Origin of the sequence: Bradyrhizobium sp. CCBAU 25338 (assembly GCF_028128965.1) — a bacterium.
GTDB classification, from domain to species: Bacteria; Pseudomonadota; Alphaproteobacteria; order Rhizobiales; family Xanthobacteraceae; genus Bradyrhizobium; species Bradyrhizobium liaoningense.
In genome coordinates this window covers 164,091-394,776 of record NZ_LFKY01000002.1, presented here as the reverse complement: position 1 = coordinate 394,776, position 230,686 = coordinate 164,091, and the positions used below count along the sequence as shown (strand labels likewise).

196 protein-coding genes, 1 tRNA gene and 15 pseudogenes (1 of these 212 running past the window's edge) are annotated in these 230,686 nt (G+C 58.5%); 123 read left to right on the top strand and 89 right to left on the bottom strand.

The window, feature by feature from the left end; genetic code table 11:
- A protein-coding gene (locus ACM42_RS03305; RefSeq protein ID WP_271526584.1) for an NUDIX hydrolase crosses the window boundary here: on the bottom strand, positions 1-385 show its 5' portion. The gene continues 50 nt to the left of window position 1, outside the view; 385 of the gene's 435 nt are visible here — the first part of the coding sequence; its start codon is at positions 383-385; the stop codon falls past the left edge of the window.
- 9 nt (positions 386-394) lie between these two features.
- Positions 395-904, bottom strand: coding sequence for a hypothetical protein (locus ACM42_RS03300; RefSeq protein WP_028176928.1), 510 nt, complete (start codon positions 902-904; stop codon positions 395-397).
- 63 nt (positions 905-967) lie between these two features.
- Between ACM42_RS03300 and ACM42_RS03295 the strand changes: the two genes are divergently transcribed.
- A complete protein-coding gene (locus ACM42_RS03295) occupies positions 968-1,732 on the top strand; it encodes an SOS response-associated peptidase (protein ID WP_271526583.1) in 765 nt (254 codons plus the stop codon).
- A 27-nt stretch (positions 1,733-1,759) separates the two neighbouring features.
- Here the strand turns inward: ACM42_RS03295 and ACM42_RS03290 are convergent, their stop codons facing one another.
- The 6 genes from ACM42_RS03290 to ACM42_RS03265 form a co-directional block, all read right to left on the bottom strand.
- Positions 1,760-2,953: a CaiB/BaiF CoA transferase family protein gene (locus ACM42_RS03290; protein WP_271526582.1), complete on the bottom strand. Its 1,194-nt coding sequence runs from the start codon at positions 2,951-2,953 to the stop codon at positions 1,760-1,762.
- A 37-nt stretch (positions 2,954-2,990) separates the two neighbouring features.
- Positions 2,991-3,920, bottom strand: a complete 930-nt coding sequence (locus ACM42_RS03285) for a glycine reductase (protein WP_271526581.1) — start codon at positions 3,918-3,920, stop codon at positions 2,991-2,993.
- 315 nt (positions 3,921-4,235) lie between these two features.
- Positions 4,236-4,817 (bottom strand): NUDIX domain-containing protein, encoded by a 582-nt coding sequence (locus tag ACM42_RS03280; RefSeq protein ID WP_028176931.1) that lies wholly within the window; start codon positions 4,815-4,817, stop codon positions 4,236-4,238.
- Between the two features lie 9 nt (positions 4,818-4,826).
- The gene (locus ACM42_RS03275; protein ID WP_271526580.1) at positions 4,827-5,282 is read right to left on the bottom strand and encodes a GNAT family acetyltransferase; all 456 of its coding nucleotides are present in this window, start codon (positions 5,280-5,282) and stop codon (positions 4,827-4,829) included.
- Complete coding sequence (locus tag ACM42_RS03270) at positions 5,279-6,706, bottom strand: FAD-binding oxidoreductase (protein ID WP_271526579.1); 1,428 nt, start codon at positions 6,704-6,706, stop codon at positions 5,279-5,281. The genes ACM42_RS03275 and ACM42_RS03270 overlap by 4 nt, the downstream gene beginning before the upstream one ends.
- Positions 6,707-6,729: 23 nt before the next feature.
- The gene (locus ACM42_RS03265; protein WP_271526578.1) at positions 6,730-7,719 is read right to left on the bottom strand and encodes an L-threonylcarbamoyladenylate synthase; all 990 of its coding nucleotides are present in this window, start codon (positions 7,717-7,719) and stop codon (positions 6,730-6,732) included.
- 68 nt (positions 7,720-7,787) lie between these two features.
- Here ACM42_RS03265 and ACM42_RS03260 point away from each other — a divergent pair.
- A tRNA-Pro gene (locus tag ACM42_RS03260) sits at positions 7,788-7,864 on the top strand.
- 73 nt (positions 7,865-7,937) lie between these two features.
- Complete coding sequence (locus ACM42_RS03255) at positions 7,938-8,165, top strand: hypothetical protein (protein ID WP_271526577.1); 228 nt, start codon at positions 7,938-7,940, stop codon at positions 8,163-8,165.
- 8 nt (positions 8,166-8,173) lie between these two features.
- On the opposite strand, the gene ACM42_RS03250 is transcribed toward ACM42_RS03255, so the two are convergent.
- Both ACM42_RS03250 and ACM42_RS03245 read right to left on the bottom strand, forming a co-directional pair.
- On the bottom strand, positions 8,174-9,430 hold the full coding sequence (locus ACM42_RS03250) for a hypothetical protein (protein ID WP_271526576.1): 1,257 nt from the start codon (positions 9,428-9,430) through the stop codon (positions 8,174-8,176).
- Between the two features lie 879 nt (positions 9,431-10,309).
- A complete protein-coding gene (locus ACM42_RS03245) occupies positions 10,310-10,750 on the bottom strand; it encodes an Lrp/AsnC family transcriptional regulator (RefSeq protein ID WP_271526575.1) in 441 nt (146 codons plus the stop codon).
- A gap of 2,221 nt (positions 10,751-12,971) precedes the next feature.
- On the opposite strand from ACM42_RS03245, the pseudogene ACM42_RS03240 reads away from it, so the two are divergent.
- The 5 genes and pseudogenes from ACM42_RS03240 to ACM42_RS03220 all read left to right on the top strand — a co-directional run.
- A pseudogene (locus tag ACM42_RS03240) lies at positions 12,972-13,145 on the top strand (3-methyl-2-oxobutanoate hydroxymethyltransferase); the annotation flags it as partial.
- A gap of 33 nt (positions 13,146-13,178) precedes the next feature.
- Positions 13,179-13,855, top strand: a pseudogene (locus ACM42_RS03235) (4-phosphopantoate--beta-alanine ligase).
- 583 nt (positions 13,856-14,438) lie between these two features.
- A complete protein-coding gene (locus ACM42_RS03230) occupies positions 14,439-17,543 on the top strand; it encodes an efflux RND transporter permease subunit (RefSeq protein ID WP_271526574.1) in 3,105 nt (1,034 codons plus the stop codon).
- A gap of 688 nt (positions 17,544-18,231) precedes the next feature.
- Entirely contained in the window at positions 18,232-18,738 is a 507-nt protein-coding gene (locus ACM42_RS03225) for a hypothetical protein (RefSeq protein WP_271526573.1), read from the top strand.
- A 995-nt stretch (positions 18,739-19,733) separates the two neighbouring features.
- Positions 19,734-20,855: an MFS transporter gene (locus ACM42_RS03220; RefSeq protein ID WP_333921028.1), complete on the top strand. Its 1,122-nt coding sequence runs from the start codon at positions 19,734-19,736 to the stop codon at positions 20,853-20,855.
- Between the two features lie 273 nt (positions 20,856-21,128).
- On the opposite strand, the gene ACM42_RS03215 is transcribed toward ACM42_RS03220, so the two are convergent.
- Positions 21,129-22,106 carry a GDP-L-fucose synthase family protein gene (locus ACM42_RS03215; protein ID WP_208757030.1) on the bottom strand — a complete coding sequence of 326 codons (978 nt, stop codon included), beginning with the start codon at positions 22,104-22,106 and terminating at the stop codon, positions 21,129-21,131.
- Complete coding sequence (gmd, locus tag ACM42_RS03210; RefSeq protein ID WP_271526572.1) at positions 22,087-23,172, bottom strand: GDP-mannose 4,6-dehydratase; 1,086 nt, start codon at positions 23,170-23,172, stop codon at positions 22,087-22,089. Before gmd ends, ACM42_RS03215 begins: the two co-directional genes overlap by 20 nt.
- A 1,041-nt stretch (positions 23,173-24,213) precedes the next feature.
- Between gmd and glmS the strand changes: the two genes are divergently transcribed.
- The gene (gene glmS, locus ACM42_RS03205; protein ID WP_271526947.1) at positions 24,214-26,040 is read left to right on the top strand and encodes a glutamine--fructose-6-phosphate transaminase (isomerizing); all 1,827 of its coding nucleotides are present in this window, start codon (positions 24,214-24,216) and stop codon (positions 26,038-26,040) included.
- Between the two features lie 49 nt (positions 26,041-26,089).
- Here the strand turns inward: glmS and ACM42_RS03200 are convergent, their stop codons facing one another.
- Positions 26,090-26,248 carry a hypothetical protein gene (locus tag ACM42_RS03200; RefSeq protein ID WP_271526571.1) on the bottom strand — a complete coding sequence of 53 codons (159 nt, stop codon included), beginning with the start codon at positions 26,246-26,248 and terminating at the stop codon, positions 26,090-26,092.
- A gap of 194 nt (positions 26,249-26,442) precedes the next feature.
- Between ACM42_RS03200 and ACM42_RS38600 the strand changes: the two genes are divergently transcribed.
- Positions 26,443-26,619, top strand: a complete 177-nt coding sequence (locus ACM42_RS38600) for a beta-L-arabinofuranosidase domain-containing protein (RefSeq protein ID WP_442868888.1) — start codon at positions 26,443-26,445, stop codon at positions 26,617-26,619.
- 308 nt (positions 26,620-26,927) lie between these two features.
- On the opposite strand, the gene ACM42_RS03195 is transcribed toward ACM42_RS38600, so the two are convergent.
- The 4 genes from ACM42_RS03195 to dctA all read right to left on the bottom strand — a co-directional run bounded on the left by ACM42_RS03195 (position 26,928) and on the right by dctA (position 33,022).
- Positions 26,928-27,314 (bottom strand): response regulator transcription factor, encoded by a 387-nt coding sequence (locus ACM42_RS03195; protein ID WP_271526570.1) that lies wholly within the window; start codon positions 27,312-27,314, stop codon positions 26,928-26,930.
- 86 nt (positions 27,315-27,400) lie between these two features.
- Positions 27,401-28,084: a response regulator transcription factor gene (locus tag ACM42_RS03190; protein ID WP_271526569.1), complete on the bottom strand. Its 684-nt coding sequence runs from the start codon at positions 28,082-28,084 to the stop codon at positions 27,401-27,403.
- Positions 28,081-30,753, bottom strand: coding sequence for a PAS domain S-box protein (locus tag ACM42_RS03185; RefSeq protein WP_271526568.1), 2,673 nt, complete (start codon positions 30,751-30,753; stop codon positions 28,081-28,083). Before ACM42_RS03185 ends, ACM42_RS03190 begins: the two co-directional genes overlap by 4 nt.
- 946 nt (positions 30,754-31,699) lie before the next feature.
- Positions 31,700-33,022 carry a C4-dicarboxylate transporter DctA gene (gene dctA / locus ACM42_RS03180; protein WP_271526567.1) on the bottom strand — a complete coding sequence of 441 codons (1,323 nt, stop codon included), beginning with the start codon at positions 33,020-33,022 and terminating at the stop codon, positions 31,700-31,702.
- Between the two features lie 1,098 nt (positions 33,023-34,120).
- Here dctA and ACM42_RS03175 point away from each other — a divergent pair.
- Together ACM42_RS03175 and ACM42_RS03170 are read left to right on the top strand one after the other, a co-directional pair.
- The gene (locus tag ACM42_RS03175; RefSeq protein WP_271526945.1) at positions 34,121-34,810 is read left to right on the top strand and encodes a molybdate ABC transporter permease subunit; all 690 of its coding nucleotides are present in this window, start codon (positions 34,121-34,123) and stop codon (positions 34,808-34,810) included.
- A 72-nt stretch (positions 34,811-34,882) separates the two neighbouring features.
- The gene (locus ACM42_RS03170; protein WP_271526566.1) at positions 34,883-36,145 is read left to right on the top strand and encodes a serine hydrolase domain-containing protein; all 1,263 of its coding nucleotides are present in this window, start codon (positions 34,883-34,885) and stop codon (positions 36,143-36,145) included.
- Between the two features lie 539 nt (positions 36,146-36,684).
- Here ACM42_RS03170 and ACM42_RS03165 read toward each other — a convergent pair.
- A complete protein-coding gene (locus ACM42_RS03165; RefSeq protein WP_271526565.1) occupies positions 36,685-36,954 on the bottom strand; it encodes a hypothetical protein in 270 nt (89 codons plus the stop codon).
- 10 nt (positions 36,955-36,964) lie between these two features.
- On the opposite strand from ACM42_RS03165, the gene ACM42_RS03160 reads away from it, so the two are divergent.
- The 13 genes from ACM42_RS03160 to hypE all read left to right on the top strand — a co-directional run bounded on the left by ACM42_RS03160 (position 36,965) and on the right by hypE (position 50,092).
- Complete coding sequence (locus ACM42_RS03160; protein WP_271526564.1) at positions 36,965-38,065, top strand: hydrogenase small subunit; 1,101 nt, start codon at positions 36,965-36,967, stop codon at positions 38,063-38,065.
- 13 nt (positions 38,066-38,078) lie between these two features.
- The gene (locus ACM42_RS03155) at positions 38,079-39,869 is read left to right on the top strand and encodes a nickel-dependent hydrogenase large subunit (RefSeq protein ID WP_271526563.1); all 1,791 of its coding nucleotides are present in this window, start codon (positions 38,079-38,081) and stop codon (positions 39,867-39,869) included.
- Positions 39,870-39,873: 4 nt separating this feature from the next.
- On the top strand, positions 39,874-40,566 hold the full coding sequence (gene cybH / locus ACM42_RS03150) for a Ni/Fe-hydrogenase, b-type cytochrome subunit (protein ID WP_271526562.1): 693 nt from the start codon (positions 39,874-39,876) through the stop codon (positions 40,564-40,566).
- Between the two features lie 34 nt (positions 40,567-40,600).
- Positions 40,601-41,200 (top strand): HyaD/HybD family hydrogenase maturation endopeptidase, encoded by a 600-nt coding sequence (locus ACM42_RS03145; RefSeq protein WP_271526561.1) that lies wholly within the window; start codon positions 40,601-40,603, stop codon positions 41,198-41,200.
- A 2-nt stretch (positions 41,201-41,202) separates the two neighbouring features.
- Positions 41,203-41,493: a HypC/HybG/HupF family hydrogenase formation chaperone gene (locus tag ACM42_RS03140; protein WP_128947980.1), complete on the top strand. Its 291-nt coding sequence runs from the start codon at positions 41,203-41,205 to the stop codon at positions 41,491-41,493.
- A gap of 608 nt (positions 41,494-42,101) precedes the next feature.
- Positions 42,102-42,959, top strand: a complete 858-nt coding sequence (locus tag ACM42_RS03135) for a hydrogenase expression/formation protein (protein ID WP_442868894.1) — start codon at positions 42,102-42,104, stop codon at positions 42,957-42,959.
- A gap of 91 nt (positions 42,960-43,050) precedes the next feature.
- Positions 43,051-44,145 (top strand): hypothetical protein, encoded by a 1,095-nt coding sequence (locus ACM42_RS03130; protein ID WP_271526559.1) that lies wholly within the window; start codon positions 43,051-43,053, stop codon positions 44,143-44,145.
- Positions 44,138-44,479 (top strand): hydrogenase maturation nickel metallochaperone HypA, encoded by a 342-nt coding sequence (hypA, locus tag ACM42_RS03125; RefSeq protein ID WP_271526558.1) that lies wholly within the window; start codon positions 44,138-44,140, stop codon positions 44,477-44,479. Before ACM42_RS03130 ends, hypA begins: the two co-directional genes overlap by 8 nt.
- Positions 44,479-45,420: a hydrogenase nickel incorporation protein HypB gene (gene hypB / locus ACM42_RS03120; protein ID WP_271526557.1), complete on the top strand. Its 942-nt coding sequence runs from the start codon at positions 44,479-44,481 to the stop codon at positions 45,418-45,420. Before hypA ends, hypB begins: the two co-directional genes overlap by 1 nt.
- Positions 45,417-47,672 carry a carbamoyltransferase HypF gene (hypF, locus tag ACM42_RS03115; protein ID WP_271526556.1) on the top strand — a complete coding sequence of 752 codons (2,256 nt, stop codon included), beginning with the start codon at positions 45,417-45,419 and terminating at the stop codon, positions 47,670-47,672. Before hypB ends, hypF begins: the two co-directional genes overlap by 4 nt.
- Position 47,673: 1 nt before the next feature.
- Positions 47,674-47,910: a HypC/HybG/HupF family hydrogenase formation chaperone gene (locus ACM42_RS03110; protein WP_128947974.1), complete on the top strand. Its 237-nt coding sequence runs from the start codon at positions 47,674-47,676 to the stop codon at positions 47,908-47,910.
- The gene (gene hypD, locus ACM42_RS03105; protein ID WP_271526555.1) at positions 47,907-49,049 is read left to right on the top strand and encodes a hydrogenase formation protein HypD; all 1,143 of its coding nucleotides are present in this window, start codon (positions 47,907-47,909) and stop codon (positions 49,047-49,049) included. Before ACM42_RS03110 ends, hypD begins: the two co-directional genes overlap by 4 nt.
- The gene (hypE, locus tag ACM42_RS03100) at positions 49,046-50,092 is read left to right on the top strand and encodes a hydrogenase expression/formation protein HypE (protein ID WP_271526554.1); all 1,047 of its coding nucleotides are present in this window, start codon (positions 49,046-49,048) and stop codon (positions 50,090-50,092) included. The genes hypD and hypE overlap by 4 nt, the downstream gene beginning before the upstream one ends.
- 69 nt (positions 50,093-50,161) lie before the next feature.
- Here the strand turns inward: hypE and ACM42_RS03095 are convergent, their stop codons facing one another.
- Positions 50,162-50,398 carry a hypothetical protein gene (locus ACM42_RS03095; RefSeq protein WP_271526553.1) on the bottom strand — a complete coding sequence of 79 codons (237 nt, stop codon included), beginning with the start codon at positions 50,396-50,398 and terminating at the stop codon, positions 50,162-50,164.
- Positions 50,399-50,468: 70 nt separating this feature from the next.
- On the opposite strand from ACM42_RS03095, the gene ald reads away from it, so the two are divergent.
- From ald to ACM42_RS03025, 14 genes and pseudogenes are all read left to right on the top strand, one after another.
- The gene (gene ald, locus ACM42_RS03090; RefSeq protein ID WP_271526552.1) at positions 50,469-51,581 is read left to right on the top strand and encodes an alanine dehydrogenase; all 1,113 of its coding nucleotides are present in this window, start codon (positions 50,469-50,471) and stop codon (positions 51,579-51,581) included.
- Positions 51,582-51,979: 398 nt separating this feature from the next.
- A complete protein-coding gene (locus tag ACM42_RS03085) occupies positions 51,980-52,285 on the top strand; it encodes a 4Fe-4S binding protein (RefSeq protein WP_271526551.1) in 306 nt (101 codons plus the stop codon).
- Between the two features lie 309 nt (positions 52,286-52,594).
- Positions 52,595-53,302 (top strand): annotated as a pseudogene (locus tag ACM42_RS38595) (aminotransferase class V-fold PLP-dependent enzyme); the annotation flags it as partial.
- 400 nt (positions 53,303-53,702) lie between these two features.
- Entirely contained in the window at positions 53,703-55,205 is a 1,503-nt protein-coding gene (gene nifD, locus ACM42_RS03075) for a nitrogenase molybdenum-iron protein alpha chain (protein ID WP_271526550.1), read from the top strand.
- A gap of 66 nt (positions 55,206-55,271) precedes the next feature.
- Complete coding sequence (gene nifK, locus ACM42_RS03070; protein ID WP_271526549.1) at positions 55,272-56,828, top strand: nitrogenase molybdenum-iron protein subunit beta; 1,557 nt, start codon at positions 55,272-55,274, stop codon at positions 56,826-56,828.
- A 94-nt stretch (positions 56,829-56,922) separates the two neighbouring features.
- Entirely contained in the window at positions 56,923-58,569 is a 1,647-nt protein-coding gene (nifE, locus tag ACM42_RS03065) for a nitrogenase iron-molybdenum cofactor biosynthesis protein NifE (RefSeq protein ID WP_271526548.1), read from the top strand.
- A gap of 9 nt (positions 58,570-58,578) precedes the next feature.
- Positions 58,579-59,970 carry a nitrogenase iron-molybdenum cofactor biosynthesis protein NifN gene (gene nifN / locus ACM42_RS03060; RefSeq protein WP_271526547.1) on the top strand — a complete coding sequence of 464 codons (1,392 nt, stop codon included), beginning with the start codon at positions 58,579-58,581 and terminating at the stop codon, positions 59,968-59,970.
- Positions 59,967-60,362 carry a nitrogen fixation protein NifX gene (gene nifX, locus ACM42_RS03055; RefSeq protein ID WP_271526546.1) on the top strand — a complete coding sequence of 132 codons (396 nt, stop codon included), beginning with the start codon at positions 59,967-59,969 and terminating at the stop codon, positions 60,360-60,362. Before nifN ends, nifX begins: the two co-directional genes overlap by 4 nt.
- Before the next feature lie 6 nt (positions 60,363-60,368).
- Positions 60,369-60,833, top strand: coding sequence for a NifX-associated nitrogen fixation protein (locus tag ACM42_RS03050; protein WP_271526545.1), 465 nt, complete (start codon positions 60,369-60,371; stop codon positions 60,831-60,833).
- A gap of 12 nt (positions 60,834-60,845) precedes the next feature.
- Positions 60,846-61,046, top strand: coding sequence for a CCE_0567 family metalloprotein (locus ACM42_RS03045; protein ID WP_271526544.1), 201 nt, complete (start codon positions 60,846-60,848; stop codon positions 61,044-61,046).
- A gap of 11 nt (positions 61,047-61,057) precedes the next feature.
- Positions 61,058-61,357 (top strand): ferredoxin III, nif-specific, encoded by a 300-nt coding sequence (gene fdxB / locus ACM42_RS03040; RefSeq protein ID WP_128947961.1) that lies wholly within the window; start codon positions 61,058-61,060, stop codon positions 61,355-61,357.
- A 542-nt stretch (positions 61,358-61,899) separates the two neighbouring features.
- A complete protein-coding gene (locus ACM42_RS03035) occupies positions 61,900-62,196 on the top strand; it encodes a hypothetical protein (RefSeq protein WP_271526543.1) in 297 nt (98 codons plus the stop codon).
- A 70-nt stretch (positions 62,197-62,266) separates the two neighbouring features.
- Positions 62,267-63,103, top strand: coding sequence for a host specificity protein (locus ACM42_RS03030; RefSeq protein WP_245471557.1), 837 nt, complete (start codon positions 62,267-62,269; stop codon positions 63,101-63,103).
- 621 nt (positions 63,104-63,724) lie between these two features.
- Positions 63,725-64,120 carry a Rieske (2Fe-2S) protein gene (locus tag ACM42_RS03025; RefSeq protein ID WP_128947960.1) on the top strand — a complete coding sequence of 132 codons (396 nt, stop codon included), beginning with the start codon at positions 63,725-63,727 and terminating at the stop codon, positions 64,118-64,120.
- Positions 64,121-64,129: 9 nt separating this feature from the next.
- Here ACM42_RS03025 and ACM42_RS03020 read toward each other — a convergent pair whose 3' ends face one another.
- Positions 64,130-64,720, bottom strand: coding sequence for a hypothetical protein (locus tag ACM42_RS03020; RefSeq protein WP_128947959.1), 591 nt, complete (start codon positions 64,718-64,720; stop codon positions 64,130-64,132).
- Between the two features lie 261 nt (positions 64,721-64,981).
- On the opposite strand from ACM42_RS03020, the gene ACM42_RS03015 reads away from it, so the two are divergent.
- The 10 genes from ACM42_RS03015 (at position 64,982) to ACM42_RS02965 (ending at position 72,886) form a co-directional block, all read left to right on the top strand.
- The gene (locus ACM42_RS03015; RefSeq protein WP_271526542.1) at positions 64,982-65,302 is read left to right on the top strand and encodes an iron-sulfur cluster assembly accessory protein; all 321 of its coding nucleotides are present in this window, start codon (positions 64,982-64,984) and stop codon (positions 65,300-65,302) included.
- Between the two features lie 324 nt (positions 65,303-65,626).
- Positions 65,627-66,799 carry a cysteine desulfurase NifS gene (gene nifS, locus ACM42_RS03010; RefSeq protein WP_128947957.1) on the top strand — a complete coding sequence of 391 codons (1,173 nt, stop codon included), beginning with the start codon at positions 65,627-65,629 and terminating at the stop codon, positions 66,797-66,799.
- A gap of 5 nt (positions 66,800-66,804) precedes the next feature.
- Positions 66,805-67,029, top strand: coding sequence for a putative nitrogen fixation protein NifT (gene nifT, locus ACM42_RS03005; RefSeq protein ID WP_128947956.1), 225 nt, complete (start codon positions 66,805-66,807; stop codon positions 67,027-67,029).
- 653 nt (positions 67,030-67,682) lie between these two features.
- On the top strand, positions 67,683-69,242 hold the full coding sequence (gene nifB, locus ACM42_RS03000) for a nitrogenase cofactor biosynthesis protein NifB (protein ID WP_164937317.1): 1,560 nt from the start codon (positions 67,683-67,685) through the stop codon (positions 69,240-69,242).
- Positions 69,243-69,252: 10 nt separating this feature from the next.
- Positions 69,253-69,477 (top strand): 4Fe-4S binding protein, encoded by a 225-nt coding sequence (locus ACM42_RS02995; RefSeq protein WP_128947955.1) that lies wholly within the window; start codon positions 69,253-69,255, stop codon positions 69,475-69,477.
- A gap of 337 nt (positions 69,478-69,814) precedes the next feature.
- Positions 69,815-70,129 (top strand): nitrogen fixation protein NifZ, encoded by a 315-nt coding sequence (locus ACM42_RS02990; protein WP_128947954.1) that lies wholly within the window; start codon positions 69,815-69,817, stop codon positions 70,127-70,129.
- Positions 70,126-70,320, top strand: a complete 195-nt coding sequence (locus ACM42_RS02985) for a nitrogen fixation protein NifZ (RefSeq protein WP_128947953.1) — start codon at positions 70,126-70,128, stop codon at positions 70,318-70,320. The genes ACM42_RS02990 and ACM42_RS02985 overlap by 4 nt, the downstream gene beginning before the upstream one ends.
- A 62-nt stretch (positions 70,321-70,382) precedes the next feature.
- Positions 70,383-70,739 carry a DUF3024 domain-containing protein gene (locus ACM42_RS02980; protein ID WP_128947952.1) on the top strand — a complete coding sequence of 119 codons (357 nt, stop codon included), beginning with the start codon at positions 70,383-70,385 and terminating at the stop codon, positions 70,737-70,739.
- A gap of 1,544 nt (positions 70,740-72,283) precedes the next feature.
- Positions 72,284-72,514: a hypothetical protein gene (locus tag ACM42_RS02970; RefSeq protein ID WP_271526541.1), complete on the top strand. Its 231-nt coding sequence runs from the start codon at positions 72,284-72,286 to the stop codon at positions 72,512-72,514.
- A 24-nt stretch (positions 72,515-72,538) separates the two neighbouring features.
- Positions 72,539-72,886: a (2Fe-2S) ferredoxin domain-containing protein gene (locus ACM42_RS02965; protein WP_271526540.1), complete on the top strand. Its 348-nt coding sequence runs from the start codon at positions 72,539-72,541 to the stop codon at positions 72,884-72,886.
- Positions 72,887-73,331: 445 nt separating this feature from the next.
- Here ACM42_RS02965 and ACM42_RS02960 read toward each other — a convergent pair whose 3' ends face one another.
- Together ACM42_RS02960 and ACM42_RS02955 are read right to left on the bottom strand one after the other, a co-directional pair.
- Positions 73,332-74,075, bottom strand: coding sequence for an OmpW/AlkL family protein (locus ACM42_RS02960; RefSeq protein WP_442868893.1), 744 nt, complete (start codon positions 74,073-74,075; stop codon positions 73,332-73,334).
- Positions 74,076-74,526: 451 nt separating this feature from the next.
- Positions 74,527-74,940, bottom strand: coding sequence for an ArsC/Spx/MgsR family protein (locus ACM42_RS02955; RefSeq protein ID WP_128947948.1), 414 nt, complete (start codon positions 74,938-74,940; stop codon positions 74,527-74,529).
- 576 nt (positions 74,941-75,516) lie between these two features.
- Here ACM42_RS02955 and nifH point away from each other — a divergent pair.
- The 6 genes from nifH to ACM42_RS02925 all read left to right on the top strand — a co-directional run bounded on the left by nifH (position 75,517) and on the right by ACM42_RS02925 (position 82,178).
- Positions 75,517-76,401: a nitrogenase iron protein gene (gene nifH, locus ACM42_RS02950; RefSeq protein WP_128948000.1), complete on the top strand. Its 885-nt coding sequence runs from the start codon at positions 75,517-75,519 to the stop codon at positions 76,399-76,401.
- Positions 76,402-76,544: 143 nt separating this feature from the next.
- A complete protein-coding gene (locus ACM42_RS02945; RefSeq protein WP_164937316.1) occupies positions 76,545-77,321 on the top strand; it encodes a nitrogen fixation protein NifQ in 777 nt (258 codons plus the stop codon).
- 859 nt (positions 77,322-78,180) lie between these two features.
- Positions 78,181-78,522 (top strand): nitrogenase stabilizing/protective protein NifW, encoded by a 342-nt coding sequence (nifW, locus tag ACM42_RS02940; RefSeq protein WP_128947946.1) that lies wholly within the window; start codon positions 78,181-78,183, stop codon positions 78,520-78,522.
- Positions 78,523-79,414: 892 nt separating this feature from the next.
- Positions 79,415-80,524: an electron transfer flavoprotein subunit alpha/FixB family protein gene (locus ACM42_RS02935; protein WP_271526539.1), complete on the top strand. Its 1,110-nt coding sequence runs from the start codon at positions 79,415-79,417 to the stop codon at positions 80,522-80,524.
- 11 nt (positions 80,525-80,535) lie between these two features.
- On the top strand, positions 80,536-81,843 hold the full coding sequence (locus tag ACM42_RS02930) for an FAD-dependent oxidoreductase (RefSeq protein WP_271526538.1): 1,308 nt from the start codon (positions 80,536-80,538) through the stop codon (positions 81,841-81,843).
- Between the two features lie 38 nt (positions 81,844-81,881).
- Complete coding sequence (locus ACM42_RS02925; RefSeq protein WP_271526537.1) at positions 81,882-82,178, top strand: ferredoxin family protein; 297 nt, start codon at positions 81,882-81,884, stop codon at positions 82,176-82,178.
- 225 nt (positions 82,179-82,403) lie between these two features.
- On the opposite strand, the gene ACM42_RS02920 is transcribed toward ACM42_RS02925, so the two are convergent.
- From ACM42_RS02920 to modC, 3 genes are all read right to left on the bottom strand, one after another.
- A complete protein-coding gene (locus ACM42_RS02920; protein ID WP_271526536.1) occupies positions 82,404-82,952 on the bottom strand; it encodes a carboxymuconolactone decarboxylase family protein in 549 nt (182 codons plus the stop codon).
- A 6-nt stretch (positions 82,953-82,958) separates the two neighbouring features.
- Positions 82,959-83,513, bottom strand: a complete 555-nt coding sequence (locus tag ACM42_RS02915; RefSeq protein WP_271526535.1) for a peroxiredoxin — start codon at positions 83,511-83,513, stop codon at positions 82,959-82,961.
- Positions 83,514-84,566: 1,053 nt separating this feature from the next.
- Positions 84,567-85,757 carry a molybdenum ABC transporter ATP-binding protein gene (gene modC / locus ACM42_RS02910; RefSeq protein WP_271526534.1) on the bottom strand — a complete coding sequence of 397 codons (1,191 nt, stop codon included), beginning with the start codon at positions 85,755-85,757 and terminating at the stop codon, positions 84,567-84,569.
- 414 nt (positions 85,758-86,171) lie between these two features.
- On the opposite strand from modC, the gene ACM42_RS02905 reads away from it, so the two are divergent.
- Together ACM42_RS02905 and ACM42_RS02900 are read left to right on the top strand one after the other, a co-directional pair.
- On the top strand, positions 86,172-86,363 hold the full coding sequence (locus ACM42_RS02905) for a hypothetical protein (RefSeq protein WP_271526533.1): 192 nt from the start codon (positions 86,172-86,174) through the stop codon (positions 86,361-86,363).
- Between the two features lie 108 nt (positions 86,364-86,471).
- Entirely contained in the window at positions 86,472-86,594 is a 123-nt protein-coding gene (locus ACM42_RS02900; protein WP_271526532.1) for a hypothetical protein, read from the top strand.
- A 1,232-nt stretch (positions 86,595-87,826) separates the two neighbouring features.
- On the opposite strand, the gene ACM42_RS02895 is transcribed toward ACM42_RS02900, so the two are convergent.
- The gene (locus tag ACM42_RS02895) at positions 87,827-88,153 is read right to left on the bottom strand and encodes a hypothetical protein (protein ID WP_271526531.1); all 327 of its coding nucleotides are present in this window, start codon (positions 88,151-88,153) and stop codon (positions 87,827-87,829) included.
- Positions 88,154-88,657: 504 nt separating this feature from the next.
- Between ACM42_RS02895 and ACM42_RS02890 the strand changes: the two genes are divergently transcribed.
- The gene (locus ACM42_RS02890) at positions 88,658-90,304 is read left to right on the top strand and encodes an NEL-type E3 ubiquitin ligase domain-containing protein (protein WP_271526530.1); all 1,647 of its coding nucleotides are present in this window, start codon (positions 88,658-88,660) and stop codon (positions 90,302-90,304) included.
- A 279-nt stretch (positions 90,305-90,583) separates the two neighbouring features.
- On the opposite strand, the gene ACM42_RS02885 is transcribed toward ACM42_RS02890, so the two are convergent.
- The 12 genes from ACM42_RS02885 to ACM42_RS02830 all read right to left on the bottom strand — a co-directional run bounded on the left by ACM42_RS02885 (position 90,584) and on the right by ACM42_RS02830 (position 104,020).
- Entirely contained in the window at positions 90,584-91,303 is a 720-nt protein-coding gene (locus ACM42_RS02885; protein ID WP_271526529.1) for a hypothetical protein, read from the bottom strand.
- A 59-nt stretch (positions 91,304-91,362) separates the two neighbouring features.
- Positions 91,363-92,112 carry a hypothetical protein gene (locus ACM42_RS02880; protein ID WP_271526528.1) on the bottom strand — a complete coding sequence of 250 codons (750 nt, stop codon included), beginning with the start codon at positions 92,110-92,112 and terminating at the stop codon, positions 91,363-91,365.
- A 1,479-nt stretch (positions 92,113-93,591) separates the two neighbouring features.
- Positions 93,592-95,034, bottom strand: a complete 1,443-nt coding sequence (locus tag ACM42_RS02875) for a M16 family metallopeptidase (protein ID WP_442868887.1) — start codon at positions 95,032-95,034, stop codon at positions 93,592-93,594.
- A gap of 11 nt (positions 95,035-95,045) precedes the next feature.
- Positions 95,046-96,428 (bottom strand): M16 family metallopeptidase, encoded by a 1,383-nt coding sequence (locus ACM42_RS02870; RefSeq protein ID WP_442868892.1) that lies wholly within the window; start codon positions 96,426-96,428, stop codon positions 95,046-95,048.
- 1,319 nt (positions 96,429-97,747) lie between these two features.
- Positions 97,748-98,614: an Effector protein NopP gene (locus tag ACM42_RS02865; RefSeq protein ID WP_271526526.1), complete on the bottom strand. Its 867-nt coding sequence runs from the start codon at positions 98,612-98,614 to the stop codon at positions 97,748-97,750.
- Between the two features lie 125 nt (positions 98,615-98,739).
- Positions 98,740-99,327 carry a tetratricopeptide repeat protein gene (locus ACM42_RS02860; protein ID WP_271526525.1) on the bottom strand — a complete coding sequence of 196 codons (588 nt, stop codon included), beginning with the start codon at positions 99,325-99,327 and terminating at the stop codon, positions 98,740-98,742.
- Between the two features lie 30 nt (positions 99,328-99,357).
- Entirely contained in the window at positions 99,358-101,457 is a 2,100-nt protein-coding gene (gene sctV / locus ACM42_RS02855) for a type III secretion system export apparatus subunit SctV (RefSeq protein ID WP_271526524.1), read from the bottom strand.
- 9 nt (positions 101,458-101,466) lie between these two features.
- Positions 101,467-101,895: a tetratricopeptide repeat protein gene (locus ACM42_RS02850; RefSeq protein WP_271526523.1), complete on the bottom strand. Its 429-nt coding sequence runs from the start codon at positions 101,893-101,895 to the stop codon at positions 101,467-101,469.
- A gap of 2 nt (positions 101,896-101,897) precedes the next feature.
- On the bottom strand, positions 101,898-102,434 hold the full coding sequence (locus ACM42_RS02845) for a hypothetical protein (RefSeq protein WP_271526522.1): 537 nt from the start codon (positions 102,432-102,434) through the stop codon (positions 101,898-101,900).
- Positions 102,435-102,467: 33 nt separating this feature from the next.
- A complete protein-coding gene (locus ACM42_RS02840; protein WP_271526521.1) occupies positions 102,468-103,361 on the bottom strand; it encodes a SctD/MshK family protein in 894 nt (297 codons plus the stop codon).
- A 115-nt stretch (positions 103,362-103,476) separates the two neighbouring features.
- Positions 103,477-103,668 carry a hypothetical protein gene (locus ACM42_RS02835; RefSeq protein WP_271526520.1) on the bottom strand — a complete coding sequence of 64 codons (192 nt, stop codon included), beginning with the start codon at positions 103,666-103,668 and terminating at the stop codon, positions 103,477-103,479.
- A 43-nt stretch (positions 103,669-103,711) separates the two neighbouring features.
- Entirely contained in the window at positions 103,712-104,020 is a 309-nt protein-coding gene (locus tag ACM42_RS02830) for a hypothetical protein (protein ID WP_271526519.1), read from the bottom strand.
- Between the two features lie 898 nt (positions 104,021-104,918).
- Here ACM42_RS02830 and ACM42_RS02825 point away from each other — a divergent pair.
- Positions 104,919-106,373: a DUF1521 domain-containing protein gene (locus tag ACM42_RS02825; protein ID WP_271526518.1), complete on the top strand. Its 1,455-nt coding sequence runs from the start codon at positions 104,919-104,921 to the stop codon at positions 106,371-106,373.
- A 1,417-nt stretch (positions 106,374-107,790) separates the two neighbouring features.
- Here the strand turns inward: ACM42_RS02825 and ACM42_RS02820 are convergent.
- Both ACM42_RS02820 and ACM42_RS02815 read right to left on the bottom strand, forming a co-directional pair.
- Entirely contained in the window at positions 107,791-108,657 is an 867-nt protein-coding gene (locus tag ACM42_RS02820) for a hypothetical protein (protein WP_271526517.1), read from the bottom strand.
- Between the two features lie 297 nt (positions 108,658-108,954).
- Entirely contained in the window at positions 108,955-109,650 is a 696-nt protein-coding gene (locus tag ACM42_RS02815) for a secretin N-terminal domain-containing protein (RefSeq protein ID WP_271526516.1), read from the bottom strand.
- Between the two features lie 172 nt (positions 109,651-109,822).
- Here ACM42_RS02815 and ACM42_RS02810 point away from each other — a divergent pair, with 172 nt between their 5' ends.
- The 15 genes from ACM42_RS02810 (at position 109,823) to ACM42_RS38590 (ending at position 123,084) form a co-directional block, all read left to right on the top strand.
- Positions 109,823-110,335 carry a nodulation protein NolB gene (locus ACM42_RS02810; RefSeq protein ID WP_333921003.1) on the top strand — a complete coding sequence of 171 codons (513 nt, stop codon included), beginning with the start codon at positions 109,823-109,825 and terminating at the stop codon, positions 110,333-110,335.
- Positions 110,336-110,343: 8 nt separating this feature from the next.
- Positions 110,344-111,210: a type III secretion system inner membrane ring lipoprotein SctJ gene (gene sctJ, locus ACM42_RS02805; RefSeq protein WP_271526515.1), complete on the top strand. Its 867-nt coding sequence runs from the start codon at positions 110,344-110,346 to the stop codon at positions 111,208-111,210.
- An 11-nt stretch (positions 111,211-111,221) separates the two neighbouring features.
- Positions 111,222-111,860, top strand: a complete 639-nt coding sequence (locus ACM42_RS02800) for a nodulation protein NolU (protein ID WP_271526514.1) — start codon at positions 111,222-111,224, stop codon at positions 111,858-111,860.
- Positions 111,857-112,477: a type III secretion system stator protein SctL gene (gene sctL / locus ACM42_RS02795; RefSeq protein WP_271526513.1), complete on the top strand. Its 621-nt coding sequence runs from the start codon at positions 111,857-111,859 to the stop codon at positions 112,475-112,477. The genes ACM42_RS02800 and sctL overlap by 4 nt, the downstream gene beginning before the upstream one ends.
- Positions 112,474-113,829 carry a type III secretion system ATPase SctN gene (gene sctN, locus ACM42_RS02790; RefSeq protein WP_271526512.1) on the top strand — a complete coding sequence of 452 codons (1,356 nt, stop codon included), beginning with the start codon at positions 112,474-112,476 and terminating at the stop codon, positions 113,827-113,829. The genes sctL and sctN overlap by 4 nt, the downstream gene beginning before the upstream one ends.
- Complete coding sequence (locus ACM42_RS02785; RefSeq protein WP_271526511.1) at positions 113,805-114,341, top strand: hypothetical protein; 537 nt, start codon at positions 113,805-113,807, stop codon at positions 114,339-114,341. Before sctN ends, ACM42_RS02785 begins: the two co-directional genes overlap by 25 nt.
- Positions 114,338-115,459, top strand: a complete 1,122-nt coding sequence (gene sctQ / locus ACM42_RS02780) for a type III secretion system cytoplasmic ring protein SctQ (RefSeq protein ID WP_271526510.1) — start codon at positions 114,338-114,340, stop codon at positions 115,457-115,459. Before ACM42_RS02785 ends, sctQ begins: the two co-directional genes overlap by 4 nt.
- Positions 115,452-116,117 (top strand): type III secretion system export apparatus subunit SctR, encoded by a 666-nt coding sequence (gene sctR, locus ACM42_RS02775; protein WP_271526509.1) that lies wholly within the window; start codon positions 115,452-115,454, stop codon positions 116,115-116,117. The genes sctQ and sctR overlap by 8 nt, the downstream gene beginning before the upstream one ends.
- 2 nt (positions 116,118-116,119) lie before the next feature.
- Positions 116,120-116,395, top strand: a complete 276-nt coding sequence (locus ACM42_RS02770; protein ID WP_271526508.1) for an EscS/YscS/HrcS family type III secretion system export apparatus protein — start codon at positions 116,120-116,122, stop codon at positions 116,393-116,395.
- A gap of 10 nt (positions 116,396-116,405) precedes the next feature.
- Positions 116,406-117,227 (top strand): type III secretion system export apparatus subunit SctT, encoded by an 822-nt coding sequence (sctT, locus tag ACM42_RS02765; RefSeq protein WP_271526507.1) that lies wholly within the window; start codon positions 116,406-116,408, stop codon positions 117,225-117,227.
- A complete protein-coding gene (locus ACM42_RS02760) occupies positions 117,224-118,261 on the top strand; it encodes an EscU/YscU/HrcU family type III secretion system export apparatus switch protein (RefSeq protein ID WP_271526506.1) in 1,038 nt (345 codons plus the stop codon). The genes sctT and ACM42_RS02760 overlap by 4 nt, the downstream gene beginning before the upstream one ends.
- A 1,238-nt stretch (positions 118,262-119,499) precedes the next feature.
- Entirely contained in the window at positions 119,500-119,901 is a 402-nt protein-coding gene (locus ACM42_RS02755; protein ID WP_271526505.1) for a hypothetical protein, read from the top strand.
- A gap of 855 nt (positions 119,902-120,756) precedes the next feature.
- The gene (locus tag ACM42_RS02750; RefSeq protein WP_271526504.1) at positions 120,757-121,023 is read left to right on the top strand and encodes a hypothetical protein; all 267 of its coding nucleotides are present in this window, start codon (positions 120,757-120,759) and stop codon (positions 121,021-121,023) included.
- A 378-nt stretch (positions 121,024-121,401) separates the two neighbouring features.
- Positions 121,402-122,142 carry a glycosyl hydrolase gene (locus ACM42_RS02745; protein ID WP_271526503.1) on the top strand — a complete coding sequence of 247 codons (741 nt, stop codon included), beginning with the start codon at positions 121,402-121,404 and terminating at the stop codon, positions 122,140-122,142.
- Between the two features lie 516 nt (positions 122,143-122,658).
- Positions 122,659-123,084 (top strand): hypothetical protein, encoded by a 426-nt coding sequence (locus tag ACM42_RS38590; RefSeq protein WP_442868886.1) that lies wholly within the window; start codon positions 122,659-122,661, stop codon positions 123,082-123,084.
- 154 nt (positions 123,085-123,238) lie between these two features.
- Here the strand turns inward: ACM42_RS38590 and ACM42_RS02735 are convergent, their stop codons facing one another.
- The 7 genes from ACM42_RS02735 to ACM42_RS02705 form a co-directional block, all read right to left on the bottom strand.
- Positions 123,239-124,108, bottom strand: a complete 870-nt coding sequence (locus ACM42_RS02735; RefSeq protein ID WP_271526502.1) for an outer membrane protein — start codon at positions 124,106-124,108, stop codon at positions 123,239-123,241.
- 1,143 nt (positions 124,109-125,251) lie between these two features.
- Complete coding sequence (locus ACM42_RS02730; protein ID WP_271526501.1) at positions 125,252-127,435, bottom strand: hypothetical protein; 2,184 nt, start codon at positions 127,433-127,435, stop codon at positions 125,252-125,254.
- Between the two features lie 811 nt (positions 127,436-128,246).
- A complete protein-coding gene (locus tag ACM42_RS02725; RefSeq protein ID WP_128948652.1) occupies positions 128,247-128,909 on the bottom strand; it encodes a CpaD family pilus assembly lipoprotein in 663 nt (220 codons plus the stop codon).
- Positions 128,910-128,919: 10 nt separating this feature from the next.
- Positions 128,920-130,371 carry a type II and III secretion system protein family protein gene (locus tag ACM42_RS02720; protein ID WP_164937419.1) on the bottom strand — a complete coding sequence of 484 codons (1,452 nt, stop codon included), beginning with the start codon at positions 130,369-130,371 and terminating at the stop codon, positions 128,920-128,922.
- A gap of 27 nt (positions 130,372-130,398) precedes the next feature.
- Positions 130,399-131,088, bottom strand: a complete 690-nt coding sequence (locus ACM42_RS02715) for a winged helix-turn-helix domain-containing protein (RefSeq protein WP_128948653.1) — start codon at positions 131,086-131,088, stop codon at positions 130,399-130,401.
- Positions 131,089-133,086: 1,998 nt separating this feature from the next.
- Positions 133,087-133,251, bottom strand: a complete 165-nt coding sequence (locus tag ACM42_RS02710) for a hypothetical protein (protein WP_245471959.1) — start codon at positions 133,249-133,251, stop codon at positions 133,087-133,089.
- Between the two features lie 196 nt (positions 133,252-133,447).
- On the bottom strand, positions 133,448-134,065 hold the full coding sequence (locus ACM42_RS02705; RefSeq protein ID WP_245471960.1) for a hypothetical protein: 618 nt from the start codon (positions 134,063-134,065) through the stop codon (positions 133,448-133,450).
- Between the two features lie 698 nt (positions 134,066-134,763).
- Between ACM42_RS02705 and ACM42_RS02700 the strand changes: the two genes are divergently transcribed.
- The 5 genes from ACM42_RS02700 (at position 134,764) to ACM42_RS02680 (ending at position 144,849) form a co-directional block, all read left to right on the top strand.
- Positions 134,764-135,204, top strand: a complete 441-nt coding sequence (locus tag ACM42_RS02700) for a VirK family protein (RefSeq protein WP_128948656.1) — start codon at positions 134,764-134,766, stop codon at positions 135,202-135,204.
- 2,757 nt (positions 135,205-137,961) lie between these two features.
- On the top strand, positions 137,962-139,443 hold the full coding sequence (locus tag ACM42_RS02695; RefSeq protein WP_128948657.1) for a pentapeptide repeat-containing protein: 1,482 nt from the start codon (positions 137,962-137,964) through the stop codon (positions 139,441-139,443).
- A 189-nt stretch (positions 139,444-139,632) separates the two neighbouring features.
- Positions 139,633-140,514 (top strand): pantoate--beta-alanine ligase, encoded by an 882-nt coding sequence (locus ACM42_RS02690; protein ID WP_128948658.1) that lies wholly within the window; start codon positions 139,633-139,635, stop codon positions 140,512-140,514.
- 256 nt (positions 140,515-140,770) lie between these two features.
- Positions 140,771-142,012, top strand: a complete 1,242-nt coding sequence (locus tag ACM42_RS02685; protein ID WP_128948659.1) for a cytochrome P450 — start codon at positions 140,771-140,773, stop codon at positions 142,010-142,012.
- A 611-nt stretch (positions 142,013-142,623) separates the two neighbouring features.
- Positions 142,624-144,849, top strand: a complete 2,226-nt coding sequence (locus tag ACM42_RS02680; protein ID WP_128948660.1) for a hypothetical protein — start codon at positions 142,624-142,626, stop codon at positions 144,847-144,849.
- Positions 144,850-145,614: 765 nt separating this feature from the next.
- On the opposite strand, the gene ACM42_RS02675 is transcribed toward ACM42_RS02680, so the two are convergent.
- Together ACM42_RS02675 and ACM42_RS02670 are read right to left on the bottom strand one after the other, a co-directional pair.
- The gene (locus tag ACM42_RS02675) at positions 145,615-146,355 is read right to left on the bottom strand and encodes an NEL-type E3 ubiquitin ligase domain-containing protein (RefSeq protein WP_245471961.1); all 741 of its coding nucleotides are present in this window, start codon (positions 146,353-146,355) and stop codon (positions 145,615-145,617) included.
- A 265-nt stretch (positions 146,356-146,620) separates the two neighbouring features.
- Complete coding sequence (locus ACM42_RS02670) at positions 146,621-147,232, bottom strand: hypothetical protein (RefSeq protein WP_128948661.1); 612 nt, start codon at positions 147,230-147,232, stop codon at positions 146,621-146,623.
- 951 nt (positions 147,233-148,183) lie between these two features.
- On the opposite strand from ACM42_RS02670, the gene ACM42_RS02665 reads away from it, so the two are divergent.
- Positions 148,184-148,390: a hypothetical protein gene (locus ACM42_RS02665; protein WP_128948662.1), complete on the top strand. Its 207-nt coding sequence runs from the start codon at positions 148,184-148,186 to the stop codon at positions 148,388-148,390.
- A 410-nt stretch (positions 148,391-148,800) separates the two neighbouring features.
- Here the strand turns inward: ACM42_RS02665 and ACM42_RS02660 are convergent, their stop codons facing one another.
- Complete coding sequence (locus ACM42_RS02660) at positions 148,801-150,126, bottom strand: MFS transporter (protein WP_128948681.1); 1,326 nt, start codon at positions 150,124-150,126, stop codon at positions 148,801-148,803.
- A gap of 1,719 nt (positions 150,127-151,845) precedes the next feature.
- Between ACM42_RS02660 and ACM42_RS02655 the strand changes: the two genes are divergently transcribed.
- Positions 151,846-152,421: a hypothetical protein gene (locus tag ACM42_RS02655; RefSeq protein WP_128948663.1), complete on the top strand. Its 576-nt coding sequence runs from the start codon at positions 151,846-151,848 to the stop codon at positions 152,419-152,421.
- Positions 152,422-155,320: 2,899 nt separating this feature from the next.
- Here ACM42_RS02655 and ACM42_RS02650 read toward each other — a convergent pair.
- Both ACM42_RS02650 and ACM42_RS02645 read right to left on the bottom strand, forming a co-directional pair.
- Positions 155,321-155,740 carry an SET domain-containing protein gene (locus tag ACM42_RS02650; protein WP_128948665.1) on the bottom strand — a complete coding sequence of 140 codons (420 nt, stop codon included), beginning with the start codon at positions 155,738-155,740 and terminating at the stop codon, positions 155,321-155,323.
- Positions 155,741-156,288: 548 nt separating this feature from the next.
- A complete protein-coding gene (locus ACM42_RS02645) occupies positions 156,289-157,542 on the bottom strand; it encodes a DUF418 domain-containing protein (RefSeq protein ID WP_128948666.1) in 1,254 nt (417 codons plus the stop codon).
- A 267-nt stretch (positions 157,543-157,809) separates the two neighbouring features.
- Between ACM42_RS02645 and ACM42_RS38585 the strand changes: the two are divergent.
- Positions 157,810-157,947, top strand: a pseudogene (locus ACM42_RS38585) (transposase); the annotation flags it as partial.
- A 936-nt stretch (positions 157,948-158,883) separates the two neighbouring features.
- Here ACM42_RS38585 and ACM42_RS02635 read toward each other — a convergent pair.
- Positions 158,884-160,215, bottom strand: a complete 1,332-nt coding sequence (locus ACM42_RS02635; protein ID WP_128948667.1) for a hypothetical protein — start codon at positions 160,213-160,215, stop codon at positions 158,884-158,886.
- A 1,472-nt stretch (positions 160,216-161,687) separates the two neighbouring features.
- Here ACM42_RS02635 and ACM42_RS02630 point away from each other — a divergent pair.
- The 4 genes from ACM42_RS02630 to rpoN all read left to right on the top strand — a co-directional run bounded on the left by ACM42_RS02630 (position 161,688) and on the right by rpoN (position 167,882).
- On the top strand, positions 161,688-162,311 hold the full coding sequence (locus ACM42_RS02630) for a J domain-containing protein (protein WP_128948668.1): 624 nt from the start codon (positions 161,688-161,690) through the stop codon (positions 162,309-162,311).
- A gap of 1,112 nt (positions 162,312-163,423) precedes the next feature.
- Positions 163,424-164,209: a LuxR family transcriptional regulator gene (locus ACM42_RS02625; protein WP_245471962.1), complete on the top strand. Its 786-nt coding sequence runs from the start codon at positions 163,424-163,426 to the stop codon at positions 164,207-164,209.
- A gap of 433 nt (positions 164,210-164,642) precedes the next feature.
- Positions 164,643-164,939 carry a hypothetical protein gene (locus ACM42_RS02620; protein ID WP_245471963.1) on the top strand — a complete coding sequence of 99 codons (297 nt, stop codon included), beginning with the start codon at positions 164,643-164,645 and terminating at the stop codon, positions 164,937-164,939.
- Between the two features lie 1,440 nt (positions 164,940-166,379).
- Positions 166,380-167,882, top strand: a complete 1,503-nt coding sequence (rpoN, locus tag ACM42_RS02615) for an RNA polymerase factor sigma-54 (RefSeq protein ID WP_128948669.1) — start codon at positions 166,380-166,382, stop codon at positions 167,880-167,882.
- 458 nt (positions 167,883-168,340) lie between these two features.
- Here the strand turns inward: rpoN and ACM42_RS02605 are convergent, their stop codons facing one another.
- Together ACM42_RS02605 and ACM42_RS38460 are read right to left on the bottom strand one after the other, a co-directional pair.
- The gene (locus ACM42_RS02605) at positions 168,341-168,523 is read right to left on the bottom strand and encodes a hypothetical protein (RefSeq protein ID WP_245471964.1); all 183 of its coding nucleotides are present in this window, start codon (positions 168,521-168,523) and stop codon (positions 168,341-168,343) included.
- Between the two features lie 94 nt (positions 168,524-168,617).
- Positions 168,618-168,737, bottom strand: a pseudogene (locus tag ACM42_RS38460) (hypothetical protein); the annotation flags it as partial.
- A 155-nt stretch (positions 168,738-168,892) separates the two neighbouring features.
- On the opposite strand from ACM42_RS38460, the pseudogene ACM42_RS02600 reads away from it, so the two are divergent.
- Positions 168,893-169,156 (top strand): annotated as a pseudogene (locus ACM42_RS02600) (IS3 family transposase); the annotation flags it as partial.
- 951 nt (positions 169,157-170,107) lie between these two features.
- On the opposite strand, the gene ACM42_RS02595 reads toward ACM42_RS02600, so the two are convergent.
- The 7 genes from ACM42_RS02595 to ACM42_RS02565 all read right to left on the bottom strand — a co-directional run bounded on the left by ACM42_RS02595 (position 170,108) and on the right by ACM42_RS02565 (position 173,884).
- A complete protein-coding gene (locus ACM42_RS02595) occupies positions 170,108-170,395 on the bottom strand; it encodes a hypothetical protein (RefSeq protein ID WP_128948670.1) in 288 nt (95 codons plus the stop codon).
- Between the two features lie 252 nt (positions 170,396-170,647).
- On the bottom strand, positions 170,648-171,532 hold the full coding sequence (locus tag ACM42_RS02590) for a HesA/MoeB/ThiF family protein (protein WP_164937420.1): 885 nt from the start codon (positions 171,530-171,532) through the stop codon (positions 170,648-170,650).
- Positions 171,529-172,083, bottom strand: a complete 555-nt coding sequence (locus ACM42_RS02585; protein ID WP_128948672.1) for a Mov34/MPN/PAD-1 family protein — start codon at positions 172,081-172,083, stop codon at positions 171,529-171,531. Before ACM42_RS02585 ends, ACM42_RS02590 begins: the two co-directional genes overlap by 4 nt.
- On the bottom strand, positions 172,041-172,448 hold the full coding sequence (locus ACM42_RS02580) for a hypothetical protein (protein ID WP_128948673.1): 408 nt from the start codon (positions 172,446-172,448) through the stop codon (positions 172,041-172,043). The genes ACM42_RS02585 and ACM42_RS02580 overlap by 43 nt, the downstream gene beginning before the upstream one ends.
- The gene (locus ACM42_RS02575) at positions 172,448-172,687 is read right to left on the bottom strand and encodes a hypothetical protein (protein WP_128948674.1); all 240 of its coding nucleotides are present in this window, start codon (positions 172,685-172,687) and stop codon (positions 172,448-172,450) included. Before ACM42_RS02575 ends, ACM42_RS02580 begins: the two co-directional genes overlap by 1 nt.
- A 112-nt stretch (positions 172,688-172,799) precedes the next feature.
- On the bottom strand, positions 172,800-173,498 hold the full coding sequence (locus ACM42_RS02570) for an ImmA/IrrE family metallo-endopeptidase (protein ID WP_245471965.1): 699 nt from the start codon (positions 173,496-173,498) through the stop codon (positions 172,800-172,802).
- Positions 173,495-173,884 carry a helix-turn-helix domain-containing protein gene (locus ACM42_RS02565; protein WP_164937422.1) on the bottom strand — a complete coding sequence of 130 codons (390 nt, stop codon included), beginning with the start codon at positions 173,882-173,884 and terminating at the stop codon, positions 173,495-173,497. Before ACM42_RS02565 ends, ACM42_RS02570 begins: the two co-directional genes overlap by 4 nt.
- Before the next feature lie 1,013 nt (positions 173,885-174,897).
- Here ACM42_RS02565 and ACM42_RS02560 point away from each other — a divergent pair.
- From ACM42_RS02560 to ACM42_RS02550, 3 genes and pseudogenes are all read left to right on the top strand, one after another.
- A pseudogene (locus ACM42_RS02560) lies at positions 174,898-175,111 on the top strand (winged helix-turn-helix transcriptional regulator); the annotation flags it as partial.
- A 388-nt stretch (positions 175,112-175,499) separates the two neighbouring features.
- Positions 175,500-176,669 carry a TlpA disulfide reductase family protein gene (locus ACM42_RS02555; protein WP_128948684.1) on the top strand — a complete coding sequence of 390 codons (1,170 nt, stop codon included), beginning with the start codon at positions 175,500-175,502 and terminating at the stop codon, positions 176,667-176,669.
- Between the two features lie 281 nt (positions 176,670-176,950).
- A pseudogene (locus ACM42_RS02550) lies at positions 176,951-177,121 on the top strand (DUF3606 domain-containing protein); the annotation flags it as partial.
- A gap of 665 nt (positions 177,122-177,786) precedes the next feature.
- Here ACM42_RS02550 and ACM42_RS02545 read toward each other — a convergent pair.
- From ACM42_RS02545 to ACM42_RS02535, 3 genes are all read right to left on the bottom strand, one after another.
- Positions 177,787-177,969: a hypothetical protein gene (locus ACM42_RS02545; RefSeq protein WP_128948677.1), complete on the bottom strand. Its 183-nt coding sequence runs from the start codon at positions 177,967-177,969 to the stop codon at positions 177,787-177,789.
- A gap of 1,109 nt (positions 177,970-179,078) precedes the next feature.
- Positions 179,079-179,300 carry a hypothetical protein gene (locus ACM42_RS02540; RefSeq protein WP_128948678.1) on the bottom strand — a complete coding sequence of 74 codons (222 nt, stop codon included), beginning with the start codon at positions 179,298-179,300 and terminating at the stop codon, positions 179,079-179,081.
- A gap of 664 nt (positions 179,301-179,964) precedes the next feature.
- On the bottom strand, positions 179,965-180,540 hold the full coding sequence (locus ACM42_RS02535) for a BRCT domain-containing protein (RefSeq protein WP_245471674.1): 576 nt from the start codon (positions 180,538-180,540) through the stop codon (positions 179,965-179,967).
- Between the two features lie 527 nt (positions 180,541-181,067).
- Between ACM42_RS02535 and ACM42_RS02530 the strand changes: the two genes are divergently transcribed.
- The 8 genes and pseudogenes from ACM42_RS02530 (at position 181,068) to ACM42_RS02495 (ending at position 186,464) form a co-directional block, all read left to right on the top strand.
- The gene (locus tag ACM42_RS02530; protein WP_128948191.1) at positions 181,068-181,412 is read left to right on the top strand and encodes a hypothetical protein; all 345 of its coding nucleotides are present in this window, start codon (positions 181,068-181,070) and stop codon (positions 181,410-181,412) included.
- Between the two features lie 154 nt (positions 181,413-181,566).
- Complete coding sequence (locus ACM42_RS02525) at positions 181,567-181,833, top strand: hypothetical protein (RefSeq protein WP_128948192.1); 267 nt, start codon at positions 181,567-181,569, stop codon at positions 181,831-181,833.
- On the top strand, positions 181,817-182,008 hold the full coding sequence (locus ACM42_RS02520; protein WP_128948193.1) for a hypothetical protein: 192 nt from the start codon (positions 181,817-181,819) through the stop codon (positions 182,006-182,008). Before ACM42_RS02525 ends, ACM42_RS02520 begins: the two co-directional genes overlap by 17 nt.
- Before the next feature lie 180 nt (positions 182,009-182,188).
- Positions 182,189-183,157 (top strand): head maturation protease, ClpP-related, encoded by a 969-nt coding sequence (locus ACM42_RS02515; RefSeq protein WP_128948194.1) that lies wholly within the window; start codon positions 182,189-182,191, stop codon positions 183,155-183,157.
- Between the two features lie 20 nt (positions 183,158-183,177).
- The gene (locus ACM42_RS38580) at positions 183,178-184,551 is read left to right on the top strand and encodes a phage tail tape measure protein (protein ID WP_430641887.1); all 1,374 of its coding nucleotides are present in this window, start codon (positions 183,178-183,180) and stop codon (positions 184,549-184,551) included.
- Between the two features lie 3 nt (positions 184,552-184,554).
- Entirely contained in the window at positions 184,555-184,857 is a 303-nt protein-coding gene (locus ACM42_RS02505; protein WP_128948195.1) for a hypothetical protein, read from the top strand.
- Positions 184,854-185,663 (top strand): hypothetical protein, encoded by an 810-nt coding sequence (locus tag ACM42_RS02500; protein ID WP_128948196.1) that lies wholly within the window; start codon positions 184,854-184,856, stop codon positions 185,661-185,663. Before ACM42_RS02505 ends, ACM42_RS02500 begins: the two co-directional genes overlap by 4 nt.
- A 32-nt stretch (positions 185,664-185,695) precedes the next feature.
- Positions 185,696-186,464 (top strand): annotated as a pseudogene (locus ACM42_RS02495) (integrase core domain-containing protein).
- A gap of 437 nt (positions 186,465-186,901) precedes the next feature.
- Here the strand turns inward: ACM42_RS02495 and ACM42_RS02490 are convergent.
- The 5 genes from ACM42_RS02490 to ACM42_RS02470 all read right to left on the bottom strand — a co-directional run bounded on the left by ACM42_RS02490 (position 186,902) and on the right by ACM42_RS02470 (position 189,610).
- On the bottom strand, positions 186,902-187,501 hold the full coding sequence (locus tag ACM42_RS02490; protein WP_128948197.1) for a hypothetical protein: 600 nt from the start codon (positions 187,499-187,501) through the stop codon (positions 186,902-186,904).
- Between the two features lie 355 nt (positions 187,502-187,856).
- Positions 187,857-188,033 carry a hypothetical protein gene (locus ACM42_RS02485; RefSeq protein WP_164937348.1) on the bottom strand — a complete coding sequence of 59 codons (177 nt, stop codon included), beginning with the start codon at positions 188,031-188,033 and terminating at the stop codon, positions 187,857-187,859.
- 47 nt (positions 188,034-188,080) lie between these two features.
- On the bottom strand, positions 188,081-188,641 hold the full coding sequence (locus tag ACM42_RS02480) for a hypothetical protein (RefSeq protein WP_128948198.1): 561 nt from the start codon (positions 188,639-188,641) through the stop codon (positions 188,081-188,083).
- Positions 188,642-188,681: 40 nt separating this feature from the next.
- Entirely contained in the window at positions 188,682-189,401 is a 720-nt protein-coding gene (locus tag ACM42_RS02475) for a hypothetical protein (RefSeq protein WP_128948199.1), read from the bottom strand.
- Between the two features lie 14 nt (positions 189,402-189,415).
- Positions 189,416-189,610 (bottom strand): hypothetical protein, encoded by a 195-nt coding sequence (locus ACM42_RS02470; protein ID WP_128948200.1) that lies wholly within the window; start codon positions 189,608-189,610, stop codon positions 189,416-189,418.
- A gap of 156 nt (positions 189,611-189,766) precedes the next feature.
- On the opposite strand from ACM42_RS02470, the gene ACM42_RS02465 reads away from it, so the two are divergent.
- Positions 189,767-190,309, top strand: a complete 543-nt coding sequence (locus ACM42_RS02465; protein ID WP_245471675.1) for a hypothetical protein — start codon at positions 189,767-189,769, stop codon at positions 190,307-190,309.
- Between the two features lie 108 nt (positions 190,310-190,417).
- On the opposite strand, the pseudogene ACM42_RS38575 reads toward ACM42_RS02465, so the two are convergent.
- From ACM42_RS38575 to ACM42_RS02450, 4 genes and pseudogenes are all read right to left on the bottom strand, one after another.
- Positions 190,418-190,708, bottom strand: a pseudogene (locus ACM42_RS38575) (DUF2513 domain-containing protein); the annotation flags it as partial.
- A 28-nt stretch (positions 190,709-190,736) separates the two neighbouring features.
- Positions 190,737-191,120 (bottom strand): hypothetical protein, encoded by a 384-nt coding sequence (locus ACM42_RS02460; protein WP_271526499.1) that lies wholly within the window; start codon positions 191,118-191,120, stop codon positions 190,737-190,739.
- Positions 191,121-191,262: 142 nt separating this feature from the next.
- Positions 191,263-191,499 carry a DUF2188 domain-containing protein gene (locus tag ACM42_RS02455; protein ID WP_128948203.1) on the bottom strand — a complete coding sequence of 79 codons (237 nt, stop codon included), beginning with the start codon at positions 191,497-191,499 and terminating at the stop codon, positions 191,263-191,265.
- Between the two features lie 77 nt (positions 191,500-191,576).
- The gene (locus ACM42_RS02450) at positions 191,577-191,924 is read right to left on the bottom strand and encodes a hypothetical protein (RefSeq protein ID WP_128948204.1); all 348 of its coding nucleotides are present in this window, start codon (positions 191,922-191,924) and stop codon (positions 191,577-191,579) included.
- A 502-nt stretch (positions 191,925-192,426) separates the two neighbouring features.
- Here ACM42_RS02450 and ACM42_RS02445 point away from each other — a divergent pair.
- The gene (locus tag ACM42_RS02445) at positions 192,427-192,588 is read left to right on the top strand and encodes a hypothetical protein (protein WP_164937349.1); all 162 of its coding nucleotides are present in this window, start codon (positions 192,427-192,429) and stop codon (positions 192,586-192,588) included.
- A gap of 526 nt (positions 192,589-193,114) precedes the next feature.
- Here ACM42_RS02445 and ACM42_RS02440 read toward each other — a convergent pair.
- Positions 193,115-194,178 (bottom strand): annotated as a pseudogene (locus tag ACM42_RS02440) (IS110 family transposase).
- Between the two features lie 93 nt (positions 194,179-194,271).
- On the opposite strand from ACM42_RS02440, the gene ACM42_RS02435 reads away from it, so the two are divergent.
- The 5 genes and pseudogenes from ACM42_RS02435 (at position 194,272) to ACM42_RS02415 (ending at position 204,774) form a co-directional block, all read left to right on the top strand.
- Entirely contained in the window at positions 194,272-194,613 is a 342-nt protein-coding gene (locus ACM42_RS02435; RefSeq protein WP_128948206.1) for a hypothetical protein, read from the top strand.
- Between the two features lie 231 nt (positions 194,614-194,844).
- Positions 194,845-199,839, top strand: a pseudogene (locus ACM42_RS02430) (amino acid adenylation domain-containing protein); the annotation flags it as partial.
- A gap of 39 nt (positions 199,840-199,878) precedes the next feature.
- The gene (locus tag ACM42_RS02425; RefSeq protein ID WP_271526933.1) at positions 199,879-201,300 is read left to right on the top strand and encodes a condensation domain-containing protein; all 1,422 of its coding nucleotides are present in this window, start codon (positions 199,879-199,881) and stop codon (positions 201,298-201,300) included.
- 3 nt (positions 201,301-201,303) lie between these two features.
- The gene (locus ACM42_RS02420; protein WP_271526498.1) at positions 201,304-202,728 is read left to right on the top strand and encodes an MATE family efflux transporter; all 1,425 of its coding nucleotides are present in this window, start codon (positions 201,304-201,306) and stop codon (positions 202,726-202,728) included.
- 1,158 nt (positions 202,729-203,886) lie between these two features.
- A complete protein-coding gene (locus tag ACM42_RS02415; RefSeq protein WP_271526497.1) occupies positions 203,887-204,774 on the top strand; it encodes a TauD/TfdA dioxygenase family protein in 888 nt (295 codons plus the stop codon).
- Between the two features lie 913 nt (positions 204,775-205,687).
- On the opposite strand, the gene ACM42_RS02410 is transcribed toward ACM42_RS02415, so the two are convergent.
- Positions 205,688-205,903: a helix-turn-helix domain-containing protein gene (locus ACM42_RS02410; protein WP_271526496.1), complete on the bottom strand. Its 216-nt coding sequence runs from the start codon at positions 205,901-205,903 to the stop codon at positions 205,688-205,690.
- A gap of 641 nt (positions 205,904-206,544) precedes the next feature.
- Here ACM42_RS02410 and ACM42_RS02405 point away from each other — a divergent pair.
- The 3 genes from ACM42_RS02405 to ACM42_RS02395 all read left to right on the top strand — a co-directional run bounded on the left by ACM42_RS02405 (position 206,545) and on the right by ACM42_RS02395 (position 207,758).
- The gene (locus tag ACM42_RS02405; RefSeq protein ID WP_271526495.1) at positions 206,545-206,817 is read left to right on the top strand and encodes a DNA -binding domain-containing protein; all 273 of its coding nucleotides are present in this window, start codon (positions 206,545-206,547) and stop codon (positions 206,815-206,817) included.
- A 163-nt stretch (positions 206,818-206,980) separates the two neighbouring features.
- Positions 206,981-207,175, top strand: coding sequence for a transcriptional regulator domain-containing protein (locus tag ACM42_RS02400; RefSeq protein ID WP_271526494.1), 195 nt, complete (start codon positions 206,981-206,983; stop codon positions 207,173-207,175).
- Between the two features lie 46 nt (positions 207,176-207,221).
- Positions 207,222-207,758 carry a DUF2285 domain-containing protein gene (locus ACM42_RS02395; protein WP_271526493.1) on the top strand — a complete coding sequence of 179 codons (537 nt, stop codon included), beginning with the start codon at positions 207,222-207,224 and terminating at the stop codon, positions 207,756-207,758.
- Positions 207,759-208,659: 901 nt separating this feature from the next.
- Here ACM42_RS02395 and ACM42_RS02390 read toward each other — a convergent pair.
- From ACM42_RS02390 to ACM42_RS02375, 4 genes are all read right to left on the bottom strand, one after another.
- On the bottom strand, positions 208,660-209,004 hold the full coding sequence (locus tag ACM42_RS02390; protein WP_271526492.1) for a hypothetical protein: 345 nt from the start codon (positions 209,002-209,004) through the stop codon (positions 208,660-208,662).
- Positions 209,004-210,095, bottom strand: a complete 1,092-nt coding sequence (locus tag ACM42_RS02385) for an IS5 family transposase (RefSeq protein ID WP_271526491.1) — start codon at positions 210,093-210,095, stop codon at positions 209,004-209,006. The genes ACM42_RS02390 and ACM42_RS02385 overlap by 1 nt, the downstream gene beginning before the upstream one ends.
- A gap of 484 nt (positions 210,096-210,579) precedes the next feature.
- Positions 210,580-210,915, bottom strand: coding sequence for a hypothetical protein (locus ACM42_RS02380; RefSeq protein ID WP_271526490.1), 336 nt, complete (start codon positions 210,913-210,915; stop codon positions 210,580-210,582).
- A gap of 11 nt (positions 210,916-210,926) precedes the next feature.
- The gene (locus tag ACM42_RS02375) at positions 210,927-211,112 is read right to left on the bottom strand and encodes a hypothetical protein (RefSeq protein WP_128948215.1); all 186 of its coding nucleotides are present in this window, start codon (positions 211,110-211,112) and stop codon (positions 210,927-210,929) included.
- Positions 211,113-211,243: 131 nt separating this feature from the next.
- On the opposite strand from ACM42_RS02375, the gene ACM42_RS38455 reads away from it, so the two are divergent.
- Positions 211,244-211,396: a zincin-like metallopeptidase domain-containing protein gene (locus ACM42_RS38455; RefSeq protein WP_333920994.1), complete on the top strand. Its 153-nt coding sequence runs from the start codon at positions 211,244-211,246 to the stop codon at positions 211,394-211,396.
- A 245-nt stretch (positions 211,397-211,641) separates the two neighbouring features.
- On the opposite strand, the gene ACM42_RS02365 is transcribed toward ACM42_RS38455, so the two are convergent.
- Complete coding sequence (locus ACM42_RS02365; RefSeq protein WP_245471679.1) at positions 211,642-212,040, bottom strand: hypothetical protein; 399 nt, start codon at positions 212,038-212,040, stop codon at positions 211,642-211,644.
- A gap of 514 nt (positions 212,041-212,554) precedes the next feature.
- Here ACM42_RS02365 and ACM42_RS02360 point away from each other — a divergent pair.
- Complete coding sequence (locus ACM42_RS02360) at positions 212,555-214,867, top strand: S9 family peptidase (RefSeq protein ID WP_271526931.1); 2,313 nt, start codon at positions 212,555-212,557, stop codon at positions 214,865-214,867.
- 284 nt (positions 214,868-215,151) lie between these two features.
- On the opposite strand, the gene ACM42_RS02355 is transcribed toward ACM42_RS02360, so the two are convergent.
- On the bottom strand, positions 215,152-215,463 hold the full coding sequence (locus ACM42_RS02355; RefSeq protein ID WP_208757062.1) for a hypothetical protein: 312 nt from the start codon (positions 215,461-215,463) through the stop codon (positions 215,152-215,154).
- 104 nt (positions 215,464-215,567) lie between these two features.
- On the opposite strand from ACM42_RS02355, the gene ACM42_RS38450 reads away from it, so the two are divergent.
- The 6 genes and pseudogenes from ACM42_RS38450 to ACM42_RS02325 all read left to right on the top strand — a co-directional run.
- A complete protein-coding gene (locus ACM42_RS38450) occupies positions 215,568-215,813 on the top strand; it encodes a Tm-1-like ATP-binding domain-containing protein (RefSeq protein WP_333909286.1) in 246 nt (81 codons plus the stop codon).
- The gene (locus tag ACM42_RS02345; protein WP_245471682.1) at positions 215,810-216,199 is read left to right on the top strand and encodes a phosphoenolpyruvate hydrolase family protein; all 390 of its coding nucleotides are present in this window, start codon (positions 215,810-215,812) and stop codon (positions 216,197-216,199) included. The genes ACM42_RS38450 and ACM42_RS02345 overlap by 4 nt, the downstream gene beginning before the upstream one ends.
- Positions 216,200-216,227: 28 nt before the next feature.
- Positions 216,228-217,448, top strand: a pseudogene (locus ACM42_RS02340) (FAD-dependent oxidoreductase); the annotation flags it as partial.
- Positions 217,449-217,591: 143 nt separating this feature from the next.
- Positions 217,592-217,909 (top strand): FAD-binding protein, encoded by a 318-nt coding sequence (locus ACM42_RS02335; protein WP_271526929.1) that lies wholly within the window; start codon positions 217,592-217,594, stop codon positions 217,907-217,909.
- A 418-nt stretch (positions 217,910-218,327) separates the two neighbouring features.
- Entirely contained in the window at positions 218,328-218,804 is a 477-nt protein-coding gene (locus ACM42_RS02330) for an Lrp/AsnC family transcriptional regulator (protein ID WP_271526927.1), read from the top strand.
- A 56-nt stretch (positions 218,805-218,860) separates the two neighbouring features.
- Positions 218,861-219,001: pseudogene (locus tag ACM42_RS02325) on the top strand (pyruvate kinase); the annotation flags it as partial.
- A 151-nt stretch (positions 219,002-219,152) separates the two neighbouring features.
- Here ACM42_RS02325 and ACM42_RS02320 read toward each other — a convergent pair.
- Entirely contained in the window at positions 219,153-220,274 is a 1,122-nt protein-coding gene (locus ACM42_RS02320) for a Fic family protein (protein WP_271526489.1), read from the bottom strand.
- 184 nt (positions 220,275-220,458) lie between these two features.
- Between ACM42_RS02320 and ACM42_RS02315 the strand changes: the two genes are divergently transcribed.
- From ACM42_RS02315 to ACM42_RS02305, 3 genes are all read left to right on the top strand, one after another.
- The gene (locus ACM42_RS02315) at positions 220,459-221,172 is read left to right on the top strand and encodes a helix-turn-helix domain-containing protein (protein WP_271526925.1); all 714 of its coding nucleotides are present in this window, start codon (positions 220,459-220,461) and stop codon (positions 221,170-221,172) included.
- Positions 221,173-221,675: 503 nt separating this feature from the next.
- Positions 221,676-222,530 (top strand): type IV toxin-antitoxin system AbiEi family antitoxin domain-containing protein, encoded by an 855-nt coding sequence (locus ACM42_RS02310; RefSeq protein ID WP_271526488.1) that lies wholly within the window; start codon positions 221,676-221,678, stop codon positions 222,528-222,530.
- Positions 222,517-223,434: a nucleotidyl transferase AbiEii/AbiGii toxin family protein gene (locus tag ACM42_RS02305; protein WP_271526487.1), complete on the top strand. Its 918-nt coding sequence runs from the start codon at positions 222,517-222,519 to the stop codon at positions 223,432-223,434. Before ACM42_RS02310 ends, ACM42_RS02305 begins: the two co-directional genes overlap by 14 nt.
- A 1-nt stretch (position 223,435) precedes the next feature.
- Here the strand turns inward: ACM42_RS02305 and ACM42_RS02300 are convergent, their stop codons facing one another.
- The 4 genes from ACM42_RS02300 to ACM42_RS02285 all read right to left on the bottom strand — a co-directional run bounded on the left by ACM42_RS02300 (position 223,436) and on the right by ACM42_RS02285 (position 226,034).
- A complete protein-coding gene (locus ACM42_RS02300) occupies positions 223,436-223,795 on the bottom strand; it encodes a hypothetical protein (RefSeq protein ID WP_271526486.1) in 360 nt (119 codons plus the stop codon).
- Between the two features lie 297 nt (positions 223,796-224,092).
- On the bottom strand, positions 224,093-224,347 hold the full coding sequence (locus ACM42_RS02295) for a DUF4209 domain-containing protein (protein ID WP_271526485.1): 255 nt from the start codon (positions 224,345-224,347) through the stop codon (positions 224,093-224,095).
- 54 nt (positions 224,348-224,401) lie between these two features.
- The gene (locus ACM42_RS02290) at positions 224,402-224,743 is read right to left on the bottom strand and encodes a hypothetical protein (RefSeq protein ID WP_271526484.1); all 342 of its coding nucleotides are present in this window, start codon (positions 224,741-224,743) and stop codon (positions 224,402-224,404) included.
- A 322-nt stretch (positions 224,744-225,065) separates the two neighbouring features.
- A complete protein-coding gene (locus ACM42_RS02285; RefSeq protein WP_442868891.1) occupies positions 225,066-226,034 on the bottom strand; it encodes a DUF7380 domain-containing protein in 969 nt (322 codons plus the stop codon).
- Between the two features lie 239 nt (positions 226,035-226,273).
- Between ACM42_RS02285 and ACM42_RS02280 the strand changes: the two genes are divergently transcribed.
- The 3 genes and pseudogenes from ACM42_RS02280 to ACM42_RS02270 form a co-directional block, all read left to right on the top strand.
- Entirely contained in the window at positions 226,274-226,750 is a 477-nt protein-coding gene (locus ACM42_RS02280; protein WP_271526482.1) for a hypothetical protein, read from the top strand.
- Positions 226,751-226,932: 182 nt separating this feature from the next.
- Complete coding sequence (locus ACM42_RS02275) at positions 226,933-227,736, top strand: hypothetical protein (RefSeq protein ID WP_271526481.1); 804 nt, start codon at positions 226,933-226,935, stop codon at positions 227,734-227,736.
- Positions 227,737-227,766: 30 nt separating this feature from the next.
- Positions 227,767-228,081, top strand: a pseudogene (locus tag ACM42_RS02270) (DUF2958 domain-containing protein); the annotation flags it as partial.
- Positions 228,082-228,139: 58 nt separating this feature from the next.
- Here the strand turns inward: ACM42_RS02270 and ACM42_RS02265 are convergent.
- The gene (locus ACM42_RS02265) at positions 228,140-228,655 is read right to left on the bottom strand and encodes a hypothetical protein (RefSeq protein ID WP_271526480.1); all 516 of its coding nucleotides are present in this window, start codon (positions 228,653-228,655) and stop codon (positions 228,140-228,142) included.
- 72 nt (positions 228,656-228,727) lie between these two features.
- The gene (locus ACM42_RS02260) at positions 228,728-229,168 is read right to left on the bottom strand and encodes a hypothetical protein (protein WP_271526479.1); all 441 of its coding nucleotides are present in this window, start codon (positions 229,166-229,168) and stop codon (positions 228,728-228,730) included.
- A 276-nt stretch (positions 229,169-229,444) separates the two neighbouring features.
- Here ACM42_RS02260 and ACM42_RS02255 point away from each other — a divergent pair, with 276 nt between their 5' ends.
- Complete coding sequence (locus ACM42_RS02255; protein WP_143035364.1) at positions 229,445-229,627, top strand: hypothetical protein; 183 nt, start codon at positions 229,445-229,447, stop codon at positions 229,625-229,627.
- The last annotated feature ends 1,059 nt before the right edge of the window (positions 229,628-230,686 follow it).

The window sequence follows — 230,686 nt, the reverse complement described above, 5'->3', positions numbered from 1 at the left end:
CGGTCAGCTTGAGGTCGCCGAGGCTCGCCAGGGTGTCCGGCGCGATCCAGCGGTAATCGTCGAGCTCGTCGTTCAAGGCCGGTTCCCCGGCCGCCCAGCGGACGGCAAAGGACATGATCAGGTAATGGCCGGCGCCGGCCGCGGCCGGCAGCACCTCGCGCCAGCCGGCGAGGCCAATGATCTCGATACGAAGGCCGGTTTCCTCGTCAACCTCGCGGCTGAGGGCCTGGTGCAGCGATTCGCCAAATTCGACCCGGCCCCCGGGAAGCGAATAGAACCCCTTGGCAGGCGAACGGGCGCGTCGGACCAGCAGCACCTTGCCGTCGCGGAAGATGGCTGCGCTGACCGCGAGCTGGGGATGGGTGGGCTGGACGACCGCGGCCAATCTCGTCACCTACCCGGCCGAGTTCGCCATGATGGTGTCGACGTCGGCTTCCGCGCCGCCATTGATGATGCCGCCGCAGGCCGCGATCAGCGGCTTGACCCAGAGGGTGGCCTGCTCGGCGAGGCGGACGCGGGTGGTGTCCTTCTCGACTTCGCGCATGGCCGAGCCGACCGCGGTCAGGATCGATGTCATGGTGTCGGTGATGTGGTCGAACTGGGCGCGCACGTTGGGATCTGCCTTCTCATAGGCCTCGATGGCGAGATCCCGTGCCTTGAAATTCGACGCCGTGAAATGCTCGGCATAGGACAGTGGCGTCCAGGTCAGGAAGTCATCGGCGCATTCCGGCATGTCCGGGACCATTTCGAGCAGCATCACGGCTTCATTGAAGTGGTTGAGATAGTCGGTGGCAAGCCCGGTGCGCGGGTTGATATTGGCCACGCGCAGGCGCTCGGCCCAGGCCTCGGCCTCGGGGCCCGTCTGTACATGCGTCCGCGCGGGTTGGGAGGCCGTTGAGCTCATCTGCCGCAGTGTTAGCGTTCGGGGTTAAAAGGACCTGAACGGACCTTATATAGACGCCCAGGCATGTGTGGACGCTTCGTCATAACTTCGGCCCCCGCGGCTTTGCGGCAACTGTTCGGCTATGTCGAGCAGCCGAATTTCCCGCCCCGGTACAATGTCGCCCCGACGCAACCGATTCCGGTCGTGTTGGTCGAGAACGGCGCGCGCCATTTCCGGCTGATGCGTTGGGGCCTGTTGCCGGGCTGGGTCAAGGATCCGCGCGGATTTTCGCTCCTGATCAACGCCCGCGCCGAGACGGTGCTGGAGAAGCCCGCCTTCAAGAAGGCGATTCGCCGCCGGCGCGGCCTGATTCCGGCCGATGGCTATTACGAGTGGAAGACGGAAGGCGGCCGCAAGCAGCCCTTCTTCATCCACCGCGCCGACGGCGAACCGCTCGGCTTTGCCGCAGTGTTCGAAACCTGGGTCGGGCCGAACGGCGAGGAGCTCGACACGGTCGCGATCGTCACGGCGGCGGCAGGCGAGGACCTCGCCGCGCTGCATGACCGCGTGCCCGTCACCATCAGCCCGCGCGATTTCGAGCGCTGGCTCGACATAAGCGGCGACGAGGTCGACGCGATCCTGCCGCTGATGACCGCTCCGCGCATCGGCGAGTTCGCCTGGCACCCCGTCTCCACCCGCGTCAACCGCGTCGCCAATGACGACGAGCAGCTCGTGCTGCCGATCAGCGCGGAGGAGATGGAGGCGGAGGCAGAGGCGGTGAAGCCGAAAAAGGCGGTGAGGAAGGTTGCTGCTGCGCCGGCGGATGACGGTCAGGGGTCGTTGTTCTGATTTGGCGGCGGTGGAATGCGTGGCGCTCTAAACAATCTCCCGCGCCCGCAGCCGCGCGATCTCCGCCGCATCGAATCCCAGATCACCCAGCACCGCGTCCGTATCCGCGCCCAGCTCCGGCGCCATCCGGTCCAGCCGTCCGCCGCCATGTGCGAGCTTGAATCCGCTGCCGGCGAAGCGTAGCCGCCCGTAAGGCGTATCCAGCTCCTGGATCGCGCCGCGCGCCTTGATCTGCGGATGGTCGATCACCTCCTCGACCTTCCAGATGCTGGCACAGGGCGCGCCGGCGTCCTCCAAAATCGTCTCCCATTCTCGCGCCGGCCTTTTCGCCAGCGCCTCCTCGATGATGGCGCGGAGCGCGCCCTCGTTCTCGTTGCGCGCGAACCAGTCGGCGAAGCGCGGATCGCTCAGCGTGTCTTCGCGGCCGAGCGCGCTCATCAGCGCGCGGTACTGCTTCTCGTTGTTGACGGCGAGCAGGATGTGGCCGTCGCCGCATTTGAACAGGTTGGCCGTGGTCCTGCGGCTCACCGCCTGGTTGCCGGAAAGTGTCTGGCGATGGCCGGCGACCGACCAGTCCGCGACCTGGCCCGACAGAAACGCCAGCGTCGCCTCCAGCATGGAGACGTCGATGAGCTGGCCCTTGCCGGTGCGGTCTCGCTGATACAGCGCGCTCGAGACGCCGAACGCCGCCGTCGCGCCCGACAGCACGTCGCAGACCGCAAAGCCGGCACGCGTCGGCCCCGTTTCGGGGTGGCCGGTGATGGCCATGATGCCCGACAGCGCCTGCATCTTGCCGTCATAGCCTGGCCGCAGGCGGTCCGGGCCGGTCTGGCCGAAGCCGGAGACCGCGCAATAGACCAGCTTTGGATTGATCGCGGACAGCGCCTCGTAGCCGATGCCGAGCTTGTCCATCACGCCCGGGCGAAAATTCTCCATGACGACGTCGACCTGGCTCGCGAGCTTCTTCACGATCGCAATCGCCTCCGGCTTCTGCAAATCGAGCGTCAGGCTGCGCTTGTTGCCGTTGACGGCCTGGAACGCCGGCGCCAGCCCGCGCTCGGCCCATTCGCGGGAAAGCGGCGTGCGGCGCATGTCCTCGCCCTCGCGCCGCTCGACCTTGATGACGTCGGCTCCCAGCAGCGCGAGCTGGTAGCTCGCATACGGGCCGGCCAGCACTTGCGTGAAGTCCAGGATCTTCACGCCTTCGAACGGTCGCGTCACGTCGCTCTCCCCTTTTTGTTGTCGTTGTCGGAGGACGTCAGGCGGCGCGATTGCCGCGCGCGATCTCCTTCTGCTTGTCGAATTCGGCGCGGCGCCGCGCCAGCTCTTCAGGAGAGAGCTGCGCGACGTTGTTGTAGTCGAGCTTCCAGGAGGCGTCCTCGCTCCAGCGCAGCGGCGACTGCATCGTGGTCTGCGGACCGCTTGCAGTCTCCAGCAGCTTGAGCGCCAGCTCCAGCGTCTGCGCCTGCGAGGCGACGTCATGCGGCTTGCCGGCGGAATTGCCGAGCGGGAAGTCGCTGAACAGAAAGCGCGGCACCGCCGCGTGCTCGACGATGTCCTTGGCGCAGCCCATGATCACGGTCGCAATGCCGTTGCGCTCCAGATGCCGCGCCGCCAGCGCCGTGGTCTGGTGACAGACCGGGCAGTTCGGCACCAGCACGGCGACGTCGACCGCATCAGCGATGCAGCGCGAAAGAATTTCCGGCGCGTCGGTATCGAGCGTGACGCGATGGCTGCGGTTGGTCGGCGCGCCGAAGAAGCGCGGGGCCACTTCGCCAATCCGTCCCGCAGCGCTGGCCTTCAGGAGCTGCGGCAGCGGAAACCAGGTGCCGCTGTCGGTGGCGCCGGTGTGCTTGCGGTCGTAGCCGATGTGCGAGATGCGAAGGTCGTGCGGTTTCGACGTGTCGCCGTCATAGACCTGGTAGAATTTCGCACCGCCATTATACGCCGCGCCCGGACCCTGGTCGCCCTTGGCCGGATCGAACGGCGCAGCCGTGGTGATGATGGTGACGCGCGACTGTGCCAGCGGCTTCTTCAGCGGCTGGAACGGCGCCTCGGTGTAATGCGCCCAGCGATACGGCGTGGTGTAGCCGATCGCCGCGTAATAGTCCCGCGTGCGCTGCATGTAGGGAACGGGGGAGTCGTAGTCGGGCGCAAAGCCGAATTCGTCGTCGCGCGGAGCGGACATGGGCGCGTCTCCTGGTTCTTGGTTGGGCCCAGACTAGAGGTAGTTCTGGGGTTGCTCAACGGGGGAAGCGGCAGCGCAGGCCAGAATTGCAATGGACGATGAAGCCGCGCGAACGGTGGCCACTTCACCCTCCCCTGGAGGGGGAGGGTCGCTGTGCATGAAGCGAAGCGGAATGCGCAGCGGGGTGGGGTGACGGTCTCTCCACGAAGAACACCGCCCGTGTGGAGAGATCACCCCACCCCGCTCGCGCTGCGCGCGATCGACCCACGGGCGAGCTACGCTCGTCCCGGACCCCTCCAGGGGAGGGTAAGCGAGTCACCTGAACAGATGCAGCGCCGCGTATTGCAGCAGCATGATCGCCTTGGCGTCGATGATGCGGCCGTCGGCGATCATCGCAAGTGCCTCGTCGATGCCGAGCTCCAGCACCTCGATGTCCTCGCCCTCGTGCTCGAGGCCGCCGCCGTCGCTGACGCGCATCTCAGGCTCGTACTCGGCGACGAAGAAATGCAGCTTCTCGGTGATGGCGCCGGGGCTCATGAACGCCTCGAACACCTTGTGCACGTCGTGCAGGCGATAGCCGGTTTCCTCCTCGGCCTCGGCGCGGATGCGCGTCTCGGGCTCGGCGTTATCAAGCACGCCGGCGGCCGCCTCGATCAGGAGATCGTCGTAGCCGCGGATGAACGCCGGCAGGCGGAACTGGCGCACCAGGATCACCGTGCGCCGGGCGCGGTTGTAGGGCAGCACGGCCGCAGCGTTGTCGCGCTCATAGGTCTCGCGGTGCTGCGTCTGCCACTCGCCATTGGCACGCCGGTACTCGAACGTCGTGGTCTTCACGGGCGTCCAGTTGTTCGAGAGCACGCGGACGTCCTTGATGCGGACGCGATCGGAAATGGTCATGGCTCGATCTCAGTTGATTGGCGTGGTCGCGCGGCCGTCGAGCCACTTCTGGAACATCACGGAGGTGGATAGCTCGAAGCCCAGCGATCCGTAGAATGCATTGGCCTGCGCGTTCTCGCGGCGGACCAGCAGCTGCAGCTTTGGAATTCCGGCCTCGCGCAGCCAGTCCTCGGCCGCCGCCATGATGACGCGGCCATGGCCGCGCTTCCGGCTGTCGGGATCGACCGCGACGTAATAGACCCAGCCGCGGTGGCCATCATGGCCGACCATCACAGTGGCGACGATCGCGCCGTTGTCGCGGCCGACCAGCACCGTGGAATTGTCGCGCCGCCGCGCCAGCGCGATGTCGGCATGCGGGTCGTTCCAGGGCCGGGTCAGGCCGCAGCGCTGCCACAGCGCGACGACCTTCTCGACGTCGGCATCCGCGATCGCGCGGATCGCGAGCGGAGCAGGGGCCACGCTCACAGCACCTTCCCCGGATTCATGATGCCGAGCGGATCGAGCATCGCCTTGATGGAGCGCATCAGCTCGATCGCGGTCTTGTCCTTCACCTCCGGCAGCTCGTCGCGCTTGAGCACGCCGATGCCGTGCTCGGCCGAGATCGAGCCGCCCATGCGCAGCACGATCTCGAACACCACTGCGTTCATCTCGTGCCAGCGCGCCAGGAAATCCGCCGTATTGGCGCCGACCGGCTGGCTGACATTATAGTGCAGGTTGCCGTCGCCGAGATGGCCGAACGGCACCGGCCGCGCGCCGGGGATCAGCTTCACCACGGCGGCGTCGGCCTCGGCGATGAAGGCGGGCACGGCCGCGACGGGCACGGAAATGTCGTGCTTGATCGAGCCGCCCTCCGGCTTCTGCGCCGCGGACATCTCGTCGCGCAGCTTCCAGAAGCCGGCGCGCTGGGTGAGGTTGGCCGCGATCACGGCGTCGTCGACGATCTCCTCCTCCATGGCGCGGGCGAGGATCGTCTCCAGCGGCGTGCGGGCGTCCTCGCCCGGCGAAGACAACTCCATCAGCACGTACCAGGGATGCTTCGCTTCAAGCGGATCGCGCACGTCGATGCCGTGCCGCACCGAGAAATCGACCGCCATCTCCGACAGCAGCTCGAAGCTCGTCAGCGCATTGGCGGCTTCGCCCTGCGCGATCGTCAGCAGCTTGAGCGCCGCCGCCGGCGATTTCAGCCCGACGAAGGCGGTCTCCACCGCCCGCGGCTTCGGAAACAGCTTCAGCGTCGCCGCCGTGATGATGCCGAGCGTGCCTTCGGCGCCGATGAAGAGGTTGTGCAGATTGTAGCCGGTGTTGTCCTTCTTCAGCTTCGACAGCAAATTGAGCACGCGCCCGTCGGCGAGCACCACCTCCAGGCCCAGCGCCATCTCGCGGGCAACGCCATAGGCGAGGGCGGCGGTGCCGCCGGCATTGGTCGAGAGATTGCCGCCGATGGTGCAGCTGCCTTCGGCGCCAAGCGAGAGCGGAAACAGCCGGTCCACCTCTGCCGCCTTCGCTTGCGCGATCTGCAGCACCACGCCGGCCTCGCAGGTCATGGTGTTGGAGGCGGTATCGACCTCGCGGATCTTGTCGAGCCGGCGCAGCGACACCACCACCTCGCCATTGTGCGGCGTCTGGCCGCCGACGAGCCCGGTATTGCCGCCCTGCGGCACCAGCGCGATTTTGTGCGCGGAGGCGAGCTTGCAGATCGCGGAGACCTCCGCTGTCGAGCCCGGGCGCAGCACCAGCGGCGAGCGGCCGTGGAACAGGTTGCGCTCCTCGGTGACGTAAGGCTCGATGTCGGTCGCATCGGTGATGGCGTGGCGGTCGCCGACGATCTTGCGGAATTGGGCGATCAGCTCGGGCGCAAGCGGCGGGACCGCGGGTCTATTGACGTTCATTCTCGTGTCTCTTCTCAAGCTTCTTATCGGGCAACCGCAGCCCGGCGCAGCCGGTCATTGATCGCTTCGCCAAGTCCTTCCTCGGGAATCGCCATCACCGCGATCCCCCGCGGGCTCTTCGCATCGAGGCTGCGAAGATAGCCGAACAGATTGGCGGCGGCTTCATCGAGATCCCCGGTGGGCGATAAATTCATGACGGCGGCGGCAGCGTCAACACCAGGCAGGCGCTCAGAGCCGAACGCCAGCAGCGCCTCGCCCGGCGTCACCTCGCGCGCATTGAGCCGCACATTGGCGCGCGGCGCGTAATGCGAGGCCAGCATGCCCGGGGCCACCGGCTGGCTGTCGTCGCTTTCGGCTTGCAGCGGCGGCCGCGCCAGCGGCGCGCCCAGCACCGCCTCGATCCGCTCGCGTGAGAGCCCGCCGGGGCGGAGCAGCATCGGCGCGTCGAAGCAACCGACAATGGTTGATTCGACCCCGACCGTAACCGGCCCGCCGTCGACGATCAGGTCGATCCGCCCTGACAAGTCGCTCGCGACATGGGCGGCCAGCGTCGGCGAGACGTGGCCGGAGATGTTGGCGGACGGCGCCACCACGGCGCCGCCGAAGGCGCGGAGGATCGCCTGCGCCACTGGATGGGCGGGGATACGGATCGCGACCGTGTCGAGGCCGGCGGTGGCGAGATCCGCCACCGGGCAGCCGTCGGTCTTCGGCACCACTAGCGTCAGCGGCCCCGGCCAGAACGCCTCCGCAAGCTTCAGTGCGCGGGCGTCGAACCGCCCGATCCGCCGCGCGGCCTTGAGGTCAGCGACATGCGCGATCAGCGGATTGAACGCCGGCCGGCCCTTGGCGGCATAGAGATGGGCGATCGCCGTGGCGTTGGCGGCGTCCGCGCCGAGCCCGTAGACCGTCTCGGTCGGAAACGCGACCAGCCCGCCGGCGGCCAGGGTCCGGGCGGCGGCTTCCGCGCCGGCCTCGCCGGCCGGCAAAATCAGCGTTTCAAGACCCGTTTTCACAGGGATAAAATTCCTCGGCTCGGCCGCTTGCAGTGCGTCAAACCCGACGCTATAAGCCGCCTTCTTGTCGGAGTGTGGCTCAGCCCGGTAGAGCACTGCGTTCGGGACGCAGGGGTCGCAGGTTCGAATCCTGCCACTCCGACCATCATTTCAAGTACTTATAGTTTCTGTGTTTTTCGGGCGCAATGAAATGCGCAATGATTTGAGGCACGGCAGCCATGCCCGTCGATCTCAAGGCTTTCGCCAAGGGCGTCGAGGAGCAGATAAAGCAGATCCGGGACGATCTTGCGCCGCTGGAAGCCGGGAAAATGACAATCGGGGAACGCGAAGGAAACGGGCCTTGGCGGGACGTCACGCAGGACATGGTCAAGCACCACAAGTCCTCCCTCCGGACCTACGAGCTTATTCTGGCTGACCTCCGGGCACGAATAGCCCGCGGCGAATAGGGTTCAGCTCAGCGCTTTCCCCCAAACGCCTCTGCGGCCTCTTCCTGGAAATCTGGATGGTGATGGCCGTAGTTGGCCTCGAGCTGCTCCACGGTCATACCGAGCCAGCCAGCGGCTTCCCACATATCGACACCTGCCTGCATCAGCCAGGTGGCCGCGGTGTGGCGCAAGGAGTGGCGAACCACGTCATCGCCTAGCCCGGCATCCTCCAGGATCCCCTCCCAAGCCGATCTGATCTTGCCAGCAAGCGGCTGGCCATCGTGCATGCGGTTGACGACGAAGCGAATCTGATCGCCATCCTTCAAAAGGCCCGCCGCTCGCAGCTCGGACGAGCGCGTCTGGTCGATCTTCCGCCAACGGACCAAGTGAGGGCGTAGCCGGCTGGCAATCTTTGCGGGCGGGCGTCGCTTCTTGGTTGACCGTTCCAAAGCCCCCTTGCCCTGGTACACCATCGCGTCCAGATTCATCCAGGGATGGGTCGTTGTCGGCAGCCACTGTGTTCGGCGGATCGTCTCTTCGCGGCGGGCGCTGTACATGCCAACCAGAGTGAAGCGCGCAGCCGGATAGCGCCGACGGATAATCCATCGCTCACGTCTCATGAGCTTGCCATCTTCCCTGCGTTTCCAGGTGCCCCGCTCGTTGTCCCACACGTAGCCAATCGCAGCGCCGAGCAAGCGGGCGGCTTCATTGCGTGTCAACCATCGGTGACGCCCCTCCGCCTTTGTTGGCAGAGTGATCTTTGGCACCACCCTAAGCGTGTGTTCCGCGTGATACGCGTTAATTGCAGCCCGCAAGTCCTCAAGTCGACGTCGCGCGGTCTGGTCCGAGACCGTACCGTGGCGGGGCTTGATGCCGGCTTTCCTGTTGTTGTCGTTCGGCGTGCCCGTAGACCAGTCTACGAAATCGCGGCAAAGCTGAGCCTTGAGTTCGCCGACCGTCTTGTCGCCAAAGAAGTTATTGAGATCTAGCAAACGAATGAGCAGCAGGTCGTGCTGGGCCCATGCCCGCTGGTCACTTTTGTCCTTAGGACGCTTTGAAATTTCGTAAGCGGTGAGGACGTCAGCTATGGCGAGTACGCCGGGGTCGGTCGCGCCGATTGTGCTGGTATGCCGCTCGCCGATGTAGTTTTCGAGCGCCTTCGCAGCGCCGTCAATGTCGTCGCGGCCGCAGCCTGTGCGGATTTGCCGGCCACGGTCGAGGATGATCCAGATTTCATCATCCTCTCGGAACCAGAGGCGTGGGGGCTTGGCTTTACGGCCCGGCATGATGGCTTGACCAATTTGCGGATGGCGCGAGGTGTGGTCAAATCTTTGCCTGCCACTTTGGCGATTTCAAGAGTCCCAGCGGCTGCGGCCCTGCGCAACGAAGACAAAGTCAATGGACCGTGGGGAAAGAATACGACAGCGGCCTCGACGAGAGTCATCACTTCGTCCTCGTCCCATTGGGCAGGATCGGGCCGTGCTTTCGCGCGAGCGAGTTTGTCGATCTTGCGCTTTGGCATATCTTGAACGCGGTGCTCGTGAGTGCTCCAGGCCTTTGGATCGGCCGATGGGTTTCAAGGTGTATGCGAAATCTGCTCTTCGAGAAGCGCTGCATCTCGTTGATGCGGCAATCGGTGGCTTCCGAGTGCAAATCGGACAATTTCGGACTCTTAATCAGCGGGTCCCAGGTTCGGGCCCTGGTGCGCCCACCATAAAAGCCCTTCTCGATCAATCGCTTGGGCGAGCCGCTTTTCGAGAACAAAACGGGTCTCGTGCGAAATTATTTGGAATCGGACGTTACACGACCGGACCGGGTGTCGACCTTATCCTTTGTTTCTGTACCTTCACCCATTCAATACAGCGCGGAAATCCGATGGTACAGGCCGATCACGTGCTCGTCGTAGATTAGGATACAAGAGCGAGCAAAACGGGCAATCTGTTATGCCCGTCGCCGCAGGCTATTGATTTGCTCCAGTGTCCACCTGGCTATCAAAGGTCTGTCGTTCCGCCTCCGGCCGCAGCATGGCGGTGAGGTCGCAGAGGCGGGCAGTCGCGGCGAGCAAATGAATCCACCCTCCGAGGGCACCATAAGCCCGCAATGTGCGTGGCGATCGGTTGCCACAGTCCGGGCCGTAAATTGTACGACGATCCTGTGGTCGCTTGTCAGGCGAGGGCTTGTAGGTGGCGATGTAGGGATGGGCGATGTCGTTCCGAGTCGGCCGACGGCGACTTTACCTGGATCGGCCTGGATACATCGAGCGGCAGTGCTCGCCGGCTGGAGACGTTGCGCACCGCGAGACCAGAGCGGATGCTCGCGACGCCGGCGATCCGGGATATGCGTGCAATCAGATTTTCGAGGTCGGAGACGTCGGACACAATGGCACGCAACAGATAATCCTGATCTCCGACCTTGAGATAGCAGTCCATGATTTCGGCGATGCGGCCGACTTCAGTCGCAAAGCCGTCGCGGACACTCTGCACGTGTTTTTCCAACGTCACCTGGATGAATGCCATGACGCGCAGGCCGACAATCTGCCGACGGTCTTCAAGTTTGACCAACAGTTTCTCGATTGGTGTGTATGACCACCAATGCTGGTAGGTCACTCGAGCCCGCACTCTCGCTAAAGTGCCCAGTACCCAGAGGCGAGGGGCCTCACGGGAAAGCCGGGTGGGTAGCCTTGTGATCCCCGAGGCTGACTACTGAGCCAGCGGCACGTGATAGGGACAGCGCCTTCCTTGCTCCAATGAGGGTGCCGAGTCACGTCGCCCCTGGCTGTCCGGCGAAGCGGATGCGGCAGAGATAGCGCATTTGTCGATCCTCCCCGGGTGGACATAGGCGCCGAGTCGCATCCGCGCTGCTTTCTGGTTGAATTCCACGAATCGGGTCCAGTTTTTACGCCTTACCGGCTGATGCGCCTGATGGAGCTTGGTAACGCATTTGACGCAACGGACACAATCGTCTTGGATACGAGAAACTTGCGTGGAGCGCGACCCGGTAAGCGGCGCGACGGTTCGAAAGCAACTGATGCGCGATCCGAATGGCCAGTCCCACACGGTCCACGAGCCGGGGAGCCCGTGAGGTCAATCAGTCATAAATGTCCAGTGGATTGGCTGCGCGCCAATCCGGCGCGTAGCCCCGAGCGGCTGCCGCTGATCGCAAGCGCGCCGAATGGCTATTGTCTGAGACGTAAACGTCGATATTGCTCTCGACGGCAAGCGGCCACATGGGCCGCTTTCCGTTTTGTAAATTGCCGCGCAGGTCCGTCAGCTTTCGGTAAGCCAGCCCCGATAAAGAATCGTTTGTTTAACGGGGGCGTGGCAGGGACAGCGCATGAGCTGAAGGACCACCATGTGCCGAGTTACGCTTCCGTTAAGCATTGCCGTTCGGATGCGGCAGGGATAGTGCCTCATGATGCCGCCCAGGCCGTCAGGCGCCGAGCGGCGTTCGCACAGCTTCCGACTCACGGGTTAGTTCTCATTCTGGCGATTTCGCTCGTCTTGCGAGCGATAAGCTCCTGATCAGTTTCTTGCCACCGTTAAAGGTGAGCTTGGGGCAGCTAGCTGGGCGGCAGGGACAGTGCGCTGCCCCTGCGTATCCGTGGGGTATAAGCGCCGAGTCAAGTTTTGCTAAGTTCGGGCGGGGTAGGGACAGCGTCTGCTCCAGCGCAACAAACGACGTCGAGTCGCGCCCGCACTGCTTCCGATCAACATCGCCAACACTCTGAAACGGAAGGAGATTGCCTAGCTGAATCCCGTCCCCTGTTGCCTTGTTGCAATTGTGTGCGCCATCCGTGGCGACGACCACGCCGACAGCGTCGCCGATTCTTCAACGAGGTACTCCTTCGCGGTCGCAATGGGGTGCTTTCTATTACGCTCCGTCTGGATTTACTCCGCCAACATTCTTGCGTCTCTCATGTGCGTTTGGCTTGTGATTCTTGTTTATGCGAGGCACGCGTGTCTGGTCACCTGTGTCTTCAATTGTTTACGGCAAAGACTCAGCTTAGAGAGTCGCCGACGAGGATGGGACCGACCGATTTTGGTAGGTGCCCTGGGTACTTCTTCGAAGATACAACATTGTAGCCCTTGAGAATTTGAGCCTCATGGGAGCAAAGGTGGCCAGCCCCAGTCTTCGTGACCGGGGTTGGCCACCAGCGCTTGCGACGCCATGCACACAGAGTAGCTCCAGGCCAACGAATGCATATGTTCGAGCGGCATATCACGTCCCTGCGATCGCAAGCGCTTGCGGTGCTTGCAGCCAATCAGGCCCGTGCCGCCGATCAGTCGCTGGGACTATCAGATCGCAAGGCCGCCACATTTAACATTGAGGAAGTTCAGGCAATGCTAGCCATACTCGATTGCATGAATCCAAACATGCAGCCGAAGGAAGCACAGCAGATCGCTGCGCGCATACGCGCGGTTCTAGAGGCGCCACATGGGGTGGAGCCCGTTCGGGTAGCATGTTTTTGAGACCACAAGATGTGAGCTTCAGTAGGTGCCCGTCCGATCTTGAACGAGGAAGCTGAACTTGTCGAAACTTTAGCCTACCCCTTGAGGATCGAATGGACACCCATAAGAATGAGCCACTGACGCCGAAACGCCGTGGTGCCAAGCTTGATCGTAGGTGACCTGACGAAGGCTGCAGCGCGCTCCAGTTCAATATTTTCGGCGAAGGCCATCGCCAAGAGGTCAAGTGTTCCGCCAGGAAGGCGTGGATGGAACGAGATCGCTCCACAAGACCTCTTTCATTTAAGCCAAATCTTGCCTGTCCCCTGCGCAGAAGTCGGAGCGTTGCGACGACAGCGCAGCACAGGTAAACAGATCGCAGCTGGGCCTAACTGAAGGTCATCGCCCCAAATTCGTCCGCGCCTGTACGGAAGGCTTTCAGCAGTTGCATGATGCGCTTTCGCGCTGAGCAGCGGATGTCCGCCGTGGTGCATTCCCGCAACCGCAGGAGTCCTATCGGCTTTCCAAAGGCGTCGGCGAGGCTATTGCAAACTGGCCCCGTCCAACTCAATTTAATATTGAGCTCGACATGCAAACAATCACGAGCGTCGCTGAACTTCGCCGCACTCTCACAAAATCCCGCAGTGCGATCAACGGGTCGGATTCGTGCCGACGATGGGCTATCCCCACGATGGCCACCTGGCGCTGATTGCGGCAAGCCAGGCGAAATGCGATGTGAGCGTCGTCACAGGAAGTCTATCCGAGCAATTTCGAAACCTTTGTTGAACCTGGCGACCTCGCGAGACCTCTGTGCGGAGCCTTGAGGCCTGGACATTTTGACGGTGTCGCGACTGTCGTATGCAAGTTGTTCAACATGGTGCAGCCTGACGTCGTCTTTTGGCCCGAAGGATTGTCAGCATTGCACAGTCGTGAGTCGTATGGTGGTTGATCTCAATCTCCCTATCGAGATCATCACCGTACCAAACGGTTCGCGAAAGGATGGGCTCGCCATGAGTAGTCGCAACCGCTATCTCAGTAAGAGAGAACGTCAGCAGGCTCTAGCGATCAACCAGGGACTATCCGCAGCGCTCGATGATTTTCGGTCGGGACAGCGCAACGTAGAAAAGCTGATTTGCGGCCGCATGGCGCATTTAGAGGGGGGTGACAGACTGCAGTATCGACGGTGACACGCCCAAAGCCGCCGACAGTCCACTGCGGCTCCCCGCGATGCTATGTGCGGCCGCCTACGTTGGCTCAACGCGCTGATCGACAAGTAATCCTGGCGTTGCAAACTCGGTAGCGCAAGGCGTGGCCAAGCCGCGCACAGCTTAGTCAGCTGACAGAAACGTTCAGGCACTATTCTGAGAGGTGTATCGAGCTGGCAGCAGAGGGCGAGCTCCGAGAGGACTTTGTTCGGCGAGTAGCGAAGCGATATCGCGTGCCCACGGAATATGTAGGGCCGTGAACTGTGTGTCCGGCAACCCGCAAGTCTTGCGACGGAGATCACCGGCCAATTCGACAAACCTTGGTATAGTGCTTTGCAGCCGATGCTATATCACCCACTTACCTTTGTAGAGTTGAGCACCGGTCAGATCGTTTGTACTTTCGATGTCGAACCTGGATCGTTCGGTCTGCGGGACAGTGCGAAGCCTGAACTAACGCCTTGCTAGAAGTCGTTGCGTTCCAATCAGTTGTTAAGACGAACATCTTGGTTCGAATCTTTGGCCGAGTGCACGCAAAAAGGGCAGGGACTTCGTAGCTGGGGCTCTAGCACAGTCGCCGCGTTGCCGATCATTGCCATAGTAAGTTGCTGGCAAATTTACATCCCACTCCGGAAATACGAGTCGACATGGCATTTACCGCGCTTTTCATCAAACGTCCGGTATTGTCAATCGTCGTCAGTCTTCTGATCTTGCTGATCGGCTTGCGCGCCGCCACCCTACTGCCGATCCGGCAATATCCGAAGCTATCCAATACGGTCATCAATATCACGACTGTCTATCCTGGCGCCTCTGCCGACACGATCCAGGGGTTCATCACCACTCCCCTGGAGCAAGCAGTCGCGTCCGCCGAAGGCGTCGACTACATCAGTTCCTCGTCTGTGCTTGGTGCCTCGACGATCCAAGTCTACATCAAACTGAATTTCGATCCCAACGAAGCGCTCACGGAGGTGCTCTCGAAGGTCAACTCAGTCAAATACCTGATCCCGAAGGAATCAAACGATCCGGTGGTCACGAAGTCGAGCGGTCAGACCACTGCTGTCATGTATATCGCTTTCTCCAGCGAGGAGCTGGCGGCCAGCGCGATAACCGACTACCTCTCGCGGGTCGTGCAACCGGTTATCTCAACCGTCGACGGGGTTGCAGCGGCAGACATCCTGGGCGCCCAGAGTTTTGCAATGCGGTTGTGGCTCGATCCTGCGAAAATGGCTGGGCATGGCGTGTCGCCGGCTGAGGTTTCGGCTGCAATCGCCGCCAACAACTTCCAGGCCGCGGCCGGCCAGGCCAAGGGCTATTTCACTATCTCCGATGTTACGGCAAATACGGATCTGCGGAGTGTGGATGATTTCAAGCGGATGATCGTCAAAGCCAATGACGGTGGCTTTGTGCGCATGGAAGACATTGCGGTAATCGAGCTTGCCGCGCAGACGACAGACACTAGCGTCGCGATGAACGGCGAGCACGCGGTCTTCATCGGCGTGCAGGCGAGCCCGCAAGGCAATCCGCTAAACATAGTGCGAGGCGTCCGAGCGCTGTTTCCAGAAATGGAGCGTAACCTGCCGCCGTCGCTGAGAATGAAAGTGGCCTACGACTCCACCCAGTTTATTCAATCATCGATCGATGAAGTGGAGAAGACGCTCATTGAGGCTGTCGCGGTCGTGGTGATCGTGATCTTTCTGTTCCTGGCCTCACTGCGGTCGGTCATCATTCCTGTAGTCACTATTCCGTTGTCGCTCGTGGGTGTCTGCAGCATGATGCTCGCGCTGGGGTTTTCATTCAATCTCCTGACTCTCCTTGCGATGGTTCTCGCGATCGGTCTCGTGGTCGACGACGCGATCGTGGTGGTGGAGAACATTCATCGCCATTTAGAAGAAGGTGCGACGCCTCTACTGGCTGCTACAAGGGGGGCGCGCGAGATCGTCGGTCCCGTTATCTCCATGACGATCACCTTGGCTGCGGTATATGCCCCGATCGGGTTTCTCGGCGGCCTCACCGGTGCGCTGTTCCGCGAATTCGCGTTTACGCTGGCGGGAGCTGTGATCGTGTCGGGCGTGATCGCTTTGACGCTGTCGCCCATGATGTGCTCGCTCTTCCTGAGGCGCGCCGAGGGGGGCCGATTTGCAAGGCTTGTGAACCGCGGGTTCGGCGCCATAACACGATGGTACGGCCGCAAGCTCGACCGCTCGCTCGACTATCGCCCAATTACCGGCCTCTTTGCGCTGACCATGTTAGGCCTTGTCGGTTTTCTATATATGAATATTTCCAAGGAGCTCGCGCCGGAGGAGGATCAAGGTATCGTATTCGCGCTAACGAAGGCCCCGAAATACGCCAATATCGACTACCTCGACTATTACGGCACCAAACTTGAAAACGCGTTCAAGAAATTTCCAGAGAGTGACTTGAGCTTCGTGCTCAATGGCATCAGCGGCCAGCAGAGTGGCATGGCCGGCATGTTGCTCAAGCCGTGGGACGAGCGCAAGCGATCATCGATTGTACTAAAATCACTTGTTCAGGCCGAGCTATCTAAAATCGAAGGCATTAACGCGTTTGCCTTTAGCTTGCCTCCGCTTCCGGGCGGTTCGGGTGGCCTACCAGTGCAGATGGTGATTAATTCGACGGCTGGCTTCCAATCCGTTTACGAGCAGATGTCGAAACTGAAGGATGTCGCGCGCAAGAGCGGTCTGTTCATGGTGAGCGACTCCGACCTCGAGTTCAACCAGCCGGTGGTACGAATCAAGGTTGATCGGTCCAAGGCCAACGAGCTTGGCATCACCATGCAGACTATCGGTAGCGCGCTCGCCACCTTACTTGGCGGAAACTACGTCAATCGCTTCAATTTGCAGGGTCGTTCCTACCAGGTGATCCCGCAGGTCCCACGTGAGGAACGCCTGGCGCCGCAAGCAATCGGGAGCTATTATGTGAAGACTGCGACGGGCTCGATGCTCCCGCTGTCTACCATAGTCTCCATCGAGACTGCGACCGATCCGAACGCTCTCACCCACTACAATCAGCTCAACTGCGCGACCTTTCAGGCCGTGCCGATGCCTGGCGTCACGATCGGTCAGGCTGTGGACTTCCTGGAAGCCGAGGCAAAGAAACTGCCCGCAGGCTTCAGCCACGACTTTCTGGCCGACGCCCGCCAATACGTGTACGAGGGTAACCAACTGGCGATTACCTTTGCATTTGCAATCATCATCATATTCTTGGTGCTTGCGGCGCAGTTTGAAAGTCTGCGCGATCCTCTCATCATCATGATCAGCGTACCGATGGCAATCGTGGGCGCCTTGATCCCGCCATTTTTGGGCTGGGCAACTATGAACATCTACACCGAGGTCGGACTGTTGACACTGGTTGGGTTGATTTCCAAGCACGGCATCCTAATGGTTGGGTTCGCCAATGAGCTGCAGCTCAAGGAGAGACTTGACCGTCGCTCGGCTATAGAGATGGCGGCGCGCGTCCGACTGCGTCCAATCTTGATGACTACGGCGGCAATGGTCACGGGCTTCATACCCTTGTTGACTGCAACGGGAGCTGGCGCCGCGAGCCGCTTCTCGATTGGGCTTGTGCTCGTCGCTGGCATGACTGTCGGCACGCTGTTCACGCTTTTCGTGCTGCCGGCGGTCTATGTCGTGTTCGCGTCCGACCACCGCGCCGATGCGAGCTCCGGCCGCGCGAAGAACGCCGCCGAGCTCGGCCTCACCGTCGCTGCTGATTCCCAGCTGGCCAAGCAATGACGATAAATTCAACCCAGGTTCGCTCAGTGGCGAGCGAGGGAGCCTGCGATCGCTTCACGCTCCGTTACGCATTGAGATCTTCACGCCCGTGGTGCCGAGCTTGGCGGCTATCGGGGGCTCGGAAGAACACATCGGTGATCCCCGGCCGCTCCGCTAAGGTGAATTGCACTGTACATTTCAAGGTAGCGGAATCCCCAAGCTCGACATCGCCGGGGGAGAAGGGAATTGATCCTCGCCTGACAAAATGTGCGTTGCTATTTATCACAGGGCTTTTGAAGGAGAATTGTTTGCTTCCGTCTAACCGCGTTGCGTTGCTAGCTGAAAAATGATGGCGCTGAACCGCTTAGGGGGCGACACGAGTTCAATTCCGTGGGAACGGCCCCGTATCCATGACCGACGCACTTACGGCTTTCGATACGAGGACCATTGATCGACAAGCCGAGAAACAAGCCGACGCGTTTTGGCTGAATGATCGTTGCCGGGTACCGGGAAGTGCAGCACAGCTTGCGTTGCACGATCGAAGTCGAGAACAAGAGCAACTGCTGAACGCAAAAAGGGCCGCTGCCATTGTGAAGACGGGCGGAGCTGCTAAGCGAATGACCAGAATCTGCCGCAACCCGATGACCAATGGCCGCGCTGGCTCCCCGACGTGTGACCCGACGCCCTCCGGAGTGGGAAAATTAAGGAAATGCCTGAGTTTGATGCTGCTATCTGGTTTCTGGCCGCAACGACGTGTTTTGCTGCCTTTGTAAATGGAGCCATTGGCTACGGCTTTTCGTCGCTGACTGTACCCTTTGCGCTAGTTTTCTACACCAATCGCATTCTCAACCCCGCCATTGTCATCATCGAGGTCTTCGTCAACGGGTTGGCGCCGCCCTATCGGAGCAAGCTGGCTGATCGGCCTGCCGTTCGGGTGGATGCTGGGCGTTCTCTATTCGCTACAATCTACGGGTCTCCCATAGCGATGCTGTTTAACAACCAGGGCTTGGTCAAACACGAATTTCGCGCCGGCCTAGCGCTGGTTCGCGTGGTGGAATCGAGCGTTACCGCCTTCGTCTACTATCAGCTCGGCTTGTTCATTTACGAAAGCGGCAGCTTGCTCTATATTTTTGTACCGGTGTCATGCTTGGCGTCCCGCTGGGGTCCTACGTCATTCGCCGGCTTGATCCGGAGATATTCCGACGCATCTGTATGAGCTTTGATGCTTGGATCGTGGGCTTCGGTTTGTCACGGGTGCTGATTGAGGTCGATCTAGTGCAGAGCGCCTGGGCTTCTAGCGTGATGGCGGCGGCGATACTGATCGATCTCTGCCTGCTATACTTGTTCTTTACAACGCACAATCCAATCTGGTCAAAGCGACGGCCTCGGCGAACTGCGGATATAGGCGCTTGAACGATGCCGGCGGGCAACTCGGTATCGAATGAGCGCGCGTCCTGGACCTGATCGACGCCGCCCTCTTCGGCGGCGATAATGATGGCATGCAAATCTGGTTGATTGCTCCAGACTTCCCAGCCCACCGGTGCCAGGAACCCGGGATCGCAGGACACCCCTGAACTGTTGGAGGCTGATGTTGCCGCCATGCCACTCGAAATGGCTGTTCCCGGCGGGCGACACGCTGGCCCAGAACAAACGAACTTAGGCCCAATGGCGGGAACCATCTGGCGGCCGGAAACCAGGACGAACGAATATCAAAAGCATCGGGGCCGACATTGGCCGCTTGCGCGTGGTAGCGGGGCTCGTTGTAGTGATCTCGCGAGACAGCGCCGCCACTCGTGATGAGAGCTTCCGATTGTGCAAAGTTGTCGGAAAAACTACGGCCGTGTTAGCCCCAACTACATAGAGGCGTGGGGCGCCGTCGGCTTTGTAGGCGTTGCGACAAGCCATACTGAGTGTTGCGATCCAGCTGTCGCAGACAAGCAAAAACTATCGCCCTCGTATGGCCAGCTCATCCGGGAGAGATTGGCCGAAACACCGCCATCCCCAGGGGCTCGAGGATCACCCCCTTGTCGCTCTCCGTGTGACGACGCAGTTCAGTATTCGTGACGGCATCGCATTTGCAGGGATGAAGGACGTCAACTTGAGGCCATCATCGTCGAGCCGCGCGTCGCTCGCAGGCGACGCACGTAGGATGAGGGGCGCCGCGCCCGCGAGTCCGTTCTCTCAGGAGCGTCCGTGATACCATGTGCCAATTTGTCTGCCGGCCTGCTTGGGACACGCCTGACATTTTTTGTGGCCGGATTCGGCCTCGCGGCCTGGGCGCCTTTGGTGCCACTCGCCAAGGAGCGGCTCGCGGCGGATGACCGCATGCTTGGTCTACTGCTGCTCTGTCTCGGAACGGGATCCGTCGTCGCGATGCTTTTGACCAGCGTGTTGAATTCGCGTTACGGCAGCAAGCCCATTATCCTCGCGGGTGGACTTGGACTCGCGATCATCCTGCCGTGCCTTGCAATTTCCGACACACCTGTAAGGCTCGGTGCCACGCTATTTGCTTTCGGCGTTTCACTCGGCTCGATCGATGTAGCCATGAACATCCATGCGATTGAACTGGAGCGCGCCACGGGCCGTCTATTGATGTCCGGCTTCCACGCCCGGTACAGCATTGGGGAAGTCACCGGCTCTGCCGCGGTCACGTTGTTCGTCTCGCTGCAGTGTGGCTCGCTTCTCTCGACGCTGGTCTGTTCGGCGTTAGTAACGATCGCGATTGTGACGGCCTGGCCGAGGTTGCTGGCGACGGGTTCGAGACAGCAGGGGCCATTATTTGTCTTGCCCCACCGCAGTGTGTTGCTCATAGCGGTGCTCGCGGGTATCACCTTTCTTGTAGAAGGTGCAATGCTCGATTGGAGCGCTTTGCTTCTCGTTGAACGAGATCTTCTCGCGGAGGCGCACGGGGGCATTGGTTATATGCTCTTCTCAATCGCCATGGCCGCAGGGCGTCTCAGCGGAGATGCCGTGGTGGCGCGAATCGGCGACCGTGCCACATTGATGCTCGGGACTGTGCTAATGGTAACAGGCTTCTTGGCCGTGGTGGCCGCGCGCGTTGCGTTGATTGCTATGGCAGGGTTCCTGCTTATCGGATTGGGTATTTCAAATGTTGTCCCCGTACTGTGCCGACGTGCCGGCAAACAGAACGTGATGCCAGCAGGCATAGCGATCGCGGTCATCACCACAGGCGGCTACGCGGGTATACTCGTCGGGCCGGCCGGCATCGGGCTCATCGCACACATCTTTGGCTTGCCCATGGCGTTCGGGATGTTAGGCGCGCTCATGTCGATCGTGATGCTGTCGGCGAGGATGATGACCGACCATCGCTAAGGCATTGGTCAAGAGGAAGGGAGCGCAGCTTCCGGCTAGTGATCGTCCGTCGGCGTTTGAGATTTAAAGTCGATGAGCTCTCAAGTGCTGGCAGCACGTCTTGATCATGATCATTCTCCTTTTCCTGCAAGTCGGCAGGGGTTCTTGGCGGCGAGCTGAGGGCAGTTGTTGACAATGAAGGTTCGTCAACTTGCGAAGCAAGATTGATCGTTACGAGAGCGGCGAGTCTGCTAGGCCGGACGTTCACCGCCGGTTGATCGTAGGATCGCCCCCTTATCTGGGAACAAGCGAATCACTCTGGTGCCGTCCGTCGCTGTCAGCCCGATAGGCCCGGTATGCCAGCTGAATGCCATCCTTTAGCGAAGTCGTAGCGCGCCAGCCGAGCCCGGACAGCCGACGCACGTCGAGCAGCTTGCGCGGCGTGCCGTCCGGGCGCGACGTATCGAAGCTGATCTCACCTCGAAAGCCGACGGCGGCCGCCACCATGAGTGCGAAGTCGGCGATGCTGATGTCCTCGCCGCTACCGATATTGACCAGTTCCGACGAGGAATAGGTCTTCATCAGATGGATGCAGGCATCGGCGAGATCATCGACATAGAGGAATTCGCGGCGCGGCGTGCCGGTGCCCCACACCACGACGTTGCGGCTGCCCGAAATCTTGGCCTCGTGGAAGCGGCGGATCAGCGCGGCGACGACGTGGCTGTATTCGGGGTGATAATTGTCCCCGGGGCCGTAGAGATTAGTCGGCATCACGCTGATGAAATCGGCGCCGTACTGACTGCGATAGGCCTCGGCCATCTTGATGCCGGCGATCTTGGCGATGGCATAGGGTTCGTTGGTCGGTTCCAGCGGGCCGGTCAATATCAAATCCTCTCGCAGCGGCTGCGGCGCCAAGCGCGGATAGATGCAGGAGGAGCCGAAGAACATCAGCTTCTCGCACCCATTGGCATGCGCCGCCTGGATCACGTTGCTCGATATCGCCAGATTGTCGTGGAGAAACTCGGCGCGCAGCGCGTTGTTAGCGACGATGCCGCCGACCTTGGCGGCGGCGAGGAACACGGCTTGCGGCCGCTTCGCGGCAAACCAGGCGTTCACCGCGGCCTGGTCGCGCAAGTCGAGCTCGCTGCGCGGCACCGTCAAGAGATCGGCCTGTTCGCGTGCTAGCCGGCGCATCAGCGCCGCGCCGACCATGCCGCGATGGCCCGCAACGAAAACCGTCTTACCCTTCAGTTCAAACGCTGTGCTTGCCATTGGTCGCATCCTGCATGGCTTCGACGAGATCGCTGGCGACCATTTCCTTCACCAGTTGCGAGAACGGCGTCTTCGGAACCCAGCCGAGCTGCGCGTGCGCCTTGCTGGCGTCACCGATCAAGAGATCAACCTCGGTCGGACGGAAATAGGTGGGATCGATCTGCACCAGCGTCTTGCCGGAGGCCTTGTCCACGCCGACCTCCTCGACCCCCCTGCCGCGCCATTCGATGCTGCGCCCGACCTCGGCAAACGCCACCTCGACGAACTCGCGGACCGACCGCGTCTCGCCGGTCGCGAGCACGAAGTCGCCGGGCTCGTCGACCTGCAGGATCCTGTGCATGCCATCGACATAGTCGCGGGCATGACCCCAGTCGCGCTTGGCGTCGAGATTGCCGAGATAGAGCGTGTTATCGAGGCCGACCTCGATGCGGGCGGCGGCGCGCGTGATCTTGCGCGACACGAAGGTCTCGCCGCGGGTCGGGCTCTCATGGTTGAAAAGGATGCCGTTGCTGGCGAAGATGCCATAGGCCTCACGGTAGTTCACCGTGATCCAGTAGCCATAAAGCTTGGCGACGCCATAGGGCGAGCGCGGATAGAATGGCGTGGTTTCCTTCTGCGGCACCTCTTGCACGAGCCCGTAAAGCTCCGAGGTAGAGGCCTGGTAGAACCGCGTCTCCTTTTCCATGCCGAGGATGCGGATCGCTTCCAAAAGGCGCAGAACGCCGATTGCGTCGGCGTTGGCGGTGTATTCCGGGCTCTCGAAACTGACCTGGACGTGGCTCTGGGCGGCCAGGTTATAGATCTCGGTCGGCCGGATCTGCTGCACCAGCCGGATCAGATTGGTCGAATCCGTCATGTCGCCATAGTGCATCAGGAACGGCACGCTGCCGGCATGCGGATCCTGGTAGAGATGATCGACGCGCGCGGTGTTGAACGAGGACGACCGGCGCTTGATCCCGTGCACGTCGTAGCCGAGACCGAGCAAATACTCGGCGAGATATGCTCCGTCCTGCCCGGTGACGCCGGTGATCAGCGCAACGCGCCGCTTTGAGTCTTGAGCCGTCATGGTCTCTCGTAGTTGCGCCGGAGAGAAAGCCCTGTGAAACGCTAGTGGGAGCCGTTTCTCGGCAACGCCTAGATGCGCAAGCCCGCGCCACCCGCAATTTGAGGAAAGCGATCGTTAGGTCCAGTCATACACATCATGTAGGAAAGCACACTATATACATAGATTTAGATTGGACTGGAGTGTGCCCACGCATTGATATTCAAAACACCGAAGTCAACTAACGCTCGCATCTTGGCTTATATCCGCGGTGATCCTAAGCAGGCGAGATGGATGCGATCGTCGTTTCGAGCGCAAGGACGCGCTTGTCCGGGCTATATCTCCAACAGGATAGAAGCCGACGATCTGTGTTCCTATCTATCCTCAGGCGCAAGTACGCATACGCCTGGTCTCGTCACGTCTTGGGAGACGACGATCTGAGGCCGCAGTCTTCGATGCATTTGCCGGATGACGAGATGCAAGCAAGCGCACGGTCAAGCCTCACGCCAATTCTTAGTCTAGAAAGCACCCCTACCGTTAACTTCCGGACAGAACACCCGGTCTTGACGGTCGATTCATCGCCTGTGATCAGCGCTCTTGCCAATATCAAGCTCGCGGCAGGCAGTGGAGCGAAGGAAACGCAAGACAAGATGAGCAAGAGTAGTAAACGTTGGTATAGATGCTCCAACGTTTTGATATCGAAAGTTTACGCTCGTACAATAGAGCTTCGCTGCCAGTCGTCTAATCTCGATGAGGTAACTTGCTTCGGTACGAGTATGATGGGCCTCTTAAACCGGCGTCGGCAAAATGTTTCCGGTAGCACACAACAATTCAAGCTAGAGCTGCTGCGCAGTTTGTACTCGATCGGCAGCCAAAAGCGGAATGTAGCCGGGCGAAGCGATGATGGCTGAAGGAGGTCTAACTCACGCTTGCGAATGCGGCGGCGATACAGGCGGCCGCGAAAGAGCCCGAACTTGAAACCTGTTACCATCGGGCAAGCGAATTCATGATCGGATTCCTGCAGGGGGACCTCGGACTCCTTGAACTTGGGCTGCATTGATCGATATGTGTGGAATTGTTGGCATTTTGGGGCGTGGTCCGGTCGTTGGCCAGTTGGTCGCGTCGCTCAAGCGATTGGAATATCGTGGCTATGACTCCGCAGGCCTCGCGACTCTCGAAGGTCTCCGTATCGAGCGCCGGCGCGCTGAAGGTAAGCTGAGAAACCTTGAAGAGCAGCTGCGCTATTATCCGCCGTTGGGTCATACCGGCATCGGTCATACCCGCTGGGCGACTCATGGAAAACCGACCGAGAGCAATGCTCACCCGCATGCGACGGAAAATGTCGCGGTCGTTCATAACGGCATCATCGAGAATTTTCGCGAGCTGCGAGCCGAACTGGAGCGGAATGGAGCCCATTTTCACTCAGAGACAGACACGGAGGTGGTGGCGCATCTCGTCGACTCTTATCTCAAGAGGGGCTACTCGCCGCAGGATGCGGTACAAGCGTCGCTGCCACGGCTGCGCGGTGCCTTCGCGCTCGCGTTCCTTTTCAAAGCCCACGATGATCTTTTGATCGGTGCGCGTAAGGGGTCGCCCCTTGCGATCGGACATGGTGATGGCGAACTGTATCTAGGATCGGACGCCATCGCGCTCGCGCCTTTGACCGACACCATCACCTATCTCGAAGACGGCGATTGGGCCGTGCTTACGCGCACGATGTACGTGATTTATAGCGCCGACGGATTTGTCGTCCAGCGGGAAACATCAAAGTCTGGCGTATCGTCACTCCTTGTGGACAAAGCGAATTATCGCCACTTCATGGCCAAGGAAATCCACGAGCAGCCGACAGTAGCCGGCAAGACATTGGCGCATTATGTCGACATGGCGGCCAAGCGAGTCGCCCTGCCGGTCACATTGCCGTTCGACTTTAAATCCATTCAGCGCATCTCTATTACCGCGTGCGGCACTGCAAGCTATGCCGGGCACATCGCCAAATACTGGTTCGAGCGGCTGGCGCGCTTGCCTGTCGAGATCGATGTAGCGTCCGAGTTCCGCTACAGGGAGGCGCCTTTGCGCCGTGGCGATCTCGCGATTGTCATCTCGCAGTCGGGCGAAACCGCTGACACGCTAGCTGCGTTGCGATACGCCAAGGACCAGGGCGTGCACACGATATCTGTGGTCAACGTCGCGACGTCGACGATTGCGCGCGAGAGCGAATCCGTTCTGCCGACGCTGGCGGGGCCGGAAATCGGCGTCGCTTCCACCAAGGCATTCATCTGCCAGCTGATGGTATTGGCGGCGCTTGCCGTCGCAGCAGGCAAACAGCGCGGTAAGCTGTCCGAGATCGATGAAACAAGGCTCGTGCGTGAGCTTATCGAAGTGCCGCGGTTGATTGCTGCGGCGCTGTTAATCGAGCCGCAGATCGAGAAACTCGCGCGTTATATCGCCGATTCAAGGGACGTGCTCTATCTCGGTCGTGGCACATCGGCTCCCCTGGCGTTGGAGGGCGCACTCAAGCTGAAGGAAATTGCCTATATCCATTCAGAAGGTTATGCCGCCGGCGAGCTCAAGCACGGACCGATCGCACTGATCGATGAGGCCGTGCCTGTGGTGGTGATCGCGCCTTATGACGATGTGTTCGAGAAGACCGTCTCGAATATGCAAGAAGTTGCGGCTCGGGGCGGCAAGATCATCCTGATCACCGATTCGAAGGGGGCTTTGGAAGCGACGGTGGACACACTCATGACCATTGTGCTGCCTGAGATGGTCGCAAGCTTTACGCCGATGCTCTATGCCATTCCGGTTCAGCTCTTGGCTTACCATACCGCCGTCGCAAGGGGCGCGGACGTGGATCAGCCGCGTAATCTGGCAAAATCGGTGACTGTGGAATGAGGCTACAGTGATATATCTGAGCATTGAGGCCACTAATGGCGTGGCGACCTCAGAATGAGAACGATCCGGCCGTTTGATTGAAGCAGGTCTCGCGTTCTTTCACGCAACTGGAAAACGGCGATTGCTGGAGGTCGTTTGCAGGCTCGCAGACCACCTGGGCACAGTTATCGGCCCAGAGCGCGATCAGTTGCACGGCTAGCGTGGCCATCCGGAAATCGAACTTGCGTTGGCACGCCTCTAGGAAGCGACAAAGGAGCGGCGATATCTCACGCTAGCCAATTAATTCGTGGAGCAACGCGGCATGGAGCCGCACTTCTACGACATCGAGTAAGAGAAGCGCCAGCAATCCCGCGTCGCCAATCCGAAGGCACGCATTGGATTATAAGCGTATAGCAAGCGCACTTGCCGCTTTCGGAGCAGCGGACTGCAATAGGTCATGCGGTTCGTTTTCTATACCTCATAGCTGCAATAGCTCATCTCGCGCGTCTGCGCCAGAACGAGCAGCAGCGCCAAACTTGCCTACGGCTATGGCGAAACATGGTCCAGCGCCTCCTTTATTGGGAATTGGACGCTGATTGACCTGCTGACCCACGCAGGCGATATCGTTGGTCAGCGCCGCAGGCGAGCCTGTGCCGGCAAGGTGGCCATCCAGCCGCTGCGGTTGCTCATAACCGGACCGCCGTGTCGTTCAAAAGGAAGCCGTATGACAAGCCAACTTGAGGGGCCCACCGGATCGTACTCTTTTAAGAGTTCCGCCGCGCCGCTGATGTTCGCGCGCCGTATGCTGGGCGGGCAAGTCGCGGTTCCGAGTGCGAAGACGTTGCTCAGTGCGTGATCGTCGTTCCGACGAGCATTTAGATCGGACAAGAACTCGCAGGTTGATCAAATCAGATGTCACCTCGCTCGCCATATGCCTTCAATGCGATGTCGAGGCACTTGAGTAGCTCTTGCCTGCCAAATGGCTTGGCGAGGAAGCCAATCGCCCCGGCCTCCAAGGCTGACGCGCGCGCGCGCTCGTTGGGGAAAGCTGTAATGAAAATGAAAGGTGTGTCGTAACCACGCGTCCGCATCTCTGCCAGCAGCTCCAGCCCGCTCATAGTCGACATCTGCACATCGGTAATGACACAGGATGTCTCATTCAAGTACGGCGACCGCAGGAGTGCCTCGGCCGACGCAAATATCTGCACGACGTAGCCACGCGATTTCAAAAGGTTTTCTGTCGACGCACGGACGGAGACGTCGTCGTCAACGACGGAAATCAAAGGCGTGGACAAGATGAGCCCTCCCGACGCAGTACAGCGGCAGCCAAAGCGCTAGCCACTTTCGGCGAAAAGTGGGCTTAAGTGATGGAATTGTAAAATCATACTTGCGTTTGTTCGGAACGATTGACGCGAATTCCCAGCGTCTCGCTCATTCTGATCAGGTCGGCCAGCGACCGGGCACGCATCTTTTTCATTACGTGACCCCGGTAGATCTTCACCGTAATCTCGGCGAGCCCAAGTTCGGCGGCTACCTGCTTATTCATCAGGCCGGCCGCGACCAGTTTCATCACTCCCTGCTCGCGCGGGCTTAAGGTCTCAAATAGAGACTGCAGGTTCGCGACCGTTCGCTGAGCTTCCCGTCTTTTGCGATCTCGTTCGGTCGCCGCAACCACGGCATCAAGCAGTTCCTGATCGCGGAACGGCTTGCTGAGAAAATCCACCGCACCTCCCTTCATGGCCTTGACGGTCATGGGAATGTCGCCATGGCCCGTAATGAAAATGATCGGGATGTGTATGTTCAACCTGGCCAGCTCGGTCTGGTAGTCAAGGCCGCTCAGGCCCGGCAGCCGGACATCAAGAACTAGACAGCTTGTGACGTCCGGAATTGTGCTCTGCAGCATTTCACGGGCCGATCCAAACGCAACGACCTCCAACCCTACCTGTTGAAAAAGATTCGTAAGTGAGCGGCGCACGGAGATGTCATCCTCAACGACAAAGACGATCGGCTTCGTCGAGGCCTCGGCATTGCTACCCTCACCTGGCGAGTCAAATCGTCCTGTCACTGGAGGGCCTCCTTGTGCACGGGCAGGGCAAACTGGAAGGTCGCGCCCGGTTCATTTTTCTGGAGAAGCAATAGCCGGCCTCCATGAGCTTCCACGATAGAACGGCAGATCGAAAGGCCCATTCCAAGGCCACTCGACTTGGTGGTGAAGAAGGGATCCAAGACGTGGTCAGCGTCCTTCTCGGCGATCCCGACGCCGCAATCGGCCACGGCAAGCTGCACGTGCCCCAGATCGTCCTTGGATGATTGAATCAGAAGTTCGCGCGGCCGGTCTGTAACTGCGTCCATCGCCTCGATTCCGTTCATTACCAGATTGATGATCACCTGTTGTAGCTGAATTCGGTCACCGAGGATCCTAGGCAGCGCGGCCGCCAACTCGGTTCGCAACGTCACTCGGTGGCTCACCAGTTCTCGTGTTACCAGCGCAATGACGTCCCTAACGACCTCATTAATGTCGAGTGGCACCATCTCAATCTCGCCCTTCTTCGCGAGCGCGCGAACACTGCGGATCACCTCGCTTGCCCGGATTGCGTCCTCGATGATCCATTCCACCGAAGAGCGCGCGGCGGCAAGATCAGGAGCTTCCCGTGCCATCCAGCCGAGGCACGCATCGGCGTTGTTGAGAATAGCGGCGAGTGGTTGGTTTATCTCGTGAGCGATGGAAGTCGTCAGTTCTCCTAGCGTCGTTACACGCGTCACATGTGCAAGCTCCGCTTGTGCCTTTCGCAGCTCTTGTTCGGCCTGATCAGCGCGAATAAGAGCCGTTATGTCAGTGCTGACGCCCCGATAGCCCAGAAAAGTTCCGTTTCCGTCGAAGAAAGGCTTGCCACTCGTGCGGACATAGATCGGAGATTTCGTCCGATTCACGGTGCGGTAGACGAGATCCCGAAACGGCAGATGCGCCTGCAACGTCGCCCGATGCTGACGCCACTTCTCGGGTTCCTCTTCCGTGTCGCACGCAATGTCCCAGCGAAGCAGGCCCATCACTCCTGTCGCCAAAATTCCCGCTGCGCTGGTGTGCTCGGACAAGTGAGTGACCCGATGATCTGGCCCGGTCTCCCAGAGCCAGTCGGAAGCTGTCTCGGCATAGTCGCGAAAGCGCTGCTCGCTTTCGCGCAGCGCGACAAGTGTGTTTTCCAGGCGTTCCCTAGCTGCGTGCTGCTCGGTGACATCCATATGTGTTCCGATGAGCTCGCTGACATTACCATCGCTGCCGAGGACAACGTGTGCAACGGAGTGTATGCGCCTTATCCCGCCATCTGGCAGAAGAATACGAAAATCATACTCGAACCGTTCTTCCACGTGTTCAATCGCCTGCCGCTGCACCTCCTGTAGCCGCGGCAAGTCGTCCGGATGGATGCGCGATCGAATGGTCTCGATCGATACCGGCTCTTGTGGGCTAAAGCCAAACAGACGATCGACCTCGGCGGAGCGATACACGAAATCTAGACCGTAGACGTCCCAGGACCAGCTGCCTGTGTGAGTGAGATGCTGGGCCTCGGCCAGATAGGCCTCGCTGCGGCGCAGCTGCTGCTCTGCTCGCCTCGCCGCCGTAATATCCGTGGCTGCCCCAACAAACTCGATGTCACCAGAGGCTGTCCTCGTGGCTCGTGCCTGCGCATGAATGTGCTTTACCGAGCCGTCCGGTAGCAGAAGCCGGTATTCGTGCTCGAAATCGCTCGGGTCTCGCATCGCGCGATCGATAATTTCTCTAACCGAAGCCCTATCATCTGGATGAGTGCGCTCAACGACGAGTTCCGGCCCCGGTGGCACTGTCTGAGGGTCTAATTGGAAAATCCGAAATGTTTCTTTGGACCAGAAGGCCTCACCCGTAGTGGGGTTCCAGCTGAAGCTGCCTGTATGACTCAGCTCCTGCGCCTGGGCCAAATGCGCTTCGCTCCGCTGCAGTGCAAGCTCGGTCTGCTTGCGCTGCGTGATATCTTCGCAGGCTATAAGGGCGACGGGGCGCTCGTCGGCCCAAAGCATGGCCTTGGCGTGTTCACGTACCCACAAAACAGAGCCGTCCTTCCTCACTTTCCGGACGTCCCAAGTGCGGGATTGTCCAACATCATCAAAGCACGCCCGAATGCATTTGCGGACGAATCCACGATCCTCCTCAAGGAATATGCCGAGCACTGATTGGTTGATCAGTTCTGCACAAGCGTATCCCACTTGTGTCGCGCCGAACGTATTGACGTTGAGGACAATGCCGGCTTCATCGACCATGAAGTACATGGCCGGATTGTGCTCGAAGATTGCGCGCCACCGTTTTTCACGATCCTCCAAATCCGTCGCACTTCGCTGAAGCTTGGCCGCAGCCACGCGCGCAGCCTCTCGTTCCTGGCGGAGTTTTCCGATCAGGTGCGTTCCCACAATTGAGACAACAAAGAATGCAACAACCACAGAAACATCGCGCGGATCATCGATTCGCAGACTGAACGCCGGCGGCGCAAAGTAGTAAGCGAGAGCAGCGATTGCCACGATGCAAAGCGCGGATGACGCGATGAAGCTGCCCATCAACGAAAATAGTAAGACTACTAACAAATAGGCGAACGCCGTGGCGGCGAAATGCGCGTGAAAGTACAAGCAAGTCAGTGTGACCGCGGCTAGCGTTATGCTGCCCAAGGTCAACTGAGGGGCTGAAAGTTTAAGTCTGCTGATACTATACATTTTGAGACCGTCCGGCCTGTTCTCCGGCGGGAGAGCTATCGCATTTTAGGCAAAAATGAGGCAATCTTAGACGCTTGAGTCCGCCTTAGACGCTTGGGTCCGCGGGTGAGCGTGTCCGAGATTGATCACCGCTGCCGAACTCAGCACGAGCGGGGAAAAAACGCATCATAAACATACGTATAGTTGTCCTAAACTTATCAATAGGTGTCGCAGACGCGGCCCCTGTCGAAGCTGAAATGTCTGCTTTGCGCCGCTGCCGGTAGGGGCCAGTCTCTTGAGCCTACAGCCGATGCATCCCCTTACACCCCTGGAATGAGGACAGCGGTTTCAGTTCAGCCGGGAGGTAGAATCGAAAGGAATCAGGCGCGCCTCCAAACCGGCAAAGAGCAGAAACAAGCTGCCGAATCACTGGTCTCGCCGGCACGAAGAACGCGCAAGTGCCATCCCGCCTAGCTGCGAAAGACTCGTTTCCATCTGGTTTCGCTGGAATCGAGCGGCGACATCGACGTCGAACCGAAGCCAGCTTTGCAACGACTCGCCACGCCTCCGTCGAGCGCCATCTAATCCACGCTGATCACACCCACCATGATCTGATGACGCAGCGCGCATAGTAACGACGGATGACGAGTTGCGTCCGCAGGATCCCTCCCGCGCTCTTACTCGTGTGAGGCAAGGGGAGCGACGCCATGTGAGTATTCTAGGCGGATTAATACCTGGTGCGTCACGCCGGACGTGTTCTGTCGCAGTCTTGTGGCTTGGCAAAAATGTTGCACAAGCGCTCAGGTGGCCGGTAGCCTGACCGCGAAAGAGAAGCCCTGAAGAAAGGCCTACTTCTTTGCAGGCCTGCCTCTCAGGAGAGGCGTCTGGCCGCCGCGCAAGGGCTGCGCACCGGAGAGCGCATGAGATAGTCATTCGCGCCCGAATGGCGGCGGCTAAGATGCCGGACCTACCTCATTGTGCTTGTAGTGTCGATAGTGGTGGAAACGGTGGGCTGGCTGAGCCGAGCCTGCAGGGTCACGTGATCGAGCTCGCCTTCCCACCAGGATACGAACACAGCCGCGATGCCATTACCGATGATGTTGGTAAGGGCGCGCACCTCGCTCATGAACTTGTCGATCGAAAACACGATTGCCATACCCGGCACTAGAGTTGGGTTTACCACCGATAATGTCGCAGCGAGCGTGATGAAGCCTGCGCCGGTGACGCCGCTTGCTCCCTTCGACGTTAGCATTGCGACGAGCAGGATCGTGAGCTGCTGGCCAAAGGTGAGATCGACGCCGAGTGCCTGGGCAATGAACAATGTTGCAAGTGTCATATAGATGTTGGTGCCGTCAAGGTTGAAGGAGTAGCCAGTTGGCACCACCAGTCCGACTACCGGCTTGGAGCAGCCCAGCCGCTCGAGCTTCTCCATCAATTGCGGCAGCGCGCTTTCGGAGGACGACGTACCGAGCACGATCAGAAGCTCGTCCTTGATAAAGACAAGGAACTTGAAGATTGAAAAGCCGACGAGGCGGGCGATCAGACCAAGCACCACCACCACAAACAGCGCAGCCGTCACGTAGAACAGCGCGATGAGACCGATCAGATTGCCGAGTGCTGCGGGCCCGAACTTGCCCACCGTGAAAGCCATGGCGCCGAAGGCGCCGATCGGGGCCGCTTTCATTACAATAGCGATTACTCCGAACACCGCGTGCGCGACGTCGTCAATCATCCCGCGCAAACGCTCCCCACGCTTTCCCAGCGCCATCAGCGAGAAGCCGAAAAGGATCGCGAACAAGAGAACCTGCAGAACGTCGCCGCGAGCGAAGGCGCCGATCACGCTATCGGGAATGATGTTGAGAACAAAGTCGACGGTTTTCGAGGCTTCCGCCTGCTTGACGTAATTGGCAACCGCCGCAGCATCCGGCTTAACCGCAAGGCCATGGCCGATTTGGACCAGATTGCCCATAACGAGGCCCAACAGCAAGGCAAAGCTGGAGACGATCTCGAAATAGAACAGCGCCTTGACGCCGACGCACCCGACTTTCTTGGCATCCTGAATATGCGCAATACCAGATGTAACAGTGCAGAAAATAATCGGCGCAATCACCATCTTGATGAGCTTGATGAACCCGTCACCAAGCGCCTTGATCCAGTCGTTTGTGGCGATAGACGGCCATAGGCAGCCAACCATGACGCCAATTAAGATCGCGATTAGCACCTGGACGTAGAGTATCTTATACCAAGCTTGCGACGCGCGTACAGGCAACGCAGTTGCCATGGTGGTCATGACGCTTCCTTCCCGAATATACTCGAATGTGAGCCGCCGCTTTGTTGAGAGACGACAGCGTCATACGAGACCAATCATTTTTGCCTTGCCCTGATTGAAGACGGTTCCGAGAGCCGGCGCGTCCTTCAAAAGGCAGACGTTTAGTTACGTTGTCCTTTCTCCCTAAGCAAGATATGCACCAGATCCCAAACTGCGGCCGATTAACAAGTCGCGGACAACTAGCCTGTGTTCGGCGGCATCGGCTTGAGTACTCGTACCGCGTTCGCGCAAGGTCGAACAAAAACCGTAGCGCGCATTAGCGCCGATACGTCTCGGTTGGAGTCACTGAGATCGATGCAACAGTATGTGGCATTCGTAAAATTGATATTTTGGATTGTACGCATTTACCGGATGGAAGCCTGGTTTATGACTCCATTGCGCGGACAAGATCTTTGATGGATGAACTGCGTTGCCGCTAGCGGCGAAGCTCGTTGGTGCCGGAGCGTGTGTCTCCACGCCTGTGCTGACCCTGCGCATGAGCTGGGGCGGTCGAGAGGCGGCCTTCGCTCGCGGCCCCTCGCGCCTTTGGCACGTCGCAGAAGCAGCGTACGATGATTTCTCAGCTAAATCTTTCGCGTTGCTGCCGAGCGTTCAGCTACCGGCCCCGGCGAGGGCGGCGTTTGAGCCGCCGACAAGCGAAACAGGCATCTGTCGAGGTTTTAGAAGTCTGCCGTTTTCGTTGCGCGGCTGTCACTGTCTGCTCGGGAACAAAGATGCTTGAAATCTGACAGAGCGTTAGGTCCCCTCCACAGTGACGTTAGCGTCTGCGTGGCTTTTTTCACATTGGGCATAGAGCCGCCACAGTTCGCACGCGGCACAGGAATTGCTGATGACACAAGGAGAGGCTGCCGCCGTCGGTTGGATCGAGGCGTACTTGTCACAGGAGTTGTCGATTGTGATGCTGTTCTTGCTCGCAGAAGCGACGCGCGTGAATTCGGCGGCCGCAACGAGCTGCCGCGCTACCAAATGGCTATTCGCGCCACATCGCTGGATGAGCCGGACATGCAGGCGATCACTGTCAGGATACGGCGACCTGGGCTCACTGGCGGGCTGACGCACGTGAATGTCGATTCGTCAGAGATTTCGCAATCCGTTGCGCTCACAATCGAGCTCGCTAGCGTGACGACCGTGATCCTCCTCGTGATTGGTGTGCCCCTCGCCTGGTGGCTATCCCGCTCAAAGACTTTTCTGAGCGAGGCGGTGGCCGCGATGATCGCACTTCCACTGGTGCTACCTCCAGCGGCTCTCGGCTTCTGCGTACTCGTTTTGCTCGGCCCCGACGGACCGGGTGGCGTTCTCGCCTCTTTCTGGGGCGGGCGAACGCTCGCTTTTACCTTCGGGGGTATCGTGGTCGGATCGGTGCTCTCGGCCCTGCCATTGGTCGTGCAGCCTATACGTAACGCCTTTGTTGCGGTTGGCGGTCACCCGTTGGAAATGAAAGGGCGTGTTTCGCCATTGTATGCCTTCATTGCCATCAGTGCGCCGCTGGCGCGACTGGAGCTTGTTAAAGCAGCCGTGCTCGGATTTTCTCATACGATCGGCACATTCGGCGTCGTGATGATGATCGGCGGCAATATTCCTGGACGCACCAAGGTGTTGTCGGCCTACGTCGTAGACTACGTGCAAGCGTCGCGTTGGCACGAGGCAAGTGTGGTTGCCGCTGGTATGGTGATGTTCGCCCTTGCGACAATCTTCACCTTAGCCATCATCGACAGACATTGTGCTAGGCGAGGCACCGAACCATCCTAGCCTTGCCACATATCCGACAGCGGCCGAGCCGCAGTATTACAAACTGGATCCATCCGCCCCTTCGAGGCTACAATGAACAACCTTGTTATGGTCGCAGCGGCAGCCGCAATCGGCTTCAATTCAGTGCAGTCCGCGCCTCTGCCCGAAGCGAAGGCCGATGACGTCGGCGTTTCTCAGCAGCGCCTTGCAAAGCTAGACCAGTTCTTCGCTCGGGAGATCGCGAGTAAACGCGTGCCGGGCGCGGTGGTTGCAATCGCCAGAGACGGCAAGCTGATTCACTACAAGGCGTACGGACAACTCGATCCGGCAAAGGGAAGGTCGATGCGGCTCGACGCGATATTCGCGCTTGCTTCTATGACCAAGCCGATGGTGGCCGTTGCGGGTCTTATCCTCATGGAACAAGGTCGCCTGCCTCTACAGGCCAGACTTACGGATTACTATCCGGAATTCGCAGGCATGAAGGTGGGAGTGCCACAGCATGACGGTTCACTGAAGTTTCAAACGCAGAATTCTCCGATCTTGATCCACGATCTTTACCGCCACACATCCGGGCTCACCTATGGCGCGCCCCCCAACAGCTCAGACCAAGTGGCGCGTCTCTACCCCGATTTCGCTGCTCCGGCACTAAGGGGTGATAAGCAGGCTTTCATCGAAGCCATTACCAAGCTGCCGCTAGCGCATCAACCGGGGACAGAATTCGAATACGGCTTCTCGAGCGATGTGCTGGGAGCTGTCGTGGAACAAGTCAGCGGACAGCGATTGGGCGACTATCTTGCCAGCAACTTGTGGAAGCCAATCGAAATGCAAGATGCCACTTTCCATTTGTCGGAATCGCAACGCAAGCGCCTGGCGCATCCATTTCCAGACGACCCGCTGACGGGAAAACCACAAGAGATCGAGCTCCTCGAAACTCCGACGAATTTTGACTGCGGGGGAGCCTGCGCATTTGCGACAGTCGGTGACTACGTGCGCTTTGGACAAATGCTCCTGAACGGCGGGGAGCTCAATGGCCAGCGCATTCTTGGTCCGAGGACGGTGCGTCACATGATTTCCGATCACCTCGGACCAGGGATTAAGAATAAGGTTGCCAATGTGGAGGCGCACCGTGCCGGCTTCGGCTTCGGGCTTGGAGTGGCTGTACGCATCAACGAGGGGCTCTCGGCGGTTCCGGGCAATCCAGGTGAGTTCACATGGACTGGCGCCTACGGGACACAATTTTTCTGCGACCCAAAAGAGCGTCTGGTCGCGGTGGTCGGGACGGCGGCGCCCGGAGAAATCCGGAAGTATTACCGCGAACAAGTCCAGTATATCGTCTATGCTGCGATAATCCGATAATTCGCTTTCCGCCGAAAGGCGCGATGAGCCGTTTGGTGTAGTAGGCGGACAGTATTGCTAGGACGGATCGATGCCGACTGAAAGTAGGCGCCGCCGTTTTCTATCGGCGTCAGACGAATCGCAGCATGCTTCAAAAGCGCAATCGCCTCCGCCATTGCGAAGAATCTCCTTCAAGCAAGGTGCGTGTCGCGATGCGCCAACGATGTCGCACGTTGCTAACGATTGGCTTGCGCGATGAAGGCTCCGAGGTGATAGCTGTAAACGTCCGGTCTGTCGCCACCCACGGCACCGTAGAAAAGCCGCGCGGCGAGCCGCTTTGAAACCAAGGGCAGATCGGATCGAAGCAGACCTAAAAAGGCGACTTAGTGTGCGCACCACAGCTCAGCCCATTGCGGATTCTCTTCCTCGCTCGACAGCCGCTTTGGTACGTGCTGCCTGCATAGTTGCGACTATGAGCGCTTCAACGCATCCTTGTCAGTAATCGGCAAGTCTGATTGAGGCGGGGGCAGTGCGGTGCCCGTCAACTGAACCAATTCTATTCAACGATCGGCATGACGAGTGTCGCGGTTGTGCAGGAGCGTAGTCCCCTGCATGGCTGAACCATAGTGCTGATTTGTTGAAGTGCTCACATCGACTCTCAAAAACTGGACAACATGAGCGTGACAGATCAATGCTCCAGCTTCTGGCGCGTCGGGTTCGACAATCCGCAGACCTCGAAGTGGCGCCTTGATATCTTTCGAGTGTTTCGCTTCGCTGGCCTGTTTCTTGCTGAACGTCACCAATTCGTAACGGCTGGCGACAATTCGCAAGGACGGTTTCATGGGTGATGGAAGGGAAACGTTCTACAGCGTGATCAGACGCCAGGGTATCACGCGTCGTAGTTTCCACAAATTCTGCAGTTTGACCGCCGCGAGCTTGGGACTTGGTCCGCTCACCGCAAGCAGAATTGCGCACGCCCTGGAAACCAAACCGCGTGTGCCCGTCATCTGGCTGCACGGGCTCGAGTGTACCTGCTGCTCGGAAAGCTTTATCCGCTCGGCCCATCCCTTGATCAAAGACGCGCTGCTGTCGATGATTTCGCTCGACTATGACCATATGATCATGGCGGCGGCAGGACACCAGGCTGAGGCCATCCTGGAGGAAACGCGTGCCAAGTACCAAGGTGGGTATGTGCTCGCCGTTGAAGGCAATCCCCCGTTGAACGAAGGTGGCATGTTTTGCATTGACGGCGGCAAGCCGTTCGTTGAAAAGCTCACGTCGATGGCGGAAGAGGCAATGGCCATCGTCGCTTGGGGTACGTGTGCGTCCTGGGGATGCGTGCAAGCGGCCAAGCCAAATCCGACTGGCGCGGTGCCGATCGATAAGGTGGTCACCAATAGGCAGATCATCAAGGTGCCTGGGTGCCCTCCTGTCGCAGAGGTCATGAGTGGCCTCGTGACTTTCATCACCACGTTCGGAAAGCTTCCCGAGCTTGATCGCCAAGGGCGCCCAAGTATGTTTTATTCCGAGCGCATTCACGATAAGTGCTATCGGCGGTCCCATTTCGACGCAGGCCAATTCGTCGAAGAGTGGGACGACACCAATGCACGCAAGGGCTATTGCCTGTACAAGATGGGCTGCAAGGGGCCAACCACCTACAACGCCTGTTCGGCACTTCGATGGAACGGCGGCGTTTCATTTCCGATTCAATCCGGCCACGGCTGCCTCGGCTGCTCCGAAGACAGCTTCTGGGATAAAGGGCCATTTTACGACCGACTCACAACCATCAAGCAGTTCGGCATTGAGGAGAACGCCGACGAGATCGGCATGGCCGCTGCCGGCGTGGTGGGGCTAACCGTCGCTGCCCACGCGGCGGTCACCGCCGTGAAGCGGTTGACCCATCGGCCGGATCGCCCAGCCGACAAAGGCAAACCGAGTTGAGGAGGGGACGACAGTGGCCGTCCAGACGCCGAATGGGTTTAATCTCGATCGTTCCGGCAGGCGAATCGTTATCGATCCGCTGACGCGCATCGAAGGCCACCTCCGCATCGAAGCCAATCTCGATTCCGAGAATGTGATCCGCAATGCGGTCTCAAGCGGGACGATGTGGCGTGGCATCGAAGTCATCCTGCGCGGGCGCGATCCGCGCGACGCCTGGGCGTTCACCGAGCGGATTTGCGGGGTCTGCACCGGCACCCATGCGCTCACCTCCGTGCGCGCAGTTGAAAATGCACTAGGTATTACGATTCCGGAGAATGCCAATTCGATCCGCAACATCATGCAGCTGTGCCTGCTCGTGCATGATCACCTCGTACATTTCTATCACCTCCATGCGTTGGATTGGGTCGACGTGGTCTCCGCGCTCAAGGCCGATCCCAACTCGACCTCTACACTGGCGCAGTCTATCTCGCCCTGGCCACTGTCATCCCCTGGCTATTTTAAGGATTTGCAGATCCGGCTGACCAAATTCTTCGGATCAGGGCAGCTCGGTCCGTTCAAGAATGGCTATTGGGGGCATCCGGCCTACAAACTGCCACCGGAAGCGAACCTGATGGCGGTCGCTCATTATCTGGAAGCGCTCGACTTTCAGAAGGAGATCGTCAAGATTCAAGCTATTTATGGTGGCAAGAACCCGCATCCAAACTGGCTCGTGGGCGGCGTGCCGTGCGCGATCAACATCGAGGGAATCGGTGCGGTGGGCGCGATCAACATGGAGCGACTGAACATTGTGTCCTCCATCGTCGACCGCTCGATCGAGTTTGTCGAGCAGGTCTACCTGCCCGACGTTACCGCGATCTGCTCGTTCTATAGGGACTGGCTCCACGGCGGTGGTCTTTCGAGCAAAAGCGTAATGTCCTATGGCGACATCCCGGAAAAGGCCAATGACTGTTCCGCCGAGAGTTTTAAGCTGCCGCGCGGGGTCATTCTTGATGGCAATCTCAAGGAGATACTGCCGATCGACCATGGTGACCCCGAACAGATCCAGGAGTTCGTCGAGCATTCATGGTATAAATACCCCAGCGATTGCTGTGGACTGCATCCCTGGGATGGTATTACCGAGCCGAGTTTTGAACTTGGGCCAAAACTCAAAGGCAGCAAGACAGATATTAAGGAACTCGACGAGGGCGGCAAATATTCCTGGATCAAAGCGCCGCGCTGGCGCGGCCGTGCCGTGGAGGTCGGGCCGTTGGCCCGATACATCGTCGGTTATGCGCAAGGCAAAGCCGAGTTCAAGGAGCCAGCCGAGAGACTGCTCAAGGAGCTCAATCTTCCTTTGACTGCGCTGTTCTCGACGCTTGGCCGTACTGCGGCGCGGGCGCTCGAATGCCAATGGGCGGCCCATCAGATGCGCTATTTCCAGGATAAGCTCGTAATCCACATCAAGGCGGGCAATACGGCAACTGCCAATATCAGCAAGTGGAGCCCGGAAAGCTGGCGCAAGGAAGCCAAAGGCTACGGTTTCACTGAAGCGCCTCGCGGTGCGCTCGGGCACTGGATTAAGATCAAGGACGGTAAGATCGACAATTATCAATGTGTCGTGCCGACGACGTGGAACGCATCTCCTCGCGATTCGAAGGGCAATATTGGCGCTTTTGAAGCTTCCCTGATCGGTACCCCGATGGCCGATCCGCAGCGGCCTCTGGAGATCTTGCGCACCATCCATTCCTTTGATCCGTGCTTGGCTTGCTCGACGCACGTGATGAGTGCTGAGGGCCAAGAAATGGCTTCAGTTAAAGTTCGTTAGGTCCATGCAGGACACGGCTCAGAAGCTTCTTGCCGCCGTCGATGCGGCACCGACTGCTCGCAGGAGGGGCGGCGGCGTCGCCTACATTTATGCGCCGGTGCGACTCTGGCATTGGGTTAATGCGGCTGCGATTCTGGTGCTGAGTTTAACCGGCTATTTTATTGGAACCGGGACACCAGCGACGTGGGGAAAGGCAAGCGGCAGTTTCCTGTTCGGCTATATCCGCTTCGCTCATTTCTCGGCGGGATATGTGCTCAGCGTCGGCTTTCTTCTACGCATCTACTGGGCTTTGATGGGAAACGCGAATGCCATACAAATCTTTTGCGTGCCGCTCTGGCGCGGCTGCTTTTGGCGGGAATTGTACCACGAGATTCGCAGGTATGCCTTCCTTACGGTTGAGCCTGAGACGGGCCTCGGGCACAACCGCCTTGCTCAGCTCGCAATGTTCTTCATGTTTACGCAGACGATCACATTCATGGTCGTCACAGGCTTTGCACTTTATGGGCAAGGTGCTGGTACTGACAGCTGGCAGTACAAGGTGTTCGGCTGGGTGTTTTCACTCTGGCCGAACAGTCAGGACGTCCACACCTGGCATCATCTCGGCCTATGGGTGATCGTGATGTTCGCGCTGGTCCACATCTACGCGGTGCTCCGGGACGACATCATGTCGCGCCGCAGCTTCCCTTCTATGAAGTAGGTGAGCGCGGGTTTGACGATTGACTGGGAAGCGCATGCTCAATCCGAAAGACAAAAAGCGGATTCTGGTGCTCGGCATTGGCAACATCCTGTGGGCCGATGAGGGATTTGGTGTGCGTGCGGTCGAGGAGTTTCATCGCCTCTACGCCGTCGCTGACAACGTCACCGTTCTCGATGGCGGCACCCAGGGGCTCTACCTCGTCAGTTTTCTTGAAGGGGCCGATTGCCTGATCGTGTTCGATGCTATCGACTATGGATTGCTGCCCGGGCAGTTGAAGCTTGTACGAGATGACGAAGTGCCAAAATTCACGGGCGCCAAGAAAGTGAGCCTGCATCAGACCGGCTTCCAGGAGGTCTTGAGCGCGGCCGATTTGCTTGGCAGACGGCCGCGAGAGCTCGCTCTTATCGGCTGTCAGCCGTTGGATCTGGAGAATTGGGGCGGACCGCTGACCGCACCGGTGCGCTTTCAGATTGCCCCTGCGATTAAACTCGCTTGTAGACTCCTAGAGCAGTGGGAGTCGCCGGCAAAACCGCGGAGCGCGCCGCTGGCTGCATCTGAACGGCTCTTGGCGAACAATATTGACCATGCGAATTATGAAAATGAGGGCGCAGCCGATCTAGAAGCCTGCGACTGACCATGTGCCTTGGCTTGCCAATGACGATTGTCGAGACTGACGGTATTACCGCGCTGTGCGAATATGGCAGTGAACAACGGCGCATCTCCGTCATGCTGCTCGCTGATGTATCGGTCGGCGCCAAGGTGCTCGTTCATATCGACAGCGCAGTGCGGCTCTTAGACGAAAATGAAGCAAGGCAGATCTCCGAAGCACTTGACGGGCTTGAGGCCAGCCTCAACGGTCAGAACTACGATCGCTTCTTTGCGGACTTGATCGGTCACGAGCCGCAATTGCCGGAGCACCTACGCTAACGGTTCCGCTCCCTTGCGCGGACTGGGGTTCTTCACAGACCGAATTCCAGTCGCAGGAACATCGGCCTGGATAATATCAGGCGCTATGCCGTTGGTTCGAATGCGAGCCGCGGCTGAAGGTGATTGGCATGCGCCTTGCTAACCGCCTGCTAGCAGAACCGAACATTATCAGAAAGAAGTGCGATGAAGTTGCAGCCGGCGCAGCATGGTCTGACACGACCCACTCAGTCGGACGTGGAGGGCGTCAGCGCCGATGCGCGCCTGGCCGTGCACGCTCCCGGGAAGGAGACCGTGATGCCGCTGTCGGCGGCCGATCCCCTACATATGCTCCGGATCATCCAGCTCGCATTCTTTCTTTCTGAGTTTGTTTGGCCAGGCATGCAAGGTGCAGTACACTCGTGCGGGGCTAGTGGCACACCAGTCGGCCGGCGTAGACCGTCGACGCCGAGCCTATGCCAAAGGCACGATATACTCTGCCTAATCGGCAAGATACCGGCCCGTTCGCTCACGATCAATCGCATCTCCGGGCCGATCATTCGGGCACACGCCGGCAGCATCGGCGTCGGCAAGTGCAATGCCCGTGGATACAGACAATGGAACATCGCATCGTGAAAACAGCGATCCCCGTTGTATCCGGCGCCGCCGACCGGGCGGCGAGCGACGTTACCACTAGATCTGGATGTCTCGATGTATTCTATCGCCCCGCGACGAGTGCGCTCGTCAAGCGCGCCTGGCGCGATTGCGACGAACGTGCAAGGAAGCACCCGAACGCCACCTTGCTGTTGTCAAATGCCGCTGCTGCCGTTGGGGGGCAGAGAAGCGGTTCTCCGACACAATTGTACGATCTCGCATATCTCAGCGATGCCGAGCACAAGCTGATCGACGAATTGCTCGGAGAAGGCGAGGTGACCGGCGTGGTTGCGCTGCCCGATGGCTGTTTGGCGCAAATCCGTGAATCCGTGCTTGCGGGAATCTGGCGCGTGCGCATCGGGACCGAACCGGCAAACGAATATGTTGAGGTCGGAGGGATTCCGCAGATTGTCCGGCGTGCCGCAACTGACCTGACGTCCGCCGATCTTGTGATTGGCACGCCGCCGCATGGCGCGATGAACGTTCAACCGGTGCTGGCCGAAATACGCGAGCGGGCTAGCGTGTGGCGATTTGGCATGAATGCGCACATCATCAATCTCACATTGCTACCAATGAGCATTGTCGACTTGACATTCCTGCAGCAAAGCTTGGGCAACGGACCGGTCCAACTCATGTTGCGGGGCTACGGCGCCTGCCGAGTGCAGGCGACCGGGACTAGGAATGTTTGGTCCGTGCAGTTCTTCAATTCCACGGACAACATCATCCTTGATACGCTGGAGATTGGGGGCGTGCCGATTGTTGCGTTGGCTGCCGACGAGGATTTCCAGGACTCTGCCGAACGCTTGCAGGAAATCATTAAGGCGTACTTCACATGAAGCGCTCGGGCATTTGGCATCAGATAGGATCCCGCAGATGGGGCGTGCGCATGGGCCATAGCTTGCGCGCGATGATGGGGCCGCGTTGCGCATGATCGTCGCTGCCCGCAACAAAATCCATGTCCGCGTATTGCTAGCTGCCGACGTAGTCGCCTCGGTCGAGATCCTGCCACGAGTCCGGCCACCGCTGGCGCGGATATTCGCCGGAAAGCCGGCCTCGTCACTACTCAATGTCGTCCCGCGGCTCTTCGCGTTATGTGCCACTGCGCAGCAAATCGCACTGTTGTCCGCGATCGAAACCGCGCGCGACGAAGTGATCACCCTCACAACAAAACAGCGTCGTATTGCGCTTATCATTACCGAGCGCATCGTGGATTTGGTACGGGGGCTGTTTGTCGGACATCTTACGCCGGACGTCGGCAGTGCGGCGGCAATCGGCTCCCTGATGTCGGAATTGTCAGCGCTTGTCCGCTCCGAACAGCTAGCCTGGGGCTCCCCTCAACGGGAAGCAACAGCACGGATTGTCGCTGCGATGGGCACGCTGGGCGTACCGAATGAGGGGGGCGCGCTCAGGTCCGGTAGCCCACTGGCGCGTCGCGTTCTGGCGCTTAATGAGGTCGGCCTGAAGTCTGCCCCGACGGAACACTCGTTCCTGTCCGCTGCTGACGACCTCAAAATTACGGAGCGGTTGCTCGGAGATGACTCGACGTTTTGCTGTTGCCCCGATCTCGAAGGACATGTGCCCGAGACGGGTCCATGGGCGCGCCAAATGACCCGAGATCGGCTGTTGCTGAGACCCTTCGGTGCGGCCGAGCGGCTGACGGCCAGAATTGTTGAAATCGTCCGGCTATGTGCCTGGCTTGAGGCCGGCGCTCAGATTGACGCCGCGGAGCATGGGATTATCGAAAGATATAAGCTAGGGCCCGGCCGTGCAGCGGCCGCGGTCGAATGCGCCAGGGGCCGTCTCTACCACGCGGTTGAGCTTGATGCTCAGGGCCGGATATCCCGCTTCGAATTCCTTGCGCCGACGGAGTGGAACTTCCACCGGCGCGGACCGCTTGTACGGAACCTGCAGGGGGCGGCGCTGACGGCTCGACGACGCTGTGATGAAGTGCGCGCATTGATTGCATCGCTCGATCCATGCGTCGGGTTCACCTTCAATTTTCGCGAAGTTCGCGATGCATGAAATGGCGATTTGTCTTGGGATCATTCAGATCGTCGAGGAGAAGGTACGGGAGCGATCCTCTTCGCGGGTGCGGAGCGTCTGTTTAGAGATGGGAGCGCTGAGTCATGCCGCGCCGGAAGCGATCAGGTTCTGCTTTGCTGTCGCTGCAACGCGAACCGTTGCCGAGGGCGCCGCTCTTAATATCGTCGAACTACCAGGCGTTGCCTGGTGCATGAGCTGCTCGAAAAGTGTCGAAATTTCACGACGCGGTGAGTGCTGTCCTTGCTGCGGCAGCTATCAATTGCAGGTAATTGCGGGCGAACAGATGCGAGTAAAAGAGCTGGAGATCGATTGATGTGTACCGTTTGCGGCTGCACGGAAGGGACGCCGTCGACCAAACACTTGGAGGCGAATGATGCGGAGAGCCATGAACGATACGCCGACCATGTGCAGGATGATTGCGATAGCCATTCTGCCCTTCAGCCGCCCGACCAAGGTCCCCCGCTCTCAAACCACGGTGGCGATAGTTATAACCGTCGTCGGTCGGCCCATCATCACGCCCTTCCGAGCGGCGGCGCCGGCTCGGCTGGTTTAAGGGTCGCGGGCATGAGCAGAAAGAAGATCATTGAGATCGAGCGCGATATTCTGGGCAAGAATAATGGGATTGCGGCCGTCAACCGCGCGCTCTTCGTTGCCGATGACCTGCTTGTATTTAATCTATTGTCCAGTCCCGGAGCAGGTAAAACGACACTGCTGGTCCGCGCCGTGTCCGAGCTGAAACGTAGGCGGCCGGTTGGGGTTATTGAAGGCGACCAGCAGACCTCGAACGATGCCGAACGTATTCGGGCGGCCGGCGTGCCAGCCGTTCAAGTCAATACCGGCAAGAATTGCCATCTCGATGCTGCAATGATTGGCGAGGCTTATCGCCACTTGCCGCCGCTCACAGGCGGTATTCTCTTCATCGAGAACGTCGGTAATCTGATCTGTCCCGCTGCCTTCGATCTTGGCGAGGCCCGCAAGATCGTAGTTTTTTCGATTACGGAAGGTGAAGACAAGCCGCTCAAATATCCTGATATGTTTGCCGCTTCGTCGCTCATGCTGATTAACAAGATTGATCTGGCGTCGCTGCTTGATTTCGATTTGGGAAAGACCATCGAATACGCCAGACGCGTCAATCCGAAGATCGACGTGCTTGTCGTTTCGGCTCGTACTGGAGAGGGCTTTGGCGCGCTCTACGCCTGGATCGATAAGCAGGCGGGCGATCAGAGGCGCATCGTAGAGGACACAAGGCTATGAGCGCCGCAGCCACCTGCGACCGAACACGGCTGCGCGTGCGCGTGAGCGGGGCAGTGCAAGGGGTCGGCTTTCGTCCTTACGTTTATGGACTCGCCATGCGGTACGGATTGGCCGGGTTTGTCATCAATGGCCCCGAGGGCGTCATCATCGAGGTCGAGGGCCACCGTGCGTCGGAGTTTGTTGCCACGTTACCGCTTGAGGCGCCTCCATTGGCACGCATCGACCACATCTGCGTTCGGGAGACTGTGGCGCTCGCGGCGAAGGACTTTTCCATCGGCACGAGCGAAGTCGGAAAATTGTCAACGCAGATCGTTGCCGACGCCGCGGTCTGCCCGCAATGCCTCAGCGAGCTATTCGATCCAGAAAATCGGCATTACCTTTACCCGTTTATCAGTTGCTGCCATTGCGGCCCACGCTACACCATCGCCGAACGGCTTCCATACGATCGCCGTAACACCGTGATGAGCGCTTTTAACTTGTGCGCCGCCTGCGCGGCCGACTATGCCGATCCGGCGAGCCGCAGGTTTCACGCAGAGGCGATCGCGTGTCCGGCATGCGGTCCTCGGCTCAGCCATGGGATCAGCGTCATTGTCGCGGCAATCGCGGGGGGACAGATCGTGGCGATAAAGGGGCTGGGCGGATATCAGCTTCTTTGCGATGCGCGTAATCAGGAGGCCGTGCAGCGTTTGCGCAGGAGAAAGCTCCGCCTTCAGAAGCCACTCGCAGTTATGGTCGATTCCATAGAGGGCGTTGGCGAAATCGCGGAGGCGAACGCGGCCGAGCTTACGCTGCTCGAATCCATCGCACGTCCTATCGTCCTCCTGCCAACGCGCAACAATCTGGCGCCCGCCATAGCTCCTGGTTTATCACGAATGGGTGTCATGCTGCCCGTAGCGCCGCTGCATCACCTCATCTTGCATGCGTTTCGCTCGCCGCAGGCGCGTGCGGGGTCTGGCCCGGTCATCGTCGTCACCAGTGCAAATCTCTGCGGCGAACCGCTCCTGATCGATAACGCGCAGGCGCTGCGGCGACTCAAGGGGGTCGCCGACCTTGTCGTGACCCATGATCGCGATATCTTGACGCCTGCTGATGATTCCGTGGTTTCAGTGGTGGCCGGCCGGGCCCAATTCATTCGCCGTGCTCGCGGCTATGTTCCCGAACCGATACGGCTTGCAAGGTCCGTCCCGCCCGTGCTCGCCGTAGGCGGGGCACTGAAATCGACCGTCACCATCACGCGGGACGACCAAGCGTTCGTCTCTCAGCATATTGGCGATCTAAATACAGCCGAAGGCATCCGTGCGTTTGAAAAGACGATCCGACACCTCACATCGAGCCTTGACGTGGAGCCCGTCGCCGTCGCCCATGATTTGCATCCCGATATGGCTTCTACCCGGTTTGCGGAGGCAAATGCCCGCGCGCTGGTCGCGGTTCAGCATCACCACGCACACGCTGCCGCAGTAATCGCCGAGCACGGCCATGCGGGACCTGCGCTTGCCCTGGTGCTCGACGGACATGGCTTTGGCTCCGAAGGCGGTAACTGGGGTGGCGAACTATTGTTGTGCGAAGGGACGTGGTCCCGACGCATCGGGCACTTAGCGCCCCTGCAGATGCCTGGTGGAGATCGTGCAGCCCGCGAGCCGTGGCGCATGGCGAGCGCAGTATTACACGGGCTCGGCCGGGGTAACGAAATCGGGCAGCGCTTTGCGGCGCAGCGCCAAGCCGGGGGGCTGTCGGACTTGCTCGACCAGCCGGGCGGGACCACCACGACCAGTGCGGGACGGTTGTTCGATGCGGCAGCGGCGCTGCTGGGGATTGCGAATTTGCAGAGCTATGACGGCGAAGCAGCGATGAAGCTCGAAGCGCTGGTGCGGCAGACTGCGATTCTGGAAGCCGGCTGGACCATCGATGGCGGCGTGCTGTCGCTTGGTCCGCTATTCTCGCGGTTGATTGCTGATGACATTGACGTCGCCGGCGGAGCCGGGCTGTTTCATGGCACTTTCGCCGCCGCCTGCGTTGACTGGGTCACGCGCTCTGCGCGGACAACGGGCGTTAATACCGTGGTTCTGAGCGGCGGCTGCTTCCTGAACGCTGTGCTGGCGGACAAAATCCCGCGCGGTTGCAGCGATGCCGGTCTTACCCCGCTGGTGCCGCAGCGGCTGCCGCCCAATGATGGCGGTTTGAGCCTTGGCCAGGCCTGGATTGCCGCTCTACAGATGGCTCAACAGTCGCCCGCCAGCGGAGGAACTGCCTGATATGTGTCTTTCGGTTCCGGCAAAGATCGCCAAGATTCTTCCCAACCAAATGGCCCTCGTGTCCATCGATGGCATCAGCCTGGAGATATCGATTGCCCTCATCGACGAGCTTGAGGTCGGCGATTGCGTCCTAGTCCATGTCGGCTATGCGCTCGCTAAGATCGATCCGACAGAAGCCAAGCGCACGCTAGAGCTCCTGCAGGAGCTAGGCAGCGCAGCGCAGGAATGCCGATCGTGAAATATTTTGACGAATTTCGCGACAAGACCACCGCGCACGGACTTGCGCGTGCGATTGACGCTGCGGTCAGTTCACAAAGAGCCTACCGGTTCATGGAATTTTGCGGTGGACACACTCATGCCATCTCCCGCTACGGTTTGGAGGATCTGCTGCCCGCGAACGTCCGGATGATCCACGGGCCCGGTTGTCCCGTCTGCGTTCTGCCGGCGAGCCGTATCGACATGGCGATCCGGCTCGCCGAGCGACCAGAGGTCACTCTGTGCGTCTACGGCGACCTGATGCGCGCGCCCGGGTCGCAAGGACAGTCCCTGTTGCGAGCTAAAGCGCTCGGGGCCGACATTCGGATGGTCTACTCGACCCTCGACGCTATCCGGCTGGCCGAACAGACGCCGGGCCGTGAAGTGGTTTTCTTTGCCATCGGATTTGAGACCACGACACCCCCGTCGGCGGTCATGATTCGCATTGCCGAGAACAAACGGTTGGAGGGCCTTAGCGTGTTCTGCAATCACGTGCTTACACCCTCGGCGATGCACAGCATTCTCGAGAACCCGAAGATCCGCAACACAGGTGGCGTCCCCATTGACGGCTTCATCGGGCCTGCACATGTCAGCACCATTATCGGTACGCGGCCTTACGAGCCCCTGGCGGAACAGTTCGAGAAGCCGATCGTGGTCGCCGGATTTGAACCACTCGACGTGCTGCAGGCTATCCTGATGCTGGTGCGGCAGGTGAACCAAGACCGCTACGAGGTAGAAAACCAATACAGCCGTGCAGTGACACGCGATGGCAATCGGCGCGCCAAGGAGGAGGTGTCGCAGGTATTCGAACTGCGTGAGCAGTTTGAATGGCGTGGGCTTGGACTTGTACCCAACAGCGGACTGAAGCTTAAGCGGTCTTACGCAAAGTTCGACGCGGAGACGCGTTTTGCGATCCACGACATGCGTGTCGCAGACAATCCGGCCTGTGAGTGCTGCGCGATCCTGCGTGGCGCCAAACGGCCGGTCGATTGCAAGTTGTTTGGAAATGCGTGCACGCCGGAAACGCCCATAGGGGCCTGCATGGTGTCATCAGAAGGGGCTTGTGCGGCGTATTGGACCTATGGCCGAGTTCGTGATGAGCAGATGAGGCAGACGTCATGAGCGTGAAAGCCGATCAACGCAACCTCGACCTGGAGAACGGACGCGTTGAACTTGCCCACGGCTCTGGAGGCCGTGCCATGGCACAGCTGATCTCCGGCCTTTTTCACCAGGCCTTCGGTAATGAATGGCTCGCCCGGTGCAATGATCAGTCGGCGTTTGATGTTTCGGGAGGCAGGATGGTGATGACGACTGACGGCTATGTGGTTTCGCCACTGTTCTTTCCCGGCGGCAATATCGGGTCCTTGGCTGTGCACGGCACGATCAATGATGTCGCGATGTCCGGCGCACGTCCACTCTATTTGTCAGCCAGCTTCATCATCGAGGAGGGCTTCCGGTTTTCCGATCTCAAGGCGATTGCGGATTCGATGGGCGCGGCGGCGCGAGGGGCCGGCGTTTACATCATTGCCGGGGACACCAAGGTCGTAGAGCGGGGCAAGGCGGATGGTCTGTTCATCTCTACGGCCGGGATCGGGCTTGTGGCCGGGGGGCTCGATCTCTCCGCCGACAAGGCAAGGGTCGGGGATCGTGTGCTGCTGTCAGGTAGCCTCGGCGATCATGGGGTGGCGATCATGTCAAAACGTCAGAACGTCGCTTTTCAAACCGAAATCGTCTCGGACTCAGCAGCGTTGCATAATCTCGTAGCGGCCATGCTTGCCGCAGGTGGGGGAGGCATCCGGGTGATGCGCGACCCCACGCGCGGTGGGCTCGCTGCTGCTCTCAACGAGATTGCCCAGCAATCCGACCTCGGGTTTCATCTGCGGGAATCAACCATTCCGGTGAAGCCCGCTGTTGCGGCTAGCTGCGAACTCTTTGGACTCGATCCGATCCATGTCGCCAACGAAGGCAAGCTCGTTGCGATCGTGGCGCCTGATTCGGCCGATGCCGTTCTTGCAGCCATGAAGGCGCACCCGCTCGGGTCCAATGCGGCTGATATTGGCGAGGCGGTGGCTGACGATCACAAATTTGTTCAGATGACGACCGATTTCGGCGGCCGACGAATCGTCGACTGGCTGTGGGGCGAACAATTGCCTCGGATCTGTTGAACAGGCTGCGCAACGTCCTTTTTTGGCGGCCATTTACTATCAATGGTGATTAGCTCCTATCGATGGTGATTAGCCACCAGCTCCACAAGGCTTCGCTTGATAGGCAATCCTGCCCATTGGCAAATTGCCGTCTTTGCGGCCTGAGAAGTTCGGCGAGGCTGGATCGGTTGTTAGCTTTTCTGCGGGGCGAGACTGCAATTCGGAACGATTCATCGGTATCGCGCGAAACAGGATCGCACGATCTGGGCACCCCGTCGGTTTGAAATCCTGCGAAGCCTGTAAAATATCGCTGAATTCCTGCGCCATCTTGGTGGGCTGCGTCGCGATATCGCTGCACGCTTCAGATAAGAAGGGCGGATCAGGCAGGGAGTTTCAAATGAAGGTCGGAGTTCCGAAGGAAATCAAGGCGCACGAATATCGCGTCGGCCTTACCCCTGGAGCTGCCCGAGAATACGTGGCAGCGGGCCACCGCGTGATGATCGAGACTGATGCCGGCGCTGGCATTGGTGCAACCGATGACGATTATCGCAATGCTGGCGCAACGATTCTAACTTCGGCGGCTGAGGTATTCGCATCGAGCGAGATGATCGTAAAGGTTAAGGAGCCTCAGCCGGCCGAATGGTCCCAGCTGCGCGAGGATCACATCCTATTCACTTATTTGCATCTGGCCCCGGACCCGGATCAGGCTACCGCCCTCTTGAAATCTGGATGCACCGCGATCGCCTATGAGACCGTAACTGATGCGCATGGTGGTCTTCCACTGCTGGCGCCGATGAGCGAGGTCGCGGGTCGGCTTGCGATCGAAGCGGCGGGTAGCGCTCTAAAGCGGAGTACAGGCGGGCGAGGGCTGCTGATCGGTGGGGTGCCCGGCGTTCAGCCTGCTCGAATCGTCGTGATTGGAGGTGGCGTCGTCGGTACGCACGCGGCGCGCATGGCGGTCGGTCTGGGAGCAGAAGTGACCATCATCGATCGTTCGATAATCCGCCTCCGTGAGCTGGACGAGCTATTCGAAGGACGCGTTCGCACCAGGTTTTCGACCATCGAGTCGGTGGAGGAAGAGGTATTTGCGGCGGACGTGGTGATTGGTGCGGTGCTCGTCCCAGGTGCGAGCGCCCCGAAGTTGGTTCGCCGGAGCATGCTGAGCTCGATGCGCAAGAGGGCGGTACTCGTGGACGTCGCTATCGATCAGGGCGGGTGCTTTGAGACGTCGCACCCAACCACTCACGCTGATCCAACTTACGAAGTGGATGGAGTCATTCATTATTGCGTAGCCAATATGCCCGGTGCCGTACCGCTGACCTCGAGCCAGGCACTGAATAACGCGACCCTGCCGTTTGGTCTGGCTCTGGCCAACAACGGTTTTTCCGCCGTACTCGAAAATCCACATCTGCGGGCGGGCCTCAACGTCCATCGGGGCCGGCTAACTTACAAAGCGGTGGCCGAGAGCCTCGGGCTGCCCTTCTCACCGATCGAACAGGCTGCGGCCTGATCCCAGAGGCCCTCATGGGCGTTTCCTCCCGGACTTAGGCCACCCTTCGGGGTGGCTTTTTTTTGGCTCCATCGATCTGCTGACGCCGGCATTTTTCTAGCGTGGGGCGAAGCGGAGGATCACCAGACGAACGCCTGGCTTTAGTCGCCCGCACGATGGGAAGACAATGTACTTTCACTCATACAGCGCCTATGAATGCCGCTGTTGCCGGATAATCCAAGGCAATTGAGAATGCGTCCCGGGGGTCCCAGGAGGACGCGCATTTCCGGAGCGACTTTATCTGGAGCGATCGCCGCGGGCTTTCCGACTGCCTGTGAGGCGCGGACCGGCGATGACTCCCGCTATGCGCTGCTGTCAGGCCCCTTGTAGGATTTGCGACACCGTGTCGAGGCGGCGACTTGCGTTATGGAAAATACTGCAGACGAACCAAGCTCAAACTGTCTGGCACAAGACTTGATAGCAAGAAACCGTCCCGCACTTTTGCTTACGGAATCGCAGTGATGGCCTACAAGATAATCGCATCCCAGTGCACCGTCTGCGGTGCGTGTGAGTTCGAGTGTCCCAATGCGGCGATCAGCCTGAAGAACGACATATATGTGATCAATGCGTCCCAGTGTACCCAATGTGAGGGCCATTTTGACGCACCGCAATGTGCCGTCGTTTGCCCGGTGCCCGATACATGCGTGCCGGCAAAGGTGGGGTAGCCGATGAGAGGAGCTCCCGCACGAATTTACGAGGATACTCGACAGCCGCCGCCCTTTCAATCCATCTCCTGTTTTACTCAGTCGCTGGCCCGAGTTCGCGGTGGCTTGCGCAATCCGCTCGGATTGCCGCCGCTTCGATGATCGGTCCGTTCGAGGATTGAGAAGCAATCGTAGATTTCCGCCAGTCCTTAAAGAAGGCAAACGCGAACTTATTAAGGTTCTCCCGCGAACCCAAGCTCCGCTCGCTGTCGTCAGGTGGATATTTGTCTGTTAGGCGTATGAGTTCTTCCACGTTGGTCGATGCTTCCTGGCGCAGTGATCAAATGGGCCCCGGCGGTCGGTGACGGCAATTTCTTGCTCGATGATGTTGAGCGACTCCTGAGCCCGCGCACCACGATGGTTGCGATCACACAAATGTCGTGTGCTCTGCGCCGTGTTGCCGGTGAAAGACGCGGTGGGGATGCGCATGCCCGCGGTATCCGGTGCTGGTCGACGGCTGGCAAGGATACGTCCATCCGACCGCCGAAGTCTGCGATATCGATTGCGATTTCTACGTCATGACCGGCCACAAACAGTGCGGTCCGATGGGATTGGTGTGCTTACGGCAAGTCTGCGCATCCGGCATCGATGACGCCCTTTAATGGCCGTGGGGACATGATCCGCGAGGTTTTCGCGTTGCGGTGCCATTTATGGCGATCCGCCACGCCGGTTCGAAGCTCGTACGCCGCCGATCGCCGAAGCCATCGCTTTAAGCGCGGCTATCGATTACATTGCAGATCCGCAGGCAATCGCTTCCGCGCAGGAGAGGCTGGCTTCCACCTTCATGGACCGCGCCGGTGTAGCGGGGCGGCGCACTGTGCGATGCCGCTGCTCAACCAATTCGGCGTGCTGGCGACGTGCCGTGGGTCCATTGGACTTTACAATGCACACGGAGAGATCGATGTGCTCGTGCGTGCCCTGATCGAGCGGGGCAGCTGCTCTGGGCGAGCCTACGACGTTCACGCGGCGAGGCCATAGATCTCTGGGAGGATGCGATCGCGCACCTCATCAGCATTGCAGCAGGCGAGCACCTGTAGGTCTCAGCAAGCATAGATAGCATTGGCAAGCCTGTGTCGGTCAGCCGGCGTTGCAGCCGCCTTCCGCCTTCGATCCCAGAGTACTGCGGTGCCGGATACGCTCGAGAGCTGCGCAGGTTTTCACGCACAGCCCACCTTGTTCCATTTCGAACAGGCCCAAACGAAGAGTTCTCTGCGCAAAGCGCGATGTCGGATTCGCAACAACACATCTTTTCCCGCACGAGGCACGCTAAGCAACTTTGATTGTTCGGTTTTTTGTGCTGACCAGACGCTGGCATGCTGGTTGCAAAACTTGGGTCAAGAAGCCGCCCTCGCAACAGCTAACCTTTGAAGGATATCAGATGAGTCTCGCCACGACCCAGAGCATCGCAGAAATCAGGGCTCGCAACAAAGAGCTGATCGAGGAGGTGCTTAAGGTCTATCCGGAAAAAACCGCGAAACGGCGTGCCAAGCACCTCAACGTCCACCAAGCCGGCAAGTCAGACTGCGGGGTGAAGTCCAACATCAAATCCATACCTGGCGTGATGACGATCAGAGGCTGCGCCTATGCAGGGTCAAAGGGAGTGGTCTGGGGACCAATCAAGGACATGGTTCATATCAGCCATGGCCCGGTCGGCTGCGGTCAGTATTCGTGGGGCTCGCGACGCAACTATTACGTCGGCACGACGGGCATCGATAGCTTCGTGACTCTGCAGTTCACCTCCGACTTCCAGGAAAAGGATATCGTATTCGGCGGAGACAAAAAACTGGACAAAATCCTTGATGAAATCCAAGAGCTGTTTCCACTTAACAACGGCATCACAATCCAATCGGAATGCCCGATAGGGCTGATCGGCGACGATATTGAGGCCGTGTCAAGAGCGAAATCCAAGGAATATGGCGGCAAAACCATCGTGCCGGTCCGTTGTGAGGGCTTCCGGGGCGTGTCGCAGTCATTAGGCCATCACATCGCTAACGATGCGGTGCGCGATTGGATTTTCGGCCACCTCGAGGGCGACGGCAAACCAAAGTTCGAGCCGACGCCGTACGATGTTGCGATCATCGGAGACTACAATATCGGCGGCGATGCGTGGTCATCAAGAATTCTGCTGGAGGAGATGGGCCTGCGCGTGATCGCGCAGTGGTCCGGCGACGGCTCGCTGGCAGAGCTCGAAGCAACGCCGAAGGCAAAGCTCAACATTCTGCATTGCTATCGCTCAATGAACTACATCTCCCGCCACATGGAAGAAAAGTTCGGTATCCCCTGGTGCGAGTACAATTTCTTCGGACCTTCAAAGATCGCAGAGTCGCTGCGCAGGATTGCGGGTTATTTCGACGACAAGATCAAGGAAGGCGCCGAGCGGGTGATCGAGAAGTACGAGCCGCTCGTGAACGCGGTGATCGCTAAATATCGCCCGCGCCTGGAGGGCAAGACGGTGATGCTGTACGTCGGCGGGCTCCGTCCGCGCCATGTTATTGGCGCATATGAGGACCTGGGGATGGAAGTAATTGGCACCGGATACGAGTTCGGTCACAACGACGACTATCAGCGCACAGCTCAGCACTACGTGAAGGACAGCACGCTCATCTATGATGACGTCAATGGCTATGAGTTCGAGCGCTTCGTCGAGAAGCTCCAGCCTGACCTTGTCGGCTCGGGCATCAAGGAAAAGTACGTTTTCCAAAAGATGGGTGTGCCGTTCCGGCAGATGCATTCGTGGGACTACTCGGGTCCATATCACGGTTATGACGGCTTTGCGATCTTTGCGCGCGACATGGACATGGCCGTCAACTCGCCGGTTTGGAAGAAAACGAAGGCTCCCTGGAAGGAAGCTTCGAACGCCAAGCTCCAGGCTGCAGAGTAAAGCAATTCATCTCGCTCTCTGGGAAAGCCGGGGCGATACAAATCTCGATAGTGAAGGATTTCACCAATGGCGCAGAGTGCTGAACACGTGCTCGATCATGTCGAACTGTTCCGCGATCCAGAATACCAGCAGATGCTGGCCAAGAAGAAGATATTCGAGAATCCTCGCGATCCTGCCGAGGTCGAACGTATCAAGGAATGGACGAAAACCGCCGAGTATCGCGAAAAGAACTTTGCGCGGGAGGCGCTAGCGGTAAATCCGGCCAAGGCTTGCCAGCCGCTTGGCGCCGTATTCGCCTCTGTTGGGTTTGAGCGCACGTTGCCCTTTGTCCACGGCTCGCAAGGCTGTGTGGCCTACTACCGCAGTCATTTGTCGCGGCACTTCAAGGAGCCTAGCTCCTGTGTCTCTTCATCAATGACGGAAGACGCTGCCGTATTCGGCGGTCTGAACAACATGACCGACGGGCTCGCGAACAGCTACAACATGTACAAGCCCAAGATGATTGCGGTTTCCACAACCTGCATGGCAGAGGTGATCGGAGACGACCTCAACGCCTTCATCAAGACGTCGAAAGAAAAGGGCTCGGTTCCGGCGGACTTCGACGTGCCGTTCGCTCACACGCCGGCGTTCGTGGGCAGCCACGTCACTGGTTATGACAATGCGCTCAAGGGCATTCTGGAGCATTTTTGGGACGGAAAGGCCGGAACAGCTCCGAAGCTGGAGCGCAAACCGAATGGGGCGATCAACATCATTGGTGGGTTCGATGGCTATACCGTCGGGAACCTTCGAGAGATCAAGCGCATCTTAGAATTGATGGGCATCGACCACACGGTTCTCGCCGACAATTCTGAAGTGTTCGATACCCCGACAGACGGCGAATTCCGGATGTATGAAGGTGGTACGACGCTGGAGGATGCGGCGAACGCGATTCACGCCAAGGCGACTATTTCCATGCAGCAGTGGTGCACGGAAAAAACGCTGACATTCGTGGCGGAACACGGCCAGGACATCGTATCCTTCAACTATCCGGTGGGCTTATCTGCAACGGATGACTTTATCGTCGCGCTGTCACGCATCAGCGGCAAGGAGATTCCCGAGCAACTCGCGCGAGAACGTGGTCGCCTGGTTGATGCCATCGCCGACTCCAGCGCTCATGTTCACGGCAAGAAGTTCGCCATCTATGGCGACCCGGATCTTTGCTATGGATTGGCTGCGTTTCTGCTCGAACTCGGCGCCGAACCGATTCATGTGCTTTCCACCAACGGCAACAAAGCGTGGCAGGAAAAAATGCAGGCGCTGCTTGCAAGCTCGCCATTTGGGCAGGGCTGCCAAGTCTATCCGGGTCGAGACCTCTGGCACATGCGCTCACTCTTGTTCACCGAGCCGGTCGATTTTCTGATTGGAAACACCTACGGGAAGTACCTGGAGCGTGATACCGGAACGCCACTGATCCGCATTGGCTTTCCGATCTTTGATCGGCATCACCATCACCGCTCCCCCGTATGGGGCTATCAGGGCGGTCTGAATGTATTGGTGAAGATCCTGGACAAGATCTTCGACGAGATCGACAAGAAGACCAACGTTCTTGGCAAGACGGACTACAGCTTCGACATCATTCGTTGATGAACGATTACAAGTGCCATCGCCCAAGCACAGGACGATGGCACGAGCACGTGAAGGTGGAATTTGCGATTCATTTGCCTTGAGAGGAAACAGGATGAGTTCACTAGCGGCCACGGTCCAGAATATCTTCGACGAGCCGGGCTGCGCCAAGAATGGCAGTAAGTCGGGGGCCGAACGCAGGAACGGCTGCACCAGACAATTGCAGCCGGGTAGCGCTGCCGGCGGCTGTGCTTTCGATGGCGCCAAGGTTGCGCTGCAGCCGTTCACCGATGTCGCTCACTTGGTACATGGTCCGATCGCGTGCGAAGGTAATTCCTGGGACAATCGCGGCGCGGCGTCGTCCGGCTCGGATCTGTGGCGCACCGCATTCACAACCGATTTGAGCGAAACCGATATTGTTTTCGGAGGCGAGAAGCGGCTCTGCAAAGCGATCAAGGAGATCATCGACAAGTACGATCCGCCCGCCATCTTCGTCTATCAAACCTGCATCCCGGCGATGATCGGCGATGACATCAACGCAGTCTGCAAGGCAGCATCTCAAAGATTCTCAAAGCCGGTGATCCCGATCAATTCTCCGGGCTTCGTCGGTTCGAAGAACCTCGGTAACAAGCTCGCCGGCGAGGCCTTGCTCGACTATGTGATCGGGACGAGAGAACCGGACTACACCACTCCGTACGACATCAATCTGATCGGAGAATACAACCTTTCGGGAGAGCTCTGGCAAGTGAAGCCATTGCTAGACGAGCTGGGAGTGCGAATTCACTGCTGCATCTCCGGCGATGGTAAATATCGCGAAGCCGCTTCATCTCATCGCGCGCGGGCGGCGATGTTGGTGTGCTCAAAGTCCATGATCAACGTGGCACGCAAGATGGAGCAACGCTACGGGATCCCGTTCTTCGAGGGATCGTTCTACGGTATTCAGGATTCAAGCGAATCGCTACGCCAGCTCGCCCGCTTATTGGTTGAACGCGGCGCCCCGACAGATCTGCTCGGGCGCACCGAAGCGGTGATCGCGCGCGAGGAAGCGCGGGCGTGGGCTGCCATCGAGCCGTACAAGCCGCGATTCGAAGGCAAAAAGGCCTTGTTGGTGACGGGCGGCGTCAAGTCATGGTCGGTCGTTGCGGCACTCCAGGAAGCCGGGCTGGAGTTGATCGGAACTAGCGTGAAGAAATCGACCAGGGAAGACAAGGAGCGCATCAAGGAGCTCATGGGGCAGGATGCCCACATGATCGAGGACATGACCGCGCGCGAAATGTACAAGATGTTGAAGGACGCAAAAGCGGACATCATGCTATCAGGCGGCAAGTCGCAGTTTGTCGCGCTGAAGGCGGCGGTGCCGTGGCTTGATATCAACCAGGAGCGTTGCCACGCCTATATGGGCTATGTCGGAATGGTTAAGCTGGTGGAGGAGATCGATAAGTCACTCTCCAGTCCGATGTGGGAGCAGCTACGTCGACCAGCGCCATGGGAGGCATTGGCCAAGGCGAGGGAGCAGATGCAATCGCCGATGGCCGCAATCGCCTGCGATCCGGCGCCGGCCGAAACCGCGCGCCGCGCGAGGAAGATCTGCGTGTGTAAGAGCGTTGATCTGGGAACGATTGAGGATGCAATTTACGTGCACGGCTTGAGGAGCGTCGCAGCGGTCCGAGAGCATACAAATGCGGGCGGTGGCTGCTGTCGAAGTCGCATCGAAGGTATGTTTGTGTCCGAGCCGTCTGACATGCGACAGGCCGCAGAGTAGGGAGTCGTCATGGCGCCAACAAAAGCCTGCGCTGTCAACCCGCTGAAGATGAGCCAGCCGATCGGCGCCGCATACGCCTTCATGGGGCTGCGCGGTGCGATGCCGCTTCTGCACGGCTCCCAGGGGTGCACATCCTTCGGGCTCACGCTCTTTGTCCGGCATTTCAAAGAAGCAATACCGCTGCAGACCACCGCGATGAGCGAGGTTGCGACCGTACTCGGCGGGTATGAGAATCTCGAGCAGGCGATACTGAACATCTATAACCGTACCAAGCCAAAGATCATCGGAATCTGCTCAACCGGGGTCACCGAAACCAACGGCGACGATGTGGATGCCTACCTCAAGCTAATCCGGAGCAATCATCCGCAACTCGCAAAGTTGCCACTGGTGTATGTATCGACGCCTGATTTCAAGGGCGCGTTCCAGGATGGCTGGGAGAAGGCTGTTGCACGCATGGTGGAGGTGCTGGTGGACCGGCCCAGCGCCAATGGCCTGTGGTATCCATCGAAGGTGAATGTTCTGCCGGGGTGTCACCTGACGCCCGGCGACCTTGATGAACTCCATGTCTTACTGGAGGATTTCGGATTGTGCCCCTCCTTCCTCCCTGACCTCGCGGGGTCCCTCGACGGGCATATCCCCGATGAGTTTACGTCAACGACCATCGGCGGCATTGACGTCGACGAAATCGCGAGCATGGGGCGCGCAGGATGGACGATTGCAATCGGTGCTCAGATGCAGCGCGCGGCTGAGATCATGCAGGCTAAGACCGGCGTGCCTTTTCGCGTGTTCGAGCGGCTGTGTGGTCTCCATCCGAACGACGAATTCATGACGTTTTTGAGCGAGATTAGCGGCCGCCCAATACCCTTGAAATATCGACGCCAGCGCAGTCAGCTCGCGGACGCTATGCTGGATGCTCACTTCCATATAGGCGGTCGCAAGGTCGCGATCGGTGCTGAGCCAGACCTTCTGTTCGATCTATCGAGCATGCTGCACGATATGGGAGCGCAGGTGACCGTCGCCGTGACGACCACTCAATCGGAGGTGATCGAGCGGATCAAGACCAAGGAGGTGCTCATTGGCGATCTCGAAGATCTGGAAGGACTCGCCAAACAGAAGCGTTGCGACTTGCTGATCACGCATTCGCATGGAAGGCAAGCGGCGGCGCGGCTGAAGGTGCCGTTCTATCGTACAGGTTTTCCGATGTTCGACCGGCTTGGCGCGGGCCACCAAATATCCGTAGGCTACCGTGGTACCCGCAGTGTGATCTTCGAAATCGCCAATCTCGTGATCGCGCATCGCGAGGAGAACGATCGTCCTACGCCCGATAGGTGGCGGACTACGCCCGGTCTGCCACAAAGCTCTGGGTGTCGCCGCTCCACCGGCGCGGGGCCAATTGCATGAAGGTCGCTTTTGCCACTCAGGACCTGAAACGAGTCGATGCTCATTTTGGTTGGGCAAAGAATATCGCAATCTACGATGTCGCGCCTGACGGTTATGTGTTTCTTAAAGCGATCGAGTTTGAGGGTGACCTTAAGGAGGACGGCAGTGATGACAAGTTGGCGCCAAAGATCGAGGCGATCAAGGATTGCGCAATCCTTTACGTCGCTGCCATTGGTGGTGCAGCAGCTGCGCGAGTGGTAGCCAACAAAATCCATCCTATCAAGGTGAGCAAACCAGAAAGCATTCCGGTGTTGCTAGAAAAGCTCGAGCGGGTGCTGAAGGGCACGCCACCTCCCTGGCTGCGCAAGGTCCTTGCAAAGGACCAACGGCGAACGTTTGAGTTCGGCGAATGAGGTGACATGACCGCAAAAATAGAGCAGCAGGGCAGCGTGGTCGACGCACCATTCCTCATCCAATTGGTCAAGATTTGGCGTGCTCAGGATACCAACGGATCTTGGGAAGGGAAGAGCGATCTTGATCTGCTCGAACCCTATATCCTGGACAGGGAGAAACGGCGCGCATTGCCGATTATAGGTGATCCCGATCCCGACACACTGTGGCGGCTTGAGCTATTCTTCGATGCGGTCGCGCTCTCGATGGAGAGGGAGACAGGCGTTATGGTTCAGCCGATTCTGAAGCTGCATCATGAAGGCTTCGGGCGCATAGTGCTCATCGCAGGGCGGTTGATCGCCGTAAACAAGCAGCTGCGCGATGTGCATCGCTTCGGATTCGATAGTCGCGTCAAGCTGGCTCAGGAGGGGGATAAATATGTCAGCGAGGGAATCGGCCTGATTCAGAAATTTCCGGACGTGGCAAACTATTGAGGATACTCACCCATGTGCGATCGTGAAACACTGAAGGCCGAACTAAAGAAAGTGTCCGCCAAGGCGATACAGGCCAAGATGGATCTGCACGACCTTTCGGAAGAATTGCCCATCAACTGGACGTCGATCATGATTGTGGCGCAGAAGGCGTACGATGTCTACGCCGAGCTCGAGCGCAAGAGCCGCGAGCTGAAAGCACTGGAAAATACTTGAAGGGGCAATGGATGTCATTTGCAACGCGAGACGGCCGCGACTGGACGCCTCAATACCTGACCTCGATCGATGCCAAGAAGTGCATCGGCTGTGGCCGCTGTTTCAAGGTGTGCGGTCGAGATGTCATGACCTTGAAAGGAATCAACGAGGAGGGCGAACTTGTCAATCTCGACAATGACGAGGACGATGAAGTCGAAAAGAAGATCATGGTTCTAAACGATCAGGGCGCCTGCATCGGCTGCGGTGCGTGCGATAGGGTTTGCCCGGCCAACTGCCAGACCCACGTTTCAGCCGCAACCGAAGCTGCATGAGCGAAGGGGGATCGCATGAGGGGACGACCCGTTGGATCAGGTCAACCCGCAACCGAGACTCGCAGCGGCCGACTCGAATGGTCCCGATCTTCCACTGAACAGCAAGACGGAGCGAGCGGAGATATTGGCATAGGTCGCATAGGAGCTTAGCTCCCAGGCAAGCCATACCGGCTGAGTGCGCCTGCTTGCGAGCCTGTCCCGTACTGCAGGGACCCCGTTTTCCCGAAAGGCGCCTGGCCCTGACGCGGGGAGGGCGATCGGTTACCTTCGTGGTCTTCAAGATTGCGAATTGCCGGTTTCCGAACTAGGGACTTTCCTACGGAGCCAATGGTGCCCATCTTATCCTGTGGCGTGCCCGGTTGGAGGATCGGCAGGAGCATAAGTCGCCCGAGGTGCACGGGCGTTGACATCTGTCTGCCCGATCATAGCCGATTGCGTTGAACCGCATGTGACGGCCGCACCTGTGTCCTCCGCAATTCTCCACTGGGGACCGGATCAAGCAGCCCGGAATTGGATGACGGTGCAATAGCCTATGCGAGTTCGTGGACGCCGCGAAAAAGGCACCGATCAGCAATTCTGCTCGCGAGCAGCTGATCCTCGATGGAAGGCTGCATTGGTCAATGTGCCTGCTCAATGGCGGCGGCGGTCCGAGGAAAAGGGTGGTGGCGCTGATCTGCGCCATTATCGGTCGCATTCTTGATGGATCAAGCACGGGCAATATCACGCGCCGTCAGCTTTCGATCGGTGACCAGCGGGGGCGTGACTCGCGTGCGATTGCGCAGCCGCAGTCTCCCAAATGCCGGCAGATGCTTCGGTCAGGTTGTGGTCAGTTAGGTTAAATATTCTCGCCGCGAGCTTGCGCGGCACGAGCTCAATTGCGTGCAATTTTGCCGATAGGAGAGCGATCTGATGTATGGCAGAATCGTTGGCTCATCCAGCCAATCCACAAGCGCTAGCCAAGCTGATGAATCGGGAGATAGCCCCCGCTTTGCGGAAACAATTGCAGGTATGGAGCCAGGTGGATCGTCATCTGAAACAAGGGCTCCATACTCTCTGGATTCCAAGTCGCCCATTGTAGAGATCAGCGAATATTCCTTCGACAAAGGGCTGAAGAAATTTTTGGGGGCAGACATCAGGCACATCGCGAGCAACCCGCAAGAGTACTCGGACTTCGTATCGGAGAAAGCTGAGCACGCAGCAACGGTTACTGGAAGCTATATCAACACTTATCATGATCCGGCTAGGCCCGCGCGCTTCTACAGCTATCCATTGGATGGCGAAACAGTTGGCCTGTTAAGAGTCGGAGGTCCGGTTCGGATTAAGGGAGAGGCCTTCCGGGAACAGTTTGGGCGCAACGATCTCACCTCCGTGGTAGACCTTCGGGTGACTCACCCCCTCGTCGAGAACGCGGGCGATATTCTGCTGGAACACCAACTGAGAAAGGATGGTGATTATCCGTTGATCTTGTCCAAACCAGCCCGGGACGGCATGGAACCCCGCCTAGAGAAAATGGGTTTTGAGCACGTGGGCCGAAATCACTGGGTGCTTGATCCTCACCAGCATCCTGAGGTGTGGACAAAGAATGAGAACGACGAGTGGCAGCGAGTAGGCAAGCCTACGAAGTACCTTGTCACGGCAGAGGGCGGTGATACTGCCCCTGGACCGGCCGTCGAGACGGACTTTTCCGACGAAGATGACCCGTCATTCTACTTGGAGCGCGCCCTTGCAGGGCAGCGCATAGAGTAAAGCAACCGCTAAACCTGAACGATCTTTCGAAAGCTGAGAGAGTGATATCGACACTCAGAGAAGTTTTCGAAAGGGAATTGTTGGACGATGACCCTTCATTTTGCTTGGAGCGCGCTTTTGCCGAACGCGCATGGAGTAACGTGGCTGCGCTAGCAGCGCTGGCCTGAAATGAGGGGCATGTGACCGTTCTAAGCGCGGGCGCAACGGTCTTAATTCAAAAGGGGGCGCGCGCTCGCCGCGTGCGCCCCAGCCGGCTGGAAGCGAGCACTCGACGCTTCTGCGAAGGCACATGCGATGCCGCGGGGGAGCGCCATCCGACGGCACCGTAGCCGGCCTTATGCAGCGTGGCCTCAACGAGCAGCGACGACCATCCATCGCGTTAAGCAGTCCGGCAAAGCCCGAGCTCGAAAACTGCAAGTCTGCAGCTAGCATGGAGGAGATAAGAAGGCTCAATGTTCGTGCAAATTGGTCTGAATTATGCGCCCCGGGCAATGACGTCTGCTGCAATGCCGAAGTTTGCGCGTTGGATTACCAGAAACGCGATACGTCTCGGCACTCGTACGGTTATTGCAGGGGCGCTTGAACAGCAACAATGAAGCCTTGCAATAAAACGAGCGATGAATGCAGCACAATCCCATCTATGTGATTTGCAGCTTTAACGACATTCCGAGCCGCCAGGCGATGGGATTCCGTCTTGTAGTCGTCGATGATGACGGCAATCGCCGCCCGTGGCCCATCATTGTGGTGCGATGGGGCAAAAAGGTGATCGGCTATGTCAATAAATGCCCCCACAACGCCGTCAATTTGGACTGGGAGCTGAACCAATTCCTCGATCCATACGGCATCAGGCTGATGTGCGGCAAGCACGGTTCAACCTTCGAACTTGGCACCGGGCGGTGCGTCGAAGGTCCATGTCAGGGTAGAGCGCTCGCGCCGATCGCATTGGTCGTTATGGATGGTGACATCTGCGTCGTCGGTGTGCATCTTGTGGAAGACGATGCATCGGCCGACAACTGAAGACCGCGCTCAGACCGGCCGGTTCTCGTTGCGGTTTTTAACAGCCTCCATCCTCTTTAGTCCGTCGTCATACGAGATCTCCTCATGGGATAGATCGAGATGCTTTGTGGCATCGAGGAGGTAATCAAGCTTGCCGCCCGGATCGAGCTTCTTGATGTCGTCCTTGTTCAGCCCGACCAGGTCCATCAGCTCCTTCCAAACGGTGGATTCGTCGCACGGTAACACGTGGAAGTTAATATCGCCGAGGTTAACTCGGTACTTCGCCAGCAGATCGATGTTGTTGCAGAAAATGAAGTAGCTGCCGGTTGGGCTTAAGGCACCGTTGAGGACGGTTGCGACGTCAGCAAGATACGCGAAGGAATGTAAGTAGCCGGCCAGCACGGGAATAGTGCGCTCTCCGTCCTGCGCGATCGTCAGAACCTGCTCGATCGAATAGTCTGGCGGTCGTTTCTCGTCCGCGACCTGAGTCTGGAACTTTAGTGCGATGTCCCCGCGAAAGCCGAACCGGCCCGGCTTGGTGGTCGCGCCTTTGAGTACGGCGTTGAGAAGGCGGCCCTCCTTCTCGAGTCTGCCGAGTGCGGTGTTCTCGATTGCAGTCATTAAATGTGTCCTCGATCTAAGCTCTTCACCGATCCGTTGGTCGGTGCCAGACGCGATGCAAATTGCCTGCCGCCGCATGCGTAGCGGCCTTCAGCGCAGCTTGGAAAGAAAACGCCTCGGTGGTTGGGACCGCCTCAAGTAGCTTTGTCAGGATCCTGACAGCCGTTCCAACGCCGACGGCGCGAAAGTGAGCATCATTAAGCGTCTGCGCGCTGGCACGTGACTTGCTCTCAGCTGGGTCCAAGCTGACGAGGGAAAGACGTGATCAACCTGACCGATAGCGCAGTGAATGCGATCAAGAGCGCGATTTCATCCTCGGCGCGCCCGGCCGGTGGTCTGCGCGTCATGATCGAAGCAGGCGGCTGCAATGGATTCAAATACAAGATGGGCCTGGCCGAGGAGCCAAAGCCTGACGACACCGTGATCGAATGCGATGGACTGAAGGTGTTCGTCGATAACAAGAGCCGTGAGCATCTGGTCGGCACGACCATCGATTTCGTGCTGGCACCGGAGAGCTCCGGCTTTACCTTTCACAACCCGAACGCCACCGCGAACTGCTCCTGCGGAAAATCGTTCAGCTGACGGAAAACATTGATGAGGTCAGGAGGAGAAGGAATTGAACCATGCCGGCCGAACCAGAACAAGTGAGGAGATCGTCTTTCACTACGAAGCGGGAGGGGCGCATTCGTTGCGTGCACGGCGAGATCCGGCCCAATATGCAAGCCGGCCGAGGCGACTGTTCGCTGAACAGCACGATAGCAGCGTGCTCATGGCGAGGCGGGCCGGTGCTGGCAGGTCGTGCAAGCTTTCGAGCGTAAGGTTAGGAGGCGTTCAGACGCGATTGGTAGATAAGAGCGGAGGATTGGATCGCCTAGTCCTCGTCGCTGCAGCAGGCGAGGTGGTGGATTGAGTGAAAATCGAGCGCTGATTTACCTCGATAACAATGCAACGACGCGGACTGATCCATCCGTCGTGCAAACCATGTTGCCTTTCTTCACTGAGCAATTCGGCAATGCCTCGTCAAGGCATGCCTTGGGCAGCGAAATCGCAGTCGCTGTGAGGCGGGCTCGGAGAAGCCTGAGCGGCCTGTTAGGTAGTGCATACGATCACGAAATCGTCTTCACCTCGGGAGGGACCGAGGCCAATAATGCCGCAATCCTCTCTGCGCTTGCGACGCAAGAAGGTCGAGACGAGGTGGTCACCACTTCGGTTGAGCACCCCGCCGTACTTGCGCTAACGGAGCAATTGGCGGCAAGGGGAATCAAGACGCGCATTGTACCCGTAGATGCTTGCGGCAGGCTCGACATCGAGGCGTTTCGCTGCGCGCTTGGGCCACGAACAGCGATTGCCTCGGTTATGTGGGCCAATAACGAGACCGGAACGATGTTTCCTGTGGAGTTTCTGGCCGGGTTGACCCGTGAGGCGGGCGCACTGTTTCACACAGATGCGGTCCAGGCGATTGGTAAGGTGCGCTTAAACCTAAAGGACAGCGCGATCGACATGTTGTCGCTATCCGCGCACAAACTGCACGGCCCCAAGGGGGTCGGCGCGCTATATTTGCGCAAGGGGATTAAATTCCGGCCGCTGATCTGCGGCGGATCACAGGAACGAGGGCGACGCGGCGGGACTGAGAATATTCCCGGAATCGTCGGACTGGGGAAAGCTGCCGGGCTTGCGGCGGAGCGGCTTGAACCCGAGCGCGTCCGCATTGGCGCGTTACGCGACCGCCTTGAGCAGGGAATTTTGCGCAATGGCGAGTGCGCTGTGCTCGGCGACATCGGCAATCGGTTGGCGAACACGACCAATATTGCCTTCGACCATCTCGAAGGCGAAGGCATTGCCCACCGTCTCAACCGGGCGGGCATCGCCGTGTCGCTCGGATCAGCCTGCAGTTCGGGCTCAATGCAGCCATCGCATGTTCTGCGTGCCATGCAGGTGCCGGCGTGGCGGATGCACGGCGCCATTCGCTTTTCTCTTTCGCGTGAAACCACCTTCGCTGAAGTCGATGAGGTCGTGTACGCAGTGTCAGATATCGTGGCTCGCATGCGCGCCACATCCAGCGTCACAGTCGGGGAGTAGACGTCGTGAAAATCATGATCCGCCGCTCTCCGGACGCGGGCCTGTCGATCTACGTGCCAAAAAAGGATCTCGAAGAGCCAATCGTTGCCTCCGAGTACGAGACCTTATGGGGGGGCTGGATCAAAGTAGCTAACGGCTGGGTGCTCGATTTGCCCGAGATGGCGAGCGACACACGGTTACCGATCACAATCGACGCGAAGAAGCGGGATGAGAACGGCGACGATCCGTGAAGGCACTCATGGACATTGGCGCCCGCCTGGGGACCGGAACCATTGGCGTCTATCTCGTCCTGGCATGACGGAATTGGATCCGATGTGCTGCGCCCCCCCCCAGAGGCATCGGTCGCTTCCTTCCGGCCGGTTGACCTATCCGGGGGATCTTTGGGGAACGAATAGCTGTCGGTGCGGCATATCAAGATCAGCAAACGTCGGCCCGCCGCGACGGCATTGATGACGCAGGCATCGCTCGGTCAGTTGGGCCCAGGCGATTGCACCATCATCTTTGGCCCTCATTGCTGCCCGTCATAGTAGGGCGCGTGTCGCCCACTATTAGCCTTATGAAGTCCGGATCCCCCAGTTCGGATCCACCCAATTGGAAGCGGCAGCGCGTGAAGGCCCGTTTAGATGAAGCCGCATGCGGGCGCGTCCAACGCGAGAGTAAATGCGCAAGCGATGGAGCTCTGAGTGAGAACGGCGACGCGTCTGTCGCTTTGCCGACAGGCTCATCATTGCTGTTCTTGCAAGCGCCAACGCTATCGTCGTGATAACTCGGTGGACTACGGTTGCGATCGCACATCCTCGCCATGGCATGCAAGTTGCTACGCAGCTTCCTGAAGCGCGCTCAAGAATGACCTGGGGCGATGATGCTTGCAGAGAGAATGGGAATGAACGCGGTCGTGGGACGCGGAAAGTATATCAAAGCTGCAGTGAATGGCGGAAACATCATGCAGCCCATCACCGAGCATAAGGGCTGCCGCGCTTCGGCCAACACCGGGCGGGCGAGCTGCGGCTCGCAGGACAGCCAAGGCGATCTGCCGATCGGGATCTGGGAAAAGGTCAAAAACCATCCCTGCTATAGCGAAGATGCGCATCATCATTACGCTCGCATGCATGTCGCGGTCGCGCCTGCTTGCAACATCCAGTGCAATTACTGCAACCGAAAATACGACTGCGCCAATGAATCGCGTCCCGGAGTGGTGAGCGAGAAACTCACCCCTGAGCAGGCGGCGAGAAAAGTGATCGCGGTCGCGACGACCATTCCGCAGATGACAGTCGTTGGCATCGCTGGTCCCGGCGATGCCCTGGCCAATCCAGCAAAGACGTTTAAAACGTTCGAGCTGATCAGCCAGGCCGCTCCCGACATCAAGCTGTGTCTGTCAACCAACGGAATCGCACTGCCGGACTATGTCGATGCCATCGTCAAGGCCAGAATTGACCACGTCACCATCACGATCAACATGGTCGATCCGGAAATCGGAGCCAAGATCTATCCGTGGATCTTCTTCAACCACAAGCGATACACCGGCATCGAGGCGGCAAGGATACTCACCCATCGCCAGCTGCAAGGCCTCGAGATGCTTAGCGAACGCGGCATTTTGTGCAAGATCAACTCGGTGATGATCCCCAACATCAATGATGACCACCTGGTCGAGGTCAATAAGGCGGTCACGTCGCGCGGTGCCTTCCTTCACAATATCATGCCGCTGATCTCCGCGCCCGAGCACGGAACAGCATTTGGCCTCAACGCTCAGCGCGGCCCGACGGCGCAAGAATTGAAGGCGCTGCAAGATGCTTGCGAAGGGCAGATAAACATCATGCGGCATTGCCGCCAGTGCCGCGCTGATGCGGTCGGTCTACTCGGCGAGGATCGCAGCGCAGAGTTCACTAATGATCGGGTGATGAAAATGGACGTCCAATACGACTTAGCGATGCGCAAGGCTTATCAGGAAAAGGTAGAGAACGAGCGCCTTTCCAAAGTTGCCGCCGACCAAAAGGAGCTTGCGGAACTTTCCGGAGACATGAGGGCGATCACTCTTCTGGTGGCGGTCGCCACCAAGGGCTCCGGATTGATCAACGAGCACTTTGGACATGCAAAGGAATTCCAAGTGTACGAGCTTTCCACATCCGGCGCCAAGTTCGCTGGTCTGCGCTGTGTGGAAGGTTACTGCCAGGGCGGCTATGGCGAGGAAGATAGATTATCCGCGATCATGCGCGACATCCATGACTGCCACGCGGTCTTCGTGGCTAAGATCGGCGGCTGCCCGAAAAGCAGTCTGATCGAGGCAGGAATCGAGCCAGTTGATCAATTCGCTCATGAGTTCATTGAGAAGTCGGCGATCGCTTGGTTCAGATCCTATCTCGACAAGGTGAAGCGCGGGGAGATCCAGCACGTGCAGCGCGGCGAGCCTGCGTGTCGGTTGGGAGACCGGATCTCTGCGGCGTAAGGAGAAATATGTGCCGTTCAAAATCATCGCCTCGCAGTGTACGAGCTGCTCAGCCTGCGAACCATTATGCCCGAACGTTGCTATCTCGGAGAAGGGGGGAAGCTTTGTCATTGAAGCGGCAAAATGCACCGAATGTGTTGGCCATTTTGACGAGCCACAATGTGTCGCCGCCTGTCCAGTCGACAATACCTGCGTGGTTGACACGTCGTTGCCTCGCTACCAAGCGCCAGCCTAAAGCGGGCGCCCTCATGAGCGGCATGCAAGGACCTGGTGCTGAATACGTCGCAAGCGCCGCCCGTTGGATCGCAGGTGCCGACGTTCGCTCTCCCTTATGGACGGCGATTCCTCTGGGTTACCCTGCGATAGTGCTGTTGCTGGTCGGCAGCATGGCTTGGCGGCATTTCGGCGGTTCGAGGGCGCGTCGTAATGCTGAGAGCGGCCTTCCAGGCCGCGCTCCCATCGTGGATGTGATTGACAATATCGCGCGCGGCCACGAAGTGATGCGGAATGTCGCCTGGGGGCTATGCGGCGTCCGTGCATCTCTAGAGCGAGCGACGCATGAGGAGCGGTATATGAACATCATTCTTCGCGACAGCGACGTCGTCGAGCTAAGCGATCCGCCCGTCTTCAGCTTTGGCCAGAAGCTTCGAGCCAATCGCACCATCCGCAATGATGGCACCTATCCCGGTAAGGAGATTGGCGACGTCTTAGTCAAGAAGGGCGAGGTGGGTTACGTCATCTCGATCGGTACGTTCTTACAGCAATTCTACATCTACGGTGTAGAGTTTTTGGAAAGCGGCCGCCGCGTTGGCATGAAACGCAAGGAACTAGAGCCAGTGGATGCCTGCGAGGAGGTCGATGATTTGCCATTACCGGAGGAGTCATGACTAAGCAAGGTGTTACGAAATGTCGGCGGGGCCAGCGGGGCAAACCCGCCGCCGACCTCATCAAGGACCACTCATCTACCAATACGGAGCCCGACGGAGCTTTGCTCGCTGCCAGAACGACCCGCCAGACCGTCATCGATACTCTCAACAACGAAGCTTATGAGCCGATCTTTATTGTGCGATTTTGGTGAGGAGCTGCTCATGTGCTGGTCTTCAAGAAGAAATCAGAGTGCTTTGAATGGAGGCTTTCGTCATGAATGCCGCACTGATGAGGAAAGCAACGGGGATAGTTCCTCACCCCAACGAGCTTGATCGCAAACGGATCGAGCGCGGCTTGAGCGCGCGCAAGCGCTATCTCTACGTCTCGCCAAACGTGACGCCAGTGAGGGGCGGCTACCTCATCGAGAGTCCATGTTGCTCGCGCAACATCGACAAGGACGGCGCCTTGGTCGACGTCGCGCTGATTCTTTATGACTCCGTGAGCGGGATCTGGAAGCTGTTTCACAAGAATCACGCGGGGGGAGTCTGGGAGTTTTACAGCCTTTATCACCGCTTGACTCCTGCAATCGACGAGTTGAATGCGGATCCCGAGCGCCTGTTCTGGCAATGAGAGGCTGCCATGTCCGAGGGATAGAGGAACGACGATGGCGCTCACGACGGACGGATTGATCGAATTCGGACAACTGCATACTGCCGATGGCGCCGACATGGGTCACTTTGTCGAGGTGCGCCGCGGCTTTCCCCAGCTTGCTTGTGTGCGCTGTGATGCGTCAGATTTGTCGGATCAGCCGTTCCAACAGTGTCCTCGTTTCGATCTTCCTCTGCTCGATGATCGGACCACTGCGTGCAGATTACGGCCGACCGAACGCGAGCGACCGGGATCGTATTGGCCAAGATGAATGCTGGGCGGTGAGCACTGAACCAGCGGAATATGGCGTAGTGCATTTTAAGCCTTCCGATGAAATCCAAGAGGATGTCGAATGGTCGAGCAGTGTTACGAGGCGCATCTGCAATCATGTGAAGGTGTCGGGTCGCTTTATGTTGCGCCCGACGTGACAGAGGTGAGTTGATCGCATGCTCCCTGTTATGTTGAGGTGCACTTCACGCGATCGGAGCACTGCGCCGTTATCGATGGTCAGCGCGGCACACGGGTTGAAACGGCGCCCATATTGCCCAAACGCTTGCACGCAACTAACCTATCGCCGGCTATCGGCGTGGCTACTCTCTGCTTGCGTAGAAGATAGCCAATCGCGTCATGTCGCTTCCATTTCACACCGGTCTCGCGAACAAGCAGATCGAGTTTATCGTCGAGACCATGAAAGATGTGGCGACAACGTGGGCGCCTGCGCGGCGATTGACTGAGATGATCGTCATCCAAGACAAAGAGTACGAGAGGTTCATTGGGGGTGAGTTTAGGTTTTGTCAGCGCAAGAGATGAGCAAGCGGACCAAGGACACTTGGTTTGTACGACGTTGCCGAGCGACATCGTGATCCGCCCAGTGCAGGAGGGTGCCGGCCGCCGAAGACAACGCATCTAGAAAGCCGCAAGAGAAATGTTCCAGGTGAGTGCGGAGAAGGCATGCTCGATCATAGAACAGCTCGGCGTGCAAGGCGCGGCTTGAGGCAGGCGCCAAGATGTCTGAAAGCGAGCACATTACAATCGAGATTGTCGGTGTCCAGCTCGTGATCGTTGCTGACCAAAATCGGGAATCGGTATGAACTCTCAAGAAGTCATCATCCACGTCCGCTTCGCGCCGAACGGGCGGGTGATACAAATCAGCGAGCGTCCAGCAAAGCTCAATCCGAACCAATGGTTTGATGTCCTCAACACCCGTGCGAGCTCGGCTTATCGGCCGCTCGCTCGGGGCCGAGGGGTTTTTCGGCTGAGCCGGACTGCGGTCGATGCCTTCAAGCAGGAATCCGCGGGGCCGGCATCAGCGCACTGATTGTCGGCGACTTGATGAGCGAGCAGATCGAATCAGTCCGACCGACGCATCATTCTGACCGAGGCCATGGGCGTTTAGCCCGATCTCGGATCGCTGCTATGGGCGAGAATGCCGACATTGTTGCGACTGCGCCGAATTGTAAGACGCGCCCGTTACGCATCTGGTGTGCAACTTGCTTTGGAGAATTTCGATGACAAGTGAGTGGTGAATGAAGAATGAGATCGGGATGACGGAAGAAGACGTTGGTATTGATCAGGAAGCGGTTTCGGACGCCAAGGTATCGATCGCTCATCCTCAGCGGCGACAACGACTATGTCGCCCTCTCATTCCGGCTGCTTTCGCAAGGCGAGTGGGAATCAGTCGTATCGATCGCCAATGGGGCGTTCAACCGTTAGAGGGTATGGGCGACTATGTGCTCACACCTCATCCCTTCAGATGAAGTCCACTATCGGAGAATAGGCGCGTGAATTCAGAAAGCAAATTTGATCTTCCTCAGCTCTATAGGCATCATGTTTTCGCGTGCAACACGCAGCGTCCGCCAAGCCATCCGCACGGCAGTTGCGGCGCCTCGGGCGCGCAAGCTCTCTGGGATCGAATGGGCAAGGCGATCGAAGCGCAAGGTCTCAACGATATTGGCTTCACGACAGCGGACTGCCTTGGCTTTTGTAATACTGGTCCCTTGCTGGTTGTCTATCCCGACGGAGTCTGGTATCGCGCGACCACGCCTGAGGACGTTGACGAGATCGTCAACTCCCACCTCAAGCAGGGCAAACGTGTCGACCGCCTCGTGATGGTGCTCAAGCGAAGCTAGAGGCGTCGCTTGGGTCGCCACTTGCCCTGGCTAGCAAGCATGAACGGCTTGTTAGTCCATGAACCGGCATGTTTGGAGCTCAGATCATCTGATGTTGACCGGGCACCTTGCGCCCACGAGTCCGCTGACAGCAGGCCATAGAGCTTGGCGCGGCGTACCGTGTTTCTTCTATGCCAAAATGGGAAAATGGCGCCGTTGCAGCGCGCGACGAAACGGGCATATGATCATGTGCCGGGTTTATGTTTGTGTACTGTCACTCACGTGCCACGCGAGTCCGTAACTCGCAGCGGGCGCAATGCTGCGAATGGGGCACTCTCTTGCGAGCTAACGCGTGGTTGACGCGTCAGCTTGCTTCCTGCCACAGTGCGGTGAGAGTAGGAGATGGGCTCGATGAGCTCGCTGCGTCCGAGCTGATCAAACGAAGTCTCCTTTGGGACCCCGTTCTTCAGAACTTGTAAGCGACGCCGCCGCTGACGAGCCATGGATCGATATGTGCACGGCCGGTAACGGCAATCGCATTGTTTATGGTCGCCGAGTACTCCGGCCGCAGCCACAGTTTTTTCACGTCAAAGTTGAGGCCCCAGTGACGATCAAGCATGTAATCGAATCCGAATTGGATCGCCGCGCCAAATTGGTTTCTGAGGTGTAGATCGGTGACGGCAAGACCGGCGAGCGACGTGTTGGCTGCCGATTGGTTGAAGAATACAGTGTAATTGATGCCCGCGCCGAGATAAGGCTTGAGCGGCCCAAAATCGGTGAAGTGATATTGCAGGGTCAGTGTAGGCGGCAACAGCCAGGTTTTTCCGATATCGAGCCCAGTGAGCGCGCCATTGCCGCTGATGTGATGGTTAGTCACGCCGAGAATGAGTTCAGCGGCTAAGTTATTTGTGAAGAAATAGGTGATGTCCAGCTCTGGTATGACTTGATCGCTGATCGAAAGCCCAGAACTTGGTGATGAGAGCGATGGCGTCCCGGAAACGTTGACCGAACTGCCTGCGGTATCCGGCAAAACGCCGAGCACGCGCAAGCGGATCATCCAAGGGTTGCGGGGTTCAATTGGAGGCGCTTTATAGTAGACCGGCGCCGGATCCAGATCCGCACTACGTGCCGAGTTGCTGGCCAACGGGGTCGCTAGCGCGAGGACCGATGCCATCGCCAGAACTGCTCTTGCTTTCATCGAATTCTCCATTCCAAAGTCGCGCGAGATGTCGCGCAAGGTCTCTGTCACACATTGGGACTGCCGGAGGATTTGATATCGATCAAAATGAGAGCGGCGGTTAGTGCAATCATGCCTGTAAGTTGTATTAGGATCACACCGGCGAAGCGTGGTGATCTGTTCTGATCGTTAGTGTATCCGAGAGGTCGTCTGAGCCGAGGCTCTCGAAGCAGCTGCCTCTCGGCTTGGTGCTCTGATCTAATCCAAGCCGCGGAAGTCATGCGTGATAAAGCCACCGACTGCGGCGAATCCTCTCACGGGTCGCTAAGGCGGACGGGCGACATTCAAGCGCAATATTGGCGATGCCTCCCTACGGAGTAGGCACCTGCGCGGGGCGGTCTCAGCAGAGGCCCACTCTGTTACTGCTCGTGCAAGCCGCCAGTGGAGCACGTCATTCTTGGCATGGCAAACGCTCAGCGTTTCCTCACGTCTGCGGGCAACACGTGCGGTTTGCTTCTTGCAAGCATCCCTCGAGCTCATCGTGAGCCTTGCGGCCAAGTAGCGACAGCACGAGCCCATGATCGAGTCCGGCACATCGTGCCCCGTCTACGTCAATCAGCGGTCGTCGTATCAGGAGCGGATCGCCAGCCATCAATGCAAGTGCGTTTGCAGCATCGACAGAATCGGGGTTGACTTCGCCTGACTTGATACGAGGCGCGGCTCGGTTGAACCAGGAGCCGGCGGGCATATTGCGGAAGAAGCTGCGCAATTCGTCCGCATGCCATGGCTCCGTCAAGATGTCTTTGACGACCACGTCGTGGCCCGCGGATTGAAACGCTTGAATCTGACGCGCATTCGTGGCGCAGCCGGGCTTCTGATAGAAAATGATTGTCGCCACGGCAAACCTATGTACGCGTTGTGAGACGAACGGGTGGCACGGCGCTGCTGCATCCGGCTGCCCATTTGAAATGCTTGCTGATCATCTCCAATATCAGCGCACCAGGCGCCGTTCCGTAGTTGCAACCCTCGCCGCGGGTCCGCCAGGTTTCGAGCCCGACCGGCATGTTCATTCTCCTCAAATTGCCCCTCTTATCAGAGGAGCAGCAAGTTCCGTTCCACAACTGAGACATCGGAATAGGTGTCGTCAATTCGTTTTTTTTGGCGCTGATGTTTGTGGTTGTTTGTTCGATGTCCGACAGCCGCGCAGATTCTGTTAGATCCAAAACGGCCAACGATCACGCAAGAGCTGGTTAGCTTTTGGAAACGTAATCAGAAGCTTAAGGTGCGCGGCCAAGCGTTGGCACGGCCGTTGCTAATAAGCGGCAGCAACACTGAGTGAGGGCTGAGTGCAGGCCGACGCGTAAGGCGAGCGATGCGCTCCTTCCCTTCAACCCGTGTGGCCCCCGCTTCTGCGAGAGAAACAAGCTCGCGCGAGAAGCGCGAGCTTTTGGATAATCGGTTGATGGAGAGCAACATGGCTTCACTAAGACAAATCGCGTTCTACGGGAAGGGCGGTATCGGCAAGTCCACCACTTCACAGAACACGCTGGCGGCGCTAGCCGAGCTGGGTCAGAAAATTCTGATTGTAGGGTGCGATCCGAAAGCGGACTCGACCCGCCTCATTCTGCACGCCAAGGCCCAAGACACGATTTTGAGCCTCGCCGCGAGCGCCGGCAGTGTGGAGGACCTAGAGCTCGAGGACGTAATGAAGGTCGGCTACAAGGACATTCGCTGCGTGGAGTCCGGTGGTCCAGAGCCAGGTGTCGGCTGCGCCGGCCGCGGTGTCATCACGTCGATCAATTTCCTGGAAGAGAACGGCGCCTACGAGAACATTGACTATGTCTCATACGATGTGCTTGGCGATGTCGTTTGCGGTGGTTTCGCGATGCCAATCCGCGAGAACAAGGCGCAGGAGATCTACATCGTGATGTCTGGTGAAATGATGGCGATGTATGCCGCAAACAACATTTCCAAGGGGATCTTGAAATACGCGAACTCTGGTGGCGTGCGGCTGGGCGGCCTGATTTGCAACGAGCGGCAGACCGACAAGGAACTGGAACTGGCGGAAGCGTTGGCCAAGAAGCTAGGAACTCAGCTGATCTACTTCGTGCCCCGCGACAACGTGGTGCAGCATGCAGAGCTACGCCGCATGACGGTGCTTGAGTATGCACCGGATTCCAAGCAGGCTGATCACTATCGGAAGCTCGCGGCCAAGGTTCACAATAATGGCGGCAAAGGCATCATCCCGACCCCGATCTCAATGGATGAGCTCGAGGACATGCTCATGGAGCATGGCATTATGAAGCCCGTCGATGAATCAATCATCGGCAAAACTGCTGCCGAACTCGCAGCCTCGTAAAGGTCGCGAGTCGCGGCCTTGTGAAGGCGCGCGACAGATGCCGGTCTCCCTCACCATCCCGGAGACCGGCATACTGACAAACGACGGTTGCCAAAACCAGGATGCGCCGTGACGAACCTTGCATTGTGAAGAACCACAGAGTTATGTCCGAGCCGCACGTCTTTCCGTTCGTGGCTGCTTGTGCTGTTGACGCTAACAGCCAGTCGCATAGGGGAATTACAACCTACCGCCTGCTCACCGGTAGGCATCCTGCAGATGCCGATATCGCCACGGATAGCAATTTCGATCGCCATGTTCTGGCGTCTATCCTAGCCGCTGCCACGATGGATAGTGGCTCCCTTCTTGAGAAGGTTGGCCTATCCGGCGTTGAATTGGCGGCCTTGCTGGAGCGGTACTTTCCCTCAACCGAGACCATGGCCGCGGAGCAGGCCTCGCCTTTCAGGTGGGAAGACGACGAGGAGATCGCAATGGTTCGCGATCTGTTGCTCAAGCAACGCTCAACCGAAGGGGATATCGGCCGCTGGCTGGCCGCGATGATCGCGCGCCGCGCCATTGAGCCGGACCATCTCTGGGAAGCTCTGGGCTTGCGCAATCGTGGCGAACTCTCTCTGCTGCTGAGCCGGCATTTCGCGCCGCTCGCCGCGCGTAATGTCAATAATATGCGTTGGAAGCGCTTCTTCTACCGCATGATTTGCGAGAATGAAGGCCTTGGGATGTGCACGACACCCGTGTGCACTCAATGTGACGACTTCAACGTCTGCTTCGGTGAAGAAAGCGGTGAGAGCCGGATGGCCGAGCGCCGGCGCGATTTTCTGTCGCACGCCGCAGCTTGGCCGGATGTGGCCAGCGGCCGGGTGTTTGCAATGCCTGGAGAGTCCGCAACCGCACCGTCATCCGAGAAGGCCTTGCCGGATTTGTAGGCCGTTCGTGGAGAGTGGATGCGAGGGGATGGCGTGTGTTCAAGGCGGCAGGATCGAGTGCTCCGCTACAATTCTCACATCCTAGTGCGCCGCAAGGAAGCCGTCGTAAAAGAAGGGAGGCGCGTTCTGTTTCGTAGCGCTGTCGCATTTGCCACAATCCATTTGCTGAAGAAGATCAGAAAAAGAGGCGTTAGCTTCTTCAATGGGTGGACTGTTACGACAGGCTGGCATGCTGGTTGCTGGAGTGTCGGCAGTTCAAACTATGAGGAGTTCCCGAGTGGTTGCCGCCAGCACCGCCGCCAAATCGGCTTGGTCCGATAAAACCATGCACCAACTCTACCGCGCTAAACGAGACGCCAGTACGCCATGGCCTGCAGGCGCCTGGCATTGCGTTCACCGGCGAGGAGAAGCTGGCGATTGCGCGGCCGCCGGCGTGGGGCGGAGTCACAAAGACTGCGGCGGCACGCCGTCATGGGCAATCAAGACACCGCCACCATCCGCGCCATCATCGAAGATCTTCCGCTCGCTATCACGGGGCTGGTGCGCGGACGCGGGAAACCGGTCCCGACGTGGCGATCGAAACAAAGGTGGTCATGATCAATACGTGATCCCAACCGGCGATATCGAGACCGCCTCCAAGCTGTGTGGTCATCAGGACTTCGTGTGGAATGGGTGAAGTAAGTACTAGGATATCCCGGGGTTGGGAACATGAGGTCGCCGTCCATGATGAGAACTCCCTCCGCCCCGTCACCGATTTCTCATCAGATTGATAGCCACCGCAAAAGCCGCGCGCACGTCGCTTTAGTACTCAGATCCGCTCAGTGTGGGCGCCATTCAGAACTCCGAAGGAGAATGTTCGATGACCAACTCATCACCAGGAGCGGGCATCCTGGATCGACTCAGCAAAGCCTCATCGGCAGAGGATTTCTTTTTGCTGCTTGGGGTCGAGTACGACCCGAAGGTCGTGGATGTCGCGCGCCTTCACATTCTAAAGCGCATGGGACAATACTTCGCCCAAGAGCAATTTTATGGTGCCGCAGAACCGGAAATCAGAGCTCGATGCAAGGCCATGTTGGAACAGGCCTATGCAGATTTCGTAGCATCGTCACCGATCCAGGAGCGAGTGTTCAAGGTTTTGAGGGATGCCGTCGTAGACTCTAGGAAGCCTGCGGCCTTTGTCCCTTTGAGCGAGTTGAAGTGACCGAGCATTCCACTGTAAGCGAAGTCTGCCCGACGGAGCCGAGGCACGAGCTTTCTATTTTCGGGGGCAAGTCTCTGCGGCCCTCGGCCCAGCAAGGACTGTCGTATTCCCGCCCATGTCTGAATTGTTTTGTTCGTGACTACGATATCAGCAGCTGTTTGAAGTGTCGCGCAAGCCATTACTTCCCACCGACTTTCAACCGTCTTTGCAACTGGTACGACACTTGCCTGATGTCCCGCTGATCCGATTATCAATGCCGACAGATGGTAGCGTCGGCGATGAGTTTGAAGGAGGAGCCATGATGCTGCTGTTACTGCCTGCCGAGCCGCCCTGCGCCATCGTATCGAGGCGCACGATCCCGGCAGGTCCCTTCGCAACGGTCTCTGACGCGGTCGCAGTTTCGTAGCGACGGTGAGATGGTGGTCAATGAATAAGTGTCCCCTTCGCGCTACTCCTGTGGCGGGTATGCACAGCAGCATCCGCATCAAATCGGCCCACGATTCCGCTCAGAGTTGTCTCCATCTCATGGCGGATAGAAACTACGCCACGAAGAGCGGTAGCATCGGCCCATACGGACTGCTAGCGCTGGAGGCGCGGAGAGCGGACTCATCAACCAGGCCTGGGAGCGGCCGGTTAGAATCAGCACGGCGTCCTGGCCAGCCGCGGTGGCGCTCGTCGAACCTGGCGTGCAAGGGTTCAGTTTGCAAGATCTCTCCAAATCCGGCCGAACGGGTACGTCTATTGCGACGACGCGTGTTGTTGTGCGACCGGTGCGAGCACGCAAGCGGGCAGAGCAGCCAGCCACTTGCTGACCAAAAGTGAACTTCAGTTAACGAGAGCGAAGAAGCAACCCGTGGCGCGGGCGCGCCTATCGTTGAGAGGAATTTAGACTATGAGCAACGTCAGCAGAACGGCCATGCCACCGGGGGCCGGCCGCGGTGCAGCCAAAAAAGAGCTGCCGGAGCACTTCAAGTCCTACAAGCACGTCTGGGTCTTTGTCGAGCTGGAGCGTGGCCAAGTGCATCCCGTTTCCTGGGAGCTCATGGGTGCGGGGCGCGGCCTTGCCGACAAGCTAAAGGTGAATCTTGCCGCCGTCGTTATCGGTCCGGAGGGGCAGCACACACGTAATGCAGCACTTGAAGCCTTTTGCTATGGCGCCGATCTGGCCTATCTCGTGAGCGACAATGTTTTGTCGGATTACCGCAACGAGTCCTATACCAAAGCGCTTACCGAACTCGTCAACACTTACAAGCCCGAGATATTGCTGTTGGGTGCGACGACGCTCGGTCGCGATCTCGCAGGTTCCGTGGCGACGACTCTGTCGACGGGGCTCACTGCCGACTGCACCGCGCTGGACGTGGACGCCGATGGTTCGCTTGCGGCGACGCGTCCAACCTTTGGCGGCTCGCTGCTCTGCACAATCTATACCTTGAATTATCGTCCGCAGATGGCCACTGTCCGCCCGCGGGTCATGCCGATGCCTGAACGTGTTGTGCGCGATGCCGCTCGTATCATCGTTCATCCGCTCGGCCTTGTCGAAGACGATATAGTCACAAAAGTATTGTCGTTCCTACCCGACCGCGATGCAGAAACGTCCAATCTTGCCTATGCCGATGTGGTGGTTGCGGGCGGGCTGGGGCTGGGATCGCCTGAGAATTTTCGGTTGGTGCGCGAGCTCGCAACTCTGCTTGGCGCTGAATATGGCTGCTCGCGTCCTCTCGTGCAGAAAGGGTGGGTTACGCCTGACCGGCAAATCGGCCAGACGGGCAAGACCATCCGGCCGAAGCTCTATATTGCCGCGGGCATTTCCGGTGCGATCCAGCACCGAGTTGGCGTCGAGGGCGCGGATTTGATCGTGGCCGTCAATACTGACAAAAACGCTCCGATCTTCGATTTCGCCCACCTTGCGATCGTCAGTGATGCCATGCAATTGCTACCGGCGCTGACGGCCGCATTTCGCGCGCGGCTTTTGCCAGATTCGCGCGCCAGGATTGCGGTCTAGAGGAGATACTGATGATTGAAGAGAGATTCGATGCGATCGTGGTCGGAGCCGGTATGGCCGGCAACGCGGCGGCATTGACGATGGCCAGACATGGTATGAAGGTGCTGCAGCTCGAGCGGGGCGAATATCCCGGATCGAAGAATGTGCAGGGGGCCATCCTCTATGCCGACATGGTGGAAAAGCTGGTCCCCAAGTTTCGAGAGGAGGCGCCGCTCGAGCGTCACGTGATCGAACAGCGGTTCTGGATGATGGATGATCGTTCCCATGTCGGTATGCACTACCGTTCGGAGGACTTCAACGAGGAGCGGCCGAACCGCTACACGATTATACGTGCCCAGTTCGACAAATGGTTTTCTTCCAAGGTGCGGGAGGCTGGCGCGATCGTTCTGTGCGAGACGACCGTCACAGAGCTCGCGCAGGACGACCGTAAAAGGATCGTCGGTGTCCGTACAGATCGCCAAGACGGGGAAATACATGCCGACGTCGTCGTTCTGGCCGAAGGCGTCAATGGTCTGCTCGGCACGCGTGCGGGCCTGCGCGCGCGTCCGACACCCGATACCGTTGCGCTCGCCGTGAAGGAAATGCATTTCTTGCCTCGTGAGACCATTGAAGCGCGCTTCAACCTCAAGGGCGATGAAGGCGTCGTGATCGAGGCTGCCGGTACGATTTCCCGCGGCATGACTGGGATGGGTTTCATCTACGCCAATAAAGAGTGCATTTCGCTTGGCATCGGTTGTCTCGTCGCCGACTTCCAGCGCACGGGCCAAACGCCGTACGGCCTGCTCGATCAATTCAAGAGGCACCCCTCTGTGGCGACCTTGATAGCAGGGTCGGAAGTAAAGGAATATTCGGCGCATCTCATTCCCGAAGGCGGGTACAAATCAATCCCGCAGCTTTATGGGGAAGGCTGGGTCGTAGTGGGCGATGCGGCCCAACTTAACAATGCCATTCATCGTGAGGGCTCAAATCTCGCGATGACCTCCGGCCGTATCGCCGCCGAAGCGATCGGACTGATCAAATCGCGCGGTGAACCGATGACAGCAGCAAATCTGTCAATCTACAAGAAGATGCTGGACGACTCTTTCGTCATCAAAGATCTGAAGAAGTACAAGGATTTGCCACCCCTCATGCATACCCACTCCCAAAATTTCTTTCTCACCTATCCGCAGCTCATCTCCAAGGCGATGCAGAACTTTGTGCGCGTCGATGGTACGCCCAAGGCTGAGAAGGAGAAGGCGAGCCTGAAATCCTTTGTCAAGGCGCGGTCATGGTCAGGTCTGGTCGGCGATGCTTGTCGTCTTGCCAGGGCCTGGCGCTGACCGTAACAGTGTGAAGCCCAGCAATGGAACGCAAAAGCATGAATGTCGAACCCTCCGTGCGCGTCGAAGACAAGCTGTATTACAACCGCTATCTTGTCGACGTCGGTCACCCTCACGTCAGGATCCGTGCGCACAAGGCGCCATCGCCGCAGCTCCTCGCACTTTTGAAGGCCTGCCCGGCGCGATGCTACGAGCTCAACGACGACGGCCAAGTCGAGATAGCAGTTGACGGCTGCATCGAGTGCGGTACCTGCCGCGTGCTCGCCGAGCCGACCGGCGACATCCAATGGAGCCATCCGCGCGGCGGATATGGCGTTCTGTTCAAGTTTGGCTGATGAGAGGACGCGGCAGTGGTGGGACCAAGTTTCGCGTAATCTCACCGTATCCGCGGCGCGTTCACCGTCAGTTGGATGGCGCCGGGTATTCGAGCAAGACACGTCATGGGGACGCTGCGCAAGGCATGAGTTGCAGATATCACGCTCGTTCGGAACCCGCAAAGGGCTGGTTGTGGCGCCACTGAGTAGCGCCACAATGCCCTGGAGCGGATGGCAGAGGAAAGATCAGTCTCCCGCCTGAGGGGAGACAGGCCCTGCGGCCTCGATTGCGATCGCCACTGACTGTATGATCGCAGCAAAGCGCACGGCGGTCTGGATCACTTCCGAATTCACGCCCGCGGCTCTCAGTGTCTTCTCATGGGCATCGATGCAGACACCGCAGCCGTTTATGGAGGAGACAGCAAGCGACCACAGCTCGAAGTCGGTCTTGTCCATGCCGGGATTGGCGGTCACGTCCATACGCAGCCGCGGCGGCATCGTCTTGTATTCCGGGTTGGAAGCGAGGTGAGCGAAGCGGTAGTAGACGTTGTTCATTACCACTAGAGCCGCCGCGGCTTTCGCTGCAGCGATCGCTACAGATGTCATCACGGCGGCGGCTGCCGATTCGACCGCGGCCATCAGAGCTGAATTGCGGCTGGCAATGGCGCTCGCCAACAGCACCCCGTATTTTCGTTGCGGCGAAAGCGTCTCATCGGCCACCAAGGAAGTCAAGTTAAGCCTGACATCCTCCGCGAAGTCGGGAATCCTGTCATATATTTGTTCGATCGACGACATGCGGCGTCAAGCAACTTTCAATGTTTCGCCGCCGATTTCGCGGTTGCAGGGACAGAGCTGGTCGGTTTGCAGTGCGTCCAGAACGCGGAGTGTGTCCTTAGGACTGCGCCCGACGCTGAGATTCGTCGCATAGATGTGCTGGATCGTGTTTTGGGGGTCAACAATAAAGGTGTAACGATAGGCAACCCCTTCGGGTGAACGCACACCAAGACCATCGACGAGCATTCCCTTTGTGTCGGCAAACTGCCAGATTGGTAGATTATGCAGGTCGACATGTGAGCGCCGCCAGGCGAGCTTGCAGAACTCGTTGTCAGTCGAGCCACCCAGTACAACCGCATCGCGGTCAGCGAATTCCTTGGAAAGGCGGGCAAACTCAGCGATCTCCGTCGGGCAGACGAAGGTAAAGTCCTTGGGATAGAAGAAGATGATCTTCCATTTTTCCGGAAAGCTCATTTCGGTCAGCGTCTCAAATGCACTCTGTCCTTCTTCTTCCTGCGCTTGAAAACCGGGCTTCACGCCTGTGATTTCGAACGGCGGCAACTGACTTCCAATTCCGAGCATGCTGTCCTCACACATTTCGCTTTTTTGGATCGTGAACTCGCTGGTGGAGCAAACTATATGCCACCCCTTCTTAGGACGGGAATGGGCCCAACAAGACAAGCCCAGCGGCTTGGTTACAGGCATGCTCGCGCGCTTGGTGCCTCGATCCCGCTAAGCTGGCGGTCATCTGGAGCACCTGCACTCGCACACAACGCGTTGGGGCCACCCTGAGAAACACCCCCCTACGCCAGCGGACGAATGCCTACGATCGCGGTGCCTTTGAGCTCGACAGTACGCGAGCGCAGGCTGGGCGGTTGGCGCGAACACGGCAGCCAGTCCTGAACCGTAGCATCTCGTTCTCAACCGACGGGCACTGCAGAGGCGACTAGGGGTTGACGTCGGCTTGGGCTATTTAGCGGACGAAGCCGGTTGAGCTGCGACGTCTCGCCATTGAAGGTCCACAATCAGCGCGTTCGCAAGGCATCAAGGTGGCCAGGAGCCAACGCCCGAGCTAAGGCGGCTGCCGGAGATGGCCAACGAGTCCGATGGACGATTTCCGAGCCGACGTACTCGGCAGCCTCAATGTCACCTTCAAGTGGTCCGGTATCGTTGTGACCAATAACCGCAGCTGCCGCGCGCCGCCGCTTGAGATATCGAACCACTGCTGCTGAAAAAGTCGACGATCGCAAGGCAGCAGCGTGTCAACGTTCGCGGTGAGGCTCGCCAGCCGGCAAGGCAGTTTTCGGAACGTCTGTCAGGACTGGTACGCCTCGGGTTATGGTAACGAATTCGGCGCGAAGGCCCCAGCCAGCTGTTTCTCGTTGTTCGGCGAATTTGCCGATCTCGAGGCTCGGCTGCCGAGTGGTTGGGAATTCTAGATCTTGTCCCGTCGCAACGTCGATTGCGAGCATAATGTGTGTGCCATTTGCTCGCCTCGAGTGTCGCTGCGCCTGCGGCCGACGCCCACGCCTTGCTGCGCGATATCGCGAGCCAATTCGGCCGGTAGCCTATCGACATCGTCTTTTGGAAGGTAGAGAACTGCCCACGAGACTATTCGGATCTATTTCATCTAGATCACGGCCGGGGTCTTGTTGGTGTTTCTCTCGCATCCGGGCATACCTGAAGGTGCTCATGCGGATGCGGCGGGCGTTGCAAGCAACCGCTCGGCAGCCCGAGCGGAACGGCGCGCGCGACCTCCGCGAATACTTCCGCTCCAATGCCGAGCCGTAGCACATCAAAGGAGCGGCGCGTGATGCGCGCCAAAAGCGGCACGCTAGAACGGCCGGTTTCAAGGATCAGAACCAAGGTGACCTCAGCCTCGCCGTGCGGCAGGGAGGCTGTTATGCGTGCTCGAAATACATTGAGGATAGAGCTAGCGCGCGGACGTTCGCACGCAATGCTGACGTCGTCGGCAGCGATGCGCAGCCGCAGCTGCACGCCTGGTCTAAGCGGCACTCCGGGTATCAGAAAGCGCGCAGTCTTGAGGCGGAGCATGATCAGCCCATAGCGCCCGTCATAACCGCCGACCACCGTATCAAGACAGACTGCCGCTTCGCCGCGCCTGGCAAGCGCCGGATCGCCCTGAACGACATTGAGCGGACCGGCCGCAGTCACGGCGCCATCTTTCATCATGACGAGCTGATCGGCAATACGCTCGATATCAGCGATGTCATGGCTGATGTAGATCATTGGCAATGGAAGCGTTTGCCGCATGCGTTCGAGAAATGGCAGGATCTCGCATTTGGCGGCGCGGTCGCGCACAAGAAGCGGATCGTCCAGCAAGAGCAGCCGAGGCTGGCCTAACAGCGCGCTGCCAAGGGCAAGTCGCTGTCGCTCGATCCCGGAAAGATGTGTTGGCGAACGCTCGAGCAGTGGGGCCAAGGCGAGCAATTCGACCACACCATCAAAATCGATCAGTGTCGGTTCCGATTTTGACGCGTTGTATAAAAGGGTGCGTCGTACAGACAATTGAGAGGAGAGAATCGGTGGCTGGAAGACATATGCGACGCGGCGCATATGAGGTGGTCGAAACGTCGTCTCATCCTGCCAAATCTCCCCATCAATCGCACAGAATCCATTTGGTAGACGCTGCACGCCAGCGATGCAGCGCGCGAGTGTAGTTTTACCGCACCCGGGGGGACCAAAAATCGCTGTGACGCCTTTGGCGGGTAGGCTGAATTGCGTATCCAGCGGAATGCTTGCGGGAGAGCCGTTGAAGGCAACTTCAATATAGCCCTTCTTGGCTTCTCTGATGAACCTGCGCATGTGCTGTATCTTCTCATCTGTGTCACGATCCCGGTGGCTGCAATGGAGGTGATCGCCATGCCTCCGACGATCCATTCTATTGCGCTCCAGCAGGGTGTTTTCAGCTCGCGTGAGGGACATAAGGTGGGAGGGCGGACCGCAGATCGGTGACAAGACCTCAGTCTTGTTGAGCATCTCCGAGGCGCTAGGCTCGTGGCAATCGGACGCTGTCCTGTGCGCTAGCCATTGAGAAGGAAGCGGCTTTCCAGCCGCGCGAGGTTGTCAGTCTGCTTGGCGGGCCGAGGGCTTCTGCTGAATGTTCGAATGGCGCGGCTTGAGAGGTGTGCCGGTAAGGATGTCGGATCACGCCAGGACTGAATACCGGCTTCGGGACGGAAAGTCGGCCTCGAGCATCCCAGAGTTTCGCGAGCCGATATGAAGTTTGCGCCGGTCCCCATAATCGTGGCCTTTGCACTCTCAGGTGCGAGCACCATCAAAGCCACATCAATCAGAATGAATCGAATAAGCCTCATTGGAACCCCGGTCCGCCGCCACCGCTTCCTTCGCAACTGGCTGATCCTCACCCAGCAATCGCTGTGCCGTTTCAAGGAATATCTGGGCGGCTAGTGGCAAGGCAGGCTTTGTATCGGTCTCCACCCAGCGTCTCAGATCGCTGCATCTTATTGTAAGACTTTGGACGTTCGCGTCACCAACCGCACGTGTAGGAGCTGCTAGATGGCACCCGAGGATGATACGATGCCTCTCGCAGAGGGCATGGTGCTTGGCGAATATGCGTCCGTAAAACTCGTCAATGATGCGCAAGTCCATGCCATCCGATTGGTGTATCTTCCGATCTGAGCGGAGGAGACGGTCGGCGGCCGGTCGTTTGGAAAAAGCGCTGATATCAGATGATACGCGGTGCCTGCGCGCTTAAAGCGCTTGAATCGACCGTAGCGTCAGGTTGTAGGCATTGCGAAGCAGAATGCCATATCGGGAGCCAACACCGGCACACAAGCGCTAAACGGCCGATCTCTGTTGCATCCCGGTCTTCGCAATGCGTGTTGCGCGTTGCGGGACGATGATTCGGGCCCTCTAATCATTGCGTGGGCCCGGAACAGCGAGCCAGTGGCTGCCGAGGCGTTGCAGTCCGGTAAACGGATCGCCCTCGCCGGGCAAAGAAAAATAGTGAAACATATGAGGATTAAGAGAGGTGTGGTGAATCAATTGCGACGAATGGGCTGGACTTGCAACGCGCATCGCTGTGCAGCCGCCCTCGCAGCGATCGCGATCGCAGCGACGTGGTGCACAGCACACGCTCGCGCGAGAGATCTTCGCGCCGAGGACGTCTTGGTGTCGTGCAAACCAGACGTGATCCGCTTCTGTGACCGCTTTACAGGCCGTAGCGATGTTGACGTGGCCATTTTTTGTCTTAAGGACAATTTCAAAAACTTGCGCCGCGAATGCCGACGCATGATGCCAACTCCCGCGGACGGAAACGACGGACCGAGAGAATCTCTGAATAGGCGTCCCGTAGGCCTTCATCGCGAGTGAGGGGCGGCAGTTGCGAACTCGAACGATAGTGAGATGTTCAGACTGACTGGCGCTGGGGTTTGGCCAGCGTGGTGGCAAGGCGATCGGGCTGGAGCATCAGCCTGCCGAGGTACAGCTCAACTATCTGAGGACTGATCCGTGAATCGATTGGCCTCGATCAGCGATAAACAGTGCGCCCACCCGTGTTACGAGGTTGTAGTGCGCCCCGAATTTCGATTTCGTACTGCAGCATTTGTGATTTATTCAGCGCTGCAGCATTCGGCGACTTCGAGGCATTCGTCAGAGTGCTATCGGTTCGCTGTAAGTGTCCGGCGGACAATCTGCGTCAGCTGTAGAGATAATGGGCCGGACACATGCGGGAACTCTGTACTACCACCAATCTATGGTGTCGTGGTCGGCGCTAGGTATTTTAGAGAGTGGCGAAGTCGCTTGTGACAGGTAGAAGACCATCCTGGTTTTTCTTACATTTCCCAGCTTGGGATTACCTTCGGCTGGACCGCCGGCCTGAAGGCAACAGATTGAGGTAGAAAACTCGTTTGTTAGCCGCTGATCGACTTGCCGAAGGTAACGCTTGATGCCATCGCGGCGTTCTCGATGACCGCTTCAGGGGAATCGCTTCGCCCGATCGTGGTGCTCTCGACCGAATACACTGTTGACCCCAAGGCCAAAGGAAACGCCGTCGACAAGAGCCCTTCAAAGGCAGAAAGCTGTTCAAGTAGACGCTTCTCAACGAGCTTGCGCTCCGCGCCAGGAAGACCGGCATTAAGTAACCGACGGCAGCGCCAGATTTCGTTTCGCAGCCATCTGATCTCACTTAGTGTATCATCAATCGAAGTCAAGATGTTCGTCCCTGGAGTATCAAGCATGGCGATCGTCGTCGAGCGGCCGTTCCTCGGCTTTGTATTCCTGCCGATTAGTTGAGCCGAGGACTTGCGACTTCCAGCGCCGTTCTTCCCCGACGCGGCGAGCAGTTCGGTGTATGCAACTCTTACCAATCAATATCACCCTACACTGCTCGTGTGACGATAAATCGCGGTAGATCCTCGCGTTTTCACGGCGCCGCGATCGTTTGTCGTGCACAATTCCAGCTCGCAGGCTCGGCTCAAAAGGCTCAAATCTCGCGCCCGAGACCGGGGTGGACTCCGATATCAGCCGATCCACGGGCGGGATGTCGCCGGCTGCAATGCCTGCAGTTGCTCGGTGGCGCCTGCAGAAGCGTATTCGCGCCGGTCGTGCGGGACGGCCCGATTGTGGGATAACACCTCGTTTCGGTCGGCCGGTGGAGTGTCAGCGATAGTGGGGGACTACCAGTTCTAAGATGCGCCGACCCGGCGCGTTCGCTCCATTTTGCTACTTAAGAAGCCATATCGATGAACGCAGAACAGCTCGGCGCAGGTACTCCTTCCGCAACTTCCGATTCCGAAAGCTCCCAACCGGGTTCTCCGGCCGCGTCGCAGTGGGGAGAGGCCTTGAGGGACGTGCACGCGTCCGCTGCCGAGGCGGCTCCCTGGCAGGAGGAGGTGCTGGCCGACTGGGCTGCCGAAGATGGGCAGGGGCAACATGAGGACCGGCAACAGGCGGTAAGTCGAACGAGGGCTTGGCGGGGCACGGGTGATCTCGATGAGCCGCTAGGTCTGTCGTCTCTGTCCCTGACTGCGTTATCTGCGCCCACTCTGGCCGGCGTGCGCCGCCTGAATGTCGACAACAATCAGCTGGCAAGCCTGCCCGAACAACTTCCAGCAACGCTTCAAGACTTGGACGCCAGCCGTAACCGCCTGACCCACCTACCCCGGCTCCCGGCCGGGCTCGAGTTTCTGAACGTCGACTACAATCAATTGACGGAGCTGCCCGAACCTCTTCCGGCCGGGCTCGAATGGCTTAGCGCCAGCCATAACCGGCTGACCAACCTGCCTGAGACCGTCCCGCACCAGCTGTTATGGCTCGGCGCCAGCAACAATCAGCTGACCAGCGTGCCCGAGACGCTGCTGACGCGTCTAAGCCGCGAGTCGAGCGTTAATCTGGAGAATAATCCGCTCGCCGATTGGGTGCAGGTCGGCCTGGAAACTGCGATGCACGCCGGACACTATGCCGGCCCTCAGGTTTTCATCTCGACCACGAGTGGAGCGTTGGAGGTTGCGGCGCGGTCCCTGCAAGAGGTTGCCGCGGACTGGCTCGAGGGCGAGCCCACGGTAGTGGCCGCTTGGCAACACTTCGTCCATGAGCCGGGGGCCGCGGACTATGCACGTTTCCTTGACAGGCTCCGGGGCACCGTGAACTACCATCACGAGACGTTCCGTCAGGCGATTGCCGAAGATCTGCGGCAGGCAGCCGTCAGGCCGCGTTTGCGCGAGCAGTATTTCGAGTTGGCTTCAGGAGCGAACGCGAGCTGCGAAGATCGCATTACTTTGGTCTGGAACGGCATGCAGACAGCGCGCCTGAACGCTGATGTGGAGGACGGCGTCTATGACGGGCGAGTCGGCGAATTGCTTCAGAACGGCCGCGTCATGTTTCGCTTGGAAGCGCTTGATGGGATCGCGCGCGAGAGGGTCAACTCGCTTCGTCGTGCCGATCCCGGCGCGGACGTCGATGAGATCGAGGTCTACCTTGCCTACCAGATCCAGCTGCGGGACGCGCTGGAGCTGAGGCACATTGCTCCCGACATGCGCTTCATGAACGTCTCTCACGTGACCGAGGAGGATGTGGCCAGGGCCGAGGCATCAGTGCGGGACCAGGAAGCGGCGGAATTACCGGACTATTTGGCAGCGCGCTGGCAACCATGGGAAAGTGCGGTGAGGCGCATCGCACCCCAAGTCTATACTGAAATGCAGGAGCGGCTCGTCGACGCCATGGGCGTACAGTTTGAAACCCGCTTGAATGGGCGACTGGCCGAGCATGGCCTGACAGGCGATGCCGATGCCGAGCGGGTCCTCGGCGCAGAGATACGAAACGAGATCGCCCGGGAGATCAAAAGTGCGGTCTTGCATCAGGTGCTCGGGAAACTCGACCTTGAGCTATGAGCGCCCTCCGAAGGAAGGCCCCGCCGATCCGCCTAACCGATTACAACGTGAAGAGAGTCATCGATTCTTTCGAGGACGTGCTCTTTGAAAGAGGCATTCGCGAATGAGCCACCGTCAATTGCCCATCGTGCTGTCCGTCGGGACGATTACGGTAAGATTGGAGATCCAAGCGAAGAATCGTATACAAAACTCCATGCATTCGCGTTGCGAACGTCATCGAAGTCAGGGATCAACGACCATTCGGAGCCCGGGCGAATAGATGGCGATCAGGCCGAACTCTCAAGTGGACCTTGTGCAACGTAGGCTATCGATATCCGTCCCCCGCGGTCGATCGGACTTTCGCAGCGTCACACTCGAATCCAGATCGCGAAACATGCTGTAGTTCCGTCGGATCCATTGATGCAGCTCGGTGGACCAGTCCTTCTCGTTGCGCAGATATCCAGTGAAGGAAAAGCTAAGCCGGTCTATATATCTTTTGAGGAACAGCGGAAGTGCGGAAATGCGAATCACCCGCTCGCTATCCATCGCCTCAGGTAATCCGCCGCGCAGCACGAATTCATTGTGGACGGTGATCAGCGACGTCGGCGGAATTCGCCGCCGCAGCATTTCATAAGCGCGAAGGGAGATACGGTCTGCGGCTGCGACGAAGAGGATGATAGGGGCGACATAGCAGCGCGCTGTCTCCTTCATGAAGCCAATCTCCTCGCACATCTTGAAGAATTCGTCGAAGGCGTGAAAGCCGAGGTCGATTACCTTGGCTACACGATCGTGGATGATAAGAGGGTCCATCAGCTGCATCTTGCCGTAAGTGTCGATCACATCCGCGGTCTCCGTGTTGTTGGGAAGGTAGTCGAGCAATGACGGCTCTTTCAAGTTGACATCAAACGACAGCGCTGTGCCGTTTTTCAGCAACAAGAACTCGCTCATGGCCCGAGCGATGAGGGTTTTACCGACCTGCGGGCTAGGAGAGCAGATGATGTAGATGGGGGTCGCTAACATAGCCAGCAGATCAATTTCGTTCCGTGCGTGGGCCCGACCTGAGCTCGCCAGATATGCGGCTACTTCTCGCCGGCCCGGGTGGCGGACTTGGCCCCGGCCAATTCCGTCAAGCTGATGCGATCAAATTCGCTCCAGACATTTGCCAGCCAGTGCCGGACATAGCCGCGCAGCACGAAGGAGTTGTTCGCGGGTTCATCGTTCCGTGCTTTATTTGCGACGAAGTCTATGAATGGAACGGATGCGATCTCCACCTGCTCATAGGCCATCTCGTTAAGCTTCGGTATGGTCAACTCAGTCGCATGTTTGATGCGGTGAAAATAGGAATTGTAAGTCGCTTGGTCCCACTGGAAGAATTGAGTGTCGTTAATGAAGTTCTTGACCAGGTAGTACTTTGCGCCGCTCATAAAAGTCGCGGTTTCCGCGATCTCGTCTAGCGACGCGATGGATGATCCAAGGATGTGGAACACGGCAAATGTGATCTGGCCAGACCGTGCCGAGTCCAGAAAGCCGATGTCGCGCAAGGAAGCCAGCGCAGACGACAGTAGGCCTGCGCGAGCATCGATGACAGTGACGGACAGCCCTGAATTCAAGGTATCGAAGATCTTCATCTGGTCCGTGGTCGTCGTCATGTCGACGATCTCAGTAATCCCAGGATAAAAGCGCTTCAGCGTTCCCCGAGGCCACTCTGTGTCGAATGCGCGTGTTTGCACGTTGTTCACGCTGAAGTAGTCCAGTAGCGTTCGTGATACGGTCGTCTTCCCGACTCCTCCCTTGTCCGCACCGACCACAATTACCACTGGCTTTACCATAGAAACGTCTCCTGAGACTCTCGCTATCGCCGCGCGCGAAGTGCGCAATCAGCGCGTCTCTGCTTTGGTTGCGAACATGGCGGAAAGAAGGGGCCATGAACCTTCTGTGCGAGAGTTCTGCAACTGATAGACGTTTTCAACATCAAGCGAGTAACGTCGTGTGATGATGCAGGCCCGAGAATGGGAGAAATCACTTGTAGTGGCGATTTACGTGAGGTTTGTGCCGCTGGAATGCGCGGGCCAAGAATCAACTTTCTGCCGGCGGTGATCGTTGCATTGCCATGGTGAGCTATGGAAGCCGTAGCTGCCACCATCCAATTTTCATGAAGCGAACGAGTCTCACGTTGCGTCAGATTGCGAGCTCGATGAGAGCGCAAATCAAGGCGATGCTATGCGGCCCGACTATGGATTGGCAGACAAGGTCTGCTGGATCAGATCGTCTTCTTTTCGGACGAGAGCGAATTGGCTGGCTAATTCCCGAGAGTTGACCCTGAACGACGGAGCTCTCACTCTTCTGAAGAATGTCGGGATATGCGAACGCTAAAACGCGGTGGTGACGCAATAGCAGGCATGCATCTGTTCGCTCTGCAGCGAGATTATCGCCGTCACTGAGACCAAGACCCAAGGGAGAGCTGACCGCAGGCCAACGGTGCGGCACCGGTGGGGAAGCGATATCGGATGCCCGTTAAAAGAAGCCGACGTCGAATGGTCGGAACCGGCGATCTTGTCTTGGACAGAGATTTCGCCGAGCTGCGTACTATTGGGCGACAAGGACTCTTAGTGGAATGAACGATAGCCTGGCGGGTGTGCACTCTCGTTGGGCGCTTCCTTGGGGCGGAAGACAGTGTACGCTAGGGTTTTAAGGCGCCCACTCTGACCACCCTTCGATATGCTAGGCAAGTCCGCCTGAAATAGGTTGCGAGCTGCGCGTCAAGTTCTCTTTCTCCTGATCGATCGCGCTTGACGTAATTGATCTGCAAATTCGGGCTCGGCCTAAAGCTACGTCAAGGTCTACTTCATATCGAATAACAACCGGAGCATGCTGAGGCCGCCCGCTATAGTTTGCGCTCCAGGGGGCATCGATCCTGCCGGTGCAACGGTATATAGCGCCGGCCTGGCAAGGCAATGCACGAACACTCCTGAACGCGATTAAGCCGGATACTCACCGTAACAATCGAGGGATGGCCTGAAAGGAGGGGTCGAGCTCGAAGCTGCCGCCGAAGGAGGGCCGAAAGTCGCGATCCCCTGGCGCTGCGAAGAGCTCCGATCCGGGGATCTCTGGCAGGTCGGCGATCTCTGTCTTATTGGCTAACCGGAAGATTTTAGCTTGGACTGCCGCCTTGCTTAAACGCGTTTGCGCAAAACCGGCCCGAGCGAGGGCAGGGAAACTGCGTAACCAACGAATATCTCCACGAGCAAAGGCGCGTCGCTAGACGCACTCTGCGCGCAAGAGCAAGGCGCTTGCAAGCGTCTGGGCTGCTAGAAAGCTAAATTGGGCGGCGTCGTCGGGGCGGCGTCCAGCTGATCGACGCCTGGCGGGGGTGTGGGCCCCAATGGCACGGTAATCGGCTGCGCTGCGTCCTTTGGGGAGCGGCCGACGATAACTGTGAGCAGACCCTGGCCCCACAGCCGCTGCGCCGCTCTCTTGGCGTCCTCCAGCGTCACCCCATCGATCACGGCATTCTGCTTTTCGAAATGGTCGATGGGCAGCTTGTCAAGCTGATGCTGCAGTAGCGTTCGCGCAAGCTTTGATGATGTGTTGAGAGCCACCAGTTGCGAGCCCTTCAGGTAGGACTTTGCGTCATCGAGTTCCTGCTGAGTCGGTCCTTCCTCGGCGATGTGACGGACCTGCTTCTCGATTTCTTCGACCGTTTCGCCGGCGCGATCGGCGCTGGTGCCGCTGTTGCCGAGAAACATGGCTGAATGATCCAACCAGACAAGGCGCTCACCGACGGAATAGGCCAGTCCGCGCTTCTCGCGGACTTCGCGGAAAAGGCGGGACGTCAGCCCGCCGCCGCCGAGGATGTGGTTGACGATATAGGCGGGCATGAAATCCGGCTCGCTGCGGCGGACGGCTGGACCGCCAAAAGTCACAATTGTCTGCGGCACATCGAACCGAATGAAGACCCGCTGCGGCGGCTTTGCTGCGATGACTTCGGCAACCGGCATCGCTTCCGCGTTGCTCGGCAGGCTGCCAAAGGTCTTGTCGAGCAACTTGCAGACGACCCCTGCATCGACGTCGCCGACCACTGCGATTTTGAGCGTGTCTTTTGCGATCACGCGTCGGACATAACCCTTGAGATCCGCGACCTCGATCTTCGGCACGCTTTCCAGCGAGCCTTCGGCTGGGCGAGCATAAGGATGATCCCCAAACGCGACTTCGAGGAACTTGCGATGACCCAGAGACGAAGGATCGGTCGATTCGTGCCGAAGGCGCGCGAGCACAATAGCACGGATCCGTTCGACGTCGGCTGCGTCGAAAAGCGGCGAGGTTAGCGCCATCCGTAAAAGCTCGAAGGCCTCGTCCGCGTTGTCCTTCATCGTGCGCAAGGCACCGCGGAAGTGATCATGGGTCACGTGAAAATGCAGCTCAATAGCACGACGGTCCAGCCGCTGATGAAAGGTCTTGAAGTCAAATTCGCCGGAACCTTCCTTGAGCAGGCCAGAAACCATGTGGCCTACGCCAGGTTTTTGAGCGGGGTCCTGAGTCGCGCCGCCGGTGAAGGCATATTCCATCGAGATCACTGGGACAGTGGAATCCTGCACGAACCAGGCTTCAATACCGGAAGGCGAAATCAGGCGCTTGATCCTGGTCCGATCAAGTGACCTCGGGGCTGCAACCGAATTTGGCGAAGCGAGCGTCGTGATGGAGAGCGAGGTTCCCCCGAGGAGGATCCCACGTCGTGTGCAAGGATGGATCACTAGAGCTTCTCCTAGTGTTGTGGAGTGGACTCTTTGATGAGATAGCCGGTGACAGCTCGTTTCTTGTCGAGCCATTTCTGCACGACCTCGTGCACCTGCTGTGCACTGACCGCGCGGATGTGGTCCGGCCAGCGTTGAATATCCTCGATGCACAGTCCCGTCGTCAGGCCGCGGCCATACCAATGCGCGAACATTTCCTGACTATCCTGAGCGTATGTGACCTGCGCGATCAGCCGCGCCTTCGCCCACTGGAGATCTTCGATGCTCGCGGGAGTGCGTGCAACGTCGGCGATTACCTCGTCGATGGCGCGTTCGATTAGGCCGAGGTTGACGCCAGGTTTTGGTATGGCGGAAATCTCGAATAGCGAGGGATCGAGCGCGGCAGAGTGGTAGCTCGCTCTGGCAGTGACCGCGAGCTGCTTTTCGACCACTAGCGAGCGATAGAGATATGAGTTGACGCCGCCGCCCATCAACTGCTCGAGCACCTCGAGCGCTGGACTCTCCCCAGCGACGGCGGTGCGCGCCGACGGTACGAGATAATAGCGGTGCAGGGCTGGCTGCTCGACGCGGGAATCGGCCAACGTCACTCTGCGCTGCGCGGCCGGCGTCGGCTCCTGCGGCCGCAGGCGTTCCGGGGCAATCGATGGTTGAGCGGGGATGGCGCCAAACGTCTCCTTTACCATCGAGCGCACTTCCTTGGTGGCTACGTCGCCAGCGACGATCAGGATCGCGTTGTTCGGTGCATAGAAGCGCTTGTAGAACGTAAGGGCGTCCTCTCGCGTAAGCTTTTCGATTTCCTGGCGCCACCCGATAATAGGGTGGCCGTAGGGGTGGTTGAGGTAAAGCGCAGCCATCATCTGCTCAGCAAGCCGGTTGCCGGGATGGTTGGCAACCCTCATATTGAATTCCTCAAGCACGACGTCGCGCTCGGAAAGTACGTTCTCGTCCTTGAGAATGAGACCGGTCATGCGGTCGGCTTCAAATTCCATCATCGTGCCAAGGTGCTCGCGAGGTACGTGCTGGAAGTAGCTGGTGAAGTCGAATCCGGTAAAGGCGTTTTGATAGCCGCCGGCGCGCAGTACGGCCTTGGAGAATTCATCCGCCGGATGTTTGGAGGTACCCTTGAACATCAGGTGTTCGAGGAAATGCGCAAGCCCCGATTTGCCGGGCGGTTCATCCGCGGAACCGACCTTATACCAGATCATCTGAGTCACGACAGGTGTGCGATGATCCTGGATCACAACCACCTGCAGGCCGTTCTGAAGCGTGAAGCACGCTGGTCGATCTGATCTGACCGTGCCGGCATAGACGCTAGCTTCGTCAGGACGGTGCAAGCCGGTGCTATCATCCGTTCTGTGCTCAACCGCCGGCCTGATGCGCGTCGTCGAGTCCAAGGCTTCAGCGGCGGTGCCTGCCGCCTTGGCGGTGACCGGAATCCGGCTCTTCATGGCATCGCCTTTCGTTCCATACTGGTCGTTATGGTGGGAAATCCGACAGGCGTGCAGCGGCGCCTCGTCTTGGCAAACAGCCCAGCAAGAACCAGACCAATCGCCGGATGGCGCTTGCGTACCCAACGGGTACAACACAGAACCGGCGCGTAGTATTGTGGCCGAATGTAAACGTCGACATGTCGTGAACACTACCTTGCGCACAACGTGTCAGGAGAACTTGGCGGCTCGTGGAGACTTGGGGGTCAATCAAGCGCGATATATGATTGCTAGCACAACACCCGGCAGCTTGCCGTCACACGTCTCGGTCTACACGATGAGTGGCTTGACGATATTTCTCGTGGCCGCGAAGCGGGAGCCAGCGAGCAGCTGCTCTGAGTACACTGCGCCGAAGTAGTCCAGGATGAACGTGCGACAACAGCTTAGATTATGGGCCGCGCGGATCAGGTGGCGCGGGGGAGCGCGATTGAGAAGATTTGCCGCAAAAGCCCATCGGTTGTTGACGCGCGAGGTAAACAAATGCTCAGCGATAGCTTCGATTAGACAGAGGAAGTCACTTGCGTGCCGTCGCGGTTTACGAAGGCAAAGGGACTCACCGTCCTTAAATCACCTGCCAACAAGTCACTCAGATTAAGGATATCAAGGGCACCGCAGATCGCGGTCATGTGATTTGCGGTTGCAAGCCGGAGCCTGGTTGGCGCATGTTAACTACTTCGCTATTTCTCCTCTCTCTTATCTGAACGAGCCAGAAGGGCGTGGATGTAGCAGTGCCGAGCGGGTTTGATGAGGATGTGTTCCCCCCGGAGGACGTTCATGCCGGCAAGATTCTGCCAACCAATCATGCCGTCCGCTGCCGGCGGCTAAAGGGCTGAAAACGGTTTGCGAGCAAGTTTTTACCCGGGAAGGCAGAGGAGGAGATTCTCACATGGCCGAACTGGCTGTCATGGAGATCGTGCGCCGCCATCGCGCGCTATAGCTTCGCGGTGCCGATAGACCGCGTCATTTCGGCTGATACAAGGAGGCTCTTTGCTGGCGCAAGCTGCAGATCAGGAGGAACACGAGGCTGCGGAGTTCGAGAGATAATCGATCTGCTGCTCGTCCGGCTTGATTCCGCCAGACGAAAGGACCCACAGCGCAGTTCAACTCCGCCTGCGGATACGGAAAAGATGTCGGTGCTCAAGAGTACATGCAGCAGGAAATGAGATGGAGGCCTGATCTTGCCCCGCCGAACCGGCCAATTGCTCTTCGTGTGATGCCTGTAGGCTCTACATAAAGTCATATTCATCATCATACGGATCGTTCGCGGGCTTCGCTACACTCTCGGTATACTTGGCATTGCCACTGTTGTCCTCAGTCGCGGCAAGATACAAAGGCGGTTTACCCGCCCGCTGCCAATTGCCGCCTTCGTTCTTCCATTTGTCATCGTGCTTGGTGGGGTCTAGCACCATCATCGAGTCACTAACCTCAACAAAACCCAACGCTGCTGCGCGGGCTTTCGCTTCCGGATTAGAAGAGTGGGAGAGAACGAGCGGTTTGTTTCCGTCGATCTGGAGCTGATGTTCAAGCAAGATATCGCCCGCGTTCTCGACGAGCGGATGAGTAACCCGGAAAGCTATTGTTGAGGTGATTTCATCTCGCCCAGGAAATTGATTGCGCCAATCATTGTTGCCCTTGAACAGCTCACTCATGTGGCCTCCGGGTTCCGTTCTCAGAAGCCCGACGCTTTTGTTCCCAAGCTGATAGCTGAAAAAACGCGCTTTCTCCGAAATAGACTTCATGCCGAAACGAAATGCAGTGTCCGCTGTGCGTTGAGCCTTTTCGGACACCCAGCGCGAGTATCGCTGCGGATTGGCAGCAATATCCTCTATGTCTCCTCCATAAAAATCTGCCAGCTTATTCTCAAACGAAGATTTTGAGATCTCAACCACCGGCCGCTCGTCAACCAGCGCGTATGGCGGGACTGCTGCCAAAGATGCATCAAAGGAGGAGCTCGATGGCGCCAAATTCAGAGCAGAGAATACATCCGAGAATCTTTGGCTATCGGGGTAGGAGTCTTCGTCCGAGCTCGTTCCCATTTCATCGAGCTCGGACGCACGTTCGCTGTTAGATAGAGTTTTAGTGTTTTGAAACATAACACGTCCTGTTTATGTCGGCGAAGGCCGCGCCGATTGGGGTTCCGGGCTCATAGCAAGCCGAGCTGTCGGCAAGCTGACAGCTAAGCATCACGCTTCGCTATTCCTGCCCGCTCTTGATTGCCTTATCTTGAACGAGCCAATGCTTTCCGGCTGCCCCCCTGCGGTGCTGCGCTGGCATCGCCGGCGTCCATCTTGCCTTGAAGGGCGAGGGACAGTCCGAAATTGTTGCGCAGCATCGGGTTTGCAGGTTCCGCCGCGAGAGCTTGGCGGTATAGCTCTTGGGCTTCCTGGTGCCGACCCTCGTGATCGAGAACAACTGCTTTGGCATTCAATGCGCGCAGGTCGCCAGGGGCTGCCAATAACACGCCGTCGAGCACCTCGAGCGCATCATTCGGACAGTTGCGTGCCAGTAGGGCTCGCGCAAGAGGAATGGCCGCATCAATGTTGTTCGGCTGTTGCTTCAATTCGTCGCGCAGAGCCCCTTCATCAGCATCTCGGCCGAGCGCGAGCGAAATGCGCTCGCGCGCGGCGGGGTCGATCTCTTTGCTGTCTGCGAAGTCTGATGCGGACGTCTGCTGCGGTGAAAAGCCATGTTTGTCTGCGGTAGCGCAACCAGCGAGCAGCACAACAGTCAGCATCGCAAGCAGAGCCGGCCGCAGCCTTGGACTGGCGGAGCAAAGATAGCGGCAGCTGGTGTGGTTAGATTTCATCGGCTACTCACAAGGTGGTGCTGCGCACTCTTAGCTTGCAGTTGTTAGGAGCCCTCCCGAGGAAGGCGCCTTGGGAAGCTTGACGGATCCAATCGGTTGGATCGTGAAGTCCGCGGCGAGATCTTGATAGGACAGAACAGGCAGATCGATCCCGTTGCGCGTAAGAAAACCGCGTACAAAACGCCGGATATCCATCGAACCGAGGACGACAGGCTGACTCTTACTTTCCGCGATGGTCGCGTGGATCTGACGAAATTGTGCAAGCAGCTTTTCGCTCTGCCATTCGTCCAGGACGAGGTATGGGCCGACGGCCGTTTCCCGTACTGCGCCGCGGATGATTTCCTCGCTCTCACGCTCAATGATAAAGGCGACGACGACGCGATGGGCGTTAGCATACCGAAAGCAGATTTGCCGCTTTAAGGTAGCACGAACATATTCGGTGAGAAGGACGGCGTTTTGCTCGCGTTCGCTCCATTCTGCCAATGCCTCGAGGAGCAAGCGGGTATTGCGGATTGGAATGCCCTCATCGAGCAAGCGGCGTAGGACCTCGGCGATCCGAGGGACCGTGGCTGTACGCAGCACCTCCTTCACCAGATCGGGATATTCCTGCTCCATCCGAGCGAGCAATTGGCGGGTTTCCTGGATACCCACCAGGCGCTGTGCATAGCGCGTCAATGTGGAATGCAGACGTAAGGCAAGAACTTCGCTCAGCCGATGATATCCGATTCCGGCGGCCTTGAGCGCCGCTGCGTGCCGTTCTTCGATCCAGACCCGATTCGTTTCAGGGTCTTGCTGAAAGGGGATGCCGCTCAATTCGATGTTCGCCACATCGTCGTTGAGTGCCAGGTGGCCAGGATTGATCACATCGCGCTCAACTGGCACACTATCGACATCCACTCGGAATTGCGACGAGGACAAGCTCTCGCCAATCTGGGCCGGGATGCGCGGAATAGTGATGCCAAGGTCCGCCGATACGAGCCTAGAAACACGCAAAATGCTCTCTTCCAGCTCGTCTTTGTCGATCGAATCCGTCAGGTTCGGTGCAAGGAACAACGCGATCGGAAGTGCTTCCGCATGTGCGGTCTGCTTCTGAGCCGCTGTAGGGGGCGGCGCCGAAGCAGCGGCGCTAGCTCCTATGTTGGCGGGGAGCTTGTCGCGTTTGGGGCTGACTTTGACGTAGCTTGCCGCAGCGAACAGGACGGCCAGCACGACAAAGGGCGGCAAAGGAAAGCCGGGAACGAGCCCCATGAATACCAAGACGCAGGCGGCTAGCCTAAGTGCCTGCGTACTTGCGGTAAGTTGGTGAACAATATCGGCCCCGAGTTTGAGCTTGGAGGGTCCGTTGACGCGCGTGACAATGGTCGCGGCGGTAATTGACAGCAGCAACGCCGGAATCTGCGAAATGAGCGCATCACCGATCGTCAAAAGTGTATAGTGATGCAGCGCTTCATCGAGCGACATACCTTTGGAGAGCAGACCGATGCTGATTCCGCCCAGCATATTGATGCAGATCACGATCAGCCCGGCGATCGCGTCTCCCTTAACGAACTTCATGGCACCATCCATCGCGCCATGAAGTTGACTCTCTTGCTCCAACGCGGCGCGCCGGCGACGTGCTTCGTGTTGATCAATGTGGCTGTTGCGCAGTTCCGCATCGATCGCCATCTGCTTGCCTGGTAGCGCGTCAAGCGTGAAGCGCGCAGACACCTCTGCGACGCGTTCGGCACCCTTGGCAAGAACCATGAATTGGACCATGGTCACGATCAAGAATATGACGATGCCGACCGCAATATTCCCCGAAATGACGAAGTCGCCGAAGGTGTGAATGATGCTACCGGCGTCGCCCTCTGCAAGGATCAGCCGCGTTGTTGCAATCGTTAGCGCGAGTCGAAATACGGTAGAGATCAGAATGACGCCCGGCAAGGACGAGAAATCAAGCGGTGTGCTGAGATAGAGTGCAACCATCAGCAGCAATATGGCAAAGCCAAGATTGAAGCCGATTAGCATGTCGATTACGACGATTGGGATTGGCATGATCATCATGCCGATCGCCAGAAGCAGCATCAATGCAATCATGAAATCCGGCTGGGCCGGAGCGCGCACGAAGAAGTCACGCAGAACGTTGGCCATGATAGATCCCTATTGCATTTTGACGAGGGCGGTGCTCGCGCGCAGTGACACATAGCGCTGAAAGACCTCGCGTGCCTCGGACATGCGGCCAGCGTGCCGGAGTGCGTGACTGCGCAACAGCGTCATCGGTATGCGGGAGGAGGGTTGCGTATCAAGTGCGTCCAGCCGGTCCAGAACATGCAGTGCTTCGTTGCCAAGGCCCTCGGCGATTAGCGTGTAGGCTAGAATGCGCAGTAAACCGACGTCGTTGGAATGCTCGCGGGCTGCAATTCGCAGCAGAGCCAGACTCTGTGCGCTCTGCCCGCATGCAAGATGGACATATGAGAGTGCGCAAAGCAGGTCGCGCTCCGGCCCGGAGATCGACGGAACATCGCCGGATTTGGAGACTTCTGGAACCAAGGGAGCGGCGAGATGCTGCAATCCATCAGGATCGGCCATGGCTATCCTTTGATTAAGCTGTTTTGATTTTGCCGGAGCATTAGTAACCGCTGAAGTTCCTGCTGCAGGATTGCCAAGCACTCTCGCGCCGTCTTGTCTTCCGGCGTCGCCTCCAACGTTCGCGTCAAGCGTTCCAGAAGAGGACCATGCTTGTCGGCGCGCAGTACGTCCGGATGACGGAGGCGTGGAACGACGAAGGAGAGTAGTCCGCGAGACAGATTGGGACCATAAAGCGAAGCCAATGCCGCACGTGGATCTGTCTCATTTGCCCCTGCCTCGCCTTCGAATAAAGTGACGCGCGAGATGGCGCGGACGGAATCGACCTCGAGCGCCGCTTCGCTCGTACCGTCAATTGGCAGATCATGCGAAACCGCATCCCGCCACGACGCGCGCTTCGTGCCGCTATCCGAATGGGCGCCTCCGACTTCGAGTTTATCACCTTGCGAGGGAGGCGAGCCGATGACCGCTGCGTGCTGGCCCGCATCTAATCCCTGCGATGAGGTGCCGGGCCCTACGGACTGCTGGGGCAGCCTAGCCATCGCCTTCTCCTTCTTTCTTGCAGGGTAGAGATCTTAGTATGGCAAAGCGGCAGATCGGCCGTTGCGGCTGAGCAGAACTCGTCCATCCTCAATTCGATCAACGGTCCATCCATTACTTAAGAGCGCGCCGACGAAATACTTCTGCCCGGCAATAAGCAGATAAGGTTCGCTTCCACGCCAGACGGCTTGGACGGCAATCGAAGACGGCATCTTCTCCTCTTTCACGATGACAGCATTCACAAGGGTCGGGGTGCCATTGGTTTGACGATCGAACCATTGCTGGATTTCTTTCCATTTGGCGACGAGGTTCGGGGCAATTGTGCCTTCCGCAGTCACGACGCCGGGACCGCCCCCGATCTTGATGTCAAGAAGGCCCGCTCGTTCGATCTCTTGCCGCAGCGATACGGCCATGTCATCGGCAGTTCTCGCATCAAAATGATCCACGGTTGGCTTAGCGGCAATCTCGGCCGCGCGCGATGACTCAGTCCTTGTCGCCATCGCCCTATCGCCGGGGGCGAACATACTTGAGAAGGTGCCGATCACGATGCAGCTGAGCAAGACCATGCTGAGGGTCACGATCGAGCTGCGAGAGCGCTTGCTCGAAGCAATTGGCTGGACATCCTCTGTCGACCAGCGGATGGAGATCGCGCCGGCATGCACGACCGCGGGAAGAGGCACTCTGACGCGCTCACCTGAAGTGATGCTCGCGTGACCGTCGATGCTAATATTGGCAGCGAGCGCCTCGACCTCGATCCAATCACGCTGCGGGGTGATGCGAAGGTGATGCGGTTCAAGCCCTTGTTCAACGAAGATTAGGTCAGCATCGAGGCCGCTGCCCACAATGCTGTCGCCGCCCGCCGCCTTTCCTTTGAGCCCGGTATAGAGCCCCGAAAGCACCTCGAACTCGAGCGAAATAGAGTCGTTCACGATAATCTCCTGAATAACGAGAGAAGCCGTACGGTAGTGCCGTACGGCTCATCCAGAGTTCGTCATTCACGGCGCGGCGACGGTAGCAACTCGGTGAGCCACCCGTCTTGCAGAATTACTGGACGCGCTCGTCGGCGACCTTCTTCTCGGACGAGAGTTCGGTCGTAATTCTGCGCATTGCCACGGCCTGGGCCTGAACTTTCTGGCTCACACGCTCGAATTCAGCCATCTGGTTCTGGAAGCCCGTATCACCGGTCTGCTGAACACCAGCAGCGCCGCCATTTCCGCCAACATTGTCAACCGACATGTCTATTTACCTTTCTTATGGGATTTAACCTGGTTCTGATTTGTTACGAGTTGCGGGCCGGCGAGACGATCGCAGGAATGGAAAGGAACATGGGCGTGCCGCCGAGCGTGCTGAGCCCAAGGTTCAGTTCCGGGCTCTTGCAGGCAGTGTCGGGCTTGGGTTGTACCTCGCTCTTTTCGCCGGCGTCTTTGTGGTCTGCGGCCTTATCATGGCCGCCCTTGTCGGGCACCAAGGCGTGGACCACCGTGTCAAAGACCTTGTCCACGGTCCCGCCCAGCGCCGAACCAATGGCCGCTCCGGCCGGCCCGCCAAGGTATCCGCCGGCAGCGCTTCCGATCATTTCTCCGATCATCGCATTCTCCTATGCTCGTCTTTTCGCGCTCAATAGACGACTGCTCGCCTAGATTCAGCGGCCTCATGCTAAGGACGCTAGCTTTCGAAAAGCTGACGAGCCTCACGTCGAGGCGAGTGGGCTGCACTTTTGCGGCAGGCTTGCACCTGCTCGCAATCATCGGCTCTCCCGGCAGCGCCTATAGCCGACTTGGCTCAAGGCGGGTTGAGCGGTGCTTAGTACGCGTTCAGGAATGATTTTACCTCGCGGAGGCTGCGCAAGCGCGTGGCCTGCAGGGTAGAGCGCGGAAGCGGGATAAGGTCATCGAGCCGTCGGACCTCAGCTCTCGCTTCTCGCGTGTGGCTAACATGGGCAGCTTGCGAAAAGCTCGCGTTTCGCGAATTCTTATGCTGAGAAACCGGTCGCAGCGCATGTTCAAGCTTATCGATCGGTCTTCGCAGATGATATGCGAGCGACCGGCGGGTGCGCTGGTTGCGCGGCGAGGGTGGGATGATTGGGGGGTGCCCGGCAGACGTCGCGTAACTTGTCATGAAGACACAGGGGCACGTCTGGTCAGACGAGTCTTGGTGAGAGGAAGCTTGCGATACAGTTCACCGAAGGATGCGTTTCGGACATCCGATCAATGCAAAGTGAGTGCGGCTTCGCTCGCTGATCGTCGTCAGCTTTTCGACAGGTATTCGGGCTACCGTCTCTGCGAGTTAAATGCGCGTGATGTGCTCGTGCGGTTACTGTGATGGGGCGAGAGCAAGGATCTCACTAGGGCTGCCGGTTCTGGCAAGAGAAGTGGTTGTCCTAAATGATGCGTTCTCATGCAGGTCTGAAGCGGCGCGCCTTAGTTGACTATGCGCGTAACGCTCACAGTTTTACAGATTTCGTCTATGCAACAGGAGTGAACTAAATGCAGTATCTTCCGGTGGCCGGTCTCCCAGTGGTGGGCGCGCCCGACTCGATGAACGGAGTGGTGCCAGAAGGCGCGGTTGTCACTCCCGCTTTCAACGCCTTGTTGGGGCAGTATGCTCCGGCGAGCTACCAGTACCTGCCGGTAGCCTCACCAGCCCTCGTCAGTTCTGTCGTTGGGAGTGTCGTGCCGGTCGCCGTAACGCCAGCCGTCGTTACGACCCAAGCGTACATGATGGCGCCTCCTCCTCCCACCATGCTGATGAGCCAGCTGAATCAGAATTCCGAGCCTGCTGTGGATCCGGTGTGGACGCATGAGGTCAAGGATGGCAAGGCCACAATCAACCTTGGGGACAAGTATACGATCACGGCCGATGAGAAGGACGGCACCTGGACAGTTCGCAACAACCAGACCGGTCATGTCACGGTAATTCATGGCGACCCCCACGTTGATGCCGACGGAGACGGGAAGGATGACTTCGATTTCAAGAAGGATATGACGTTTCAGCTCGACGACGGCACGAAAATTACTGTCAATAATGTCGACTACGGTAATGGTCAGGCCATCTCTTCAAAGCTTACCATTACCAACGGTCACAACGCGATGGTTGTCGAGGGGCTCGGCGACGACAAGGATGGCAAAAGCAATCTGAGGGTGACGCAGTCCAATGCTGGGATGACCCTTGACGAGTTGACGTCCGATGGTGCCCAAACGATCCATGAGAGTGGCCAGGGATGGGTCGATGGCGCCGGGCGCGCCGTGAATCAGGCGAGTATCGATGCAGGCGAACAGGGGCGCGGGCCGGGCAGCTATCAGTATGCGAGCGCGGCGCCTGCCTCTACGGTCCCCGTCTTCTTCGTTCCTCCTCCTCCGCCGCCTCTTGCGATGGTGCCTGTTGCGGCCGCCCAGGTGCCCACGCAGTCGTCTCAGCCGGCGCCAGTGTGGTCGCATGAGGTCAGGGACGGCAGGGCTGAGATCAAGCTTGGTGAGAAATATTCGATGCTGGTCGACGAACATGACGGAACGGTGCTCATTCGTAACAATCAAACAGGCAAGATCACGGCGATTAAAGGCGATCCCCACGTCGATGCCGACGGTGACGGCAAGATCGATTTTGACTTCAAGAAGAACATGACTTTCCAGCTCGACGACGGCACGAAGATTACTGTCGACACCGTTGATATCGGCAATGGCAAAACGATGGCCTCGAAGCTGACCATCACCAACGGCGACAATGCCATGGTCGTCGAAGGGCTTGGAGACCGCTTCGACGGTAAGAACAATCTCAAGGTGACACAGTCGAATGCCGGCCGTACGCTTGATCAGCTGACTTCGGATGGTGCTCAGACGATCTATGAACAACCAGGCTCGGGCTGGGTTGATCGGTCTGGACGCCAGGTGAACCAGGCGATCATCGACAGCAATGAGAATCCGGGCACACCGTCGGATGCTTGAATTGGGCGTAAGCCCGGCTGGTACTGCGAAGCGATCTCAGCCTATCGGGTAAGTCACTGAAGCGGGCGCCAGCGCCCGCTTTTCGTGTTCGCGAGGGAGACGAAGATGTTAAGTGCGGCGGCGTATCGATCAGGATCGCCGCTCTCATCGCGCGATCGGGCCTTCTAAGCTCGGGCGCCAATCGTGCCGACAAACACGCTATGACCTCAGGATCGGGCACCACCAACATGTCTCGATGCCGGGGTCAGCGGTCCAGGAGTTGTGAAGATATGGGCGCAGCGATGCTGATGTTACGGAAAATCTTAGAGGACCTCTCTGGCGCACAATCTCGCGGGCGGCTGCAGAACCAATCGAGGATAGCCGGCTGACGCAATTGATCATCAAGCGGGAAGCGCTCGGTTTCGCTTGAATCTCTATTGGCCTGGCTAAAGAGCGCTCCTGATGAACGCTCATCGAGAATATGGGGTATACCCGGGTGAGCAAGTCGCTGCGGCGTATTCCCAAAGTTCCCGGTGTAATTGCGATCGGATTTGCGGACCGGCCGCACCGCTGGCCTGGAGGACCACCTAAGACGCGTCTAGCGGCTCCTATTGCCAAGTCCGCCTGCTTCGGCCGATCGTTCTCGGTTCGGCTTGCATTCCGGCAGATCCTTCCCTGTGCGCGTCTGATTATCCGGCCCTTCACCCATCATCTAGCTCGCTCATAGCGTCATCCATATCTGACTGGGAATCGCTTATGACCTGGGTAGCGACCGCAACCAGAGCCTTTTCGAAGGCTCGCTGCAACAATGCTGCGGGCGAATTGTCGCCGCCGTTCGCGGCGTTATCGTTGTTTGCGCCAGCTTCTGGCGCCGTGGCTGGGATATCGGCTGCGCCTGTGTCCATATCGTAAAACCCAGATGGCGGCGGTGCCGCGAGATGACCTATTTGCTAGCAGGGACAGCTTGCAAGAAGCTGACGAAGAGTGAGGCGGATTAATGCCGTGATTCCTGCGCACAGTGTTCTCAGGTGGTCCCGTGTCGTGGAGTTTTTGATGCGCAAAGGACTTGCTGGTTGGAATCATCCGGCCGCTGCGTGTCTGCCGAACATCGGCGCACATAGGTCCGGCTCCCGACGTTTGGGAGCCAGTGGATCGGATGGACATCTGCGTTCCGCTACTTTTGGATAGAGAGGTTGCCTTTGTCTCACGATACGAGCCAAAAAAAGCGCGCCATGGAAGTGCACCTTTTGGCCCGCGCGATCTTTGACTTGACCGCTGCCCTCGCGCGAGCTGATCTGGCGCTTATGAAATGGCCTGAAAAGAGAAGCGTGGCCGCGGAATAGCCGCCGGCAAGGTCGCCTCTTACCAGGTGTCCTGCCATTGAAAAGGCCGGTGTCGGCCCCGCGGGGATCGCCCTGCGGTTGCTCGGCTGCAGCCGTTAGCCGATGGGCGGATCTTCCGCCTCTTCAGGTTGCTCTTGCTCTCCCTCTTCAGGCCAAAGGGTCGGATCTAGCGAGGGTGTGAGACGAATGAAGTCCTCCTCTCTCCATTCTGCCGTATGAGGCACGCCGAGAATGGTAAAGATTGTTGTCGGGTGGTCCTGGCTTGGCTTCACTCCGCTTCGCTCAAGCATATCGATCTGAGCGCCTGTGGCTGTTTGAGGCGTAAACACCCAGTAGTCCTTGGCGAGATGTCCGTCACACATACGGAACGCGGAAAGTTCGGGCGGAGCTGCGGAAGACCCAGCTCGGGACGGCGCCGCCTGCAATGGCTGGGCATGGGAGAGGCCGGCGTGGGCCGGCTCACCCTGAAAAGGGGCGGTGCGCGATGGACCTGCATGCGAGGTCCCCGCTTGTGGCTCACCGTGACGTGGCTCAGCATCCGACGGGCCGGCATCCAGAGCCTGCCATATCAGATCTTGATCGAAGCCGGGATGTTCCTCGATCGCCTGAGCGATGATCTGCGGCGAGAGATGCCGCGAGCCGTTATCCCGCTCTGGCGCGGCGACGGCCGCAGGCGCGGCATACAGACTATCCTGCCAACCCGAGCCTGCCGAATGGGGATGGGATAAATCTGGGTAAGGCGGATAGAGGTGTCCGGTTTCGAAGTATGGAGAGTAGGGATGGCCCGCGTCCAGATAGGGTGAATAAGCCTCGCCCTGCAGCACGGAATGGACGACGCCCTGCGCCAAAGCGGGGGCCTCTGTGCCGCTGAGCTTCCGCTCGAAATCGGTTGCATCTGTAGCCGCCCGTGTTGTGTCGGGCTCCGGGCTCGTATTGGCCGGGGCGATTGCATTGAAATCCACCCTGTTTCTCCTTCTCGCGCGCATCGAGCCTACGCGAAGCCTCAGCTTGCTCGAAAGCACGCGCTCGGAGGCCACGTTGATCCTTGATGCCTCGCGCTGCGTGCCAAGACAGCGCTATCCATTTCCTTCGAGCGTCCGGTCTCTGATCCATCTATCGGAGCTGTCACAAGAAGGCAGCCGTCCAGACCTCGCAGGCTCATGCTGGGGACTTTAGCTTTCGAAAAGCTGACGACCGGATGATATAGGCGGACGCCGGATGGACCGACTTCGCTCCGAGCGGTCTTGCAGCTTTCACCATCACTTCTGGCCTGGACCGGCTTCGCGCAAAGTGCCCTCATGGTGCGGCGTTTCGGGAGAAGCTACCAGCCGTCCGTCCCGGAAGACCGTGCTCGAGGAGCCGCGAAATAACATCAAAACCGACTCGTGTTGTGGCCTCTCGGCGGCGACGGGACCGCGCCGGGCCTGCGCTTCCGCCACAAGGCCTTTAAGGGTCTGGTCCACCAGCGCAACAAATCGGGGTGGGCCAGAAGCAAGGATGAGGCTCTCTCCCGGAGCCGGTTTCACGATATAGCGCTCATCCGAGATGTTGAGCGCGTCGAGCGCGGACTTGAGCACATCGAAGCTGATTGGGTTCAATACAATGAGCCGGCTTTGCGCCTCGTGGGCGGCAGAGATGTAAAGCACGAGCCCGTCGTAATACCACTGAAGATTGTACAGGGCAGTCAAACGGTCAAGGAATTCTCGTGGCGGCAGGTCCGGCATTCGTCCGCGAATCCGGCCCCTGACGTCGGCGCTTACATTGACCCTGACATTGAGATTGTTTCCGAACTCCTGCAGCGCCGCAGAAAGATCCTGATCGAGAACGGTATAGCTATAAGGGGCGGACGGCAGCGAAAGGGATGCAGCAGACGAGCGCATTATTCCGATACAGATGAAAACGCCGGCACAAAGAGCTCTTTTCAAAACATGTACCACCGTGGATCGCGCGAGCATTCCTGGACGCCTTCCGCTCATCATGAGGCTTGAGTTTCGTCCAAGCTTGGGAGCCAAACGTGATCTTTAGATGACGCAGGCAGCCCGATCTCCGTCAGGTTTTCGTCAGCTCGCCCGCCTATGAACTTGATCGGTTCATCGGCTAACGCCTAGGTCTCAACAAACGAGCACAATGACTCACTCCATGTTGTTAGGCGCAACGCCGATCCCTCCCAATTCAGCCGATTGTCTTTCCAGTGCCTGCTCGCCGGCAGCTGCTGGCGAGCAGGCGCGCTTTGAGCAGTCCCTGGCGCAAGTAGCTTCCAATCAGGGATCTGCTTTCCCGCCCGGGGACCGGCCCGCAGCAGCTCCGCCAATGTTGGAGGTCCAGCGCACGAATGTGCTGGCGAGTCCGCCCGGTGACCGAATCCTCCAAACCCTTTCCAGTATCTACCAGGGCCGCGCCGTTCCTCCGCCGATTGCGCCGGCTGCCGCGACTGTCGTGCAGCCTGGACCGGCTGCGCAGCTGCTTTTGCAGGTGGATAACGTTGGCGCGCATGCGACTGTTAAACCGGTTGGGGCCGATTTTGAATCGATGATGACGAATCTGCGAGACGTGTATAGGGATGTTATTCAGGTTTCCCTCGTCTCCAAGGGCACCAGCGCCGTCAGCTCGTCGCTAAACAAGCTGCTGTCGGCCGGCTGAGTAAGCTGATGACTGGCGATATGAAAAGGGGTAGCTGCGGCGGCGATCAATCGTGGCGGCGGCTTCGTATGTGTTTTGCTATGCCCCTTCTCCTCTCGCTGATCGGTTGTAAGGCTGATCTCTACACCAAAATTCAGGAGCGCGAGGCTAATGAGATGCTCGCGCTTCTCCTTGGCAAGGGCGTTGATGCTGTCCGTGTTGTCGCCAAGGACGGAACCAGTACAATCCAGGTGGAGGAAAAGCAGCTCGCTTATTCGATTGACCTGCTCAATGTTGAGGGGCTGCCGCGCCAATCCTTCAAAAATCTTGGCGAGGTTTTCAAGGGATCGGGCCTCGTTGCCTCGCCGATCGAGGAGCGGGCACGTTACGTTTATGCTCTAAGCGAAGAATTGTCGCGCACGATTAGCGATATAGATGGCGTCCTTTCAGCACGCGTCCACGTGGTTCTGCCGAAGAACGACTTGTTGCGGCAAGATGCGACCCCGTCTTCAGCCTCGGTCTTCATTCGCCACGGCTCCAGCGCGAAGCTCTCGGCACTGTTGCCGCAGATCAAGATGCTCGTCGCAAACAGCATTGAAGGGCTGTCCTACGACAAGGTTGCGGTCGTCTTCGTGCCGGTCGAGCGCGCTCCAATCGAGCAGCCTGCCGCGCCGGTAGTCCCTACGGCTCAATCAGCAAGAGCCGGCTCAGCGCCGTTACTTGCGCTAGCTGTTGGAGGCGCCGGAGCGGTATTGGGCATCGTATCTTGCGTATTGCTGGGCCCGCGCATGCGTCAGTTTGGACAATCATCACGTAAGTTGAGCATATTCGGTCGGCGCTCGCGTGTGCCTGCTGACCAAGCGGCGGGCAAAAAGATGATTGCTGATGCGTCATAGTCTGAACGCTCATGTCGGCATCAATGTCAACCACAACCACAAGACCCAATCCTTCGTTCACGGTTGCAGCCGATCGGCTGCGCGAGCTTGCTGCCTCGGTCGATCCCGGTCGTTTTGCTGCGCTTCTTGACCCGCTGCTTTCGCCCTCCACGTTGGCTCGGCTACAGCAGAGTGCCAGGCTGCAGCCAAGGCTCGCCGAACTGCTGCTGGGCAGCAAAGTGGAGGCTAGCTGCGCCGACTGGGACGAAGATGCTCTGTTCGGGCATGATCCGCGGCGGGCTGCGCTGCTCGCGGGCAGCATCTGGCATGCACGCTCCATCCTCAAGCTGGTTTCCAGGCACGATCTGCCCATATTGGTAGAGTTGATCGGTGCCGAAGCGCACGTTTTCGCTGTCCGGCATTTATCAAGTGCCGTCGCAACGATCCCGATCCTCGATCCAGAGCAATTGTCGCGACAGATCGAACATGACGGGCATGCTTGTCTCGGCGCTTGGCTCGAACAGACTTCGCCCCTTGCTCGTATCCGCGTGCTTCTACGCTTGCCCGTGGGGACGGCCGCCGAGAGTCCAACTGCTGAGCACCGTAGCGCAGCAGGCCCTCTGCTTTCCCTCGTCTTGGCTCATTTGCGTACAGAGGATGCCGGAGCATGACGGCCGATGCCCTAGGATCACCCGCGTCCCCGCAGATTCGGCCTCTTGGGCCCCTGATAAAAGCTGCGCAGCTTGAGATCTGGCACGATGCCGTACGGGCGCGGGCCGCTGCCGAGCGGCATCTGCAGCGGGTGCGCGGGTGGGCACGCCAGGCTTATGAGCGGGAACGGGCGCGGGGCCGCGCCGAGGGTGCAAAGGCCGGCGCAGAGGAAATGGCTCGGCTTATTGCGCAGGCAACTTGTGAACTGGCCCAGCGCAAGGCGGTTCTGGAGCGGGAATTGCCGCAAGTGGTCTTTGAGATCGTTCGCGATCTGCTTGGCGCGTTTGATCCGGGCGAGATGCTGGTCCAGTGCGTTCGTCATGCCATCGAGCAAAGATATAAGAACACGGAGGTTTGCCTTCACGTATCCCCACTGAAAGCCGACGTGCTAGCCAGTGAGTTCAAGGACTATGACGGAATTGAGGGCCGTCCGAAGGTCAGGATTGAGGCGGATCCGGCGCTGAGCGCGGATCAATGTGTCTTGTGGAGCGAGTTTGGCAATGTCGATCTTGGACTTGCGGCGCAGCTGCGCGCGCTGCGTCTCGGCTTTGGCTTGTCAGAGGAAGCTGAATCGTGACCGTGCAACGATCGACCCATCATGCCGCGGCCGCAGAAGGAACCGTAAAGGCCGCACTCTCGTCCCTGAGATCTTCCGCCAAGAACATCGATACACGCGCTGTCCGCGGCCGGATTACGCGGGCCGTGGGCACGCTGCTGCACGCCGTCTTGCCGGAGGCCCGGGTCGGGGAACTATGCTTGTTGCAGGATCCTCGCAGCGGATGGTCGCTCGAGGCCGAGGTGATCGGTCTGTTGCCGGACGGGGTGTTACTCACGCCCATCGGGGACATGGTGGGGCTGTCCAATCGCGCGGAGGTGGTGACGACTGGGCGAATGCAGGAAGTGGCTGTGGGTCCCGATTTGCTCGGCCGAGTGATCGACAGTTTTGGCCGACCGCTCGATGGCAAGGGCCCGATAAAAGTCGCCGAAGCCAGACCGCTGCGCGGCAGGGCGCCCAATCCGATGAAACGGCGCGGGATCGAACAGCCGTTCCCGCTCGGCGTCCGTGTCCTGGACGGTCTTTTGACATGCGGAGAAGGTCAGCGGATCGGAATCTATGGTGATGCCGGTTGCGGCAAGTCGACGCTGATGTCGCAAATCGTAAGAGGCGCGGCGGCCGACGTCACTATCGTCGCGCTGATCGGCGAACGCGGTCGAGAGGTGCGCGAATTCATTGAACGTCATCTTGGCGAAGCCCTTCACCGTTCCGTCGTTGTGGTGGAGACCTCCGACCGTTCGGCGATGGAGCGGGCCCAATGCGCCCACATGGCGACAGCGCTGGCCGAATATTTTCGTGATCAGGGCCTCCGCGTCGTTCTGATGATGGATTCTCTGACGCGCTTTAGCCGCGCTATGCGTGAAATCGGCCTTGCCGCAGGAGAGCCGCCGACGCGGCGCGGATTTCCGCCATCCGTTTTTGCGCTGTTGCCGGGCTTGTTGGAGCGCGCCGGCATGGGCGAGCAAGGCTCCATTACGGCCTTCTATACCGTGCTTGTCGAAGGTGACGGCACGGGTGATCCAATAGCGGAAGAATCACGCGGCATTCTTGATGGCCACATCATTCTCTCACGCGCGCTGGCCTCTCGGGAGCATTTTCCGGCTATCGATGTGCTGTCGAGCCGCAGCCGCGTCATGGATGCGATCGTGTCGGTGCCGCATCGCAAGGCGGCATCCTTCTTCCGTGATCTGCTCTCACGCTACGCTGAGGCCGAGTTCTTGATCAAGGTGGGTGAATACAAGCAAGGCTCTGATCCGCTGACCGATCGGGCGATCGCCTCGATCGAGCAGCTGCGGGCCTTTCTGCGCCAGGGGCAGGGTGAGGCGTGCAGCTTTGAGGAGACGATCGCATGGATATCGCGTTTGACCGCCTAAGTCCCGCTCATGCCTCAAAGCTGCGGCTCGTAAAGGACATGCGGGAGCGAAGCGCCGTTCGTGAATTGTCTGACGTGGAAGCCAAGCGCCACCTCGCGACTCAAGCTGTCCAACAAGCTTGCGAGCACCTTGCACTTGCCGAAGAGCGCCGCGCAAAGGTCGAGGCGGAGCTCTATCGGGAGATCCTCGCAGCCGATGCGATATCTGTGTGCGAACTGCAGCGGCGCTATCATCTCATCATCGGGCGACTCACAGACGAGATCACAGCGGCACAGCGCGTTCTTGACAAGGCCCGTGCTGCTCAAGAGCAAGCTGAGGCTGCGGTTATCGAGGCCAGGGCCGTTTGGACCAAGCGTTCAGCGGCGAGCCAGAAATGGCGTGAGATCGATCAGGACGTTCGGCGCATCACGAATGCTCATTTCGAAGCCGCCACCGAAATCGAATCCGATGATGAAGTCTTGCTCCGCTACCGGCGAGGCCCATCAGGTCAGACGGGAGGTGAGCCAGCATGATTGCAGATCCTCTCCCGCGCGAGCTAGGGGCCTGCGGCGCGGAAGCCGCACCGGCATCGTATCGGCCGGCTGAGCCCGCAGCCTTCATGCCGGCGCTGATTCTCTCGCACGCCGTAGCCTCGTGGCTTAACGAGATCGCAGCGTTGCGTGCGCCCGTGCAAGGCCTCCTCGGCGAGAAGCCGCTCTCTGTGCGCGTGAGCCGAACCGTCTGGCAGGCGGAGCCGGCTGCGGCGTCGATGCTTGACTGCGTCTTCGAAGTAGATGGTGAAACATTGATCCTGTCCTTGCCAGGTAAGCTTGCGGAAGCGCTGGTTGGGACCGTGCAGGATGGGCTTACCTTGCCGTCTGAGCCGACGCGTTCGCTGGTCCTGGAACTTGCGCTTGAACCCTTGCTTGCCCTGCTGGAAAGAATGACGCAGCGGAATCTGCAGCTTGTCCGCACCGAGGAAGCGCGGAGTACGAGGCCCTATCTTGAACTTGACATCGCCTATGGTGAGCTCGCCAGCAAGGCTCGGCTGCTTCTATTCTCGCCACTCGACGGTCCCGTTCCGCCAGCTTTCACCGTCCTCGGCGGCCTGCTCGGCCGATTACCGCGACAGACGGCCAGGCTGCTTTCCGAATTCCCGGTCATCGTTGCAGGCCATATCGGTTCGCTCCGCGTCGCGATCAGCGTTCTTCGCCAAGCAGAGCAAGGCGATGCGCTGCTCCCGGACGCAATTCCACTCGCGCGAGGCCAGGTCATTCTCGCTGCAGACCGATTGTGGGCCCCTGCAGAGATCGGCGGCGACAGGCTGGTGCTGCGAGGCCCATTCCGCTTGCGATCCCACCCCCTAAAAAGTGAAGATGTGATGCCCGAAAGCCAGTTGCAACAGCAGCCCCCGTCAGAGGCGGATATCGACAGCATCGAGATCACACTCGTATTCGAATGTGGCCGCTGGCCGATGCCGTTGGGAACCTTGCGAACCATCACCGAAGGCCACGTGTTCGAACTTGGCCGGCCTCTTGATGGGCCGGTCGATATCGTTGCCAACGGCCAACGTATCGGCCGGGGCGACATCGTGCGGATCGGCGACGAGCTGGCTGTCAGGTTGCGCGGCAGGTTGGCGCTTAATGACTGAGATTCAACCCAGCATCCTTGCGCTTCTTGCGATAACCGTCGGCCTTGGCCTCCTGGCCTTCGCTGTTGTCACAACCACCGCCTTTATCAAGGTCTCGGTTGTTCTCTTCCTCGTGCGCAATGCGCTGGGGACCCAATCGATCCCGCCGAACATCGTCCTTTACGGGGCGGCACTGATCCTGACCGTCTTCATCAGCGCTCCGGTCTTCGAGCAGACCTATAACCGCCTTACCGATCCGCAACTTCGCTACCAGAGTTTCGATGACTGGCTGACGGCCGCCAAGGAGGGACAGGAGCCGCTGCGTGCTCATCTGAAGAAATTCACCAATGAAGAGCAGCGCCGCTTCTTCCTGTCGTCCACCGAACATGTCTGGTCGGAGGAGATGCGCGGCAGCGTAACGGCAGATGATTTCTCAATTCTCGTGCCGTCGTTTTTAATTTCCGAACTCAAGCGTGGGTTCGAAATCGGCTTTCTTCTCTATCTTCCCTTCATCACGATCGATCTGATTGTCACGACGATTTTGATGGCCATGGGTATGTCGATGGTATCCCCCACGGTGATATCTGTCCCCTTCAAGCTCTTTTTGTTCGTCACTATCGACGGCTGGTCACGTCTCATGCACGGGCTGGTACTAAGCTACACGACGCCAGGAGGTTGACCATGAACGAAGCCAGCATTCTTACGCACCTTAGTCAATCGCTCGTGCTCTTCTTGATCTGGGTTCTGCCGCCGCTGCTTGCAGCTCTCATCTCCGGACTGATCATTGGCCTCATCCAGGCGGCAACTCAGCTCCAGGATCAAACCCTGCCGCTGACAGTCAAGCTTCTGGTCGTCGTCGCCGTGCTAGCCGGGTTCTCTCCCGTACTCAGCGCTCCACTAATCGACCAGGCCGAGCACATCTTCAGCGAGTTTCCAGCACTCACCGCAAGATACTAGCAGAGCTTGAATGGCTGGCCCGTCACCCGCAGAGGCGCAAGCCCTCGTTCAGGGCACGATCGAATTCGTCGCCGCAACTGGGCTGAGTACGGCCCGCGCCCTAGGCATCATGCTGGTGCTTCCCGTCTTCACCCGGCCGCGTATCAGCGGCCTCGTTCGGGGAAGCCTGACGATTGCGATCGGACTGCCGTGCCTCGCTCAGATCAAGCTCGGTCTGCAGGCTCTGGACCCGAACACGCGCCTGGTCAGCGTTACCATGCTTGGCCTGAAGGAGGTGTTCGTCGGTCTTATGCTCGGCATCCTGCTCAGTATCCCAATGTGGAGTATACAGGCAGTCGGCGACATCATCGATACTCAACGAGGAATTTCAAGCCAAGTTGCGGGGGAGGATCCCGCGACGCACAGCCAAGCGTCCGGAACCGGGCTTTTTCTCGGTGTCACGGCGGTTACGATCTTCGTTCTGGTCGGCGGGCTGCAGACCATGGTGAGCGGCCTTTATGGCAGCTACCTAGTGTGGCCTGTCTATCAGTTTCTGCCTGCCATGACAGCGCAAGGGGCAATGGAATGTCTGGCCCTTCTCGATCGTATCATGATGACAACCTTATTGGTCGCCGGGCCGGTGCTGGGCCTGCTGCTGCTGGTTGATATCGCGGTCATGATGCTCGGCCGTTTTGCATCTCAGCTCAAGATGAACGATCTCTCCCCGATGATCAAGAATGTTGCGTTCGGGGTCATCATGGTCAGCTACACCGTCTATCTGCTTGAATACACCGGCGCCGAAATCCTGACCTCGAACAACATGCTAGAGTATCTGAAGAAGCTGTTGAGATGAGCTCTACGAGTGAGGAGAAAAAACTTCCTCCGACGCCCAAGAAGCTGCGCGATGCACGCAAGAAGGGGCAGAGCGCGCGCAGCTCGGATCTGGTGAGCGGCGTCAGCGCTTGTGCCGGTTTCGGCTGCCTGTGGTGGCGAGCGGGTGCGATCGAGGACAAGTGGCAGGAGACGGTCCGGCTCGTCGATAAACTGCAGGAGCAGCCGTTCACAAGCGCGGTGCCACAAGCGCTCAGCGGCTTGCTAGAACTTTCGATTGCGACTGTCGCTCCGTTGCTCGCCGCCGCCGTGACAGCAGCTCTTCTGGCCAATGTCCTGGCTAATGGCGGCTTTATGTTTGCTTCGGAGCCGCTCAAGCCGAAGCTCGAGAAACTGGATCCCATCAAAGGCTTGAAACGCATCGCCTCGAAACGTTCGGCCATCGAGCTTGGCAAGACCCTGGCTAAGGTGGTTTTGCTTGGTGCGACCTTCTTTCTCACCGTGATCGCGAGCTGGAAAGCGCTGGTGTACCTGCCAGTCTGCGGCATGGGCTGTTTTGGCTTCGTCTTCACCGAGGTTAAGCTGCTGATTGGGATTGCCGCCGGAGCTTTTCTGGTCGGCGGATTGGCTGACCTTCTAATCCAGCGCTATTTGTTTATGCAGGACATGCGCATGACGGAAACGGAGGCCAAGCGGGAGAACAAGGAACAGCAAGGCAACCCGCAGGTGAAGCGTGAGCACCGGCGTCTTCGGCAAGAGTCGGCCAACGAGGCTCCGATCGGCATCAGTCGAGCCACGTTGATATTGCGGGGATCGGCAACGCTGATTGGGCTGCGCTATGTCCGAGGCGAGACCGGCGTTCCGGTCTTGGTCTGCCGCGGCGAGGGCGAAGCTGCTTCGCAGCTGCTTGGTGAGGCGCGCGCGCTGCACCTTACCATTGTGGATGACGATGTCCTGGCGCGTCAGCTGCTCGGCAAAGCAAGGCTCGGCAACCCGGTTCCCTCGCAATATTTCGAGTCGGTCGCAAAAGCACTCTATGCTGCGGGGCTAGTCTAGGTCATCCTGTTCTGACGCTCCGATCTGCAGCCTGGCGCTCGATGAAGGCTCGGATGTTCGGCGAGGCGACGATGGAAAGCCTCTGGGCCGCGGCCTCGCCGACCGGATCACCGGATCAGCTGCGGCGCCAAGCGCAACAACTTGTCGGCCATTTCGAGAGCTGCGGCGCCTACACCCTCGAGGACGCCCACTTGTACCACCTTGGCTAGAGGGGCCCTGCCATTCGGTTGACAAGCCGGTAGCGCTGATCGTCAACTAGGACGGCCGCCATCTGTAGCATGCTCTCTGGTCGCCTATCTTGAGCCGCGCTGCTACAGGTTCATACGATCACAGCGTTTATACGTCTCAAGATCGGCCTGAGTGCCACATTGCGCCGCACACGTTCGAGAGCCGCAGGGCATAAGCCTGCGTGCGGGGGGAAAAGCAAGCCTCCAGCTAAACTCGGGACGCAGGAGTATTGCCACCATTGTCCATCAACGCCGTCTTCCCGCGCAGGGTGCCTGCAGCGTCTATTGCTTCACCTAACCCAACCCGCTAGCTGACACCGGACAAGCTTCGCCGAACATTGAAGGTTTGCGCCGGGAGTTAGCTCGAGGCATGGATTTCGCATTCGGTCGGCAAGAACCTCTGGATGATCCCGTATAGTGGTGCCGCGGCGGTCAAGTGCCTGGCGGTCGCCTGGTTGCGCGAGTCGCCGAGATGGTTCTAATGGATCATGTACGCAGCCGGCGTATCTGCTTCCGGCCGTCGAGGGCATCCACTGCGATCAAAGTCCCTTTCAGGTGGCCCGTCCAGGAGCGCTCGTTGGCTCACAGGGCAGGGCCGTCAACAGGCCGAGCAGGCTGCCAGTGAAGCCTTCGAAGCAGGGTGGAAGCGATCACCCGTTCCAGCGGCTTGGAGACCTCGTAGACAATTATTGAATGTTGATTGCTGCTCCATGTACGTGCGCTCACGGACTTTGTCTCCGCCATCCATCTACGCGCAGCCGCCACCATCCTCCATCCGATCGCCCCAGTTCTCAGCCTCTGGGCGGGCGCCGATGAGCATAGCGACAGCACACGGACGCGAGCTTTACAGCCTGGGCTCTCGCCGTATCGCGTTCACTCCCTCCTTTGCTGGCACGTTACCAAATGAGGTAGGTATCGCGTGTTGGCAATTGTGGTACCTTGTAGGGGATGGTCGAAATGAGCCGCGAACAACTTGGTACGTTATAAGCCCTTCAAGCCAGGAGATCTCGAATGGCACCGAATGCAAGCGAAGACGAGAAACGCGAGCGGCGGCCACATGTCGGGCACGACCCGGCTTTGGTATCTGGCGCTTCCGCCGATGGCGCTGGAAAATCTACGACGGCTGCATCGCCGATTCCATTTACCTTTCGGGAATGGCAGAGCTCGATTGAAGCGACAAGCAACCTGTTCGCTACGGCCCTGAAGGACGGACTAGGTTTGACTGCTTCCATTGTGCATGACCAGGCCACCTTTCTGAAGAATATTGCGGACTCCAAAACTTCCTCGGAGCTGTTGAGGTGTCACCTGGATTTCCTGGAGAAATTCTGGTCGAGGTCGTTCAGCGCCGGCTCGAAAATATTGGATCATCTCAAGCCACAGCCATCACCTGCGGGAAGGCAGGCGATTCACTGAGCCTGCAATAAGAGCCCAATCGCAGCTACTTCCTCCAGAGCCGAGAGCATATGTCGCCCACGGATGAAGGTGTGGAGCGCTGCACGTGGGTTCAGCTGACCTGCCAAGTACTCCTACGATTGCTCTGAACTCACGATGCCGCGAGGTAATCTACGATTCGTATTGCCGTAGATACCTCTCTTTTTGTCGGCTAGAGCTTTTGTTGGGCGGAGGCAGGCAGCCGCTGCGCGCTCAAGGTGGCGCAGATCCGGTTGGGCGGCCGATGCCGGGATGAGTGATGACATGATCGCCACAAGCCGGGGCGTCGGCCACTTGGCGGCCACTTGGCGGTCTGCCACCCTTCGACGTTTTTGTCGAAGGCAACCTGGCGGAGAACCAAAGCGAAGAGCCGCCTACCGGGCAGAGCGCGAGCTCAACGACAAGTAAGAGGCCCTTCTGGTGGCCGCCGCCTGCAGTCCTCCGACAGGCCGGGTGCTGGACACTGCTGGCTGTCGAGATGCTCAGGCTGACGTGGTACCAGAGCCTGTCGCCGGAACGTCGTTCTCACTCTCGACCGCAACTGGCCCACACGGGCCGCTTTCGTTTTGGGAATTGCCGGGTCTCGTCAGCTTTCAGTAAGCCAGCCCGGATATAGAGCCGTTGTGGTTAACGGGGCGTGGCAGGGACAGCGCTATCTATCCAGAACGGTCAGCGCCGAGTCACGCTTTCCGCTAAACTCAACGGCAGCGCGGGGCGGCAGGATAGTGCCTTTTTCCAGCCCCCCAGGTCGGTAGGCGCCAGGCCGCGCCCGCGCTGCTACCTGTCGCCGACCATCTGTGGTCAGCTTTAGTGGTTTTAAGCGTTCCGGGGGTGGACATGGACGGCTTCAACTCAACATCTTCGCCTTATGCGCCGCAAGTGCGGCGCAACCAGCTGTTGCCAAGTTTGTCTCTTTATGTGCCCCCGAGCTGGCAGCACGGAGATCAGTGGGCGCCGGAAGAACTCAAGTTGCGAATGGATTTGCACAAGCTTCTGCCATCCGTGTCTGAGCCAAAGAAAAGTCTCACTCTCGGGGGCGTGAACTACACGGCCAGTATCGGGCCGCCAGGCTCTGAACACGAGATTTTTCTCCGCAGAAACTGAACTGGCTTCCGATTGAAGTCAGAAGGCGGAGAGTCGCGCCCGCGCTGCCTGCGATCCGAAGCTGATCGCCGAGCCACGTGAGGCAACTACAAGCCCTGCGGCGAGAGCTTCGTCGCCCTGGCCGAGGGTCTGCAGAACGCGCCGTGGTCGCTCGGCGGGCCAGCATGTGAGCATCGCGCCGGGCAAAGGCTGCTCAGTGACAATGGTTTGAGTTATATGGCGGACGATCTGGCCGAGTGACTCGACCAGAAGTGCATGCAGCACGTGCGCGGCGCTCCGTACGACAAAAGACAAGAAAGAAGATTCGTCGTTCTCTGACTGGCCTCACTTTTGCTTGCTGCTCGTTCGCTGGAGGGCAGATCTGAGGTGGAGATTAGAATGTCTGCGTTGTCGACGCTGAACGTACTTGCGCTACCTTTTGCGACAATGATTGCGCTATTCCCAGCATCCGCAAAAGCGCCGATCTGGAGTTCGAGCGATCAGTACGGTACCTTCTCCCGTGAGGGCTATTCCTGGAACAACGACGTATATGGTCAAGGTGCTGGGCATCAGACGATCTCGGTGTATTCGATCAATCAATGGAGCGTGTGGTCGAACCAACCTGATACTGGTGGCATCAAGAGCTATCCCCACGGAGCTTTCAATATCGGGAAACCGCTGAGCGCGATCAACGACCTCAGGTCAAGCTTTAATCAGAGCGTCCCGACTGGCGGCCATTGGAACTTCGCCTACGATATCTGGGACAGCTCAAATTCCTATGAGATAATGCTTTGGACCAACTACACCGGAAATGCCGACGGCAGCGGTGATGTTAAGCCCATTTCTTACAAGTATAACTCTTCAGGGACCGCTGCGATTCCAGTCTACACAGGCGTGAATGTGGGGGGAGCCACTTGGAACGTGTTTGAAGGCTGGAACAAACACAAGGTTATTTCGTTTCTGCGCAGCTCCAAAACCAACAGCGGGACTGTGGACATCAAGAGTATCCTGCAATGGATAAAGTCGAAAGGATACTTCGGCGACATAATCGTCGGCAGCGTCCAATACGGCGTTGAGATAACCTCGTCCCCAGGCGGGCAAAACTTCGACGTCAATCATTGGGCTGTAATCTCGAAGTGACTACCTTGGGACCTACGATGAGGTGATCGTCCGCCCACGGTATGGCGCACGCTGTACGATGCACTTCGTACCGGACCGCGCCAGGCGCTCGTTGTGGGGCCGACGAAGATCGGCCGGGGTTCATGATGGGGGCCGGGCCCTGGCGCCGCACGCCTCGTGCCGAACTGAATTCGCAGGTTCTCGCATTCATTAATCGGAAGAGCCGCAATCTCCGCCGAATCAGGCCATCTGTTTGCACGATCTCGAGATTCTGTTTCTGCTCAACTCCACTAGGCGATCTTCGCGATTGTCATTCTGACTGCAATATTGGCCCTGACGCAATTTTGGGTGCAGCTCCGATTGCTCCGCGCCGATTGCTCGCGGTGGACGAAAATCGATTTTGCTTGCCGCCGTACTTTGGCGCCTGATGACTTGAGGAGCGTCATCTGCCCCCACGGTCTGTTCATTGGGCCAGGGCAAGGTGATCGCCGCCCGAACCGCCGGCAACAAGACTGGCACGAGCACGCTCGATCCAGGATGACAATTCATCCCGGCGAAGGGACGTCAGCCTCTCGGCCCGCAGTCTATGCGTTACCCATTCTCCAACGACACGAACAGAGGCCCGAAGCCGCGCGCCTGCAAGCGGCGCCAAAGTGCAGCGCCGTTTCGGTAACCGGCTGCCCCTTCATCGTCGAGCCGTGGCACGTAATGATCGAGCGAACTCTGTGTCAGAAAGACATCATGGCGTTCACCATGGATCACCTGCCGATCAGCTTTTTGCTATGGCCGGTCTGGCGCACGACCTGCTTGATCGGCGTTCCGCTTTTGGACAGGGCCAAGATCGCCGCGGCGAAGTATCCTTCGTACTTCAGGCGCTCAGCCGAGGTGAGCAGTTTGATGTCGATCTCCACATTCGGCCAAACGCTCGATACCTCTTCCGCCTATTCTTCTGCAAGCTTTTAGGCCGCCTGCCTTTTGTGAGTTCGAGTTCCTTTTGAGCGTCTCACCTCGTCTTGTGGGCGAGTTGTTTCAGCAGCTTTTCGTTGCTCAATTTCTGCTACAGTCCTGCGTGAGTTGCCGTAGGAACAGACAGAACGTAAGATCAAACTCCTGCCAATCAGAAGTGGTAGTTCACGCCAACCCGCATCGTATGAAGCTGTTGCTTGAAGGAGACGGGCGTCGTGACTCCAATAGCGATGGCAGCAGGCGCAATGTCGCCCGTCTGCACACGGCTCGCGACGGAAATCGGCAGCGTTACGTCTTGCCTGCCGAAATCGAAGTAGTCATACTCAACTTTGGCTGACCAGCCGGGCAGGAAGGCATACTCCACGCCGGCCCCCAGTGTGCCGCCAAATATCTTCTTGGTCGCTCGGCCATCGGCAGTACCGTTAGCAGCAAAGCCAGTTCCCAAGTTCGACGTAACGGCAAAGGACTGATTGATGCCGATGCTTGAATCGGCCCAAGCTGCGCCGCCCTTGATGTAGACCAGGCCGCGGTCGCCCACCGTGAGGCCGACCCGTCCGGTGATATCGGCAATCCATTTGGTGTCGTTCGTACAATTCAAGACCACAAAGCAGCCATTGCGCCCCTTGACACCACTCCACAAAAAATCGCCTTCCACGCCGTAGACCATCACACCGGACTGGAAATTGTAACCGGCTTGTACGCCACCGAGGAAGCCATTCATCTGCACCTGCGGCAATGGCACAGTAAAATCGGCAGTGCCGCCGATAAGCTGGTTTACCGTCTGGTTGACTGGGGCGCCAATGAATGTGTTGCCCACAGCGAGGGCGGTCTGGCTGGTACCCCAACCCGAGCCCACACTGCCGCCGATGTAACCTCCAGTCCAGCTGAAGAGAGGATAAACGGGAGCTGGCGCTTTGACGATAGGTGCCGCAGGCAAATCGGCAGCTAAACTTCCGCTCACAAAAGCGATCGTCCCGAACGCAATGATGCCCGCGAGCGACAATTGCTTGTTGCACTTCATCCTAGAGTCCTCCTGCTGGGCACGGAAAATATTGCTGGCTTGGTGCCAAGTTGTGGTTAGCTCGATAGTTGGTGCTGGCAGCCAGATCACCTCTGCAATCTGGTAGGCAGCAGCTTCTTGCTGCGACCGCGACAGCCGCTTCTAGCCGTGTCCGTTCCAGAAAGGCGAGCAGGCTCTGCATTCGAGCCTGTACGTCGGTGCTCAGCAATCCTTGCGCGAAGATCCCTGACACCGCCGAGTATTTCGGAGAGCAATGGCTGTTTTACAAAGCGGACGCGGTGGTGATTCTCGCGGCTCCCAACTGGACCGGCTGACGTTGGCCGACGTATAGCGCGGTATATCTTAGTGGCTGTGCGTTGGTCTGGTTGTGAGTCCACGCCCGCTCTTGATGGGACTCACGATGGGGAGTGGGAGGCTCGATATTTTGGACGACTCGTGCGCTGCATCTCGTTGTCGTCGGACTAGTAGGAGATGTCCTCGCTCTGGCTCACCCAAAAAGGCACAAGCTGCAAGCGCACGCTGGCGGTCCGAATTTCGGTCGCGGCATTGGGGGGAACGGGCAGCGTCGCAATTGTCGAGGCTGATCCACGAGCCGCGGTTTCAAAATGGAAAGAGCGGCGCCGCCGTGCGGTTCATTCGCTTCGCCGATTTGGCCGAAATAGAAGGAGCGCGCGTCCCCCTTGAAGCCGAGAAATCTGGCCTACGGTTATCGATACCCTGACGAACAAAGCGCTGGCCATGCGCGCCATCGCCAGGGGCGCTGCCTGATCTTGTTGCGGCCGAGTCGGGCCGACATCGAAGCTGCCATACAGACGTTGATTGCTATTCGTAGGCTCAACCGCCGGTTTGCGTTCGTCCTCACTCGACGCCACGGCGGGGCTGCCGCGTAAGTGAAGCCGCAACGTCGCTCAATTCGCTCGGGGTGCTCGCGCTTACCTATGTGACAGCGTAATGAACATCAACACGCGCTTGGGGCAGGATTAGGCGTGACCGAGTGTGCGCAAGAGGGAAGAGCCTCGGAGGAAGTTCGTGAGCTGTGGCGCGATAGATCGTTGAAGCGTACTTCTAAGATTTCCGGAAGGAGGATCAGACGTGGATTCAGGTCCGCCTGAGCAGCTGTCCGAGGTGCCGACGAGCCCTCATTCAGCCAAATTGTGGCTGATGGAAGAGAAGAACGCGGCCTCCCGGTAGGCTTTCTGCCGTGTAGAGCTGACCGTGGATAAAAAAGGCGGTCATTGGGACGTCCCGGCGCGGCAGAAGGCCTAGGCTCTGCAATATGTCGATCACGGCAGGCGAAGCCTCTTGGGAGGCGTGCGTCCAGCCGTCGCCCAAGAACTCTCCCAGTTCAGGCACTTGCGGGACTGGCTGATGGCTTGATGCAGGTGCGGCAGACGGCAGAGGAAGGTTCGGCGCTAGCGCCGAGGGAGCGCTCCCACTCCATTCGAACGGTGCCGCCGAATCAAGGTTAGGTGCAAGACCGCCGTAGATATCTGAGGAAGTGCTCAGTGCCGCAGGCGTAGCTTCGCCCGGCAAAGCGGGCCGAGGGTGATGAATGAGCTGAACGTCCTTGGGCCCTGCCGGTCCCAATATCGCCGTGTACCGTTCGCCACCGATCTCAAAGTTCATGATTGGATGTTCCGCAACAGGCAAGAAGTCCCAGTGGCCCAAGGTGGTCAGCATCATGTCTGGGGCCAGCTGGGTGCGATGGGAAAAATTCTTGGGAACGGCGAACGAAACATCGAACGTATCGCCGACAGCGGGCGACCGCAGATGGACGAGCTGAACATCATTGAGCCCTCCTGGTCCCAAGACGGCCATATAGCGTTCACCTCGAATATCGTAGACCTTTACCCGCTGTGCTGCATCCGGCAAGAGGCCCCAGCGGCGAAGCCTGTGCATCATATTCGGCGCGGCCTGAGTCCCGTGGGAGAAATCTTCGGGGACGCTCAAAGACGCATCAAAGGCGTCGCCGGCCGTCACGAACGTCTGCTCAAGCACGGTCTGAGCCCCAGCGCCTTCGTTCATCATCCGCCCAGAGTGGTCTTCAGAGGTGGAATTCGGCTCCCGCGAGCTCGGCTGCCAAGTCGCGGCATCGAAAAGCTCTTCCTGAGCAACACTTTGCACCGGCGAGGGGATGTTTGAACTCATCATTGGCCAAGGCAGCAGTGCATCGAAGGTCGGCGCCGGCATGAGGTTCTCGCGATCCGCGGCATCGAAAAGCGCGTGCTGAGGGACACTTTGCACCGGCGAGTGAATGGTTGAACTCATCGTTGGCCAAGACACCGGTGCATCGGAGGTCGCCCCCGACAAGAAGTTCTCGTGGTCCGCGGCATCGAAAAGCCCTTCCTGAGCGACACTTTGCACCGGCGAGTGGGGCATTGAACTAACCGTTGGCCCAAGCATTGTTGCGGGCAAGAGGTTCTCGCCATCAGCGGCATCGAAAAGCACGTCCTGGGCGACACTTTCTATAGGAGAATGGGCGGCTAACCCCACTGCATGCCAGAGCTGCGGAGTATTGAACCCCGGGGGCAATGAGCCGCGCCCATCCGCAACTTTCCCCATCGGCTGCTCATCGGCCGGCATGGGCAAGGGGGTGGACGGCTGAATGGCGTGGTTCGAACTGCCTCCTTCTCCGCCTAAATTGTTCTGCAGGGTAATCGCGCGATAATCGCGGAGGCCGTTCAAGGCGACGATGAGCACGTTGTCCTTCGGAAACAATCTGTCTGCGTGGCCAAGCAATGCATCATCACTAAGCTTGGCAATCGACAAGGGTCGAAGCGCTACCGCCAACTTCCGCAGAGCGCTCGCATAGCCCTCGGCCGTTCCCTTGCGTATCTGTCGACTAAAACCTGCCTCAGCGGCCTCCCTGATGAGACCCTCATCTTCCCTGGTAGGGCGATAATGTGTTGAGACGGGGCGAGCGTTGGCGTCGGGCTCGCGATACCGACTGACCATTGACAATGCTGGGGCGATGACCTTGTCGTTTGGCAGCAGCTTCTTGCCGTAAGCGAGTAACGTATCGTCATCGAGCCCAGCAATTGATTGGCCGTACTGCTTCAGCTCCCCGGCTAGTTTGCGAAGCCGACGATCGTAAATTTCGACGGTTTTCTCACTCTGCGGTTGCCCGCGATCGAGAGCAGCGCGGGACGCCGCCTGGATGAGGCGATCGTCTTCCTCAGTGACATCATATAGCTCCGCGTGTTTGTATACGGGGCCCGCTTCTCGCACGCCTGCCAAGTGCTGCTCAAACGCCGCATTCGGCTGCTCCGGCTGTTCCACGGTCGCATCTGATGCACTGAACTCCTTGCTTGTGTTCAATCGGTCCATGGTCAGTCCGCTGGCATCCTTCTCTCGTTAGTTCGCTACTCACGTTAGCTTTCCAAAACCTGACGTGGCCAGGCGGAAAGCTAGAATGAAAGGGGAATGACGGCCGCCAATTGCCTTCTCTGCGCGCTGCAGCATCGCTCGCCCGCCCAAAGAAGGCGCCCCATGAAAATGAGGGTCTTCAACTGAGTGGCGGCACATTACATCCACATCGCAGCCGACTAGCTGAGCAGGTACGAAACCAAGTGGATCGCTGACATTATCGGGCGGCTCGGCGTCGCTCTGGGCGATCGTGTTTTACGCTATAGCAAGGTCGGCGCAGCGTGGGCTCATTCCAGCATCGGTATCGATCAATATTGCATCGGCTTTGAAGGCAGGCCTGCTGCGAATGGTGCATGAATGGCAGAACGACAAAAAGGTCTTCGGCGGCACATTACGTGCAGGGCGTCCAATATCCTTTCCTACCCGGCTGGCCAGCCAAGCTTGAATACGACTACTTCGATTTCACTAGGCAAGACGTTACTCTTCGTGTGTCGGTAAACGGGGCAAGTGCAGACTGCTGGCGACGGCCCGACAGGTGTCTTGGACGTTGAAGTCGCATCGCTCACCACCTTCAAACAGCAGTTTTCAAACAATCAGGCTTGGCGTGAATTTCCATTTCTGATTTGAATGAAACTGGACGGCTTAGCGCTGAGGCGCCCGGCATCCCCAGTATGATCCTGACACACAGCGCCGCGCCGCGTTAGGGGCGTGGTGTGACGGCGCTTGAGCGCAAGGTATTGCACAGTGAGTTCGGATATGCGCCTAAAACCGCCTATCGGAGCGGCTGCACATTCTGTGTTGTCGTTCCCGCCGCGTCCGACTCTGCCGTGCCTGCTCCATCTTCTCCGTTGCTCTTGTTGCGCTGGGCGACAGTAGGGTGGCTGGCAAGAGGAGCGGCGGCGCGATCGCCATTAACCGTGACGACAGACCGATTATCCACCAAGTCGAGCGGATCGTTGACCATAACTGCCAGATTGTTTTTGGTCGAGCAACCAAGCGTCGGTTCGAACGAATTGTCGTTCACTGCTGGTCCGACGATCAGAAGCGACGGACAGTTCGGAAGATGCGCTTCGAACGTGATCGCCTCGATCCTGACGCCGGAACGGCCGGCTAAATTTTGGGGAGAAGCGGAGAGGCGGATGTTATAGGGAGCCACGCCCATGGCCCGGGCCTCGTGCGCCACCTGCGCAATGAGCTTAGGGGAGCCGCTCACATCCACATGGAGCGCATCCCGCCGGCCGCCACTTACATTGGCGATAAAACTACGCAGCTGAAGCCTCTCGGGCGCACGGAGGCTCTGCAGGAACAAGACACGTTGTCTTTGTTCGACCTGGACTCCTTGTTCAGCAGGCTTGGGATGGATCGAGGTACTATTTGCGCAGCCCGCCAATGTTGCGGCAATGACAATCAAATTTGACAAATATCGCAGGGTCATTTGTCGATCCTCATTCGATGATAAAGCCGGCGTTGCCCGTCAATCCTGGTGCGCTCGCGCGCGGCGCATCGCGGCCTTGAGGCGGCCGTGCCAGCGTGTTCGTCAAAATGCGGCCTGGATCCGATGGCGGTGCGATCCGGTCGGTGGGCGCGCTTATCCGACCTGGATTTGATCCCGGCCGCACGATGTAAGGTGTGACAACGATAACCAGCTCGGTTTCGCGTTTTTGAAACGATGAAGAGCGAAAAAGCGCGCCCAGGATCGGTACATCGCCGAGCCAGGGAAACTCGCTGATATCAGTGTTGAAGTTGCGCCTGATGAGGCCGCCGATTGCAAAGCTCTGGCCGCTGGCGAGCTCGACCACGGTGCTCGCTCGTCGAGTCGAAAGGGCAGGGACCGCCGTACCGTTGATCTTGACCTCGCCTTCGCTCGACAGTTCGCTGACTTCAGGCTTCACACGGACATTGATCTGGTTGTTGCTGAGCACCGTCGGGACAAATTCCAAGCTCACACCGAACTGCCGAAATTGGACCGAAACCTGCCGGTTATCCTGCATGACCGGGATCGGAAATTCGCCGCCGGCTAGGAAGCTTGCGGCTTCCCCGGACATCGCCGTCAGATTCGGCTCAGCCAGGATTGAGGCGAGGTGCTCACTCGCGAGAGCGTCGAGAACAGCGCTCAGGTTGATATTGCCGGCGCTAAACCCGACCCCGATCGTGCCGCCGCCGGCCGCGCCGGACCCGCCCGGTTTGCCGGTGACAAGGGAAGCGCCATTTGGACCGGAGGCGGTGAAGTTGATATTAAGATCCTTGACGGCGCTGCGGGAGACTTCTGCCACCCGCACGCTGAGATTCACCTGCAGTGAGCCGGCGACCTGGATCTTGTTGACAACCGGTGCGCCCGCGCCAACAAATTGCTCGGTGACCTTCCTCGCCGTCTCAACGACATCGGCATTGGGTGCCGTACCGCTAAGGATCGCGCCCCGCGGGGTATAGCTGACCTGAATCGGATAGTCGCCGACCTCGGCCTTGAGCGCGGCCCGCAGATCCTCGATCGGTTGGGTGACGACAACACGCAGCTCGGCAAGAGCCTCTCCGTTTTCGTTGAGGGCAAACAGGCTCGTCCGCCCGGACTTTTTGCCAAACACGAAAATTGTACTGCTCGAGGGAGCCTGGTAATCGGCAATCGCCGGGTCAGCAACAAAGATGGTCGCCGCCGGCGCGCTCAGATGAACTGTCTTTCCCTGCGACGAGGTAAGGTTGAGCGTGCCCGTGGTGCTGCCAGGTGCCGCACGTGGCATCTCTCTTTTGCCGTCCCGCTTTGTCTCGGCTGAGGCGGCAAGCGGAAACAGCAAAGCAAGCCCGCATAGGAGGTAGCAGAGACGCGGCAGAGTGGCAGAGCGATGCGGGTTGGTGATCGCAGGCGGCTGAAGAGCGCCGGCGGCATGGTTAAGGACCTTCAAGCGATTTGTTGCCTTCAAGTGAGACTGCTAGGCAGCCGATGCTGTGCCAACGAGTTCTAGAGTGTAACCGACGCCGCGCGCGGTCTTGATCCTGAGCGTCGCACCGGCCTGGTTCAAATGCGCGCGTAAGCGATAAATCCCGACTTCCAGCGCATTGGTCGAGACCTCATCGTCAAACGCGTACAAGCTATCCTCCAACGATGTGCGCGGCACAGTGCGGCCGGCGCGATTGAGCAGATGTTCGAGAATGCACACCTCACGCCGGGCAATCCTCAGAATCCGACCACCGACCGAGACTTGTCTGGCGATCGGATCGAAATGCAGATTCCCGAATGTCACGACCGGCGCCGTCATTTGCGTTGACCGTCGCAAAATGGCCCGCATGCGAGCGATGAGTTCGTCGATCGACACAGGCTTGGGCAGGAAATCATCCGCTCCGGCATTGAAGGTCGCAATTCTCCGGTTGAGATCATTGAGACTGCTCATCATCATTGCCGGCATTGATCGTCCTTCGCGCCGCAACTGCTTCAACCAGTCCAAACTATCTCCGTCCGGCAAGACGGATTCGAGCAGTAAGATGTGGTAGTTCGCGCAATCCAGCGCGGCTGACGCCTCATCCAGCGTGGGCGTCACGTCGACCGCGAACCCGCAATTCACGAGCGTTGCCTTCACAGCGCGGCCAAAGTCCGCATGATGATCAACCAGGAGAATTCGCATTCATCGCCTCTCGTCCGTCCTCGGCAGGACTTGAGCGTGTTAGGTTTGAGCATGAGAATCGGCGGAACCCAGATCCTGACGGTTTGGCGTGAATTCGAAGATCCGTAAACGATATGCAAGAGCTTGGTGGCAGGCGATCGATGCATGCGCGTCCATCGTCACCGGATAGATGGCGGCTTGCGGCGGGTGGCCTGGGCGGGCGGCGCGACTCAACATATCCGTTACGCTAGCAAGAGCTTTGCGATGCCTTACGGGCTGAAAGTCCTGGCGGCGTGCTGATGCACTCTGTGAGCCGAGCATAGCCGTGCCTGCATGCGCTACGCTAACGCCTGTAGTAGCAATCGCACCAAGCCGCCCGAGCGAAAGGAAGGCCGGTGCGAGAGTAGCTGTATTTGCCGCCGGACAGGCTTGCGAAACCGACATTTGAAACTCCCCAATTCGTCTTGATCCGCGGTCAGTCGTGCTTGGCTGTTGAGCCCGGAGTGCCGTCAAGCCATGACATTGCAAGTTTTCCGCGTTAAAGACACTTCACGCGCTATGTGTCGGCCAATGGGCCGTGAAAGGCCGACAGACGTTCTCTCGCTTGCCGGTGTTAGCCAAGCAAGATGTCAACTTTCCCGAGGCTCGGTCGCTTCCGAGATGCTCTCTGCCCCCAGCCGAGCGGATGCTGCCAATGAGGACAAGTTAGGCAGGGCGTTGCTGTCGCGCATTGTCTGAGGCGGTGACGCCGGCTCCATTTCGTCAGACCTGGTGAACGGCGCAAGAACTGGGCCTTTCGTCGGCATAGACGAAGTAACGATTGCCCGCGTTGTTCTGGCGCGCTGGATCTCGGTCTGGCAGCGAAGAGAGTGCTTCGTCTTGCGCTCGCAGAACAGATACACGATGCAAGCTCTGACGAGCAGCAGTCGAGTGGTGTGACCAACCGGATCGGCTGAGCATTGAAGTTTTGAGACCTTCGCAATTTTGCTACCTGTCAGGAAGAGTTCACGCGAGCGGATTGTGTGTCGCAAGACTGTCGGAAATCCTACAATCTGACGCGAGGTGAGATTCAAGTGCATTTGAATGCTCTTTGTAGCGGTGCCCTCAATTGTGAATCGTTGTGAGGTAACGGCGACACAGTTCGGTCATGTCGTCGAGCTGCGCGCGACGTCCGTCTCGCTCTGTGCAAGGTCGTGAGCATTTGTCCGTCCAACTAAGCGTAGAGCGGAACCGATTTGAAATGCACGAAGAGGCAGGCGTTCTCAGCAAGCCTTGCGTAAGCCATGACGCCAGGATTGCGGCGATCCGATCCGCCTCGTACGTGTCAATTTAGCGGAAAGACCGTGGCGAGGGTCGGACGTCCACTTGATGCAGAGGAAGTAACGTTCAAGATGCAGACTGCCGATCGCTCGAGCCATTGTTCGGCAAGGGATTGAGAAGAGAATCGATTGCCAGACGTCATCTTGAATGCGGCCTCCTCATCTTGCGATCGACTATGAGGCTTTCAGGCGTCCTCTGCAAAATCGATTGTTTTGATGGAACGCATCCAGGTGGCGGATCGGCTGTCCTGTGGCAGCGCGGATTGCTGCGGACCAGTGAATACCCGATGCGATCGCGGCCGAAACACCAAGTGGTGGACCGCGCGGTCAATTTCAGGTCGAGTTAACTAGAGGAGGATGCTGCGCGTTCGGCGGCTTACCTTCACCAAAGCCATCAGCCAGCCGTGAGCTCGGCCGACAAATTCATGTCTTTGGAGCGCACAATGTATCAAGATAATAGAACGACCGGGCACGGGAGAGAGGGTGGTCCGGCGTTCTCCCGACCGTCGGAGGTGCGTCTTGCGCCGGAGCCCTCAGCCGCTGTTACGCTTGATGGCGAGTTGATCGGGCGGTCGGCCGCCCCACTATGCCTTGAGTGTGGTGCGTGACTCGGAGTTGGTGGGCCGCTTCCGGTTCTTCCTTGCGGGTATTATGGTGCTTGAACGCCGACGAACCCGCGAAATGGTGCGGCCGAGACCATCTACTCATTGCCCTCCCGCTTGAAGGGATTTGCTTCGCTACCGGTTTGGTAGCTTTCCAAGTTTCCGCCCAGAAAGAGGCGCTCGGTTTCTCGAGTTGGCGTTCTGCCGAGTGAGCACATCAGATCGACGTCGGCATCGATGTTGTCGTAATCTTCGGCATTCATTCTAAGCGCAATGCTACTCAGCACGTCGTCGGGCGTCCAGACAGTGAGCTTTGGGTACGGTGTAGGTATGGATCGCGTTCGCATTGTTGGCGATCGCTCTCGCCCAATGATCGCGAGAAGCGGCGAGTTTCGCCGGATCTTCGACCAATGACACGAAGGGTGATGTTGTTGTCTTGCCCCGCATATGCCAGCCAGCTTAGCGCGCCCGGTCAATAGGATACCGCTCCGGATGATCTCCAACGGAAGAATGATCCCGAGCCGTGTTGCGAACATGCAATATGGCGCTCGTGTTGTCTTCCGTATGCGGCTTGCAATCACTATCCTGATTCTGAAAACGCCGCAGTGTGACATAAGACGACCTCACCACGTCGTCGAATACGTGGTCTTGGTCAACGGCAGGTGCGCTCGCCGGTGACCAGCGCGCCGCTTGCTGCCCGGCAAGGTCGATCTTGTTCCTGAGCGCTTCAAGATTGGCCCCAGTCAGTGTTGCGGCAAGCTGAGCGCGGGCACTGACAAAAGATGGCGCTGGATAGCTACTGGTTTCCGAGGCCGCCTCGCTTGGCGCGGACGAAGAAGTGGCAGCGACAGAATTTGTCGCTGAGCGGACCGAAGTCGACGTTGTATAGACCGAATCTAAGTCGTCTAGATGCAAGTCATTCAGCTGCTGCTCGAAGCTTGCTTGATCCTCTGAAGTGTGTGCTGGTGCGCTGGTCTGACCGCCAAGCTCATCCTGTTGCCGCCCGAAGCGGCCCGGCGGCTCTAACACGTTGTGAGCCTCGAAGGGAGTGTCTGCTGCGTTTGAATCAACATTCATCTCTCTCCCTCTCTCTCCCTTGTGCCGGATGCCGGTGTAGAGTGTTGCGTGTGCAGCTTTCGAGAAGCTGACAGACCAGGAAGGGCCCATTTAGCTTCTGCTTTTTTGAGGGAGTCGAATGGAGTCAGTCAGCGAGGCGAATAATCAGCTGGACGGAAGCCGCGCAAAGCATCGAATCAAATCGGTGCTGCCTTGTGCCTTCCGACATTGGTGCTCGATTAGGCCGAGATCGGGTGCCCTGACTGAGTTTGTTCGGACCGGCGCGTCAGACTCGTTCTATCACTTCATCGCGGACGCGTCCGAGGAAGACAGCGCTTGCACAGCAAGATGGACAAGCTGGTGCTTGAGGCGAGGGAAGGGTTCTTTCGTAGATCGTCTGCTTATGCAGAAGTGAGAATTGCATTCTGTCGCTCTAGAAGCCTGGGATGGACCAGCGCAACCCGGTTCCGTTTGCTGTTTCCAAGCGAACGACTGCATCAAGTCGTTCTCGTCGACGCGTGGGAAGTTAAGCGACTTCCGCAAACCTGACCTACGAGGTTGTGATGTCGGATTAGCCATCACAACGACTTGCGCCGCGTTGCGATAGGCTGCTTTTGTACGAGCGCGAGCGCGCTTGTTGTCTGGAATCAGCCAAACGCCTCTGGAGCATGACGTCTTGGAAGCCGCGATCGGCGGCACTCATCGAGGGAGAAGAGCATATGAAGGTTACTGGCCGAGGACTAACGATCCTGTTGTCCTTGCTTTCGGCCGCGAGCGTGAGCGTGCCGGCGAGAGCCGACGAGCCTTCGCCGAAATATACCGAGGTGCTCAGTGCCCTCCAGGCGGGGAAGAACGTGAAGCTCATACTGGACATGAGCCGCTGTACCTCCGCGGAGGGCGGCAAGCCAGCGTCGGCGACGCAGGCCGGTCTGGTCATCAATGCCTTCCGGGTGACCGGCCAGAACGGCATCAGCTTTGCCAATGCTCATCAAACGGTCGACAGCTCCGGACATGCCGTGACCGAGTACATCCGCCATAGCCTTAGCCGCGAAGGCAAGCTGACGGTGCGAGCCTCGAAACTTGTCGTCGGGACCACCGAACTCGTGAACCAAGGGGAATTCATCTGCGAAATACCGGATGGCGCAAAGTTCGTCTGGTAACAAAGAACGCAGGGCGTGGGCGGCGCTTCGAAGACTTGATCCTTTAATGATATCGACACCTGCGCAGGGCATCGATCGTCAGTACGGTCAGAGTGTTTCTGGCCGTGCTTTCGTCGGGGAAGGATCAAGTTGCCTGAACTTGCTGCTCAGGTAGCTCATGAGGGCCGCCGATTTCCATTCGATCTCAGGCGTTGGAAGATCGACGGCTCAGGCAATCGTCGTATGGGTTGGAGCCAGGCCTCTCGGTTGAACGCTCCAGATGATCTCGCTACGTCCGCACGCTGTCCGCGGTCCTTGTGAGAACATCATCTGATCCGGCCGCGGGCCCGCGTTGATGACGCTCAGTTCCCCACGCTGCCGCCGGATCGGAGTGTTATAGCGCGAAGGCTGCTTTCGACCGCCCCGAGCATCGGAAAAAGCAAATCACTCTTTCCGAGCCTGTGCCATTAGACTCTTCCTCCCGACTTTCTGTATGGATTCGGTGCGCTAGCCACCCGATAGTCATCCAGATTCCCGCCCAGAAACAGTACCTCACGTTCCTCAGTGGGGGTATCACTCACCCATGCGAGATCGGGTTCATCATTCTCAGTCCCGTCCTCGAGAATACTGACAATCTCTTCGGCCGTCCAAGTTGCGACCCTCGGCACAGTGTAGGTGTGCAACTCATTCGCGGTTTCCGCGATGACTTTGGCGCCAAACTGGTTGTCATCGTCCGGCGAAAGGAGAAGTTGTGAGGCCTCCTCGGACAGTGCACAAAGGGCGAAGAACTGGTATCACCCCTCATGTGCTCTGCCGCTGCGCGCCCCAGATCAAGCCGTTGGCCTCCCCAGATATTCCAGGGGGCCTCGTCATAACGCAAAGCCGCCATGGAACGCAAATGGGCCATCGCGCTTTGACGGTCCAACGCATGTGGCTTGCAGTGGCTGGCGTGGTTTTGAAAGCGCTCGAGCTCCAGGTATGACGATGCCACTACGTCGTCGTAAACGCGGCTACTATCGACGCGATAGCCTGACGATCCAATCGCTCTTGACCATTGTGCTGATCTTTGCGCAGCGAGTTCGATTTCTCTTCTTAGTTCCGCAATGTTCGCGCAAGTCAGCGTTGCGGCAAGCTGAGCGCGCGCTCTCACAAAGGGTGCAGCCGCGCACCGTTCATTCTCCGGGATAGCTTGCGCTCTCTTATTGCCATCCGTTACCGTCCGGCTCGATCCGGGCCCTGGTGAAGCTGATGCTGCGAGGATTGGCTGAGACGCTCTAAGCTGATGCTCAAAGTCTGCTTGCGCTGCCTCCTCCTGTTGCGGCTCGAGGTAATGCATCCCAGCCCCGGATGGGTTAACGTTGTCAAATGGGTCCACTCCGTTCTCCCGTTTTTGGCCTTCAATATCATCGTACAAAGTTGATCAGATCAGGATCAGGAACCAAGACGCGCGCAGTGTCTATAAAACGTACCAGGTCGGTCTGGTTCTCGAATCGGTCGTGTGTTGAGGCGTACGGGTGGGACTTACCGGCAATCCCGGTCATTCTTCTCTTCCAGATTTTGAGCCATCGCGGCGGCCTCCTGTCCGGATAGAGATGTTGCTATGCTAGGAGGCTTAGCTGTCAAACAGCTGACCAGACTCATTGCTTGAAGAAAACTCGTGGCCATTGCGACTGTGCCGGCGAGCCTGTTGTTCATTGCAGAGCGGAGTTTGGCGGGATGGACCACCTCGCTGTCCGTTTCACGGCAGCACCGTATGAAAGGTCCTGGAGGAGCAGCCCGGCGGAAGCTTAGGTACCGGTGAGCTTGAGCTGCATGGGAGAAGCCTGCCAGGGCCGGCTTTCATCGGTTCGCAATGAATGTCTTTGAAAGGCTATTCAAGATGCTGCTGTGATCCTCACAGCCGGGTCAGGCGGCGGCCATCGCGCTCTAACCGGGCCGGGGTGGCGTGAAGCTCATTGTAGGGTTCCCGTCGGCGCGCCGGGTGTTAGTCGGAAAACAAGCCCGGGGCGTGCGACTTCGATCGAGGCAGCACGGGCTCCCATAGATGGACCAGCCGGCGTGCGGAGGAGGCCTCGCCGAGCGCGAGCTTTGGCTAACCATGAGGCCGGCGATCCGCACGTGTCGAATTGCACGTCATCGATTGCGTGCAGGTGAAGACTGCGGCTTTTGCCCTCCTGCAAACGAACTTGGAGTGTTTGCTTTCGCGATGCCCTAGCGATCATAATGCGAGTCCTGACGGCGAGACCGTGTTTGTCAGATTCAGAACATTCTGCGTCAACTTCGATATTATGCTGCCTATTTGGCTCAACAATTCCGACTGATGCGGCTGGCACGGTTGTTGCTGCCGATGAGGTAAGGCTAGGTCGAGTGCAGCCCTAGATGCAGGAGCACCTTTCCGCCCGCAAGCCGCGGCTCCATTCCGAAAAGACCTAGAATTTCGCACATTCGGGTGGATGGAGACTGATGTGGAGTTCCCAAGAGCTGACGAATTAAATCGCACTTCCGGGCACTCGGCGCTGTCAAACGACCGTGCGTGATCAGGGTTGGCGGGTTTGGTGGACAATTGCATCGAGTGGCCGTGGGGACGCATGACAAGAATTCGGCTGAAATGGTCAAGCATCGGCCGCGAGAGACACCGACATATAGGAGTCTCGTCGACGCGTCCTGTCACCAATTGGCAGGCGAGTTCGCCACAAAGCGCACAGGCTGCGTCCAGGCCAAGCACAAAGAAGGTCAATAGCAGGCCCCTCGTAATCCTGGCAGTACGGAACTCTCGACATGTCGCAAAGGATCGGCGCTGATAGCGGGTGCACCGTGAACGTAGGTGCAGAGCACTGCTCAGATCCGACAAACAAGCTTTCTTCAGATGGCGAGTTCGTTCGGTACTGGAGCCGAGCTGCCGACCGGCTGCTGGCCGTTGCTGCTGTTGGGAGGCGAACCGAGGAGGCGATCAGAAGGACCGGAATTGGTTTGCAGCTATCCTCCGAGAACTTTAGCGGTCACGACCTGTCAGATTTCCCGTTGCGACGCTGTACCCTCAATCGTGCGCAGCTCTACGGAACAAAGTTGGATCGAGCAGATCTTTCTGGGGCGAACCTTATCTGTCCCGGGCTCGAGCGCGCAAGTTTCCTCGGGGCCAAGCTCGATTTTGCCTATATGCATGCGATAGCAGCGCAAGTCTGCAACTTCGATGACGCCAGTCTGCGCAATGTAATTGATGCAACCGGCAGCCTGTTTCACGGTTGCAGCATGAAAAGAACACGCTTTGACAGCGCGATGCTCAGCGGGCTCCTCCTTTACCAGTGCGACGCGAGTGATGCTGTCTTTGATGGCGCGGAATTGCAGGGGTCAACCATCAATGAATGCTTCCTTCCTTCCGCTTCCTTCCGCCTTGCCAAGCTAAACCAAGTCACCATCACGAAGGCGCATCTGGCGAATTGCTCGTTTTTCCAGTCAAAGGGGGACTGTTTATCGATCGTGCGTTCCACCTCCGTCGATGGTCTTATCTTGGAAGGCGCTCATCTTCCTTATCTGAGACTCTCAAAGGTGAGCGGGCGGATTCGGGCGAGAGCGCTGAGCGCCCCATTCGCTGATCTTCACCTGTCAAATCTTGCCAGGGCTGAGCTGGAGCAGGCGGACTTGACCGAGGCGCGGCTTCTGTCCGTAGGCCTTTCCGACGCGAACCTCGCCGGTGCTGTGTTGAACGGTGCATCTATTCGTTCCTGCCAGCTGGACGGAGCGGACCTATCTCAGGCATCAGGCGAAAGCATTTCGATAACAGAGAGCACAATGCGAGCCGCCAAATTCACCGGTTTTCGTGGCCGCTGCGCCTTTGTGCGCGACTGCGATCTCGAATATGCGGACTTATCCCAGGCATACCTCTACAGGTCGATGATCACCGGTGATCCGCCGCAATCAATGGCATTAAGTCGCGCAAATCTTGAGGGATCAAATCTCGTTCAGGCATATCTCGCCGCGGATATGACCGACAGCAACCTGGAGGCAACGCGGGCCGCATACGTTCGCATGAACCAATCGTCCCTGCGCGATGCGAACCTGAGTGGGATATCGCCGTTCCAGGCCAGCTTCGTAAAGGTCGACTTTTCGGGCGCTAAGATAACCACTTTCGAGCCACCTTTTTTTGTCGACCGTTGTCGGGGACTGCCCGCAGCTCTAGAGGGGGATCAGCCGCGCGAGCCATCAACCTATCTGGCTGAATTCTCATCGTTGATCAAACGTGGGCGAGAAGGGTCAACCTGACTGCTCCGAAAGCCGCAAAATAGAGGTGACTACAGTGCCTGTGAGCTTAGAACAGGTTCGTGCCGTGGTCGACGTTAAAGCTCTTTCGAGCTCGTTGGCACGCGCGGCCCCGCGACACGCCCGGCGGCGCACCTTCGGCGATCCGAGCGCTCAACTCTTGTTGGCGTTCAAAAAAACTGGAGTAAGAAAATGCATCTGGCTGGTCTTTCCGCAGGCAAGGCGTTCATCCGGGAGGTCGCAAGAACAGGTCAGACTATTGGGACGGTGCACACGCTCGGCGCCCTGCATCTTGGGCATGCAGAACTGATCAGAAGAGCGGCATTAGAGAATGATGTCGCGATTGTCACAGTCTACCCGAACAAGATCCAGCTTAGACCAGGTGGGAGATACGATTTCAATTTGGACGATGATATTGGACTTGCTCTACGTTCAGGAGCAACTGCCGTGATTTCCTCGAACGACAACGAAATGTTCCCGACTGGCTATCGAACGTTTGTATCGCAAGGTGACTGTCATTTGCGTCTAGGGGGGCCCGAGGCGTATTTGAAGGAAGCCGTTACTGGGGCAATCCGCTGGATCTGCTATGCGCGGCCAACTCGCAGCTACTTCGGCCTGAAAGATATCGGTCAGGCGATCCTGGTCAAGCGCGCTGCGGCAGACCTCCTTCTCGATTGCGAGATAAGGTTTGTGCCGACCGTTAGATACAAGAACGGAGTTCCCGTTTCGTCGCGCTTGAGGCGATTTAGCCGCTCGGAGCTTGATGAGCTGTCGTGTCTCTCCACGTCACTCAACTATTCAAGAGAAGAGATCGCCCGAGGAGCGACTAGCGTGAAGGATCTGGTAGCGTCGGCTACATCTCGGGTCAAGTTCCGACGGTTTAAACTCGATTTTATTCGAATTGTCGGCGCTGATAACTTCGAAGATTTAGAGCAGATCAAGCTCCCTTTCATAATTTTCGGAGGGGTAATGGCTCATGGCCTCAGGATTTTCGATAATATCTACGTTCCAGATCAGGATACACTCCAAAACGGTGCTCCGGATCTTTGGATCGATCTGCCTGAGCGGCGCTAGCCAGACCGCTATTGATAGCATGATCTTCATAAAAAGGAGTGCGCTATCCAACCAGTGCTGGCAGCTCTCAATGTTCCATTGAGTAGTGAGTCCGATAGTCAATACGATTTTTACTGCCCGACATGGTAGGGCCAGGCCAGCTGACTGTGAGGTAGTCTGGTCGAGAAGCCCGTCGCAGCCAAGCGCCGCGGCAGCTCGAAGCGATGAGGCGCCCCTAGGCCGTACGCTCTCGAGAGCGGAATCTGCAGAGATGATCATGACCAGGCGATTGGAAGATTATAGGGCCGACGATACGTGTGTTATCCCGCTCAGCAATCTGGATGTAAGTGAGAGCAAGCGCTTTCAGGACGACAGCATATGGGCTTGCTTCGAGCGGTTGCGAAGGGAAGATCCCGTTCACTACTGTCAAAACAGCACTCATGGTCCATATTGGTCCGTAACGAAATACCGGGATATAGTAGCGGTAGACACAAACCACCACGCGTTCTCGTCAGAGCAAGGTGTCACTATTGTCGACGTGCCTGGTGAGCACTGGACCCAGAGTTTCATCAAGATGGGGCCTCCCAAGCACGCCGAGCAGCGCAATACCGTGAGCCCGATCGTCGGACCGGAAAGCCTGACGAAACTCGAAACCCTGATCCGCTCTCGTGTTAGGTCAATTCTCGATGGCCTGCCTCGTAATGAAGACTTTAATTGGGTGAACAAGGTCTCCATAGAGTTGACGACGCAAACGCTCGCCACCCTGTTCGACTTCCCATTCGAGGATCGGCGACTCCTGACCTATTGGTCAGACGTAGCTGTTACCGCTCCTAAAGCAGGCCATGCGATCGACAGCTGGGACAAGCGAACCACCATCTTGTCCGAGTGCCTGGACTATTTCACGGGGCTTTGGAACGAGCGCATCAATGCCGAGCCGCGCCTCGACCTGATCTCCTTGATGGCGCATTCGCCCGCCACACGTCATATGGAGCCAAGTGAGTTTCTCGGCAACCTAATTTTGCTAATCGTTGGAGGCAACGATACCACGCGCAACTCGATTACCGGCGGCCTCCTGTTCATAAACCAGTACCCCTCCGAACTGCGAAAGCTGACTGACAATCCCAAGCTGGTCTCGAGCGCTGTGTCCGAGATCATTCGATACCAGACGCCGATCGCACATATGCGCCGCACTGCCGCGGTCGACAGTGTCGTAGGGGGGAAGCAGATCAGGAAAGGCGACAAGGTCGTCATGTGGTACATCTCCGGCAATAGAGACGAAGAGATCATTGAGAACGCCAACAGTTTCGTGATCGACCGCAAGAATGTGCGGCAGCACCTCTCGTTCGGATTCGGAATCCATCGCTGTCTTGGTCGACACCTTGCGGAACTGCAGTTGAGAGTCCTCTGGGAAGAGATTTTGCAGGCGGGATTGGAGATCCAGGTTGTCGGCGAACCAGAGCGAATTGCATCTAACTTCGTGCACGGCTATTCCGCTCTGCCCGTGCGGATTGAAGCCTAAACCCTGATCGTGCCAGTCTCGGCGCTGGCGCGCGGCGGGTGGATTGAACTATCTCGGCTTCTGCAAGCTGCGCAGATGGCTCGATCGACGCCAAACAAATGCTGCACGTCGGCGGCTACTCATCAACCGGGCAGACGTTTGAAGTGCCTGTGACAAGCGATACGTCAGGCGAGCGTCTCGACCTGCAAACGCCTGAGATGCCGAAAAGGGCTCCGATGCCGCATCACCGCATGGTGGGACGCGTGTTGCGAGCGCTCTCTGCCGATCAACATATGCTGGCCATTTCTGCTTGGCCAAAAAAATCGCCGTTAAGGAGGCGGGCGCTCGCCTGGCTGCTCTCTAGCGTTTGGGATGACTTGGCCCAGTTCGCGTGCACAGAGCCACGGCATTGGGCCGGACTATCTCGCGGGCAGGCACGTCGGGCCCCGGTCTCGTCTTAGCGGATCACACCGGGGCAGTGATGCGGTCAGCAACACGGGAGCTGCGATGGAGCTGGAACACAAGGCCACATCTTCTTTCTTGCGCATGCGGATGAATGCTCTTGGTCAGCTAGTCGTCAGCGAGGCGGTCTATCCAGACGGGCTGCACTTTCGATTATTCGGAGATGATGTATGGCAGGCGTTGGCCGAGCTGATCGATCACAGGTTGAGCCCGCCGAGGTCGACAGGACTGGGGAATTGGGCCGTTCGAGCCCGGAACCTGGTCTCTTCCCTCGGGAACGTGGTCAATCCTTCGATGCTATCCTGGAGCGGATGCGCTCTGCGGCGCTTGCGAGCCCGCCACCCACTTCGGATGTAGCGGCGCCAACGCGGCACGACTTCGAGGCAGCAGAGCGAAAATTGAGCAGCCTGGTTGGGGAGCTTGAAGCTTGCCGTCGAGCGGCCACGCACGCCCGAAACTTGCCTGAGAGGCAAGATCTGATGGATCAGGTCATCAAAGCAGGCTCAACAGTTCTGGAATACTACGCGAATCTGCCTCCCGATCTGGCGCGCGGCATTCTGCCAGACGATCAGGCTCGCCGGCTCCGCGATGACACTCTGAGGGAGGCTGACGAATGTAATAAAGTGGCGACCTGGATTATCTACGAGCTGGAGGAGAGCAGAAAGAAAGCACAAGACGTGCTCGACGGGCTCAAAGGCGTCGCTTCGCCCGCCCAGCTGAGACGCTTGTTTGCAAGTGTTGCGAACCGCTATGTAGCCTGCATGGAGTGGTGGGGAAAGAAGGCGTTGCGCTTCGAGCGGACGCAGTCTGTCTGTGCCGCTACCGCCCACTTGCCAAGCAGCACGCCCGACATGCGCAACGCCGAAGATGCCGCACTGAGGCATCATACCGGCTGGGCGCTTAATATGAAGTGCATGCATCTGCAATCGCGGATCGCGCTCGCGGAGCTCTTGGTCAAATCGCAAGCGAGCACGTTGGAACCAGACGTGCGCGACGCCCTCATCGATGAGAGCGGGGGGGTGCGACTGCTTCGGACCTTCGTCAAAGATGTTTTCCCTGCATTCAATTCGACGTCCGGAGCCGTTCTGAACGGCAATGGAGCGGCGCTCGACGCGGAGCACCGCGCCGTCCTGGAAGGCGTCATGGAACGGCTTTCGGAATTTGCATCCCAACTGGGCGCCATGCTTGGAAACCTGAGGGAGGCCGGTGCGGAAGCTGACCTTCCGTTGCAGTTGCTGGACGAGATCGTGGAAGCTGCCTGGGTGACCGCGAACGAAGTCATGCGGCTGCTGGCATTGCAGCCAAAGACGGAAGCCACGATTGAACCGCCGGCCTGGGCTGCGATGCCAGAGAATACTATCCCGGTCGGCGAAGGCACTCCGGCGCGCAGAAAGGGCAAAGCAAAGCACGCAGCAGCCGCAGGGGAGGGGAGTTCGACGGCCAGCCCACCCGCGCCGCAACTCGCTAGGCCCGATGCAGCCGGGGCCCCAAGGGGCAAGGTCATTGTGCTCTCGGATCTCGGCACAAAGAGACTCGCCACGGCGGAGGAGGCACGCGCGTCATCCTCTGCGTTCGATCACCTCCAGATGTGGCGGGCTCCGCCCTCCAGGAAAGCACTGCCGGGCTTACTTGAACGATTGGACGAGCTGCTGCAGTTCGATCTGCCTGCTCAGCAAAGCGCCGCCTCGCAAGCCCGGCACATGAAGCCCGAGGACGCCGAACACGTCTTGGATGTCGTCATCAACCACTTGCAGACGCAGTCCTCCGAGATTGAGGCCTGTATTGCCGCGCTGGAGGAGCCTCGCCGACGCGGCCTGCTCACGGCTGCGCAATTGCCCGAAGTGCACGAAAAAATAGTCCGGCTCAAAAGGATGTTGTCCGAGGTTCAGGGACAGGCAAACTCATTGAACGCGCGAACGGCAGCAATCGCGAGCGATTGCATGAAGACCTATGCGTTTCCATCGCAAAAATACCTAGAACAGTTGCGGGACGCGGGGGAACTGGCGTCAGTGGATCCACCGCGCGCCTTGAAGGGAGAGCCAGGGACGCTGTTCGAAATCAAGCTGCAGCCCAAGGCGCTGCGCAATGGTGCGATGCCAAGGGCGATGTGGGTGCACATCCATACCAAGCACCCGGTACATGCCTGGCAACTGGCAACGCTCGGCAATCGCGAATTCGCAGCTTGCCATGTGAAGTCCGACGAACAGCGCGGCTACAATCAACACTGGCAGAGCGCTCGAGCCGCCGAGGGGCACGACAACGTCGTGATCCACCGGGGCAAGCTCACTCCTGCGTTCTGTAAGTCCTTGTTGAGCACCACCGCTGGCCAGCCCTGGCAACTCGTCTCGGATCCGGAGCATGTGTCGGCGCAGATGGCTCGCCTGGGAATCCAGTGAGCTGCTCGTCTTGCGGCGGTGAGCCGTTCGGTGAAAGCGTTGATGCATCCAGATCGGCTCGGCGGACTGCTTGATCAGCGCCTAGCCCCTTCGGGCGCCATCTTACAAAAGGATGGAGGAAGAGAATACCCGGGAGCGTTATCAGCCGGCGATTCCAAGGATTGTCGGTCGTCGCCAGGCAAGTAGCCGTTCCGGGGTCTGGTGAATATCGGCGCTAGGCCGGAGGAGGCCCCCGAGTGTTACAGGCGCAAAACATGTACCTGATGCGGGCGGCGATCCGGCCGGACGCCAGTGCTTTCGCCTGTCTGCCCGCGGCGAACTGGCGCGCAAGCCTCTCCGGAGCTTCAATGGACCGCGGAGGGTCGGGATGCTCGGGAGCTGAGCATCCTCACCGCTTTGACGAATCGAATCGGGCGGTGCACAACAACACTGCCTGTTTGCTACTCTTGCATAGGGCTACGACAGCCCCAGCATCGCGCCTCCATGGCCCCCGAACGATGCTGGGGCTTGTCTTTCTTGGTTGAGCGTCTCAAGCCGAGTGAGCTCAAAGCTGCTTCACTTCAACTGACAATGGCGCCGAGCGCCGCCGGGATAATTTCAGTACACGGACTATGGTCAGTCATTTCCCTTCTTTTTCAGTGGCCTACGAGCTTAGCAACGTTGGCATCGGCGGAAGAGCAGGCTCCGTCGCCCGATCAGCTTTGGGGACTTGAGTGATGGCACGAGCTCACGACCGCAATCCGTATGACGGATCTGACCGATCTCTTACAGCTCGATGCCGTGCGCCCTAAGCACCCGGTGCATCACCTCGCTCTTGATCTCGCGGGCGATCTCGTTGACGATTTGAGGTCCGAGCATCCGCTCGGCGTCGGCATCGCCCGCAAGTCCAGCTTCGGCGAGCCGTTGGTTCAGCCGAATTTGAAACTCCTCGCCCATCGCATCGATGAGCCGATCGTCCATTGCTGCGTGCTCTTCGGGGGCAATGCGCCTCAGCACCGTTTCCCAAGGTTGCCAGCGCGTCGCTAGATAGTCTGCAAAACCTACCGTTTCCTGCTGCCGCACCGTTGCCATCGCCCTCTCAACGTCGCCGCGGGTGACGCCAGAGACGGTCAAAAAGCGCATGTCGGGGGCGACGTGTCGCAGCTCCAGTGGATCGCGCAATTGGGTCTGGTAGGCGAGATGGACTTCGGTCTCGTCGACCGGTCTGGAGTGATGACGAAGGACATTGACCGTCTGGCGCGCTATTCCGTCCAGCGCCTCCAAGCGGAACATGACGCGGGCATGCTGGAGCAACTCGGCGAGCCGATCGTCGTACAGGCCGTCCTCGATGTCGGCGTTCAGACGTGCGGTCTGCATCCCGTTCCAGGCCAAAGTGATCCGATCCTGACAGCTCGCGCATGCATCGGAGGCCAACTGGAAAAACAACTCGCGCAGTCGAGGCCTCGCCGATGCCTGCCGCAGATCCTCGACCACGGCCTGCCGGAATTCGCTATTGCCGTAGTTCACGGTGCTGGCTGGAAGATCGGGCAGGCTGGTAAGCTGGTTGCTTGGCGCGACAAGATCCCGGAGCGTTGACGGAAGCGCGGGCAGACTGGCCAGTTGATTGTCACCGGCGTCCAGGTCCTGAAGCCCGGCTGGAAGGTCAGGCTGGTCAGCTGGTTGCTTTCAGCATGGAGCTCCTCAACCGTTGCTGGAAGAGCGGGCAGACTGGTCAATTGATTATTCTCGACCACTAGGCTCCGCAGCCCGGTTGGAAGGTCAGGCAAGCTGGTCAGGTGGTTGCTTCCAGCGTAGAGCTCTGATTATTCTCGACAACCAGGCTCCGCAGCCCGGCTGGAAGCGCAGGCAAGCTGGTCAGGTGGTTGCTGTAAGCGCTGAGTTCCCGAAGGGTTGCCGGAAGGGCGGGCAGACTTGTCAGTGAATTTTCGCCGATGATCAGGGACCGGAGCCGGGATGGCAGGTCGGCCGGCAGGCTGGTCAGCAGATTGCGCGCTGCATTGAGCACGCGGAGCCCGTCAGGAAGTACGGGCAAGCTCGCCAATTGATTGTCTCTCGCGTCAAAGACCTGAAGCTCGGGCGGGAGGGCGGCGGGCAATGAGGAGAGATTTAGCGCCGCACTACCATTCTCCGGCAAAGCGCTCGTTTGAGTAATGGCGGTTTGGCGGTTCTCGTCTTCGTCCTGCCCCTCATCAGCCGTCCGCGCATCCACAATGTGGTCCTGCGGCCCTGCCGCATTGGAAGCGGACGGCCGCGCGTCCGTCAAAGCCTCGTCCCAATGCGCCGCAACGGGAGTGCCGGGTTCTGAGGCCTCGGATTGGGACGCTTCGGAGCCGGAAACTGAGAAAAAGCCGTCGCCGTCAAGCTGCGTCCGATCTGTATTCATTGTTCACGCCTGCCATGGCAAAATGAAGCAAATGCGCTGGAGCGCCGCTTTCACAAAGCCGGTCTTTCATTGTGACGATATCCATCAAGAAGAAGCGGGCAATCATGGAGCGCGGCCCAACCCTTGGAGGGCCGAATATGCTGGCCGACCGGCGCACCAAAGACGGCGAGATGCCCGCACGAATCTAATTCTCGAAAGGCTCGCCATCTTGAGGGGGATCGGCTGCTTCTCCCTTTCCAGGTTGAGCTGATCAGGGTCGAGCCTCTTGTCTGGTTCGAGGTGTTCTCAACCTAGGACGCTGAGCTGTCGAGAAGCTGACTAGTCTCATCGCGACAGAAAGTCCGGGCCGTTGCAGCTGTGCTAAACGCCTATTGTCAATGCCTGAGAAGAGTTCAGCCGAGATGCCGTCATCGTCACTCTCGCGTCTTCGCTCCTCGGCTGACTAGTCTTACAGGATCGGGAAAGGGCTGCGCCAGAAAACCATATCGCGGCGCTGGCAAGTTGGTGGAATGTAGTCGCGTTAGACTGTAAGCATGCCGCCGTGACCGGCTGCATCGTAGCCTTGCCTGTGGCCTGCAGCGCAGCCGAACAAACGAATGAGTAAGCGGTTGTCGCGGTCCTCTCTTTCGGTGATGAAAATCGCGCGACCAATTGTGACGCAAGTGCGTTCGGGCGCATGTGTCGACACGATGTAACCGACTGTGGCTGGCTCCGGACGATACGAGTCAGATTCAACAACAGCCCTTGTCGGGTGCTCCGAGAAATGCAGCGACCGAGGCCGTCGAGCGTTCGACCATAAAATAGATTCTCAGGTTGCGGGTAGACAGAGCGATACTGTGATGCCCGAACTTATCCATTCGGTCGATAGATCTGATCAAGAAAATCAATTTTACCGCTTGCAGCCTCGTCTATAGACCGTCACGAGGGCTGGGCCAACTTAGGAAGGTTCAAATGAAAAAGTCTGTTTTGGTGACGGCGAGCGCCCTCGCGCTTGCAACCGCGGTGGTACCTCCTTTTGCTGCGGAAGTTGTCGCGCAACCGCTCACCGCCAGCGTGCAGGTAGCCGATACATCATATCCTGAGTGCGCGGATGACCCGTTGAATGGTATCTGCGATCTGTTTTTTTGTTTGACCGATCCCTCGTGCGTCCTGCACTGACGGGAAAACAATCAAGCAGAAAATGAGGATCGAGCCTCGTCGCGGCCGCTGCTCCTTCAGCGGCCGCATCCTTATGCCGTGCGGCTATGCTGGCGGACGGTGCAAGCCGCGTCTTCTTGTTCTCTAAGGATAATCAGGGTCATTGCTCACTTACAGCCGGCTGGCGACGACCGCCAAATCGCGCAACTGCCGCATCGGCCAACGTTCGGTAAGGGGGAAAAAGTGGTTTCAGAGCGCGACGCTGCCGTTCCGGCAGGAGCTCCTGCTCGATGTCAAACTGGTCCAATTTTCAGGATAGATTGCCTTTCGTGCTACGCCCCTTAGCGTCTTCCTGCTCGATGTTTCGCATTTCGGACGTCATAGATGTCATCCTACCCTGTTCGGCTACGCTTAGGGCAGCGGTCGTGGCGTTAGGACGTTCGTCTATGGCTGGGCACAAAATTGAGTGGCGCCGTCTCAGGCATCATCAGCATCGCAAAGAGCCCGGCCGCGCTAGCGGAAAGCATGTACCAAGCGGGCGCGAGTGCGCTCCCGGTAAGATAGATCAGCCAAGTGACGACCAGTTGAGCTGTGCCTCCGAAAATCGCAATCGCAAAAGCGTAGATCGTCGCGAAGGCGCCACCACGAATGTTCCTCGGCAAACTTTCGACCATGCTCACGTAGAAGGCGCTATACGGAATCGTCCCGATCAGGGTGAGCGCGCCGAGACCTCCTAGAAGTGCGAGGGCACTGCGGCTCTCCGCAATCCACAGGAATACTGGATAGGTCATCAGCAATGCAGCGGCCTGCGGCCATATCATGATGCGCCGACGGCCTGCGCGGTCTGCGAGCAGGCCGCCCAGCAGCGCTGCGGCAATGCCCGCCATGTTGCTGATGAGCGTGGCGCCGAAGGCGAGAGGTGCCGAAACGTGGAGGGTGGTCAACGCGTAGGTGGTCATATATCCGGTAACATAAGTAGTGATCGTGCAACTGGCCAAGATGACAAATCCCAAGCTCATGATGCGGCGTGCGGCAGGCGGTCGCCTTACGGGCTGGGTGACCAGAACCGGAGCCTCAGGGCGGTGCAACGTCTCGGGTAGGACGCTCCGCAACCATAGTCCGAACGGCAACGTAGCGGCGCCGAGCAATAGCGCGATCCGCCATCCGTATGCATTGAGCGCCTCACTTGTCATGGCGAGCGACAGAATTTCTCCAACCAACGCTCCAGCCGTCGCAGCAACCTGTTGGCTCGCGGGCTGAAACGAGACCGCCAGACCGCGGGCTCCCACAGGGGCCGCTTCCATCAAGTAGGCTGTCGTTGGACCGACTTCACCTCCGAGAGCAAAGCCCTGCAGCAAGCGTGCGAAGATGGCTAGCAACGGAGCGGCAAGTCCTATTGTCTCGTACGATGGCGTGATGGCCAATAACAGGACCGCGGCGCTCATCATGGCAAAGCTGGCGGTCATCGCGGGCCGGCGGCCAGCCCGATCCGAATACGAGCCGAGCACGATGGCCCCGATCGGCCTGGTCACAAAGCCCACGCCGAAGGTTCCGAGTGACAGCATGAGGCTGGCGAATTGGTCGGTTGCCGGGAAAAACGCCTGACCGATCTGTATTGCAAAGAAGCTATAGGTGCCGAAGTCGTAGAATTCGAGAATATTGCCCATGGTTGCGCCCAACACCGCGCGGCCCGTCAAGCGTTCGTCTGCCGGAGCGCGGACCGGCTCCAGCCTCTCTCGAGTAAATTGCCTCGCCATCTTCGACCCAATCTGGAGCGCGATCCCGGCCCGAACATTTCGACCAGACAGGTCGCGCAAAGTTGCTTTCCACTTGCCCGAACGCGCCCCTCACGGCCATTGCGTCTCTCCAAATGTAGGCTGGAGCGCGTCACGACGAACCTCACGGTAGCGTCTGCAATAAAAATGCCTGCCTTCCGCGGCCCATTTAACCCTTGATCTGATCGCTGGCCTTGCCGGCGCGACAAACATGAGAACCTGTTGCAGTTATCGGTCGCCGCAGACATTGCGCTGCTGCGGCGAGTTTGTGACAAAATTGGCTGGCGCCGAACACGATCGACGACAACTCAAGCCATCTCAGCGTCGCCTGGTTGCGTCCGCTCCTTACGGATCCAGTGGGCTACGTCTTCATCGCCCAGACGCTTGCCGACAATCAGCGCGCCTGCGGCGGTCTCGCGCGCGAGCAAGATCACGATTCATCGGTGCTCCACCCTTCCGTCGCGGCTGGCTCGCCAGCGAGCGGGCGAACCGCCCGCTCACGGGCCGCTCGCGTCTGGCGACCATCAAGACCCAGGTCGTCCGTCATAAGGTACGTTCGGCGCCGCCCGCCGTGCATCTTGGCTATTCCTGCGCGAGCGCGTCACCCGGGACGGGCAGAAGGCCCGGCTATTCGGCCCTGACACCGAGGATGCCGACCTCACGTCGTTAGGTGCGCGTCAATGTCAGGGTCGTACGTCTTGGTAACCACTTGGGAAGCTGTTAAGGCAAATCAGTGAGGCTACACGCAGGAGCCGCCGTTCGGGTGCCCGGACCGACAAGCAAAGAGGGTGGCCTACGTTTCTTCGCCAAGAGACGCTTAGAGAGAGCGGACATTTCGGCGGCGACTTCGGCACGCGCGAATTAGACGATTTTCCTTTAAGGACACGAGTGAATTCTCTTGCCAACGCGCTGACACGAGCGCCAACTCTCCTGACGGAGAGCGTCAATAACGGCTGGGACAAAGTTTGCCATTCGCGTTGCCTCACCTAAGGATGTAACGTTCCGCTTGATCGATGTAGCTCCGGCTATCAGCCGAGGGCACATCATGCGTCAGGATCGGAGGCAGGAGGGACGTTGCGGAGTGCCTATTAGACGCCGCGGCAAACGCATTCCCGGGATCACCGGCACCGCCGCACTTTTATCGATGCACGAGATGATCGTCTCGGCTGCTTTGCGTCTGAGCAATTTCGTTCTTCATCTAATCAGGTGAAGAGTTCGCTCGCGCTTGCCGGACTCTTCCGTAAGCGCACTCTCTCGCCGGCGCGGCTATCACGGTCATTCTGCTTAGCGGCTCGAGTGTCGGCTCGAACTGTAAGCCAGAACGACTGGTCGCCGGCAGAGATCGAAATGCACGTGTTCGGTACAAGACTGGGTCTGGCTGCGGTCCGCATCGCTTGGACCTCCGAACCGGCCCTACCGCCAGGTGAACGCGAGGCACGGCGCAGACCTGCGCGCCGACTGCGAGGTCAGGTGCAATGAGACTTGGCTCGGAGATGAGCGCATCAGACGTGGAAGATGCGGCCGCGGGTTTGTCTTTCTTCTTCGATCTTTGTCAGCTTCTCGAAAGCCAGCCTCTTTAACACTCGAACTTGGTCTCTCGATGACGAAGCCGCCCATGTCTGAGTTCGTGACGAACTTCAGCTCAATCCATGGGGGAGATCTTCAAGAGGCCTTTGTTCTCGTAACAGCAAGGAGAGCTTCATGGATCCGAACTCGATCGATAATGCCCGTTCACCAGAATCACCGACGGCGTACGTCTGGACACAGGAAGATCGTGATTTGTTCAGTCAGATCATGAATGAAGCTGGACCATCATCATCTGCCGCACGTGAGGAAGCGGTAGATGTCTCATTCGCCGCTCCCCAGACATTTTCGCACGGCTCGCAAATCGCCCCTGACCCGATGGTCGACAGGCTGTTCCACCGGGGTCTCTTGCCGGACTCGGACCAGCCGACGATGACCTATGAAATCCGAGGTCACCGCTACACGGCCGGTTTGGATGACTCCAACCGTGTTCTTCTTGTTCATAACCCAGCGGACGACCAGGTGGTTGGGGCCGGCCGGGCGGGCGTACCGGACTTCGGAGCCTTCTTCAGGGAAAACCGGCGCTACGGAACGCCGCTACCAGAGCAATGGGCCACAACTGCCCTCATGGACAAGCTACGCGAAGAAGGTTTCATGCCGGCCGCTGATAACCCAACAACAATCCTGCTTAACGAACGGGCCTACAAAGCCGAGCTAGTCGAAGGAGGGTTCGTTAAGCTTACGCGGGTATGAGACGCAACCCGACTGTGAACCGATCGGGCCGGACTGGAGCCCTGCGCTCGATTCGGTTGTCCTTATCTGGATAGAGAATTCACTGCTTAGCGGTGGATTGTTCGCGCCGCCAGTGGGTACGCATCATCGGACCCACTGGTAGCCCACTTGATGCGCCGTCATCCTGGCATTCGTCTGCCTGGTGCTGACCTATCATCTGGCCTGCAATATTTCCCCCCATTGCTTCACCAGAGGATGTTACTTTCGCTTGACCGATGTAGCTCCGGCTGTCCGCCAGTCCGACGTTGTGCCATCGCGCGCAGGATCGGAAGGACTGAGGCGACGTCGCCGAGTGCCCATTGCACCCCGCCGCGCCCCAGTCCCGGGATCACTGGCCGGCGCCGCACCTTAGCCGTGCGCGGATCATCATCTCGGCTGCTTTGCGTCTGAGGATCTTAACAAGCACTGCACGATGGTGCGCTGCGGGCCGAACTGTTCGGGGCGTTGCTCCGCGAGGTGACCCACATTGCCAGCGCGGTCGAACGGGGGCGGGCCGCCAGCCAGCGCGCGATGTCTGAGTTCGCGCAAATTTGGCAGCTAACCGGTGACCGTGGAGGGCTTAATCGGAAGCAGCGGAGGCCCTGCCGGTGAGCCTGATTGTCTTGGCGGACGCGGAGGTATTCTCAAGGAGTGGCAGCAAAGGTCATTAGCCGCAACGACCCTCGCAAGTGGGCCAGTTGCTTTGCGTAGCAGTGAAATCGTGTGAGCGTATTTATCCATGAGAATCCTGTCAAATGGCACTACCAGATCTGGGCGTTTTGCAAGCAGTAGCTCCGCCGTAGGATCAGAGCAAGATCGCGTGCACATAGGCGTGTGCGAGCAGCTTCGAAAAGTGGAAAAGACCGTTATGGCGAACATCAATCTCAGCTTCCGATCTATTGCAGGTGCACGCGTCGGACAGCGAGCCAGCGCCCCCGGAAACGTCATTGAATGGAGAGCGCGGGCCCCGAGACGGCGAGGTTTCCAGATGATACGCGGAATGAAGCCGACGGTGCGGATAGTCGCAGCAATAAGGCGGGCGCTAGCAATGTCCGATCTCGACCGGTGCTGCGCAATCTGGTGGCTTTATCGCCTCCATTTTGGTTTCACCGGCGACGTGATGTTGGGGCTCGCTGCGGTCACAGTTGCCCAGGAGAGGTCTCGGTGCGGAATTTAGAAACACAGGCATCGAGCACCTTCCATACAGGCTCGGCGCCCGAACGTGCCGCAGGTTACGCGTTTGGCTCGCGAGCAAAGAGTGGTCCAATCCTAATCGCCTCAAGTCTCGCCCAGCCAACAGGGCCGCATTCACACGTAGCATCGACGATCTGCGCGGGGGGCACCAATGGCGCCGGTAAATACGATTGGCAGAAACGCCCGAACTTGTGCTCGCACTTCACACCGTCAGCAAGCTGAAATTGATGGGGCCGATGATGCTGCTCATGGAGGGGCCCAGCCGCGTCAGGCGAACGGGCCATAGCGGCGAGCGCCGGAATCGGGAAGTCTAGGATTGCTTGGTAAAGTCTGGCGATTAGGAGCAAGGATGCGCGGCTCGCATTCCATCTGGTGATCTTCTGCGGTTATATGAAAGGAAATGCCCCACCTGAGTTCGCATGGCGATGAAGGCCGGGTCGAGCAGTTCCTCAAGCAATTCTGGCCGAGTGCCTTGCGCTGGATTGATCCTCGCGCAGAACCTCACCGCATCGCTGCATCCCCACGGCTTGAATTCCTCGGTCGGCGATTCGTCCCCTGCAGATGGCCAGCCGCTCAAGCGTCCGCCGCTGCTGCAACAAGCCGTCGGCGCGTATTGCCAGCGCTCTGTGCTCGCCTGTGGCCGCTGCGCGATGAGACAACGGGTGGGCTTCCCGCTCGTTTGGGGGCGCCCTCGAAAGGGGCGCGCGGAATGGCCCTTGGAGCGAATTCCGTCCGGGTCAACAGATCGAGGTGTTATCACTGGAACCGAGCTGTGGTTCGGAGGCGGAGTTGCGCGCCTTGTCGATGCGGGTGGTATGAAATCGAAGCAACTCGGTGTACAGGTGTGATCGCGACACTCCATTGGTTTGCAGACGGACAAACGAGCGTCGACAGTCGCTGCATGGCGGGGCGATCGTCGAAGGCACGCGCTCGTGCGCGAGTTTAGTGGTTTACATCGGGAGGCAGGAACCGGTTCAGCCTGGATGAACTCGTGATTTCAAGTGCAATCTTCTTGTCACTGCGCGAGCTGCCGTGATGGCACCAGCCGGCTCTTGCAAGTTTGGTTCGTGCTAGTTTTTGGGAGCGTGAGTGCGCGAGGAAGCTACGAGTCGTGCCCGGACCGCTTGAGGATCGACTCGCCCGTCGTCTTCCGGCTTCCGTTGCCTTCGCGCGGCGTCCTGGAGCGCGTAGGGATAGTTCATTGGCACGGAGGGCAAGATCGGATGGACCTCGGCGAAGAACTCGATCACTCAGTCGTCGCTGATCTCATAACCTAAAACGGGTCTCGATACGGGAGTACGTAGCGTCCGACTGGATGGGACGGATTCCCTCTCCATGCGCGAAAGTTAAATCGAGGCGCAAAGATCGGGCCGCTAGCGGCCCTCATCAAGAGCGTTTCTGAACAGCACATCTGTGACTCTGACATCAAGCGGCACAATCGGCGTATCCCACGGATAATATCAGGATATGTCGGGGCCATCTCAGCAGTGATTGGGATCGATCGAGGGTCATCAATTCTAAAGTAAGTGCGAGATCGGGCACATCCGCGGAGATCTTGCCTAGGGTAGGCAAGGCAACCGAAAAAAGCTGTTGTCCGTCGATAACCTCAACGAGTTGCGGAAACTCTCCCGGGTAAATTCGCCGACGAAGTCGAAGTGGTCTGAGCGCAAGCTCAATCCACTACCGCCTAGCCCGTTGGAGCCTCAACATTCGCCGTTGGTTCTTTATTCCACGATAAGTCACACTTAGGATCGAAAAACAAGTAATCGCAAGTCAGTTCTTCACCAGGTTGTACGTCACGCGCCGTCAGAATTCGGCAATGATCGTCTTGATATGTGTTTGGCTGACTGCTGTGGTTCATGAAGCGGGCGTTGTCAGCATTATACTCTACAACGCCATCGCTAGCCCTGTAGTCTCTTGGATAGGCATGCTTATCTAGTAGAGCTTGAAATGTTGGAGCTAGAGTTTCGTACTGCTCAGGCGTCACCGCGATGTCAACGATAGGATTATAAATCCAAATCAACGAATCTTTAGGCAAAAGAGTAGCTGAGAAAAGTCCAATGCCGCCAAACTGGTCTGGTTTCAAAATAGTGTCAACGATCAACATTGAAGAAATCTCCCAGGCACTATCACCGCAAGCTAAGTGACCTGAGTCCCGAAATCTCCTGCATAAATTGATAGGTCGTCTAATCGCGCCTCCATCACATTTGGATTTTCTCTGCATTTGTTGCCGGCTGCTGCGGATTGCCCTTCCGTCGTACCGGCATGCTGGCGGTGCTGGAAAGGGCCTGCGAGTAATGGAAGACCGAGCAAAGATCCGCGTCAAGGCGATGAGTTCATGTCGCGCGATCGCGACCTTTGAGCCTATCAGCGCGGCGACACGCGAGGCGTTTTCGCAGATCTGCAAGCCGCCGAGGCAACGCTCGGCAATCATGTTGTCGTGGCGCCTGTCTTTGCGGCTCGTTCGCAATTTTCGAGTGGTCCTCAAACAGTAGGCCGTGTACTCATTAAGCGGCTGGCCGCCTGGTGTCCGCTCCCTTCAATAGCGGTGGAAAAGCGGACGTCTGCCGAGGTCGCTGAAGGGCTAAAACCAGCCGTACTCGCTTCGGCGGCTTCCGCTTGAAGCAGCACGCAGCTAGGGTATCTGGGCCCGCATCAATCTGCTATCGTCGCGCGCATGATGGCTAAATTGACCGTTGCCCGCATCGGCTGCGGTACCCCATACATGCACGAGCGCCAGAGCCACTCGACAGGACCGAACCGATAGCGGCGGAGCCACCACGCGCTGAACACCACCTGCGCGACATACACGAAAATGCCGATCGTCAGTGTCGCGGCCACGCCGAGCCGGCCAAATTGGCCTAGACCATAGCCGTAGAAGATCCAGCCGCAGATCACAGATTGCGCCAGATAGTTGGTGAGCGCCATGCGGCCAAGCGGTGCGGCCCAGCCCAGCATCCTCCGCCCGCCCGCGAGGTTCACAGCCGCGATGACTGCGGCCGCATAACCGAGAGCCAACACGACCGCCCCCAGCTGTTCTACCGGAAAATGCGCGCGCCCGAGCGACGGCCAATCGAAGAGCCCTTGTCCTGCTGCCGCGAGACTCAATCCGCCGCCGAGAGGAATGCCAAAGGTTGCGACGACGAACAGCAGGCGCCGGTTCGCCGAAGCCCGACGCAAAACCCCGCTGCGCCACGCGAGGGCGCCAACGAGGAACAGCGCGACAGTGCGCGGAAAGACCATGACGTGCGCCGAAAAAATCGCCGGCACCTCGCGGATCCGGAACGCGAGCACATCGAAAAATCCGCCTGTGCCGTAGGCCCGCATCGCGTCCGCGGCAAGACCGGCCATCCCGGCTGCTTCCGGCAGCGGCACAATCGGCGGTAGCACCGGCGTGGTCACGTAGAGCCCCAGGAGCAGCAGGGCTGCACCCGCCATGAGCCACCGCGCGCCGCCGAGGAAGGGCAGCACCACGAAGCCCGCCAGCGCATATTCGACGAGAATGTCGCCGTTCCAGATCAAACAGAGATGCACCAGGCCAATCGCCAGCAACACCACTAGCCTGCGCACGAGCAAGATCATGCGCCGTGCATCGCCGGCAAGCCGTTCGAATTGGATGACGAGGCCGACGCCGAACAGCAGCGAGAACAGCGCAAGCGCCTTCCAGTCGACGGCGACCGTCAGCACAGCCGCTACCACCCGGTCGAGCGGCCCCGCCGGCTCCGCGTTCGGCAAGAACGGCGCGTAGAAGGAGACCCGAAATATGGTCACGATGTTCATGGCGAGCACGCCGAACAGGGCCAAGCCCCGCAGCACGTCAATCGCGTCGAACCGCTCCGACCGGCTCATAGGCTTTGGAGGCGAGTTACTCGCCGGCGCGGTGCCCGAGCCGATGCTTCCACCGGTCATTGCAGGACTCCCCCATTTTCGATGCAGAGATTTAGAATGCCGCCTCGTGCCGCATCAAACTACCTAAATTGGGGGCCGACTCGAACGATGACAATTTGATTCGCTACCAGTGCGCGAGGAAATAAACATGAACTTGGATTGGCGAAATTTCTCCAATGGCTCAAGTTGATCTCCCGGTATTGCCGCGAGTGTTATTTCGGTATCGTTCCATAAACAGACGAGACGATGAAACGCGAAATTCTCTGCTAGTACGGAGCGATATCCTATCTCTATCGAGCCCGGAATCTGGTCGAGCGCTTCTTCAGCAAGCTCAAGCATTGTCGGCGCGTGGCAACGCGCTACGACAAACTCGCCGCCGACTACCTCGCGCTCGTCCTACTTGCATCAATCAGGCTGTGGCTGCGCGTTAATGAGTCACGTCCTAATCTGGCCGATTTGATCAGCCGGATAGAGGTCGCTGCGGCTTGCTCAGCTTCATTCTGCGCTCAAGCTCCTTGAGGCGCTAGGTCACCTCAGGTGGTCTTTTTCGATGGGCAGATCAGTGCCGAAGGCACCCGGCGCTGAACCGAATCCATGTCCCGAACGACGCAGCTCTCATCAAAGCGTCCGAGTCCGGAGTAGCGACAGATACTGCACGATCTATTCACTGCTCTTACAGGTTGCAGCACCTAGCTCCGCCAAAACTTGCTCACCGGCTTTCCGCGGGGACGTTGAGGCAGAGTATACCAGTGCAGGGGCGCTGGCGGCAGAGTCGGGGTCGCACCGTGTAAGCTGCGGAACTCGTCGGTTGGGCTAAGCGAAGATCGCACGGTATCCCGACCAGTGCTGACCCTAACATACGGTACTGATTTTGAGGCGGAATTCACGAGGTGCTGGGCAGCGCCTCGTTGGCCACGGGAGCTTTCTGCGGAAGGCCACGACGAGGATGTGCGTCTGAGGCTAATGGACGACCACATTCATCTGTAGCCAGCTAAGCTCAGCTGGCGCGTGTTCAATGGGGGCGCGCGAAGCAGCCTCTTTGCTCGGAGGATGCTTATCCTGTCTCGGGGCAGCGGCCCCAATCAATGGCAATGCTGCAAAGCGCAACGGCAATAACGCCGTAGGTTTCCTTCGCAGCTTTGGCCGCCGGCTCTTCGGAAGTGAAAGGGCGATGGCTGTGCGGCTCAACGCGGAGCCGCACAGCCATGATGCGCGCAAGTCAATCGGGCCGGGTAGCGCTCAGCCGCACCGCCCGGAACCGCGCCAAGCTCGCAAGAGTTGCTGGAGCAAGCTATGGTCCAATAGCAAGTCCAACACGGAGCTATGCGGACGGGCTCGTAGCGTGGGATTGTCCCTCAGCATCTACCTTCTCGGCTGATGAATGAGCCGAACGTCATTGGGGCCCCCCGGCCCCAAGAGGGCGGTGTAACGCTCGCCGCGAATGTCGTACTCTTTTACCGGCTGCGCCTCGTTCGGCAAGAGGCCCCAGCGGCCGAGCTTCGAGCGCATCGTGTCCGAGGCGGGTTGGGTGCCGTGCGAAAAATTCTCGGGAACGGCGAATGATGCGGCATAAATCTCGCGGGGCGCGGGGGACGTCCTTTCAGCCCTGGAGGACGCCGGAGCGGCTTGGTCCATCGACCGTCCAAGCAACGCTGGTGAGGCTCGATTCGCTGGCTGCGTGCTGGGCTGCGGCACGTTTTCCCGTCGAGATCCGAGAGGAATGGCAGCGCCTGGCGGATTGAGTGGGGTGCTTCGCCTGATCGCCGCAGCGGGCACGAACAGCGCCGTGTAGCGGTCATTGTGAACGATAAAACTGTTGGGTCGGCTGTCCTGGCTCGGCGGGGCGTTGTTAAGGTCAAGCGCAGCGGACGCGTGCTGGTCGCCCTGCCGGAAATTGAAGGGACGAACGACGGATTCTAAATCCGGCGCTTGGTGATGACCCTCGGTTGGTTCGAGAGACGACGATGGGCCGGCGTTTCCCACCATCGCCCACAGCAGATCCTGATCGAAGTCTTCCGCAGGAAGGACGGCCGGACCGCGGGCCTGAAACGGTGCGCCGACTTCTTCCATCAGCTCGCGAACGACTGAACTGCCGGGCTCGCTCACCTGGCCCCCGATGGCATCCCCTTCCGTATGGCTTAATATTCTTTGCCTCTTCGCAGGCCTCAACTCCCCGGTATAATCGTCACCCATCAGGACCTCCCGACTTGAAACGGGAGCGCTCCAGGTCAGCTCGTACGGAGCCGGCTGGTAGCCGCCGCTCCAGTTGAACTGACGGACGGCTTCTCCGGGGTGTCCGAAGTGATCGCGCACGCTTGGGTCGAAAGACGATGCTAGGATGGCTTCGCCCATCAAGGGATCCTGATCATGACCTTCCGCAGGTAGCGGCCAAGTCGAAGCTTCCCCCGGCGCGCTGTGCTGGGCAGCGGTGTCCCCGAGGTGTCTCGTTACTGCGTCTTCAGGATAAGGACCGCCGGCCCCCTGGTGCCCAAGTACCAAGGCCTCGATAGGTCTACGATCTTCCTCGGACAGATGAGGATAGTAGCGATCTGGAGAAGCAGGAATCTCTGCAGCAGGGGGATCAAGGTGCGGCACTTCATCCAAGTACGGCTCAAACTGGGCTTGCTGCTGTTGCGGTTGTGACAGCGCGGCGTTGTCTCGGTCGAATGGGTTGATGCTGTTAAATCGGTCCATGTCCACTCCGCGGGGTTTGAGTCAACTCGGCAATGCCGAGCCGATAGTGTCGCTCTCTCTCGCTCTGTCAGGGTCAGCTGTCGACAAGCTGACGCGCTTAGAGAAAATTTAGCGATTGCGATCTCAGATTAGTCATTTCGCCGCTCTTAACCCTCGACCGGTGACGGAGCCGAGGAGGCGGCATGGCTTTGTGTGTTCGGGAAGAGCTCAATGGCGTTGGCACTCTGACGCCGCGACGATCTCGGCAACTGATTTGGCCTCTTCAGTCAACCCAACATTCCCGACGCCACCTGGATCAGCTTGCACCATCAATCTTAGGATTTGTGGCGACAACGGATCCATGGCTCGCGCGCTCGTGTGTCGCACCGCGGCGGATGCTCTCGATCGGCTTGTAGGTCTCAACTGGCTCTGGTGCTTCGGCAGCAAGGTCATAGAAAGCCCATAGGTCCTAGATTGGCGATCCTTGTCCGGTAACCAAGGTCACGCGCATATTGGTGCCATTCTCGACCAAGGTACCGAATGCATGCTCCGCGACCGCGCGGCTGGGCGCCATTGAGATCCTGCATAACCTTCTTCTTGCCGCTCCGAACGAGCTCGGAATCTCTTTGAGCACCCTGACTGTCTTGTGTGCTGCCGGCACTCGTATTCGCCGTGATTGGTCGTTCAGGCCCGAAATCACCGAAGGGGAAAGGTTCGGCGCATCCTTTCCACCAGGGCCGGCAGCGCCTTCTGGGATCGCCTCTCGACATACTGCGCGGCGACGGGGCGGGCAGGAGGGGATCGAGGCTCCTGGTCCGCCGCGCTCGGACTGGCAAATCATTTAGGGGTGACGGGGATCCAACCGGCGAGCCGCTCGCACATCGGTCCTCGCCTTGGGCTGGCAGCCTTGATCGCGCCGACAGTGGCGATGTTGCGCGTCGGGCCATAGCCGTGCCGCACGGCCGGCGCGACCATCCGCGGCGGCTTCAGCTCGCCGGCGTCTGCCGAACGCGGCAGTTCCGTCTCGACAGTCCGGCGAACAGATCACGCACTCTGTTGCGGAGAATCTGTACCCTTGCATGATCAACCGCAGACGGTTGAGAAGGGCATAATGTTGATCCTCTCCTTCGGGCCGTATCGCCTCCTTGGAGAAGTTCTCGCAGGTTCGCCGTCCGCCTTGCCACGCTGCCTCTCTGAGCGCGTCATGACCGAGAGTGCTGCATAGCTCCCGCTTTCTTCGTATTCACCCGGTCCCCGTTCAAGCCCTCTATGTGCAGAGTCCGACAGCAAATTGCGATCGAGTCGATCTGAGATCGCAAATTGGTGATTGTCTGGACCAAGCTCGCGAGCCCTGGCATGTCGATTGCTACGAAGCGCCTGCTACATCACGCCAGTGGACCAGACGCGAAGGCCGAGCCAGATCTGCCGTCCAAACCAATTCGCTAGCTTAGAAGCGGCGCTGTTAACTGCCGCTCCGCCAACGGGGCCAAGTCATGCCGATCGACACATCCAAATTCTTCGCCTCCATTCGCATCAACAAGAAGGACGCGCAGGAGCGGCAGACCGCGGCGCTATGCGAATGGCCTGATTGCCAGAACAAGGCGACCCATCCCGCGCCAAAGGGTCGCGGCAATGCGCGCGAATATTGGCACTTCTGCATCGACCATGTGCGCAAATACAATCAGTCCTACAATTTCTTCTCGGGCATGGACGCGGAAGCGGTCGCGCGCTACCAGAAGGACGAGCTGATCGGCCATCGTCCAACCTGGAAGATGGGCGAGAGCATCAGCGCTCGCAAAATGACCGGCAGCCCGGCCGATTCCGAGGGCGCCTGCGATGCTTTTTGCATGCTCGCCGAACTGAGCGGACGCGCCAGTCCCCGCCCTCGCGCGGAGGCCAAGCCTGAGGAGCGCAAGATTTTCAATGCCAAGCGGAAAGCGTTGCAGGTGATGGGCCTGAATGTCGACGCGACGCTCGAAGATATCAAGGCAAAGTACAAGGCGATGGTCAAACAGCACCATCCCGATGCCAATGGCGGCGACCGCTCTAAGGAGGACCGCCTGGTCGAGATCATCAAGGCCTACCATTACCTGAAGACCGTGGTGCGCGAGAGCTAGCCCGGACACGATTTGAGCGGCTTCACCCCACCCGCCGCTACGTAGGACCTTGATCGTGTGAAGCTGCATCCGAGCTGGCGCGTAATCCGCTTCAGACCCCCACCCCGACGCCCGCAGGCAACATCTCCGCCAAGTCACGTCTTTATCAACCGCCCTCCCGGATCAAACCACGACGAACCTTCCGTGATTCTTGCCTCTTTCGCTCCCTTCTCGGCTTTCCAAGGAGGGGGCAAGTCCTCATGACGCAAATGGGACATTCGCGATGGCGCGCCATAGCGAAACTCCGAAAGCGCCGGTCCTCTCAAAGACCCCGCTAGACTAAACTGCTGCTCCGCTTCTCGATTCAAGGATGGGAAGGCTCGTAATGGATTTGGCTCGCGCCTTAGGACCGCACTCACAGGCAGCGCCCATCCGCGTTCCGCGTCAGCGCAGGTGAGGCATCCAGCCTTGCTCTTGATCCATATCAATTCGATGTCGCGCTTGAGACGTTGTCGCATGTTTGACGTATGCCACATCCGTTCAAACACCTCAGACGACGCCGTGTTTCTCTGAGTGCCTCTCTTAGCGGGCCATTTTGTCGATCGGAAAGTGGTGCGAGAATTGCTGTGCCCATCCTGATGGTTCTTGGAAAGGCCTGAGGATCGCATACATGCTGTCGTCCTCATCAAGCAGCTATGTGTCAATGTCCGCGAGTGGCAGCCCGGCATGCGCAAGCGCTGCACCGGTCTCTGACCTGAGTTGTGCCGAGCTGCGCGAAGAGTTCTGTGCCGAGCTCACTTCCTTAGGTTGGCGCTGGGGATGCTGGTATGTTCTTGTGACAAGTACTGACCTTGTCCGCCGCAAAAGTTGCGTCATTTGCCAGCCACTCTTTCGAGAGTCTGGATACGCTCGCGTCAATTTGGCACCTCGGATAGCAACCCGGCGGGTCAGCAACGAAAAGATCAGCATCGACTTGGCTCAATCTTCGGGCGCACGTCGGTTTGCTCCAGCTATCTGCCCGGTGCGAGCTGGGACCTGGCCAAGCATTTCGGGCCCGGCGCTTTCCTTCGCGCGTGAGCGTTCACCTGAAACAAGCGGACCCCAACATCTGTGTAAGCAAAATGGAAATAGAAATGGATGACCAATCGCACGGCAAAATGCCAATCTCTTCAAGGGGACGGGAAAGCCGCGGTCCCGACCTATTCAGCTTCGTCGAATGCGCCATACAGACACAATCAATCAAAGCCCTGTTCGATCTTCTAGTGAATTGCTCGAGCAATGAAGGCTTCGATAAAGTCGCGTACGGAGCACTCACCCGCTCGAATGAGCGTCGTCTGCCGGAGTATCTGCCGCCCCCGCCAACTATAAACTTCCCGTCAGATTGGTGCCAACGCTATGCTGAGCAAGAGTATCGAGCGATCGACCCCGTGGTCCGGCGGACAGCAATGCTACCAAGGCCCTTTCTCTGGGATGAGCTAACCAGTCTATATGAACTGCAGCCCCGTGAGCTGCGCGTCTTGCACGAGGCCAGAGAAGCAGGTCTTAAGCATGGCATAAGCGTGCCATTGTTTGGATCGCAAGGCCGATTGGCTTTCGTTTCGTTTGCATCTCCCTTCGATGATGCCGATCCACGGGCGCGCATCGATCATCTCACGACATTGGCGTCGGCGTTTCACAACGCTGTCGCGCAGATTACACCGCCGCTTGATGAAGGTTCCAAGACAGACATTCCGCTAACAGAGCGAGAAACAGAGTGCCTATACTGGGTCGCAGAGGGGAAGTCAGCTTGGGTAATCGGGAAAGTTGTTGAGGTCAGCCCGAATACCGTCAATTTTCACATGAAGAACGTCATCAGGAAGCTAGGGGCGGCGAACCGGACAAATGCTGTAGCTATAGCAACCCGACGCCGCCTCATTTAATTCCGTGCGCGTATAAAAAAGCGATCAAACGCCCCGTTCCCGGGCGGGCTCTTCTGTTCTCATGCATTTGCCGCGGAGCGGGACATCCGATCTCAACTGGGTTCAACGATGCACCGCAACGGAAAACGGCTCAAATCAGATAACTGGGTGGGCAAGCGCATCAGGCGCGCGTATGCGATGTCCCTCAGCAGTGCCTGGTGTGGACCTTGGGGCGTCGTCGTTGCATGCAAGTCTCGTCGCCAGAAGCAGTCCGCCTCTCAGAGGTTGGATTTCCTCGTACGGACGATGTACGCCTCCGGCGCTAAATATCAAGCACGCGATCCTGGCAAGATTGATGTGAAATTCGCTGCGTTTCAGATCGAGGATGTTTATTTGATGAATCGCGATGTAATAGGTTCTTGTTGCTAACAGACTGCTCAACGCGATGGACGGGTTGAAGGAAGACGCTGAGATCACCTTCATTCTCCTCACCAATCGTCCTGAGGCTCTCGAGGCCGCGCTGGTCGGCCGTCCGGCCCTATCAAGCAGGATCGCGGTGCCGCTGTCCGACGCGACCGGCCGCGGCAAGCTGGTCCGCACCTATGGCAGGGGCTTGCCGCTGGACGAAACCATGGTGGCTAAAGCTGTGACTTCACGCCGGGGGCAGCGCCGCCTTTATCGAGGAGTTGATGCTTCGCGTTGTGCAATCGAGGCTTGCCAGCTGCTGCAATTGTGGCGCGATTTCCCTTAACGTGGAACGACCTGCTCGTGCAGCGAGATCAATCGCCTAGCGATAGGCGTTGTGGTAAGGGATCTCCAGCTATCGACCTTGCGCATGTTGATCTGGCCGAGGAGAGCAGGCTAGGACAACATTGCAGCGGCGGTCGCTGATGGAAATGGTGTTGATCTTGATCCGCCGCTTGAAGCTCGTGCGGGCGCTCAATGGTGTTGGTAATGCCCAGTGCCAAACTTCCGCTGCAGTGTTCTACAGCGTGGTATATGGTCGTACATCGGCACAGAGGCAGCAGAAGCACTAATTGCGGGTCTGGCGATGCAGGCAATGAGCCGAGAGTTCGAGTCGGGAGCTGGCCGCCTCTGCGACTCGCTGCGTTGTACCAAGAGTGCGAACTCGCGCTTGTCGTCTCGCCGCAGCTGAGATGCCAATGAGATGAGTGATTGGCATCGGCATCCACACAAGCTTCGGGGAGGTATTGTTTTGAGGTGGCGGCAGGCTCCGCCGGCAGCACAGATATGACCGCGGAGTGCGCTAAAGCGCTCGCAAGCCCCTGCTTGCCAGCATGGGGTGGTGCTTGGGGTGACAGGTAACAGCATGGCGGTCTCGCGCGTGCGGACGTCTTTCGCGGTGCGTGTCATTGTCGGCAGTCCGCTGCAAGCGAAGCGACTCGCGCAGGCTCTCGACAAAACCGACAAGATTGTCCGATCATGCCGCCATTTTGGGAAGAAAGTAACCTTCCCAGATTCGGATGCGTGGGCGGCCCAGAAGCGTCATCGCGAATACGTTAGAATGTCGGCAGGATGAGTCGAAGAGCAGGCACAATAGTGCCAGCTGTTCGACCTTGTGCCGATTTGCGTCAGAAACCCGGACAAGCAACATAGGCAGACGCTGGCGGTTAACAAGCGGCTGGCTTTATGCAGCCGCGACGACAACCTCGCAATCTCTTTTGGCGCAACGCCCATCTTGCGGCCGGATCAACCCGCTACTCAACCATTTTGACAACCTTGGTGCCAATTCATTTGGGCAACGTCCTTCCACGATCGACTTCAAAGTTCGGGCCAATTGCAAGCGCGCAGCAAAGCTCGACATTGATCGATTGTCTGAGCGGCGGTCAGGCACTGACCCGTCCTGCGGGATGGTGTAGGATCGCGGCTACTCGCAGAAGTCACCGAAACTGCCGTGGATCGGCGAAGTCCTTCATGGGATTCTCGCCACGGTGAAGCTGGCCTGTTGGCTCATGTCCTCGGGTCACAGTGCCACATCCTAATCTCCAGTTCTCAGTCTCGCACAATGGGACTTGACGAGGAATTCCGACAAGTTAGTCGCCGTCCAGTTGTCCGCTGCTTCATCAGAATTCTCACCTTGGATCTGCATTTTGCGCGACATCAAAGCGCATGGATCAGCTTCCGACTAATGAGCAAAACGCGCACCAACTTCAGTAGCGGTTCTTGCTTCATGGCGCTTACGCAGAGACTAGAGTTCCGGCAATCGCAGTCGTTGGTCATGTCGCCGCAGCTGATGCAGGCGATCAAGCTGCTGCAATTGTCCAATCTCGACCTTATGGCCTTCGTGGAGGAGGAGCTCGAGCGCAATCCGCTGCTCGAGCGAGAAAGTGACGCTGCAGCTGCCGACGAAGCGCCGACCGAGGTCCATCAGGTCAGCGGCGAACAGCTGGCCGACGGCCAAGCGTGCAACGCCCAGGACGCGGCGCCGACCACCTATACCGAATGGGGCGGCGGCGCCTCGGGTGACGAAGACTACAATCTCGAAGCTTTTGTCGCGGCCGAGACAACGTTGTCGGACCATCTCGCCGAGCAGCTCTCGGTTGCCTTCCCCGCGCCCGCGCAGCGCATGATCGGCCAGTACCTGATCGACCTCGTCGACGAGGCCGGCTATCTGCCGCCCGATCTCGGCCAGGCCGCCGAACGTCTTGGCGCGTCGCAGCAGGAGGTCGAGGACGTCCTTGCCGTCCTGCAGAAATTCGACCCGCCCGGCGTCTGCGCGCGTAACTTGAGCGAATGCCTGGCGATCCAGCTCCGCGAGCTCGACCGCTACGATCCGGCGATGCAGGCCCTGGTCGAGCATCTCGACCTGCTCGCCAAGCGCGACATCGCCGCCCTGCGCAAGCTCTGCGGTGTCGACGACGAGGACATCGCCGACATGATCGGCGAGATCCGCCGCCTCAATCCCAAGCCCGGCATGAAGTTCGGCTCGGCCCGGCTCCAGACCATGGTGCCCGACGTCTATGTCCGTCCGGGTCCGGACGGCGGCTGGCATGTCGAGCTCAACAGCGACACCTTGCCGCGTGTGCTGGTCAACCAGACCTATTATTCCGAGCTGTCGAAGAAGATCGGCAAGGACGGCGACAAGTCCTACTTCACCGATGCGCTGCAGAACGCCACCTGGCTGGTGCGCGCGCTCGACCAGCGCGCCCGCACCATCCTGAAAGTTGCAACCGAGATCGTGCGCCAGCAGGACGGCTTCTTCACCCACGGCGTCGCGCATTTGCGGCCGCTGAACCTGAAGGCCGTCGCCGACGCCATCCAGATGCATGAATCCACGGTGTCGCGCGTCACCGCCAACAAGTACATGGCGACAAATCGCGGCACATTCGAATTGAAATATTTCTTCACGGCCTCGATCGCCTCGGCCGACGGCGGCGAGGCGCATTCGGCCGAAGCCGTGCGCCACCACATCAAACAGCTGATCGATTCGGAAGAACCCTCCGCGATCCTGTCGGATGATACCATCGTAGAACGCTTGCGCGCCTTAGGCATTGATATTGCCCGCCGCACGGTCGCGAAGTACCGCGAAGCCATGCGCATTCCCTCCTCGGTGCAACGCCGCCGCGACACCGAGTGGTCAACGATCAACAGTCGAGCATCGGGCGAAACTGGCCTCCATGAAGAAACTCCCAGCCCTCGATCTGGAATCCTCCGACGCCTTGTATTTACCTGAAAGCGGGCCTTTGGAGCGAGATTTGGTGATTGGTGATTGAACGAATCCGCTGGTGCGAAATTTGAGCATGTTCATGCGTTCTAGATTCACCTGGTGGTGAGGAGGATCTCTTGGCCGGCCCTCAACCAGATCGTCTGTGCGTTGCGCGTTTTCTACGGCATGACGGTCGGCCACAGCGAGTCGAGGCACAACTGTAAGCCGCGGCCAGCATCACCAGGGGGAGGTCCGGCGGGATCGCCAGCTTTGCGCCAAAGGCGTCTGCTCAGGACCGGCGGGCTCATGGGGGCTTCAACACAATCGAGGAGGCCTCGGCAGGCGCGATACCATGACCCTCGGCTGAGCATGGACGGATCTGACGAATGGCACGTCTTCTGACGAGGCGCGTCCGAACTCGGCGGAAGGTCCAACGTAGCGACGCGGACACACACACACAGGCCGGCCTCTAACGCGATAATCGCTCATAAGGTCTTGAGATATTCGACAAGCGCTCGCCGATCGGCGTCGGTCAATTCTGGTCCGATGACGCCAGGCGGCAGTTTCCTCAAGTCGGTTTCCTTGCCCTCGAACGAATGCCCGCGATTGCTGTTCCCAAGCAGCGACACATCGAAGTTCGTCAGGCCGGCCGCACAGCTGTCGGTCACCTGTGCTTTCGCGACAAGCCCAACATTGACTGGATCGAACGCACGGCTGCCGACGCAACGACGTCGGCCGTTGAGCCTGCGGCACCAATATGTGTCTCGGGGTCGGAACGGACCCGTTGTGCAGATAAGGAGCTGTTGCCCCCGCAAGCTCGGACACGGCGATTAGGTTGGCGAGGTCGGCCGCCGACTTCGGCGGAGGAAAGAGAACGGACATATCATTGGGCGCAAGCGGCCTCGACGCCGCTTGCGCCGGAGCCGTTCCTACCTCCAAAGCTGCGGCGAACATCACGACCGCCGCTAACAAGCTCGCAAGCCGTCGCGGAAACAGAGATCCGTTGATTTGACTTCTCGCGATCATTGAAAATCCCCCTCAAGAAGCTGGTGGCGGACCTGTCGCTCGAAGGAGATGCTGCAGGACGTGATCCGCCGAAAGCTATGAAGCGTGGCCGGAAGCGCAAGCTGGTCTACAAAATGTGCCGTGAGTGGCAGGCGTCGATCCGTCGGGCCTGTGACGCTATCGGGTTCGACTGGTCAACGTACCATTACAGGTCGCGTCGCTCCGGCCAGGCTGCTCTTGAAGATCGGATCGAGGAGATCTGCCATGTTCGCGTTCGCTACGGCTTCGCTCATATCAGGGGCATGTCGTCGCCAAAATCTTCTGCCACTCAATACCAGTCATTATTGAGTCGTTCTTTGATTCGTACTCACATGCCTTCACCGCACGAGCATGGGCGCTTTCAGTCCGTGATTTCCACGCGTCGCCAAGCCAGATTGGTTCATATGTGCCGGGCACGAACACGTATGTGTTGACCTTGCTGACGAGAAACTTCAAAAAGTCGCTCACCTTGCCTTAGAGGTCGTCTCGGCAGTGCACCGCCCCCCACGATGCCGTTGGCGTCCTTCACGGACGAATGATGCGGTCGGTCCGGCCATTCAGGCACAACAAGCTTATTTCCGAGGAGGCAAGGAAGAGGGCGATGGGCGTAGCGCGCATCCCACGGTCGCCGGACGGCTTGCGTCACTACAGCTTCGGCACGGGCTGCCCAAGAAACGATGGGCGACAACTGGCGAGACAAAAATACTGACGACTACTTCCCCGGCCACATCAAGGGTACGCACTTCAACGACGGCTCGTGGGAAAAGCTGAGAAAGGAGCTCGATAAGCAATCAGGCGTGACTGGATGGCAAGTGCGGGATCTTCGGCGCACGTTCCGATCTACACTCCCCCGCCCGGGGATCTCGCGTGAGATCGCCGAGATCATGCTCAACCACGTAACGGGTGGAGGAAAAACCGATCTCGATGAAATATACGACAGGTATGACTATCTACCCGAGAAGCGGGCAGCACTGCAGAAGCTCGAAGCTCACCTGAAAAGGTGGTGGCTAGCCGTCTCTGCTGGCCCATGTTCGCCGGCGGCATGTCGCTCGGCGTCTGGACCGAGGGCCTGCTCATGATCAGAGCAACAATGCGTTCCTTGCGCTCGCGCGCAGCCAAGTCAAGCGTGTCAGCGAAGTAGATGTCCTGCTATGAGATAATTGCGGTCGGAATTTACGATGATGAGCCAAGTAAATGAAGGGAGTAAATTACGCACGAGTTGGACCGATCAGCTCGTCTGTTAGTGGTAAGACTTCGTCAGAATGTATGTTTCTTATCTCTATGTTTCGGCGAATGAACGAGAACTCAGGGTCGTAGGCAAGGAAGGCCGGCAAGGGAAGCGATTTCGGAAAGCCTTCTTGGAAGGCGATGTCCATCAGCGCACTGAGGCTGCATCGAGCCAGCCAGCCAATCTCGGGAATCTGAAATTTCAAACCGCCGCAGTGATGTATGACGCCATCATCGTTTTCGATAACACCATCAGGAGTGCCGGCCAAAAATGATCGGCGCCGAGCCTTACGCCGTTACGCTCGGCCACGAGCCCAACGTAGTCACGCAGCACGTTTTCCTTGAAGAGCAGAGCACTTCATGCTGCTCGTGCGCTTCGCTCCGGATCCTATGACGAGATACAGGGCCGGCAGGCAACCTACTAACTGGTCAGAGTTGGCACCAGAGCTCTCTCCTTTCGAACAGCAAGGAGAAATCTCCCGAATCGGAGCGGGCGGCTACTACTCTCCGGGTTCACTGATTCAGCGCGTTCCCCTCCGCCGCCTTTCACGAAGATGTGGCATCCGCAGGAAGCGCTCGGCATCGGCGTCTCGCGGCTTACCGCGAATTCCCTTGCAGTAATAGCAATCCGGTTTCGGCTTGGCCGTGGTGAGTTTTGGTACGTGGCCGTAATAGTTGATCAGGCGCTGCGGCTCTCTCATGCCGGTGACAGCAATCATGAACTCGGTTGCGGCGAGCGCCGCGACGACGCCGTTGATGGGGGACACGGAAGGCCCTGTCTCGCGCAGCAGCTCCACCGGCACGCCGTAGATCGCGGCGCGGCCCGCCTTTTCGGCGTCCGTGCTAAGGTATAGTTCGACATCATGCGGATCGAGAGCATCTAGGCAGTGCAGGCAGCCGCCGCCCTGCCATGCGACGCAGATGCGTCCGCCGTAGACGCCTTCCTCCGGTACGTCCGAGGCGAGATCGATGTAGGACTTCGCGTAGGCGGCGCACAACTCGTTCAGAATCGCGCGCGGGCCGTCCTCATCGAAGCAGCCAAATATCCAATTGGCCTGCCTCACCGTAGCGAACACTTCTTCGCTGATCAGGCTTGCCCTTATCGGCGTGACGAGAATGGTGGGATCGATCTCGCGCACAAGACGCGCGGCCAGTTCGACTTTTGGACTGCCAGGCACCGGGTCATCATTTCTTGCGCCGACGAAGCGGTTGCGATTTGTCTCGTCCAGCTCCTCGTCGTCGACCAGCGTGATGCCGCCGACGCCGAGCAGGGCGAGGTGCTGGACGAGCGGGCTGCCGAGGCCGCCGACGCCAATAACCGCGACGTTCGTGGCTCGCAGCTTGCGCTGGCCTTCCTCGCCGAAGAGGCGGATGTTGCGGTCGAAGCGGGCAGGAAGATCGCTCATCCCCAGCCTCCCAGGGAAAAGTTGGTCGGCTTGAGCACGCGACTGCCCTCGACAATCCCGTCCAGCGGACGCGGGATCTTCGGGTTGTCGAGCCAGAGCAGGGCGTCGAATCCGGACTTCGCGACGACGATGGCGAGATAGGGGCGCTTCTTGAGGCGCCACCACATGTGCGGCACGGTCTCCTGCAGCCCAAGGCGATCGGCGTAAGAGAAGCCCGCGGGCCATGGGCCGGGATGCGAGTGCAATTCCACGAGCGACGTGTCGATATCGTGCGCGCGCTTGATCAACGCGGCGCGCGTTTCATCGGCTAGTTCCAGATAGTCGTCCTGCTGCACGATGAAGTCGCCAGGACTGAGCTTCTTCGTTTCCGCGACCTCGAAAGTGACCTGATGATCGCTGCGCACGGCGCGGGCAAACAGGAACGCCGCTTGCTCTTCTTCGGAGTGAGGCGGCAGCAGGTGCGCCATCAAATCATTGAGCGCGCCGTTCTCCAACTTTAAAAATGCCTTCATGCCCCCTCCTGCAATCGCACCATGAAACTCCGCACCCACGCGAGCAGGTTCGAGCCCTTGCCCACGTCCGCGGTTGCCGACCAGTTCTCCACCGACCACGAGAAATGCAGCCACTCGCCGGAGAAGGGCGGCGGCGAAGGTGGAGCGCCCGCATTGTTCGGAGCGGCACCTTTGAAATTCAGGCCGGCGGGCGTGAGAAATCCGTAGGGCGCATCGCCGGGGTAGTTGCCCTTCACCAGAAAACAGACCGGCAGCTCGCTCACCGCCGTGTCGCCGACGCGCCAGCCTTCGGGCAGCACGTAACGGGGAATTCTGAACCAGTCTTCCCCGTTCGATTCCGCGTGCTCGACGTCGCCGAAGTGGCGGCGCAGCAGGGCCAGCTCGTGGCTGATACGCGCGCGCATCAGCCACGCTTCCAGCGGTGCTTCTTGCCGAAACCCTGGCCCGGCTTGATCGCGATGACCTCGCCCGGCGCAAGCGTCCGTTCGACGTTGTGCTGGTCGACCTCGATCACGCCCTGCGAGATGTCCCAGCCGCCTAGCTCGGCAATCTGCTCGGTCGTGATCGTGTCCTCGCCCCAGGGAAACTCCTCCCCTTCGATGCTGAGAATGTACTTCGGTTCCTTAGCCTTCGTCTGATTCATCTCTCCGCTCTCCATGTTCGTTCCTTTCCCGGGCTGCTAGTGCCGATTCAGATATCTCGGTCAGCATGTATGCCAACGTTAGCTTATACAGCGAACACATGCCACAAAAAAATCAAAGGGTCAGCTGACCGCTCTCCGGGCGGGCAAAAAGATCATCGAGCCGGATACGGGCGACGACAGGATTTACTTCAAAGATTTCAGCCAGTTCGTGGACGGCGCGCTCCCGCTCGTCCTCCTTGAGCGTGGGCAGGCCCAGCCCGCCGCGTTCCTCGCAAAAGGTGGCCGCCGCCTTGATAGCGAGAGCGCGCGGCATCAATAGACCGCCGATCGCCCGATTCGCCTGGTACTCCCACCATCGCCCGTCGTAGCGCGACTCGTGCGCTGTGCCGTGAACGTCCCGGCAGAGGATCTCCGGTCGGTCGTTCTCGTCCTCGAACAATTTCGGCGGCTTCTCGCCGAGCGCGAAGAGATGCGTATGAAGCAGGCCGTGCCCCGCCTCGTGGGCGAGCGTCGTCCGGATGCGGCGCTCGGAGACGCTGCCGCCTTCCTCATCCAGCGCCGTCGTGATCACGATGCCCGTGACCCCCTTCGGCCCGAACGATGTATAGCCGAGCACGCCGTCGGGAAGCGCCTCGTATCGCGGTGAGACCTTGAAGTGCTTTTCGACGAACCGTTCGACCCTGACAGCTTCGGGCGTGTCGGGCATCAGCCCCGCGGCTTTCAAAGCGTCGCCGCAGATGCGGTCGATCTCCGCCGGCTTGTAGAAAGGGCGGGTCGCGAACGGCCCCCGATTCGTCCGGTACGTCCTCATTTCTTGCCCCCTTTGGGCGGAGGCTTGCTCTTATTGACGAGCTCAAGAAGCTGTTGCGGCGTCAGCTTCTGATCGACGAGCGTGCGGAACGCGAAGGCGTAGCCGGGGTCCTGCTCAGTCATGCGTTTGATTTCATCAAGTGGGGCGCGCTGGTCATGCCGCTTGATTTCCGCGACATCGACCTTCAGCAGCCGCGCCATCTCCTCCAGCATTGGCTCGGACGGAAAGCGCCGTCCGTGCTCCACGTCGGAGATGAAGGGAGGCGAGCAATCGAGCTTTTTTGCGAATTCACGGAGCGAGAGGTCGAGCTCTTCGCGGCGTTCGCGGATTTTTTGGCCAAGCGTTTTCACGATGTAAGCATACCCAGCGAACGCGTCGACCGTCAAGAATGGGCCGTAGGAAACGCGAAGCACGCCCCTCTGAGCTCCGTGGGCGAGTTCGCTAATGGCTACGCCGCCGTGCGAGGTTGGCGCTCATGGCCGGAAGGGTAAGCAGGGCGGCCACATCATCTATGCCGACCGCATCCGCAGGAAGCGTAAGGTCTAACCCTGCCGAGGATGAAAGATCACCCCCGCCGAAGCCGATCTTCGATGGTGATTCCCAAGAATGAAGACCCCCGAGTAGCCAAAAGACCTAGCTAGATCGGGAACTTGAGCGCAAAGCCAAACTACCAAACCTTGAGGACCCAAAATGTCGGCTTGATAAATCTTCAAAGAGAATATCAAAACCCTTCTCAAGTCGCCGTTGTTGTTCAGCTGGTTGAGCATCATCGAATTGATAGTGAACATGAGCGTCATTCTCGCAGTCCTTGGAAGTCACGGCATTCGCTTGCGTTTTGTCCGTCCCATCGGCCCTTAAGAAAAAAAGCCCCCACACAGCGAGCGCTGGACAAACCGTCCAAAGGCAAATCCGCACTGATCGGGAGGCCAACCCATGGGGTCCCGGCAGGGCCTTCCGATGGGCCCCGCAGCGGTACTCCTCCTGCTGGAGCATCAACCCGGTGCGTCTAGATGGGAGGCGGTAACTTCTTGCTCTATTCAGTACTCGCTGGAGAACATCAGGGTGAGCACGCGAGTCGTTCGCTTTGGGTCGCTCGCTCGGATCTTCTGAGCCGAACCGCATAGCCGAAGGCCCCTTTTTGGTGAGGCGGCCTATGCCTCGAGCCAGGCCGCGCCGAGTCTAAAACAACCTCTTTGCCGGCGAGATCGGCGAGTAAGCTGTCGATGAACTTGGCATCGGTGGCGTCGCCGAGCTGCTCGCGAGCATCATCCCCATTCCAGACCGACTTAGACAACACCACAGCCTTTGCGCGCATGCCTTCCAAAGTCGCTGCGCTGAGCGTCAGCATCTCTTCCCAGGCTTCGCGAACTGGTCGTAAAATTCCGAAGTTTGGGCGGCCAACCGCCTAACTTCCGAGGTGCTCGGCGAAATGGCCGGGCTTTCTGCTACCGCCCTGTCAACGACGACTGAAGAGGCTCCAATCACAGAGCATCATCGGAGCCGACGTCTCAATCGTCTCCCGCAAGGCGGTGGGAAGACCTATTCGAATGCTTGTGCTGGTCACCCTGGAGCGGGAGCGCACCTCCCTCACGAAATCGATCCTATCTGCCATTGCTACAAGATGCGTTAGGGCGGCGGCAGTCCTAGACATGAGATCTTGCCGGATCGGCTCGCATGACCAGGCGCTCACCCACAAGGATTTCGTGTCCAACTTCTGACACGGGACAAAGTCCGTCAGGTTCAAAACACCGGCTGCGTTTTGGGGCGCCTTGGAGTTTTCAAAGCGTAATCAGGCGCTTGATGCGTGCTGACCGAGATGGCACGCCTGTTGCTTTTGGGATGCAGAACCACGGAGTGAGGGCTGAGCGCACACGAGATGCACAAAACGAGTGATGCTCTCCTTCTCTTGAACCCGTGTGCTCCGTTTCTGAGAGAGACAGGCTAGCGCACAAAGTCGCGCAACGAGTGGCAATAGTTTTGGAGAGCAACATCGTGCTGTGCATGGAGTCCCCAGCTCCTCCGATCAAGGTGGAGAACTGGCTGCGCGGCGAGCCCCTCACGAGCTTTCAGCCCGGGAAGGTGTACATCGTCGAATTTTGGGCAACTTGGTGCGGACCATGTACGGCAATGATGCCTCATCTAGTAGAGCTGCAAGAGAAATACAAAGACAGCGGACTTGAGCTGCTCGGCGTCGCAGCTTACGAACAGGCTCCAACGGCGGACGAGGCCCGAACAACGTTGGACGCGTGGTTGACCGAGAAGTTCTCGAACCTGAACTATCGGATCGGGTTCGACTCCACAGGCGAAATGAGCAAGCTTTGGATGGACTCCAGCTTTTCTGTCGGGATTCCCACCTCATTCGTCGTTGACCGTGACGGCCACATCGCCTTTATCGGTCCTCCGATGCAGCTCGATGACGTCTTGCCGAAAGTTCTTAACGGCAGTTGGCGGACCAGCGATGAAGCTAAAGCCGCCGATACAGAGCGGATCGACAGCGGACGACGCGAAATGCGCGAAATGGAGCGCAAGCGGGCGTTGACTGAGCCGATTCTCGCCAAGCTTTGGCCGGCGATGAAGGCGGAGGATTGGGCAAAGGCGGTTTCGGCGGTCGAAGAGGCCGTCGCGGTGATGCCGGACGACCTCAACTTCCGCGTGCTCCATGCGAAACTGTTGCTTCACAGACTGCGCAACTTGCAGACCGGCTTGCCGGTTTTGAAGCGATTCGCTCGCGACGCGATCGACAAAAACGATGAGCACTGGATGGAAGGGGCACTGAGCCAGCTCTTTGATCCGGCGAATGACAACTCCCACTTCCCGTCTGCCGAGCGCCTCGCGATGGGCAAAGAGTTGTCCGAACACATTCTTGCGCTGAATCCTCCGCAAGGGGACGGTGGCTTCAAGTACCTGTCCTATGGGGCGGTCGCTCAGTATTATTATGAGAGCGGCAACAAGGATCGCGCAATCGAATTGGTCGAGGTGGCGTTGAACTCGCTAGACGGTCCTGAGCCTATCCCCGACGAACTGAAACAGCACGTCATGTCGACGTTTGTCGAAGCGCTGGCCAACTACAAGGGTGAAAAGGCTTGCTATGGGACTGTTTGTGCAACTCCGCAAGACGGGTTTCCGAGAGCGTCAAAGCGCAGGCAACGGAGCAAACAAAAAGAAGGGTGATAGTCGGAATTGCTCGCTTGGCATCATCCATTTCTCCGGCTGCCAGTGGCAACTAAATTTAACGGTCTGACGGTTTAAAATGCACGCGCGCACAGCCATCGGGGCGGCCGGACCTAGGCGGGCATCGCCACGCTTCTGCAAACAGGTGAAGATGAATGTTGTCAACTCCACTGATCGGAGTCCAAGATAGGCAACGTTCGGTGGTGTAGGCGAATCGGAACCTGCGAATTCATTCTCGCGTTGCCGCGGTGCCAACACGGAGGAACTAGCATGGCAAAGGCGAGAAGCGGACCACCCGCGGCCGAAAGCAGGACCGGGCGCGGGTGGCGGGCGGACAGGATTACGAGGTTCGCGACGAGGCGAAGAAGACGCGCCGCTCGGCCTCCACGAAGAAGGCGGTCGAGAAGGTGGGCAGCAGCCGCAAGAAGGTCGAGCGGCGCTTGGGTCGATGAGAGGCGGCCTGTCGCTCGTTAGGAACGAGCGTCCCTGCGGCTAGTTCAACGATCAGTCTTGCGTGCCATCTTGCAAGACCGTCCTGTTGCTGACAACTAAGCTCCAGCCCGTTCCTCCCGCGGGCTGGTTCTTTTTCGCGGTGGTTTCACATTTTTGAATCTGAACAGGAAGAATTTTTGGGATGAAGCTGTCGTTTGCCGAACCGGACAGCGGCAGACCGCTCGGTCCCAGCTCGTCTCTCGATCCGGAAAAATCTCCAGTCTGAGGCCGACGTGGTGGGCGCTTCGGCAACTCGAAAAATTTGGGTCATGATTCACATTCGTTATAGCTAGAACCGGGGACGCCAGGAGAAATCGGCAATGCCGGGCGGCGAAGGCATTTCAATTTCGGAATCATTGAACCCGGCAGCGTGAGGGGCCGCTGTCAAAAACAGCGGTCCTTTGCTTTTTGACCCATAGAGGTGCATTAGACACGACAAATTCGGGGTGCGCCGATTGCGTAATCGCGAGTTCCCCACCGCCAATGCAAGGTTGAGCGGCTTGGGTTCAGCGCCGCTTTAAGGCTGACCGAGCTAGGTCCCAACTCCAGCCAGCGCCGAGTTGGGGCCGCCCTTTTACGGTACCGCCGGGAGCGAGGAGCCCGCGTTCCACTTAAATGAGGGCCTTCACTCGTTCTCAGCCTTGGCTTGCGCGATTGCATTTTCCAGTTCAGATACGAGGACCCTGTAGTGAGGGACCACCCGGTCGAAAGCCGCCCGCTTTATTGGCGACTTGGCCTCATCTCTCAACCGCTCGCACTTCCCGATCTGCTCGCGCAAGGTCGCGACATGTTCGAGCATGTCTTTCATCGCGCCCCCCATCGGCCAATGAATTTCAACTGATACAACTTAGGCACTTTAGTCTTTAATAGGCGCTTAAGCGTTCAATTCACCTTGCGGCGCAGCTTCTGGATCAATCAGCATATTGCCGCGTCGGTTTGTGGCCCCAGCCGAAAAGGTAGCCCCCCGACTGCTGGAGGAAAACCCGTATCAGACGGGTTGGCGGCCCCTACTTGGGGCCGTTTACTTTCCAATTCAGTTTGCGCGTAACGGAAAGCTCGCGATCTTGCGCGTCAGCTGCCAAAGCTCGACTGCGTGGGTCCCCGCTAGTTGCTGCGCGCGCTGTCTAGCGGCTCTTCGCACAAATCAGCCTTACGCGTTGCACGATATTCCCATCAGGCCCGAACAAATAGGCCATGAACTCTTCCATCGAAGCTTCCACTACGGGCGCGGACCGCGAACACTATTAGTCTGAAACCATAGAGAACGCTCTAAGCACCGGGATTCGCGACCGCCTGCGGCCAACAACGCAGCGGCCGCGCCAACGCTGGCACGGCCGTGGCGAGGCCGCCTGCGCTCCGGGTTACCGGCGCTGGATATTGCCCGGAGGTTTGCCGATCATACCACCGCCACCAAGAGTAACGTTTGCCCGAAAGGGGCACTCATTAGGAGTGCAAAAAAAGGCCCCAACTCACGCAGGGGCATTTGAGCCGGGGCGGACTTGGGGTTACCCTTGGGGAAGGGCATGAACGTTCCCTTCCTAATTTCAAAGGAGCGTATTTCCGGATGATCTGGCACAAATTGCATATCCAGCCCGACTCAACCTAGGTTAAGATAGTACATGGGCAAAGAACAGCTAGTGCTTGTGCTTGCCATCGGCGCTGGTGTTTTCACCGTGGCCGCTGCAGCGGCGCTACTCTTTGGCCTTTGATCTATCTCAATTGGCGCACGCGAGCCGCCCCGCATCTTCCCATCCTGTTGGAGGCGACAATGACAATGCGGCCTTGGATGTTGCATGCGCTGGCGTGGGCTGCGGCCGCCCTGGGGTTGGCAGCCATCATTTCCATGAGCATGTAGGGGGCGGCGCCGATCGCTCGCTTGGGGCGGTGCTTCGATGTTGAGCTGGGGCAAGCTGCATATCAGGGCTTCTTCTGAGCGTGCTCGGCCTCGACGGCGCGGAGCAGGGCGGCAAGGTTGGGATATTCCACGCCATCGCGAGCATACCGGTTGACGCGCTCGACATAGCGGGCCGATCCGTCGGGCTTGCCGCGCCAGCTGAACAGCAGCACCGCGCTGTTGTGCTGGCGCAGAACGTGGCCGGCGCCATTACCGAAATACTTGCTCATGGCGTGGGGCTTCATGGCCGCGCCTCCAGCTTCGCCAGCTCCGACTTGTCCATTCCCGGATGAGCGTCCCGGCGGGGGACGTTCCTTATTGTAGACGAGGAGAGATTCGGGGAGGGTGAACAGCTTCACACTTCTTTGTTTTCAGGCGGACGACTGTCCAGCATGCCAGGCTGCCCCGGCGTCGGGAGCGCGAACTCCGGGCTGCGCGGTACGTCCGGATGTCGATGCATCGGCAGCAATATTAGATCGCGGCCGCCGCCAGCAGATCCTCGCCGGCCTTCTTCAGCGTTATGATCGTCCTTCCCTCACGACACGGAAGCGGGGTCCCGCCAGTTCGTCAGGGACGACGCGAACCGGGGTGAACTCAGTAACGATCCGCCGAGCGCGTTTGCAGTTGGGGCAAACGAAAAGGTGCGCGACTATCGCTTCTTCGTCGTCTCGCGACAACTCCGAGCGAAGCCAATTCATGCCGATGTGGCAACGGCCGCCCTCGACCAGATCGAGAAGCACGTCAATCCGGACCTGGTCGGCCGGTGCTTATTCTGTGCCTTGGCCGAGACGTAGTTTCGCACGTCATAGTTTTGATGATCCGAGCTCGAGCCAGCCGCGCTCGACGCCAAGATCTGCTCAAATAAGGAATCGCGCTGTTGCTTTTCCCGCTCCGTCATGATGCACGTCCTTAGTTTCCGCTGCGAACGCAAGAGCTCGTTGGAAGGTACCGCTTCCAGTGCGGCTCGGAAACAATGCTGATCGGAAACCCTTTGTCTCGCCAGTCGCAGGCCTTCATGATCTTGTTCCCAAACGACGAGTGTTTCCACGAATCGGTAGCGTAGATGCCGATCACAAGAACGTTTGTTTTCTGTGTCAGGCTACCGACTTCGGCGCCGAGGCGTTCGACCACGCTCTCACATTCCTTGCGGCAGCCGAAATTGAATGTGCCTGTGAAGCAGTATCGTTGGCCGGAGAATGTCAGTGGCGGCTCGGGATCGTTCAGCGGCAGCGATGTTGATTTGAGAACTTCACCCAAGCCATCAATCTCTCGGTTTGAAAACTGATTGAGCGTATCGAGTAGCTCCGTCTTCTCGTCGTCGTCGAGCACGCCGTCACTCAGCATCTCGCCGATCCGCTTGTAAAGCACTCGCACGACGGGCTGGTCGCTGATGTGAAGATTGGCGCCGAGCCACTTCTGCAAGAATTCGACTTCAGCTTGGTTGACCTGGTTGTCTGCCACCAAGCCGCGGGCGATCCCAATCAATTCATCGATCTGCCTGCTGCCGATCCTGTCGCCACCACACGATTATAGAATTCGTCTGCGCCGGCAATCATCTAAAATACTCCCAAACCGATAAATGACGGCATCAAATCGCAACCGGAGGGCGAGCGCAAGGGGTAACGATTGACCTCAATCGGTCACGTAAGCTTCACCTTCCCCAATGATCCTACCCGCCCATTGAGCGCGAGCTCGCAGAGCGCTTTCGTTCATTGACGGCATGTGAGCCTCCAGTTGGTTGAAGAGGACGCTGGCTGAAGCCCCAATCACGCGCGCTTCAGCCAGGCCTGAGGGCCACGCCTATCCGCGCCATAAAGACGGATCCTGCTGGGATTGGCTCGCCGATCGGTCTGGAGACGCTATCACGCTGAAGCGGATTCCCCAAGAGCGGGGATGGTGCGAACGCCTACTCGATCGGGTGTGTTCAATTCCCCAGACTCCTATGCGCGATCGAAGCGCTCGCTGCGGCCTTGGGCGGTCGCAAGCGCTGCGCTCGCACGGAGGACCAAGTCATGACCGAGCCCACACGTCAAGCCGCTGCTGCTCAGAACCGCTCCGGCAAGCTCACCGTCTTAGGCAAGCTCAAGACCGCCGTCGACCTCATGCTGTACGAGGGCTCACGTACGGCCGATGCTGCCATGGCCGCCGGAACGACCGACTACGGGCTCAGAGAGCCTATCTGCTTCGCCGAGGCTAGGTCTTGGATCGCAAACACTCTCGGCGATGGTCGGGGGATAGGGGGCGAAAAGTCCAAAACCGATACGGGGGCGCCTACCGCCATGGGTCTCATTCGGAGATTTTTTTTGCTCGCGCCGGAAATTTCAGCCGAAATCGTCAAAACGACCGAAAAACTCTAGGCGCCAACAACAGACAAAGCGGAGTCAGAACAGCGGCTTAGGGCGGTGACGTCGGAATTATTGCCGAAAAATCTGAATTCCAAAAATTGCATGGAGAATCGCGAAAGAGCCTGCGCCACAAGCACTTTTCGCATTCTGAAAGGAACAGAAAATCATGACGGACAGCGAACATCCGCGCCGGCGCCCGCCGCGCATAGTGATTGAGCGGCCGCCGAACCGGCCGCAGCCCCCGGAAACCTCCGAGGATAAAGCCGCTGAGCGGCAACACCGATTCGCGATCGTGTTGGCAGCGTTGCGCCAAAGCCTCTCGGAATCCGTCGGCCTGATCGATGCGGGCCAGATCGCGACCGCCCGATCAAAACTCGACGAGCTCGTCCGAGGCATCGACGCAGTTGAGGTGATGGATGACGATCCGGAGTGATGCGGCCAACGCCGCCGTTAGTCAGTTGCTCGATTTGGTCGCGACGCTGCAGGAGCGAATGACCAGGGCTATCGGACTCCTCGATGCCGGCAGGACCGCTGATGCCCGCGCTTTGCTTGATGCGCAAGTTATGGCGCTCGACGGACTCGACACCACGCCGATCGCTCAACGTTAGGAACCCTCTTGCCGACGGGTATCGCAAATCGAGTAAGAGTGATTCGTCGCTGCCGCCCTGCGCAATGCCGGCCGGTGATGACGAGATCCTTGTCGCTGGCTGCGCGATGCCGCCGGCACAAGCTGAAAACCTGCCTCTCACGAGGCCCGTGATCGCTTGCCGACAAGGACGACGCGCGAAATGCGCAACAGCATCAAACTCCCGACCGACAAACGGCCATCCGCTCAACGGCGCCTCTTTGCGCGTACCTTCGGAGCTGGATTCGATGTGCGCGCGGCTGACAGAGCCACCGAAATCACTGTTTTCGGCGAGATCGGCTGGGATGTCACCGCAGCAGCATTTCATGAGCGCCTCACGTCGTTGAAAGGCGACCTCGTTGTAAAAATCAATTCGCCCGGAGGCAACGTCTTCGACGGGATCCAAATGCACAACAGCCTGGTCGAGTATCCCGGCAAAGTGACCGTCAAAATCATGGCGCTCGCGGCGAGCGCGGCATCGATCGTCGCGATGGCAGGCCACGAGATACAAATGACCGCCAACAGCTTCTTTATGCTGCATAGAAGCTGGGGCATCACCGTCGGAAACGTCGACGCCCACACTGATACGGCGGGGTTATTGTCCAAGATCGACGGCGCGCTCGCCACAACATATGCCGCTCGCACCGGTCAAGATCTCGAGCAGGTCAACGCCTGGATGGCCAATGAGACGTGGTTCACGCCGATTGAAGCTATCGATGCGGGCCTCGCGGATGAGCAAATCGCGGATCCGGACGAACCGACGGCGGCTTTCGATCTCAGCATTTTTGCCAAAACCCCCGACATCCTGAAGCAATCGCAGCGACAGGGACTCCAAGCCACGAAGACCGAGCTCGAGCAGTCGTTGCGATCGATGGGCATGTCCAGAAGTCAGGCGAAGGGACTCCTCCACAGCGGCTTTGCTGGCTTCTCCAACGACCCTTCCTCCGAGTCGACGCACGCGCCCTCAGCGGCGGCACGGTTCGGAAGTGTTGCCGAGGAGGCTATGGTCGCGAAGGTGCCCGCGCCTTCGATGAGGCCTGGAACAAGGGTTGGAAGGACTTCAAGATCGAGTTCACGTCCGTTTTTCTTTCGCTCTACGGCTTCTTCGATGGTCTCAACGATGGAGCGATGAGTTGGGCGCGGCGTGCCGCAATGGCCGCCGGTGTCGATGTGAAGGGCAATCTGCTTCGCTCCGGACCAGCAGCCGGCAACGTTCTCACGAATGCCCAAGCCGGTTCGTTTTACGACGCCGTCGGCCTCAAATCGCCGTCTGCCGGAAATGGCGTCGACCCGGCGGTGCTGAAGCAGCAGATCGGCCTCGAGCAGCAGCGCATCGGGATTCTTGGCGGCATGGCCTCGATTTCCGATGTTATCCGTCAAAAAGAGCTCGAGATCGCTACGGCTCGGCTCAACCACATCAACATTACCGATCGGGAGGCGGATGCGCTGAAGGCTTTGGCGCGGGAGAACGCGCTCGGCATCACTGCGATGAAGCAGCAGGCCGATACGACACGGATCCAAGCCGAGACGCTCGGGATGTCCGCCGGCGCCGCGGCGGAGTACACGGCCGTTCAAACTAGGCTGGCGGGGGCGCTGCGCAATAAGCAGGGACTGACCGCGCAGGACATTGCGGCGATCAAAGCCCAAGCTGCTGCGCTTGGCCAGGTTACCCTGGCAGCTGCGATCGCGGCGGTGAACGACAACGTCGGATTTGGCCAGCAGACTGCGCTGCTGAGCCCGGATGATGTCCAGATCGCGCAGCAACTGCGGGGCATTTATCCGGATGTCGCGACGGCACTTGGTAGCGTTGAGGCAGGGGCTGCGCACCAATGCAGCCCTCAGCGGGCTCTCCTCGACGGTCTCCGGCCAGCTGGTGACCGGGATGACCGATATCGTCGATGGCACGAAGTCGATAGGGCAGGGCTTCCAGGATATGTCGAAGCTCGTCATTCGCGCGATCGAAGAGATGATCGTGAAGATCGCCATCATCCAGCCGATGATGCAGGCCCTCCATACTGGGGCAACAGCTTGGGTCTGAGCTCCGGAGTAGCGAGCATTTTCGGCGGCGGTGGCGGGCTCCCAGGAACTGCGGGCAGCGCATTTTATGGCCCGGTGGCTCCGAGCGCGTTGGGCAACATCTTCGCCGGCGGCAACATCATCCCGTTCGCGCGCGGTGGCGTTGTTTCGATCCCAACGCTATTCCCAATGGCCAATGGCGGCACCGGCTTGATGGGCGAGGCTGGACCCGAAGCGGTGATGCCGCTTCGCCGCGGCGCAGACGGTCGCCTCGGCGTCTCCGCCGGCGGGGCCGCCAACGATAACCGATCGTCCGGGGGCGTCGTCGTCAACGTCATCAATCAGACCGGCGTTCAAGCCGAAGCATCGACGTCTCGCAACGCCAATGGCGATGTCACGGTCACGCTCAAGAAGATGATGGACGATTCCGTCGGACAGTCCCTTTCTTCTGGTGCCGGTTCGCGTGTGCTGAAAAACCAATATGGCGTTCGCCAGTTTATGGGGTCTTGAGAGATGGGGGATCGCGTCGCGACAATCGCCGACTTCCGCGAGCAAGGCGCCCTCGATGCCAGGAAGTGCGCCGGTATCTTTTCTGAGCTCTGCATTGAGGCCTCGCCGGCCAGGCGTATGGATCCGGAAGATTGGCTCGACGTGCATTATAGCGAGATCGTCCCAAAGCGCCTCGACACGTTGCACCGACTCGGCGCGACCGCTGAAGAGCTAGTCGTGTACGTCAGCTTCCTCAACACCGCTCTCAAGACCGAGCTAAAGCGCTTTCACAACATTGTCGGTCCGATCGAAGGATTCCGCCCATGAGCCGGGTTGCCCGCGCAAGCCATCGCGAGCGCCGAGCCTCGGCCGGCCGCCATCCGGTGCTTCACCTCGTCATGCCCGGTCTCGAGGTCGCGCGAGAGGCACCGCGCCCGCGAGAAACCGTGACGGCGTTTCTGCGCCGGACGGGCTGGGCCCGGCGCGACCGCGTTTATGGCTGGCAGTTCCGGAAGGGCCTCCCGACCATCCTCGAGATCAATGGCGAACCGGTGTTGCGGAAGAACTGGTCGCGCCGGCGCATCGTGGCAAACGACAACGTTCATTTCGTCTCGTATCCATTGGGTGGCGCCGGCGGCAACACCACCAAACAGGTGATCGGCCTTGTCGCGCTGATTGCGGTCGCGGCCTTCGCGGCACCGTTGGGCGGGGTCATCGCGGGAGCGATGGGGCTGCCAGGGGCGGCCGGGCTCATCGGCGCAGGTCTGGCTCTCGGTGGCTCCCTATGCGTCAACAATGTTCGGCCAATCACCATCGTGTCGAGGGAGTTACGAATGTCAGCAGCAAACCTGATCGTCGCCTCGGACGGTGTCCACCTCGTCTCCGATGCGCTGGTTTGGGATACGTCGGATCAGACCATCACGGCGATCTGCCCCAAGGTGGTCCTGCTGCCGCAATTCAGATGCGCAGCGACGATCCGGGCTGAGCAGCTAATGGTGTTCCAGTCAGTGTCGCTCGCGCTATCGACGATGCCGGCGACGGGCTTCGACGACTTCAAGCACACCGTTGGAGGCATACTGCACGAGCTCGATGGCCGTCTGGTGACCTTGCCCCACGGGCTTAATCCAGTTTGAAGTTCGCTCTGGCCCACGACAAGGACCAGAGCATGAAGCGCAGCCGCTTTTCGGACGAGCAGATCATCGGGATATTGAAGGAGCATGAGGCCGGCGTGTCGGTCGCCGATCTATGCCGCAAGCACGGCGTCAGCGACGCCAGCATCTACAAATGGAAGGCCAAGTTCGGTGGGCTGGAGGTGTCGGAGGCCAAGCGGCTGAAGACGCTGGAGGACGAGAATACGCGGCTGAAGCGGCTTTTGGCTGACGCCATGCTGGACAATGCGGCCTTGAAGGACCTCCTGGGAAAGAAGTGGTGACGCCCGCGGCCAAGCGGAAGGCTGTCGCACATCTCGTGGCTGCCCACGGGATGAGCGAGCCGCGGGCCTGGATCGGCTGATCATCGAGCGCGGCAAGCCCAAAATGGTGGTCAGCGACAACGGCACCGAATTGACCAGCAACGCCATCCTGACATGGGCCGATCAGAGCCGCGTCGCCTGGCATTACATCGCGCCCGGCAAGCCGACGCAGAATGCCTTCATCGAAAGCTTCAATGGCCGTCTCCGAGACGAATTGCTGAACGAGACGCTGTTCACGTCGCTGGGCCAGGCCCGAGTCGAACTCGGACATTGGCGGGCCGACTACAACGATACGCGACCTCACTCGCAACTCGGATGGAAAACACCATCGGAGTTCGCCTTCACCTGCAACCCGCGACGTGATCTGGCGCTGCGCTATGCCGATGGCTCCGCGCCAGCTCCCGTCGCTACCACCGCCCGCCCGGGTCAATCCAACAGCCGGAGCGAACTCAGGACTGGATAAAACTTGGGGGCAAGGTCACTGGCACAGTTTGGCCAGAGTAGCCCATTCGAAGTGTCCGTTGCAGGTGTGTCCGAGACACAAGGCCCCAGCGGATTCCGTATCACCACGCTAACTCAATCCGAAAGCAACCACCTCGCGCCCTGGCAGGTCGTTGACATGCCGCGCGGCTTTAATCCATGCCCCTGCGCCAGCGACGCCGACGAGCAAGAGATCCGATCGGCATTGGCTGCGGCGCCGGCGCCCCTCGAAGGGCACGCCATCGCAGCTCTGGCAGCCCAGCGCCGGATCGCGGCTCGAGATCACGCGGCCAGCCGGACTCCTTGCTGGGTTGGCGGCTTCGCCCAACTCACGACGGTCACGCGCAACGCGATCTCGACGCGTGTCATTCACTGTTGGCCCGATGACACAATCGGTCGAAAAATGTACATCAATCGGGTCTAATCGGACAGCCCCGCGCACTTGCGAATATCCCAAATGCTGCGGTCCGCAATCTTGTATAGGCGGTTAACATCGTCCCACGCGAACGAGACCCTCCGTTTCAGATTCCCCGCAGCACCAACTGGAACATGGGCACGTCGCCACAAATCCGCGTCATCTCGGTAGCCGTCTTCGTCGCGATTTGGCGCCGGATATCGATTTGCCCACATGAGGTAAACGCGCGCGATCACGAGACGGCCCGAGTCTTCCGGCGGCAGTTGCGGAAGCCCGGCGATTACCCATAGGTGCGGGACATTGTGGTTAGCCGGCACCTTAGTGACCTGCCCAAGGTCGTGGCCGACCTCAAGCCGCTGAGCGATAACTGCTTTGATGACGAGCTCCAACGCAATCGAGGGCTCCCGGTTGAACGCCTCGGTCAGAGCTATTGACGGCGTGCCGCCGTAGCCGATCGAGGCCGCTCTAGCTGTTACGCCTTCGTCAGTCGGCATCGTCGATAGCAGGTAAGCGGAAAATCTCGCGTTGTCAGCTCGAGCTAAAAAATGAAATGGAGCTCGGCGTCGACGTTCGAATATGGAAATCGGCTTGTAATCGTCGGTCATCTGACTGGACTTCCTTTTTGCGAGGGGTACCGAACGGTTCAGCCGACCGCAATCGCGGAACGTGTGATCGCGGTGCTGCCGTAGCGGCAGCACCGTTCGGCTCCCTCTAAGGTCTACAAGCGCTAGGATCCAACCGCAGAGTCAACCGAAACGACACCGTCTCGCAACGCAGCCTCAACCACACGCGCGAAGCTGGCGCTCTTTTCGATCGCCTCTTCCTGTCGGAACTGGGTGTCCTCTCTCCACTCGACGCCGGGACGCGGGGAGGGAAGGTTTTCTAAGGCGGACACATAGAAGACCCGGTTGGACTTTCGGCCGTAGCCGAGATCTTCCCAAAATTTGCGTATGACGCCGCTCATAGGGGATGGTCTTCCTTAAGGGCGGCGACCGCAGCATCAAAGGAAGGAAATGGCACAACGCGACCGGAGATTCCTCCGCTCGAGTATTTGACGTGTGCGGTCCACTTACCTCCATCCAACTTAAAGATGATTTGATCGCCATCGCTGAGCTTAGTCTTCTGCTTCTCGGTCACAATCATTCTCCCAACTTGTCGGCTATCGTCGTGATGGCCGTACCGCCTTAGTTTCCCGGCTTAATCTCTCTGGTTACGCTTATGGTCTTTATCGTTTCATTTTCGTCGGCGAGCCGGATTCGCACGCTGAACGTGAGATCAACGCCGTTGGCAGGCCAGTCAGCCTTCCCATCAGTTACACCAGACACGGTTGCCTTCATTGTACCCTTACCCTTCGGTGGGATGACTCCCATCGAGTTGAGGCTGAGGAACACGTTGAGCATGTCCACGCTCTGCTGCGAACTCGACAAGTAGAGCTCGCCTTCCTCGAGCAGGTGGAGGGCTGTGATGTCCTGCGGCACGATGTTGGTGTCGCCACGATTGAAAATGTAGATCATTAGGTTCGCGCTCTTCGCAATACCGTTCGGCTTTAGCTGCACGTCGACCATCGGTGACTTTTCAAGCAGTTCGCGCTGGTCTTTCGCCGCAGTCAGCTCGTAGTTGCGCATTGTAAAGAACGCGCTTGCGCCAGAGGCTACCAGCGCGATGGTCGACACCACGGCGGCGTAATGCGCCGTCGAAAACTTGCTCTTCGCTGACGGATCGCTTGCTTGATCGGGTGTCTCCATCGTATTGGCCTCTCTAGAGTCTGTCGTCGCCGTGCTACCGTCAGTCCACCAACTCGTCTGCGGCTTTTACCTCTTTTATTTCACCCAAGGGTAAGAACGCGACGCGGTTGCCAGTGAACACAAGAAAGCCGCTAGATGAGGCCCGGAGGATCTTTCCCGTCATTGGTACGGTGCGATCCTTCAGCGTGAAGGCGTAAGACGTCGTCACGATGTAGAGCTCGTGTTCGGCTACGGCCCTTCCGACCCAATATATCGTCAGCGCGACTACTACGAACGAAAAGAATCCATTTCCTATGCCGATGCGCCTTGTTCTGGTCCAGCGCACGTAATGCGCAGCAACTAACATAGCGCTCATGACGACCCATGCGACTGCAGCCAGTCGATCGCCAAGAAAGTGCACGGGCTTGGTCGATGGATAAAAGTGAAAGAGCCCCCACGCGAGGGTAACCATCATGACAACGAACACGCCGACGATCCAGGCAATCTTCTTGCGGCCCGCTGGTTCGCCAATATTCTTAAGTAGGCTTTCGAAATAGTCGCCCCACCAATAAACTCCGAGAGAGCCGGCCATGATGGCGATGATAAAGCTCAGCGAATATACGAGGTTCGTAAGATCCATCACTCCCAGAAAATGCAATCCAACTTTGGAGAAATAGCCAATGTTGAAGACGGATAGCACGAGCACAGCTAACGTAGTGATGGCAGGCAGGTAGCCCATCAGTCTTGCGAGAGTTGGCTCAACTGGTTCCTTGCTATCCATTGATCGGTCAATCTTCATTCGCGACGCGCAATCACCATTGAACTGCCCAGCATGCCACCGAAGATCAAAAGAGCATTCAGCGCTGTTCTCGACATGCCATTTTCGGGCGCCAATATTGCGAGCGTCGTCACGCAGAGCAGCCAGATGCAGGCAATGGCCGAAATGCCGGAGGCTTGTAGATTTACTATGATGTTCTTGAACGGGTTCACAGAGGCGGCCTCGATCTAGACAACGTGCACGCGCGATTCGCGAGACCCGAAGCATGACACCCTCGGCGCGTGCAGGGGAGCAAAGGCTCGCTTATCCCGGCTATTCACAGGGCTGGGCATTCCGAACGAATCACGTTTGTCGGGTAACATGGCCTGATGCCGACGATTGCCCATAACCTGATTGATGGTCTTAAGGAACGAGACGCGTCCTTCTTTTCCGCGCTCCAGGGCGAGGACGACCTCGGAATTGTGATCCGTGCACACATCCACATAGAGCACGAGCTGCAGCAATTCGTCTTGTGGGCTGCTCCGAAAGCGAAGCACGTTAAGTTCTCGGAGATGGATTTCGCCGGCACTCTCCGGCTCGCGTTGACCCTGGGACTGCACGACGAATTCGCGACTGCGCTCCGGGCGATCGGCGGGTTGCGAAACCGTCTCGCCCACAGACTTGATATGCGTTTAGGCGATCAAGAGGTCAGCGACCTCTACAAGGCGCTCGGACCGCAAGCGAAGCATATAGTTCAGGCAACTTACGCAAAGGTCCGGAGTGATAGCCCGACTGTCGCTCCTCCTAAAAATCCGAAAGACCTGGAGCCTAGGGATCTTGCGACGCTGTGCTTTATCGCCGTGCGAGGAGGCGTGATTGTCGAGCGCCTCCGAGTTGAGGGAAAACTGCACGCAAAAGAGATTGACACGTGAGAGGCCCGGGTCATATCTCGACCTCTGTGTATTTCTTGATCTGCGTTTTTTGATGAAGCCCTTCGCGAGATCCTTAATCAGATCGAACGTCCAACCCCCAGCTTGCTGCGCTCCAAGCTTGGTCTTTCGCCAAATCTCGTCATCGCGAACCCAGTCCAGAAAATCATGTCCCGCCCAGGTAAGTCTCCGGAATGTAATTCGACCGCCATTCGTCCCATACGGAGGCGGGCATTCGATGAGACCATGCTCGCCCATCAACGATAGATGATAGTCGATCGCCTCGGCTGTTGCTCCGTCGATTGCGACTTCGGGGCTTGCCCCTCCGATCATGACGACTCTGGCCACATGCCCCTTCGGCAGCGCTTCAAGCTTTAGAAGCAGCGAGCGGATTAGCTCCATATCGCGTTTCATTTTTCACTTCTCCGGATCAACTCGCTGATTTCGTAAATCCGCCGATGATTCCGCCTATCAACCCGCCAAGTGTTACCAGCTGAGGCGCGGAGGCATTCTTGTCCTTCTTTTCCATGATGACTTCGGCCGCGGAAGCTCCGTTCAGGGCGTCGATCTTCTTTCCCAACAAATTCATGCCGTGGCCGGTGATCGCGACACCGAGAAACATGTCGCCACCCCGCCCATCGTCGGAGATCTTGCCGAAGCGGATGATGCCCTCATCCTTCAGCCAAATCATGATGTCGGTGAAAAACCCCTCGAAATCGGCGGGATCTGGATAGCCGGCTTCGCGGATGTCGCTCCGAAACTGATCGACGCTGAGATCCGATCGGGTGATTCCAGTCTCTAACAACTCGCGCAATATCGCAGCCGCAATCGCGGTTTGCGCCTCGAGGTTGTTGGGCCAGAAGCGCGGCCCTTCCTCTGATCGTCCCATTTGTCTTTCCCTTTAATGGTCGGCGCCGGCGTTGGCTCCGTAGAGCAACGCCGGCGATGCTCATCTTTCAACCTTTTATGTTTCGCGGATCCGCGCCGTAGGTACGCTCTTCGCGGATCTGGCCGTTGCTCTTGTGGAGCACAGCCTGACCGAGACCGCCGTTGTCTTGAGCGCGGTGGCCGGCTTTGATCGCAGCCGACTCCGAAGCCGCCTGCGTCCGGTGATTGGAAACCACCTTGCCGCTTTGCTCGACGGCCCAGCCATTGCCTTTGGGGACGGAGTGAAAGACTTGTCGTTTTGACATCGTAGGCACCTTTTGCTGCTGATGAAGAAGATCGAGCCGCCGGCGAAGAGAGCCGGCGGCTGTTGGTCCATCGTGGCTCAGGCCACCTTGGTGGTGATGTGGTCGCTATTGGTCGCCAGCGCCGTTGTCGACGCGTCGGTGAAGAGGTGCTGGCTGTGTGTCACCAGCGATTCCACCAAGCGACCGTGGAAGACGCCGTAGATCGCCTTTGTGGTGATCGTTTTGGTGCTCCCGAGGATGTTGAACCTCAAGCCGCCGAGATCGATCGACGGCCTCATCCACGCAACATTTCGCCACTGATCAGGCGTGTGCGTGAAATCGCCGTCCTTGTCGTAAGACCATGTAACCACATGGCCTTTATCGATCTTGTCCTTGAAGTCGTTCAGCAACGCCTTCGGCGAGTTGGTCTTGAAGAGTACTGCCATTGTTCTGGTCCGTTCAGCTGCATGGCAGCATGGACGCAGAGACCACTTGACAGTTGGGCACTATCTAAACAGATACTGGCCATGTAATCACATATTCCCTGCCACCAAGGTTGGGATCTAGGCCCGGGCGGTGTTGCAACCATCGCCCGGGCCGCTCTATGTCAGGACACGTGCATCCTTTGGTGATGCGCGCATCCGGACCCCGAGAATTGGGAACATTCGTTCCATCTTTCAAGGTTCTGTGAACCGAATCTTTGCCGTGGAAGCGTTCGACGCGACCGTTGACTCGTGTTGCCCGCTCTGCCAGCGGCCGCGCCGATTCGGTTGGCCGGCGTGAGTACTGCCTCGCCTAATTCCTCCGATATCCGCTTCCGCGTCGACCCCGGCGACGTCCCGCCTGAGAAAGCCGCCCGCCGACTTCACCTCACGCTCGCCCGGTTCAACGAGATCCTGCCGAGGCTCCAGGGCCCGCGGCTTTCCAAAGCCAGATCCCGACAACGGTATGTTCGACCTGGACGAGATCGACCGTTGGCGGGCGCGGCGGCATGCGCCGAATATGACCCCGTCGGCGCAGCTCGAGCCCGAGCTCAGCATGGGCGAGCGCTTCGCGACCGCGATGCGTAAAAGGCACAAGGCCGGTGAGAACCGCCGCCGCAACGACTAACCCAGCCATAGCGGCTGTTGTACGATTCGCGCGCTTGTTCGGATGACGAGCGGCCCGCCGTGGTGTTGGAAGCACCGCGGACGGGCCTGACCATGTATGGTCCGGCCGTGCGTTGCAAGTGGTTTTGCCGAGCTGGCGGTAAGCGGTCTTGCATCAATGTATCCGGCCTTTGATTGGAGCATTTGCTCCGGGCCACCATGGATATCAGCGCGCGTGCGTTCTCGTTAGCGGACAGGCCTCGATTGGGCCATTTGGGTCACCAGTGTTCGCATGCGCCGGGAAGACCGAACCTCCATCTCGTCTCATCCTCTCGCAGACCTCGGCTGGAATGTGGGGCTACGTCATCGTTTGCTCCTCATATCGCTCAGTTCCTTTGTTCGAGCCAAGGGCCGTTCCTTCGTCCCGGCCCGCAGAACGTCGATCGCGTCGTGCGCAGGGGCGGTCAAGGCCAGCCGTCGCGCTTGGCTTGCGGCTGGCTCCGGCGTTGCCAGGCTGCGCCTTGACCGCGCCGAGCCCGGCGCGAGGGTCAAGCGGGTCGGACGCCTGCATCGTCGGTCCTCGTCAGCTCGAAGGTGCGTCCTTTGGCCAGCACCGCCCAGGCGATGCGGGCAAGCTTGTTGGCGAGCGCGATCGCGAGCACGTTGTGGTGCAACCGCCTTTTGGCGGCTTCGATCCAGGACTTGAGCCCGTAACGTTCCCAGTTCTTTATCCTGACCAGCACAACCCACGCCGCCTGCACGAACAGAACGCGCAGGTAGCGATTGCCGCGCCTCGAGATTTTGCCGAGGATCGTGCGGTCTCCCGTCGAGATCTGCTTGGGCACCAGTCCGAGCCAAGCGCCGAAGTCGCGGCCTTTGGAGAATACGTCTCCAGTGCCGATCGCGGCCACCATGGCGCTCGAAATGATCGGCCCGATGCCAGGCACCGTCATCAGGCGCGAGCATGCCTGATCTTGACGGGCCAGTGCTTCGATCTCGCCGGATAGGCCATCGATGCGCTGATCCAGCCGGCGCCAGTCGCCTGCCAACTCCTCGATGACACGCAACATGCGTGGCGACACGGCATCGGTGCGGGTCGCAAGGATGGTGGGCAGTTCGGTGCGCAAGAAGCCGATACCCTGGCGCACGGCGATCCCGCGTTCCAGCATGAAGGCGCGAATCTGGTTGATGATGCCGGTGCGTTGCGACACCAGCCGCTCGCGCACCCGGTGCAGCGCCTGCAGATCCAGTTGCTCCGCGGTCTTGGTCGCGACGAACTTCATCGTCGGCGCTGCACGGCTTCGGCAATCGCTTCGGCATCATTGAAGTCGTTCTTCTGCCCCTTGCTATAGGGGCGGACATATTTGGCCGGCATCAACCTGGCATCGTGACCAAGCGATGCGAGTTTGCGGCTCAGGTGATGTGCCCCGACGCAGGCTTCCATGCCGATCAGGCAAGGCGGTATATTTGCGAGCCGCTCTTCCACTTGGCCACGCGACCACTTTTGCCTCAGCAGGATGGCGCCGCGCGCATCGTGGCCCACGACGTGGAACGAGTTCTTGCCGATATCGATGCCGATCACGGCGATCGCGGTATTGGGTGTCTGTGACATGGCGTGCTCCTTGTCTTTGGCGCCCCTTGCCAGCTTCGCTTGCTGGCGGGGCAGGAGCACGGCCGGACCATCCCATTAGCAAGGACATGACCCATGCCTCAGGCTATTTCTGAGAATAGCACACGTTTGCCCGGCGCCGATGCCCGCCCGGAGCCCTCCCGCAACCACTACGGAAACCTCGAGGAGCAGATCTGCGACCTGGTCCGAGCGGCGGACATCGCCGCAACCCTTGTCGAGATCGCGCTAAAGCAAGCCCATCCGGAGAGCCTTCCGGCGGGCGTAGAGGAGCGGCTGATCTTCGCGGCCTACGAGGTCGAGAAGCGCGCCAAGGCGCTCAGGGACTTCGCCTACGATCCCAAGACTGGTGTCTTAGGCTACGGCGCGCGCGCCGTGGCGGAAGGCGTCAGAGAGGGCGGGGCCGATCTGGTGGCGTGAGCGAGCTCGGCTTCGACCTCGCTACAAGAGTCGGTAGGTGCGAAAGCGAACTCGGGGTCCTACCGTCCGCCCGCGTTCCTCTGCCGATCCTCGAGGAAACAGAAGTAAATGAAAGAACGAGAAGCCAAGATACGGACGAACAGTTATGACCGGCGGAATCAGGGTGGCTACGCAATGCACACCTCGATCAGGAGCGTTGGCGCTCTGATTTGAACGCCGCAGAAGCGACAAATGGCGGGGCGCGTGCCTACGGAAAATCAATCAGGCAAAAATCAGTCTGTGGAACGTGAACCGCTCAACGCGATCACGGCGATCGATCGACTTGCAGGATCGGATCCGGAGAGGGTTGCGCTGAGGTACGGCGCAGACGAACTCACATATGAGGCGCTACGATTAAGATCGGATGCCCTTGCAAGGACCTTACGAGAGCAGAGCGCTCAAGGGGCGGTTGTCGGCTATTGGGGGGAGCGGGACCTCGACTGGGCGACGGCGGTCGTCGCAATATTGAAAGCTGGATCAACGTACCTGCCGCTCGATCCATCGTTACCGGCTTCTCGTACATCATTCATGATCGAGCAGAGCCGCTGCGCTCTGGTGATTGGCCGAGACCAGCCGGCTTCGCTGAGCCTATTGCAGGCGAGCAGCAAAGGCGCCACGCAATTCATAGCGATAGCGGCGGCGCTGCGCCAGGGCCAGACTTTGTCTGTGGTGCCATCGCCGAGCGAGGGTGGACTCGCCTACATTCTGTTTACGTCTGGTTCGACGGGCCAGCCTAAGGGCGCAATGATTGAGCGCGGCGCCCTAAACAATCATTTGGCGGCAAAGATCGACGATCTAAGTCTCACTCGGACGGATTGCGTCGCTCAAACGGCGTCGCATTGCTTTGATATCTCGCTGTGGCAGCTTCTGGCTGGGCTTTGCGTCGGAGCCTCTAGCGCGATCATTGATGATGCAACATTGAGATCGCCATTGTGCCTCCTCCAAGCAATTCAAGGAAGCGGCGCTTCGGTTATCCAATTCGTTCCGTCGATGCTCGCAGTGTTTGTTGAGTATCTGCAGTCACTTGCTCCGGCGGAGCGAGCTCTGGATGGTTTGCGGATTATTTCTACGGTCGGAGAACCGCTAACACCCGGATTGGCACGTGAGTGGCTTGGCTTATATCCCCGCGTCCCCATCCTCAATCACTACGGGCCGACCGAGTGCGCGGACGGCGTTACGCATCATCTGGTTTCCGTGCCGCCTGCGCTGGCTGAGCTTTATGTACCGATCGGCAGACCGATTCATAACGTTAAGGTTTACGTCGCCGACGGACTGCGGCTGTGCAACGTGGGGGAGGTCGGCGAAATCTGTGTGAGTGGCGTTGGTGTCGCTGCCGGTTACGCCAATGACGATGTCCGCACCAAGGATGCCTTTCGGCCAAACCCGTTCTCAAACGATCCGTCGTTCCGGCGCCTATACCGGACAGGTGATCTTGGGCGCCTTCGTTCCGACGGCCTTTTGGAATGTCTCGGTCGACGGGATCGTCAGGTCAAAATTCGCGGGCACAGAATCGAGCTGGGAGAAATCGAAGCTCGTTTGTCCGCTCATCCCTCGGTGCATGGCGCTGCCGCAGTCGCCTCCGTCTGCGCAGGCGTAAAGCTCACGGCGCGAAATATAGCCCGAGGCGAGGCGGAAGCCGGAACGCGGCGAATTATTGCGTATGTGTCAGCTCCAGCTGAACTGGCGGAAAGCGAGCTCCAGAACTTCCTTGCCGAGACGCTTCCCAGCTACATGCTGCCAGAAAGAATCATCCACGTTGACGGTATTCCACTGACCAGGAACGGAAAGGTCGATTTTGGAGCATTGCCCGACCCGACCTGTGTTCGTCCTCCATTGCCAACGCCATTCGAGGAGCCGCAAACAGACCTCGAAGCCCGACTGCGTAAAATCTGGTCCGCCATTTTGCGCATTGAGAAGATTGGTGTGAATGACCAGTTCATAAGCCTCGGCGGAGACTCGCTGCGGGCAATGCTCATATTGGGACAGTTGCAGACTCTGCTCGGAGTGAAAGCGGATTTCAGGATGGTCCTGAATGGGACGATTCGGTCTCTTGCCGCTTCGATCGCGGCTCCAGCCGAGTCCAAGCCCTGCACAGCCCTGACGTACGGAAGTCTCAGCCGATCGCCTCTGACGCGAGTTCAGGAGCACCTATGGTTTCTCTCCCAGCTCGATCCATCTGCCAGGAACTACATCATTCAAGGCGGCCTGCGAATTAGGGGAAGCATCGATCTAGCTCGGTGGAATCGCGCCTGGACCGATGTCGTTCATTCCCACCAGGCACTTTCGGCCCGCTTTATCGACGAAGACGGTCCGGCTCAATGTTTTGATGCTCCGCCATGTACCAGTCTTGAATTGACTGATGCATCTCACCTCACGTCGCAGGAAGCTGAGGAGCTCATCGAACAGCTTCGGCGAACGGAGCTGAACGACAATTTTGATCTCCGGCAAGGCCACTTGTTTCGCGCGCGCATGGTCCGGCTTGGTCCCGACAACCATCTAATATTGATCACCGCTCATGAAATCATCGTCGATGCCTGGTCCATCTCTGTGCTGCTCAGAGATCTTCAGCAAAGATACCTAGATTCCGTGGCGTTTTGCCCAGAGAACCGTGCGTCACTCTAGAGCTACGCGGTGTGGGAAGCACAACACGTTCCGCCAGAGGCGCTGGAGAGCCAACGTCACTATTGGCGCCGTCAGATTGGTGATGATCCACCGGTGCTTTCGCTTGGGAGGGCTCGCCCGCAAACCAATTCATATCGCGGCGGCTCGCATCCAGTACTGCTTGGCGGCGATCTATCCAGTCGGGTAAGAGAATTCGCGCGCCAGAATAGCTGCACCACGTCGACAACACTGCTGGCGTGCTTCCAGCTGCTGCTACGAATGTATAGCGGTCAGGACGATATTGTCGTCGGCATGCCACACGCTGTACGGGATCAACCTGGCAGCGCCGACATCATCGGCTTTTTCCTGAATATGCTGCCGATCCGTGCCGTGATCGATGCCGGTCAATCCTTTGCTGCTCATGCCACCCGCATCCAGGACCTGGTCAGCGATGCCATCGCAAATTCGGCCTATCCATTCGGATGGATGGTCAGGGACACAAGGTTATGTCGCGAACCGGGTCGATCACCGATCTTCCAGGTCATGTTCAACATGTACTCCGAGGCCGCCGAACCCGCTGGTCGGGACGAGTTGGCTCTGACATTCCGCGAGTACGACACAGGCTATGTCAAATTCGACCTAACATTGTACGCGCAAGATCACGGCGATGAAATTGCGCTCCAGCTGGCGTATGCGGAAGACATATTTTCGAGTGATCTAGTTGTTCGCATGGCCAATAATCTGCGCTGTCTGATTGCCGCCTGCGTTGACAAACCGCTTGCGCCTATTGAGGAGCTGAGCTGCCTCGGCGCGTCAGACGTCACCCTACTGAACTCGCTGCAGGGGTCCAGGCAGCCATATGAGTCTGAATGTCTGCTTGTTGAAGCCTTCGAGCAGATCAGTGTCTCCAATCACAGCAAGGTAGCATATTTAGGCGAGTTCGGGGAGGTCACATTCGGCCAGCTGCGTGAGCGCGTAGCAGCTATCAGGTCCTTCCTGCGGGATTTGGACGTGGGTGCTGGCGATATGGTCGCCATGCTGGTCGACCGGTCGCCTGACGTTGCCGCTGCTATGCTGGCGGCGCGAGCTTTGCATTCTATTGTCGTGCCGATACCGCCGGATTATCCGCCTGATCGGATCCAACATATCCTGCGAGATAGTCAGGCAAAGGTGTTGGTTCACGCAAATACCACGGAGACTGGCTTTGACATACCTTCGATTTGTCTATTGACGTTAGACAGGTGCAGGGCGCTGACGGATGATTTCGAATCCAGCGACTCACCCTCAGATCACCAAGTTGCGAGCCTTATATACACGTCGTCCTCAACAGGGCGGGCGAAGGGGGTTCTTATTCCGGAATCGGCCATTCTCAATCGGCTGAACTGGATGTGGCGACGCTTTCCCTTCGATAGTACCGACGTGATGGTTGTCCAGAAGTCCGCTTCCCTTGTTGCGTCCGCTTGGGAGTATTTTGGTGGGCTTCTGAGAGGTGTGCCCACGCTGATCCTCACCCTAGGGCAGGTGCTAGATCCAGATCTCTTGTTGTGCAGTTTGGCAAAACATCGTGTGACACGCTTTTTTGCCTCTCCGCCACTCCTGTCCGGTATCATCGGGGCCCAGGAACGGCAACCGCAAAGGACCGCCTTGAGATTGGTCACAAGCAGCGCCGAACCGATGCCTTCCTCACTGCCCGCGCGCTGGCGCGGGTCTTTTCCGGGTGTGCCCTTGTGGAACTTCTATGGTGCGACGGAATGTGCGTCCAATGCAGCCGTGCACGAAACAGCGGATGCCGATGACAACTCCGCGCTTGTCCCGGTGGGGCGGCCAATCGACAACGTCAAACTCTACGTCCTCGATTCTCGATTGAAGAGAGTGCCTGTTGGAGCCCCCGGCGAACTGTGCATCGCAGGCCGCTGTCTCAGCGCTGGGTACTGGCGGGATCAAGATCGGACTGACCGCTGTTTCGTGCCGAATCCGTATGATGGCGGACAATATAACGTGCTTTATCGAAGTGGGGACATCGCACGCATCTCAACCAGCGGCCTTCTCGAGATTTGCGGCCGATCGGACAACCAGATCAAGGTAAGGGGCTTTCGCATCGAGCCGGAGGAGGTCGAAGTTGCCCTTGAGTCTCATCCGGCAATCGCAAAGGCCGCGGTCTTCGCAGAAGGCATCGATGAGGATCGCCGCTTGACGGCGAGCGTGGTGCCCGCTCGGGAGAATCTAAGCACTGGAGAGATCCTCGCCTACGTGCGCAACAGATTGCCATCTCCCATGGTTCCCACAGCCTTCAGGTTGGTTGACAGTGTTCCTCTGACGACAAGCGGAAAGATAGACCGTGCTCGCCTTTCCTCCGTTCCTTACCGCGAGATAGAAACTAGTCCATCTGCTGAGCCCCGCACCAAAAACGAGCGAGTTCTTGCTCGGATCTGGGAGGATCTATTAGGCGCCAAGGGGGTGGGAATCGACAGCAGTTTCTTTGATATCGGCGGCGATTCTCTTCTAAGCGTACGTTGCGTCACGCTGGCGCGCAAAGCCGGGCTGAATCTCACCGTCAACCAGCTTTATCGAACACCGACCATCAGGGAGTTGGCGGCCGGGGAAGCGGAGGCGGCACCCCACAACGTGGCTTCCGCTGACGGCTTACTGCCTGTGCCCCCCGTAATATCGTTTTGGAATTCTCTTGTCGGCTTTGACGAGCATTTTAACATCGGCGATCTGTTCTTCTTGCGCGGCGGCATCCTGAACATCAAGATCCTGGACCGCGCTCTCGCCCATATCATCGAGAGGCACGAAGGCCTCAGGCTCCGCGTTGCCCGAACCCAAGATGGACTACGGCTGAGGATTGGGCCTTGTCCGGCCGAGCGTATCGTGGAGGAGATCGATCTCGTCCGGATGACCGGCCCAGACCAGCGCAGGACAATCGAGAGCGTCTCGGCAAGACGTCAACACATGTTTCGGTTTGACGGCCACACGCCTCTTGTTCACGTCGTGGCCTTCCGTACTTCGGAAAGCGGCGATTACTATCTGCTGGTGCTGATGCATCATTTCGTAGCGGATGGGATGGGCTATCGGCTATTTCTGGAAGCATTGGAGGGCGCATACCAAGCTCTTGCTGCAGGCCACGATGTGAATGGTCCCGAGACCGTACAAAGGCTCTCTCCCTGGTTGAAGCGCCTCGAGCACTACGCGAACAGCGAAGCACCAGACGAACTCAAGCACTGGGAGGACATCGACTACGACCAATTTAACTTGCGTGTGAGCGACGCGTCATCGCGCGGCACGAGTGTTGCAGAAGGAAGCGCGAGAGAGCTTCACGATGCAAGTGCCGGAGGTCGTCGGGAGGCTGCGAACGGCCGTTCGCTAGATCAGGCCAGGTACCATCTTGAGATCGACGGGGAAGCAACAGCGGGTCTGCTCAGTATTGGAGCCAGATCAGCGCATTGTCAGGACTTTGATGTGTTTCTTGCTGCCCTGTCCGGTGCGTTTGGCGCCCTGTTCGGCAACTATTCGCTCTGGATTGATAGCCTGACCTCGACACGAGGTCGGTTGTTTGACGATTTCGATTCATCTCAGATCATTGGCCTTATCAGCGAGCTCGTTCCGCTTTCATTGAATATCACAGGAAGAGAGTCGCGTTCCGACCGTGCTCGTTTAATATACCGGCAGCGCAATGCGCTGCCGCGTGGGGGAATAGGCTTTCGGGCGCTGAAATTCCTAAACCGAGATCCAGCCATGCGGTGTCGGCTCGATCGCCTGCCACTGCCCAGAATTGGGGTGAATTATCGCGCCCGTTTGCAGCGCCATTTCCCACGCCGTTTTCTAGACACAGACCCTTATCCACTTTGGATCGGCGAACACATGCATCAAGCGGCGGCGATCCACCTCTTCTGGTTCGATGTCGGATATCAATCGGGCGATCTACAGATTGACGCTACGTATGATCCGAGCATGGTCGACTATGAGGTGACACGCCATCTTTGCACGGTCTTGCAACAGGAGCTGTTGCAGACGATCAATGAATTCGTAGCGCTGAGGACGTTGTGATTCATGGATGACCGGAATGCGAAGCTCGTCGTCAAAGGCGATCGCGATGCGATGCCGAAGAAAAGCCGGCACGTGGATCTATCGGATCAAAAGCTCCCGAGCCTTCTCCTTCGGATTGCCATTCCATCTGTTATCGGGTTGTCGATCAGCGCGTTACAGCAGCTCCTCAATGCTATCTTTGTTGGCTCACTTGGTGCGCAGGCGATCGCAGCCGTGAGCATGACTATGCCGATCATTATCCTGCTCGCGGCGGCGGGAGAGGGGATCGGTGTGGGTACTGCATCCTTCATATCTCGTCATCTTGGTGCTGGTAATGAGTTGGAGGCTAGTCGAGGTGCGAGTACGGCACTCGCGCTCGCCGCTCCGATCGGAGTGATCATGACGGTCGGACTGCTTCTGGGCCTACGAGGCATCTTCGTCGTACTCGGGGCAACTCCAACCATCCTTCCCATCGCGCTCGACTACGCCACGATCCTTTTGCCGGGGTCCACTTTGATGCTCCTAAATATTGTCAGCGGCTTCATCGCAAGAGCTGAAGGCAACACACGATTCAGTATGTGGACGATGCTGAGCGCTTTCATATTGAACGCCTTGCTTGATCCCATTTTTATATTCTTGCTGGACTTGGGCGTGCGAGGCGCGGCCCTAGCAACGCTCCTATCTCAGATCGCTGCGATAAGCCTCTACATCGGATATTTTACCAAGGGGTGGGGCACTGTCTTCGTCAGAATCTCTCAGGTCTCGTTGCGGGTAGATCGCATCAGAGAGCTCGCGTTCATTGGGGCGCCGGCGACCGCGACAAGTATCTTATCTGCTCTTGCCGGTATGTTCTTGTACGGAGCCGCTGCCCGATTCGGTGACGAGTTCGTCGCGGCGGTGGGAATAGCTGTAAGAATCCTGACAATCGGGGCGCTGCCTATCACGGGTTTTTGTATCGGCTCTCAAGCTGTCCTGGGGTTTGGTTGGGGCGCCCGCGACCTTGCCCGTGTACTGAGGGTCGCGAAGTTCATGCTATCCATCACGGTTGCGCTTTCCTTTGCGTATTCCACAGCCGTTATGCTTTTTGTCCGGCCGTTGGTCAGGTTGTTCAGCGATAGCGATAAGGTCACCGAAATTGCCGTCTCGACCTGCATCATCTTTCATCTGTTTTTTGGACTCTTCGGTATTCAGTGTTTCGTGACGACAATGCTTCAGTCGCTCGGCAGAGCACGCCTCAGCGCGGTTGTGTCTTTCGCGAGGCATGGATATCTCTTCATACCGGCCGTACTGTTATTCCCTGTCATATCGGGCTTTAGCGGAGTGTTGGCCAGTCAAGCCATCGCTGAGCTGGGCGCCGGAATGATCGCGCTGTTTGTCATGTTCCGCCAGTTCGCTGAGCTCAGACAAGCGGACCGGCACATTCAGCCAGGAATTGAAAGTGCTCTTTGATCTGACAAGGAGATCATCGGAGCCGGCATTTAAGCCTGCATGGCCGGCGAGGGGATGGCTCCAAAACTGGTGTGATGTGCAAGAGCGAGTCGCTATGCATCCATCTTTATCGCTGCGATTGCGATGAAGGCAAAGCCGAATGTTGCACACGCGAACCTCGCGCGCGGGTGGCCCCGCGGTGAGGTCGACGTCGCGCCTAGTCTTGGCGAGCACTCGATCTCAAGCCAAGGACAAGAGAGAGCGATCATGAAGAAGCTACATCCGTGGCTTATGATCTGAAATCCGACCGCCCTGCAGTGTCGTGTCCCTCATAGTGAGGCAAGATAGGCAGCCGGATTTTGCGGCTTGCAGTCGGAGAACGCAAAGACGCCTTCGGAGCGATATTCCTGGCCGTGGGCGCTCCGTTTCGATGTGCGTGCTCAACGGCCGCGAAGCCAAAGCGGCATGCACGCCGTAAGGAAAATCTACGTCTCCGGGTAGAATGAAAGACACGGCATCACAGGGACGACCTGCATTCGCGCCGAGTGCAAATTTTGAAAATCGAGGGATTAAGTCCGTTGTTTAAGCTGCATCGGAAGTTGCAGCTTTCTTATTTTGCGCTTCTCCCGCTAGTCCAAGGCATGACAGTAAGTGATCAGCTGATGAAACGTCGCGCATTGAACAACTCCAAGTCGCAAAAATATGATTAGGAGCCCGTTGAAGTAGTTTTAGAGATGTTATACAGCTTGAGGTAGATTTCATTTTCGAGGCGGTGGGTCCTATCCGCTTCGCGGGTGCATGCCGCGAACCCGTTCTAATCTTCATCCTGCGCATGAGGCCTTGCGGGATGAATGAGGTACGACACAGTCGTTGTTCGAGGATTTTCCAAGCATGAGTTCTGGGACGAGGCGAACGTTGCGCGAGCTCAAAAAGAAGGCTGGTTTCGTTTCATGGACGGGACATGGATTGCGTCTATGATCTGCACTGTTGATCAGCCTGTAAATCGATCTGGTAGTCTCATATGCGAGTGTCCTTCAGATTTCAGCCGCTTAATTGAGCGGCGCGGTGACCCATGCTCAGACAATTCGGGGCTATAGCATCAAGCTTGTTCTGCCGGGTTTGTCGCCAGACGCGACCACCACTGAGCTTGTTTAGACATCGACAGAAAGAGGCGCCGCCATGAGTGGAACAATCGCTGTTGAAAATGTCATTCCGCGAGCAGACATCGTCAAGCACGCGGACCGGCTTGGTGCCGAAATCAAGAACATTGCGCTGTCGGACGATTTGCCTGACGATGTCATCGTCGCGTTCAACCGGCTTCTGCTAGAGCATAAGGTCATCTTTTTCCGTGATCAGGGACATCTCGACGATGCACAGCAGCAGCGTTTTGTGCTCCGGCTCGGCTCGCTGATACCGAATCCCACAATGGCGGGCACAATGGGTGGTTTAACGATCCGGCAGGAGCTGTCTGATCGCGCCTGCAGTGATCGCAACCAGATGAACGATGAGCGGGTAGCCACAGGCATTTCGGTGCTCCGGCTCGCAGCGGTCCCGCCTTTTGGCGGCGACGTTGCTTGGTCGAGCAAGGCGGCCGCTTATCTTGATCTTCCCGATCCCCTGCGGATGCTCGCAGATAACCTGTGGGCTGTGAGCTTCGTCGCATCTGATCTCACTGCGACAGGAAGCGCCACCGAATCCAACAAGCGGCCTTGGTGTGGCGTCTCCACTGGAACGATCTACGAAACGACACATCCGATTGTTCGTGTTCATCCCGAGACCGGCGAACGCATGCTATCGCTCGGTCGTTTCGTGAAGGACTTCGTTGGCCTGCAGCGCTATCCCAGCCAAAGACTGTTTGAACGGCTGCAATCCTATCTCACCGCCCCGCAGAACACCCTGTGCTGGAACTGGAAATCAGGCGACGTCGTGATCTGGGACAATCGCGCGACTGAGCCGTACCCTGTCAGCAAAATCGGCAGTCCTCACTGGGCCATGGACCAGCTTGCGATTGACGCCCGCGTACGGCACGTGAAGCGGCCAAAATCAAGGGCCGCAAAGGCTGCCTGACATTCTCCGCATCTCCCGGATTCATAAGACGCCGGCAGACCTAACACTAAGTTGCGGCCCTGCGATGTCGAGCGGAGCCGGCCTTCTTATGCGCCAGACCGGCCAACGGGCGCAGCTGCCACCTGGTAGGCTTCTTCCAGGTCCAACAGCATTGATCTTCAGGCATCGTCTCTGCTCGCCGGTCAAACCGATGACGCTGCATTTTTGATGATCTAACGCTAGCGTTGGCTCTCGCTCAGCATCCCCTTCATCGCATCGGGATAGTCAGGCCCAGCCTAGCTCACACCCAATTCAGACCATATTCGCCACCATCTCGCGACGCGTCGGATGGCCTTGATTCACAGCGCCCGGCGCCGGCTGAAACTATCCCGCTCGCGATTGTGCCGGCGTCTTTCGGGTCCCATAAACAAACGGCCAGTCGAGCCTTTCCAGCGAGTGCCTAAAATGCGCCCCTGCATGGCCCCACGGCTTCCCGATCTTCGGCCACCGGAAAGGTCCCCTCCTCGAGCCGCACGCCAGCTTTATCCTCCGACCGACAACTCTGGACGACGGAGTCTCATGCTCTTACGCACACCAGGGTAGCAAGTCCCTCCATGCCCTTACGGACGTCTCTTGGTTTCGGCGTTGCGATCACGCGAACCCCAGCCGACAAACCGACCACAGCTCCAAAGAGACTCTTCGGAGCGGCGCAAGCCCTCATTTTTAAGATGCTCGGCCTTACGACGGGCTGCCCGGGGACGCTAGGTGGACCCTGCTGGAACGACATCGGCTGGAGCAGGAGAGCGGAATCGTCGACTGTAGATCGAAGAAAGCACGTGCGCCGCTCCGGCTCGCTCCCTCCCGTCCTTAGCTGAAACATGGCTCCGACAATAATTATGTCCTGTTCCGACAGGGGCGCGCTGGTTTGCGTCCTCTAGACTAGGCATCGGCTTGGGGAGCTTCGCACCCTGGCCGGCGCAGCGAACAATTCGGACAAGTGAATACCCAAGGTCACGGCGATACGGTCCAGAAGATCAATGGTCGGGTTGTCTTTCTTCTGCTCAATGCGCCCCAGGTACGAGCGGTCGATCCCGGCATAATAAGCCAATTGCTCTTGCGGAATGCCGCGCTCTACGCCGATCCGGCGCACATTCTAGGCGACAAGCGCACGAGCGTTCATGCGCAGAGGCAGCTATTTCGACGATTATGAAACCACTGGTTATAGCCAGACTATTACGATAAGCTCGCACGAGCAGTGGCCGTCCTCCCCAATTGCTTCGAGGAATCAGAACGGTGAGATGCAGACGCAGCTAGCGCGTGCCGTCTTCTCGTTAAACCATCACAAGCGTTCTCGTGGGGCAATAGCTTGCCATTAGCGGCAGAGAGGGAATCGCGCTCAGAGATTGCCTGCGGCGTTTTCCCGGGAGCGCGACTAGTAGGACGAATGTTCAACTGTGGCTCGAAGGGAAACGAATATTCTCAGTTCGCTGGTTCTGGTTATTGCCTTTCACGAGTGCGAGCGGGCCTGTCACCACGAACCACCATGCCTTCCGCCAGGAAAGGACAACCTAGTTGTAGGGCACATCTGCAATCCCTTCCAGTATGGATTGCGATGAACAAGGGAAAGCGCTGGATAGAGCCACCAGGTCAATGTGAGCCAATATGCGATTGCCATCTCAGCGCGAAAAGGAGGTTGGCGTACGACCAATGGGCAGGTACCAAAACGACCTCAAAGTAGTTATCGTTGCTTTGATTTCGCTAGATTTTTCAGTTGGGTAGGAGTTTCAGGCAGTGCCAGCCGAGCCGAAGATCGCAGAATTGGCGCCCAGCGTCGACGAGCTCACGTCATATGACAAGGAGCATGCTGTTGCCTATATGCGACTTCTTGATGCGGACGCGGACAAGGCAGATTGGCGCGAAATCGCGCGAATTGTGCTTGGGCTTGATCCCACCGCTGAACCGGATCGTGCGCGACGCACATTCGAAAGTCATCTGACGCGGGCCAAGTGGCTAGCGGGCCACGGCTATCGCGATCTGCTACGTAGCGGTTGGCCAAAACAATGATCAGCGCGGATGTCAGGGGCGCGGGAATGTGTCGCGATCGCAAAAGTTGATCATTCCATCGATTAAGTGCGTGCAAGGCGCGTACACGATAAGCAAGCACCGGAAAGAGCCACAATCATCGGATGCATTTCGCCGCGTCTGAAGATTGTGCGGGAAAGGTACGATGCCGGATACTGACTGGAGAAATGAGGAAGCGTACAGCGGTCTGAAGAAGCCGGATGCTGCCGACCTGGCCTGGGAGTGGCTGCGCCGGGATCGCGACTACCAAGAGGATTATCAGCGGCTATCTCGCCGCGAACGTTCAAGCGCAGCGGCGGGCCAGTTCCGACGCAAGTGGGGGCTCTCGTTTTCCTGCTGATCCGCAAAGGACTTTCAACGAGCATTCAGTCTTTTGGGCACCCGAGGTGCTGCCGACCGTACTAGCTGTGCGGGCGGCCAATTGCATTGCGCCTGAAAGCTGTCAGCTCGATTTCGACAATCTGCCGGGCAGCGAGCTTCGTCGTGCGCCGGATGGATGGCATGCGATCGTGCCGCTCGGGGGCACGAAGCATCGCCTTTGGCTAAGAGAGCTTCCGGCGAGCGGATATGCTGTCGTCGTTGATCTGCCGCTCGATGCCGATTTCGAGCTTCGGCTGGGAGCCGCACGTCGATTTTGGCTTGCCCTTGAGCGTCGGGCGCTTGGCGAGCCGCCACTTGCTTTGCCTGCTTTGAAGCGGCGTCGGCTGATCCTGGCGTTGCGGGCAGTGGATGGATGGCAGGAAGGAAATAGCTATCGCCAAATCGCGCAAGGCCTGTTTGGAAGTCATCGTCTTGCCGAGCGCGCCTGGAAAACAGACGATTTGCGCAGCCGAACCATTCGACTTGTTAAGCTGGGGCGACGCCTCATACGCCTTCGCTGGCGAGCATTGCTCGACAAACGCAGTGGCAGGGATGACAAGTAAAGGGTTGCGGCTAAAATGGCCTACCTTCCGCGTCAGCCAATTCTTCTCCTGCCATGGGTACGATGGCGGCCAGGATAAAGTCTTTGCGCTCCGACGTGTAACCGTTGGCGTCTTGATTGCTGCACCAGAGCAGCGCCATCTCCGTAGGCTTTGACGACTGTGCTCGAATGGTTTTCTTAAGTTGAGGCCTCTCAATTTGAGCATTGATCTCCCGCTGTACCCGATCGAGGGATACCGCTAGACTCTAAATACAAGCAAGAGTGACTTATCGCCGATAAGGGGAGCTCGGATGATGAGGTTTACAGGCACTACATGGGAGGCATTCGGTCCCGATTTTAGCGGCGACGCCTGCAACTATCCGAAGAAGAGATGTGGAGACAAGTGTTGCTGACTGAGATCTTGCGGCGGCCTTCGCTCCGTGAATTGAGGAAGACTGGCTGCGTTGCAGAAGCTCGAAGCTCACCTAAGATGGTGATTAACTTTAGCCGCCTTTCATGACGCTGCTGCGATTCTGCTGGAATCGTTCATGACTTGCTGAATGAGAGTTTGTACCTCTTTGTTGTACGTTGACTGCTCAAGGCGGAACTTGTCGGCTGCCGCAAGATCCGGATCGTCAAACGCGAGCTATCGCTTCAGCGGTTGTTTTCGCGCTGGTAAGTGGGCTCACGCCACGATTAAAGCCAACAGGGGCGTCAACGGCTTTAAGCGCGATCATCGCCCAATACTTCAACCAATCCGACATTCTCCCCTCCGCTCCACACTCGCTCAGACTGTCGAGTTATACGAAAGGTTCGCGCAGCCAAGCTAAGCTCCAGCTGTTCGATCAAGAGCGATATCTTCCTAGCCAGATGTCATCAGTGAATGCAGCGCCGCGCGGCGACCTAGCAGGCTGTTGAAGAACTCAGCCGCGTTCGCAAACGAAGGCTGAATCGTCGCCATTGTGTATGTAGAAGTGGCCGACGAGCCTGCCCACAGTGCCGATCATAGCCCATCCGCGACCGCAGGCGGGGTCATTCTCATCGTGCCCCTCCCATGAGAACTCCGCGCAGGCCGAACCGTCTCGCGCGCCGTAGCGGATATCGAGGAAGCCTTTCAGCGCACCGAAGGCAATTTCACCGTCGGACTTGCCCTTGAAGGTGAGATGCGCCTGTTCGACGAGGTCGAGGAAGTCGCTGTCCCAGTTGTCCATTTCGACGATGCGCCAGCGGCCAGCAAAGGCCTTGGCATAGCCGGGCACCTTGGTCATCAGCCGGCCTCCGCGATCAGCTTGGGCAGCCGCACCAGATTGTAGGCGGCGGCAGCGAAGGTAAAGGCCCATCCGACGCGTTCACGGCCACGGAATCGGGTCTTCTCTTGTCCGGCGACCGTCTTGATCCAGCCGAATGCCTCCTCGATGCGCTTGCGGATGCGCTGGCTGACGGCATAGCCGCCGTGCCGGGTCGTTCGCCCGTCAATCGCAGAGCTGCGGCCGCTGGTGTTCTGCGCAACATGCGGCGTCACGTTCATCGAGCGCAGCTCGTTGACGAAGTCTTCTGCGTCGTAGGCTTTATCGGCGCCAAGCGTGATCGCTGTTGGCCGGTCGGCACGGGGTTCGATCATGTGCAGCGCGGCCACCCGTTCGGCATGCCCGTCGGCCCGCGTCAGACAGGCGTCGACCAGCAGGCCGTGGCGGTTCTCCATCAGCCCATGCCCGATGAAGCACAGCTTCGTCTCCTTGCCCTTTCCCTTGCGGCAGAGACTGGCATCCGGATCGGTGGTCGAAGCATGGGTGTCGTTAGAACATTTCTGGCCGTGGAAGTCCGCTTCGGCATTGCGCCCGCCGCCTTGCGCCGGCGGCTCGCCAGAGCGATCCTTCGGCTTCACGCTCTTCATCGAGGCCCAGGCCTTGATCAGCGTGCCATCGACCGAGAAATGATCGCTCGACAGCAACTTCTTCACCTTGGGCTGCGCCAGCACCGCCGCCAGGAACTTGGCAGCGATGTCGCCTTCCAGCAACCGGTCGCGGTTCTTCGAGAACACCGAATGATCCCAGGCTGCGTCGTCGACGCCAATTCCGACGAACCAGCGGAACAGCAGGTCGTATTCCAGCCGCTCCATCAGAAGCCGCTCCGAGCGGATCAAATACAACGCCTGCAACAACATCGCCCGCAGCAGCTTCTCCGGCGGGATCGACGGCCGCCCAATCGGCGAATAGAGGGCTGTAAACTCCCGCTCTAGCGTCGACAGCGCCTCGTTCACGATCGTCCGGATCGCTCGCAGCGGATGGTCACGCCGCACCCGCGCCTCCAGGTCGACGTAGCTGAACAGCTCGCCCGTTCGATTGTCGCCGCCGCGCACGCATCATCTCCGAATCTCGTCGGAGCCAATGAATCACGGTCGCTGGTCGGCGGCGAGCACCTTTTTCAACAGCTTGCTAGGTGAAGCAGCTATTCCTAGCTTTCCTGGAAGACCAAATAGCTTCATTTCGTCCGTTGGACTTGGGAGCTGCGCACTTATGGTCAGGTGCGCGCAAAATGACTTGCGAGGGAGGCAACGCCGAGAATTCGTTGGCGCGGACATAGTCTTAAGGTACGGCGGCAGCGCCTATCCCGCCAGCTCGCCAGACCGCACAATCGATAACTTCGCCAAAGAGAGGGATGCTATACGCGCCGGTTTTCGGGGCGCGACGATATCGTAGGCAGGGTGCGGGCGGAGGACCGGCCGGGACACAGATGTATGGGGAGAGCCCATCGATGCGGCTGTGCGCGCAACCAACGCATGAGCCTCGGGTTCAGTCAGCGTCCTAGCCCGGTTGAAGCCCTCCGGGACGACAGGACGAGATTTAGGTTTCCGTGCTTTGGCCATTTCGAAAATATCCCAAGCTGGCGATTAGTGCGTTTCTCACTCCGGTTTCGATGCCGTTCGCGATCTGAGCAGAGAGATGCAGGTCAGCGGCGCGCCTGTCAGGCACGCGGCTTGCCGCCGCAATTCTCCGACCATTTCTTGTCGCTTCCACGACGCCCGGAACGGCTGGTCCCAGCGTAATCGTCAGATCGTTTGTCCTCGTGCGATCCAAGCTCAGGAAGTTGCCGCTAGGGTTGACGGTAACTCTGGTGAATGTCCAGCTCGGAGCGGCTGTGGCATTGGTGTTGATCACAAAGTTTACCTGGCGCTGCAAGATTGAATCCTTCACTGCATATCGTAGTCGTCTTGAAATTGACGGTGTTCGTCATGGAGGCGCTGATAGCAGTGAATAGCCACTCCGAAAGCTTCAATCGCTCTGCGCAGGAATGCGCCATTCGGGCGCGACTCATCAGAGCACGTTGCCTTCTGCAAGTCGGAAACCGGATAATAAGCGTCAATCTTGTTCGTCATCGTTGCATCTGAGGATACGGACAGACCAGCGCCCAGGGAGAACACTGCGGTTGCCGGGCTGGGGGGGCACGACCTGAAAAGGTGAGGACCACGTACTTCCACTTCTGCCGCGACGCGCGCAATGACTAGCGTTGGACACTACATACCGCCACGAGAGCCATCTGAATCGCGAGTTCGGCCGCAAGCGCTTCGGCGATGAAGGCTATGCCATGGAAGGGGTAGTCGCAGAGCTTGGCGCGGCCTTCCTGTCCGCCGATCGTCTCGGCCTGACACCGGAGGTGTGAGGGAGGGGCACATTTCCCATATGCCCTCTTAGATCAAGGTGCCGAAGAACGACAAACGCGCGATCTTCAAGACCTCGTCCAATGCCCAGCGGGCGGCGGACTTCCTGTGTCGGTTTCAGGCCAAAAATTCCGCCGCGGCCTGAGCCACGGCGCGCTTTATTAAGTTGCCCTTCTAATCGTCGCGCTGGCTGGTCTCACGAAATTTCATTCTGGATTGGCATTCTTCCAGTACTTCCGGGGTATTTTCAGTCTTGCGTTGGCCCGAAGACGCTCGCCAGGAATTGCTCCTGGGTCCATTGCTTCAGCGCATCGTCGTTGAGTACCGAGTTGACGAAGGCATTCCAATTCTCACCAGCCTCTCTCCATTTCGTTTTTCGGTCGGGAATGTTCCGGAGCTGCGCAGGTCGAACCATTGCAGCAGTCTTGCAGCAGGCGAAAACTGACAGTGCCCCAGCGTGAGAGACACGAACATAACCAATCGTCACCTCGTTAGCGAGTTTACGGGCAAAGGCGCTCGGGTTCAGCTTTCTCAAGGAGATATGTTCCTGGGGCGGTCCATGGCATTCTGGTGGAAACGCTTCTGCGTCGCCCGCGGCAAGAGTAGCGCCCGCGACAGGATTGAAGCAATTCAGCCAAGGTTGCATCAAACACACCTGGGATGTCCTTCGAACAAATGTCCACGAGACCGCAGCGACATCCAGCTCAGTGGTTCTGGCAACTACCTGCCACTTGAAGCCGCGTGCTGTGGCGCAAATGTGCGAGGTCGCGTGTGCTTGTATGCCCTCGCATTCGCGTCCGAAGCAAGTTCATATTTCTCGAGGAATCACGGTTGCGGGGAGATGACCGCTGCCTAACGTTATTCGCTCGGCCTGCCGCTACTGCCGACTCCTAGTCTGTGTTTGATTTTACACATTCGTGTTCGTGTTACTGTTCTTCTCTAGCCGACAAGGGGGATCAGATAACAACGTAATAACGCCTGCAGCTTCGATGGCATCATTTCTGCAAGGATGACTTGGACGGAGCTCAAGGGGGATTGAGAAGGGCACTGGCGATCTTTGGGCCCGCGACTTAGCCGCACGCTATCAGCGAGCCTTATTGCTCCTTTCGTATACGGGGCACCTTAACGATCGCTCCGTTAGCTCAGATGAGGAGGAAGCCCTGGACCGCCGGAAAGATAGTTTTGGACACGAGATCCTGCAGGTAGCGGATTACGAACGAGCGCTCTCGATCAACGGTTACTATGGTCAGCTCACGGTCAATGTCGCGGACGTGCCGTTCTGGGTGTCAGATGGTGAGGCCTTTGCTTATTGCCGAAGGGTAAGGGGCCGGCGCCAATTCATCATCGTGAACGCTGTCACGGGCGCAAAACAGCTGGCCTTTGATCATGATAAGCTGGCTGCCGCCCTGACCCGAGCAACGCAGAGGCATTGCGACGCTGACAATCTGCCGTTTCGTCGCTTTGACCTGGCTAGCGATGGTCGCGAGATCAGCTTCCAGATCGATAGCACCAGGTGGAGCTGCGATCTTGTGAGCTACACCTGTCTAGCCCAGAACGCTTCATCCAAAGTCCATGAGGAGAACCCCTATGGCAGCCCTCCGGTAGAAAATGATCCGAAGGAAAAAAGCGCATCTCCTGATGGTAAATGGCTGGCCTATATCAATAGGCACAATCTATTCCTGTGCAGCAAGGATGGCTCGCAGGACATGCCCTTGACCTGGGACGGATCCGAGAGCAACTACTACGCGTTGTCCACACTGAGGTGGTCTCCGAACTCGCGCTATCTTGCGGGATACCGGTTCCGCCCCGGGTACGAGCGTAAAATTCATTTCGTCGAATCGTCGCCGACCGACCAGCTTCATCCGAGGCGCCGGACCATGACGTATCCTAAGCCTGGCGACCTGTTGACAGTATCACACCCGGTGCTCTTTGAGATCGGCAGCCGTCGCGAGATCCAACTCGACAACAGTCTATTCCGAAATCCTTACGAACTTTCGCCGATCGAGTGGTGGGAGGACAGTCGAGGTTTCACTTTTAAGTATAATCAACGAGGCCATCAGCTCTATCGCCTTCTAGAAGTGGTGGCAGCCACCGGAGAAGTCCGCTCGCTGATCGATGAGTGCAGCAAGACCTTCGTCGACTATCAGCCGCTGAACATGGACCAAGAGTGCGCTGGCAAAATCTTTCAGTTTAACGTTGCAGACGGGAAGGAGATCATCTGGGCGTCCGAGCGCGACGGATACGAGCATCTTTACCTATTCGATGGCCGAACCGGCGAGATTAAAAATCAGATCACCAAAGGCAAGTGGGTGGTCCGCACGGTCTATTTTGTCGATCCGGTGACCCGCCGGATCTGGTTTGGCGCGAGCGGAATGAACGCAGGCGAAGATCCTTACTTCATCCATGGCTACCGAATCGAATTTGACGGGACGGACCTGACTGCGCTCACCCCTCGAGCGGCAAATCATCACATCGAGTTCTCGCCAGATGGCCAATACTATGTAGACCTGTGTTCACGAATCGATCTTCCGCCGAGCCTGGTCTTATATCGAACCACTGACAATTCGGAGCTCATGCAGGTCGAAAGCGCCGACATTTCGGAGCTCGTGGCCGCTGGCTGGACGCCGCCGCTCAGCTTTCATGCGAAGGGGAGAGATGGCGAGGCTGATATTTGGGGGGTCATTCACCTTCCCATTAATTTCGATCAAACCAAGCGATATCCGGTCGTTGAGAGAATATATGCTGGCCCTCACGGTTCGTTCGTTCCGAAGTCATTCTCAGCATCGGCCGAGCCGCTCGCGCAACTTGGATTCGTCGTTGTACAGATCGATGGAATGGGGACGAACAACCGCTCGCGAGCGTTCCACGACGTCGCCTGGAAAAATCTGAAGGACGGTGGGCTTCCCGACCGAATCCTGTGGCACAAGGCGGCGAGCGTAAACTATCCGTGGTACGATATTTCAAACCTTGGCATTTTTGGTGCGTCCGCCGGTGGTCAGAATGCGGTGAGCGCACTCCTCTTCCATTCTGAGTTCTACAAGGTTGGGGTCGCCAATTGCGGTTGCTATGACAACCGAATGGACAAGATCTGGTGGAATGAGCAGTGGATGGGCTGGCCGGTCGGCATCGAATATTCACAATCCTCCGCCGTCGACAACGCGCACCGATTACGAGGTAAGCTGTTGCTGATTGTCGGCGAACTGGATGAAAACGTCGATCCATCATCCACCTTCCAGCTTGCCGACCGTCTTATCGACGCAGGAAAATTCTTCGACATGCTTGTGGTGCCGAACGCGAACCACGGAGTGCCGGGCAATTACTGCGAACTAAAGCTCGTGGACTTCTTCGTTCGCAACATTCTTTGGCAGACACCGCCTAACTGGAACGCGGCTTCGATCGAGTCGCTGAGCCGGTGCTGGATGCGAGGACGTGATGGCCAAAAACTAATTAGCTCGATCGAATCTCACAAGTGATGTCCGCGTTCTACGGTCGGACTATTTGGCCGATTCAGCGTTCGTGTGAAGCGCGGGTGACGGTGGGTCATTGGCGCTTCCATTGCGGTACGAAACGTACAGTTCTGCGTCTATTAGGATATATCGTGCCGGACCTCTCCTCGCTCATCGTCCGTGTAAGAGCCTCTGCTGGTAGATGGATGAGTCCGTCCAGATGGGAGCCAAATCGCTTTATGAACCATTCCATCCCGGAAGTTCGAGCTCCTGTCCGGCGTCAACAGGTACGCCCTCCGCCGACCGCTCGATCATAAATGCGGGCGGAAATTGGCGACGCCGCTGATGTCGGCATCCCTCAACGATACGGCCATATCCTCCCAGCAAGCGAACGGGTCGATCATGATTATCGCCGCATAGACATGAGGAGCGGACGTTGCCTGGTCGAGGGTTACCAAGTCTCGCAAACGACAGTCGTTCCAGTCGAGGATTGGCAGGATCGCCATGACCAGCAGGGAGCCTTCTGGAAGGCTGCGCAAAGAGCGTGCGTAGACTTGCAATTGTCCGCCTTTAGCTATGTCCGACATCTGTGTGGTAAGTTTGCCGGGAACACTCGCGCTCAACGTTTCTACCCAATGTTACCCATTTGGACGCCTCACCGATCTTATACCCGGGTAGAGCCGGGTCTAGACCACCTGTTGTTAGGAATGGTTCTGGGAGGAAGATCGTGTCTCACCATTGTACGGACGACCAGAGGTCGGCCCGTGATGGTAACCTGTCCAAACTGGCGACTGGATCCGCGACTACGGATGCGGTCGCGATCGTGGCCACGCTGGATACCAAGGGCCGCGAGGCGTCTTACCTTGCGAATATTATCGAGGCGTGCGGCCGCAAGACCATCCTGATCGACATTGGCACTAGGAGGGATGACGGCGACAAACCAGCAGATGCGAAGACCCCACGGAACTCTTGAAGCAGATTGCTGAAAGGACGTCGCTTGCCTATGTCGCAAGCCCTCAAGACGCCAAAGCGATGGCAAGTGCAGGGGCCGACTGCATGGTCCCACATGTCGGCGCAACGCGCGGCGGGCTGGTCGGTCATGAGGAGGGGCAATCCCTTAAGGAGGCGATCCGGCGCATCAATGAGATCAACGCGGCGGCGCGAAGCATCCGGTCGGACGTCCTCTCGCTTTGCCATGGTGGGGCAATTGCCGAGCCTGAAGATACGATCGAGGTCTATCGGACGACCGAGTGTGTCGGCTTTGTTGGCGCATCCTCGATCGACAGAATTCCAATTGAGCGGGCAGTGAAAACAGCGGCGGCGGAATTCAAGGCTGTCCCGCTTCCGCAAACTCATTGATGTTAACTGCAACGTGCAGCGAGGCCGCATGAACGCACTAAATGACCGAGCTAAGCCGGACACGATCGCTTTCGCCTCCAAAGGAGAGACGAGGGCGGATCAAGACTGGGAGACAGATGTCCTCGTGATCGGAAGCGGCGCGGCTGGACTGTCGGCGGCGCTCTATGCGGCAAAGGCCGGACTGCGCGTCATTGTATGCGAGAAATCTCCGCGACTTGACGGAACGACGGCCCTGTCGAATGGCATGATCTGGGTTCCTTGTTCTGCTCAGGCGCGCGCGGCTAAAATCGATGACACCATCGCCAATGCGAGGACATACCCGCAGCACGAACTCGGCGTTCATTATCGTGCGCAATTCATTGATGCTTATCTTGAAGACGGCCCGGCGGCGCTAACCGCGCTCGAGAACGGCACGAGTGTCAAGTTTACCCTGGCCACTACGCCCGATTATCACTCGAGCCAGCTTGGCGGCGCTGATAAGGGACGGGCACTGAGCCCCGCCCCCTATGATGGGCGGCTTCTAGGCAAGGACTTCGATTTGATTGGTGATCCCATTCGGGTTGTGCTCGGGGGCATGATGATCTCATCGAGTGAGGTGAGAAGCTTTCTCAACCCACTCCCATCTGTTGCGTCGCTCAAACACGTCTTAACTCGCCTGAGCCGCTATGCGCGGGATCGGCTCAGCTTCAGGCGTGGTACTGAGCTCAGCGGCGGGAATGCCTTGATCGCGCGGCTGCTGGTGAGCCTGCGCGAGTACGGCGTAGAAATTTGGCCATCTTCTCCAGCGGTCGAACTCACGAAGGAAGGCGGACGCGTCACGGGTGCCATTATCAAGCGGATCAACGTTGGCATCCGCGTGCGCGCCTCACGTGGTGTCGTTCTCGCAACTGGCGGCTTTGCCCGGAACGCGCAGTTGAGAACGCACCTCGGTGGTGCACACCAGCATGATGTTACGTTGGCCCACGCCGATGTTAACGGTGACGGCATTGGGCTTGCAACTATGCTCGGGGCCGCCATCGACAAAGATGTCGCATCGGCGGGCTTCTGGACCCCGGTTTCGATCCTGAAACGCGGCAGCGGCTCGCAGGTTGTGCCATACGCCTGGCTCGACCGCGGCCGTCCTGGGGTCTCTGCTGTCGGTCCAAATGTCAGACGCTTCGTCAACGAATCGAATTCGTATCACGATATTTGCCTGGCAATGTTTGAAAACGGCTATCCAGCAGATAAGCGATTCTACTTCATCTGCGATCACCAGTTCGTTCGATTGAGGGGCATGGGACACCTACTGCCATGGCCCTGGACCTTGAGCATCGGAAAATATCTCCGCCTTGGCTACGTCAAGGCAGGTGAAACGATTTCTGAGCTCGCAGAGCAGCTGGGACTAGATCCCCTTTGCTTCAAAAGACGATCGAGGAACACAACGGGCACGCTGCCCAAGGACGGGATCCCCTCTTTAAGCGTGGGGAATCGGGTTTTAATCGCACGCTCGGCGATCCGACCGTCGGAAAAAATCCAAATCTTGGACCAATCAAAAACGGACCGTTTGTTGCGCTGCCGATCGTTGCGGCAACGCTTGGCACGGCGACGGGATTCGCGACGGATAGTTACGGAAACGTCCTGGATGAACAAGGCAACGCAATCCAGGGTTTTTATGCTTGCGGCAATGACATGACGTCGCCGATGCGCGGAATTTATCCGGGGCAGGCATAACAATCGGTCCCGCCATCGTATTCGCATATCGCACCGTCAACGCAATAGGGCTTTCCGCTGATCAGGAGCAAAAAGCCGTCGCCTCCCGAGCTTGACCGTCTACCACACTCGTCGGGGGATATGTGCTCGGGTCCGGGGCGCGCATCGATAGAAACGTCGGCCCCGCCCCGCGACATCCTCGAGAGGGCGGTCGCGTCCGAGTTCGGTGAGCCCCGTCGGAGGGGAGATCGCCGCACCAACTGTCTTCGATGTATCGCAAAGAGCTGGGCTCCCAATAGGTGTTCCAAGACAAATGACAGCGGGAGAAATCGATCGTTCAACAGCTAGGCGGCGTAGTGAGGAGGCGAAAATGTCAGGACAAGCGGCGCAGGCGTCTGCTTCCCCGACGCGATCGCAATCCACTGGCCGCGAGGCAGTGATGCAACTCGACAAGATCGATTTTCGTCTTCTTGATCTCGTCCAACGAGACAATCGCCTCTGTAGTGAACAACTTGGAGGGAAGGTCGGCCTATCCGCATCCGGAGTTCAACGTCGGCTGAAGCGCCTTCGATCGACGGGTGTCATAGAGGCCGACGTTTCCATCATTTCTCCAAAAGCAATTGGGCGTAATGTGACCGCAGTGGTTCTCATTTCCTTGGAGCGCGCGCGTGCCGATACCGTTGATCGTCTAAAGAGCCAAATTTGCAAGATGTCTGAAGTGATGAGCGCATTCTATGTTACAGGTCTGGCTGACCTCGTCTTGCTAGTTACCGTAAACGATATGGAAGATTACGAGCGGTTTGCCCGGCGCCTTACAGACGAAAGTTCAGACATAAAGCGCATTGAAACAATGGTGGTCATGGATCGGTTCAAAGCAGGATTTACTTTGCCAATAGCCTCCATCGCGTGGTGTTAACCACTTGCGCAACGATTTCTCCGTCTCGCGGCTCGGTGCCCCTCAAGCGCACCCGGAAAATCGTCATCGTCGCAACGCAAATCTTGGATTCCATGGTGGCTGGGCCGATTCCGCCGCGGGCGGAAATCTCAGATGTCGCTACCGCCATCTATGATGGAGCCGATGCAGTGATGCTATCTGCTGAATCGGGAAGCGGGGCCTAACCAAGCTCTTCAGAAACAACTAGGGCGTTTCGGCATTCAGCCGGGGAAGAAGCGAAGGGGGTAAGGTAAGATCCTCGTCAAGATCTATGACACGTTATCTGCGGAACTTGGCGCAGCCACTGCGAAGCTCGACGCGATCGCTTGATTAGCGATTAGCAGAATCCGCGTCAATTAGCGAATAGCTCGTACTGCGGCCGCCGGCCGCGTCCTTGGTCAGCACGCCTTTTGCGACAAGATCGTCAATGTCACGCAGAGCTGTGTCCTGCGATGACTTCGTTAACAGCGCCCACTTCGACGAGGTGAGCTTGCCTTCGAAGCCTTCGAATAGGCGTTCGATCATTGCGCGCTGGCGGTCGTTGAAGCTTTGCTCGGCATGCTTCTTCCAGAAGCGGGCCTTTCGAAGAACTGACGCCAGGATTGTGTCAGCGCGATCGAAGGCACGATCGAGGCAATCAAGAAACCATTCGAGCCATTCGGTGATGTCGAGTTCACCTTTCTGGGTGGCTTCCAGAATATCGTAGTAGGCGTTACGCACCTGCCGGATCTGGGCCGACATGCTGTAGAAGCGCTGCGAGCTGTTCTCGGAGCGGGCCAGCGCCATATCGGCTATCGCGCGGGCAATGCGGCCATTGCCGTCTTCGAACGGATGGATGGTGACGAACCAAAGGTGCGCGATCGCCGCCTTCAACACGGCATCGATTTCCTGCTCGCCATTGAACCAATCAATGAAGGCTTTCATCTCGTCGGCCAGCAAGGCGGCTTTGGGGGCTTCGTAATGTACCCGCTCGCGTCCGATCGGCCCCGAGACGACTTGCATTGGACCCGACGCCTCAGTGCGCCAGGCACCGACGGTGATCTTGTTCATGCCGCTGCGCCCCGTGGGGAACAAGGCTGCCTGCCAGCCAAACAACCGTTCGGCGCTGAGGGGCGTGCTGTACTTTCCAGTGGCGTCGAGCATCATCTCCACGATGCCTTCGACGTTGCGCTCCGAAGGGGTGAGGGCGCCGATATCGATTCCGAGACGACGTGCCAGCGATGAACGCACCTGTTCGCGGCTGAGAACCTCGCCTTCGATTTCGCTCGACTTGGTGACTTCTTCGGTGAGGGCCTCAAGATTTGCTTCTGTCTTGAGTCTGATGCCGAGCTCCTCCATACGCCCCGAAAGACGTCCCTGGCGATTGCGCACCGCCGCCAGCTTCTGGGCAAGCTTTGAGGCGTCCCAGGTGAAGTGGGGCCAGTCCTTCAGCTCATGGATATAGGTTGTCATTATCCGCACCTTTTGCGGAGAATATACCCAAATCTCCGCAAAAGCAAGTTATTCTCCGCATATTGTGCGGTGAAAGTAGTGGATAATCTCCGCACGTTTAGAGGGAAGGATTAGTAAGAGTCCTCGAAAAGCTCAGTAATTTGGCTTGTATTATGAGATACGTCCAAGTTTCTGAGCTTTTCAAATCAACGCAGCAGAATTCAAAGCATGGCGGCAGGGCCTGGGATTGACCCAGCAAGACGCTGTTGACCGGCTCGATGTCAGCCGGACGACCATTCAGAATTGGGAAAATAGCACCCCGATCCCCCAGACCGTCGATATACGCTGCAAGGTCTGGGAGCACCGTTTCCGACAGGAGAACCCCGCCATTGGTCCGCTCACGCTGATCTACAGCGACGCACCGATGTTCGTGGACCCCTATGGTCCCCGGCGCCGGCTTGCGATGATCCAGCAAGAGCCACATCCAACGAACGCCGCTGTCCTTGCCCGTGTTCAACAACTGGCTGGCCAGCCCAACTTCCACAACCCGTTCGTCGTCGCAGCCGACCAGTCCACGCTGTGGAATTTGCCGGAGCTGGCTCGCGTTATCAGTGGTGAGGATCAACAGGCGCCGACGCTAGCCAACATGCTGCGTAAAGCGGCGACGATTGTTCGCGAAGACTCCGCCAATTTCGTGCGCAATGGCGCAGGCTGGCCGACTCAGGTCGAGATTGCGGCGCGCCACGAAGACATCATTGCGCAAGCCGATCTTCTCGAGAGCTTCGCCGGCGATAGTTTTCCGACAATCGCGCGGCACCAACTGGCTATTGAGGATGTTTTTGCGAATCTTCTTGGTCTCCGAGCGCCCGATGCGCTCGTATCAGGCATTGCCTTTGCCCTAAGCGTATTCGATCGATAACGGTCGATGCCGATGAAGAGACCGCGAAACGCCATGACGCACCTTAGGACCTGACGATCCCGACCGAGAATGCCCTGTTCGGCTTCTCGGCCTTCTCAAGCACGACAGGGGAGAAGCTCTTTTCCTGAGCGATGTGCTTGTTCCCAACCTTCTCGAACCAGACGCACCAAACCGCCTCTGCTGGAGCATTGCGGTTATGCCGACCTTTTCGACTGTCATCACGGGGCCGCCCGATTTCACTCGAACCAGGTCGTCCGGTTTGAATTCACTGCCTTCCATCTTTCATCTCTTTCGAGTTGCCTTGAGCCTGCTGGGTTTGGCATTTGTAACGTCAATTGTTCTTTATTTGTTCGTTTCGCAACTGTTCCTGCATCATCATCCACAGGACGCGTCCCGGTAGAAGTAAATGGTTTGGATAATGGCGCCAGAATCAACTGATGCTTGATAAATTTAGAGAATTTCAAACTAGCCTTTCGGTTTGAAAATATGCTATTATATCAATCATGGATAGACAAAAAGGCCAACTCCTAAACCAGCTCGACAAGCTCCTGCCTGAGGGGCTTGTCGTGGATTCCGCCTGGCTCAAGCGGCACGGCTACTCCACCCAGCTCCAACATCTGTATGTGACGCGTGGCTGGCTCGAACAGCCAACCCGCGGGGTTTTCCGGCGACCGCGCTACGAATTGAGCTGGCAGCAGGTCGTCATATCCCTGCAGGGCATCCTGAACTATTCACCGCTCGTCGTGGGCGGGCGAACGGCGCTCGAATTACAAGGATACGCTCACTACCTGCCGCAAGCGACGACTCGCGTTCACCTCTACGGCCCCAAGTCTCCGCCGTCCTGGGTGAACAAGCTGCCGCTGTCCGTGAAGTTCGTCTACCACAACGACCGGCGGCTCTTCAAAAACGAACCCGTCGCGAAGGGCATAAGCAGTGTCCGCTGGAATGTCGAAACCGGGAAGATGCTCGATGATACGGCTTTTCGGGGAGGCGACGTAACTCAACTGAACTGGGGCCAATGGGACTGGCCTCTAACCCTGTCGACGCCCGAGCGCGCCGTTTTCGAGCTGCTCGACGAATTGCCCAACAACGAAAGCTTCGAACAGGTCGATGCTCTACTCGGTGGCCTTGCCAATCTTCGGCCCGATCGCTTGCAAAAACTCCTGAAGGATTGCGCAAGCGTTAAGGTGAAGCGTCTCTTCTTTTACTTCGCCGACCGTCACAACCATGCTTGGCTCAAACGGCTTAACAAGCAAGCCGTCGATCTTGGGCATGGTAAACGTATGCTCGTCAAAGGTGGTGTTCTCGATCCGACCTATCAAATAACCGTCCCGGGAGATCTCGATGGCGTTCGCTGACGCTTACAAAAGGCAGGTCGCGCTGTTGCTGCGCGTTCTCCCATTTGTCGCCGAAGAGAAATGCTTCGCCCTGAAAGGAGGAACTGCGATCAACCTCTTCGTTCGCGACTTGCCCCGTCTCTCCGTCGATATCGATCTAACCTATGTTCCTGTCGCGCCGCGCGCCGAGTCCCTCGCCGATATTGATGCGTCCATGAAGCGCATCGTTGCAGAGATTAAAGAGAAGATCCCCGGGGCACAGGTCCATGAGACCCGTAAAGAGGCCACGATCGTCAAACTGGTGGTTCGCTCGCAGAACGTCCAGATCAAGATTGAAGTCACGCCTGTGCTGCGTGGCTGCGTCTTCGAGCCGGTCGTGACTTCGGTGCGTCCCGCCGTCGAAGAGGCGTTTGGTTTCGCTGAGGCTCGCACGGTCTCTTTTGCTGACCTCTATGGCGGAAAAATTGTCGCCGCTTTGGATCGCCAGCATCCGCGTGATCTGTTCGATATTCGCGACCTGCTGGCCAATGAGGGAATTACCGATGAACTCCGCAAGGCCTTCATCGTCTATCTCTTGAGTCACGACAGGCCGATGTTCGAGGTACTTGGCTCGCCACAAAAAGATATCAGCGATGAATTCCTTCACGGCTTCGAAGGGATGAGGGACAAGCCCGTTTCAAAGGACGAGCTGGTTGCCGCGCGCAAGACCCTGGTCGAAGAAATTGTCGGTAAGATGCCAGAGGCTCACCGGAAATTTCTCGTATCGTTCGAGCGCGGCGAGCCTGATTGGGATCTCCTCGGCATCCCCGCCGCCGCCGATCTGCCTGCCGTCAAATGGCGTCAGCAGAATCTCGACAAGCTATCGAAAGAAAAGCGCGCAGAGCTCGTTGCGGCCCTGGAAAAAGTCCTCAACTCTCGCGCCTAGCTTACCGGCGCGACAAGCCTTTCAGCTCCGCCCGACGCCTGGGGACGAGGTGTCGTGTCTCTGCCGAATCGAACCCGGCCTGCTCAAGCTGGCGTATGGTGCCAGTCAGTGCAACGATCTGCGCCCGAAGATGAAGCAATCGGATCGGCTGCTTCTCTTGCCCCCTGATAAATCCTGCCAGCACTAACTTGCGCGCACAGAGCACGGAGCCCAACCTGAAGAGGGGCAGTTTCGACGTCTCGGCCAGATAATACACTTTGCGTCGAAACTCCCGTGATCCAAACAGATATTCTGCGATTGCAGCAGCACCTTCCAGGATGTCGTCAGCACGTACGTCTAAGCTGGCGGCCTTCGGCTCCATGTGTCCTCCCAATTTCTGTTGATTGGTCCTCGGCGGCTGCAAAGGACATTCCCTGGGCAATATGGGAGTGTTCGCTTGAATCTCGCTGGCCGGGCCTCAGGTTCGACCTGCCAAAATCAGGTAACCCCACTGTCCTGGCACGCTCTGAGCTTCGACAAACGCACCGAGGGAACAGGCTCATTGTCTTTTTTTGGTAGGTCCGAAGTCAATTTTAAAATGCTGCATTGCAGAAGGTTTCCAACCATTCCGATGAAAAGGTCGCTCGTATTGCGAGCGGCCACTCTGGCTCATGCGCCGCTATGCAGCGGATTCTGCTGCGCCATCGAGATCACTTCGATCGCCCGGCGTGTAGTCATAGGGGAGCGTCAGTTGAGAACGAAACCCAAATAGCGGCAACATGCAGAGATGAAAGATCAGCCAGCATGCGTAGACCGCATCATCGCCGTACGGGTCACCATCGCTGAGCAAGCCATGCGAAAGCCAGTTACGAAGATTGGGACCGATCTTTTTCAAGAACGCATTCTCGATATTCGCGATGATAGCGTCGCCCAATACAGCTAAGAGCTCCGATCGCATCTGATCAAAGAGCGAGGAGATTGTACGATCTTACTGTGTCTTGGTCGCGTCATCCAGCTTCGAGACGTCATGTCCCGAACTCTTGAGCACATGCCGAAGCGATTGCTCAAGGAGAGGCGTCAGAATATAGGTCGCTCCGACAAAATCGCCCTGGAAGAAGCGGGTGAAACCGCGGGAGTAGGTCATGACAAGATTGAGCGGTACGAAAGCGCTATGTACGAGCAACTGCTCAAACACGTCATCGGCGATATAGTAATCTCTGGTAATGGTCTGACGCGCAATCTCGGCCGCAGCTGCTGCGATGTGTCGACGAATTCTTTCGCCCTCTGCGACCTGGCGCTCGACGGCTGAAGCATCTGCACCATCACCCAAGCCGGCGCCCTCGCTCCGGTGCACGACTTTGCCCTCACGGTCATGGTGTGAGCCGCCGAAGAGCGATGATAACGGGTGTTCCCGGATGGTGTCTCGCGCTTCCTGCTTGAGCGCTGCCGGATCGGGAGATCTACTGAGCGCCGCAAAAGCGAACAGCTTGTCGCGCAGGGGGCTGCATCTGCTGTTCGACCTGTCTCGCCAACTCCTCGATGTCTGTAGGAATGGAGAAATCGGACGTCTCGTCGGCAATGCCGGCCTGAACATCTACCAGCCGATGCCTTAGCTCTTTTCGTCGATCCTTCGCGCCGGGCACGCCGTGCAACTAGCCTATCGCTTCGGTAAGTGTCTGGGAGGCCAAAAGAGCCATCGGCTGGCTGGCCGCGATGGCGACAAGTTGGTCGGCGGCCGAGGACTGCGAGCGGTGCTGATCGTCGGTCCTTTTCGCAAGGCGATACCCGCGTGCCGCCATACGCCATAGTTTGACGATCGTGTGCGGATCGGAGCCCTCGGGAAGCTTGGCGATGAGTGCCTCAATCTGACTGCTGATCTCGCCGGCATCGCCAACGCCAAAATCGAGAGCTAGATGACCAAACCAGAGGGAGGGGACCATCAATCCCTGCTCGAAGGCCTTCACCCTTAGTGCCGATACAATATCTCGCGCTGCCGCAGGGCCTCGCTTGTCAGCCCCAATGGCACGGCCGATTAAGAGGGCCCGACGGAGCAGATCGCGGGCGTCGAACGTAAGGACGCCACGATCATCCTCGCCGCGAAACCGAAGTTCGCCCGCGCCAACCTTCGCCACGATATCGGCGTAGGACTCGGCGGCTATGGCTGCGAGCTGAGCCTTGCGATCGACGACCCAACAGATGTCCGCAAGCCGTGCGCGAAGGACCGGATGCGTGGCGCGCCTTGCCATCTCCGCCAGTACCTCAGCAGGCGGACCGCAAAAATCGACCGGAAGGGCTGTGCGACGACCATCGGCGGTAACCATCAGCGCCCCGAAGGGCTCGTTCGGTTCTTTCGATCGGAATATCATCCCAGCAGCCGCCGACAGCATCTGGAAGACGCGGGCCGCTGGCGTATCGGCCAATTCACCATTCGAACCGATGGACCCGCCGGCCGCGCTGAATAGGTCCGACAAGGTTGAGCTATCCGCGCTCTTCGATTCCGCTACAGGAGCCTCGAAGTCGAAATCAGTGAGGTCAGATAGAGTCGCTCTTGCCCAGGGCGGCGGTGGCGGGTTTGACGCGCTTGCGTCCTCTGATGCATTGCCGGGAGATAAATCCTCCATAGTCCTCTCATCATTGCGGTGGGGTTCGCGTGAGGGTTGATAGCTTCCTATTTGGGGATTGATGAGTGAGCGATCAAGGTGGCTCGCGCGCTGCGGGGGAAGTGTGTAGGACGCGGCGCGGTAGCTCTCCCGATTACTGACCATTTCGGTTCATTCCAGAGCGATTCCCGACCCTTTCGCTCTCGATCAATGTCTGATCCCGCTAGCCTCTCCGATCAACCACAAGAGAGGAGATACCCATGAAAGTCATCACCATAGGAAAGAAGCTGGTACCCGTCGAACAGGTCGCGTTCGTCGAGCCGTTCGATCCCGCAGCCAATCCCGAATTCAAACCCGAGAAGGACTACAAGGGCCGGATCGTCCTGCTCAATCGGGACATCGCACTCACCGAGCAGACGCCGCAAGAGTTTGCGGCTGAATACGAGCTCCACCTCTTCACCGAGGACAGTGTTGCCGTCAATCGGGCCATCGTGTTCAGAGTCGAGACCTTCGAGCCGACCGAGAGCTTCAAGCCAGCGAAGCCCTACAAGACACGGCTCAAATGGCGGGATCTGACCGGCGGGGAGCAGAGCAAGCTTCTTCTGACCGAGGCCGAGACCGTCATCGCTGAAATCCTTGGCGCCAAGGCAGAACTGCCCAAGCCGGCGAAGCGTCCTACGCGGCGGCCTGGCAGAGGCCGCAATGGATCGCGCCGCATGGAGGCTTATCGCACCTAGAGAGCGCAGGTAGCAAATCAAGCCCCGGTTGGACCTCCAGTCTTGTACCGTGCATGCTAAAGAAAGACGTTTTGCGGGAGAGCGGAGATGCGAAAGCTCGTCGATACGAACTACCTCAAGTCCGAAAAACTGCGCGAATATCTAGCCGATCCGCGAACATCGCCGTTATCCCCGACTACGTTATGATCGAAGCGCTCGCCAGTAGCGATGCAGCATCCATCTGCGAACGGTTCAAGATTCTGGCCGAATACCCCGGCCAGGTCAGGGTCTTGAAGTCAACCCATGCGATCAGCGGCCTGCGTGCAAAGCGGCGAAGCCGTGGTCTTCAGAAGCGCCTCATCGAGCGCGATCAAACCGCCAATTTCAGCAAGTTCTATGCAACGCTTGAGCGGGCGCGCGACGGCGACAAGCCTGCTAAGCGGCTCCTGGCGCAGAAGTCGGCTGCGGCGGCCGCCGAAATCGCGCAATTGCGAAAGGGTCAGGAGACCTACACCGCCAATCTGGCCGAGCATGCCAAGAAATACACGGATGCCGAGCTTGCCATTCTGACCAAGGGAAAGCCAATCCCTCAGGAGTTGTTCAGCAAGGTCACGGGAGAGATCGTCGCACTCGCCGACAACATGTTCATGGCGCATGGCTACTTCAAGAAGCAGCCTCCGACGAGGACGTTGTCCAACGCATGCATATTCCGCTACGCCGTTGCGGGCTATGTCGTGGCGCTTCGCTGCATCAAGGAAGGTGGCGCGCAAGGAGCATCGGCGGAGAACATAGGCAACCACATCATTGATGCGATGATCGCGGCATATGCAACGTATTTCGATGGCTTCCTCAGCGAGGACAAGAGAGCGCAACAAATCTATGAGACCACAGGCGATCTGCTGAAGTTCTATCATCACGACATCAAACGCTTCGAAGAAGCGTCTGCGGCAGCAAAGGTTTCTGCGGATGCAACCATCAGTAAGGCGACAGCCCTCGCCGAAGCATGACACGCCGAATGTTGTCACAACGGCCGCCGTCAGGCGGCCGTTAAGGGGACACCGGACGAGCTCGACTTCGAACCCGTCTTCAAGCTGTTCAACCCTTGCGGAGCCGCCACCTGGCTGCTCACCGAGATTGATCCCGACGATCACACCGTCGCCTGGGGCCTTTGCGATCTCGGCATCGGCTTCCCCGAGTTCGGCACCGTCGGCCTGACGGAGCTCGCCGCCTATCGCGGGCGCCTTGGGCTCGCGATCGAACGCGATCTTCACTTCAAGGCGCGCGGGCCGATCTCGGCCTACATTCAAGCCGTCAATAAGGCAGATCGGATTGTCGAAGACATTCGCTTGTAAGGCCGAGATGGAGGTGCTCAATGAGCATCTCCATCATCGTCTTCGGCGGGGCAATACCTTAGTCAAGAAATGTACAGGCCGCCCCCTGTTCATCGGCGAGGTTCAACATCTGCGCCGGCCCGGCGCGACGCCTCCTGACGAACAGTCCAATCGTTCGCCAGAGGTCCGCGAACAAGTTCGGTCTTGTCGGCTCCTCGAAGCCCTGTCGAATCTCGCGCCATGTTTGCCGGGGCATGCGAATCCCTACATCGACGGACGACGCGCCGCCCGCAAAAAGCGGGTGGAGGTATTCAAGCGCATAGCCTGCCACCCAGATAAAATCGCGCGATCCTGCGTGGAGGTAAGGATTGCTCCACCGGTAAATCCTGGCAACATCGTGAAAATCGACAGCGAACTCGATGTTGCTGAGGTGAGGCCTGATCGCATCGAAGAGCTCACTAAGGGCGATCGGCACCAGACCGCCATTCCTCGTATCGATATAGCTATACACGCCGAAAGCCGACCGAAGCCGGTTCTCAATGGCAGTCCGCAACACGGCGACGCCGATGAAGGGCGCTCGGTCTCTGAAAGTCATTCCCGAGAAACGCCCATAAACGGCTTGCTCGGCTCCTCGGTATATCTCGAATGGATGTTCCTGAGTGCGCCGCTAACCGCCATACGTCCCCGGCAATTCCAACAGGCAGTGAGACGCCTGTTCGAACAAAATAATCCCATGGTCCAAAATGGTGTGAAGCCCTTCATGCAGGGTCTCCAGCCGCGTGTCGGTATAAGGGCTTGGCATACGTTGAAAGGTAGCCGCGGCCTTGATGTATTTGCGCGCTTCAGCATTAAGCATAGAGACATGCGCGTGATAGAATGTCTTCTCGTAAGGCATCTTCTCGAAATCGGCCGGTGTGGTTCGTAAGCCTTGGCGAACAGCATGATGGGCTTGCAAGGGCTTGGCGCGATCCTGCCTGATGATCCCCGCGAACTCGTTCCAAAGCCACGGGAGGCCCTCCGCTTCGGTCCAGGCCGAAAGCTCCTCCAGATTCGTGGCAGTCTTGTCGTGCCACCTCTGGAGCCCGCGCTTATAGTCATCAGTATCCATCTGTAATCTCGCTTCAATCGATCAATTGTCGGCTTACGATAGGCGTATGAGCAATGAGAATCACGACCGTCTGCATGCTGTTGACGAAACGAGAAGTCGCTGAAAGATCGGGAATGATTGCGAATTACAAACCGTTTCAATGGAGGTGATGAGGCTAGAATCTAAAGTGGCGGAGAGGGTATCTGTTGCGATCACTGCGATGGATTGCCCACTTGGCAATTCCAAACGTTCCTTATATGTTCAGTTGACCTTAGGCCGGAGAGAGAGGATTTGACCGTGAATTTGGAACTTCTGACAGCTCTGAAGAAGGTCGCGAAACGTCGGGCGCGGCTAAAGTTGTCTCGCAACGATGCACTGCAGGTATTGATCAAAGAGGGTATCAATAACTCTCGCGGCGGATTGACGAAGGAATATGGTGGTCCGACCTTGAAGAAGGTTCGCACCCTCCGTCGTAAATGAGTCGTTCTGCGACATCGCTGGCGGTGGGTTTCCACGGGTGCGATCGACAGGTCGGTCTTCGCGTGCTGAGGGGTGAGGACTTTAAGTCAAGCGAAAAGGCATATGATTGGCTTGGTCCGGGCGTTTATTTTTGGGAAGGTGACCCGGTGCGGGCATGGGAATGGGCCAGAGACCGAGGTTATTCTGAACCATTCGTTGTCGGAGCGATCATAGACTTGGGCGAATGTTTAGATCTCACTTTGCGTGAAAACCTTGAATACCTAAGTGTCGCCTACTCAGATCTGCGGCGCGTTCAAAGTCTGGCTAGATCGAAGCTCCCTTCAAACAAGGATGGTCGCCGCCTACCAAAACGCGACAAAGTACTAAGGTTTCTGGATTGTGCGGTCATTACTCACCTGCATCACATGGTTGCAGATGCGGTCGCCGAAAATCCGTTACCTCGCTTTGATACAGTGCGGGGGTTGTTTGAGGAAGGAGATCCCGCGTTTCCCGGTGCTCGGTTCTATAGCCGCACCCACACTCAGATTGCTGTACTCAACCAGCGCCTTATTCGTGGAGTATTTCGTCCGAGAAGTTTAGATCGCCACTCGCTCAACCTAGCGACGTCTGGCTCTTAGTTCGTCCACTTCCTCTTGTTTCTCCAATCTCAACCAGCCTGCGGCTTCCGACTGACCGCGACCGATGAGGTTACAGCCGCGGTGTTGATGTCTCGTCTTGGTATCACCGGACAGCGCGTGCGATGAGGGCGGCAAATCTTACAGACATGGCGAGCCCGATCGATACGCGAAGCCTTGGCAGATAAAGCCTGAGCGCGTCGATCGCGGTGATCGCGCCAATCACACGAAGAGAACCGCCGGTCCTATAGACACCCCGGTGACCAAGTGAGGGGAGGAAACGCCCGTTAGGGCAGCGGTACCGAAAGTACCGCCTAGATGCCGCCAATCTCTTGGGCTGCGCCGAGCGACTTGCGTTAGCCCTGCCGTTCCAGCGAAATGCACGTCTGTTGACAGCTCATAGTCAGCGGCAAAACGCAGCTCCCGGAATGGCCGTGTACGCATC

Coding starts and splice junctions, on each gene's coding strand:
- ACM42_RS03300 (WP_028176928.1), bottom strand. CDS start 904: ATGAGCTCAACGGCCTCCCAACCCGCGCGGACGCATGTACAGACGGGC.
- ACM42_RS03295 (WP_271526583.1), top strand. CDS start 968: ATGTGTGGACGCTTCGTCATAACTTCGGCCCCCGCGGCTTTGCGGCAA.
- ACM42_RS03285 (WP_271526581.1), bottom strand. CDS start 3,920: ATGTCCGCTCCGCGCGACGACGAATTCGGCTTTGCGCCCGACTACGAC.
- ACM42_RS03280 (WP_028176931.1), bottom strand. CDS start 4,817: ATGACCATTTCCGATCGCGTCCGCATCAAGGACGTCCGCGTGCTCTCG.
- ACM42_RS03270 (WP_271526579.1), bottom strand. CDS start 6,706: ATGAACGTCAATAGACCCGCGGTCCCGCCGCTTGCGCCCGAGCTGATC.
- ACM42_RS03255 (WP_271526577.1), top strand. CDS start 7,938: ATGCCCGTCGATCTCAAGGCTTTCGCCAAGGGCGTCGAGGAGCAGATA.
- ACM42_RS03250 (WP_271526576.1), bottom strand. CDS start 9,430: ATGCCGGGCCGTAAAGCCAAGCCCCCACGCCTCTGGTTCCGAGAGGAT.
- ACM42_RS03230 (WP_271526574.1), top strand. CDS start 14,439: ATGGCATTTACCGCGCTTTTCATCAAACGTCCGGTATTGTCAATCGTC.
- ACM42_RS03225 (WP_271526573.1), top strand. CDS start 18,232: ATGCCTGAGTTTGATGCTGCTATCTGGTTTCTGGCCGCAACGACGTGT.
- ACM42_RS03215 (WP_208757030.1), bottom strand. CDS start 22,106: ATGGCAAGCACAGCGTTTGAACTGAAGGGTAAGACGGTTTTCGTTGCG.
- gmd (WP_271526572.1), bottom strand. CDS start 23,172: ATGACGGCTCAAGACTCAAAGCGGCGCGTTGCGCTGATCACCGGCGTC.
- glmS (WP_271526947.1), top strand. CDS start 24,214: ATGTGTGGAATTGTTGGCATTTTGGGGCGTGGTCCGGTCGTTGGCCAG.
- ACM42_RS03200 (WP_271526571.1), bottom strand. CDS start 26,248: ATGGCCACGCTAGCCGTGCAACTGATCGCGCTCTGGGCCGATAACTGT.
- ACM42_RS03185 (WP_271526568.1), bottom strand. CDS start 30,753: ATGTATAGTATCAGCAGACTTAAACTTTCAGCCCCTCAGTTGACCTTG.
- dctA (WP_271526567.1), bottom strand. CDS start 33,022: ATGACCACCATGGCAACTGCGTTGCCTGTACGCGCGTCGCAAGCTTGG.
- ACM42_RS03170 (WP_271526566.1), top strand. CDS start 34,883: ATGAACAACCTTGTTATGGTCGCAGCGGCAGCCGCAATCGGCTTCAAT.
- ACM42_RS03160 (WP_271526564.1), top strand. CDS start 36,965: ATGGGTGATGGAAGGGAAACGTTCTACAGCGTGATCAGACGCCAGGGT.
- cybH (WP_271526562.1), top strand. CDS start 39,874: ATGCAGGACACGGCTCAGAAGCTTCTTGCCGCCGTCGATGCGGCACCG.
- ACM42_RS03145 (WP_271526561.1), top strand. CDS start 40,601: ATGCTCAATCCGAAAGACAAAAAGCGGATTCTGGTGCTCGGCATTGGC.
- ACM42_RS03140 (WP_128947980.1), top strand. CDS start 41,203: ATGTGCCTTGGCTTGCCAATGACGATTGTCGAGACTGACGGTATTACC.
- ACM42_RS03130 (WP_271526559.1), top strand. CDS start 43,051: ATGATCGTCGCTGCCCGCAACAAAATCCATGTCCGCGTATTGCTAGCT.
- hypA (WP_271526558.1), top strand. CDS start 44,138: ATGCATGAAATGGCGATTTGTCTTGGGATCATTCAGATCGTCGAGGAG.
- hypB (WP_271526557.1), top strand. CDS start 44,479: ATGTGTACCGTTTGCGGCTGCACGGAAGGGACGCCGTCGACCAAACAC.
- hypF (WP_271526556.1), top strand. CDS start 45,417: ATGAGCGCCGCAGCCACCTGCGACCGAACACGGCTGCGCGTGCGCGTG.
- ACM42_RS03110 (WP_128947974.1), top strand. CDS start 47,674: ATGTGTCTTTCGGTTCCGGCAAAGATCGCCAAGATTCTTCCCAACCAA.
- hypE (WP_271526554.1), top strand. CDS start 49,046: ATGAGCGTGAAAGCCGATCAACGCAACCTCGACCTGGAGAACGGACGC.
- ACM42_RS03095 (WP_271526553.1), bottom strand. CDS start 50,398: ATGGCGCAGGAATTCAGCGATATTTTACAGGCTTCGCAGGATTTCAAA.
- ald (WP_271526552.1), top strand. CDS start 50,469: ATGAAGGTCGGAGTTCCGAAGGAAATCAAGGCGCACGAATATCGCGTC.
- nifD (WP_271526550.1), top strand. CDS start 53,703: ATGAGTCTCGCCACGACCCAGAGCATCGCAGAAATCAGGGCTCGCAAC.
- nifK (WP_271526549.1), top strand. CDS start 55,272: ATGGCGCAGAGTGCTGAACACGTGCTCGATCATGTCGAACTGTTCCGC.
- nifE (WP_271526548.1), top strand. CDS start 56,923: ATGAGTTCACTAGCGGCCACGGTCCAGAATATCTTCGACGAGCCGGGC.
- nifN (WP_271526547.1), top strand. CDS start 58,579: ATGGCGCCAACAAAAGCCTGCGCTGTCAACCCGCTGAAGATGAGCCAG.
- nifX (WP_271526546.1), top strand. CDS start 59,967: ATGAAGGTCGCTTTTGCCACTCAGGACCTGAAACGAGTCGATGCTCAT.
- ACM42_RS03050 (WP_271526545.1), top strand. CDS start 60,369: ATGACCGCAAAAATAGAGCAGCAGGGCAGCGTGGTCGACGCACCATTC.
- ACM42_RS03045 (WP_271526544.1), top strand. CDS start 60,846: ATGTGCGATCGTGAAACACTGAAGGCCGAACTAAAGAAAGTGTCCGCC.
- fdxB (WP_128947961.1), top strand. CDS start 61,058: ATGTCATTTGCAACGCGAGACGGCCGCGACTGGACGCCTCAATACCTG.
- ACM42_RS03030 (WP_245471557.1), top strand. CDS start 62,267: ATGTATGGCAGAATCGTTGGCTCATCCAGCCAATCCACAAGCGCTAGC.
- ACM42_RS03025 (WP_128947960.1), top strand. CDS start 63,725: ATGCAGCACAATCCCATCTATGTGATTTGCAGCTTTAACGACATTCCG.
- ACM42_RS03020 (WP_128947959.1), bottom strand. CDS start 64,720: ATGACTGCAATCGAGAACACCGCACTCGGCAGACTCGAGAAGGAGGGC.
- nifB (WP_164937317.1), top strand. CDS start 67,683: ATGAACGCGGTCGTGGGACGCGGAAAGTATATCAAAGCTGCAGTGAAT.
- ACM42_RS02990 (WP_128947954.1), top strand. CDS start 69,815: ATGAACATCATTCTTCGCGACAGCGACGTCGTCGAGCTAAGCGATCCG.
- ACM42_RS02985 (WP_128947953.1), top strand. CDS start 70,126: ATGACTAAGCAAGGTGTTACGAAATGTCGGCGGGGCCAGCGGGGCAAA.
- ACM42_RS02980 (WP_128947952.1), top strand. CDS start 70,383: ATGAATGCCGCACTGATGAGGAAAGCAACGGGGATAGTTCCTCACCCC.
- ACM42_RS02970 (WP_271526541.1), top strand. CDS start 72,284: ATGAAGAATGAGATCGGGATGACGGAAGAAGACGTTGGTATTGATCAG.
- ACM42_RS02960 (WP_442868893.1), bottom strand. CDS start 74,075: ATGGAGAATTCGATGAAAGCAAGAGCAGTTCTGGCGATGGCATCGGTC.
- nifH (WP_128948000.1), top strand. CDS start 75,517: ATGGCTTCACTAAGACAAATCGCGTTCTACGGGAAGGGCGGTATCGGC.
- ACM42_RS02945 (WP_164937316.1), top strand. CDS start 76,545: ATGTCCGAGCCGCACGTCTTTCCGTTCGTGGCTGCTTGTGCTGTTGAC.
- nifW (WP_128947946.1), top strand. CDS start 78,181: ATGACCAACTCATCACCAGGAGCGGGCATCCTGGATCGACTCAGCAAA.
- ACM42_RS02935 (WP_271526539.1), top strand. CDS start 79,415: ATGAGCAACGTCAGCAGAACGGCCATGCCACCGGGGGCCGGCCGCGGT.
- ACM42_RS02930 (WP_271526538.1), top strand. CDS start 80,536: ATGATTGAAGAGAGATTCGATGCGATCGTGGTCGGAGCCGGTATGGCC.
- ACM42_RS02925 (WP_271526537.1), top strand. CDS start 81,882: ATGAATGTCGAACCCTCCGTGCGCGTCGAAGACAAGCTGTATTACAAC.
- ACM42_RS02920 (WP_271526536.1), bottom strand. CDS start 82,952: ATGTCGTCGATCGAACAAATATATGACAGGATTCCCGACTTCGCGGAG.
- ACM42_RS02915 (WP_271526535.1), bottom strand. CDS start 83,513: ATGCTCGGAATTGGAAGTCAGTTGCCGCCGTTCGAAATCACAGGCGTG.
- modC (WP_271526534.1), bottom strand. CDS start 85,757: ATGCGCAGGTTCATCAGAGAAGCCAAGAAGGGCTATATTGAAGTTGCC.
- ACM42_RS02905 (WP_271526533.1), top strand. CDS start 86,172: ATGAAGTTTGCGCCGGTCCCCATAATCGTGGCCTTTGCACTCTCAGGT.
- ACM42_RS02900 (WP_271526532.1), top strand. CDS start 86,472: ATGGCACCCGAGGATGATACGATGCCTCTCGCAGAGGGCATGGTGCTT.
- ACM42_RS02895 (WP_271526531.1), bottom strand. CDS start 88,153: ATGCTTGATACTCCAGGGACGAACATCTTGACTTCGATTGATGATACA.
- ACM42_RS02890 (WP_271526530.1), top strand. CDS start 88,658: ATGAACGCAGAACAGCTCGGCGCAGGTACTCCTTCCGCAACTTCCGAT.
- ACM42_RS02885 (WP_271526529.1), bottom strand. CDS start 91,303: ATGTTAGCGACCCCCATCTACATCATCTGCTCTCCTAGCCCGCAGGTC.
- ACM42_RS02880 (WP_271526528.1), bottom strand. CDS start 92,112: ATGGTAAAGCCAGTGGTAATTGTGGTCGGTGCGGACAAGGGAGGAGTC.
- ACM42_RS02865 (WP_271526526.1), bottom strand. CDS start 98,614: ATGTTTCAAAACACTAAAACTCTATCTAACAGCGAACGTGCGTCCGAG.
- ACM42_RS02860 (WP_271526525.1), bottom strand. CDS start 99,327: ATGAAATCTAACCACACCAGCTGCCGCTATCTTTGCTCCGCCAGTCCA.
- sctV (WP_271526524.1), bottom strand. CDS start 101,457: ATGGCCAACGTTCTGCGTGACTTCTTCGTGCGCGCTCCGGCCCAGCCG.
- ACM42_RS02850 (WP_271526523.1), bottom strand. CDS start 101,895: ATGGCCGATCCTGATGGATTGCAGCATCTCGCCGCTCCCTTGGTTCCA.
- ACM42_RS02845 (WP_271526522.1), bottom strand. CDS start 102,434: ATGGCTAGGCTGCCCCAGCAGTCCGTAGGGCCCGGCACCTCATCGCAG.
- ACM42_RS02835 (WP_271526520.1), bottom strand. CDS start 103,668: ATGTCGGTTGACAATGTTGGCGGAAATGGCGGCGCTGCTGGTGTTCAG.
- ACM42_RS02830 (WP_271526519.1), bottom strand. CDS start 104,020: ATGATCGGAGAAATGATCGGAAGCGCTGCCGGCGGATACCTTGGCGGG.
- ACM42_RS02825 (WP_271526518.1), top strand. CDS start 104,919: ATGCAGTATCTTCCGGTGGCCGGTCTCCCAGTGGTGGGCGCGCCCGAC.
- ACM42_RS02815 (WP_271526516.1), bottom strand. CDS start 109,650: ATGCTCGCGCGATCCACGGTGGTACATGTTTTGAAAAGAGCTCTTTGT.
- ACM42_RS02810 (WP_333921003.1), top strand. CDS start 109,823: ATGACTCACTCCATGTTGTTAGGCGCAACGCCGATCCCTCCCAATTCA.
- sctJ (WP_271526515.1), top strand. CDS start 110,344: ATGACTGGCGATATGAAAAGGGGTAGCTGCGGCGGCGATCAATCGTGG.
- ACM42_RS02800 (WP_271526514.1), top strand. CDS start 111,222: ATGTCGGCATCAATGTCAACCACAACCACAAGACCCAATCCTTCGTTC.
- sctL (WP_271526513.1), top strand. CDS start 111,857: ATGACGGCCGATGCCCTAGGATCACCCGCGTCCCCGCAGATTCGGCCT.
- ACM42_RS02785 (WP_271526511.1), top strand. CDS start 113,805: ATGGATATCGCGTTTGACCGCCTAAGTCCCGCTCATGCCTCAAAGCTG.
- sctQ (WP_271526510.1), top strand. CDS start 114,338: ATGATTGCAGATCCTCTCCCGCGCGAGCTAGGGGCCTGCGGCGCGGAA.
- sctR (WP_271526509.1), top strand. CDS start 115,452: ATGACTGAGATTCAACCCAGCATCCTTGCGCTTCTTGCGATAACCGTC.
- ACM42_RS02770 (WP_271526508.1), top strand. CDS start 116,120: ATGAACGAAGCCAGCATTCTTACGCACCTTAGTCAATCGCTCGTGCTC.
- sctT (WP_271526507.1), top strand. CDS start 116,406: ATGGCTGGCCCGTCACCCGCAGAGGCGCAAGCCCTCGTTCAGGGCACG.
- ACM42_RS02760 (WP_271526506.1), top strand. CDS start 117,224: ATGAGCTCTACGAGTGAGGAGAAAAAACTTCCTCCGACGCCCAAGAAG.
- ACM42_RS02755 (WP_271526505.1), top strand. CDS start 119,500: ATGGCACCGAATGCAAGCGAAGACGAGAAACGCGAGCGGCGGCCACAT.
- ACM42_RS02750 (WP_271526504.1), top strand. CDS start 120,757: ATGGACGGCTTCAACTCAACATCTTCGCCTTATGCGCCGCAAGTGCGG.
- ACM42_RS02745 (WP_271526503.1), top strand. CDS start 121,402: ATGTCTGCGTTGTCGACGCTGAACGTACTTGCGCTACCTTTTGCGACA.
- ACM42_RS38590 (WP_442868886.1), top strand. CDS start 122,659: ATGACAATTCATCCCGGCGAAGGGACGTCAGCCTCTCGGCCCGCAGTC.
- ACM42_RS02735 (WP_271526502.1), bottom strand. CDS start 124,108: ATGAAGTGCAACAAGCAATTGTCGCTCGCGGGCATCATTGCGTTCGGG.
- ACM42_RS02730 (WP_271526501.1), bottom strand. CDS start 127,435: ATGGACCGATTGAACACAAGCAAGGAGTTCAGTGCATCAGATGCGACC.
- ACM42_RS02725 (WP_128948652.1), bottom strand. CDS start 128,909: ATGACCCTGCGATATTTGTCAAATTTGATTGTCATTGCCGCAACATTG.
- ACM42_RS02715 (WP_128948653.1), bottom strand. CDS start 131,088: ATGCGAATTCTCCTGGTTGATCATCATGCGGACTTTGGCCGCGCTGTG.
- ACM42_RS02710 (WP_245471959.1), bottom strand. CDS start 133,251: ATGAATGCCGAAGATTACGACAACATCGATGCCGACGTCGATCTGATG.
- ACM42_RS02705 (WP_245471960.1), bottom strand. CDS start 134,065: ATGAATGTTGATTCAAACGCAGCAGACACTCCCTTCGAGGCTCACAAC.
- ACM42_RS02700 (WP_128948656.1), top strand. CDS start 134,764: ATGAAGGTTACTGGCCGAGGACTAACGATCCTGTTGTCCTTGCTTTCG.
- ACM42_RS02695 (WP_128948657.1), top strand. CDS start 137,962: ATGTCGCAAAGGATCGGCGCTGATAGCGGGTGCACCGTGAACGTAGGT.
- ACM42_RS02690 (WP_128948658.1), top strand. CDS start 139,633: ATGCATCTGGCTGGTCTTTCCGCAGGCAAGGCGTTCATCCGGGAGGTC.
- ACM42_RS02685 (WP_128948659.1), top strand. CDS start 140,771: ATGACCAGGCGATTGGAAGATTATAGGGCCGACGATACGTGTGTTATC.
- ACM42_RS02680 (WP_128948660.1), top strand. CDS start 142,624: ATGGCAGGCGTTGGCCGAGCTGATCGATCACAGGTTGAGCCCGCCGAG.
- ACM42_RS02670 (WP_128948661.1), bottom strand. CDS start 147,232: ATGAATACAGATCGGACGCAGCTTGACGGCGACGGCTTTTTCTCAGTT.
- ACM42_RS02665 (WP_128948662.1), top strand. CDS start 148,184: ATGAAAAAGTCTGTTTTGGTGACGGCGAGCGCCCTCGCGCTTGCAACC.
- ACM42_RS02660 (WP_128948681.1), bottom strand. CDS start 150,126: ATGGCGAGGCAATTTACTCGAGAGAGGCTGGAGCCGGTCCGCGCTCCG.
- ACM42_RS02655 (WP_128948663.1), top strand. CDS start 151,846: ATGGATCCGAACTCGATCGATAATGCCCGTTCACCAGAATCACCGACG.
- ACM42_RS02650 (WP_128948665.1), bottom strand. CDS start 155,740: ATGTTGATCGTTGACACTATTTTGAAACCAGACCAGTTTGGCGGCATT.
- ACM42_RS02645 (WP_128948666.1), bottom strand. CDS start 157,542: ATGACCGGTGGAAGCATCGGCTCGGGCACCGCGCCGGCGAGTAACTCG.
- ACM42_RS02635 (WP_128948667.1), bottom strand. CDS start 160,215: ATGGACCGATTTAACAGCATCAACCCATTCGACCGAGACAACGCCGCG.
- ACM42_RS02630 (WP_128948668.1), top strand. CDS start 161,688: ATGCCGATCGACACATCCAAATTCTTCGCCTCCATTCGCATCAACAAG.
- ACM42_RS02625 (WP_245471962.1), top strand. CDS start 163,424: ATGGATGACCAATCGCACGGCAAAATGCCAATCTCTTCAAGGGGACGG.
- rpoN (WP_128948669.1), top strand. CDS start 166,380: ATGGCGCTTACGCAGAGACTAGAGTTCCGGCAATCGCAGTCGTTGGTC.
- ACM42_RS02590 (WP_164937420.1), bottom strand. CDS start 171,532: ATGAGCGATCTTCCTGCCCGCTTCGACCGCAACATCCGCCTCTTCGGC.
- ACM42_RS02580 (WP_128948673.1), bottom strand. CDS start 172,448: ATGCGCGCGCGTATCAGCCACGAGCTGGCCCTGCTGCGCCGCCACTTC.
- ACM42_RS02575 (WP_128948674.1), bottom strand. CDS start 172,687: ATGAATCAGACGAAGGCTAAGGAACCGAAGTACATTCTCAGCATCGAA.
- ACM42_RS02570 (WP_245471965.1), bottom strand. CDS start 173,498: ATGAGGACGTACCGGACGAATCGGGGGCCGTTCGCGACCCGCCCTTTC.
- ACM42_RS02555 (WP_128948684.1), top strand. CDS start 175,500: ATGGAGTCCCCAGCTCCTCCGATCAAGGTGGAGAACTGGCTGCGCGGC.
- ACM42_RS02545 (WP_128948677.1), bottom strand. CDS start 177,969: ATGAAAGACATGCTCGAACATGTCGCGACCTTGCGCGAGCAGATCGGG.
- ACM42_RS02540 (WP_128948678.1), bottom strand. CDS start 179,300: ATGAAGCCCCACGCCATGAGCAAGTATTTCGGTAATGGCGCCGGCCAC.
- ACM42_RS02530 (WP_128948191.1), top strand. CDS start 181,068: ATGACCGAGCCCACACGTCAAGCCGCTGCTGCTCAGAACCGCTCCGGC.
- ACM42_RS02525 (WP_128948192.1), top strand. CDS start 181,567: ATGACGGACAGCGAACATCCGCGCCGGCGCCCGCCGCGCATAGTGATT.
- ACM42_RS02520 (WP_128948193.1), top strand. CDS start 181,817: ATGACGATCCGGAGTGATGCGGCCAACGCCGCCGTTAGTCAGTTGCTC.
- ACM42_RS02515 (WP_128948194.1), top strand. CDS start 182,189: ATGCGCAACAGCATCAAACTCCCGACCGACAAACGGCCATCCGCTCAA.
- ACM42_RS38580 (WP_430641887.1), top strand. CDS start 183,178: ATGGCCGCCGGTGTCGATGTGAAGGGCAATCTGCTTCGCTCCGGACCA.
- ACM42_RS02505 (WP_128948195.1), top strand. CDS start 184,555: ATGGGGGATCGCGTCGCGACAATCGCCGACTTCCGCGAGCAAGGCGCC.
- ACM42_RS02500 (WP_128948196.1), top strand. CDS start 184,854: ATGAGCCGGGTTGCCCGCGCAAGCCATCGCGAGCGCCGAGCCTCGGCC.
- ACM42_RS02490 (WP_128948197.1), bottom strand. CDS start 187,501: ATGACCGACGATTACAAGCCGATTTCCATATTCGAACGTCGACGCCGA.
- ACM42_RS02480 (WP_128948198.1), bottom strand. CDS start 188,641: ATGGAGACACCCGATCAAGCAAGCGATCCGTCAGCGAAGAGCAAGTTT.
- ACM42_RS02475 (WP_128948199.1), bottom strand. CDS start 189,401: ATGGATAGCAAGGAACCAGTTGAGCCAACTCTCGCAAGACTGATGGGC.
- ACM42_RS02465 (WP_245471675.1), top strand. CDS start 189,767: ATGCCGACGATTGCCCATAACCTGATTGATGGTCTTAAGGAACGAGAC.
- ACM42_RS02455 (WP_128948203.1), bottom strand. CDS start 191,499: ATGTCAAAACGACAAGTCTTTCACTCCGTCCCCAAAGGCAATGGCTGG.
- ACM42_RS02450 (WP_128948204.1), bottom strand. CDS start 191,924: ATGGCAGTACTCTTCAAGACCAACTCGCCGAAGGCGTTGCTGAACGAC.
- ACM42_RS02445 (WP_164937349.1), top strand. CDS start 192,427: ATGTTCGACCTGGACGAGATCGACCGTTGGCGGGCGCGGCGGCATGCG.
- ACM42_RS02435 (WP_128948206.1), top strand. CDS start 194,272: ATGCCTCAGGCTATTTCTGAGAATAGCACACGTTTGCCCGGCGCCGAT.
- ACM42_RS02420 (WP_271526498.1), top strand. CDS start 201,304: ATGGATGACCGGAATGCGAAGCTCGTCGTCAAAGGCGATCGCGATGCG.
- ACM42_RS02415 (WP_271526497.1), top strand. CDS start 203,887: ATGAGTGGAACAATCGCTGTTGAAAATGTCATTCCGCGAGCAGACATC.
- ACM42_RS02400 (WP_271526494.1), top strand. CDS start 206,981: ATGCCGGATACTGACTGGAGAAATGAGGAAGCGTACAGCGGTCTGAAG.
- ACM42_RS02390 (WP_271526492.1), bottom strand. CDS start 209,004: ATGACCAAGGTGCCCGGCTATGCCAAGGCCTTTGCTGGCCGCTGGCGC.
- ACM42_RS02375 (WP_128948215.1), bottom strand. CDS start 211,112: ATGACGAACAAGATTGACGCTTATTATCCGGTTTCCGACTTGCAGAAG.
- ACM42_RS02365 (WP_245471679.1), bottom strand. CDS start 212,040: ATGCAACCTTGGCTGAATTGCTTCAATCCTGTCGCGGGCGCTACTCTT.
- ACM42_RS02330 (WP_271526927.1), top strand. CDS start 218,328: ATGCAACTCGACAAGATCGATTTTCGTCTTCTTGATCTCGTCCAACGA.
- ACM42_RS02320 (WP_271526489.1), bottom strand. CDS start 220,274: ATGACAACCTATATCCATGAGCTGAAGGACTGGCCCCACTTCACCTGG.
- ACM42_RS02310 (WP_271526488.1), top strand. CDS start 221,676: ATGGATAGACAAAAAGGCCAACTCCTAAACCAGCTCGACAAGCTCCTG.
- ACM42_RS02305 (WP_271526487.1), top strand. CDS start 222,517: ATGGCGTTCGCTGACGCTTACAAAAGGCAGGTCGCGCTGTTGCTGCGC.
- ACM42_RS02300 (WP_271526486.1), bottom strand. CDS start 223,795: ATGGAGCCGAAGGCCGCCAGCTTAGACGTACGTGCTGACGACATCCTG.
- ACM42_RS02285 (WP_442868891.1), bottom strand. CDS start 226,034: ATGGAGGATTTATCTCCCGGCAATGCATCAGAGGACGCAAGCGCGTCA.
- ACM42_RS02280 (WP_271526482.1), top strand. CDS start 226,274: ATGAAAGTCATCACCATAGGAAAGAAGCTGGTACCCGTCGAACAGGTC.
- ACM42_RS02275 (WP_271526481.1), top strand. CDS start 226,933: ATGATCGAAGCGCTCGCCAGTAGCGATGCAGCATCCATCTGCGAACGG.
- ACM42_RS02265 (WP_271526480.1), bottom strand. CDS start 228,655: ATGACTTTCAGAGACCGAGCGCCCTTCATCGGCGTCGCCGTGTTGCGG.
- ACM42_RS02260 (WP_271526479.1), bottom strand. CDS start 229,168: ATGGATACTGATGACTATAAGCGCGGGCTCCAGAGGTGGCACGACAAG.